The following is a 229,485-nucleotide window of genomic DNA, read 5'->3' on the forward strand; positions in this document are numbered from 1 at the left end:
ACGCCCGCGATCAGCAGGCCCGCCGTCGAGCTGGACAGGTGCCGTTCGGCGTCGGTCAGGGTGAACCAGGGGATCATGATCTCCAGGACCGCGAAGGCCAGCATGGGGCGCCAGTGGCGTCGTATCGCGTCCCCGAAGCCGCCCTGGCGGAGGGCGAACGGGAGCAGCAGGGCCGCGCCGAGCGCGCAGCGCGTGAACACCACCACCGGCGGGGACACCGCGTCCACCGCCACCTTGATCATCAGATAGGGGATGCCCCAGACCACTCCCATCAGGGAGAACAGGAACCAGCCGCGTGCAGTCATGCGGCCGAGTGTCGGCCTCGCGGTCCGGGGCTGTCTTGAACGCTGTTGCGGTAGGCCGCCGGGGTCACCCCGAGCACCCGGCGGAACCAGCGGGTCAGGTGGGCCTGGTCGGCGAAGCCGACGAGGGTGGCCACGTCGGCGGGGCGCAGGCCGCTCTCCAGCAGGAACCGCGCCTTGGTGACCCGGTGCTGGGCGAGCCAGGCGTAGGGGGGTATACCCATCGTCGTACGGAAGGCGCGCAGGAGCTGGTAGCGGGACAGACCGAGGTCGGTGGCGAGCAGGGCCAGGGAGGGCGGGTCGGTGAGTTCGTCGGCGAGGCGGTCGCGGACCGTGCGGGCTATGGCGTCGGCGCCGGGGATGCGGTCGGCGAGCGGGCGGGCCGTGGAGTGGCGTCGGGCCAGGGCCGTGAGCACCCAGGGCAGGACGGACTCGGCCTCCAGCGGGTCGGGGCAGGCGCTCAGTCGCGTGTGGGCGGTGCGCAGGGCCTCGGCCAGCGCCGGGTCGTCGACGAGGGGTTCGCGGAAGTGCGGCAGGCCGCCGAGGGTGCCGTCGGCCAGCAGGGACGGCTCGGCGTACAGGGCGCGGTAGGCGTAGCCGTCGGTGGGGTTGCCGGGGCCGCCGGTGTGCATCTCGCCGGGTTCGAGGACGACGATCGTGCCGGGGCCGGTGCGGATGTGGCCGCCCCGGTAGTCGATGATCTCCGAGCCGCCGACGCAGACGCCGATCGTGTACTCGTCGTGGGCGTGCGGGGCGTAGACGTGCCGGCGGAAGCTCGCGGTGAGCAGGTCGAGCGGGGGACCGCAGCGGCCCAGCCGGGCCCGTGTCCACCGTGCCTGTTCCCCCATCGGACCGTCCCCTCACGACTCCCGCGACCGGCGCCCGTCCCGCGCCGTGTCCCCGCTACCGGGTACAGCGCCGGAAGCCCCGATTCCATGCCGCGCTCGTCCAGGCGCTCAGGCCACGGTGAAGAGGATCTTCGACGTGCCCGGGTCGGCGCGGGTGAGCCGGACGCGCAGGCGTTCGCCGAGCGGCAGGTCCGTGCCCTCGACGCGTCCGATGACCGCCGGGGACAGCACCTGGACGGTGCCCACGGTCGGCCGGTGCTCGTCCACGTCCACGACACAGCCGTCGAAGACGTCCCCGACCCGGTCCTTGAGCAGGGCCGCCTCCACGATGTCGACGCACTCCCGCTCGACCGTGCCCGCGCGCCGGGAGCCGTCGGCCATCCGCCGGGGCAGCGCGTCCAGCGCGGCGAGCACCCAGTCGGGCGGGTCCTGGCCGGCGACGGCGGCGAGGCAGATCTCCGAGGCGTACCGGTCGGCGAGGCGGCGCAGCGGGGCGGTGCAGTGCGCGTAGGCGGCGGCGACGGCCGCGTGCGTGGTGAGCGCGGGCAGCTCGCCGCCCCGGAAGACGGTGTAGCCGGCCCCGCGCAGCAGGGTGGTGCACTCCTGGAGGAAGGCCGCGTGGTGCGGGTCGTGCGGGTCCAGGGTGCGCAGCAGGGCCGCGTACGACACGTGGTGCGGCCAGTCGATGTGCAGGGCGGTGGCGGTACGGCGCAGCCGCGCGACGGCGCCGTCGGGGGCGGTGGGGAGGGTGCGCAGGATGCCGGTGCCGTGGGCGAGCATCAGATCGGCGGCGGCCATGCCGGTGAGCAGGGAGAGCTGGGCATTCCAGCCGTCGGCGGGCAGCGGGGCGCGGTAGCGCAGCGCGTAGGTGTGGTCCTGCTCGATGATCTCCTGCTCGGGCACGTGCAGGGAGATCCCGCCGCGCTCGGCCTCCAGGCGTTCCCGTGCCTCGCCGATCTCCTTGAGCAGCGCGACGGGTTCCTCGGCCGTCCCCTTGTCGATGTCCCGTTGCACGTGGGCGTAGTCGAGCTTGGCCCGGCTGCGGACCAAGGCCCGGCGCACGTCGACGGCGCGGGTACGGCCCTCCGCGTCCAGGTCGATCGTCCACAGCGCGGCAGGCCGGGTCCGGCCGGGCAGCAGGCTGGCCGCGCCCTCGCTGAGCACGGTGGGGTGCAGCGGGACCCTCTCGTCCGGGAAGTACAGGGTGGTCACCCGCCGGTGCGCCTCCGCGTCCAGGGCTCCGCCGGGTGCGACGAAGGCGGCGACGTCGGCGATGGCGTACCGGACGCGGTAGCCGGTGCCCTGCCGGGACAGGTGGGTGGCCTGGTCGAGGTCCGTGGAGGTGGGCGGGTCCAGGGTGAAGAAGGGGATGTCGGTGGCGTCGTACACCGGCAGGGCCGGGTCCTTGGCCGCCTGCTCGGCCGCAGCGTGGACCTCGGGCGGGAAGTCCTCCGGTATGCCGAGTTCGGAACGGAGCGCGGCGAGCGCGGCCCGGAGGGGGGCTTCGGGAGCGCCGGTGACGTGGATCTTGCGGCGGGGCATGGAGTGAGCGTAGGCCGAGGTGGCAGCGGAGTCACGCCGTACCCTGGCGCGGAGGTCTACGTGAGGAGTACGTGTTGCTGGTCCTGCTGCCGCCCTCGGAAGGCAAGGCGAACGCGGGTGAGGGTGCCCCGCTTCGGCTGGAGTCGCTGTCCCTGCCGGGGCTGACCGCCGCGCGGGAGGCCGTGCTCGGGGAGCTGGTCGAGCTGTGCTCCGGCGACGAGGAGAAGGCCCGCGAGGTGCTGGGGCTGAGCGAGGGGCTGCGCGGCGAGGTCGCCAAGAACGCCGCGCTGCGCACGGCCGGCGCCCACCCGGCCGGGGAGGTCTACACCGGTGTCCTGTACGACGCCCTCGGCCTGGCCACGCTGGACGCGGCGGCGCGGCGCCGCGCGGCGGACTCGCTGCTGGTCTTCTCCGGGCTGTGGGGTGCCGTGCGGGTGACGGACCGGATTCCCTCCTACCGCTGCTCGATGGGCGTGAAGCTGCCGGGGCTGGGCGCGCTGGCCGGGCACTGGCGGGCGCCGATGGCCGAGGTGCTGCCGGAGGCGGCGGCCGACGGCCTGGTCCTCGACCTGCGGTCCTCGGCGTACGCGGCGGCCTGGAGGCCGAAGGGCGAGGTGGCCGGGCGCACGGCGACGGTACGGGTGCTGCACGCGCCGACCCGGAAGGTCGTCAGCCACTTCAACAAGGCGACGAAGGGCCGGATCGTCCGCGGTCTGCTGACCGCCGGGGCCACGCCGAAGGATCCCGCGGAGCTGGTGGAGGTGCTGCGGGAGCTGGGGTACGCCGTGGAGGCGGAGGCGCCCGGGAAGGCGGGCAAGGCGTGGGCGCTGGATGTCCTGGTGGACGAGATCCACTGAGGACACCGTAAGGCGTTGCAGCATGCGCAACGCTCATTGCGGAGGTTGCGGTACCTGGGCACGATGAGCGCATGACCTCGCCGCTGCCCTCGTTTCCGGCTGCCTCCGTGCTGGACCTCGCCCCCGTCGTACCCGTGGTGGTGCTCACCGACGCCGCCGACGCCGTACCGCTGGCGCGGGCGCTGGTCGCGGGCGGGCTGCCCGCGATCGAGGTGACCCTGCGGACCCCGGCCGCGCCCGCCGCGATCCGGGCCATCGCCGCCGAGGTCCCGGAGGCCGTGGTCGGGGCGGGCACGGTGATCACGCCGGAGCAGGTGGACGCGTGTACGGCGGACGGGGCCCGGTTCCTGGTCAGTCCCGGGTGGACGGAGGCGCTGCTGGAGGCGATGCGCGGGTCCGGGGTGCCGTTCCTGCCCGGGGTGTCGACCACCTCGGAGGTCGTCGCGCTGCTGGAGCGCGGGGTGCGGGAGATGAAGTTCTTCCCGGCGCAGGCGGCGGGCGGTACGGCGTATCTGAGCTCGCTGGCCGGGCCGTTGCCGCAGGCCCGGTTCTGTCCCACGGGCGGGATCGGGCCGGAGACCGCGCCGGAGTACCTGGCCCTTCCCAACGTCGGCTGCGTGGGCGGGAGTTGGATGGTCCCGGCGGAGGCCGTGGCCGCGCGGGACTGGGGGCGGATCGAGGAACTGGCGCGTACGGCGGCCGGTTTGAGGTCCTCGGGCGGCTCGGGGGCGTAGCCGCCCGGGTGGCTCAGGGACGCAGGTGGGAGGTGTCGTTGAACAGCCGTACGCTCGCGTTGCCGTCCGCGTAGTACGCCACCGCCGACAGAGAGGCCGCCGAGAGCTCCATCCGGAACAGCGACTTGGGCGGGGCGCCGAGCGCGAGGCGGACGAAGGTCTTGATCGGGGTGACGTGCGTGACCAGCAGGACCGTACGGCCCGCGTGGGCCGCGACCAGCTTGTCGCGGGTCGCGGCGATCCGGGTGGCCGTCTCGGCGAAGCTCTCACCGCCGCCGGTGGGGTGGGCCTCCGGGTCGGCGAGCCAGGCGTCGAGGTCGTCCGGGTGGCGCTCGCGTACCTCGCCGAAGGTCAGGCCCTCCCAGGCGCCGAAGTCCGTCTCGCGCAGGCCGTCGTCGAGCGTGACGTCCAGGTTCAGGCGGGCGGCGACGATCTCGGCGGTCTGGCGGGTGCGGGCGAGGGGGGAGGCGACGACGGCCTGGATCGTGCCGCGCCGGGCCAGGGCCTCGGCGACCCGGTGCGCCTGCTCCCGGCCCACGGCGGAGAGGGAGGGGTCGGTGCCGCCGCTGCCGGAGAAGCGTTTCTGGGGGGTCAGGGGGGTTTCGCCGTGCCGGAGCAGGACGAGGGTGGCGGGCGCGCCCAGGTCGGGGGCGGCGCTCCAGCCGGGGGCGCTGGTGACGCGCTGCTCGTTCACGGTTTCCGCACCGGAGCCGGAGGGGCGCCCTTCGCTGAGGGACTCGGGGCGCTGCTCGCCGAGAGCCTGCCCGGCGCTGGGGGCCGTAGGGCGCTGCTCGCCGGGAGGTGCCGCTTCCGCTGGGACGGGTGCCGCACCGGCGGTCCGGCCCTCCGCGGCCACCGCGGAATCCGGAACCGCACTGGCGGTCCGGCCCTCCGCCAGGGCCGCGCGGGCCTTCGCCGCGCCCGCCGCCGCGTCTCCGGGCGGGCCCGACGGCTCAGGGACGGCAGGCGGGGTGTCCAGGGCCGCGCTGGACCGCGACGGTGACCACTGCCGGCCCTTCGCCCCCGCGTCCATCGCCTCGTTCGCCAAGCGGTCCGCGTGTTTGTTCCGCTCGCGCGGGATCCACTCGTAGGTGACCTGGTCCGGGGGGTAGACGGACCTCGCCTCCGTCGCCAGCGGCTTCATGTCGGGGTGCTTGATCTTCCAGCGGCCCGACATCTGTTCGATGACGAGCTTGGAGTCCATGCGGACGTGGACCCGGGCCGACGGGTCGAGCGCGTGGGCGGCGCGGAGGCCGGCCAGGAGGCCGCGGTACTCGGCGACGTTGTTCGTGGCGACGCCGATGTACTCCGCGGCCTCGGTCAGGGCCTCACCCGTGGCCCCGTCGAGCACGACCGCCCCGTAGCCCGCGGGCCCGGGGTTGCCCCGCGACCCGCCGTCGGCCTCGACGATGAACTCCCGCACCCCTGAAGCCCCTTACAGACCCGACTCGGCCGTACGCACCAGGATGCGGCGGCAGTTCTCGCAGCGGACCACCGTGTCCGGCGCCGCCGCGCGGATCTCGTTCAGCTCGGTGATGGCCAGCTCCTGCCGGCAGCCCTGGCAGGTGCGGGCGTACAGCTTGGCCGCGCCGATGCCGCCCTGCTGCTCGCGCAGCTTGTCGTAGAGCTTCAGCAGGTCCGCGGGGACGGAGGCCGCCACGACCTCGCGCTCCTTGGTCACCGAGGCGGCCTCGCCGTCGATCTCCTCGAACGCCGCGTCCCGGCGACCGGTCGCGTCGTCGATCTTCGACTGCACGGAGGCGACCCGCTCGGTCAGCTCGTTCACCCGCTCCTGGGCGGCCTCGCGGCGCTCCATGACCTCCAGGACGACGTCCTCCAGGTCGCCCTGCCGCTTGGCGAGGGAGGCGATCTCGTGCTGGAGGTTGGAGAGGTCCTTCGGCGAGGTGACCGCGCCGGAGTCCAGGCGCTGCTGGTCGCGGGCGGCGCGCTGGCGCACCTGGTCGACGTCCTGCTCGGCCTTGGTCTGCTCGCGGGCGCAGTCGCTCTCCTCGGTCTGCGCGGCCACGAGCAGGTCGCGCAGCTGCGTGAGGTCCTTCGTCAGCGACTCGATCTCGGCGTGCTCGGGCAGGGACCTCCGCTTGTGCGCGAGCTGCTGGAGGCGGACGTCGAGGGCCTGGACGTCGAGGAGTCGGATCTGGTCGGCGGGCGCGGCGTTCAGTTGGGGGCTCCCGTGGTATCGGAAGGGGCGCGCGAAGCGCTCGTTGGAAGGGTGGTGGTGGGCGACGGGTGGGCGGTGGCGGTGGACGCCGCGTGGGCGGTCCAGGGGTCGGTGACCGTCTTGGAGACGTGGACGCGCAGGTCCCAGCCGTGACGGTCGGAGATCTCGTCGAGCTGGCTCGCGGCCAGCTCGCACCAGGGCCACTCGGTGGCCCAGTGCGCCGCGTCGAGCAGCGCGAGGGGGCTGGTGGCCACCGCCTCGGAGGCCGGGTGGTGGCGCAGGTCGGCGGTGAGGAAGGCGTCGACGCCGGCCGCGCGGACCTGGTCGAAGAGGCTGTCGCCGGAGCCGCCGCTGACGGCGATGGTGCGAACGACGGCCTCGGGGTCGCCGGCCACCCGGATGCCCTGCGCGGTGGCGGGCAGCCGCTCGGCGGCGTGGGCGGCCAGCTGGCGGACGGTGAGGGGGTGGTCGAGTTCGCAGACGCGGCCCAGGCCCCGGCGGCCCTCGGGGTCGGCGGGGTCCGGCACGAGGGGGCGTACGACACGGAGGTCGAGGGCCCCGGCGAGGGCGTCGGAGACGCCCGGGTCGGCGGTGTCCGCGTTGGTGTGGGCGACGTGCAGCGCGATGTCGTTCTTGATCAGCGTGTGCACGACCCGGCCCTTGAAGTGCGTGGCCGCGACCGTGGTCGTGCCGCGCAGGTAGAGCGGGTGGTGGGTGACCAGCAGGTCGGCGCCGAGCTTCACCGCCTCGTCCACGATCTCCTGGACGGGGTCGACGGCGAACAGGACCCGGGTGACCTCCTGGGCGGGATCGCCCACGACCGTGCCGACCGCGTCCCAGGACTCGGCCCGCTCGGCGGGCCACAGGTTCTCCAGCGCGGCGATGACTTCAGACAGACGGGGCACGGCCCAAGGCTACCTGGCTGCTCGGCGGGGCCGTACCGCATGCGTCCGGTCTGCCCCCGCTCAGCACAGACGCCCCGGTTTCCTCAGGTGAATCGCTTCTGCACCACCCGTACGTGTGAAGCCGGGGAGGGCCGGTCCCCCGCGTCCGCGCGCGAAAACTAGCTTCGTCGCCGGAGGTGACCGAACGATGACGGTCTGTGCGATCGATCCCCCCTCCACGGACGGGACCGCCGGCCTGCCGGGGACGGGGTGCGCGATCACGGCGGACGGCGCGTACGCCGCCCGGCTCGCCCGTGACGGTGACTCCTGGTTCCCGGAGCGCTGGACCCTGGACGGCCCGGAGCCGTACGCGGTGCCCCTGCCCACAAACCAGCCCGAGGGGCCCGGGACCGAGGTGCAGCCGATGGGTGACGGGCGGGTGCTGATCCACCGCCCGGTGGCCGGGCGGCACGCCTTCTCGCTGCTGTACCCGACCGGGCCCGGCACCGGTGAGCTGCCGCTGGGCGCGGTGGAGTGCGCCGGGCCCGGCACCCGGCTCGCCCTGCTGCCGCCGGCGCCGGGGGGTGTGCGGGCGTACGCCCTCGCGGTCGGACCGCGCTCCAGCGTGGTGTGGCTGGTGGCCGGCGGGGCGTTCGGCCCGGAGCGGTGCGCCGAGGTGCCGGGGCGCTGCTCGGGCGGGGTCTGGCTGGACGGCTCCGGACGGATGCTGGCGCTGGACCGGGAACTGGACGGACGCACCAAGACGGTCGTGGTGGACCTGGAGCGCGCCGGCGAGGTCTCGCCGCTGCTCCAGATCGCGGAGGGCAGCGACGACCGGCTGCTGCTCGCCGATCCCGACAGCGGCCTGCTGCTGATCTCCTCGGACGCGCCCTCGCCCGGACGGGAGCGCCTGGGCTGGGGCGTCCTCGGCAGCACCCTGCCGGTGCGGTTCCCGGAGTGCCTGCGGGTGCCGGAGTGCGTGGTGACACCGTTCGCGATCCAGCCCGGGCAGGTGCTGATGCCGGAGAACTGCGCGGTGGGCCTGCGCATCGACGGGTCCCTCGGCACCTGGGTGGGCGTGTGGCGGCCGGCCGGCCGTGAGGTCCGGCACCTCCCGGCGCCCGAGGGCTGGCTGGCGGGCACCGGGCTGTGCACGCGCGACGGGGTGCTGCGCCTGCCGTACGCCACGGAGGCGACCCCGTGCGGCGTGTCGGATGTGACGGCACCGGTCGGGGGCGCGACCGCGGCCACGGCGGGGGTGGGGAACGTGGCAATGGAGGGGACGAGGCGCGTGGCCGCGGGGGGAACGGGGGACGTGGCCGCCAAGGGAACGGGGGGCGTGGCCGCGGAGAGGACGGGGGGCGCCCAGGGGCCGGACCGGGACGGCGGCGTCGCCGGGGCCCTGGAGCGGGTGGGTCCGGCGGGGGCGGAACCGGGTCCTCCGGTGCCGGCGGCGGCCCGGCCCGTGCCGTTGCAGCAGGCACCCTTGGGGCGTCTTGTAACGAACTAGTGCCGGTTGGCGTGTGCGCCTGGATTCGGCCCGTGGTGCGCCGGTTAAACTCGCCCGGCTGTACGAAAGATCAGGTTGACGGGGTGAATACGTCCGATGAGCGACACCAGCACCGCTGAGCAGCTGTCTGCCGGCTCTTCCGAGAACGCCGGCCACGGCCGGCACCGGGGCCCGGTCGCGGCCCAGGAGAGCGAGTCGACTCCGCACGGCCGGCATCGCAAGCCGGCCCAGGAGACGGCGGAGGCAGCTGCCTGACGGCAGTGAAGAAGAGGGGGCGCCCGCTCGGCGGACGCCCCCTTTGCCTATCCCCGTCCGAGCCCCAGCACCTCCGCCGCCGCGAAGGTCTCCCCCGGCGGCCGGTCCGCGTAGTGCGGGGTGAGGAGCGCGTCGAGTTCGTCGTACGTGAACGTCTCCCGCTCGCTGTCGAACCGGGCCCGCACCCGGGGCCGTTCGATCACGGCCACCATGCCGCCGTGGACGACGAGCAACTGGCCGTTGACCCGGGCGGCGGCCGGCGAGGCCAGATAGCCGACGAGCGGGGCGACATGTTCCGGAGCGAGCGGGTCGAGTCCCTCCTCCGGCCTGCGCAGGCCGGCGAAGACGTCCTCGGTCATCCGGGTCCGGGCGCGCGGGCAGATGGCGTTGGCCGTGACGCCGTACTTGGCGAGGGCGAGGGCGGTGGAGGTGGTCAGGCCCACGATCCCGCCTTTCGCCGCCGCGTAGTTGGGCTGGCCCGCGGACCCGGCCAGGAACGCCTCCGAGGAGGTGTTCACGATCCGCCCGTAGACCGCCGTACCGGCCGCCTTGGACCGCTCCCGCCAGTGCGCGGCGGCGAAGCGGATGGTGTTGAAGTGGCCTTTGAGGTGGACGCGGATCACCGCGTCCCACTCGTCCTCCGTCATGGAGAACACCATGCGGTCGCGCAGGATGCCGGCGTTGTTGACGAGGACGTCCAGCTTGCCGAACGCGGAGACGGCCGACTCGACCAGCGCGCGGGCCTGCGGGAAGTCGGAGACGTCGCCGGTGTGCGCCACGGCCCTGCCGCCGGCGGCGCGGATCTCCTCTGCGACCTCCTGAGCGGGCCCGGCCGACGCCGGCCCGGAGCCGTCCCGCCCCGGCTGCCCGTAGTCGTTGACGACGACGGCCGCGCCGAGCCGGGCGAGTTCCAGGGCCTCGGCCCGGCCGAGGCCGCGTCCGGCGCCGGTGACGATGGCGGAGAGCCCCTCCAGTGGCAGTGACATGCGCCGCTGCCTCAGATCTCGACGCAGGTGCGCAGGGCGGTCCCGCTGCGCATCTGGTCCAGCGCCTCGTTGATCCCCGCGAGCGGCACCCGGTGGGTGATCAGGCCCGCCAGGTCGACGCGGCCGGCCCGCCACAGGGCGATCGTGCGCTCGTAGGAGCGCAGCACGTCCCCGCCGCCGTACAGGGACGGCAGGATGCGCTTCTCGTCGAAGAACAGCTCGAACATGTTGAGCTGGAGGACGTCGTCCATGGCACCGGCGCCGACCACGACCAGGGTGCCGCCGCGCCGGGTGTTCTCGTAGGCGGTACGGGTGGTGGCGGACCTGCCGACGACCTCGAAGACGTAGTCGAAGCCCTCGCCGCCGGTGACCTGCTGCCTGGCGTCGGCGAGCCCCTCCGGTGCCACGGCCCTCGTGGCACCGAACGCGAGGGCGGACTCGCGCCGGGAGGCGACCGGGTCGACGGCGACGATCTCGGCGGCGCCCTTCAGCCGCGCGCCCTGTACGGCCGAGATGCCGACGCCTCCGCACCCGATGACGGCGACCGACGAACCGGCGGCCAGATCGGCGGTGTTGAGGACGGCGCCGAGGCCGGTCGTCACCCCGCAGCCGATGAGGGCGGCGATGTCGAAGGGCACGTCGTCCGGGATCGGTACGGCGCAGCCGGCGTCGACCACGACCTCCTCGGCGAAGGTGCCGGTGCCCGCGAAGCCGAACAGGTCGCCGCCCGAGCGGCGGAAGTTGGGGGTGCCGGCGTTCATGAACCCGGCCAGGCACAGCTCGGTCTGCCCGCGCTTGCAGGCCGGACAGGCGCCGCAGGCCGGCAGCCAGCACAGCACGACCCGGTCCCCGGGCTTGAGGTGCCGTACGCCGTCGCCGACTTCGAGGATCTCGCCGGCGCCCTCGTGGCCGGGTACGAAGGGGGCCGGCTGGGGCAGCACCCCGCTCATCGCGGACAGGTCCGAGTGGCACAGCCCGGTGGCGCGCACCCGGACCCGGACCCTGCCGGGGCCGAAGCCCACCGCCTCGACGTCGTCGAGCACCTCCAGCTTTTCCTGGCCGATCTCGTGCAGTACGGCTGCGCGCATGGTGCGGCTCCCCTCGCGGTCTCTCACTCGCGGTCCGTCAGTCGCGGCCTGGCATTCGCGGTCTGTCACTCGCGGCCTGTCAGCCGCGGCCTGTCAGGAGTGCTGAACGATGGTGTCGGCGAGAACGGGCGTGTCGTCCCGTTCGACGGCGCTCACGGCGGCCCGTACGGAGCCTTCCGAGGCCCACATCCGGATCCGCAGGGTCTCCCCCGGGTACACGACCCCGGCGAACCGCGTGGCGTACGACCGCACCCGGCTCACGTCCCCGCCGAGCAGGGTGTCGACGACCGCCTTGAGCGTGACGCCGTAGGTGCACAGGCCGTGCAGGATGGGCCGTTCGAAGCCGGCGAGCTTGGCGAACTCGGGGTCGGCGTGCAGCGGGTTCCAGTCCCCGGACAGGCGGTAGAGCAGTGCCTGGTCCTCGCGCAGGCGCCGCTCGACGACCCGGTCCGGCTCCCCGGTGGGCGGCTCGCGCCGGGCCGACGGCCCCCGGTCGCCGCCCCAGCCGCCCTCTCCCCGTACGAAGATCTGCGCGTCGTTGGTCCACAGCGGGCCCTCGCTGTCGGCGACGTCGGTGCGCATGACGAGGACGGCGGCCGAGCCCTTGTCGTACACCGCGGCGATGCGGCCGGTGGCGGTGGCGGTGCCCTCGGCCGGGAGCGGGCGGTGCAGGGTGAGCGTCTGGCCGCCGTGCAGGACGCGGGCGAGGTCGACGTCGACTCCGGGCATGGACAGCCCGCTGATCACGCCCGGTGAGCCGGCGCCCGCGACGGTGGCGAAGCTGGGCAGGACGTGCAGCCGGGACTCCAGGGTGTAGCGCAGCTCGTCGGGATCGGTGGCGGGGACGCCCGCGCCGATGCCCAGGTGGTAGAGCAGGACGTCCTTGCGCGTCCAGGAGATCTCTCCCGACCGGGGCTCGGCGGCGAGTGCCTTGGCGGCGTCGATGGGCATGGGGCTCCTGACGGGTCTCAAGACCTCGGTGCGGACGTCCGCACCGTCGGCCGCACCGAGGTCGTCCACGTGCGGACCTAGAACGCGTTCCAGTCCGGCGCCCCCTGTATAGCCGAGCCCTCCGCAGTTGTGAAGGCTCCTGACGCTGTGTCAGCTCGACTGGGCCGACCGTGACATGTGTCCTGCCCGATTCGGTACATGCGTGTCTGCCCGCGTCCGGGCCCGGTTCCGTACCGTTCGATCCGTACGCTTCGCCGCCCTCCCGCCCTCGTGCGGGACGGGCCGTTCGAACGACTGGGACGGGGGACTCGGAGATGACGTGGTGGCAGAGGCTGAGCTGCCAGGTGGCGGCCTGGCAGCGGGAACGGCCGGTGTGGCGGGCGGACCTGCGGCGCTGGCGGGCCGCCCGGTGCGAGGGGGCGGACCCCTCGGCCGCCGGGCAGCCGGGCCCGCCGCCCACCGGCTTCACCCTGCTGCCCTGGCTGCTGCTGGGCATGGGCTCCCTCTCCAACGTGCTCCAGGGCGAGACCCCGAACCCGTGGGTCGGCGGCCTGGGCCTGCTCGCCTTCAACTCCCTCTACGTCTACGTCACCTTCCGCGCCTTCGACCGGGCCAGGCGGGAGTCGGCGTCCACCCGGGTGGCGCTGGGCCTGCTCGGCCTGGTCACGACGGGCCTCGCCCTCGGGTACGGCGGCAACTGGCTGATGTTCTTCCCGCTGCTGGGCCTCGCCACGGGCGCCACCCTGCGCGGACCGTGGCTGGGCCGCGTGGGCCTGCTGCTCACGCTCTACGCGGGAGCCGCCACCTGGCTGCGGGACGGCTGGGACGACGCGTCGGGCATCGCCTACGCCACCTTCCTGTCCAGCATGGTCACCGCCGCGATCCTCAGCCTGTCCGAGGCCGTGCGGGAGCTGCGGGCCGCCCGGGAGGAGCTGGCCCGGCGGGCGGTGGCGGAGGAGCGGCTGCGCTTCTCCCGCGATCTGCACGATCTGCTCGGGCACACCCTGTCGGTGGTCGTGGTGAAGTCGGAGGCGGCCCGCCGGCTCGCGCCACGCGACCTCGACGCGGCGCTGGCACAGGTCTCGGACATCGAGTCGGTGGGCCGGCAGGCGCTCACCGAGATCCGCGAGGCGGTGACCGGCTACCGCGAGGGCAGCCTGGCCACCGAGCTGACCCGGGCCCGGTCGGCACTCTCCGCGGCGAGCGTGCGGCCGGTGGTCCGCCAGTCCGGGGCGCCGCTGGCCCCGCGGACCGAGGCGCTGCTCGGCTGGGTGGTGCGCGAGGCGGTCACCAACGTCGTCCGGCACAGCCGTGCCGACCGCTGCGAGATCACCGTCGAGGGAGCCGCCGATCGGGTCCGGCTGACGGTCACGGACAACGGCACGGGCGCCGGAACCCCGGCCGCCGGTGCGGGCGCCGGCGGTACGGGGCTGAAGGGGCTGACCGAACGCCTCGCGGCGGCGGGCGGCTCCCTCACGGCCGGCCCGGCGCCACGCGGCGGCTTCACGGTCACCGCCGACCTTCCGGTGAGCGGTGACGAGTGGGCGGCGGCGGTGGGTACCGGTGCGGGTACGGGTGCCGCTACGACTGCCGCGGCTGCGACTGCGGCTGCGGTTACGGATGCGGCTGCGGCTGCGGCTGCGGTTACGGCGCCCAGGGCGCGGCGACCGCCCAGCTGACGTCGGCCGTCCACGACGTGCTGCTGTCGAAGGCGTTGGCTCCGCCGTTGCTCGCTATGTAGAGGTTGTGGTCGTAGTGGCGCAGGTAGCGCGTCGGGTAGTTGTACGAGGCGAACGAGGTGCCGGTGCCGCTCTTGCCGGTCTGCGGACAGAAGGTGGCGTCGGCCCGGAACTGGGCGGTGCCGTCCATCGGCTGTCGGTAGACCCGGTAGTTGGAGTGGCGCAGGAAGTCACCGGGGTAGTTCCGTGACTCGAAGGAGACGCAGGAGCCGTCGGCCAGTCCCCGGCGGACGATCCAGGTGGCGTCGTTCTTGTCGAGGGACGAACTGCTCGACGTCACCGGCGAGATGACGGCCGCGTCGTTCTGGTGGCGGACGTAGTCGCCGGTGCAGCAGGAGGTCGTGGCGCGCAGGGATGTCTCGGAGCCGGGGCTCGGCGTGCCGGTGCTGCCGGTCGGGCCGCCGTAGCCGACGGAGACGATGTCGGCCTGGACGGCGTTGTCGGCGGCGTCCGTCGGGATGCCGGCGGTCATCACGCCCTCGAAGAAGGACCCGATCGAACCGTTGCTGTTGTCGCCGCCGGTACCGAGGACGATCGCGCCCTCCTGGTGCATCGGCTTGTATCCGCCCGCGGTCGGCTCACCCCCGGAATAGGTGGTCGTCAGCCCGCCCGATTGGGCATTTCCGTATTTCAGCGCGAAATGGTCCTGGCCGTTGTTCTTCAGCAGCGCGGTCACGAACGGCAGCGGGCCGGTCCCGGTGTTGGAGGTGTTCTTGCTGTACCCGGCGTCGGACTGGAACAGCCCGTTCTCCAGGTCGGCCTGCACCCAGGGACCCTGCCCGTAGCAGGGCGAGAACCAGCACTCGGTGCCGAAGTTGATGGCGTCCATGTGGCCGTTGCCGGTGTCCATGTTGTTGGTCTCGGCGTTGCCGTAGTCGAAGCAGCAGCGGTTGTTGACGTGCGTGCCCGAGGTCACCATGTACATCCCCTCCGCCTGCCCGTTCACGGCCACGCCCGAGGTGGAGTTGTCGCGGTACCCCATGCCGGCGGAGATCTCCAGGCCGTAGACCTGGTGGCCGCCGGCGGTCACCGGCAGGGCGTCCGCGGGTGCGCCCACATCGGCGGCCCCGGCCCCGCCCGCGCCCTCGATCGTGAGGTCGTTGTGGCGCGGGGACTGGTCGTGGATCTCGGTGATGACGCAGGTCGTACCGGAGCAGAAGGAGTCCTGGGCCGCCGCGTCCGCATACCCGCCGGCGGACAGCGGACCGATGTTCGTCTTCGCCCCGTCCTTGGCGCGCTGCACCTGGTACAGCGGTCCGTTGTACGACGCGTACAGCGCCCGGACCAGGCTGTGCGCGGCGACACAGGGGGTGCCCGCGGCGGCGTAGAGGTCACAGGGCAGCGAACTCGCGGCGGCGGCCGGGGGTGCGCCGGTGCCGAGGAACAGCGCGGCGAGGGTGGCGCAGACGGCGAGGAGGGAGAGGAGGGCGCGGGGTGTGCGGGGGGCGCGCGGGGCGCCGGGGGCGCGGGGGGTTCTCGACGGCACGGTGCACCTCGGGTTCGTCGTGGGGCGAGGTCTGTCCGGAATCCCGAACGTCGTTCGATCGACATGCCGGACCTGTTCGCCTGCGGAATTACTGCGGATTCCAGGAAATGCGCGGGCACGGCACGGGCGATTGCAGGGGCGATTGTTTGTGTACCGTCAAGACACGTCAACCCCCGCCGCACCGGACCATGCCGAGTCTTTACGGGCGCTCTGTGCCAAGCAGTCCGTACCGAGCCGTTCGATAGGAGCCGTTCGTGACGCGCCCGCCGGCCGGTCAGAGGCTGGTGAGCAGACCGTCGAGCGGGGCGGGTATGCGATCGGGATCGAGGGCCTCGACCAGGACACGGCCGTAGTGGATCTTCCGCCCCTTCTTCGTGCCGAGGAAGCGCCGCAACTGCTGCTGTGCGGTGCGGCCCCGCTGCGCGGGCTGACACAGGAAGGTCTTCAGCGCGCGCAGGTCGCCCTCCGCCCGGACCAGTTCCGCCACCCGGGTCACGCCCAGCGCACGGATCAACTCGTCCTCCAGATCCGCCGCGCAGACGAAGAACCCGTGCTGTGCCGCACCGGCCCGGTCCCAGCCGCGGGCGTAGTACGGGCGCTCCCGCTCGTCGCACAGGCCGGTGAGGCGCAGGCCCAGTCCGGCCGGCCCGAGGAGGCCGGCGAACCGCCCGACGTTCATCGCCCCGCCCATCGGCAGGACGCAGACCCCTTCGGCCGCCAGGTCCCGGCCGCGGCCCGCGGCCAGCGCGCCGACCGCCGCCTCGTCGCTCGGCCCTTCGAGCAGGACTGCCGCCCGGACGGACAGCCGTGCGGCCAGCTCCCGCGCGGGGCCTCCGGGCCCACCGGCCGCCCACGCGGTGACCGCCTCCCGGAACGCCCCCATGTCAGCCATGAGCCGAGTCTCCGCCCTTTCCAGGGCCCACGGTAGGGAATTTCCGCGAGCGCGCACCGATCCCTGCGGCCGGCGCCCGCCCGAGACGCCGGCCCCGGCCGCCGTACCGGCTCCGGTGCCGACCCCTGTACCGGCTCCGGGCCCCGACCCTCACCGCCGTACCGGCTCCGGGCCCCGACCGCGTACCGTCGCCGACCCCCTATCGCTGTACCGCTTCCTGTCCACGACCCCCGAGCGCCGTACCGTCTCCGGCTGCCGCTTCCGACCGCCGTACCGCCACCCGTCTCCACCGCCGTACCCCTGCCGTCCCCGCCCCGGCTGCCGTACCTCCACCCCCCTGCCCCACGGCCGCCCGTCCCTCCCCCCGGTACCCGTGCCCCCTGTCCGCCCCCGCCGGGGAAACGCTCGGTTCCTGTCCGGGCCGTCCGGCGTAACCTGTGGCGATGGACGACGAGATGCCCCGGGACCACCGGCCCGGCACACGCATCCGGGTGCTGCTGGCCGAGGACCAGGGCATGATGCGTGGCGCTCTCGCCCTGCTGCTCGGCATGGAGGAGGACATCGAGGTCGTGGCCCAGCTGGGCTCGGGCGACGGCATCGTGGACGCCGTGCTCACGCACCGGCCGGACGTGGCCCTGCTGGACATCGAGCTGCCGGGCATGAGCGGGCTGGACGCGGCGGCCGAGCTGCGGGACCAGGCTCCCGACTGCCGGGTGCTGATCCTCACCACCTTCGGCCGGCCGGGCTATCTGCGCCGGGCCATGGAGGCCGGTGCGGCCGGGTTCCTCGTCAAGGACGGGCCCGTGGAGGAACTGGCCGCGGCGATCCGGCGTGTGCTCACCGGGGAGGCCGTGGTCGATCCGGCGCTGGCGACCGCCGCGCTCAGCGCCGGGCCCAATCCGCTGACGCCCCGTGAGCGGGAGGTGCTCACGGCGTCGGTGGACGGGGCGACCGTCGCCGACATCGCCGGCAGGCTGCGCCTGTCCGAGTCGACCGTCCGCAACTACCTCTCCTCCGCGATCGGCAAGACCCGCACCCGCAACCGCGCCGAGGCGGTACGGGAGGCCCGGCAACAGGGCTGGCTCTGAGCGGGCCCCCCGCACCCCGGTCACTCCGTCACTTCCGGCCTCGCGTGTGCCGCCCCCCTCCAGGCCGACCGTCGCCCACACCGCCGGCAGCCTGCGCCTGCGCCTGTCCGAGTCGACCGTCCGCTCCGAGCGGGGCCTCCCGCACCACGCACCCCGGTCACTTCGTCACGTCCGCGTTCGGAGTCGTCCTTCGGCGCCAGGAACTCCCTGAGCCTTCTGCGGTGTCTGCCCCGCCGCCATGACACCGCGTCAGTAACCCATGGATCGGTCAAGGATTCGTTAGGGGCCCGAAGCAACGGAATAGTTGCCTGTGCATACGAGGTTTACCCAGCACTTATGACACGCGGAAGGCCCCACCCCATGCCAGAGACGACGACCGACCAGCCCACCCGGAAAGCGGGCGGCGCCGTGGTCCCCGTGCTCGCCTTCGCGGGCATCGTGGTCGCGGTGATGCAGACGCTGCTCGTGCCGGTCATCAAGGACCTGCCGCAGCTCCTGGACACCGCCCCCAGCAACGCCACGTGGGTGCTCACCTCGACCCTCCTGTCGGGCGCCGTCGCCACCCCGATCATGGGCCGGCTCGGCGACCTCTACGGCAAGCGCCGCATGCTGGTCCTCAGCCTCGCCGTGATGGTGGTCGGCGCCCTGGTCAGCGCCTTCACCGACCAGCTGCTCACCATGATCGTCGGCCGTACCCTCCAGGGCTTCGCCATGGGCGCGATCCCGCTCGGCATCGGTCTGATGCGCGACATGCTGCCGCGCGAGAAGCTGGGCTCGGCCATGGCCCTGATGAGCTCCTCGATCGGCGTCGGCGGCGGCCTCGCGCTGCCCGCCGCGGCCCTGGTCGCCCAGCACACCGACTGGCACGCCCTGTTCTACGGCGCCGCCGGCCTCGGCGCGCTCGCCATCCTCCTCACCTTCCTCGTCGTCCCCGAGTCCCCGATGCGCGCCGCGGGCTCCTTCGACCTGCTCGGCGCGCTCGGCCTGTCCGCCGGTCTGGTGCTGCTCCTGCTGCCCATCACCAAGGGCAGCGACTGGGGCTGGTCCTCGGGCACGACGCTCGGCCTGTTCGCCGCGGCCGTCGCCGTCCTGCTGCTGTGGGGTCTGTACGAGCTGCGCGTCAAGGCGCCCCTGGTCGACCTGCGCACCACCGCCCGCCGCGAGGTGCTGCTCACCAACCTGGCCTCGATCATGGTCGGCGTCAGCTTCTACGTCGTCTCGCTCGTCCTGCCCCAGCTGCTCCAGCTGCCCACCGCGACCGGCTACGGCCTCGGCCAGTCCATGGTCGTCGCGGGCCTGTGCGTGGCCCCGCTGGGCCTGACGATGATGTTCACCGCCCCGGTGTACGCCCGCCTGTCCGCCCGCTACGGCCCCAAGGTCACCCTGATCACCGGTCTGGTCGTCATCGCGATCGGCTACGGCGGCGGCCTCGGCCTGATGGACGCGGCCTGGCAGACGATCATCACGTCCGTCATCCTCGGCGCGGGCATCGGCCTCGCCTACTCCTCGCTCCCCGCGCTCATCGTCGGCGCGGTCCCGGCCTCGGAGACCGGCGCGGCCAACGGCCTGAACACCCTGATGCGGTCCATCGGCACATCGGTGTCGAGCGCCGTCATCGGCATGGTGCTGGCCAACACCGCGAACAACGTGAACGGCGTCGCCGTCCCGACCATGCACGGGTTCCGGGTGTCCTTCCTGATCGCCACCGCCGCCGTCGCGGTGGGGCTGGTCCTGGCGGTCTTCCTGCCGAGGGCGGCTCGCCCGGCGCAGCACACCCAGCTGCGGGCGAGCAGCGAGGAGGAGGCCAACCTGGAGCGAGCCGAGGAGGTGCTGCGCGGGTTCCGGGGGCGGATCCTGGACGCCGGCGGCACGCCCGTCGCCCGGGCCAAGGTCACCCTGATCGACCGCCGGGGGCGGCAGGCCGGCGCCACCGTCTCCGCCGAGGACGGCAGCTACGCGCTCGCCGTGCCGGCCCAGGGGGCGTACGTGCTGGCCGCTCGGGCCTCCGGCCACGGGCCGCTGGCCTCCTCGGCGACGCACTCCGGTGAGGAGCGGGCCGTCGCCCTGGACCTTTCGCTGCCCGGGGAGACCGTGAACGCCTGACGGGACGCCCCGGTCCGCCGTCCGGCGGTCGCAGCACCGTCCCGGCCGATCGCGCCGGGTCCCCGCGCCCCTTGCACCGCACCCCCTGTCCATGAGTGACGGGGGGTGCGGCAGCATGGGCGCCCGGACCGACGTACGACCGAAAGGCGCTCCATGCCCGCCGCTCCCCAGCCCGAGATCCTGGCCGCGTTCGAGGCGGCGAAGGGGTTCATGCCCCTTGACGAGGGGCTCGCCCTCTACGACGCCGCCGTCACCGCCGGCCGGCTCGGGCTGCCGCTGCTGGAGGTCGGCACGTACTGCGGGCGCTCCACCGTCCTGCTGGCCGACGCCGCGCGCGCGGCCGGGGTCACGGCGCTCACCGTCGATCATCACCGGGGCAGCGAGGAGCAGCAGCCCGGCTGGGACTACCACGACCCGGAGACGGTCGATCCCGAGGTCGGCCTGATGGACACGCTGCCCGCCTTCCGGCGCACGCTGTTCAGGGCGGGGCTGGAGGAGCACGTGGTCGCCCTCGTCGGCCGCTCCCCGCAGATCGCGGCGATCTGGAACTCCCCGCTCGGGCTGGTGTTCGTCGACGGCGGCCACACGGACGAGCACGCCACGGCCGACTACGACGGCTGGGCGCCGCACGTGGCCGAGGGCGGGCTGCTGGTCATCCACGACGTCTTCCCCCACCCGGAGGACGAGTTCACCGGCCAGGCGCCGTACCGGGTGTACCGGCGGGCCCTTGGTTCCGGGGCGTTCGCGGAGGTCTCGGCGACCGGCTCGCTGCGTGTCCTGCGGCGAACGGGAGCGGGGATCTGAGGCCCCGGTTAGAGTCGCAGACGTGTCGTACGTTGGCCCGGACTTCGATCCCCCGCAGCCCCGCCGGCCCCGGCGGCGCCCGCTGACCGTGGCGCTCGCCGCCCTGGTGCCCGGGGCGCTGCTCGGCTGGGTGGTGTACGAGGCGGTCGGCGGCGGTGGCGGTGCGGACCGTACGGCCTCCCCGGCGCCGCGCGGCTCCGCGGTGTCCTCCGCCCCGGCCGCTTCCCCGAGCGGCGGGAACGGCAGAGGCGACAGCGGCGGCGGTGACGACGGCAAGGCGTCCGGCTCGCCCTTCGCCCGGCCGGGCGGCTCCGGCCCGCTGGGGGGGAAGATCGTCGTCATCGACCCGGGGCACAACCCGGGCAACTTCCGGCACACGGCCGAGATCAACCGCCCGGTGGACATCGGGACGAACCGCAAGGAGTGCGACACCACCGGCACGTCCACCAACGACGGTTACACCGAGGCACGGTTCACCATCGACGTGGCGCACCGGCTGCGGGACCTGCTGGAGCGGCAGGGCGCCACGGTGAAGCTCACGCGCGACGGCGACAGTCCGGCGTGGGGTCCGTGCGTGGACGAGCGGGCCCGGATCGGCAACACCGCGCGCGCGGACGCGGCGATCTCCATCCATGCCGACGGCTCCTCCCCCGGCGACCGCGGCTTCCACGTCATCCTGCCGGGTTCCGTGCACGCGGGTGCCGCCGACACCCGTGCCATCGTCGGCCCGTCCCACGATCTCGGGGTGCGCATCGCGGGCGACTTCCTCCGCGAGACGGGGGAGCCGCCCTCCAACTACCTCGGCGACGGTACCGGTCTCGTCACGCGGACGGACCTGGGTGGTCTCAATCTGTCAACGGTTCCGAAGGTGTTCATCGAGTGCGGCAACATGCGCGATAGCAAGGACGCGGCACTGCTGACCAGCGGCGCCTGGCGACAGCGGGCGGCGCAAGGGATCTCTGAGGGAATCGTGAGTTTCCTACGCGCTTCCTGACCGGCGGGCGGAACCGGCCGGACAGCCGGATCTTGCGGACGATAGTGTCTACCGACGACGAGACGACCTACGAAGGACCTGAAGTGAATATCCGCTCCCTCACTAGAGGCGACGGCGTGGTGATCGGAGCAGCGGTGGTGCTGTTCATCGCGTCGTTCCTCAACTTCTACACCTACTCCGGCTTCGGCGCTGAAGTCAGCCGGAGCGCGTGGGACAACCTGGGCATGGGCCTGGGCACCTACATGGGCGCGGTGATCGGTGCCGTTCTCATCGTCGTCAACCGCTGCCTGCCGCAGCCGCGCAAGGTGGCCGGGCTCGACCTGGCCGCGGTCGGCACCGCCTTCGCGATCCTGGCGGCCTGGACGCTGCTGTGGACGCTGATCGACCTCGACAACGTGGACGCCGGCGCCGGTCTCGTCCTCGGGTTCATCGCCGCTCTCGTCCTGTCCGCCGCCGCCATCGCCACCCCGCTGGTGCCCGCCCTCCAGGCCGCCCTGGTCCCGGCCCCCAAGCCGGTCGCCCCGCAGCCCTACGGTGCCCAGCCGCCCGGTGGTTACGGCTACCCGGGCGCCCAGCCGCAGCAGCCCTACGGCGCGCAGCCGCAGCCGGGGCAGCCGTTCGGGCAGCAGCCGCCGGCCGCGCAGGGTGCCGTCCCGGCGCCGCAGCCGGCCGCCGCGGACTTCTCGCCGTTCTGGTTCGCCGTGCCGGTGCCCCGTCCGCTGTTCTCGGAGGACGGTTCGCCGAACCAGATCGCCGAACTGGCGCCGGGCACCTGGTACCTGGCCGTCGAGCAGCGCGGTGCCGCGCTGGTCGCGCAGACCCAGGACGGCCGCCGCGGTGTGCTCCAGGACACCTCGGGCATCCAGCGCGGCTGATCCGCACCACCGCACCGCACCGGCCCCTCGCCCCTTCCGGGCGGGGGGCCGTTGTCGTACAGTCGCCTCCCGGCCGGTAACTGACGCTCCGTCAGGAGGTGGGCGCATGCGGCTCGGTCTCGCACTCGGCTACTGGGGACGCGGTCCGGACGCCGGTCATGTGCCGCTCGCCCGGGAGGCGGAGCGGCTCGGCTACGACTCGGTGTGGACGGCCGAGTCCTGGGGCTCGGACGCCTTCACCCCGCTGACCTGGATCGCCGCCCGGACCTCGACGATCAGGCTGGGGACGGCGGTCGCCCAGATGGCCGCGCGCTCACCGGCCGCCACCGCGATGCACGCGCTCACCCTGGACCACCTCTCCGGCGGACGCGTCCTGCTCGGGCTCGGGCTCTCCGGCCCGCAGGTGGTGGAGGGCTGGTACGGCCGCCCGTTCCCGAAGTCGCCGCTGACCGCGACCCGGGAGTACGTGGACGTCGTACGGCAGGTGCTGCGCCGGGAGGCGCCGGTGGCGGTGGACGGGCGCTTCCACCCGCTGCCCTACCGGGGCCCGGACGGCACCGGCCTCGGCAAGCCGCTCAAGCCGATCACCCATCCCCTGCGCCGCGACCTCCCCGTCCTGCTGGGCGCCGAGGGCCCGCGGAACGTCGCCCAGACGGTCCGGATCGCCGACGGCTGGCTGCCGCTGTACTGGGCGCCGAGCCGCCCCGAGGTGTACGGGGACGTGGTGCGCGCGTTGCCGGAGGGGTTCATGGTGGCTCCGCTGGCCCGGGTGCAGGTGTGCGACGACGTGGCCGAGGCGCTGCTGCCCGTCAAGGCCATGCTCGGCTTCTACATCGGCGGGATGGGGCACGCGGCCCGCAACTTCCACGCCGACCTGATGGCCCGCATGGGGTACGAGGCCGAGGCCCGGCGGATCCAGGAGCTGTTCCTCGCCGGGCGCCGGGAGGAGGCCGTGCTGGCCGTGCCGGACGCCTTCGCCGACGAGATCTCCCTGGTCGGTCCGCGCGAACGCGTCGCCGAGCGGCTGGAGTTGTGGCGCCGGGGCCCGGTGACGGACCTGCTGGCCCTGTCACCGGACCCGCACAGCCTGCGGGTGCTGGCCGAGCTGAACTCCTAGCCCTTGGTGAGCTGGGAGGCGGAGGGTACCTGGTCCTTGACCGGGGCACCGGCGCTCTTGCCCGCGTCCTTGACACCGCCGATGACGTCGCTGAACGAGTTCACCGCGTTCTCGTCGCCCTTGCGGAGCTTGGACGGCAGGTTCTTCAGGGCCTCGATGCCGTTGCTGAGGGGCGCGAGCGCCTTGGAGAGGGTCGGGTCGGCCTTGGCGTCCTTCTGGGCCGCCTTGAGCCGGTTGTAGGTGAAGGCACCGGCGAGACCGGCCTTGACCAGGGCGGTCTTGCGGCCCTTGGCGCCCTTCTTGAACTTGCCTTCCTTCCAGGGCTTGACGATCCAGTGGTAGGTCGCGCCGGCGGCGAGGCCCGCGTCCAGCACGAAGCGGGTCTTGGCGAACCTGCGCTTCTCCGCGGACGTGGTCGGGCTGGGACTGTCGACGGCGGGAACGGCCTGTGCCGCCGAGGTGTCCTTCGTGCTGTTCTTCTCGCTGCCTCCACAGGCGGTGGCACCCGCCACCAGGGCGCAGCACAAGGTGAGCGCCACGACGAGGCGCCGTATCGGTACGGGCACGGAGTCCTCCGGACGTGTCCTCCCCGAGCGGTCTGCTTCCTCCGGCAGCCTCGTCCGGGGCGTCGGGGTGCGCCACCTGGGGGACGCCGTCCGGGTGGTGTCCGGGCCGGGTCCGGGTCCGCTCCGGGCTTCCTGGGGGGTTTCACGGCACACCGCCCGGCAATCCGGAGAGTATGTCCCCTCGATATCGCAACGGCGCGAACCAGGCCGGGACGGTCATCGCGGTCGTCGCCGACATCATGGCGCTGATCCTCGGCCTGTGGATCCTGATGTACCTGTTGGACGCGAACCGGGCCAACAGCCTGGTCCAGTTCGTCCATGACGCGGCCTCCTGGCTGGCCGGCTGGTCCCACGACCTCTTCACCTTCGACGAGGCCTGGGCCCGGGTGGTCGCCGGATACGGGCTCGCCGCGGTGGTCTACCTGTTCGTGGGCCACGCCATAGCCAACCGGATGCACCGGCACTGACCCGGGCGGACGGCCGGGCCGGCCCCTCGCGGGGTCAGCCGCAGCAGTCCGGGTCCAGTCCGGCCGGCAGGTGGTCCCCGCCGAACACCGCGCACGTGGCGTCGTGGCCGCCCAGCGCGGCCACGGCCAGCAGCAGCGAGCCGGCCGTCCAGGTGGTCAGCTCGCGAGGCCAGACGGCGTCGTCGTCGAAGACGTAGCCCGTCCAGTACAGGCCGCTGTCCGCGTCCCGCAGGTGCTGGATGGACTGGAGGATCTCCAGGGCCCGGTCGGACTCGCCCATCACCCACAGGGCCAGGGCGAGTTCGCTGGACTCGCCGCCGGTCACCCAGGGGTTCGGGACCACGCAGCGCACCCCGAGGCCGGGGACGACGAACCGGTCCCAGTCCGCCTCGATGCGGGCCTTGGCCTCCGCTCCGGTGAGCGCGCCGCCGAGGACCGGGTAGTACCAGTCCATCGAGTAGCGGTCCTTGTCCAGGAAGCGCTCCGGGTGGCGGCGGATCGCGTGGCGGAGGGACCCGGCGGCCAACTCCCAGTCCGGCTGCGGCTCCTCGCGTTCCTCGGCGATGGCGAGCGCGCACCGCAGGGCGTGGTGGACGGAGGAGCTGCCCGTCAGCAGCGCGTCCGTCGTCGCGGTGCCGTCGTCCTCCCGGCGCCAGCCGATCTGACCGCCGGGCTGCTGGAGCCGCAGCACCCATTCGACGGCGGCGTAGACGGTCGGCCACATGCGGTCCAGGAACGTGTCGTCGCCCGTGGACAGGTAGTGGTGCCAGACGCCGACGGCTATGTAGGCGACGAAGTTGGACTCGCGGGCACGGTCGGTGACCTCGTCGTGGGCGCCGTCGGCGTAGGCGGCGTACCAGGAGCCGTCCTCGTTCTGGTGCCGGGCGAGCCAGCAGTACGCCCGCTCGGCGGCCTCGTGCTCACCGGCCGCGTCCAGGGCCATCGCGGCCTCGGTGTGGTCCCACGGGTCGAGGTGATGCCCGCGGAACCACGGGATCGCGCCGTCCTCCCGCTGCACGGCCAGGATGCCGGCGACGGTCGCGGCGGCCTGCTCGGCGGTGAGGACCCCGGGCAGGACGAGGTGTTCTGTCCGGGGGGTGGTCACTCGGCGGCCACCCCGTCGGTCTCGGCGAGCCGGGGCAGGTGCGGCTTGGTCGCGTAGACCACGAAGCTCTTGCCGATCAGCGGGTTGAGCGCCTGCTCGGCGAGCCGGGTCGCGAGCGGCTTCTTCATGATGTCCCAGACCAGCAGCTTGTGGTACGCCCGCACCGGCAGCGCCTTGTCGTTGTCGACGCCGAACGCGCACTTCAGCCACCAGTACGGCGAGTGCAGCGCGTGCGCGTGGTGGCTGCCGTACGGCTTCAGCCCGGCCCCGCGGACCTTCGCGACCAGCTCGTCGGCCTTGTAGATGCGGATGTGGCCGCCCTCGACCTCGTGGTAGGCGTCGGACAGCGCCCAGCAGACCTTCTCGGGGCCGTGGCGCGGCACGGTGATCGCGATGCGCCCGCCCGGCCTGAGCACGCGGACCATCTCCGCGAGCACGCCCTTGTCGTCGGGGATGTGCTCCATCACCTCGGAGATGATGACGACGTCGAAGGACTCGTCGGGGAAGGGCAGGGCGAGGGCGTCGCCCTCCATCGCCGTGGCGGTGGCGCCCTCCGGTGCCTCCCCGGCCTCCTTCATCGCCGCGAACCACTTGGCGACCTCGCGGATCTCCTCGCCGTTCTGGTCCAGGGCCACGACCTGGGCGCCGCGCCGGTAGCACTCGAAGGCGTGCCGGCCGGCTCCGCAGCCGAGGTCCAGGACACGGTCGCCGGGGGCGAGCGGGAACCGGGAGAAGTCGACGGTCAGCACGTGGCCCTGCTTTCGGAGGAGACGCCTGCAACACTTGCCGGGGCCGCGGAGCGGCCGGGGGTCTGGGCCGCGGAGCGGCTCGGGGAGTGGCCCGCGGAGCGGGCGATGGCCTCCCGGTAGTGGGCCACGGTGCCCTCGGCGGCGCGGGCCCAGGTGAAGCGGTCCAGCACCCGCCGACGGCCCGCCCCGCCGAGGCGCACCCGCAGCTCCGGGTCCCCGAGCAGCCGGTTCAGCCCGGCGGCCAGTGCTCCCGCGTCACCGGGCGGTACGGCCACGCAGGTCTCGCCGTCCGGCCCCGCGACCTCGGGGATCGCGCCGCCGGTGGTGGCGACCAGCGGGGTGCCGGTGGCCATGGCCTCGGCGGCGGGCAGCGAGAAGCCCTCGTACAGGGACGGTACACAGGCCACCTGGGCGGAACGGATCAGGTCGACCAGCTCGGCGTCGGAGATGCCCTTGACGAAGTCGACGGCGCCTTCGAGGCCGTACCGCTCGATCGCCTGCGCGACGGGGCCCTCCTGCGGGCGCTTGCCGACGACGACGAGGTGGGCGGCGGGGTGCTCGGTGCGGACCTTGGCGAGTGCCTCCACGAGGAACACCAGCCCCTTCAGCGGCACATCGGCGCTGGAGGTGGTGACGATCCGGCCCGGCACCTCGGCGACGGCCGGGTCCGGCGCGAACAGGTCGGTGTCGGCGCCGATGTGGACGACGTGGACCCGCTCGTCCCGGACGCCGAGGTGGTCCACGATCTCCTGGCGCGAGCTGCCGGAGACGGTGAGGATCGAGGGCAGCCGGCGGGCGACGCGCTTCTGCATGCGGGTGAAGGCGTACCAGCGGCGCACCGAGTAGCGGCGCTGCCAGGTGTCGGCGGCGTCCAGTTCCAACTGCCGGTCCACGGTGATGGGGTGGTGGACCGTGGTGACCAGGGGCGCGCCGATGTCGCCCAACAGGCCGTAGGCGAGGGTCTGGTTGTCGTGGACGACGTCGAACTCACCGCGCCGGGCGCGCAGATGCCGGCGCGCGCGCAGCGAGAAGGTCAGCGGCTCGGGGAAGCCGCCGGTCCACATGGTCCCGACCTCCAGGGCGTCGATCCAGTCCCGGTACTCCTCCCGCTTCGGGGTGCGGAAGGGGTCGGGCTGGCGGTAGAGGTCGAGGCTGGGCAGCTCGGTGAGGGTGAGACCGGGGTAGCCCTCGTCGAGGACGGGGTACGGCTGGGAGCCGATGACCTCCACGCGGTGGCCGAGGCGGGCCAGCTCCCGCGAGAGGTGTCGTACGTAGACGCCCTGGCCCCCGCAGAACGGGTTCCCTTTATAGGTGAGGAGCGCGATGTCGAGCGGTCGTCCGCCGTCGGCAGCGGGTTCCTGGTCGGCACCCGCTTCCCGGGCCTCAGCGGTCACTCCGTGCCCCCTTCTGCCTGCACTGTCCCGCGAGACTACGACGGGACGCTAATCTAGAACAAGTTTCAGACTTGATCGTTCAGGAGGCTCTGAATCTACCGGCAGGTAGGGGCGCTGTGAGCAGTGGATCAGGTGATTCGCGCCACGGCGCGCCCCCTGTCATCCTGTCCGATCACGAGCCCAACAGACGGCCTCACCGACTGTCACGGAACGGGGACCCATGCCTGCGGAAGCCAGCACCTCGCGTCCGGCCTCGCCCCTCACCGAGCGGCAGGAGGCCCGCCGCCGCAGGATCCTGCACGCGAGCGCGCAACTGGCCAGCCGGGGCGGGTTCGACGCCGTCCAGATGCGTGAGGTCGCGGAGTCGTCGCAGGTGGCTCTCGGCACGCTGTACCGCTACTTCCCGTCCAAGGTGCATCTCCTGGTCGCCACCATGCAGGACCAGCTGGAGCACATGCACGGAACCCTGCGCAGGAAGCCCCCGCCGGGCGACACGGCCGCCGAGCGGGTCGCGCAGACCCTGATGCGGGCCTTCCGCGCCCTCCAGCGCGAGCCGCACCTGGCCGACGCGATGGTCCGCGCCCTCACCTTCGCCGACCGCAGTGTCTCGCCCGAGGTCGACCAGGTCTCCCGTCAGACGACGGCGATCATCCTGGACGCGATGGGCCTGGCGGACCCCACCCCCGAGCAGCTCTCCGCGGTCCGGGTCATCGAGCACACCTGGCACTCGGCCCTCATCACCTGGCTGTCGGGCCGTGCCTCCATCGCCCAGGTGAAGATCGACATCGAGACGGTGTGCCGGCTGATCGACCTGACGGAGCCGGCGGGGCGCGGATGACGCGGCCACGGGAAGACCGCGGGGCACACAAAGAACCCGGGCACGGGAAGAGCCCGGGGCACATGAAGGACCTACGAGACGGGTTCCCTTCGCCGGTATGGTCCGGATCAGGTCCTAGGGGTCGCCGTCCGGCCTGACTGCTGCCTTTCAGCCTCTCAGCCCTACCGTCGCTGTCGGCCCGGGCGTATGCCTGCGCATCCCGCCTGAGTCGGCTACTCCGGTCGGACTCCCTCACTCGTCCCGTAGGCTGATACCAGGATAGAACGGATATCCCACGACGGAACCCCCTCATTTCCGACCAATTCCCCCCAAAAATGCCACCCCAGGGTCAGCCGACCAAGGTCAGCCCTCGTGGGTCTTCCGCTCCCGCTCGTGCGTGCCCTCGCTGCAACAGGCGCACAGGATCTCGAAGCCGCTCGCCGGCTCGGCACCGTAGCCGTGCCGGTCGAAGAGCTCGATCAGGGCGTCGAGGTCGGCCACCTCGCCCGCGTTCACCGTCGCGGTCAGCGTCGTCAGCTCGGAGGCCTGGAAGAGCAGGAGTTCCTCGAAGACGGGGTATTCGCGCCCCTCGATGCCCCGGTGCCCCTTCGGCTCCCCGTCGTGGACGACGATCTCACCGAAGCGGCGTCCGCCGGTCACCGGCACGTTCATCACCCGGCCGCGCGTCGGACAGAGCCGGTCGATCCAGACGACCTCCCGCTCCCCGTCCGTGTCCAGCCGGACGCACGCGGGCCCGAACCGCCCGTTGATCTCGCCCTCCCCCGGCGGCAGTTGGATACCGAAGCCCTCCCAGGCGTCCCTGGCCGTCGCCCAGTCGCGCTGGATGGTCGCCGCGATGCCGAGGTTCCAGTACGCCGGATCGCCCTCACCCCGCGGAGCCCGGGCGGCGGCCTCGCGCCCCAGCTCGTACGCCTTCCCCCCAGTTGCGCAGGAACTTGTGGGCGAGCGCGGCGTCGTACCACCACACCGGGCTCTTCGACGTGTCCGGGTAGTGCGCGAGGACCCGCTCGAACAGCCCGGCGGCGGTCGGCCAGTCCTCGGCGTCCCAGGCCTCGTACGCCTGGACGATCAACTGCCCGGCCTCGGACTTGTCCACTCTTCCCCACCCTGCTCGCCGCGACGCGGTACACCGGAACCGCAGGAGCGTACCCCTCGTCTCCCCCCACCCGACGTGCCCCGGCGGTCCCCGGGGCCCATCGCCCGGAGGGCCGGCCGGCTGAGATCGCCGGTGTTCCGTGCGGGGAAGAGCCGGCCGCCCGGCGCACGAGGAACGGGGCGGAGATGACGCAGAAAGAGCGGAAGCCCGTGCGGTGGGAGGTCCTGGAGCGCTGCGGGCGCCAGGACGTGGAGGAGGCGCCCCAGGGCGTCCCGTGCGGTCCGCCCTGGGCGCCGTCCAACGGGGGTGGAGGCCGACCCGGTCGCCGCCGTCCCCGCCCCGTCGCCGGGTGCCGCCGCCGCGCTGGACGAGCAGCGGCACCTCCACGCGTCCGGTATCTCCCTCTCCGACGACAAGGACGAGTTCCTGGTCCTGCCTCCCGTGTCCGTCGTGACACGGGTACTGCCGCCGTGCCCTACTCCTCGGGCGGGAACACCGCCTCCCCGCTGCCCAGCAAGGTGATCACGATCGCCTCCACCGGGCAGTTCTCGGCCGCCGCCAGGATCTGCTCGGCCGCGTCCGTGTCCGGTTCCGCCGGGTGGGACTGGCGGGCCGAGTCGAGGCGGAAGTCGTCCGGGGCGTGGTGACGGCACTGGGCCGAGCCGATGCACAGCGACCGGTCGACCTCGACGTGCCAGCGGTCGCCCATGGGCTAGGCCCCCGCCGGAAGGTGGATCATCTTGTGCTCCAGGTACGCGCCGTACCCCTCCGGGCCGAACTCCCGCCCCAGGCCGGAGTTCTTGTAGCCGCCGAACGGGCCGAGCATGTCCAGGCTGAAGGTGTTGACGGAGTAGGTGCCGGTGCGGACCTGCCGGGCGATGTCGACGCCGTGCTCGACGTCCGCCGTCCACACGCTGCCGGAGAGGCCGTAGTCCGAGTCGTTGGCGATCTTCACCGCCTCGGACTCGTCGCCGTACGGCAGCAGGCAGATGACCGGGCCGAAGATCTCCTCGCGGGCGACGCGCATCGCGTTGTCGACGTCGCCGAAGAGGGTGGGTTCGACGTACCAGCCGCGCTCCAGTCCGTCCGGACGGCCGCCGCCGGTGAGGATCTTGGCGCCCTCCTCCTGGCCGATGCGGATGTAGTCCAGGTTGCGCTGCTGCTGGCGCCGGGCGACCAGCGGGCCGACCTGGGTGGCCGGGTCGAGCGGGTCCCCGACGACGAGGGCGCGGGCCGCCTGCGCGAAGGCGTCGGCGAAGTCGGCGTAGCGGGCGCGCGGGACGAGGATGCGGGTCTGGGCGACGCAGGCCTGCCCGTTGTTCATCCAGGCCGCCGGGACGATCCCGGAGACGGCCGCCTCCAGGTCCGCGTCCGGCAGCACCAGCGCCGCCGACTTGCCGCCCAGCTCCAGCGTGACCCGGGTCAGCCGGCGCGCGGCGACCTCCATCACGCGCTTGCCGGCCGGGACCGAGCCGGTGAAGGAGACCTTGTCGACGCCGGGGTGCCCGACCAGGTACTCGCTGACCTCGCGGTCGGCGGGGAGGATGGACAGCACGCCCTCGGGCAGGCCCGCCTCGCGGGCGATCTCGCCCAGCAGGTACGCGTCCAGCGGGGACTCCGGGGACGGCTTGAGGACGACCGTGCAGCCGGCCAGCAGCGCGGGCGCCAGCTTGGCGGCGGCGACGAACTGCGGGACGTTCCACGGGACGACGGCGGCGACCACGCCGACCGGTTCGCGGCGGACCAGGAGCGGGCCCAGGACGCCGTCCCGGCGCTCCTCGTGGGTGAAGTCCCGGGCGACCCGGATCGCCGCGTCCCACACCATCATCGCGCCGAGCGCCTGGGCGAGGACGCTCCAGGAGTACGGCGAGCCGTTCTCGGACGAGATCACCCGGGCGATCTCCTCGTGCCGGGCGGCGATGCCGTCCTTGATGCGCGTGACGACCTCGATCCGCTCCTCCAGGCCGGCGCGCGGCCAGGGGCCCTCGTCGAAGGCGCGGCGCGCGACGGCCACGGCCCGGTCGACGTCCGCCCGGGAGGCGTGCGGCACCCGGCCGATGACCTCCTCGGTGTGCGGTGAGATCACCTCGATGACGTCCCGGCCCAGCGGGTCGGTCAACTCCCCGCCGATGAACAGCTGTCCGTGTTCCACGAGCTCGGTCATGGCCGACTGCCTCCCGCCGCACCGCACCGCATCCATCGTTTCTGACACTGTTTCAGAACTGATATCAGTTCTAGTTATAGTGGGCAATGGCCCTGGGGGTGGCGGGGCGGACGGGTGGAGGGGCGGAGAGCGGATGGCGACGACGTTCGATCACGGCGGGGGCGTACGGTCCGTCCGGGTGCCCATCCCGGACAACCCCCTCGGCCACACGCTGGTGTACGTGGTGGACACCGGCCGGGGCCCGGTGCTGATCGACACCGGCTGGGACGACCCCGGCTCCTGGGACACGCTGGTGGCGGGGCTCGCGGCCTGCGGTACGGCGGCCGGGGAGGTCCACGGCGTCGTCATCACCCACCACCACCCGGACCACCACGGTCTGTCGGCACGGGTCCGCGAGGCGTCCGGCGCCTGGGTGGCGCTGCACGCGGCCGACGCGGCGATCGTGCGCCGGACGCGCCGGACCCGGCCGCAGCGGTGGTTCTCGTACATGGCGGCCAAGCTCACGGCCGCCGGGGCACCCGAGGAGCATGTGGCGCCGCTGCGGACACCCCGCGCCCGCACCCTGCCCGGCCTCTCCCCCGCCCTGCCGGACCGGGAGATCGTCCCCGGCGAACTCCTGGACCTGCCGGGCCGGCGGCTGCGCGCCCTCTGGACCCCGGGGCACACGCCGGGCCATGTCTGCCTGCACCTGGAGGAGGAGCACCCGGCCCGACTGCCCGGCCGGGGGCGCCTGTTCAGCGGCGACCACCTGCTGCCGGAGATCACCCCGCACATCGGCCTGTACGAGGACCCCGACGACGCGACGGTCACCGATCCCCTCGGTGACTACCTCGACTCCCTGGAGCGGATCGGCCGGCTCACCCCCGCCGAGGTCCTCCCGGCCCACCAGCACCCCTTCACCGACGCCCCGGGTCGCGTCCGGGCGCTGCTCGACCACCACGAGAGCCGTCTGGCGGGCCTCCTCACCCTCCTCGCCGAGCCCCTCACCCCCTGGCAGCTCGCCGAGCGCATGGCATGGAACCGCCCCTGGGCCGACATCCCCCACGGCTCCCGCACCATCGCCGTCTCGGAGGCGGAGTCCCACCTGCGCCGCCTGGTGAAACTGGGCCGCGCGGAACCGGTGCCGGGGAGCGAGCCGGTGGCGTACGTAGCGGTGTGAAGCACCTCCCGTTCGGCGGGCCGACCCCCCGGGCGGCGCCGGTCCGTCGAGGCCGTCAGGTCAGTCCAGCCCCGCCGCCTCCCGTTCCGTCCGTGTCAGCGGCGGGCCCGGCAGGGGGCCCTTGCGGGGGCCGAAGGAGAGGGTCCAGAGCATGTCCGGGGCGAACAGGCGGGCCGCCGGGGTGCGCAGGCTCATGACGTCCAGCAGGCCGCGCAGGGCGCGCGGGTTCTGGGAGCCGGCGGCCACGGCCCTGTCGACGTAGGCGGTGAGGAGGCGTTCGACGGCGGTCGGCGGCTGGGGCGCGGCCCCGGGGTAGTAGGCGTCCTGGCCGACCGCGAGGTGCCACGCGTTGCCGACCGGCCGGGCCACCGCGCGCTGGATCCGGCGGGCGGTGCCGGGCGCGGTGGGGCCGTACCGGTCGAGGGTCCGGCCGAGGGCGAGCGCGCTCTGCGCGGCGACGGACAGGCCGTGGCCGTAGACCGGGTTGTAGCCGGCGACGGCGTCCCCGAGGACGGCGAAGCCCTCCGGCCAGGTCCCGGCCTTCTCGTAGAAGCGCCGGCGGTTGGCCGTGCTGCGGGTGGTCACCGGGTCGGTCAGCGGCTTCGCCTGCGCCAGGAGCCGGCCGATGACCGGGTCCTTCAGGCCGGTGAGCGCGAAGTGCTCGAACGCGTCCGGGTCGGCGGAGGGTTCACCGCCCCGGGTGCCGGAGAGCGTGACCAGCCAGCGGTCGCCCTCGACCGGTACGACGACCCCGCCCCGGCCGGGTGCCCCGCGCGGGTCGGCCTGCACGTTCACCACCGGGTAGCGCAGCACCGCCGTGGCGTCGGGGGCCGCGTAGACACGGCTGGCGTAGGCGACGCCCGCGTCGACCACGCGCTCCTCGACCGGCGCGTGGCCCAGGGCCCGCAGCCAGGTGTCCGCCTGGGAGCCGCGCCCGCCGGCGTCGATCACCAGGTCGGCGTACAGCGGGTCACCCCCGGGCAGGCGGACCCCGGTCACCCGGTGGCGGTCGCCGGTCAGGCCCGCCACCCGGGTCCCGTCGCGCAGGGTGATCCGGCGCCGGGCGAGGACGTCGGCGCGGATCACCGCGTCCAGCAGGTCCCGGCTGCACACGACCATGTGGTGCCGGGAGTCGGTGAACCGCCGGAACCACTGCCCGGAGGGCGCCTTGCTGACCAGGTCCCGCATCACCCCGATGAGCCCGGCGCCCCGGGCGGTCAGCTCCCCGGTGACGCCCGGCAGCAGTTCCTCCAGCGCCTCCACCCCGCCGGACCACAGCAGATGGGCGTGCCGTGCCTGGGGCAGGCCCTTGCGCGGCTCGGGGCCCGCGGGCAGCCGGTCGGCCTCCACGACCGTCACCTCGTGGAAGCGGCTGGCGAGCACGGACGCGGCGAGCATGCCGGCCGTGCTGCCGCCGATGACGAGCGCGGTACGGCGGCGGGTGGGTGTGTCAGGCATGGGAGGTGAGACCTTCCGTGGCGACCGCCTGCCGGCGGAACCGTTCGATGGCCGCCGCGTGGTTCCGCAACGCGTGCGCGACCGACTCCAGTTCGCTGTCGGGGACGAAGGCGGGCCCGGCCCGCCCCGCCGGCAGCGGACGGGCACGGCCGTCGGGCGCGTGCAGCGTGTCGGCCGCGACCAGGATGTCCACCGCCGCCGCGATGCCCCGCGCCACGGACTCGGGGTAGCCCGCCGCCGTCGCCGCCGTCCGCGTCCGCTCGCGCCGTGTCTCGCACAGGAGCGGGGCGAGCTTGAGCAGCCCGTCGTTGATGGCGGCCCGGCGCAGCTCCAGACGGAGGGCGGCACCGCTGACCCGGCCGGTCGCGGGCGCCGCCGGGGCGGTGACGGCCAGCATGATCTGCCACAGCGGCTTCAGCCGCCGGTGGGTGCGCACCAGCCGCCGGCGCTCCGCCGCCCACGGCCCGGCCTGCCCGGCGATGAAGCCGACGGCCACCAGGACCGCCTCGGCGATGGCGAACGGCGGGGCGGCGTACGTCGACAGCCAGTCCCAGTCCCGGCCGCTCCACCGGGCGCCGATCGCCGCGAGCTTGGCGACGTCGAAGAGGAGCCCGAGGGCGTAGGCCACCTGGAGGAGGATCACCGCCCGGCGCAGCCAGGTGTCCTCGACCTCCCGGTACCAGGCCCACAGCATGCCCGCCGCGACCAGCGCGGACACCAGGTGGGCGAGGAGGTAGAGCAGCACGAACTCGCGCATCCAGGGTGTGCCGGCGTAGTACGTGTCGAGGTCGCGCGTGCGCTCCGCCCGGTGGTCGCCGAGCAGGAACGTCGTCCACAGGCCGACGGTGATGGCGGTGTACGCCACCCGGACCAGGCGGGTGCGCCGGCGACGCACGGCGGACGGCGGCTCCCGCCAGGTGATGATGAGCCACAGGCAGGCACCGCAGTACGCGGTCAGCAGCGAATAGACCCAGAGTCCGGCGAAGTTGGGGATGCCGGCCAGCACGTTGATGCGGTGCAGGTTGGCCGGTGGCAGCGAGGCGAAGCAGACCGCGCCGATGCCGAGCAGCAGGGCGGTGGCCCGCAGGATCGGGTCCTGCCAGGCCCGCCGCAGCAACGGCAGCTTGATCACGAAGGCGACGGCGAGCAGGGCGGCCGGGACCGCGTAGGCGGCGAAGGAACCGCTGATGTCCCAGCGCATCAGGGTCCGCCGATGTTGCCCAGTGAGGACGACAGCCGGTCGGTGAGGGTGTCCTGGGTCATCCGGCCGGCCGCGCCCGGCCCCACGACCTTGGAGAACTTCGCGGCGAGGCGCAGCCCGCACTCCTCGGCCTCCCACTCGGCCTCGGCCGCCGCCGCGGCGGGCGAGCGGGTGGCCATGGCGACCACCCGGTCCCAGGGGACGTCGTCCTCGGCGCGGGAGAGCAGCCGACGGGCGGCGGCGGGCAGGCCGGAGGGGTAGTGCACGTCCAGCGTGCCGTAGTGGATGTGCCCGATCTCGTGCCCGGCGATGACGAACTTGTGCGGGTCCGGGGCCCGGTCCTCGACGACGACGATGTAGTCCTCGTCCCGGGCGAGGGTGATCCCGGAGACGTCCAGGCCCGGCGGGAAGGCGACGAACTTCAGCCGGACCGGGCGGTCGAGCTGCGGGCTGAGCGTGGCGCACAGCGCGTGCAGGAACGCCTCCGGGCCGGTCGGCGGGGTGAGGGTGCGGACGGTGTCGCGTACCAGCCGGTCGAGGAAGCGCCTCGGGGACCTGGAGTGCTTCGGCGGGGGCGCCGGCCGCGGGTACGGCGCCGGCTTCGGGGCCTTGGCGCTCGGTTCACGCACGCCCGGCGTCCTCCGCCCGCTCGGAGGCGATGATCATCTCGGCCAGGTCGGCGAGGGTGGCGAGCTGCCGGGCGTTCATCTGCGGGGCCCGGGCGGCCAGTCGCACCAGCCCGCTCTCGCGCAGCCGCAGCAGCGGGTCCGCCTCCGCCTCCAGGCTCTGCAACACCGGTTGCAGCGCCTCGTGCAGCGCCTCCGGCTCGTCCGCCGTGAAGAAGCCCGCGGGCAGGCCGAAGAACCGGCGCAGCCGGTCGGTGTGTTCCAGGCTCGGCATCCCGCTCTTGCGCCACTCGCTGAGCCACTGCCGGCTGGTTCCGGCGATCCTGGCCAGCTCGTCCAGCGAGTACCGCTTGCCGTCCGGCCGGCGCCGGGTCTCCCGGATGAAGTCCAGCCGCTGGCGCACGCGTTCGGCCAGGCAGCTCTCGGGGGCCCGGCCGCCGGAGAGCAGGTCGACGACGACGCCGACGGGGATGCCCGTGCGGTGGGAGAGGCCGGCCACGTCCAGGACCTCCGGCAAGCGTCCGGGCCGGCCGGTCAACTCGCCGAGCCGGTTGAGGACATCGGCCAGCGAGGCGTAGGCGTCACTCACCGAGGTCCCCCCTGGGCGTGTCGTCCGTTCGGTGGCTGGGCTGACGGCGAGGCTACCCGTTCGCCCGTTCGGCGACCAGACGTGACAACGCTCCCTGCCTAATTAGGCAGCTATCGTTGACAGTTAGGGGCGCCGTGGGTGAGGATCACGGCACGGAGAGCAAGATTCCGACCCGCCTCGGGTGCCGCGCACGGGGGAAGCGGCACCCGAGGCGCCTCCGTGCCCGCCTTCGGGCCGGGGACGTCCGCGAGGGCTTCCCGCCGACGCGGAGCGCCACGTCCCACCCGGTCCGACAGCCCGATGCGGTGCCGGAACGCGCATTCCGGTCGCGGCGTCCCGACCCGGACCACGGACCCCCTGACCGCCCTGGCGCGGCTCACGGGCCGGCCCGGGTCACCAGAGCCCGCCGCCCGCGAACAGCCCCGTCACGGTCACCGCTGCCGCGGCACCGGGCGCCGTCACCCCACGCCCGGCCGCCCGCGCCCCCCGCACCCTGACCGCCGCCCCCCATCCGCCCGGCAACTCGCCCCCGCCGTCGACGGAACGGGCCACCGGCGGCGGCTCCCGCACCGGACCGGTCCCCGCCGGCAGCGGGCCGCCACGTCCAGTGCGCCCACCCCGCCGCGACCGGCCGCCCGGCCGACCCGTGCCGCGATCCCGCCACCCGGTGACCCCGTCTCCCCGGGGCCCTGGTGGCCGTGACCCCGGTCACCCCGTCCGGGTGCGCACGGCCACCCCTCGGCCCGCGCGGGGCGGCCGGTAAAGTGGCGCGGGTCGTCATCACACCCGTACGGGGGGAAGCCGGTGCAATTCCGGCGCTGACCCTCCCCCGGCTCCCGGCCGCGCTCGCGCCGGGGGCGCCCCCATCCGTGTGCCGCCAGCGAGGCGGTGAGCCGGACCGCCCCGGACGGGACGTTGACCGGCTCGCGTGCGTCGGCGGCCCGCCGCGCACGGCACCGTCGAGGTCTACGGAGCCGAGCCGCCCGGGGTGTCACCCGTGCGCCGCCCGGCTCCCCGCAGGAGAGGCAGTCGCCGACCATGAACGTCCGCCGCAGCGCCGCGGCTCTCGCCGCCGTAGGCGTGCTGGCCGCCGCCGCGCCCGCCACGGCCGCCGAACCGTCCCCGTCGCCGAAGGCGACGGTCCCGTCCGGGCTGTACGGCAAGGGAGACCCGACGTACGACGGCGTGTGGCGGCAGTCGCTGACGCTCCTCGCCCAGCGGACCCTCGGTTACCGGCCGGCCGCCGCGGCCGTGGACTGGCTCACCGGCCAGCAGTGCGCGAACGGCTCCTTCGCCGCCTTCCGCGCCGCCCCCGCCGAGCCGTGCGACGCCAAGGTCAAGGCCGACACCAACAGCACGGCCGCCGCCGTCCAGGCCCTCACCGCGGCCGACGGGCACGGCATCGCCGTCGGCAAGGCCGTGGACTGGCTGAAGTCCACGCAGAACGAGGACGGGGGCTGGGGCTACTACCCCGGCGGCCCCAGCGACACCAACTCCACCTCCGTCGTCATCGGCGCGCTCACCGCGGCCGGCACCGACCCGGCGGACGTCCGGAAGTCCGGCAAGTCCCCCTACGACGCCCTGCCCGCCTGGTCCATCCCCTGCGACCAGGACGGCGGCGGCGCCCTCGCCTACCAGGCGGACAAGAAGGGCCAGCTGCTCCCCAACGCGGACGCCACGGCGGCCGGCCTGCTGGGCGCCCTCGGCAAGGGCTTCGTGGCGCGGGCCGGCAAGGCCCCGGCCCGGGACACCTGCGCCGAGGCGCGCACCCGCATCCAGGTCGCCGACAACGCCGGCGCCTACCTGGCGGCGGCCGTCGCCAAGACCGGCCACCTCACGTCCGCCCTGCCCGGCGCCGAGGACCAGCCCGACTTCGGCAACACCGCCGACGCCGTCGTCGCGCTCGCCGCGGACGGCCGGACCGAGCCGGCCAAGAAGGCCTACGCCTGGCTGGAGAAGAACGCCGGCCCGTGGGCGACGCAGAACGGCCCGGCCGCGTACGCCCAGCTGATCCTCGCCGCCCACGCGCTCGGGCAGCAGCCGGGCGACTTCGGCGGCACCAGCCTGGTCCGCTCCCTCAACGCGCTCGGCCCCGCCCCGCACATGGACTCCGCCGCCGAGCACGAGGAGAAGTCCGACGACGACTCCGGCACGGGCGTCTGGTGGATCGTCGGCGTCGGCCTCGTCGCCGGCATCGGCATCGGCTTCCTGCTCAGCGGCCGGAAGAAGCAGCAGCCGTGACCGTCGTCCGCCGTACCCTGCCGGCGCTCGTCGCCGCGCTGCTGCTCCTCGGCTCCGCCGGGCCGGCCGGTGCCACCGGCTACCGCTACTGGTCCTTCTGGGAGCGCACCGGCGGCCACTGGACGTACGCCACCCAGGGCCCGGCCTTCGTCCGCCCCGACGACGGCGCGGTCCAGGGCTTCCGGTTCGCGGTGAGCGCGGACTCGGCGGACGCCAGCCGGCCGCGCGGTACGGCGGACTTCGACACGATCTGCGCCGGTACGCCGGCCGGGCCGGGCACGAAGCGGGTGGCCCTGGTCCTCGACTTCGGCACGCGGTCGGACGCGCCGTCCGGCGAGACCCCGCCGGCGCGGCGTACGGCGTGCGCGCGGGTGCCGTCCGACGCGACCACCGCGGACGCGCTGGCCGCCGTGGCGAAGCCGCTCCGGTACGACGCCAACGCCCTGCTGTGCGCCGTCGCCGGGTATCCGCAGGAAGGGTGCGGGGAGCAGGTCTCCGCCGCGGGGAAGCGGAGCGGGAGCGGGACCGACGGCGGGACCGACGGCGGGCCCTCGCTGGGGCTGCCGATCGGCACGGGCGTGGTCGTCCTCCTGGCGGGGGCGGCGGTGTGGCAGGCACGTCGGCGGCGCGATGAGTCCGGGTGAGCCGAAGCAGTCGTGCGGTTCCGGGCGTGCGGCGGCCGACCGCGCCCACGCGGCGGTGACCGCGGAGCGGTCGGCGCCCCGCCTCTCCCCGGGGCGCTCGCACCGTGCCGCCCTGCACCCCGGGGCCTGGTGGCTCTGGGCGGTGTCCCTCGGTGTCGCCGCCACGCGTACCACCAACCCCCTGCTCCTCGCCCTCCTCATATCCGCCTCCGCCTACGTCGTGGCGACCCACCGCTCCCCCGCCCCCTGGGCCCGCTCCTACACCGCCTTCGCCAGACTCGCCCTCGCCGTCCTCCTCGTCCGGGTGCTGTTCGCGGTGGCGCTCGGCTCCCCCATCCCCGGCACCCACACCCTCCTGACGCTCCCCGAAGTCCCGCTCCCGCACTGGGCGCAGGGCATCCGGCTGGGCGGCCGGGTCACTGCCGAGGCGGTCGTCTTCGCCGCGTACGACGGACTGAAGCTCGCCACCCTCCTCATCTGCGTCGGCGCCGCGAACGCCCTCGCCAGCCCCACCCGCCTCCTCAAGTCCCTGCCCGGCGCGCTGTACGAGACGGGCGTGGCCGTGGTCGTCGCCCTCACCTTCGCGCCCCATCTCATCGCCGACGTGCAGCGGCTGCGCGCCGCCCGCCGCCTGCGCGGCCGTCCGGACCGGGGCGTACGGGGCCTGCTCCAGGTCGGACTGCCGGTCCTGGAGGGCGCGTTGGAGCGCTCGGTCGCGCTCGCCGCCGCGATGGAGGCCCGCGGCTACGGCCGTACCGCCGAGGTCCCCGCCCGGGTCCGCCGTACGACGGCCGCGCTCACCCTCGGCGGCCTGCTCGGCGTGTGCGCGGGAACGTACGGGCTGCTGACGGCGGCAGGGGGGTCGTACGGACTTCCCGTGCTGCTCGCCGGAGTCGGCGCCGCGCTCACCGGGCTGCGGCTGGGCGGCCGGCGTTCCCCGCGCACCCGGTACCGCCCGGACCCCTGGGGTCCGCGCGCCTGGCTGGTCACCGGCTCGGGCGCCGCGGTGGCCGCGCTGCTCACACTCGCCTCCGTCCGCGATCCACGGGCGCTGCACCCCGGGGTCGTGCCCCTCGTCGCGCCCACGCTTCCGCTCTGGCCCGCCGTGGCCGTCCTGCTCGCCCTGCTGCCCGCCTTCGTCGTCCCGAGGGAGCCGTCGTGATCCGCTTCGAGGATGTCAGCGTGACGTACGAGGGGGCGGCCCGGCCCACCGTCGCCGGCGTCGACTTCGAGGTCCCCGAGGGTGAACTGGTGCTGCTCGCCGGTCCGTCCGGGGTCGGCAAGTCGACCGTGCTGGGCGCGGTGAGCGGGCTGGTCCCGCACTTCACCGGCGGCACCCTGCGCGGTCGCGTGACGGTGGCCGGCCGGGACACCCGCACCCACCAGCCGCGTCAACTGGCCGACGTGGTCGGCACGGTGGGCCAGGACCCGCTCGCGCACTTCGTGACGGACACCGTGGAGGACGAACTCGCCTACGGCATGGAGTCCCTGGGGCTCGCCCCGGCGGTGATGCGGCGCCGGGTGGAGGAGACCCTCGACCTGCTGGGCCTCGCCGGACTGCGCGGCCGGCCGATCGCCACGCTGTCCGGCGGACAACGGCAGCGGGTCGCGATCGGCTCGGTCCTCACCCCGCACCCCCAGGTGCTGGTCCTGGACGAGCCGACCTCCGCGCTGGACCCGGCCGCCGCCGAGGAGGTGCTGGCCGTGCTGCAACGGCTGGTGCACGATCTGGGGACGACGGTCCTGATGGCCGAGCACCGCCTGGAACGGGTCATCCAGTACGCCGACCGGGTCGTGCTGCTCCCGGCCCCCGGCGCCGCCCCGGTCACCGGCCCCCCGGCCGAGGTGATGGCCGTGTCCCCGGTCTACCCCCCGGTGGTGGCCCTGGGCCGCCTGGCCGGCTGGTCCCCCCTCCCCCTGACGGTCCGCGACGCCCGCCGCCAGGCCCCCGCCCTCCGCACCCGCCTGTCCGCCACCAAGCCACCTGCGCACACCCCCGCCACCGGCGACCCCGCCACCGTGACCACGGGCGACCCGGCCGCCGCGGCCCCGGCCGATCAGGGCACCACCCCGGCCACGGGCACCGCCACCACCCCGGCCACCGGCGACCCCGCCGCCGTAACCCCAGGCGGCCCAGCCGCCGTAGCCGCCGTACCCGCAGGCAGTCGTGTCGCCGGGGCGGTACGGGTGGGCGCGGTGGTACCCCGCCCGCGTGGGCAAGCCGCCCCCACCCCCGGCCGGCCCCCGCACCGGGCACCCCGCACCCCCGTCCGCCGCTCCTTCTTCCGCCGGCGCCCCGCCCCCGCCCAGGAACCCCCGCGCGGGCACCTCGCGGAGATCCGCGCCCTCTCGGTCCGCCGGGACCACGTCCAAGCCCTCCGGCGCGTCGACCTGACCGTCGCCCCCGGCGAGACCGTCGCGCTCATGGGCCGCAACGGCGCCGGCAAGTCCACCCTCCTCGGCTCCCTCGTCGGCCTGGTGGCGCCCGCTTCCGGCACCGTCGACGTCGACGGCGCCGTACCGCTCCGCACCCCGCCCCAGGACCTCGTGCGCCGGGTCGGTCTCGTCCCCCAGGAACCGCGCGACCTGCTGTACGCGGACACCGTCGCCGCCGAGTGCGCGGCGGCCGACCGGGACGCGGCTGCCGCGCCCGGCACCTGCCGCGCCCTGGTGTCCGAGCTGCTGCCAGGCGTGGCGGACGACACACACCCCCGGGACCTGTCGGAGGGTCAGCGCCTGGCGCTCGCGCTGGCCGTGGTCCTGACCGCCCGCCCGCCCCTGCTCCTCCTCGACGAGCCGACGCGCGGCCTGGACTACGCGGCCAAGGCCCGCCTGGTCGCCGTACTGCGCGGGCTGGCGGCCGAGGGGCACGCGATCGTGCTGGCCACGCATGACGTGGAGCTGGCCGCCGAACTGGCCCACCGGGTGGTGCTGCTCGCCGAGGGAGAGGTGATCGCCGACGGGCCGACGGCCGAGATCGTGGTGTCCTCCCCGTCCTTCGCACCGCAGGTGACCAAGATCCTGGCCCCGCAGCGGTGGCTGACGGTGGCCCAGGTGCGGGAGGCGCTGAGGTGAGCCACGACATACGCACCGGCGCCCGGACGCGCGCCGTCCGCCTCGGCCCCCGCTCGCTCGCCGCACTGGCGCTGACCAGCGCGGTCGGTGTGGTCGCCTTCGGCTGGCCGTTCCTCGCCCCGCCCGCCTCCCAGCTCAACGCGCACGCCCAGGACGCCCCCTGGCTCTTCTCCGGTCTGCTGGTGCTGCTGGTGGCGGTGGTCGCGGCGACGATCTCGGAGTCGGACCTCGGCCCGAAGGCCGTGGCCATGCTGGGCGTGCTGGCCGCGACGGGCGCGGCGCTGCGGCCGATCGGCGCGGGTACGGCCGGGCTGGAGCCCATGTTCTTCCTGATGGTGCTCAGCGGGCGGGTGCTCGGTCCGGGCTTCGGCTTCGCGCTGGGCTCGGTGACGATGTTCGCGTCCGCGCTGCTCACGGGCGGGGTCGGGCCGTGGCTGCCGTTCCAGATGCTGGCGATGGGCTGGTTCACCATGGGCGCGGGCCTGCTGCCCGGACCGGTCCGGCTGCGCGGTCGCGGTGAGCTGCTGCTGCTCGCCGGCTACGGTTTCCTCGCCGCCTTCGCCTACGGCACGTGCATGAACCTGGCCGGCTGGCCCTTCCTGGACGCGGCGGCCTCGAACATCTCCTTCCACGGCGGTGCCCCGGTCGCCGAGAACCTGGCCCACTTCGTCGCCTACTGCCTGGCCACCTCGCTCGGCTGGGACCTGGGCCGGGCGCTGTGCACGGTGGCGCTGACCGTCGTCCTCGGTCCGGCGGTGCTGCGGGCGCTGCGCCGGGCCACGCGACGGGCCGCTTTCGAGACCGCGGTCACATTCGACGGTCCCGCTGGGTGAGGGTTCGTTTCCGGGACGTGAGCGGTCCGGTGAAGCACCCCACATGACGCACGTCACCTACGACCCGGGGCCGTAGCCCCATTTGCCCGATACGCCCACTCGTGCACCCCTTCCGACCTGCACTTTGCGACCCAGATCACAGAGGTGACGTGTGCCGCCGATCCGGCCACAACTAGTAAAAGGGGTCATTGCGGACGGGTTCCGGGCCTGCTTCTCTGGACGACGTCACCAGGCGCCACGAGCCCACCCGGGCCGCGGCGCCGCCGCATGAGGCCACACCACGTGGTCCTTCCCATGCGGGTGATCCCCCGTCCCCGACGCAAGAGGTTCTCCGTGTCCGTCTCCTTCATCCGTCGCATCGCTTCCCCGAAGAAGGCCCTCACCACCGCCGCCCTGGCCGCCGCCACCGCCGGCATGGCTCTGACCGCGGCGCCCGCCCAGGCCGCCACCACGTCGGCCTCCTCCGCCCAGGCGATCGCGCACCAGATGATTCCGGACGCCGCGCAGTTCAACGCGTTCAGCAAGATCGTCGAGCACGAGAGCGGCTGGAACCCCGCCGCCACCAACAGCTCGTCCGGCGCCTACGGCCTCGTCCAGGCCCTGCCGGCCTCCAAGATGTCCTCCGCCGGCGCCGACTGGAAGACCAACCCGGCCACCCAGATCAAGTGGGGCCTGGACTACATGAACTCCCGCTACGGCAGCCCGGCCAAGGCCTGGAACTTCTGGCAGGCCAACGGCTGGTACTGAGCCACCCGGCACCGGGCCACCGGCCGTCCGGCCGCCCCTCACCGAGCCGTGCCCCCGCTGAACCAGCGCGCGATGCCGGCCAGCGCGGCCCGGTCCGACCCGAAGTGGTCGACCGGTCCCACCTCCAGCACCCGCACCCTCGCCCCCCGCTGGGCGAGGGTGCGCGCGCATGTCCGGGCGTTGCCGATGGGCACGTCGGTGTCGCGGTTGCCCGCGTACAGCCGTACCGGCACCTCGGGCTTCCAGTCGCAGGCGTGGCCGTTGGCGCGCAGGGCCGCGAGCAGCCCGCCGGTGGGCTCGCGGAGCTGCCGGTAGAAGCGGTCGGTGAGCAACTGCCGTACCGTCGGGGCGAGCCGGCGCACGATGTCCTCGTCCTTGTGCCGCCCGTCGAAGAGCCGCTCGACCCGCCCGGCGTACGGCTGCCGGAAGACCTCGGCGGGGTCCTTGTAGATGGGGTGCAGGCGGTTCTGGGCCACGAGGAAGTAGGAGAGGTAGAACACCCCGCTCACGTCGTTGACCCGGCCGTCGGTCAGCGCCGGCTCCTCGGTGCCCTGGAGGTCGTACGGCCCCGCCACCGGCGCGACGGCCTTCAGCCGGAACCCGGCCGCGTCCCCGCCCTGCACCGCCCGGGCCAGCGCCATCGCCACCTGCCCGCCCTGGGAGAAGCCGGTGACGTACAGGTCCCCGGTCAGTGAGCGCCCCAGCAGCCCGGCCGCCGTCCGGCTCGCGTGCAGCATGTCCACCGAGGCGGTCACCGCGGACCGGGTGTCCATGTAGGGGTGCCGGCCGGGCCCCTCCCCCAGGCCCAGGTAGTCGGGCGCGGCCACCGCACGCCCCGTGGCGGCGAAGAGGTACGACTGCGTGCGCGCGGCCTCGGCCACGGAGGGCGCGTAGGACCGGTTGGCCATGGTGCCGTGCGTGTCGGAGACGAGCCCGAGGCGGTGCCCGCCGCCGGACGGGACGGTGAGCAGACCGGTGGCGGTGGTCGGCCGGCCCTGCGGGTCCACCGTGCGGTACGTCACCCGGTAGGCGAGGACGCCGTGGCGCACCGGGGCGGCACCGATGTGCTGCGCGCGCAGGGCCCGGGCGACCTCCGTACGGCTGTGCGCGGCGACCGGTACGACGGACACGACCTCCCCGCGCCCACCGGAGCGCTGTCCGTCGGCGCCGGGGACCCCCGGCACCACCCCGGCGACCCCGACGAGCGCCAGGGCACCCAGGGTGACCGCGGGGCCCTTGCGGATGGGCCGACCGGGCTGCTTTTCCACCGTGTTGCGCGTGTCCTGAGTCATGTCCCGAACGCTACGGACGCACGCTGCGCCCGGACATCCGAGAGCCCCCCGTACTCGGGTGGACTTCTTTCGCGCGCCGGGTGGACTTCTTTCCACCTCCCGTCCCCTCGGAGGAACGATGACGACGCCGACGCCGCCGGTACGGGACCCGGAGACGCGCGGACTGCGGCTGGTGGCCGTACTGCTGGCGCTGACCGTGGTCAGCGGCCTGATCGACGCCGTCAGCTTCCTGGGCCTGGGCCGGGTCTTCACGGCCAACGTGACCGGCAGCGTGGTCATCCTAGGCTTCGCCGCGGCCGGGGTCCCGGGCTTCTCCGTGCGCCACGCGGTCATGTCCCTGGTCTGCTTCCTGCTGGGCGCGGTGACCGGCGGCCGGGTGGCGGGCCGATACGGCCGCGGCTCCCGCCGCCGCTCGGCCCGGCTGGCCCTGGCGGTGGAGGCGGTGCTGGTCGGGGTGGCGGCGGCCGTGGCCTTCGCCCGGCCGGGCACCACCGGAACCCGGGACGCCCTGATCGCCCTCACGGCCTTCGCGATGGGCCTGCGCACCGCGACGGTCCGCACGTTCCGCGTGCCCGACCTGATCACCACCACCGTCGTGACGATGACCCTGACCGGCCTGGCCTCCGAGTCCCGCCTCGGTGACGCCACGCAGCACCGCACCCTGCGCCGCGCGGCCTCGGTGTTCGCGATGGCCGGCGGTGCCTGCCTGGGCGCCTGGCTGGTGCTCCACCACGGCCTGGGCGTCCCCCTGCTGCTGGCGGCACTGGCGTCGGGTGCCCTGGCGATGGCGGCCTCGGGCCGGGAATGACGGCCGCGGACGGCGATCCGGCGGCCGGTCCCGTCACCCGGCGCTGACCCGGAGTTCCTTGACGCCGTTGATCCAGGCCGAGCGCAGTCGGCGGGGGCTGTCGGCCAGGCGCAGGCCGGGCATGGCGTCGGCGACGGCGTTGAAGATGAGGTCGATCTCCAGGACGGCGAGGGACTTGCCGAGGCAGTAGTGGGGACCGCCTCCGCCGAAGCCCAGGTGGGGGTTGGGGTCACGGGTGATGTCGAAGGTGTCGGGGTCGGTGAAGACCTCGGGGTCGTGGTTGGCCGAGGCGTAGAACAGACCGACCCGGTCGCCCTTCCTGATCAGTACGCCGCCCAGTTCCGTGTCCTGGGTCGCCGTCCGCTGGAAGGAGTTGACCGGGGTGGCCCAGCGGACGATCTCCTCGGCCGTGGTGGACGGGCGCTCGCGCCGGAAGAGGTCCCACTGCCCGGGGTGGGTGAGGAAGGCGTGCATGCCGTGGGTGATGGCGTTGCGGGTGGTCTCGTTGCCGGCCACCGCCAGCATCAGCACGAAGAAGCCGAACTCGTCGGAGTTCAGGTTGCCTTCGTCCTCCGCCGCCACCAGGGTGGTCACGATGTCGTGGGCCGGGCACCGCTTGCGCTCGGCGGCCATGTTCATGGCGTAGGCGATGATCTCGGCGGCCGACTGCGTGCCGACCTCCTCGGTGATCGCGTACTCGGGGTCGTCGTAGGCGATCATCTTGTTGGACCAGTCGAAGATCCTGGACCGGTCGTCCTGCGGGATCCCGATCAGCTCGGCGATGGCCTGGAGCGGCAGTTCGCAGGCGACCTCGGTGACGAAGTCGAAGGGCCCGGAGCGGGCGCGGGCGGCGGCGACGATCGCCTCGGCGCGGGCCCGCAGCCGGTCCTCCAGCGCGCGGATGGAGCGTGGCGTGAACCCGCGCTGCACTATCTGGCGCACCCGCGTATGTTCCGGTGGATCCATGTTGAGCAGGATCAGCCGCTGCGCGTCGATCGCCTCGCGCCGGATGTGCTCGTTGAAGCGGATGATCGCGGTGTTGAGGGAGGAGGAGAAGAGTTCCGGGTGTGTGGAGACGTACTTGACGTCGGCGTGCCGGGTCACGGCCCAGTAGCCGGTGTCGGCGAAGCCCGCGATGCCGCGCTGCTGCGGGATCCAGCGGACCGGCTCGGTGCGGCGCAGCTCGGCGAACTCCGGCAGGGGCACACGGTGGTGCAGCAGATCGGGGTCGGTGAGGTCGAACCCGTCGGGCAGCGCTGGACAGGGCATCGGCGACTCCAGCCATCTGACGGTCCATCAGCGAGTGCCGCGAAGGTAGTAACGGGTTCTACAAGTCGCAAGGGGTACGGCGCCCTCAATCGGCGCGGAAGTCGTACGGATCCCACCCTCGACACCTGCAAGACCCTTGCGGTGACGGTCGTCACGTCAGCAGACTGCTGAACAGAACTAGAACGCGTACTAGTTCTGGAGGAGAGCCCTCTCGGAGAGGACCCGCACCCATGGCCGCCGAACCCGTGATCGTCGAAGCCGTCCGCACCCCGATCGGCAAGCGCGGCGGCGCGCTCGCCAACCTGCACCCCGCCTACCTCCTGGGCGAGACCTACCGTGAACTCCTCGGCCGCACCGGCATCCCCGCCGACGCCATCGAGCAGATCGTCGGCGGCACGGTGACCCACGCCGGCGAGCAGTCCATGAACCCCGCGCGCACGGCCTGGCTGACCATGGGACTGCCGTACGAGACGGCGGCCACGACGGTCGACTGCCAGTGCGGGTCCTCGCAGCAGGCCTCGCACATGGTGGCCAACATGGTCGCGGCGGGCGTGATCGACGTCGGGATCAGCTGCGGCGTCGAGGCGATGTCCCGGGTCCCGCTCGGCTCCGGCTCCAAGCACGGCCCCGGCAAGCCGTTCCCCGACGAGTGGAACGTCGACCTCCCCAACCAGTTCGAGGCGGCCGAGCGCATCGCCCGCCACCGGGGCCTGACCCGCGAGAACGTCGACGCGCTCGGCCTCCTCTCCCAGGAGCGGGCGGCCCTGGCCTGGGCGGAGGAACGCTTCAAGCGGGAGACCTTCGCCGTGCAGGTGCCCACGACGGAGGAGGAGCAGTACGCCGGACAGGGCATGTGGCGCCTGGTCGACAAGGACGAGGGCCTGCGCGACACCTCCCCGGAGGCGCTGTCGGGCCTGAAGCCGGTGATGCCGAAGGCCGTGCACACGGCCGGCAACTCCTCCCAGATCTCCGACGGCGCGGCGGCGATCATGTGGGCGTCCAAACGGATGGCTCGCGCCCTGAAGCTGAAGCCGAGGGCGAGGATCGTCGCCCAGGCCCTCGTGGGCGCCGACCCGCACTTCCACCTGGACGGCCCGATCGACGCGACGCGCGCGGTGCTGGGCAAGGCGGGCATGTCCCTGAAGGACATCGACCTCGTCGAGATCAACGAGGCCTTCGCCTCCGTCGTACTGAGCTGGACCCAGGTCTTCGAACAGAACCTGGAGAAGGTCAACGTCAACGGCGGCGCGATAGCCCTGGGCCACCCGGTCGGCGCGACGGGCGCCCGCCTGATCACGACGGCCCTGCACGAACTGGAACGCACGGACAAGGAGTTCGCGCTCATCACCATGTGCGCGGGCGGCGGGCTGGCGACCGGGACGATCATTCAGCGCCTGTAGCCGCCCTGCTCACGAAGGCGGAGAAGGCGGCGGGGTCGAGGATGAGGATCGGTCCCGCCGGGTTCTTGCTGTCGCGGACGGCAACGGTGGCTTCCGCCAGTTCGGCGACCTCGACGCACGAGCCGCCCTGGGCTCCGCTGTGGCTCCGCCACCTGCTGCAATCACGCCGCAAGTTGACTTCGCTGAACGGAGGAGCCCCCGCCGCCAGGCGGGGGCTCCAGGTGCCGAGACGCACTCAGGCTGTTCACACGGCGGGCGTCTGCACGCTCCCTTCGGGCGTGGTCTGGGTGCCCTCGTTGTTCGGCGTGGTCTGGGTGCCCTCGTTGTTCGGCGTGGTCTGGGTGCCCTCGTTGTTCGGCGTGGTCTGCGCGCCCGGAGCGTTCCCCGTACCCGGAGCGTTCTGCGTACCCGGCGCGTTCTGCGTGCCCGGAGCGTTCGGAGCATTCTGCGTGCCCGGCGCATTCTGCGTGCCCGGCGCATTCTGCGCGCCCGGCGCATTCTGCGCGCCCGGCGCGTTCTGCGTGCCAGGCGTGTTCGGAGCATTCTGCGTGCCCGGCGCGTTCCCCGTACCCGGCGCGTTCCCCGTACCCGGAGCGTTCGGAGCGTTCGGAGTGTTCGGAGCGTTCGGAGTGCCCGAATTGAACGACCCGTTGATGTTCGTGTTCGTGTTGGTGTTATTGGTGATGTTACTCACGTTGTTGGTCGTCTGGTTGACGACTTGATTCACCACCGACGCCGGCAGACCGAGGCTTTGCGCCTTGGCCTGTGCGGCCGCTACACCCTGTGCCTTGGCCTGCTGCGGGGTGGCGCCCCGGTTTATCGCCGCTTGCGCGGCGGCCGATCCGGCCGCCACAGCCTCGGACGCCTGCCCCGAATTCCCCGTGGCGGACGAGGACCCTCCCGTGCCTCCCGCGCATGTCACGGAACCTACGGAGAAAGGCCCTGTTCCCGAGACGGACGTCGGTCCGATACTGCCACCGGAAGACGAATTCACGCTTTCCCCGCCGGGCGAGACGGTGAAAGTTCCGTTGGCGGCGAAGCCGTTGCCCGTCAGGCTCCCACCTGAAACGCGACAGCTTTGGTTCGGGGCAGCGGAGGCCGACTCCATCGCGCCGACCGTCATTCCTCCGACCAGCACAGCCATGGCGGCGGCGCTCAGTACTGATTTCCCTCGCATGAAGCTCTCCTTCGCTGGGGCCGTGATTCAGCGACCGGAGACGTTTCCGTCCGGATAACAGCACGCTAACTCCGCTACCCTGCCGGTGCATCTAGGCTTGCAGGCGCCAGCGGCGGGCATTAGCCTGCCTCAACTCCCCGCGCGACGGCCTTTTTTCTGTTTAGCGCACAAATTCCTCTTCCTCGTGCCGGACCTCGGCCGTGCGGACCGGCAGCGACAGCATGAGCAGGCAGATGGCGACCGGCGCGGCCGGCCGCGAGGTGCGCCGGCCGACCGGCCGGGGCAGCGCGGGCGGCGACCAGGCCGAGTGCGACGACGAGCAGGAGGGTGCCGAAGGTCCGGCCCCAGACGAGCGCGGCCTCGGCCGAGCGTGTGAGCGGTTCGAGGACCAGGCCGCCGAAGGATGTGCCGGTGAACCGCGTCGAGTCGTAGATCGAGCCGTTCACGTGCGGGACGCCTTCGGGGCCGATCCAGGTCTCCAGGTCGGCGAGCCGTTCGCCGCTGGGGGTGGCCAGGACGACGGCCATCTGCCGTACGGCGAGGATCGCAGCGCGAACCGGGTCGCGCGCAGCCGCGCTGTGACCGCCGCTCTTCCGCTCTGCGCTCCTTCCGAGCCTCGCAGACCCCCTGGGAAGGGACGCGGGCAACCCCAGATTCACCTAACTTTGGTCTCTTTTGTCCGAAAGTCCGTGGTCCGGGGTGCGGCCGGTTCCATGCCCGGGGCGCGACAAGGATCACACCGCGCTGCCGGCATGGCTCCGCGTGAGGGGGCAGACGTACCTGCGTACACGCCCTTTGGCTGCACTGCGCAGCGATGCGCATGCAGGACGTAAGGGGCGGAAGTCCGCCTATGGTCGATTTTCGGCCCGTCGTACGTCACCGTCGCCGTCCGGGCCCGTCCCTGTCCCCGTCGAAAGGTAGGCGAGCCCCGTTTTGGCGACCGCTACCACCGCCTCAGCCCTCACCCCGCCCCGCAAGTCGCGGCGGGCCGCACCGGCCCGTACCGCCCGGGACGTGACCGTCACCGACCCCGCGCTCGTCAAGCGCGCCGTGAAGGCGGCGGCACTCGGCAACGCGATGGAGTGGTTCGACTTCGGCGTCTACAGCTACATCGCCGTCACCCTGGGCAAGGTCTTCTTCCCGTCCGGCAACCCGACCGCCCAGCTGCTGTCCACGTTCGGCGCCTTCGCGGCGGCCTTCCTGGTCCGTCCGCTCGGCGGCATGGTCTTCGGCCCGCTGGGCGACCGCGTGGGCCGGCAGAAGGTCCTCGCGGTCACGATGATCATGATGGCGGCGGGTACGTTCGCGATCGGCCTGATCCCGTCGTACGCGACGATCGGCGTCGGCGCGCCGATCCTGCTGCTCGCCGCCCGTCTGGTGCAGGGCTTCTCCACCGGCGGTGAGTACGCGGGTGCGACGACGTTCATCGCCGAGTACGCGCCGGACAAGAAGCGCGGCTTCCTCGGGAGCTGGCTGGAGTTCGGCACGCTCGCCGGCTACATCGGCGGCGCGGGTCTGGTCACGCTCATGACCGCGCTGCTGTCCTCGGACGACCTCACCTCGTGGGGCTGGCGCATCCCGTTCCTGATCGCGGGCCCGATGGGCATCATCGGCCTGTACCTGCGGATGCGGCTGGAGGAGACCCCGGCGTTCGCGGCGGAGGTCGAGAAGGCGGAGGCGGCCCGGCCGAAGGTGCCGCTGCGCGAGATGGTCACCGGCCAGTGGAAGTCCCTGCTGCTGTGCATGGGCCTGGTCCTGGTCTTCAACGTCACCGACTACATGCTGCTGTCGTACATGCCGAGCTATCTCACCAGTGAGCTGAAGTACGACGAGACGCACGGGCTGCTGGTCGTGCTCGGTGTGATGGCCCTGATGATGATCGTCCAGCCGTTCGTGGGCGCGCTGACCGACCGGGTCGGTCGCCGGCCGGTGATCGCGGCGGGCTGCGCGGGCTTCCTGTTCCTGTCCGTCCCGGCCCTGCTGCTGATCCGCGACGGCAGCCTGCTGGCCGTGGGGCTGGGCATGGGCGCGCTGGGTCTGCTCCTGGTGTGCTTCACGGCGGCCATGCCGGCCGCGCTGCCCGCGCTGTTCCCGACGCGCGTGCGCTACGGGTCCCTGTCGATCGGGTTCAACGTGTCCGTGTCGCTGTTCGGCGGTACGACTCCGCTGGTCGTGACCGCGCTGATCGGGGCGACCGGGAACATGATGATGCCCGCGTACTACATGATGGCCGCGGCCGTCGTGGGCGGTGTCGCCGTGTGGCGGATGTCGGAGTCGGCGGGGCGCCCGCTGCCGGGTTCCGCGCCGTCCGTGGAAGGCCGCTGAGGGGCGCCCCGGCCGCCATGCCCCGCGGGCAGTCGTACCCATCCGCGCCCTCGGCTGCGATCATCGAGGGAGGACACTCGGGAAAGGCAGCTGGGGCTATGAGCGGGTCGCAGGTCTGGGACGACGTCGACGACTACTTCATCAACACGCTCTCACCGGACGACGAGGTGCTGCGCGCGGCCCTGCGCGACAGTGATGCCGCCGGGCTGCCCGCCATCGCCGTCACGGCGGCGCAGGGCAAGTTCCTCCGGCTGCTCGCCGAGCTCCAGGGGGCGCGGCACATCCTGGAGATCGGCACGCTCGCCGGGTACAGCACGATCTGGCTGGCCCGCGCGCTGCCCGAGGACGGCAGGCTGATCTCGCTGGAGTACAGCGCCAAGCACGCCGAGGTGGCCGTCCGGAACATCGCTCGGGCGGGCCTGGACCGGATCGCGGAGGTGCGGGTGGGCCCGGCCCTGGAGTCCCTGCCCAAGCTCGCCGACGAGAACCCGGCCCCCTTCGACCTGGTCTTCATCGACGCGGACAAGGCCAACAACCCGCACTACGTGGAGTGGGCGCTGCGGCTCACCCGCGCGGGCAGCATGATCGTCCTGGACAACGTGGTGCGCGGCGGCCGGGTGGCCGACGCGCGCAGTACCGAGCCGGACGTGGTCGGCACCCGTGCCGCGCTCGAACTGATCGCCACGCATCCCCGGTTGACCGGTACGGCGATCCAGACGGTCGGCAGCAAGGGGTACGACGGGTTCGCGCTGGCCCGGGTGCTCGGCTGAGGCCGCTCGGGCCGAGGACCGCGCCGGTTCAGAGCTCGTGGTAGAAGCCGACGTTGACGCTGCGCGGCTCGGTGCGGTCCTGGATGACGATCTCGCCGGACCCGCCGTGCGGCAGCGGGACGGTCGCGCCGTAGCCGAGGGGCTGCGCGTACTCCCCGACGGTGAGCCGGACCTCGGAGGCCGGGTCGGGCTGGGAGCCGCGCAGCCAGGTCAGCTGCCAGGCGCCGTCCGGGCCGCACAGGAACTCCAGGTGGACGCGGGAGACGAACAGCCAGTCCTCGGGGGTGACCAGCCGGCACGCCGCCCCGTCCCGGCCGATCCGCAGCACGGCGCCGGGCTCGCTGGGCGCCTCGGCCATCGTCATGCCGGCGGTGGCGCCCGCGTCCGCCCCGGAGACGGTGGCCATGGTGAGTTCGAGCACGAGGTTCCCCCTGAGACGTCCTTGTGCGGTGGCTTGGTCGCGGCGGGCGGGGTGCCGTACCGCCGCCGCATGATAAAACGCCCGGCGGGGTCGCGTCCGGCACAATGGGTTCATGACCGAGCGAAAGCCACCGGGGGTTCCGTTCGAGTCCTGGGTGGACAAGCAGATCCGCGACGCGCAGGGGCGTGGGGAGTTCGACCGGTTGCCGGGAGCGGGGGCGCCGCTGCCCACGGAGGTCGACTCCACGTACGACGAACTGTGGTGGGTCAAGCGGAAGCTGGTCCGTGAGGGGCTGGCGGTGCTGCCGCCCGCGCTGGCGCTGCGCAAGGAGGCGGAGGACGCGCTGGAGGCGGCGTACGCGGCGCCCTCGGAGCGGATCGCCCGGAAGATCATCGAGGACGTCAACGTCCGGATCAAGGACATGATGTTCAAGCCGCCGCCCGGTCCGCCGCTGGGGAAGAAGCCGTACGACGTCGAGGAGGTCGTACGCGAATGGCGGCAGCGCAGGGCTGCCGCCAGGGGTGACGGGGGCGTGGCGGGCTCAGCCGTGTAGCAGCCGCCCGGCCAGCTCCCGGTAGTCGCGCAGGGCGAGTCGCAGTTGCTCGGTGTCGGTCTCGGCGCCGGGGCCGCGGCCCTCGGTGCCCTCCCAGGACATCCGCAGGGTGCGGCGGCGGCGCGTGACGGCCTCGGTGAACCGCGCGGCGATCTCCTCCAGCGCCCGGTCGGCCTGTTCGACGGCCTGCCGGGGCTCGTCCACGAACCCGGTGACCACCTCGCGCAGTCGCCGCTCCCACTGCTCCGTCTCCTCGTGCGGCAGCAGCGGGGTGCCGGTTCCGGAGGGTGCGGTGGCGGCCGTCCCGACGGTGCCGGTGCCGTGGCCGGGTGCGGCCGTGCTGCCCGGCCCCGTCGGCCAGGTGTCCGCGGCCCGCGCCTCGGTCATCCGGGCCTCGCGCCCGCTGACCTCACCGACGGACGGAGCCCCGAGCCCGTTGTCCGGCATCACGCCTTCCTCCTCCCCGGCCCACCCCGGGCCACCGGCGTCCCTGTCGCCTCCGCGGTACGTCTGCGACGCCCGCCCCTGTGTACCGGGTGTCTCCGGACCCAGTTCCTCCGTGCCGGGCCGCAGCCCCTCGGAGCCGTGTGACCCGGCGTCCCCGGACACGTCGGATGCGGGGCCGCCTGCCGGGCCGGGGGTGGGCTCGATGTCCTCGGTCCTCCCCGACCCGGGCACGCCCGCCGGGCCCGGGGGCGGCTGAGGCGTGTCCTTCGGGGTGCGGTCGTCCCCGGTCAGCCCCTCCCGGCCGGGACCGGCCGAGCCCGGGAGCCGTCCGCTCTCCCTCCCGCCCGGAGTCCGGCCAACCGCGTCCGCGCCCGGCCATCCGCTCGCGCCCTCGCCCGACAGCCGGCCGCCTCCGCCGGGCCCCGCGCCCGGAACACCGCCGCCTGCCGGCCGGCGTGCGCCCGGTTCACCGGGCAGGCGTTCCTCCGGCAGGGGCCTCCTCGGGGTCCGGCGGCCGGGGGCCGCGTCGCCCGGTGCCCATTCGTCCCTCTGTTGTTCCGACTCCTGCTCCGGCGTCCACTCGTCCCCACGCGAGAGGCGTTGCGGGCGGTGCCGGTCGCCGCCGGAGCCGCTCGTCCTGTCCGTCATGGCGTTCAGCTCTCCTTCGGTCGGCTCCGGTGCAGAGCCCACGGCGTGTGGGAGCGGGCGTGGGAGCGGGTCGCGGCGGGCGGCGTCGAGCGGTCCGTGCCGGCGGGGGCGCGGTGCCGGCCGGGCTCGGCGCTGGTCAGGTCCTCGAAGAGGGCGCGGGCGCCGAGCAGCGCCGACCGCATCTCCTCGGTCCCCGCGCCGGTCCCGTCCGATCCGGCACCGGCGGCGGCGTGAGCCACCCGGTGCACCTGGCGGTAGCCGTCGACGTGGTCGGCGTGGTGCACGGAGAGGGCGGCGAGCTGCTCCTCGTAGCGTCCGCCGTCGGGGTAGCCGCGCGCGGCGGCGAGTTCTCCGATGAGGAGGTCGGCCTCGGCCACCGCCTGGCGGGGCGAGTCGACGAAGTGTTCCTGCACGGCCGTCCAGCGGTCCGCGTACCGCTGCCGCTCGGCGCCGTCCAGCGGCCGTTCCCGAAGGTCTCCGTGGCGTTCGAGGCGCTCGGTCAGCTCCCGTTCGGCGGCCGTGGTGTCCCCGTCGTGCAGGGCCACGGTCCGCTCGTACTCGGGCCCGAAGCGCCGCTTGAGGTTCGGACCGCCGCGCCGGGTGCGGCCCCGCACGGTCAGGGCGACGGCGCCGAGGACCACGACCGCCGCGATCACGATCAACAGAATGATCAGGCCTGTGGACATGGTTGCCTTCCGGTCGGACCGGCCCCGCTGGCCGGTTCTCCCTTCGGGTGACCCGGAAGTTCGCCCACAAACGGCTCCCCGCCCCGGTTCGGCCCCGCCATATCCGGTTGCGCAGGGGGCGGGGCGGCTCCCGACAATGGCCGGCATGACGTGGACGATCGCTCCGGAACCGTACGCCTCCCCGGCCGCCGTCGCGCTGTGGCGGGCGTACTACACGGAGGTCAGCGACCGCTGGTACCTGCTGCACGAGGGGCGTCGCACCGACCCGGAGGAGCTGGAGCGGGAGCTCGCGGCCCACAGCGGTGCCGACCTCGCGCCCCCGCGCGGGCAGTTGCTCGTCGGGCGGTACGACGGCACGCCGGCCGGTTCGGCGGGCGTACGGTCGCTGGACCCCGGCACGGCCGAGCTGACCCGGGTGTTCGTGCTGCCGGAGCTGCGCGGCCGGGGCGGGGCCCCGCTCCTCGTGGCCGCCGCCGAGGAGGCCGCCCGTGCTCTCGGCGCCCGGCGGATCGTCCTCGACACCCGCGGCGACCTGGTCGAGGCCCGCGCCCTGTACGCCCGCCTCGGCTACACGGAGACCGCCCCGCACAACAGCGACCGGTACGCCGAACACTGGTTCCGCAAGGAGCTGCCGCCGGCGCGGGCCGTCAACTGATCTTCGTCACCGTGCCGTTGTGCGGGCGTTCGCGTTCGGCGCCGCAGAGTTCCCCGGTGAGGTCGCGGACCAGTTGGGTGAGGTCGGTCGAGCGGCCGGGCTGCCACCAGTCGCCGAGCAGTTCGGCCAGGGACTCCTCGCGGGCCGTGGCGAGCCGTTCGGCGACCTCGCGGCCCGCGTCGGTCAGGACCAGGTCAAGGCCCCGGCGCTCGGCGAGCCGCCGTTCCTCGACCTGGCGGGCGGCGGCCATGACGGCCTGGAGCGGGACCGGGCTGCGCTCGGCGAGCACCGCCGGTTCGACGGAGCCGTAGCGGCGGATGCGCAGCAGCATCCAGCTGGCGGCGGGCAGCAGGTCGTACCCGGCCCGTTCGGTGATCTCCCGGTAGATCTCGCGGCGGCCCTCGCGGGTGCCGAGCACGGACAGGGCGCGGCACACCTCGTCGTAGGAGGAGCGCTGGACCGGGTTGGGCGGGATGGTCTCGGAGGCGTCGGGCGCGGTGACCGAGCCGCGCAGCCGGTCCTCCTTCAGCAGCCAGGCGAGCAGGAAGCCGAGGAGGGCGACGGGCGCGGCGTAGAGGAAGACGTCGGTGATGGCGGACGCGTACGCGTGCAGGGCGGCCGGGCGCAGCGGGGGCGGCAGGGCGGCGATGCCCCGGGGGTCGGCCTTCAGCGCGCCGGGGGTGGCGCCGGGTGGCAGGTGTACGCCCCGGAAGGCGTCGGTGAGCTTGTCGCCGAGGCGGCTCGCGAAGACGGTGCCGAAGACGGCCACGCCGAAGGAGGCGCCGATGGAGCGGAAGAAGGTGGCGCCGGAGGTGGCGACGCCGAGGTCCTCGTAGGAGACGGCGTTCTGCACGATGAGCACCAGGACCTGCATGACGAGGCCGAGGCCGGTGCCGAAGACGAAGAAGCAGACGCTCATCACGGCGGTCGAGCTGTGCTCGTCGAGCCGGTGCAGGAGCAGCAGGCCGAGGGTGGTGACGGCGGTGCCGGCGATCGGGAACACCTTCCAGCGGCCGGTGCGGCTGACGATCTGCCCGGAGAGGGTGGACGACAGCAGCAGGCCGAACACCATCGGCAGCATGTGGACGCCGGACAGGGTCGGGGAGACGCCGTGGACGACCTGGAGGAAGGTCGGCAGATAGGTCAGCGCGCCGAACATGGCGAAGCCGACGATGAAGCTGATGACGGCGGCGAGGGTGAAGGTGCGGATACGGAACAGCCCCGGCGGCAGGACCGGTTCGGCGGCCCGGCGCTCGACGGCGACGAACGCCACGGCGAGGACGACGCCCAGGACGGCGAGCCCGATGATCTGCGCCGATCCCCAGGGCCAGGTGGTGCCGCCGAGGGAGGCGACCAGCACCAGGCAGGTGGCGACGGCGGCGATCAGGAAGGTCCCCAGGTAGTCGATGACGTGGTGGGCGGTGCGGCGCGGGATGCGCAGGGCGGTGGCGATCACGGCGAGCGCGATCACGCCGATGGGCAGGTTGACGTAGAACACCCAGCGCCAGCTGAGGTGTTCGGTGAACAGCCCGCCGAGCAGCGGCCCGAGCACGCTGGTCGTGCCGAAGACGGCGCCGAACAGGCCCTGGTAGCGCCCGCGTTCGCGCGGCGGCACGAGGTCGCCGACGATCGCCATGGACAGCACCATCAGCCCGCCGCCGCCCAGGCCCTGGAGCGCCCGGAAGGCGATGAGCTGGGGCATGTCCCGCGCCATGCCGCACAGCGCCGATCCGATCAGGAAGATCACGATGGCCGTCTGGAACAGTCGCTTGCGGCCGTACTGGTCACCGAGCTTGCCCCACAGCGGGGTCGCGGCGGTCGAGGCCAGCAGATAGGCGGTGACGACCCAGGAGAGGTGCTCCAGGCCGCCGAGGTCGCTCACGATCGTCGGCAGCGCGGTCGACACGATGGTCTGGTCGAGCGCCGCGAGCAGCAGCCCGAGCAGCAGCGCGCCGATCGGCACCAGCACGCTGCCCGGGACGTGTTCGCCGCCGCTCACGCCCTTCGTCGTGCCGTGCGTCTCCAGGGCCATGGGACCTCCCGGGGGTCGGGTGCATCTCCTCCATGGTGATCGGTGTCACCACTTATGGCCTGCCGAGTGCTGCGGATCTGGAGGAAATCCGCATAATCTCTGGAGTTCCCGAGGGGAGGGGACACACGCGTGACGGGAGAGCAGGGCACCACGTGCCCGGAGTGCGGGACGCCGAGGGGGCCGGACAACACGCCGTCGTGCGACTGCACGGCTCGCGCGTCGGAGGCCCTGCGCGAGACCCGCACGGCCGAGGCGGCTGCGGCGGAGGACTTCGACCCGCTGCGGATTCGGCCGTACGTGGAGATGCGGCCGGCCTCCGAGGAGCCCCGGCCCGCGCCACCCGCCGGGACCGCTCCGCCGCCTCCTCCGCAGCTGCCCGTGTCACCGCTCGGCCCGGCGGCGGAGCCGGACGCGCCCACGGACAGAACCGAGGCCGACCGGCCCCGGCGCCGCTCCCGTCGTACGGTGCTGCTGGCCGCCGGGGGCGCGGGGGTGGCCGTCGTCGCGGTGGCCGGTTCCGCGCTGTTCTCGTACCAGGCGCCGGTCCGGGGCCGGGCGGCCCAGGAGGTCAGGGAGAGCATCCCGGAGACGACGACACGGGCGCCGTCGTCGGCGACGGCCCCGGCTCCCCCGGTGGCATCCCGTCCACCGCTGCCCTCCCCCTCGGCGACGGCCGGCCCGAGCCCGTCGCAGGGCTCCGCCTCGCCGTCCCCGACCGCGACCCCGACGGCCTCCGCGAGCGCCTCCCGCGCCGCCGCCTCACCGACCCCGTCCACGACGCCGTCGGGCACCCCGGGCACCACACCCGCCGCGCCACCGGTGCTGCGACGCGGTGACACGGGCCCGGAGGTCACCGAGCTCCAGCAGCGCCTGCGCCGGCTGAACCTCTACGCCGACCGGATCGACGGCATCTTCACCCGCCCGGTCGAGGACGCGGTGCGCAACTACCAGCTGGCCCGGGGCATCAGGGGCGACGGCCTGGGAACGTACGGCCCGGCGACGCGCAGGAGCCTGGAGTCGGAGACGCCGGAGCCGTAGCGCCTCGTGCGCGCCCGCGCACGGCCACGACGGGGGACCGGGCCGTCAGCCGATGTGCAGCCGGATCCCCCCGCCGGCCACCGCCTCGACCCGCACCCGCGTGAGATCGCGCACCGCCACGTCCGGCTCGTGGAACACCGCGCGCGGTCCGACCCCCACCACGCGCATCCCGGCGGCGCGCCCCGCCGTGATCCCCGCGCCGGAGTCCTCGAAGACGATGCAGTCGGCCGGGTCGACGCCCAGTTCGGCGGCGCCCTTCAGGAAGCCCTCGGGGTCCGGCTTGCTCGCGCCGACCGACTCGGCGGTGACGCGGACGGCCGGCAGGGGCAGCCCGGCGGCGTTCATGCGGGCGGTGGACAGGGCGACGTCGGCGGAGGTCACCAGGGCGTGCGGAAGCCCTTCCAGCGAGGAGAGGAAGGCACGCGCGCCGGGGATCTCGATCACGCCGTCGGTGTCGGCGGTCTCCTCCGCCAGCATGCGGGCGTTGTCGGCGAGGTTCTGCTCGACCGGCCGGCCGGGGAGGAGGACGGCCATGGAGGCGTGGCCCTGCCGGCCGTGCACGACCTTCATCACCTCGTCGCCGTCCAGCCCGTGCCGCTCGGCCCAGCGCCGCCAGATGCGCTCGACCACGGCGTCCGAGTTGACGAGGGTGCCGTCCATGTCGAGCAGGAGGGCGCGGGCGGTGAGGACGGCGGGCGTGGCGGTGGCCGGCATCGGCAGCTCCAGGAACGGGAGGACCCGGGTCGGGCGGACGCCGGGTGGGACAAGGCGGCCCCGCCCGCCGGTCAGGGAAAACGGGCGGGAGCCACTTTGTTTCCCCACGGTACAAAACCAGCCCGTGTTCCCGCCACCACCCCCGGCGAGCAGTCACCCGGCATTCGGCCCGGACCGGCCGCACGGCCGGGCCGTCCCGGTCAGCCGCGCACGGCCTCCCACAGGCTCCACACGCCGAGCGCCAGCATCAGCAGCGCCGCGATCTGCGTGATCAGCCGCAGCGGCACCCGCTTCATCAGGGCCTTGCCCCCGACGATGCCGAGTCCGGCGACGGCCCACAGGCCCAGCACCGCGCCGAGGCCGACGGAGATCGGGTCGTCGTAGCGGGCGGCCAGGTTGGCGGTCATGATCTGGGTGAGATCGCCGAACTCGGCGACCAGGATGAGCGTGAAGCCGGTCCCCGCGACCTTCCAGAACGACTGGTCGGCGGGCTTCTTGACCTCTTCGTCCTCCTCGCCCTTCTTCAGCAGGAGCATCGCGGCCCCGCCGAGGAAGAGGACGCCGGTGACGGCGTGCACGATCTGCTGCGGCAGCAGGGTCAGCACGCTGCCGGCCGCGACGGCGAGCACGACGTGCAGCAGGAAGGCGGCGGCGACGCCCGCGAAGACGTACGAGGCGCGGTAGCGGGTGCCGAGGACGAGGCCGGCGAGCGCGGTCTTGTCCGGCAGTTCGGCGAGGAAGATGACGCCGAAGACGAGCGCCGTCACGGTGATGCTGATCAAGGTTCCTCAATCGGTCGGGCTGCCCCGCCGAGAGTGCGGTACGTCATGCGATGACACCTCGGCACGGCAGCACACTCGGCGCCCGCGCCGGGGGGCACGGGCGTGCACTGCTTGCCGAAGGTCTCGCTGGCGGACCCCGGTGAAACACGGTCCGCCTCCGGGCGCCGGCTCAGGCTCGCTGAGCAGTATGTCGACGGTCCGGCGAAGAGCTACTCCCCTTCTGCGCTTCCCATCGTAAGGGATGTGAAAGTTCCGCCGTCAACCTTGTCGTGACATGCGCACGTCACTAACTTCTTACCGAGCGCTCACCCCCCGGCAACCCCGCCCCGCGAGCATTCCCTCGCTCGCGCTCCAACACCGCCACCCCACAAGGGAGTTCACGCATGCCGAAGTTCTACGCGCGTCGACGGACGAGCATACTCGCGGCCCTCACCGGCCTGATAGCCTCCGTCGCCCTGTTCAACTCCCCGAACGCCTCCGCGGCCCTGCCCACGCCGGTCAGCGGCGCCACCGCCCGCGGCTACCTCTCCCAGCTCACCGTGGCCACCGAGAACCGCACCGGCTACAGCCGCGACCTCTTCCCGCACTGGATCACCATCAGCGGCACCTGCAACACCCGCGAGACGGTCCTCAAGCGGGACGGCTCGAACGTCGTGACCGACTCCTCCTGCGCCGCGACCAGCGGCAGCTGGTACTCCCCCTACGACGGCGCCACCTGGACCGCCGCCGCCGACCTCGACATCGACCACCTCGTGCCGCTGGCCGAGGCGTGGGACTCCGGCGCGAGCAAGTGGACGACCGCGCAGCGGCAGGCGTTCGCGAACGACCTCACCCGGCCCCAGCTGATCGCCGTCACCGACAACGTCAACCAGGCCAAGGGCGACCAGGACCCGGCCACCTGGGTGCCGTCCCGGTCGGCGTACCTGTGCACGTACGTGCGGGCGTGGGTGCAGGTGAAGTACTACTACAACCTCTCGGTCGACTCCGCCGAGAAGAGCGCGCTGACGAACTACCTGGCCGGCTGCTGAGCCGGGGCGCTCAGGAAACCGGGCGGCGGCGCATCAGGAAGGCCGCTGCCGCGCCGGCGCCGAACAGGGCCGCCACCGAGACGCCCGTGGCCAGCCAGGTGGCGCCCAGCCACTGGGCGCCGTAGTAGCCGAGGGCCACGCTGTAGGCGGCCCAGGACAGGCCGGCCAGGGCGGACCAGGGCAGGAAGTCGCGGACGCGGCGGTGGGCGGCACCGGCACAGAAGGAGACGACCGAGCGGCCGGCGGGGGCGAAGCGGGCGAGGACGACCAGCGCGCCGCCGCCGCGGGCCAGGGCGTCACCGAGGCGTTCCTGCGCGGTGGTCAGCCGCCGGGAGCGGGCTATCGCCCGGTCCAGCCGCTCCCCGCCGCGCCAGGCCAGCCGGTAGGCCACCAGGTCGCCGAGGACGGAGGCGGTCGCGGCGGACAGGATCAGGGCCAGGATGTCCGGCACCTCGTGCGGGACCTGGCCCGCCGCGCCCGAACCGGCCGCCGCCGCCGTGCCGGCCGTGATGACGAGCACACCGCTGGGCAGGACGGGCAGGAACACGTCGAGCAGGACCGACAGGGCCACCACGGCATAGATCCACGGCCCGGCCGCCAGCGACCCCACGCTCTCGAACACCACGACTCCCGACACTCCCCCGTTGACAGCCATACAGCGTACGCCGGGGGTGTGACAGGAGGTTCGCGGGGGGCTCGCGGGACGATCACGGACGGTTCACGGGCGGCGGGCCGTCGCACGGCCCGCCGCCCGGGCCGTCAGGCGGCCACCGGGGACTGCTCCGGCGCGCGCTCGCCGTCCTCCGCCGCGCGGCGGACCAGGAGCCGGTCCAGGCCGAAGGCGCCGGAGCCGGTGAAGACGAGCAGGAAGAACGCCCAGCAGAACAGGGCCGACAGCTCGCCGCCGTTCTGTATGGGCCACAGGGCGGCCTGCTGGTGGACGTCGAAGTAGGCGTACGCCATCGAGCCGGAGGCGATCAGCGCGGCACCGCGGGTGCCGAGGCCGAGCGCCACCAGGGCGCCGGCGACCAGCTGGATCACGGCCGCGTACCAGCCGGGCCAGGTGCCGGTCGCGAGGGTGCCGCCGTCGGTGCCCGCGGCGCCGCCGAGGACGCCGAACAGGGAGGCGGCGCCGTGCACCGCGAAGAGCAGGCCGAAGACGATGCGGAAGAGCCCGATCACATAGGGCTGAGCGGAATTGAGGCGTGCGGACATGGGGAGGTCTCCTCTTCGGTGACGGTCGGGCCGGCCGGGGACGGAGAAGGCCGGTCGTGGGGGCGGCGGTACCGAACAGATGACCTAGGTTAGGGGTGCCTAACGAATGCTTGCAAGTTCAACATTCGGCCACGGCAGCACCCCCACCCGCGGCCCGGCGCCGGGCACCGCGCCCCGCGGCACGGTCCGCGCCACCGCGTCGGCGTCCGACGGCGTGACCGGGTCCGCCCCAGGCCGGACGCCCACCACGGGCACAGAGGCACGTCTTCCGCGAGCTTCCCGGAAGCCAACATCCCTACACATGCGCACCTTTGATGGGCCGTCAAGCAGTACGGCCGCCCGCGCCACGTCCAGCCCACCTGTCTCATAACCGTCCACGGCGTGCGGTCGGCAGCCCTTCGCGGGCACCGCCTCGGCCGTGCGCCGCGCAGCGGGGGGACCGCGCCCGCATGAGAGTCGTCACATGCCGAGTACGCCGGCAGACGGGTGCCCGGCGCCCCCGGCCGGCCACGGCCCCGGCGCCCTTCGGGGCGCTACCCCCCTCGCCGCGCCGACTGCCCCCGCACCTCCAGTTCCCCGAGCAGCTCCGCCGTGGCCCGCGCCACCGCTTGCACCGCCTTGTCGAAGGCCTCGCGGTTGTGGGCGGCGGGGGCCCGGAAGCCCGAGATCTTCCGCACGTACTGCAACGCGGCCGCGTGGATGTCCTCGTCCGTGGCCTCACCGGGCAGCACGGGCGGACGCAGCGTCTTGATGCTCCGGCACATGCGCCCAGTCTCGCGCACCCCTCCGTGCCCTGCGATGATCTGCGCGAAGGCGGCCACCGACACCCGGGGCCGACCGTCGAGAGGACAACTTCATGACGCACCCCCTCACCGTGGCCGTCCTCGGCCCCGGCGGCACCGGCGGCCTGCTCGCCGCCCTGCTGTCCCGCTCCGGGCACCGCGTGATCTGCCTGGCCGGCGAGGCCACGGCCGACACCCTGCGCGGTACCGGCATCACGGTCCGCAGCCCGCAGTTCGGCGACTTCACGGCCGCCGTCGACGCGGACACCGAACTGCGCGAGCCGGTGGACGCCTGCCTGGTCACCGTGAAGCACACCGCGTTCGGCGCCGCCCTGACCCGGGTCCCGCCCGCCGTCCTCGGCGACGCCCTGGTCGTCCCGCTGCTGAACGGTGTCGAACACCCCGGGACCCTGCGCGCCCGCTACCGTCCCGACCGGGTCGCCCCGGCCGTGATCCGTGTGGAGTCCACCCGGACCGCCCCGGGCGTGATCGAGCACGGCAGCCCGTTCACGGAGATCGACCTCGCCGGGGACGCCGTACCCCGCGCCCGGCTCGACGCGCTGGCCGCCCACCTCACCGCCTGCGGTACGACCGCCCGCGTGGCCGGGGACGAGACGGCGGCCCTGTGGGCCAAGATGGCGTTCCTCGCCCCGTTCGCCCTGCTCACCACCCGGTACGGCGTCCCGCTCGGCGTGGCCCGCACCCGTCACCGGGACGCACTTCAGGCGCTGGTCGCGGAGACCACCGCGGTCAGCCGTGCCTGCGGCGCCCCGGCCGACCCGGCCCAGGCCCTGGCCCGGTACGACGCCTTCCCGCCCACCGCCAAGTCGTCCATGCAGCGCGACGCCGAGGCGGGCCGCCCGCTCGAACTGGACGCGATCGGCGGGGCGCTGCTGCGCGCGGCCGAGCGGCACGGGGTACCGGTGCCGGTGACGGCACGGCTGGTCCGGGAGCTGCGGGACTCCGCCTCCTGATCCGGCGCCGACCGCCCCGGCCCCGCCGGGGGACCCGGGGGCAGGGGCGGTCGGCGATCACGCGCTCGCCGGACGCCGTACGCCCCGCGCCACCCGTTCGGCTGAACCTCCCCCTGACCCCACGGACGGCCTCGCCCCCGTAAATCGAACAGGCGTAGCATTGCCGCGTGGCTACGACCTATGAATTCCCCAGTGACCTCCTCGCCGGCCAGGAGGAGCTGCATCAGGTCCGGGCCGAGCTCTCGGCCCTGCTCAAGCGGCTGCCCTGGTCGGTCGAGCCGATGGACGGCTTCAGCGACGACACCGGCTGGCGCAAGGTGGAGCGGCCCGCGTCCCCCGGCTGGACGGAGGACGAGCAGGCCGAGGTGGAGAAGCTGCGGCGGCGCGAGCACGAACTCGCGGTCTTCGTCAGTACGCACCGCTTCTGGGCCGAGGTCGCGGCGGCGGACCGCATGGAGGCCCGCTCCCGGCTGAAGCACGCCCACGAGACGGCGGCGGAAGGGGAATAGCGCAAGGAAACGGCCCCTCGGAGACTGCTCCGAGGGGCCGGACCGGTGGGCGCGGACGGTTTCGAACCGCCGACATCCTGCTTGTAAGGCAGGCGCTCTACCCCTGAGCTACGCACCCGGGACAGGTCGACAGCCTACCTTGCCCGAGTGGCTGCCCTGCAAACCAGACAGGGGGGTTTACCCCACCCCGTTCCGGGAGGCCGCCGGATCGTCGGCGCGGGCCCGCGGGCCCTGGCGTCGGCGTCGACCGAAGCACTCCGGCGCCGGGTCCCGCGCGCCGGATCAGACCGGTTCACGCCGTGGAGCCGGTTCAGGGGGAGACATCACATGGTCCGTTCGCTCTCGTTCCGCGCGGCCCGGCCGGCCGTGCTCGCCGGTGCGCTCCTCGCGGGGCTCACCGCCTGTGGCGCCTCCGCCGGCGACGACACACATCCGGATCACCGGTCCTTCGCGCTGCACGGCCGTACCCTCACCGTCGACTCCGACGACTCGGCGCTGGAGATCGTCGCCGCACGGGGGCAGAAGGCCGGCACGGTCGGGGTGACCCGCTGGTTCGAGGGGTCCGTGGTCGCCGGCGGCGAACCCGAGGTGCGGTGGTCCATGGACGGCGACCGGATCGTGCTGCGGGTGCACTGCTCCGGGGTCATCGCCGACTGCTCGGCCCGGCACCGGATCGAGGTGCCGCGCGGGGTCGGCGTCACGGTCGTGAACGAGGACGGCGCCGTGCGGGCCTCCGGGTTCCGGGACCCCGTCAGCATCCACGTCGGCGACGGCGCCGTGCGCGTCACCGACACCAGCGGCCCGCTGGACCTGCGGGCCGACGACGGACCGGTGCGCGCGGTGGTCTCCTCGCGCCGGGTGAAGGCCGCCACCAGCGACGGCTCCGTGGACGTCGAGCTGACCGGCCCGCCGGACTTGGTCGACGTCCGCAGCGACGACGGATCGGTGACGGTGGGCCTGCCCAAGGGCGCGTACCGGGTGTCGGCGGGGGCCGACGACGGGTCGGTGACGGTGTCCGTGCCCCGCGACGACAGCAGCCCGCACCGGGTGTCGGCACACACCCAGGACGGGAAGGTCACGGTGCGCACGGCGAACTGACCGGCCCGTGTGTTCGTCTTCAACGGGTGGGAGAATGACACCACCCAGGGCGGACCACAGCACGGGAGAGGGATGTGACGGCGACACCGGGCACGCCAGCCAGCCAGCCGTACCCGCCGCCGTCCACCGCACGCGCCCGGCGCGGCCCCTCCCCGGTGCGGGACGCCCTCGTGCTGCTCGGCCTGCCGGTGCTGGCCGCGCTCGCGCTGCCCGCCGCCTTCGCCGGCGGCGGCACCCGGCGCTGGTTCGGCGGGCGGGCGGAGAGCCACCGGGCCGACGCGCAGGCCGCGAAGGACGCGGCGGCGACGGCGTTCTACGAACTCGACACCGCGCAGCGGGATCTGCGGATCTCGGTGGAGACCGTCTCGGCGGTGGACGACTCCCCCGCCGCCCGGCGGGCCGTGTCCGCCTTCGAGGCGCTCGGACACCGGATCGACGAGGTCAGCCGGCGCTACATCCAGGCCGTGGACGCCCACGACCTGGACCGGCACGACCTGGAGGCGGGCACGGCGGCGCGGGCGCGGGCCGAGCTGACCGCGGCCAAGGACGAGCTGGACCGGGTCCGGCAGGAGCTGGACCGGTTCGGAAGCTCGCTGGAGCCGCTGCTGGGCAAGGCGGAGACGCAGCTGGCCCGGCTGGCGCCCGCCGTGGAGCGGGCCCGGCAGTCGCTGCTGGCGGCGAGCAACGCCCTGGACGCCGTACGGGAGCGGAACCTGCGGGCCGACGAGCTGGCCGCGCGGCTCGCGGCCCTGTCGCCGGAGCTGACCAAGCTGAACCAGGGCGCCGGGCGGCACGGGGTGCGGGCGACGCTGGAGCGGGCCGAGCGGGTGCAGCGGGAGGCCGGGGCGGTCCTGGCGGAGGCGGAGCGGCTGCCGGAGCGAGCGGCCGAGATCGACCACCGGCTGGTCAGCCTGCGCACCAGGGCCCAGGCGCTGACCACGCGGGCCGGACAGGTGGAGCCGGTGCTGAGCGAGCTGCGCCGCCGCTTCACCGCCGCCTGCTGGCAGGACCTCCAGCACGTGCCGGAGCAGGCCGCGGAGAACGTACGGCAGGCCGAGCTGAAGCTCCGGGAGGCGCAGGCGGCGCGGGACGCCCAGCACTGGGCGGACGCGACCTCGCTGCTGTCGACCGTGCGCGCCCTGCTGAACGCCACCGACGAGGCGGTGTCGGCCGCCGGTGACCGGCTGGGCAGGCTGAACGCGGTGCAGAAGGATCCGCAGGCGGAGATCGAGCGGACCCGGTTCGCGATCCGGGACGCCCAGCGGCTGGCCATGACGGGCCGTACGACCCCCGATCCGCGGCACGCCCGGCCGCTGGACGACGCGGTGGCCCGGCTGGAGCGGGCGATCGGCGCCCTGGAGGGGCGGCACCCGGACTACTGGCACTTCCTCACCGAGACGGAAGGGGTGCGGCAGACGGTGGCGCGGGTGGTGGCGCAGATCCGCGAGGAGCGCGGCGCCGGGCACTGACGTGCGTGTTGCCGGGTGCTGTGCGGCAGCGGATATTAAGAGGACGGATGGCCTCCGCTAGCGCCCGAGGAGGCGGACATGGCCACACACGCGGTGCACACGAGGAAGGCCGAGGAACGACGGCCCCGGCTGGACGACCATCTGCCCGTCGACCACCGGCTCAACCAGGTCTACCGGGTCGGTGCCGGCCTCATCGGCGGATTCCTGGTCGCCTTCGGCATTCTCGGCCTGATCGACCAGATCGGCTTCTTCAGCACGGGCGGCAACACGGTCGCCGGGCTGAACTCCAACGGCGCGCTGAGTGTGCTGTCGATCTGCATCGGCGCGCTGCTGCTGGTCGGCATGGTGATCGGCGGGAACCTCGCGTCGACCCTGAACATGGTCCTCGGCGTGCTGTTCCTGCTGAACGGCTTCCTGTTCCTCGGCCTGCTGGACACCAGCAGCAACTTCCTGGCGTTCAAGATCCAGAACGTGTTCTTCAGCTTCGTCGTGGGCCTGCTGCTGATGACCTTCGGCATGTACGGCCGGGTCGGTCACAACCTGCCGCACGACAACCCCTACTGGCGGGCCCGCCACCCCGACGCCTCCCCGCAGGAACAGCGGACGCCGCCCGAGCAGCTGACGCGGCGGGAGCGGCGTCCGCGGGACGAACAGCGGGAGGGGCAGGAGCAACGGGGCCCGCGCCAGCCTGGACCGGGTCAGGTCCTGTAGGCGTAGAACGCCGCGTTCGGGTACGAGGCGACGAGGCTGGCCACCGACCGGTTGTACGTGTTGGTCGAGTGGTAGCTCACGTACGGCACGCCCCGGCTGTCCCGGTACGTGACGATCATCGAGTGGTCCTTGGACCCGTCCCGGTTGAAGTCCATCTGGAGCACGTCGCCGAGGTCCATCTGGTAGACGTTGGCGAGGCTGGTGGCGCGCTTCGAGGACAGGGCGAACCAGGAGAACTCGTTGACGCCGACGAACGAGTCCGACTGGATGTCGGCGGTGCCGAACCACTTCTTCCAGTCGTACGTGTAGCCGGGCACGTGCTTCCAGCCGCCGGCCTTCAGGACCTGGCTGACGAAGTTGGTGCAGTCACCGCCGGCCCCCTGCCCGTTGAAGTCCGGGTAGGCGGGGTTGTACTTGTTCCAGTACTTCTGCGCGTACGCGACCATGGCCTTGTAGTCGTAGCCGGTCGCGGAGAAGTTCTTCTTGTTGACCGGTGCGGGCCAGGTGGTGGCGGCACGGGCCGCGGAGGGCGGGCCGTCGTCCGCGGTGGCGGTCTTCACCGAGGTGACGGCGGGCTTGGCGACCTGGTTCACCGCGAGGTAGCCGTCGTCGGTGTCCCGGATGCCGGTGAGCCGCCAGGTGCCGTGCCGGTCGGCCTGGAAGGTCAGCTCGTGGTGGGCCTGGAAGCCGGTCGACTTCGGTCCCTTGGCGGTGGCCTCGCCATAGGTCAGCGACGTGGTCTCGGTGACGGCGACCTTGGCGTGCCGGCCCTTCACCCGGGTCGCGTCGAGCGTGACCTTGGTGCTGCCCGCGCGGTACGTCTCGCCCAGCCGGGCCAGCCGGCCACGGCGGTCACGCAGCTCGTCCAGCGCGGACTTCTCCTGGCGGGTCTGCCCGCCGGACAGGCGCACGGAACCGGAGAAGCCGGACGTGTGCCGGGTCTCCGCCTTCCCGGCGCCCTCCACGAGGGCCTGCGTGCGGTCGGTGAAGACCGCGTCGGCCAGCCGCTGGAAGGTCGCTTTGGTCGCCGCGTCCACCGTCGGGTCGTCGGTCACCGCCGCACCGGCGCTCCAGTTGGGCACCAGGGCCACGCCGGCGACCACCGAGGCGGCCGCGGCGGTGACTATGGCCGTGCGGCGCCGCCCACGGCTCAGTCTTCTAGATTTCAATGATGTTCCCCTCTACGCCGGTACACCTACCGGGCGAGGGGCATCTTCGCACGCCGTGTGCGTCGGTTGTGAAGGGGGTTGCACAAGTGGAATCCCCGGTGCGCGCCCGTCACTTGACGACCGCCGACCAGTCGGGCGACTGCGCCGGGTCGAGGCTGCGCAGGGCGGCCAGGGTCTGCGGCTTCTGCGCGTCGAGCCAGTCGGCCAGCTCCTTGAAGGACACGCACTTGACGCCCTCCTTGGTGCAGACGTTCTTGACCACCTGGTCGATGGACTTCATGTAGATGCCGCCGTTCCAGTCCTCGAAGTGGTTGCCGATGAACAGCGGGGCCCGGCTGCCGTAGTACACCCGGTTGAAGCCGGCCATGTACGAGTCGACGGTCTGCTGCTGCCACTGGGGGAAGTTGGCCGGGTCGCCCTGGGTCTCACCGTCGGACTGGTTGTAGAGGAAGTTGAAGTCCATGGACAGGCCCTGGTACTTGCCGCTCTCGTACGGCAGCATCTGGAGCGGGAAGTCCCATATGCCCTTCTTCTTCGACGGCCATATCTGGAAGTCGCCCGGTGAACTGGCGTCGTAGCGCCAGCCGTAGCCCTTCATGGCCTTGAGCAGGTTCGGCTGCCCCTCCAGGCAGGGCGCCCGGCCGCCGGTGACCTCCTTCTTGAAGTCGAAGGGCAGCGGCGCGAGGTCCTTGAAGCCGGTGTTGGTCTTCCAGTGCTCCACGAAGGAGTAGAACTGGTCGATCTCGCTCTTCCACTCCTCGACGCTCCAGTCGCCGCCGCCCTTGGCGCCGCAGAAGTGGCCGTTGAAGTGGGTGCCGATCTCGTTGCCGTCCTCGTACGCCTTGCCCAGCTGCTCCACCGTGGTGCGGATGTGGTCGTCGGTGGCGTAGTCGATGGCGGCGTCGCCCGGGGAGTGCATGGGGCCGTGGTACTGGGACTTCTTGCTCTTGGGCAGCAGGTAGATGCCGGTGAGGAAGAAGGTCATGTGGGCGTTGTACTCCTTGGCCAGCTCCCGGTAGTGCGAGAACAGGTGGTCGCTGCCCTCCAGCGCGCCGTCCCAGGAGAAGACCACGAACTGCGGCGGCTTCTCACCGGGCTTGAGCGGCACCGGCTTCAACTGCCCCTTCTGCGGCCCGGTGTAGGAGGTGGAGCCGTCCCCGAGGACCTTGGTCCTGCCGTCCCACTCCGGGGTCGGACTGGCCTTCGGCGTGCTCTTCTGTCTCTTGCCGGCCGCGGCGGCCGGTGTGCTGTTGCCGTCCGTGCCGGACAGCGCCAGGAACCCGGCGACCAGCGAGGCGACGACGAGGAGGGCGGCCAGCGTCAGAACCTGCGGCCGGGTGGCGCGGGGCGCGCTGCGGCTGCGGGGGGCTCGGCGGCGGCCTGACGACGACATCTTGCGGGGCATGCGCGGCTCATTCTGCGGAAGGGGAGGGGGTACGGGCCCCGGCTCAGCCGAGACCCGTCGCTGCCGACCAGAGGGCATACGGGACGCTGTGGGCGGACGAGCCGGCCAGACCCTTGAGCGGCAGTGGCTCCAGGGACTTGGCCAGGTCGATCCGGTAGACGACGATCGCGGTGGACACGGAGTCGGCCGTGCCGACGTACCAGGCGGCGGTGTCCTTCTCGGTGGTGCCGGCCTTCCCGGACACCCCGGCCCGGCCGGCCGCCGCCTCCGGATGGGCGGTGCGGAAGGAGTCGGTGAGCGCCTGCGTGACCTCCTCGGCCACCTTGGCGCCGACCGCGCGCTCCGGGCGCGGGGTGGCCAGGGCGACCGGGGAGCCGTTGCGGGTGATCCGGCGCACCGAGTACGGCTCGGTGTGGTTGCCGCCGGCGGCGAAGGTGGCGTAGCCGCCGGCCATCCGGATCGCGCTGGGCGTGGAGTTCCCCATCGACAGGGCCGGGACCCGGGGGCCGATGCTGGAGGACAGCAGCCCGGACGCCACGGCGGTCCGGCGCACCTTGTCCAGGCCGGTGTCCATGCCGAGCTGCATGAACGGCGTGTTCACGGACCGGGCCATGGCCTCGCGCAGACTGACGTCCCCGTACGACCGGCCGCCGTCGTTGTGCGCGGCGACCTTCTTGCCGCTGCGGTCCCAGTACGGCCCCTCGGGGGTGGTGACGGGCACCCCGTCGTCGCCGTCGTAGACGCTGTCGGGGGTGACGGGGGTGGCGGGGCCGGTGCGCGTCTTGTGCACGCCGTGTTCGAGCCCGGCGGCGTAGACGAACGGCGTGAACGCGGTGCCGGCCGGGACGGTGGTCGCGTTGGACTCGTTGTAGCCCTGGGTACGGTGGTCGGGGCCGCCGTAGACGGCGAGGATCCGGCCGTCCGCGGCCACCGAGGCGGCGCCGTAGTGCCCGTTCTTCGCCACCGCCGGGTTGTCCTGCCTGGCCTGCTCGCGGGCCTTGGTGACGGCGTCGGTGAGGGCCTTCTCCCGCTTGCGGTCGAAGGTCGTGTAGATCTGGTAGCCGCCCAGGTCGAACTGCTTGTCCGTCAGGTGCCCGGCCTTCTTGGCGTACTGCGAGGCCAGCTCCACCAGGTAGTCGCTCTGCGCGCCGGTGTTGTACAGCGGGTTGCTCTTCAGCGGCTCGGGGAACGCGGTGTACTTGGCCCGTTCCTGCGGCGACAGCTTGCCGATCTTGACCATGCGGTCGAGGATCCAGGTCCAGCGCTCCACGGCCCGCGCGTGGTTGGCCTTGCTGAGCGTGGGGTCGAACAGGCCGGCGCCCTTGAGCAGGCCGGCGAGCATGGCCGCCTCGGAGGCGTTGAGCTTGCCGACGTCCTTGCCGTAGTACGCCTGGGCGGCGCGCTGGATGCCGTAGCTGCCGCGGCCGAACCAGCTGGTGTTGAGATAGCCCTCCAGGATCTGGTCCTTGCTCATCCTGTTGTCCAGTTTGAGGGCGATCATCGCTTCGGTGAATTTGCGGCTGATGGTCTGGTTCTGCGTCAGATAGACATTCTTGACGTATTGCTGGGTAATGGTCGATCCGCCCTCGGTGTCCCCTTGTCCCAGTGTGCGGAACACCGCCCGGGTGATACCCCTGGCGGATATACCCGGGTCCGAGTAGAAACTCTCGTTCTCCGCCGCGAGCACCGCCCAGCGGACGTCCGGGGGGATGTCCTTCAGCGGCATCGCCTGCCGCTGCACCCAGCCCGTACGGGCCATGGGCGTGCCGTCGGACCAGAAGTAGACGTTGTCCTGCTGGGTGGCGTACGAGTTGAGGTTCTCCGGTATGTCCGTCAGCGCGTACGCGGTGACGAGGAACGCGCCGAGCAGACCGAACGAGGTCAGGGCGGCGCCGAGCCACTGGCGCCAGGAGGGCATCCAGCGGCGCCAGCCGGTACGCCCGGGGCGCGGGTACACCGGCTTCAGGCGGCGCGCGTACGGGGCTATTCGGCGCGCGTGCGGGGCCAGCGGGCCGAGCAGCCGGACGACGGCGCCCAGGGCCGCCCTCGCGGGCGCGACGCGCTCCCGTCCGGCGGAGCGCGCGTCACGCCGGCGTTCGGCCCGGCCGCCGCCCGGAGCGGGCGGCTCCGGTGGCGGGGGCACGCGCAACTGCATGGTCTGGTCCGCCCTGAGGGCGTCCACTCTCAGATGCAGCGTCTCATCGGCGTCCAACGGCTCCTCGCCACGGCCACCCCCCATGGGGCCGTCCTCCCCCTGCGACGCATCGGTCACGCCTGCGTCTCCCTCCGCACTCGGTCTTGCTCGCGCGGGTGAGCTGAGCATCCTCGCAACGGCGTTCACAAATTATCAGTAACGTTTTCGAATGCCCTGCACATATGCCGGATAGAAAGCAACGCTCATGAAACATTGAGACATCCCCGGCCGGGGCCTTGACGGCTAACCTGGAGCCATGCCTCGTTACGAGTACCGCTGCCGGACCTGCGGCGACACGTTCGAACTCAACCGGCCCATGGCCCAGTCCGCCGCCCCCGCGTCGTGCCCGGCGGGGCACGACGACACGGTGAAGCTCCTGTCGACGGTGGCGGTGGGCGTGTCGAACAACACGTCCGCGCCCGCGCCTTCGCCGAGGGCCGGTGGGGGCGGGTGCTGTGGTGGCGGGTGCTGCGGGTAGCCGCCCACGCGGGTGCCGCGCGGTGCCGCCCTGCGGGTGCCGCGCCGTCGTGGCGTGTCGCGCCCAACGCGGCGGGGCCGCACACCGGCGCGGCCCCGCACCCCTCAGGCCGGCTGCCGAGTCGCCCTCAGGAACTCCCGTAGGATCCGCTCTCCCGCCAGGACGCCGCGTTCCGGGAGGGCGCTGATCTGCGGGGCCGTCCAGTCGGTGTCGGCGAGTTCGCCGTGGCCGGGGCGCCAGCCCCGGTCGGCGGCCAGCAGCAGGTCGGCGTCGAGCAGGGAGTCCCCGGCGGCCAGCGTCAGCTGCGCGCCGGTGCGGCGGGCCACCTCACGGACGGCCGCGCTCTTGGTGAGCGGCTTCGGTACGGCGTAGATCTTGCGTCCTTGCAGGGACACCGTCCAGCCCCGGTTCTCCGCCCACACCGCGAGCTCCTTCACCCAGTCCCCGGGCAGCAGTTCGCGCTCCACCACGAGGTAGGCGAACAGGTCCTCGGCGATCCGGTGCTTGCGCACCCACACCGGGTCGGCGGACCGCAGCAGGTACTCGCTGACCTCCGCCAGCGGCGCGCACTCGTCGGCGAGCCGTGCCTGGACGCCCGCGTGCCAGTCGTCGTCGGTGACCCCGTCGACCAGCAGATGGCCGCCGTTGGCGCAGATCGCGTACGCCGGCGGCGGGCCCGGCAGGTTGATCCGCTGGTACTGCTTGCGCGTCCGGGTGGTCGTCGGCACGAAGACGGCCGTGTCGCCGAGGTCGGTGAGCAGCTGTGCCGCGGTCTCGGTCATGTAGGACAGCGGCTTGGCCTCGTGCACCTCCACGCACAGCAGCCGGGGCGCCCGCGGGTCCGGCATGGTCAGCGCGAGGGCCGCCGAGGAGTAGATCAGCGTACGGTCCAGGTCGCTCGCCACCAGCACCGGCATCAGACGTTCACCGCCTTGCCGTCGGCGCCCGTCGCGCCCCGCGTGTACTGGGGGTGGATCAGCCCGACGCAGGTGTACGGCAGGTCGTCCACCTCCTCCACCGGCGCCCCGCGCTGGTCGGCGAGCAGCCGCACATGGGCCAGGTCCGCGCCCGCCCCCGCCCGCGCGAGGATCTTCCACGGCACCCGCCGCAGCAGCACCCGGGTGGTCTCGCCGACGCCGGGCTTGACGAGGTTGACGTCGTGGATGCCGTACTCCTCGCTGATCCGCTCGACCGCCCGCCAGCCCGCCCAGGTCGGGGTGCGGTCCGTGGTCGGCAGTTCCTTCACCGCGCCGTCCACGCCCTCGGCCACCTCGGGGAAGCGGGCGGCGACGGCGTCGAGGAAGGCCACGGAGACGTCCGCGCCCGCGAGTTCGCGGTAGAACTTGGCGCCGTGGAAGTCGTGCGGGCCGACCAGGTCGGCGCGCAGCACCGTGCGGGAGATCAGCCCGGAGACGGTCGAGTTGAGGCACGCGGAGGGGATGAGGAAGTCCTCGCGGGTGCCGTAGGTGCGTACGCAGGAGCCGGGATCGGCGAGGACCGCGATCTCCGGGTCGAATCCGCTGACGCCCTCCTTCCGCTCGAACTCCTCGACCGCCTGGGCGAGTTCGCGGGTGATCGCACCCTTGCCGGTCCAGCCGTCGACGAACACGACGTCCCGGGGGTCGTGGTGGGCGGCCAGCCAGCGCAGCGCGTTGGCGTCGATGCCCCGGCCGCGCACGATCGACACGGCGTAGTGCGGCAGGTCGAGACCGTGCCGGAACCGGGCCCAGCGGCGCATCAGGATGCCGACCGGGGTGCCGGCGCGGGCCAGGGAGACCAGCACCGGGCGGGGCGACCGCTCGGTGAGGACGGTCTCGGTCACGACACCGACGGCCTGCGCGAGGCGGGCGGCGGAGGCGTCCAGGGCCGCGTGGAACAGTTCCTGGTACCGCGCGCTGGGCTGGTACTCCACCGGCAGCGACTCGGCGTAGTGCGCGCCGCCGCTCTGGATGGCCTCCTCCCGCTCCTCCGTCGGCGCCTCCAGGGTCACGTCGGAGAGGTCCTGGAGCAGCCAGCCGACCTCCTCCGGCGCGTACGAGGAGAACGCGGGGCCACGGAGGGGCTCGGGCAGCATGGCCGGCCTTTCGGGAGCGTGCGGAACGTACGAGGGTACGACCGCGAGCAGGACGTGCGGGACGTGCGCGGCGAGGGCGGCCGGCAGGCCGTCGGGCGCGCGCAGGGCGGGGGTGTCGGCGACGGAGTCGACCACGGCGACGACGGCGTCGAAGCCGGCGCCGGCCACGTTGTAGGCGTACCGCTCGCCGGGCCCGTCGGCCGGGTCGTCGTGGGCCGGGAAGACCAGGCGGCTGCGGATCGCGTAGCCGGGGTCGTCGACCGCGAGCACGGGCGACCGGGTCGTGGTGGAGAACCGCACCTCGGCGTCCGTACCCCGCTCCACCTCCTGGGCGAGCCGCAGCGGAACGTACATCAGCTCCTCGGACCCGAGCACCAGGACACGCCGGGCCCCCGCGGGCAGGGCCGCGCGTATTCGCCCGGCCATGGCGGGAAGCGCCGCTTCGAGCCGGGCGCGGTGGGCGGGGGTGAAGCCGTGCCGGCCGCCGTCGGGGAGACCGGGGGGCCAGTGCAGGTCGACCTCGGTGACGTGGCCCGGCCGGTGCGCCCCTCCAGGGGCGCGGGCGACCGCGCTCGACCCGCACCCGGCGGACTCGTGGTGAGCCACCAGTTCCCGCCCCTTCTCCAGCACACCGTCCGGCAGTTGTACGGTCCCGGACGCGGCGGCGATCACCTCGACCCGGGCTCCGATCTCCCCCGCGAACCGCTGGAGACGAGCCGTGTCCTCGGCCGACCGCATGTCGACCAGAGCGACCACCACGTACCGCCGCCGCGGATACCGTGCGTGCAGATCACGCACGGTGTTCAGCACGGTGTTACCGGTGGAGAACTCGTCGTCCACCAGCACCAGCGGCCCGTCCCCGGCCAGCAGGGCGGGGTCTTCCGGCAGCAGGAGGTGCGACGTGGCATGCGAGTGCGACTCCTCGAAGCCGCCCGCAGGGGCGACCCCGGGAACCGCCCGCCGCGTGGAGTGCAGATACGGCACCGCGCCGAGGCCGTCGGCGACCGCGTGCCCCAGCCCCGTCGCCGTCTCCGCGTAGCCGAGGACGACAGCCCCGGCCCCTTCCGCGCCGAGCAGCGCGGCGACCCGCCGGCCCAGGCGGAAGCCGTACCCGTACACCACGGCCGGCGACTGCGGGACGTGCTTGCCGAGGACGTTGGAGACCAGCAGGTGCGCCCGCTTGGGGTTGCGCCGCAGCGCGAGCCCGAGCAGGGCCGGCAGGCCGTCGTCGCCCACGAGTCCGACCCCGAGTCGTTCGGCGACCCAGCTGCCGGACCAGACCCCGTCGTTCACTGCGTTGTTCATTCGTTCCTTGGAGAGGCGGAGGTGGAGGTGGAGAGAGGTTCAGCCGGGTATGCCGGCGGCGAGCAGTTCCACGAAGCCGACGTCCTCGTTGGCGACGCCGAACACCTCGGCGCGCAACAGGGTCCGCTCGGCCCAGGCGCGGTGCGGTTTCACTTCGTTCATCTTGTTCGTGTAGGCCGACCGGAGTACACCCCCGCCGCCGCGTTCCGGCCGCAGGATGTCCTGGGCGTCGCTGAACTCCTCGTGGCTGACCACGGAGAGTGCGTGCACGGGCAGGACGTGGGACGGGTGGATGCAGGTCTTGCCGAGCAGGCCGTTGGCCTGGTCGAGGGAGATCTCCCGGAGCAGTCCGTCCATGGCGTGTTCGATCAGCTTCTCGCGCAGGGCAACGGCCTGCACCTCCAGGAAGGGGCTCTGCCTCAGCTGCGGCTTGAACATGCGTTCGGAGAGACGGAAGTACTCCCAGACCGGACCGGTGACGGTGAAGCCGGTGCCGTCGGCGCGGCCGAGCATGTTCACGACGTCGGCGATCACGGAAGCGACGATCTGGACGTCGTAGGCGGTCATGTCGGGGGCGCGGCGCAGGCCGTAGGAGGAGCAGAAGTCGGTCACGCCGAGGCGGAGGGCCAGCACCCGGTCCCGGTACTTGCCGACCGCGCGGGAGATGCCCTCCAGGGTCTCCACCCGGGACTCGCGGTAGAGCAGTTCGGGGGACTCCAGGACGGGCATGGCGAAGAGCCGCCGGCCGCTGCTGTTCTCGGCCGCGGTCAGGGCCTCCAGGAAGGGGATGCCGCGTTCCTCGGTGAACTTGGGCAGCACGAACCCGGACAGCAGGCGCACGGCGGGGCCGAGACGGCGGACCAGGTCCGGTATCTGCTCGGGGGTGCGCACCCGGATGAACAGCAGGGGCGGCTCCGCGTCGGGCCGGGCGGCGAGGTCGGCGAACTGCCGGACGAGGTTCTCCTCCCCCGGCTCGACGTCCGCGTCGTCGATCGAGTCCTCCAGGCACAGCACCATCGAGACCACGCCGTTGCCGGCCTGTTTGACGATGTCGTCGGCGAGCCGGGGCCGGGTGGCCGGGCTGTACAGCGTGGCGCCCAGGGCCGCGGAGAGCAGCCGGGCCGGGGAGTCGGCGGTGAACGCGCACGGCTCCCGGTGGAAGAGGCGCCGCCGCACCTCGGGGGCGATGTGCCCGAAATGACGCATAGGACTCCCTAAGGGCGCGAGCCGAGCCTCTGGGTTGGGTAAAAGGTGGCCGGTAATAGTACGTGGGGATCCATGTCCGGGGTTCCCTGTGGGCATGAATTCCCGGTAACTCGCCCATGTCGGCGGCACCGCCCCCCGCATTGTCGTGACCAGGACCGAGAGGGCAGGATGACCGCATGACGCACGCGATGCTGAAAGGGTCGAACGTCCCGCTGGAGGCCACCACGGTGCGCACCGTGCTGCGCTGGACGCCCGGGCAAGGTGTCCCGGACGTGGACGCCTCGGCGCTGCTGCTGGGTCCGGACGGCCGTGTGCGCTCCGACGAGGACTTCGTCTTCTACAACCAGCCCCGGCACCCCTCCGGGAAGGTGTGGCGGCTCGGCAAGAAGCGGATCGCCGAGGGGCTGACGGACACGATCCAGACCGACCTCTCCGGGGTGGAGCCGGGGGTCGGCCGGATCCTGCTGGTCGCCTCCGCGGACGGGGTCGCCTTCGACCAGGTGCCGGCGCTGTGCGTCCTGCTGTACGACGCGGCGGTCGCCGACGGGGAGCCGCTGGCCCGGTTCGAGATCAAGCCGGAGACCGGCGCGGAGACGGCGCTGATCTGCGGTGAGCTGTACCGGCGCGGGGAGGGCTGGAAGTTCCGGGCGCTGGGTGAGGGCTACTCGAACGGGCTGAAGGGGCTCGCCACGGACTTCGGGATCTCGGTGGACGAGTCCGAGATGGAGGAGGAGCCGGCCCCGTCCCAGCCGTTGCCTCCGGAGCAGCCGACGGCCGCGGTTCCGGCACAGCCGCCCGCGTACGGCTATCCGCAGCCGATGTCGGCGCCGGCGGCTGTGCCGGGGGACCCGTACTTCCGGCTGCCGCCGCAGGGGCCGCAGTTCCTCGGGCGGTAGTCAGCCCGGGAAGCGACCGGTGGTCACCTGTCCACCTTCGTCTTGAAGCCCCTGCCCCACTGGAGGCCCCAGCCGTAGAGGCGGTCCAGTTCGCCCTGGAAGCCGTAGACGAACTTCACCTCGCGGCGGACGACCAGTTCGCCCTTGACGTTCTCGATCATGACCACGGCGCAGGAGCGGGCCTGGGGGTGGCGTTCGTCCAGGCCTATCTCGATGCGGGGGCCGTTGCTGGGGTAGAGGGTGACGATGGCGTGCGTACGGTCGAAGGCGGGGGTCTGGTCGTAGATGTAGACGAAGACCAGCAGTCTCTTCAGGGCGTCCCGGTGGTCGAGGTTGACGTACATCGTCTCACCGGACGCCGAGCCGAACCGGTCGTCGCCGCTGAGTTTGATGTACGGCGGTGCGTTGACGTCGCCGAGGTAGCCGCCGAGGGGCTGTACGACCCCCTTCGTACCGTCGGTCAGTTCGTACAGGCAGCCGAGGTCCAGGTCGACGTTGACCATGCTCTGGCCGTGCCCGAGGACCTCCGGCGGCTTCAGGGCCCTGAAGGGGTGCCGGAACAGGCTGGTGCGCTGGACTCCGTCCAGGTCGGAGGTCCGCATCCGCCAGGAGAGGTTGACGCGCAGGTGGCCGGTGGCCGCTTCCTGCTTGGTGAGGGACACCGTCTGGTGCCGCCTGGTCAGTTCTATGGCGTTGCTCGACGCGTTGCCCGAGTCGAAGTCGGCGGCGCGCCCGCCCAGCAGTCCGTCGAAGAAACCCATTCCCGCCCCCAGCTACCTGTTGTGACGCCGGCGGGGCGGCCGGCCGTGCCGGCCGCCCCGCTCAGAGCGTTCCTCACCGTCCGGGGTGTCACACCCCGGAGGAGACCTCGGCCTTCTCGTCGCTGCCCTCGCCCGCCGCGGCCAGGGCGCGGTTGCGACGGACGGAGGAGAGGAAGGACGCCGCGATCAGGACGACGCCGACGAGACCGGTGACGACCTCGTTGATCTCGTGCTGGATGGTGACCATCAGGATCACGGCGAGGGCGCCGATGGCGTAGTGGGCGCCGTGCTCCAGGTAGACGTAGTCGTCGAGGGTGCCCTGGCGGACCAGGTAGACCGTCAGCGACCGGACGTACATGGCGCCGATGCCGAGGCCGAGGGCCATCAGGACGATGTCGTTGGTGATGGCGAAGGCGCCGATCACTCCGTCGAAGGAGAAGGAGGCGTCCAGGACCTCCAGGTAGAGGAACATGAAGAACGCGGCCTGGCCGGCCAGGACGATCGCTGGCTTCCGCTTGCCGGTGCGGGCGGCCTCTTCCTCCTCCTCGTGCTCGCGCTCCTCCTCTTCCTCCAGCTTGTCCTCGAAGTAGCCGGAGAGGCCGCCGACGACCATGTAGGTGATCAGGCCGGCGATACCGGCGATCAGGACCGTCTGGGCCTTGTCCACGTGCGCGCCGCCGTGCTGGTGGGCGTGGGTGGCGAAGGTGAACGACGTGATCAGCAGGACGATCAGGGCGATGCAGACCGACAGCATGTCGACCTTGCCGAGCTTGGCCAGGGGCCGCTCGATCCAGCGCAGCCACTGGATGTCCCGGTCCTCGAAGATGAAGTCGAGGAAGATCATCAGCAGGAACATGCCACCGAACGCGGCGATCGCCGGGTGGGCGTCGGTGACGAGCTGCTGGTAGCGGTCCTTGTTGTTGAGCGCCAGGTCCACGGCCTCGATCGGGCCCATCTTGGCGCTGATCGCGACGATGACGACGGGGAAGACCAGCCGCATGCCGAAGACCGCGATGAGGACACCGACCGTGAGGAAGATCTTCTGCCAGAAGGCGTTCATCTTCTTCAGGATCCCGGCGTTGACCACCGCGTTGTCGAAGGACAGCGAGATCTCCAGGACGGCCAGGATCGCCACGATACCGAAGGCGGTCCACCCCCCGTAGAACGCCGCCGCGACCAGACCGAGCGCGGTGACCGCGAACGACCAGCCGAAGGTTTTCAGAAGCACTGGCTACCCCATCATGTGTGGGGGGCACCTCCCAGACGGAGTCCGGGGGAGGGTCTCCCCTGAGTCGTACCGAGTTTTACGAAACGTTGACTCCGAAGTCTAGAGCGATGCCCCGCAGACCCGACGCGTACCCCTGACCCACCGCTCGGAACTTCCACTCGCCCTGGTAGCGGTACAGCTCGCCGAAGATCATGGCGGTCTCGGTGGAGGCGTCCTCACTGAGGTCGTAGCGGGCCAGTTCCTGGCCGTCGGCCTGGTTGACGACGCGGATGAAGGCGTTGGAGACCTGGCCGAAGGTCTGCCCGCGCTCGTCCGCCATGTGGATGGAGACGGGGAAGACGATCTTCTCGCACTGCGGCGGCACCTTCGCGAGGTCCACCAGGAGCGACTCGTCGTCGCCCTCGCCCTCACCGGTGAGGTTGTCACCGGTGTGCTCCACGGAGCCGTCGGGGCTGGTGAGCTGGTTGTAGAAGACGAACCACTCGTCGCCCAGTACCCGGTTGCCGGCCCCGCACAGCAGCGCGCTGGCGTCCAGGTCGAAGGGGGCGCCGGTGGTGGACCGGGCGTCCCAGCCCAGTCCGATCATGACGTTGGTGAGGTTCGGTGCGGCCTTGGAGAGGGAGACGTTGCCCCCCTTGGCGAGTGTGACACCCATGACGCTGGTCCTCCCCTGGTGGTGCTTCCCTGGTTGTCCTGCACGTCCGGCGCCGCCCCTAAACGGGACGGCGCCGGTCTCACGGGCTGTACGGCCTCACACGCCGTTCGTGTCAGACGTTGACGCCGAAGTCCTGCGCGATGCCCCGCAGGCCCGACGCGTAGCCCTGGCCGATGGCGCGGAACTTCCACTCCGCGCCGTGCCGGTACAGCTCGCCGAAGACCATGGCGGTCTCGGTGGAGGCGTCCTCGCTGAGGTCGTACCGGGCGATCTCCTGCCCGCCGGCCTGGTTCACGACGCGGATGAAGGCGTTGCGGACCTGGCCGAAGGACTGCTGGCGGTTCTCGGCGTCGTAGATCGACACCGGGAACACGATCTTTTCGACGTCGGCCGGGACACCGGCCAGATTGACCTTGATCTGTTCGTCGTCGCCCTCGCCCTCACCGGTGAGGTTGTCACCGGTGTGCTCGACCGAGCCGTCGGGGCTCTTGAGGTTGTTGAAGAAGACGAAGTGCTGGTCGCTGATGACCTTGCCGAAGTTGTTCAGCAGCAGCGCGCTGGCGTCGAGGTCGAAGTCCGTGCCGGTCGTCGTGCGCACGTCCCACCCCAGGCCGACGATGACGGCGGTCAGGCCCGGGGCCTCCTTCGTCAGCGATACGTTGCCGCCCTTGCTGAGGCTGACTCCCACGGGTCCTCCATGTGGTGTTCGGGGGCGGGGAGCCCCGTCGTGCTTCGGATATGGGATCAACGTGCCGATCCTAGTGACGGGTTCCCGCGCCCCGCAGACCCTGGACCCGAAGAATCACAGGTGTCGCCCGCGGCCCGCTCACAGGGTGTCGAGCGCCTTCACGTAGTCGTTCAGGTCGCGGGCGTCCGGCAGGCCGTTGACCACGGTCCACCGCACGACACCCTCCTTGTCGATCACGAAGGTGCCCCGGACGGCACAGCCCTTGTCCTCGTCGAAGACGCCGTACGCGCGCGAGGCGTTGCCGTGCGGCCAGAAGTCGCTCAGCAGGGGGTACTCCAGGCCCTCCTGCTCGGCGAAGACGCGCAGGGTGTGGATGGAGTCGTTGGAGACGGCGAGCAGCTGGGTGTCGCGGTCCTCGAACTTCGGCAGGTTGTCGCGCAGCTCGCACAGCTCGCCGGTGCACACGCCGGTGAAGGCGAAGGGGTAGAAGAGCAGGACCACGTTCTTCGCGCCGCGGAAGTCCGAGAGCTTCACGGTCCGGCCGTGGTTGTCCTTCAGCTCGAAGTCGGGTGCCTTGTCGCCGACCTGGATCGCCATCGTCGTGCTTCCCTTCGGTGGGCTGTTCGGATGAGAGCGCTGAGGCTCGGTTCCACCCTACGCAGCGGTCACCGGGGACTCCCGGACGGGCTGGGGCGATATCCAGCCCGTCCGGCGTCCGAGGACGGTCACCTCTTGGACTTGGCCGCCTTCGGCGTCGCCAGCCGGCTGCCGCTCCAGTCCTTGCCGACGCTGACGCTCTTCGAAGCGGTCAGGCCGGCCGTCGTGGCGGCGTCCTGGATGTCGCTCGGCTCCACGTACCCCGGACGGCCGGTCTTCGGCGTGAGGAGCAGGATCGCGCCGCCCTCTTCGATGTACGTGGTGGCATCCACCAGCGCATCCGTCAGGTCGCCGTCGTCGTCACGGAACCACAGCACAACGGCGTCGGCCACGTCGTCGTAGTCCTCGTCCATGAGGTCGCCTGCGATGGTTTCCTCGATGACCTCGCGGAGCTCCTGATCGACGTCGTCGTCGTAGCCGATCTCCTGGACCACCTGCCCGGGCTGGAACCCCAGCCTGGCGGCAGGGTTCGTCCGCTCCTCCGCGTGGTCCGCGGTCGCGCTCACGGGTTGCCTCCTGATCATGTCTTGGTAAGTATCTCAGCCACGCGCGTGCGCGAAGCATTGGCCGTAGTCCACACGGGCGGGGCGGATCGCGCAAGTACCCGGCCGTCGGGACCGCCGAAACGGTGACGATCCCGGCCGTGTCGCCGCAACTCCCAGCACCGTATCTCGATTCCGCGCCCCCCACATCACGCCGATGCGCCCGGTTTGTCACGTTCGGAATCATCCAGCGTTACGTCACTCGAACAACTTTGCCAAACACGTCACACCCCGGGCGTATCGTTGCGTTTTGACCGGTACAGATGACGGTGCGGATGACGTACGCCTTCCCGAGGTACACGATGGGGAACGGTGTAGGCAAGTGCAACAACTGGCCCTCTGACAGGTAAGGAACAGCGTGGCTTCCGGATCCGATCGCAATCCGATCATCATTGGCGGCCTTCCGAGTCAGGTTCCTGACTTCGATCCCGAAGAGACCCGGGAGTGGCTCGACTCCCTGGACGCCGCCGTCGACGAGCGCGGCCGGGAGCGGGCCCGCTACCTCATGCTCCGTCTGATCGAGCGCGCCCGCGAGAGGCGCGTGGCCGTACCCGAGATGCGCAGCACGGACTACGTCAACACGATCCCCACCAAGAGCGAGCCGTTCTTCCCGGGCAACGAGGAGATCGAGCGCAGGATCCTGAACGCGACCCGCTGGAACGCGGCCGTGATGGTCTCGCGCGCCCAGCGCCCGGGCATCGGCGTCGGCGGCCACATCGCCACCTTCGCGTCCTCCGCGTCGCTGTACGACGTCGGCTTCAACCACTTCTTCCGCGGCAAGGACGAGGGCGACGGCGGCGACCAGGTCTTCTTCCAGGGCCACGCCTCCCCCGGCATCTACGCGCGCGCGTACCTGCTCGACCGGCTCACCGAGGCGCAGCTGGACGGCTTCCGGCAGGAGAAGTCGAAGTACCCCGACGGCCTGTCCAGCTACCCGCACCCGCGCTCGATGCCGGACTTCTGGGAGTTCCCGACGGTCTCCATGGGCCTCGGCCCGCTCGGCGCGATCTACCAGGCGCGGATGAACCGCTACATGCAGGCGCGCGGCATCGCCGACACCTCCCGGTCGCACGTGTGGGCGTTCCTCGGCGACGGCGAGATGGACGAGCCGGAGTCGCTCGGCCAGCTCTCCCTGGCCGCCCGCGAGGGCCTGGACAACCTGACCTTCGTGGTCAACTGCAACCTCCAGCGGCTGGACGGCCCCGTCCGCGGCAACGGCAAGATCATCCAGGAGCTGGAGTCGGTCTTCCGGGGCGCCGGCTGGAACGTGATCAAGCTGATCTGGGACCGCACCTGGGACCCGCTGCTCGCGCAGGACCGGGACGGCGTGCTGGTCAACAAGATGAACATCACGCCGGACGGCCAGTTCCAGACGTACGCCACCGAGTCCGGCGCGTACATCCGCGAGCACTTCTTCGGTGACGACCTGCGCCTGCGCGCGATGGTCGAGAACATGACCGACGAGCAGATCCTGCACCTCGGCCGCGGCGGCCACGACCACCGCAAGATCTACGCGGCGTTCACGGCGGCCAAGGAGCACAAGGGCCAGCCGACGGTCATCCTGGCCAAGACGATCAAGGGCTGGACGCTGGGCCCGAACTTCGAGGGCCGCAACGCCACGCACCAGATGAAGAAGCTGACGGTCGACGACCTCAAGCGCTTCCGGGACCGTCTGCACCTGCCGATCTCCGACAAGGAGCTGGAGTCCGGCCTGCCGCCGTACTACCACCCGGGCCGGAACTCGGAGGAGATCCAGTACATGCACGACCGCCGCAAGGGCCTCGGCGGTTACGTCCCGACCCGCGTCGTCCGCTCCGAGCCGCTCGCCCTGCCGGACGCCAAGGCGTACGCGACCGTGAAGAAGGGCACGGGCCAACAGTCCATCGCGACGACCATGGCCTTTGTGCGCCTCCTCAAGGACCTCATGCGGGACAAGGAGATCGGCAAGCGCTTCGTGCTGATCGCACCGGACGAGTACCGCACGTTCGGCATGGACTCCTTCTTCCCGAGCGCGAAGATCTACAACCCGCTCGGCCAGCAGTACGAGTCGGTCGACCGCGAGCTGCTCCTGGCCTACAAGGAGTCGCCGACCGGCCAGATGCTGCACGACGGCATCTCCGAGGCGGGCTGCACGGCGTCGCTGATCGCGGCGGGCTCGGCGTACGCCACGCACGGCGAGCCGCTGATCCCGGTGTACGTCTTCTACTCGATGTTCGGTTTCCAGCGCACGGGTGACCAGTTCTGGCAGATGGCCGACCAGCTGGCGCGTGGATTCGTCCTGGGTGCGACCGCCGGTCGTACGACCCTGACCGGTGAGGGCCTCCAGCACGCGGACGGCCACTCCCAGCTCCTGGCCTCCACCAACCCGGCGTGCGTGGCGTACGACCCGGCGTACGCGTACGAGATCGCGCACATCGTGCAGGACGGCCTGCGCCGGATGTACGGCAGCTCGGCCGAGCACCCGCACGGCGAGGACGTCTTCTACTACCTCACCGTCTACAACGAGCCCATCCAGCACCCGGCCGAGCCGGCGGGCGTGGACGCCGAGGGCATCGTCAAGGGCGTCTACCGGCTCAAGCAGGGCACGACCGGCTCCGTCCCGGCGCAGATCATGGCGTCGGGCGTGGCGGTCCCGTGGGCCCTGGAGGCGCAGCGGCTCCTCGGCGAGGAGTGGAACGTCAGGGCCGACGTGTGGTCCGCGACCTCCTGGAACGAGCTGCGCCGCGAGGCCGTGGAGTGCGAGGAGTACAACCTGCTGCATCCGGAGGAGGAGCAGCGGGTGCCGTACGTGACGCGGAAGCTCGGTGGCGCCGAGGGGCCGTTCGTGGCCGTGTCCGACTGGATGCGATCGGTTCCGGACCAGATCGCGCGCTGGGTGCCCGGTACGTACCAGTCCCTGGGCGCCGACGGCTTCGGCTTCGCCGACACCCGGGGCGCGGCGCGCCGGTTCTTCCACATCGACGCCCAGTCGATCGTGGTGGCGGTGCTGACCGAGCTGGCCCGCGAGGGCAAGGTCGACCGCTCCGTACTCAAGCAGGCCATCGACCGCTACCAGCTGCTGGACGTCTCGGCGGCGGACCCGGGAGCGGCGGGCGGCGACGCGTAGCCGGTGCCCTCGGCTTCGGCCGACCAGGGTGGTGAGGGTCGTGGGGATCCGCGGACCGGGTGAGGTTGATCGCGCAGTTCCCCGCGCCCCTGACGGGGCGCCGCCCTTACGGTTTCTTTACGATTGTCGGCATGGATCAAGTGTCGGCGCAGGCTCGGTGGGAGGGGCGTACGCAGCGGCCGTTGTTGGCGCTCGCGGTGGCGTTCGCGGTGGCCTACGCGGTCCCGATCGTGGACGCCCCCGCCGGTCACTCCCTGACGGCCGTGTGCACGGGTGTCGAGTGGGTGGTGTGGGCGGCGTTCGCCCTCGACTACCTGGTCCGGCTGGCCCTCGCCCCGCACCGGCGGGACTTCGTCCGACGGCACTGGCCCGACCTGTGCGCGGTGGTCCTGCCGGTCCTGCAACCGCTACGGCTGCTACGGCTGGTGTCCACGCTGCTGCTGGTCGGCCGGCGGGCGCGGATGGCCCCGCAGATCCGGCTGACCACCTATGTCGTGGGGGCCGTGGTCGGTCTGCTGATGTTCGGGTCGCTCGCGGTGCTGTCCGTGGAGCGGGAGGCGCCGGACGGGAACATCCGGACACTGGGTGACGCCGTGTGGTGGTCGTTCACGACGATGACGACCGTGGGGTACGGGGACCACGCGCCGACGACCGGGCTCGGACGGATGATCGCCGTCGGCCTGATGCTGTCGGGGATCGCGCTGCTCGGTGTCGTCACCGCGAACATCGCCGCGTGGTTCATCTCGCGGTTCGAGAAGGACGACGTGGAGGAGCGGCGGCAGACCGAGGCCATCGCCGCCCTGGCCGAAGAGGTACGGCTGCTGCGGGCGGAGGTGGCCCGGTTGGCCGAACAGCAGCGCCCCGACGGGGGTGTGGAGAACCGCGCGAGCGGCCACGACGTGCCCGCGACCGCCAACGCGCCCACGCCCCTGCGGCGGGACGCCGTCGGCTAGAGGAGCCCGTGGCCCCACGTCGCCGCGCCCGCCAGGGCGATGATGGCGAGCAACGTGTCGATCGCGCCCAGGATCAGGGCGACCAGTGCGGGGACGTTGCCGTCGTTGGACCATGCGCGGCCCATCGACTGCCAGCCGCAGAACATCGCCACCGGGCCCAGGACGATGCCCAATGCGAAAAATCCGGCCACGGCACAGATCGTGCCGATGATCCCGAGCGTCGCACGGTCCGGCCCGGTCCGCTGCCACGTTCGGCCGCGTGACCGGGGGTACCCGCTCGTTCCTCGCCCGAAGCCCGCCATCATCAACTCCTTGAGGCGAATGGACAGTTCGGCTTCGGTGTGCGGGTACCCCGGTTCCGCGTCGGCAGACCTGCGCGCGCTGCCCCCTCCAGCAGCGCGCGCCGCGGTCCGGCGTCCTCCCATGCCCTGCGGAGGACTTGACCCACTGTGACCTGCGGCGCGCGCCGGGGCGAGCGATCTTCAACGGAGTCACCCTGATAGGGGAACTCCGCCGGGAGGGGACTCGAGAACCCGGGCTCAGATGTGGCCCATGCCCGCGCCCGCCTCCGCGTTCGCGCCCCGCTTGGTGAACAGCGCGACGAGGACCGCGACCAGCGCCACGCCGGCCGCGACCAGGGAGGCGAGGCTCATGCCGGAGATGAAGGTGTCGTGGGCGACGGCGGTGATCTTCGCGACGATCGGCCCCGGCATGTCCTTCGTCACCGGGGCCACGCCGACCTGGACCGCCTCGGAGGCCTTGTCGAGCTGATCCGGGGTCAGCTTCGGCAGCCCCGCGTCCGCCCAGTTGCCCGGCAGATCGCGGTCGACCTTGGAGGCCATCACCGCGCCCAGCACCGCCGTACCGAGGCTGCTGCCGATCTGCATGGCCGCCTGCTGGAGGCCGCCGGCCACGCCGGACAGCTCCAGAGGGGCGTTGCCGACGATGACCTCGGTGGCGCCGACCATGACCGGTGCGAGGCCCAGGCCGAGCAGCGCGAACCACAGGGACATCAGACCGCTGCCGGTGTCGGGCTCCAGCGTCGACATGCCGTACAGCGCGACCGCGGTCACGGCCATGCCGAAGGCCAGCGGGACGCGCGGGCCGAGCTTGGTGATCGCGGTACCGGCGAGCGGCGAGCCGACGATCATCATGCCGGTGAGCGGCAGCAGGTGCAGGCCGGCGTTGACGGGGCTCAGTCCGTGGACGTTCTGGAGGTAGAACGTCACGAAGAACAGGCCGCCCAGGAAGGCGATGGCCATCAGGACCATCAGGACGACACCCGCCGACAGGGCCACCGAGCGGAACAGGCCCAGCGGGATCAGTGGTTCGGTGACCTTCGTCTCCCAGAAGGCGAAGAGGACGAACAGGGCCACGGACACGACCATGAACACCCACGTCTTGCCGTCGCCCCAGCCCCAGGTCGGCGCCTTGATGAGCGCCCAGACCAGGCAGAACATCGCGCCGGACAGCAGGGCGATGCCGAGGAGGTCGAAGGAGCGCGGGGCGTTCTCGGCCCGGTGGTCCAGCAGGATCACGGTGCCGAGGAGCAGCGCGAGGGCACCGACCGGCACGTTGATGAAGAAGACCGACTGCCAGTTGACGTGCTCGACGAGGACACCGCCGAGGATCGGGCCGCCCGCCGTGGACGCGCCGATCACCATGCCCCACACACCGATGGCCATGTTCAGCTTCTCGGCCGGGAAGGTGGCCCGCAGCACGCCGAGCGCGGCCGGCATCAGCAGCGCGCCGAACAGGCCCTGGAAGACCCGGAAGGTGACGACGGCGGCGATGGAGCCGGACAGCCCGATGGCACCGGACGCGACGGCGAAGCCGGTCACGCCGATGAGGAAGGTCTGCCGGTGGCCGAAGCGGTCACCGAGCTTGCCCGCGGTGATCAGCGTGACCGCGAGGGCGAGGAAGTAGGCGTTGGACACCCACTGCACGTCGGCGAAGGACGCGTTGAGGTCGTCGCGGATGGCCGGGTTGGCGATGGCCACGATGGTGCCGTCGAGGGCCACCATCATGACCCCTACGGCGACGGTGAGGAGGGTGAGCCACGGGTGGCCGCGCAGGCCCGTGGCCGACGGGGGCCCCGACGGGGCCGCCGGCGCCTTGCCCCCCGGCCCCGGCGCGTCGACGGTGGTCTGACTAGTCATACTTCTCAGGCTAGTGACAGTCGCTGACAGTTGACAAACCAATTCACTCGTCGGTTACTGACACGACAGCGGCGCATAGGCTGGGCCGGCCGGACACGCACAGGAGAGAGGCCATGGAGACGCTGCGCGAGCGCAAGAAGCGGCGTACACGGGAATCGCTGCTGCGGGCCGCTCTCGAACTGTTCACCACGCAGGGGTACGAGCACACGACCGTCGACGAGATAGCCGAGGCCGTCGACGTCTCGCAGCGCACCTTCTTCCGCTACTTCGCGGGCAAGGAGGAGGTGGCCTTCGCGGTGCAGAACATCACGGAGGCGGCGTTCGTGGCGGCCGTCCGCGCGCGTCCGCCGCACGAGGCGCCGATGAAGGCCCTGCGGCAGGCGTTCCTGGAGGGCTGGGACGCGATCCGCGAGACCGTCGAGTCGATCGTCCCGGTCGAGCTGTACCTGCGCATGTACCGGACGATCGAGTCGACGCCCGCGCTGCTCGCCGCCCATCTGCGCCGGTCGGCGGCGACCGAGGAGACGATCGCCCGCCTGCTGGCCGAGCGGGAGGGCGTCGACGTGGACACCGATCCGCGCCCCCGGCTGGCGGTGGCCGTCTTCGCCGCGGTGATCCGGGTCACCGAACGGCAGTGCTGCGTGCGCGAGGACTTCGGCCCGGAAGCGCTCCGGACGCTCAGCGCGGCGCACCTCGATCAGGTGGGTTCGGCGCTCACGGGTAACTGGCGCGGCGCCTGAGACCGTTGGCAGAGCGCCGGGACGGTGTCCGGCGGATCGCCGGACACGGTGTTCGGTTACCGCCGAAACGTGATCCCTGTCACTCGGTTACCGCGAGACCCTCCCGTTCTCCTAGTGTGTCCTCCCAGTGACTTCCTTCGACACCTCCCCGCAATGGAACGTCTGGCGCGCACTGCTGGCGCTGGCCGTCGTGTTCGTGATGCTCGCGACCACCGGCTGGACCGCCCTGCGCAGTCACCGGGAGTCGACAGCCCTTCAGGCCTCGCTCACCAAGTGGGAGCACGGCCGCCTCCACGGCCTCGGCCTGCCGGACCCCGAAGCAGCGCCGTCCCGGCTGGCCCGCTTCTTCGCCTCGCTCACCCCGCACGACCGCGACCGCCTCGCCCACCGCTATCCGCTGGCGGTCGGCAACATGAACGGCGCGCCCGTCTCCCTGCGCTACCGGGCCAACCGCATCGCGCTGGCGCAGGCGCGCCGGGTCGAGCGCAAGCGTCTGCACGACAGCCGGCTCAGCACGGCGGGCCAGCAGGACGCGGCCCGCCGGATGGACCGCTACGCGTCCCTGCTGAACCCCGGCCGGCACATCCTGGCCTTCGACCCCGAGGGTTCGGGCCGGGTCGCCGAGGTCTTCGGCGACCTCTCCAGGGCGCAGCGGATCTCGGTCGTCGTCCCCGGCGTCGACACCGACCTGCTCACCTTCCAGCGGACGAACCGCAAGTACAGCGCTCCGGTCGGCATGGCCGAGGCCCTGTACGCGGCCGAGCGCGAGGCGAGCCCGAAGACCCGTACGGCCGTGATCGCCTGGGCCGACTACACCTCCCCCGACGGGCTGGGGGTGGACGCGGCCACCGGACTGCGCGCCGAGGAGGGGGCCGTACGGCTGAACGCGCTGCTGCGCGCGCTGCCCGGCCGGGCCCCGGTGTCGATGTTCTGTCACAGCTACGGCTCGGTGGTCTGCGGGGTCGCCGCACACGGCATGCCCCGCCGGGTCGCCGACATAGCGGTGGCCGCGAGCCCCGGCATGCGCGTCGGCAATGCCTCCCACCTGGGCACGACGGCCCGGGTGTGGGCCATGCGGGACGCCAGTGACTGGGTGCAGGATGTTCCGTACCTGGAGCTGGGCGGTCTCGGCCACGGCGCCGACCCGGTCTCCTCGGCGTTCGGGGCGCGGGTGCTGTCGGCCCGGGACGCCCAGGGGCACAGCGGTTACTTCCAGCCCGGCACGGACAGTCTGCGCAACCTCGCCGACATCGGCGTGGGCGCGTACGACGCGGTGACGTGCGCACGGGAGAACGATGCGTGCCGGTCCGGTCTGTCCGGCACGGTGACGGCCGGACGCGCGTAGAAACAGCAGGAAGTGCGGTCTGCGCGGGTGGCGACGGAGGAGCACGTGCCGCATACGATGAGCCGCATGGGTGACGTACTGGCGGGTTTTCATGCCGTCTGGGAGTTCGAGTCCGACTCCGTGCTCATCCGTTACGAACGGGGGATTCGAACACCGAAGCTGTTCCAGGCACTCGGCGAGCGCCGGATCCCGCTGTCCGCGGTCGAGGGCGTGACCCTCACCCCGGGCAAGCGCGGCACGGTCGTCCTGCGCCTGACGCCACGTCCGGGCGCCGATCCGCTGATGGAGGCGGCCGACGGCCAGTTGAAGGAGGGCTCCGACCCCTACCGGCTGGTGCTGCCGGCCGAGCGGGAGACCCTCGCCGAGTACTACGCCGACGAACTGAAGGGCCTGCTGACCGAGTCGGGGCCCGCCGAGCGGCATCTGGTGGCGGCGCCCGAGGCGCCGTTGCAGTTCAAGGCGTACGACGGGAAGGCGTCCTTCGACGGGACGTCCGTGCAGTTCCGCTGGTCCTGGACCGGGGCGTCGTCGGCGAAGTGGAAGGCCGGCGACCAGAGCTTTCCGGTGACCGGGCTGAGCGGGGTGGAGTGGCGGTCGCCGGAGGTCTTCGAGGGGCACCTGCGGCTGGTGCCCCGCGATCCGGGCTCCGCGCGGTCCGCGCAGCCGGACCAGGATCCGGCGTCGGTGGTGTTCGGCCTGGGGTACGGGCCGGTGCACGAGTCACTGCCGTTCGCCGCGGCGGTGCTGGCGGCGGTGCGGACGCGGGGGCCGGTACCCGCCGTACCGGCCCCGGCCCGGCGTGACCCCGCCGACATCGCCGAACGGATCCGGCACCTCGGGGAACTGCACCAGGCGGGGCTGGTCACCGACGAGGAGTTCTCCTCCAAGAAGGCCGAGTTGCTGGCCGAGCTGTAGCTACCGCTCGCGACCGTAGAAGCTGATCTTCTTGTCCAGGACGCCCAGGGTGTCGTGGAGTTCCGCGATCCGGGACAGGACGTCCCTGCGGGTCGACTCCAGCAGTTGACGGCGTTCCGCGAACGTGTGGTCGCCCTCCCTGACGAGTTCCGCGTAGCGCACCATGTCCGCCACCGGCATGCCGGTCAGGCGGAGCTTGGTCACGAAGTCCAGCCAGTCCAGGTCGCGGTTGCTGTAGCGGCGCTGGCCGGTGTGCGAGCGGTCCACGTGCGGCATCAGCCCGATCCGCTCGTACCAGCGCAGCGTGTGCGCGGTGAGGCCGGTGAACGCGACGACCTCGCTGATCGTGTAGCGGTCCTGGCCGTCGGGGCGGGGGTGCCGCCGGGGCGGGGCGGAGCAGATGTCGGCGGGGGTGGCGTGCTCGGTGGCCGCTGGCGTGGTCTGCATCACCGTCATGCCCCCACGCTATGGCCTTGGAGTGGACTCCAAGCAAGCGGGTTCGCCGAGAAATCCGCAGGACGGCACCCGGGGCGGCTGATTAGCGTGCGGCCCATGAGTCTTGTACGCCGGGCCCGGCCCGAGGACGCCGCCGAAGTGTTGCGACTGCGCCAGGTGATGATCGACTCCCTGTGGAGCGCGGGAGGTTCCGGGTCGACCGAGTGGCACGCGCAGTCGCTGCCGGCGCTGCGGGAACGGCTCGCCGAGCAGGACGGGGACTTCGCCGCGTTCGTCGTGGAGCATCCCGGACGGCCGGGGGCGCTGGCCGCGCTGGTGGCGGGAACGGTGGAGTACCGCATCGGCAAGGCCGGGAACCCGCGGGGGCGGGTCGGGCACGTCTTCAGTGTGGCGACCGACCCGGACGCCCGCAGGCGCGGGTACGCGCGTTCGTGCATGGAGGAGCTGCTGGGCTGGTTCCGGGCGCGGGGTGCCGGGCACGTGCTGCTGAACGCCTCGCCGGAGGCCGAGCCGCTGTACACCTCCCTGGGCTTCACCCGGGACCCCGACCCGTCGATGCGGCTGCTGCTGTGAGCCGCATAGGCTCGGAGGCATGTCGTTGCAGAGCCTGGCGCTGATCGAGAACTGGCCCGTCCCCACCGCCGCGGCGGGTGTCGTACGAGCCGACGGGACCGTCCTCGGGACGCACGGTCCCGTCGGACACCGCTTCCCGCTGGCCTCCGTCACCAAGCCGCTGGCGGCCTACGCGGCGCTCGTCGCGTACGAGGAGGGGGCGATCGAGCTGGACGAGCCGGCCGGACCGCCCGGGTCGACGGTCCGTCACCTCCTCGCCCACACCTCCGGGCTCGCCTACGACGAGCACCGGGTGACGGCCCCGCCCGGGGAGCGGAGGCTGTACTCCAACGCCGGGTTCGAGCAGCTCGGGGACCACATCGCCAAGGCGACGGACATCCCGTTCGCGGAGTATCTGCGGCAGGCGGTGCTGGAGCCGCTGGGGATGGCGTCGACGTCGCTTCAGGGGTCGCCGGCGAGGGACGGGGTGTCGACGGTCGGGGACCTGCTGCGGTTCGCGGCGGAGGTGCAGGCGCCGAGGCTGCTGGACCCGCGGACGGTGGCGGCGGCGATGACCGTGCAGTACCCGGGGACGAAGGGGGTCCTGCCGGGATACGGCCACCAGAACCCGAACGACTGGGGGCTGGGCTTCGAGATCCGCGACGGGAAGTCCCCGCACTGGACGGGGAGTTCCTCCTCACCTCGCACCTTCGGGCATTTCGGGCAGTCCGGGACGTTCCTGTGGGTCGACCCGGCCGTCGGGCTCGCCGGGGTCGCCCTGACGGACCGGGCGTTCGGCCCGTGGGCGGTCGAGGCGTGGCCGGCCTTCACGGACGCGGTGCTCACCGAGCTGCGCGGCTAAGCCGTCATCTCCCACAGCAGCAGCTCCGCCGGTGTGGCCGCCACCGCCTCCAGGCCCTCCGCCCCTGTGATCCTCGCCGCATCGCCGGGGCCCAGCTCCTCCCCCGCGAGCCGGACCTCGCCCCGCACCACGTGCGCGTACACGTACGCCGCGTCCGGGACGGCGGTCCGCTCACCGGGGTCCAGTCGGCGCACGTGGAGCATCGCGCCCGCCGCCGGCACCGCGTACGGCGTGGAGTCGGCGATGCCGGTGACGAGGTCGTAGGAGGGGTCGCCGCCGGGCTCGCGTGGCGTCAGCCACATCTGTACGAAGGTCAGGGGGACGTCCCCGTCGTTGCGCTCGACGTGCCGTACGCCCGCCGCCGCGCCGAGGTGCTGGACGTCCCCGGGCCGGACCCGCGTCTCGTGCCCCGTGGAGTCACGGTGGGTCAACTCCCCCTCGACCACCCACGTGACGATCTCGGTGTGGCTGTGCGGGTGTTCGTCGAACCCGGCGCCGGGCGCGAGCCGCTCCTCGTTGCAGGCGATCACCCCGCCGAAGCGGAGGTTGTCCGGGTCGTAGTGCGGGCCGAAGGAGAAGGCGTGCCAGGTGTCGATCCCGCCCTCGGGGTCCCCTCCGCGATAGCGCTCACCGGCGCGCCGTACGTCCATCACGGCACCACGGTAGCCGGGCCGGGCGCACAGGACCCGACTCGGGGCAAGGGCCCACCATCGCCCACCGTCCTTACGCGTCGGCCGCGAGGGAGGCGCCCCCGGAGGCGACCGAGCCGTCAAGCACAGCCCCGGCGGCGCACGGGCCCGGCCCGATAAGGCAGTCTTGTCCCCGTGCCCGAACCCGAATCCCACAACGGCGATCCCGCAGCCCACGACGTCCATCAGCACGCCGCGACCCTGAAGCGACTGGAGAAGTCCTCCGGGAGCCTGGCCGCGCAGGCCATCGCGCGCATGGACGAGACCCTGCCGTGGTACCGGGCCATGCCCCCGGAGAACCGTTCCTGGATCGGCCTCGTCGCCCAGGCGGGCATCGCGGCGTTCACCGAGTGGTTCCGGCACCCGGACGCGCCCCAGGCGATCTCCACGGACGTCTTCGGGACCGCGCCGCGGGAGCTGACCCGGGCCATCACGCTGCGGCAGACCGTGGAGATGGTGCGGACCACCATCGAGGTCATGGAGTCCGCCATCGACGAGGTGGCGGCGCCGGGCGACGAGAGCGTGCTGCGCGAGGCGCTGCTCGTGTACGCCCGGGAGATCGCCTTCGCCACCGCCCAGGTGTACGCCCAGGCCGCCGAGGCACGGGGTGCCTGGGACGCACGGCTGGAGTCGCTGGTGGTGAACGCGGTGCTGAGCGGTGAGGCGGACGAGGGGGCCGTCAGCCGGGCCGCCGCGCTGGGCTGGAACTCGCCGGAGCACGTGTGCGTCGTGCTCGGGACCGCGCCGGACGGGGACAGCGAACTGACGGTGGAGGCCATCCGGCGGGCCGCCCGGCACGCCAAGCTCCAGGTGCTCACCGGGGTGCTCGGCGACCGGCTGGTCGTCGTCGCGGGGGGCAGCGCCAATCCGCTCGCCGTGGCCAGGTCGCTGATCGGGCCGTTCGCCGCCGGGCCGGTCGTCGCGGGGCCCGTCGTACCCGATCTGCTGGCCGCGACCCGGTCCGCGCAGGCCGCCGCCGCGGGGCTGAAGGCGTGTTCCGCCTGGCAGGACGCGCCGCGCCCGGTGCTGGCGGACGATCTGCTGCCGGAGCGGGCCATCGCGGGTGATCCGAGCGCCCGCGAACAACTGGTGGAGGAGATCTACAGACCGCTGGAGGAGGCGGGCTCGGCGCTCCTGGAAACACTGAGTGTGTACCTGGAGCAGGCGAGCAGCCTGGAAGGCGCGGCGAGAATGCTCTTCGTTCACCCGAACACCGTGCGCTACCGGCTCCGACGTGTGACTGACGTCACCGGATGGTCGCCTTCGGATGTACGATCCGCGTTCACACTACGGATCGCGCTCATCCTGGGGCGTCTGGTCGACGCCGAATCCCAGGCATAGGGTTTTGTCGGAGGCCCACAAAAGCCCTTCGTGTTCTTCGTCCCTGTCCTCACGGGCGGCCGTGCCCGTCCCCAAGAGAGAGTGTGAGAGTGCTCGTACTCGTCGCTCCCGGCCAGGGCGCTCAGACGCCCGGCTTCCTGACCCCCTGGCTCGAACTGCCCGGTGCCGCCGACCGCGTCGCCGCCTGGTCGGACGCCATCGGACTGGACCTCCTGCACTACGGCACCCAGGCCGACGCCGACGCCATCCGGGACACCGCCGTGGCCCAGCCGCTGCTCGTGGCCGCCGGCCTCCTGTCCGCCGCGGCACTCGGTGACATCAACCCCGGCGCGGTCGCCGGGCACAGCGTCGGTGAGATCACCGCCGCCGCCTTCGCCGGTGTCCTGGACGACACGGCCGCCCTCGGCCTCGTCCGCAAGCGGGGTCTGGCGATGGCCGACGCCGCCGCGGTCACCGAGACCGGCATGGCGGCGCTGCTCGGCGGCGACCTGGAGACCTCCCTGGCGCACCTGGAGAAGCTGGGCCTGACCCCGGCGAACATCAACGGCGCGGGCCAGATCGTCGCCGCCGGCACGCTGGAGCAGCTCGCCGCGCTGGCCGAGGACAAGCCCGAGGGCGTGCGCAAGGTCATCCCGCTGAAGGTGGCCGGCGCCTTCCACACCCGTCACATGGCGCCCGCGGTCGAGACGCTGGCCACGGCCGCGGCGGCGCTGTCGCCGGCCGACCCCAAGATTCCCTACGTCTCCAACAGGGACGGCGAGACCGTCGCGTCCGGTGCCGAGGTGCTGGAGCGGCTGGTCGGCCAGGTCGCCAACCCCGTGCGCTGGGACCTGTGCATGGAGACGTTCAAGGAGCTGGGCGTCACCGCGCTCGTCGAGGTGTGCCCGGGCGGCACCCTGACCGGCCTGGCCAAGCGGGCCCTGCCCGGTGTCGCGACGCTGGCCCTGAAGACCCCCGACGACCTCGACGCGGCCCGCGCTCTGCTCGCAGAGCACGCCGGTGCCTAAGGAGCCGTACATGGCGAAGATCAAGCCCAGCAAGGGTGCCCCGTATGCGCGCATCCTCGGCGTCGGCGGCTACCGGCCGACCCGGGTCGTGCCCAACGAGGTGATCCTGGAGAAGATCGACTCGTCCGACGAGTGGATCCGCTCGCGCTCCGGCATCGAGACCCGGCACTGGGCGGGCCCGGAGGAGACCGTCGCCGCGATGGCGATCGAGGCCTCCGGGAAGGCCATCGCGGACGCCGGCATCGACGCCGAGCGGATCGGCGCGGTGGTCGTCTCGACCGTCTCGCACTTCAGCCAGACCCCGGCCGTCGCCACCGAGATCGCCGACAAGCTCGGCACGGACAAGGCCGCCGCCTTCGACATCTCGGCCGGCTGCGCGGGCTTCGGCTACGGCCTGACCCTCGCCAAGGGCATGGTGGTGGAAGGTTCCGCCGACTACGTGCTCGTGATCGGCGTGGAGCGGCTGAGCGACCTGACCGACCTGGAGGACCGGGCGACCGCGTTCCTGTTCGGTGACGGCGCCGGCGCGGTCGTGGTCGGCCCCTCGAACGAGCCGGCGATCGGCCCGACCGTGTGGGGCTCCGAGGGCGACAAGTCCGAGACCATCAAGCAGACCGTCTCCTGGGACCGGTTCGCCGTCGGTGACGTCTCCCAGCTGCCCCTGGACAGCCAGGGCAACATCAAGTTCCCTGCGATCACGCAGGAGGGCCAGGCGGTGTTCCGCTGGGCCGTGTTCGAGATGGCGAAGGTCGCCCAGCAAGCGCTGGACGCGGCCGGAATCACCGCGGACGACCTGGACGTCTTCATCCCGCACCAGGCCAATGTGCGGATCATCGACTCGATGGTGAAGACACTGAAGCTGCCGGAGCACGTCACGGTCGCCCGTGACATCCGCACCACCGGCAACACCTCGGCCGCCTCGATCCCGCTCGCGATGGAGCGGCTCCTGGCGACCGGGGAGGCGAAGAGCGGCGACACCGCGCTCGTCATCGGATTCGGGGCGGGTCTCGTCTACGCCGCCACGGTCGTTACCCTCCCCTAGGCACTCCGTGCCGGATCATGCGATCCGGCAGGGGAACCACTGCCACAAACCGTCTGGATTATCGAAGAAGGAGCGCCTGACATGGCCGCCACTCAGGAAGAGATCGTCGCGGGTCTCGCCGAGATCGTGAACGAGATCGCCGGGATCCCCACCGAGGACGTCCAGCTGGACAAGTCCTTCACCGACGACCTGGACGTCGACTCGCTGTCCATGGTCGAGGTCGTCGTCGCCGCCGAGGAGCGCTTCGACGTGAAGATCCCGGACGAGGACGTCAAGAACCTCAAGACGGTCGGCGACGCGACCGAGTACATCCTCAAGCACCAGGCCTGAACCACCCCTTAGGCCGCAGGCTGCAAGCCCCGCCACCCGGCGGTGGCGCCGTAATCCCCGCAGACGCGGGGGTAGTCCTCCCGTATCCGTTGGAGAAAGAATTCCCGTGAGCCCGACCAATCGCACCGTGGTCGTCACCGGTATCGGCGCAACCACACCGCTGGGTGGCGACGCAGCCTCGACCTGGGAGGCCCTCGTCGCCGGCACGTCCGGCGTCAGCCTGCTGGAGCAGGAGTGGGCGGCGCAGCTGCCGGTCCGGATCGCCGCGCAGATCGCCGTCGAGCCGGGCGAGATCATCCCCCGCCCGCAGGCCCGCAAACTGGACCGGTCCGCGCAGTTCGCGCTGATCGCCGCTCAGGAGGCCTGGAAGGACGCCGGCTTCACCGCCAGGGCCGGTGAGGACTCGTCCATCAACCCGGACCGTCTCGGCGCGGTCATCGCCTCCGGCATCGGCGGCGTGACGACCCTGCTGGACCAGTACGACATCCTCAAGGAGAAGGGCGTACGCCGCGTCTCCCCGCACACCGTGCCGATGCTGATGCCCAACTCCCCGGCGGCCAACGTCGGGATCGAGCTGGGTGCCCGCGCCGGTGTGCACACCCCGGTCTCGGCCTGCGCCTCGGGCGCGGAGGCCATCGGGTACGCGATCGAGATGATCCGCACCGGGCGTGCGGACGTGGTCGTGGCCGGTGGTACCGAGGCCGCCATCCACCCGCTGCCCATCGCCGCGTTCGGCAACATGATGGCGATGTCCAAGAACAACGACGATCCGCGGGGCGCCTCGCGTCCCTACGACGCCGGCCGGGACGGCTTCGTGCTCGGTGAGGGCGCCGGTGTGATCGTCCTGGAGTCCGAGGAGCACGCGAAGGCCCGCGGCGCCCGGATCTACGCCGAGGCGGTCGGACAGGGCATCTCCGCCGACGCGCACCACATCACGCAGCCCGAGCCGTCCGGCAACGGGATCGCGCACGCGTTGCAGAACCTGCTGGACAACACGGATCTGAAGCCGGCCGAGATCGTGCACGTGAACGCGCACGCCACCTCGACGCCGCAGGGTGACGTGGCCGAGATCAAGGCGCTGCGGAAGGTGTTCGGCGACGACGTCGACCACATGGCGATCTCCGCGACCAAGTCGATGACCGGTCACCTGCTGGGCGGTGCCGGTGGTGTGGAGACCGTCGCGTCGATCCTGGCGCTGGTGAACCGTACGGCTCCGCCGACCATCAACGTGGACAACCTCGACCCCGAGGTCAACGCGGACGTGGTCGTCGGTGAGGCGCGGGCCCTGCCCGAGGGCCGTATCGCCGCGCTGAACGACTCGTTCGGCTTCGGCGGGCACAACGTGGTCCTGGCGTTCCGGACGATCTGAGAAACACGCCGAAGGGCCCTCACCAGCTGGTGAGGGCCCTTCGGCTGTGTCCGGTACGTGCGCGACGTCACACCACTTGGTGCAGCCAGCGGACCGGGGCGCCCTCGCCGGCGTAGCGGAACGGCTCCAGTTCGTCGTCCCAGGGCTTGCCCAGGAGCTTGGCGATCTCCGCCTCCAGGTCGGTCTCCCCTTGCTTGGACCGCGTCAGCGCGGCGCGCAGGCGGTCCTCGGGGATCAGGATGTCGCCGTGGATGCCGGTGACGGCGTGGAAGATGCCGAGGTCGGGGGTGCAGCTGTAGCGCTCGCCCTCGGCGGTCGCGCAGGGCTCGGCGGTGACCTCGAAGCGCAGCAGGTGCCAGCCGCGCAGCGCCGAGGCGAGTTGGGAGGCGGTGCCGGCCTGGCCCTGCCAGGAGAACTCCGAGCGCCAGGTGCCGGGGGCCGCGGGCTGCCGGATCCAGTCGAGGTTGACGCGCGTGCCGAGCACCCCGGCGACGGCCCACTCGACGTGCGGGCACAGCGCGCGCGGCGCGGAGTGCACGTACAGAACTCCACGTGTCGTCACCGGAACCTCCGGGCAGAGCGGGACATCTTGCGGACTGGCTGGGCGGCAGTGGCGCGACGGCCGCGTTGATGGCGAGGCTACCTTGCGGCGGGGCAAGGAGTGTGACGTACGGTCGGTCCCGGTGCCAGGAAACCGCCGCCATTCACCCAGGGGGACGCTTGTGCGGGGGTGCGCCGTTCCCGGGGCGCCTGGCCGGGAACCCTCGCACGTTGTCAGGGGAGCCGGTGCCTACCGTCGAACGAGGGGAACAGCAGGGATGCGGAAGCGAAGCCACCGTGTACGGGCCGTTCTCGCCGTCGTGGCGGCCGTGCTGCTGGGCGCCGCCGGATGTGCCGACGGGGCGGGGAGCGCGCCGGCGCCGGCGGGCACCGAGGCGGGCGCGGCCCGGCTCCCGGTGTGGGACCGCAGCCCGGACTCGATCGCCGCGGTGGGCGACTCCATCACGCGCGGCTTCGACGCGTGCACGGTGCTGTCGGACTGCCCGGAGGTCTCGTGGGCGACGGGCAGCGACGCCAAGGTGGACAGTCTGGCGGTGCGGCTGCTGGGCGTGACGGGGGCGGCGGAGCGGAGCTGGAACTACGCGGTGACGGGCGCCCGGATGGCGGACCTGCCCGAGCAGATGGAGCAGGCGGTCTCCCGGCGCCCGCAGTTGGTGACGGTGATGGTGGGGGCGAACGACGCCTGCCGGGCCTCGGCGTCGGCGATGACCCCACTGGCCGACTTCCGCGCGGACTTCGTGGAGGCGCTGCGCACGCTGCGCTCGGCGCTGCCGAAGACGCAGGTGTACGTGGCGAGCGTGCCGAACCTGAAGCGGCTGTGGTCGGAGGGCCGGACGAACCAGTTGGGCAAGCAGGTGTGGAAGCTGGGCATCTGCCCCTCGATGCTGGGGGACGCGGACGATCTGACCAGCGCGGCGATGCTGCGCCGGGACTCCGTGCAGCAGCGGGTGGTGGAGTACAACCAGGTGCTGAGGGAGGTCTGCGCCAAGGACCGCCGCTGCCGCTTCGACGGCAACGCGGTGTACGACTACCGCTTCGGCACGGACCAGCTCAGCCACTGGGACTGGTTCCACCCCAGCAAGGACGGTCAGGCGCGGCTGGCGGAGATCGCGTACCGGAGGATCACGGCGGGAAATCCGTGACCTAGGGTTTTCCACATGAACGAACTTTTCGGCACACTCCCCGACGGCCAGGCGGTGCACCGGTGGACGCTGGAGCGCGGCGGGGTGCGGGTGCGGGTGCTGTCGTACGGCGGGATCGTGCAGTCCGTGGAGGTCCCGGACGGCGCCGGGCGGACGGTGGACGTGGCGCTGGGCTTCCCGGACCTCGACGGCTATCTGGCACATCCGGAGCCGTATCTGGGTGCCGTGATCGGCCGGTACGCGAACCGGATCGCGGGCGGCCGGTTCCCGCTGGACGGCCGGACGTACGCGCTGGCCCGCAATGACGGCCCGAACTCGCTGCACGGCGGTGAACGCGGGTTCGACAAGCGCGTGTGGGAGGTGGCGCCGGTCCCGCACGGCGTCCGTCTGAGCCGGGTCAGCCCGCACGGCGAGGAGGGCTTCCCGGGCCGGCTGGAGGTGGCGGTGACGTACGCGCTCGACGCGTCGGGCGCGCTGCGGATCGCCTACGAGGCGGTCACGGACGCGCCGACGGTGGTCAACCTGACCAGTCACACGTACTGGGACCTGAGCGGTTCCGGTGACGCGGGCGGGCATGAGCTGCGGCTGGCCGCGACCCGGTACACGCCGGTGGACGCGGACCTGATCCCGGCCGGCGCGCCGGAGGACGTTACCGGTTCCCGCTTCGACTTCCGTACGGCCCGCAAGACCGGCTCCGGCTACGACCACAACTTCGTCCTGGACAAGGGCGTGACCGGGGTGGCGGAGGAGGTGGCCGAGCTGCACGACCCGGCGTCCGGGCGGACCCTGACGGTGGCCACGACCGAGCCGGGCCTCCAGCTCTACACCGCAGACCACCTGTCCGGGCCGCTGGGCCCCGGCGCCGGGATCGCCCTGGAGACGCAGCACTTCCCGGACTCCCCCAACCGGCCGGACTTCCCGAGCACGGTGCTGCGGCCCGGCGAGGTCTTCCGCTCCGAGACGGTGTACGGCTTCGGCGTCCGGGGCCGGTAGCCCGTCGCGAGGGGCCGTGTAGCCCCGGTCCGGGGGTCAGGTTCCCGGACCGGGGCTGCGCGGGAGAGACGCGTCCCCGCGGGGGACTTGTCCCGGATCAGACGTTAATCGTCGTGATGACGCGGCGGCCCTCGATCGAGCGTCCGGCGGAGATCTCGTACGAACCCTTCACACTTGGCCGCGTCCCCGCCGTCCCGTCCGGACCTCGCGTCCCGCGGGGGGCGCCGCCGGTACCGCCCGCACCATGGCGCGGGTCACTTCCGTCACGCGATACTGCGGCCGTCCCACCGCACCACGCGCCCCACAGCGACGGAAGGATCCGAACTCCCTTGACCCGTATACGCATCGGCCTGATCGGGCTGGCCCTGCTGACCGGCCTGTCCGCGCCCACCGCCACGGCATCCGCCGCCGCCCCGCCCTCCCCCACCGTCGAGGAACAGCGGCTCGACCAGGCCGTGCCGCAGGAGATCCTCCGGCGTTCCGGATTCGCCGACACGGCACCGGAGTTCGGCCGGGCCCTGCACCACGCGCACTCCTACGCGCAGGCCCGCCGTATCGTCGTGCGCGAGGGGTCCGCGCTGTGGCGGCGGGCCGTGGAGCGGGCGCAGGGGCGGGGACCGGCCGGCGGTGATCTGAGCCGGGACGACGACCGGCCGCTGTACTGGGCCCGGCTGGGAATGACCCGGGAAGTGCGCACCTGGGAGCCCGGCTTCGGGCTCACCGACCGGCAACGGGACGCACTGCTCGACCGGTTGGAGCGGACCTCGCGCGGGCAGACCGACATCCGCTACCCGGGGAAGGGACACCTGCGGCGCGTCCTGCTCACCGGGTTCGACCCCTTCACGCTCGACCGGGACATCCGCATCTCCAACCCCTCGGGGGCGACGGCGCTCGCGCTGGACGGCACGGTCATCGAGACGGCGCGGGGACCGGCGCGCGTGGAGACGGCCGTGTTCCCGGTGCGCTGGCAGGACTTCGCCGAGGGCACGGTGGAGCGGACGCTGCGGCCGTACCTGCCGAAGGTGGACCTGTTCACGACCGTGAGCCAGGGCCGGGTCGGCCGGTTCGACATCGAGCGCACCAACGGCGCCTGGCGGGGCGGCTTCGCGGACAACGACAACGTCGGCCGGACCGGGACCATCCCGGTCACGGACCCGGCGTCACAGCCGCAGTGGACGGGCACCACCCTGCCGTACACCGCCGTCGTGGCCGCGCGGACGGGCCGCTTCCCCGTGTACGACCACACGGAGGTGACCGAGATACCGGCCGGCGGCACCGCGCCTGTCGTACGGCCGGACGGGCCGACCCCCGGCTCGGCCGCCCGTGCCGGGGCCGGCGGCGACTACCTCTCCAACGAGATCGCCTACCGGGCCACCCTGCTGCGGGACCGGCTCGGGCTGCACGACACGCTGCCGGGCGGGCATGTGCACACGCCCGTGCTCCAGTTCGGGGCCGGGAACACCACCGAGGTGACCGACCCCGAGTTCGTGCGCAACCGGCTGGACATCATCGCGCAGGTCCGGTCGATCGTCGCCGTGTCCGTCGGTGCGACGGAGCGAAGGCCGGGCTGACGCCGGGACCGGCCAGGACGGGACCTTGAGGCGAGCGTCTCGGTCAGGGGGTGACGTCCTGCGTCCGGGGCGCGTCCGCGCCGTCCTCGCCGGTCTCCTCGCCCAGCAGGTCGCGGGCGAGGAGCGTGGCGCCCGCGACGGCGCCCGGCATCAGGAACACCGCGACGAACGGGACCAGGAAGGCCAGGCCCAGGGGGGTGCCGAAGCCCCAGACCAGGGTCTTGCGGGAGCGGAGCAGGGTGAGCCGGGCGCGCAGGTCGACGCCCCGGCGCTGCATCGCCACGGCGGCCAGTTCCTCGGTGAGGAAGAAGCCGGTGACGAAGAAGCCGATCACGGGGACGACGGTCTGCCCGACGAACGGCAGGAAGCCGAGGGCGAAGAGCAGGACGCCCCACAGGCCGGCCCGCACCAGGACGCGCAGGCTGTCCCGGGCGGAGATCCACAGCTCGCGCCAGAGCGGCAGGTCCGACCGCGGGGCGGTGCCGTCGGGCGAGACGTCGGCGTCGACCTTCTCCGACAGGTTCTCGTAGAAGGGCTGGCCGACCAGCAGGGTGACGGCGGTGAACGTCAGCACGGCCAGCAGCAGGCCGAGGGCGAAGAGGACGGCCGTCAGGAAGCCGCGGAACAGGCCCTGCCAGGGGCTGGACCAGTCGTCCGCGAACGGGGTCGCCCAGCCGACCGCGTCCGCGCCCCACACGGCGAGCGCGACCAGCGCGGCGGCGTACAGCACCAGCGTGATCAGTCCGGGCAGCAGCCCGAAGCCGTAGCGCCGCCCGTGCCGGGCCACCCATCGCTGGCCCTTCAGCAGATACCCGAAACCCACCCCAAGATCGCGCATGGCGAGGACTTTACTGGCTCGGTGCGACCGCGCGGGTGGCCGGTGACGGCGGGGCCGGCCGGTACCGGGCGGGGTCTCAGGCGTCCAGCATGCGCCGGAGCAGGTCGCGCAGGTCGCGGCGCTGGTCGTCGGTGAGCGCGGCGAGCGGCTCGCGGGCGAAGTGCAGGCCCTCGCGCAGGTCCCGGGCCACCCTGCGGCCCTCCTCGGTGGCGGCGGCGACCTTCACCCGGCGGTCGGCCGGGTCGGGGCGGCGCTCCACCAGCCCGCGGGACTCCAGCCGGTCCACGATCCCGGTGACGTTCGACGGCTCGCACTTGAGCTTCTGGGCCAGCTTGCGCATGGGCAGCGGTTCCAGCGAGAGCAGGCTGAGCAGCCTGGCCTGCGGGCCGGTCAGCGTGTGCTCGCCCGCCGCCTCCTCGTAGTCCGCGTAGAAGCGGGCCACGACGTCACCGATCAGCTCGACCACTTCCATGGTCAGGGGGTCGGGGCGGTGGGTCTTCGATGGGGTGGACATGCCCTCCAGGATACCCGGTTACTTGACATCCTGAAATATTCAGGGGCATGGTTGTTTCAGGTACTGAAGTAAATGTGTGACACGAAAGGCTCCGTCATGATCAACCGCGAGTGGCACCTGCTCAGCCGACCCGTCGGCTGGCCGAAGCCCGAGGACTTCGCCCTCGTCGAGGCACCGGCCCCGACCCCGGGCGAGGGTCAGGTGCTGGTGCGGAACAAGTACCTCTCCGTCGATCCCTATATGCGCGGAAGGATGAGCGCGGCCAAGTCCTACGTCGCCCCCTTCGAGCTGGGCAAGGTCATGCAGGGCGGCGCGGTCGGCGAGGTGGTCGAGTCCCACGCCGAGGGCATCTCCGTCGGCGACCACGTCCTGCACTTCTTCGGCTGGCGCGAGTACGCGGCCGTGGACGCGAAGAACGCCGTGAAGGTCGACCCGGAGGCCGCGCCCCTGTCGACGTACCTGGGCGTCCTCGGCATGACCGGGCTGACCGCCTACGCCGGCCTGCTGCGCACCGCCTCCTTCAAGGAGGGCGACACCGTGTTCGTGTCGGGCGCCGCCGGGGCCGTGGGCAGCCAGGTGGGCCAGATCGCCAAGCTCAAGGGCGCCTCGCGGGTCATCGGCTCGGCCGGGTCCGACGAGAAGGTCAAGCTGCTCGTGGACGAGTACGGCTTCGACGCCGCCTTCAACTACAAGAACGGCCCGGTCGCCGAGCAGCTGCGCCAGGCCGCGCCCGACGGCATCGACGTCTACTTCGACAACGTCGGCGGGGACCACCTGGAGGCCGCGATCGGCTCACTGAACCAGGGCGGCCGGATCGCCGTCTGCGGCATGATCTCGGTCTACAACAACACCGAGCCCGCGCCCGGCCCGAAGAACCTGGCCCGTCTGATCCAGACCCGCGGCCGGATCGAGGGCTTCCTCGTCGGCGACCACTACGACCTCCAGCCGCAGTTCGTCCAGGAGGTCGGCCCGTGGGTCGCCTCGGGCGCGCTGAAGTACCGGGAGACCGTGGTCGAGGGCATCGAGAACAACCTGGAGGCGTTCCTCGGGGTCCTGCGCGGCGACAACATCGGCAAGATGGTCGTCAAGCTCTGACCTTCCCCCGGTTTCCGGCATGCGGTAGCTTCTTTCCGAAATCCGTCGTCGATCGTGGGCGCGAGTCGCGGCGGACCGAGGAGGAAGACAACCGCATGCCCATCACGCAGTCCGACGTCCTGTACACCGCCGTCGCCACCGCCGAGAACGGCCGCGACGGACGGGTCGCCACGGACGACGGCCGACTCGACGTCGTCGTCAACCCGCCGAAGGAGATGGGCGGCAGCGGGTCCGGGACCAACCCGGAGCAGCTGTTCGCCGCCGGTTACAGCGCGTGCTTCCAGGGGGCGCTGGGGGTCGTCGCCCGGCAGGAGGGCGCCGACGTGTCCGGGTCCACCGTCACGGCCAGGGTCGGCATCGGGAGGAACGACGAGGGGTTCGGGATCATCGTGGAGATCTCGGCGAGCATCCCGAACGTCGACGAGGCCACCGCGAAGGCTCTGGTCGACAAGGCCCACCAGGTGTGCCCCTACTCGAAGGCGACGCGCGGGAACATCAGCGTGACGCTGGTCTGACCTCCGTCGTTCCACACATCGGCAGCCGCATCCTTGGACGTGGGGTGCGGCTGCTTCTCGGCCGGGGGCGTCTGCCGCGTGCCGTGCGCTCCTCAGCCGGCCAGCGCCGCCTTGTGGATCTCCGCCACGAGCCTGTCGTTCTCCGGGGCCGCTCCGCCCGGGAACGCGAACCCGCGCCTCGTGTAGCCGTAGGCGATGCCCGCGTGCGGGTCCGCGAAGCCCTGGACGCCGTTGGCGCCGCTGTGGCCCAGCGTGCCCGCGCCCAGGAACGGGTGCCAGATGTCGGCCGTCGCCTGGAAGCCGAGGCCGAAGGACTTGTGGACGCGGGCCACCAGGTCGTACCCCGTGGAGTGGACCTGGGCGAACTCCGCCAGTGTGTCGCCCTTCAGCAGCGGGCTCCTGCCGTCCACCTCGCTGATCATCGCCGCGTACATGCCCGCGAGACCGCGCGCCGAGCCGATCCCGCCCACCGAGGCGGGTCCCTGGGCGCGGATCAGCCGCTCGTTCGGCAGGCTCTCCAGGTCGGTGGGCTCCGCGCCGTGCCGGTTGAAGGCGATCGACCCGAGGGTGTGCGGGCCGGCCGGCACGGCGTCGAGCTGCGCCTGCTGCGCGGGCGTCGGCAGCATCGGCCGGACCGTGCGGAAGCGCGGCTCGTGCGCCTCGGGCAGACCCAGGTGGAGGTCGAGGCCATGGGGGGCGCGGACCCGCTCCTCGTACACCTCCTGGAGCGTGCGGCCCGTCGCCCGGCGGACGACCTCACCGGTCAGCGCGCCGATGACCAGCGCGTGGTAGCCGAACGCCGTGCCCGGCCGCCAGAACGGCCGCTGGTCGGCGAGGCGTTCGGCGATCATCCGGTCGTCGGCCAGCTCGGCGGGGCTGAACCCGGTGTCGGCGCCGACCAGCCCCGCGCGGTGCGCCAGCAGGTCCCGCAGCGTCAGCGCGCCCTTGCCCTCGCCGGCGAACTCCGGCCAGTAGTAGGTGACTTTGCGGTCCAGCTCCAGCGTGCCGTCCTGGACGAGCAGCGCCGCCACCAGATGGGCCGCGCCCTTCGTGGCGGAGTAGACGGCGTACAGCGAGTCACCCGTCACCCCCGCGCCCGCCCATAGATCCACGACCCGCCGTCCGTGAACGTATGCGCACAACTGGCCCTCGTAGTCCTCCCGTTCACCGGCGACGAAGGCGGCGAACTCCTCGCGCACCGACTCGAAGCCCTCGGCGACCGTGCCCTGGACGGTGCTCTCCTGCGTCATCCGCTCTCCTCGACCGAACCGCTGCTCGCTGCTCCCCCTCGGCACAACGCCCTGCCCCGGCATCGGGCGTCCCGAGACCGGTACGGCGAGACGTGTCTGTGCGACTCAACCCCCGTGAGGGCCGCGGGGTGTCACGGATAGCCCGGATGGCCGAGGGCGCGGGGTGGCGGGGGTGCGCCGGAGCGTGCTTCACGTACACACGGATGGAGCCGGACGCGCGCGGACACTCAGGTGCCCGCGGACGCCCTCAGCTGCACCACCACAGGAAGCGGTCGCAGGTCTTCGTGGGCGACGGCTCGGGCGTGGGCGCGGAGGTCGTCGGGGCCGCGGTCGGGGTGGCGGGCTGACTGGGGGGCGGGGCGGCCGGGGTCGTCGGGGTCGCACCGGAACTCGCCGTGGCCGACTGCTGCGCCGTGCCGGTGCCCGCGGCGGAAGGGGAAGCGGAATCCTTGTCCTTCGGGGACTCCGACGAGGAGGCGGAGGCGGAGCCCGAGGCGTCCGGGGAGGCGGACTCGCCCGCGCGCGGGGTGGCGCCGGAGCCGGTGCCCATCGGGCCGGCGGTGCGGTCCGGCGCGACGGAGGCGGCGCCGCCGTCCGCCGAGGTGTCCCCGGCCGGGGCCGGGGTGTCGCCGGAGAAGGGCGAGAAGGGCGCGTCCGTGCCCAGTTCCGCGAGACTGAGCCCGCCCGCCGCGAGGACGAAGCCGACGGCGACCACGACGGCACGGCGGCGTCTGCGGCGGTGCGCGGCGGCCTTGCGGTCGCGGCGGCTGCCCTCGGCCCCGCCCCGGTCCCGCCGGCCGGCCGGGGCTGTCTCGTCGTCGGCGTCGTCGGCCTCCGCCTCCGCCGGTTCCGGTTCCTCCGCCCGCTCCGGCCCTCCGGGAGCGTCCGGACCGCCGTGCGCCTCTTCGTGTGCCCCTTCGTGCGGCTGCCCGTACGGCGCCTCGTACGGCTGCTCGTACGGCGCCGGTGTCTGCGCGTGCCCGTGCCCGTGCTCGTGACCGTGCGCGGCCGGCGCCGCCGTGGGGGCCGCGAGCCGGTCGGCAGGTGTGCCGCACCCCGGGCAGGCCAGGGCGCCGTTGAGGTGCCGTCGGCACGGGAGGCAGTAGTTCATGACGCGGGAAGACTAGAGTCCGCGCGGTTCCGGTTCCAGGCGTGGTTGTGAAGGTTTGGTGCGGGGTCGAAAGAGTTGTCGAAAGCCGTGCCGAAACCGTTACCTGTTCGACCCATTGACACCCCCGCCGGACCGTCCTTACTGTCACGCCAACATTTCGAACGTGTGACGAAATCTCGAACAGCTGAGGGGCAACTGCCGTGCGCATCACCGGAATCAGCACGCACGTGGTCGGCACGCCGTGGCGCAACCTGACCTACGTCCAGGTGCACACCGACGAGGGCATCACGGGAGTCGGCGAGACCCGGATGCTCGGGCACACCGACGCGCTGATCGGCTACCTGCGGGAGGCCGAGGCCAACCACATTCTCGGCTCGGACCCGTTCGCTGTCGAGGACCTCGTGCGCCGGATGAAGTACGGCGACTACGGCCGGGCCGGGGAGATCGTCATGTCCGGCATCGCGGTGGTCGAGATGGCCTGCTGGGACATCAAGGGCAAGGCGCTGGGCGTGCCGGTGTGGCAGCTGCTCGGCGGGAAGGTGACCGACAAGGTCAAGGCGTACGCCAACGGGTGGTACACCACCGAGCGGACCCCGGAGGCGTACCACAAGGCGGCCCAGGGGGTCATGGAGCGCGGCTACAAGGCGCTCAAGATCGACCCCTTCGGCACCGGGCACTTCGAGCTGGACCACCAGGAGACCCTGTACGCGGTCTCGCTCATCGAGGCCGTGCGGGACGCGATCGGCCCGGAGGCGGAGCTGATGCTGGAGATGCACGGCCGCTTCTCCCCCGCCACCGCCGTCCGGCTGGCCAAGGAGATGGCGCCCTTCAAGCCCGCGTGGCTGGAGGAGCCGGTGCCGCCGGAGAACCTCAAGGCGCTGGAGAAGGTCGCCGCCAAGGTGGACATCCCCGTGGCCACCGGTGAGCGCATCCACGACCGGATCGAGTTCCGCGAGCTGTTCGACAGCCAGGCGGTGGACATCATCCAGCCCGACGTCGGCCACATCGGCGGCATCTGGGAGACCCGGAAGCTGGCCGCCACCGCCGAGACGCACTACATGCTCGTCGCCCCGCACAACGTGGGTGGTTCGGTGCTCACCGCCGCCTCCCTCCAGGTCGGCTTCACCTCCCCGAACTTCAAGATCCTTGAGCACTTCAATGACTTCGCGGACGCGGAGATCAAGAAGGTGGTCAAGGGGGCGCCGCAGGTGAACCCGGAGGACGGCTGCTTCCACCTCTCCGACGCGCCGGGGCTCGGCGTCGAGCTGGACGTCGACGCTGCGGCGGAGTTCCCGCAGCAGCAGGCCCGGTTCGACCTGTGGGCCGAGGGCTGGGAGCAGCGCAAGCCGAAGGGCACGAAGTGAGCTCCCAGGTCCTGATCGAGGCGCCGGGGGTGCACCGGGTCGAGGCCCACACGCCCCGGCAGCCCGGTCCCGGCGAGGCGCTGGTCGCGGTGCACGCGGCCGGCATCTGCGGCAGCGACCGCGAGGTGTACCAGGGCAACCGGCCGGAAGGGTACGTGCGGTATCCGCTCACGCCCGGACACGAGTGGTCGGGGACGGTCACGGCGGTGGGTGCCGGGGTGCCCGGATCGCTCGTCGGCCGCAAGGTCGTCGGCGAGGGCTTCCGCAACTGCCAGGTGTGCGAGCGCTGCCACGCGGGCGAGACCACGCTGTGCTCGGCCGGGTACGAGGAGACCGGCTTCACCCAGCCGGGCGCCATGGCCGCCACGCTGACCCTGCCCGCCCGGCTGCTGCACGTCCTGCCGGACGACGCCGACCTCACCGCCGCCGCCCTGCTGGAGCCGGCCGCCTGTATCGCGGCCGCCGCGCTGAAGGCGCACGCCCAGCCGGGCGAGCGGGTCGCGGTGGTCGGCACGGGCACGCTGGGCATGTTCGCCGCGCAGTTCCTGAGGGCGGTCTCGCCGGCGGAGCTGCTCGTGGTGGGCACGCGGAACGACCGGGAGGCGCTGTCCCGCCGGTTCGGGGCGAGCGACTTCCGGCTGAAGGACCAGAAGTTGCCCGACGACTTCGACGTGGTGATCGAGACCGCCGGGTCGGCGTCCGCCGCGCGCACCGCCGCCGCGCTGCTGCGGCGCGGCGGGCGGCTGGTCCTCACCGGGATCCCGGCGCCGGGCGCGGACGGGCTCGACCCGACCGATCTCGTCGTACGGCAGCTTGAGGTGCACACCGTCTTCGGGGCGCCGCCGGAGGCCTGGGCGCACACCGTGCGGGTCTTCGGGGCCGGGCTGCTCGACCCGCTGCCGCTGGTCACCCACGAGTTGCCGCTGACCGAGTTCCCGCAGGCCATCGAGCTCGTGGGGGCCGGCGATCCCAAGGTGGGCAAGGTGCTGCTCCGCCCCTGACCGTACGCCGGCCAGGGCGTGACCTGACGGCGCCCTGACCGGCGTACACCCAGCGGTTTTCCACACCCAGAGCCGCGAACCTTGTCCGAAATACCGAACACTCAGGACCCTAAGGACAGCTTGTGACCGACGCTTCCGCTCCGGCAGCCCGCAGGCCCGGCGAGCAGGTGCTCGCCGCACTCGGCCTCGGCGCGCCCGCCCTCGACCCCGCCGACGCCTCCACCCACACCTTCCCGGGCGGCGGTCGCTGGCGCACCGAGATCCCCTCGTGCGAGGGTCCCGAAGCGCTGGCGGTCGTCCTGAAGGAGGCCTCGCGCCTCGATGTGCCGATCCACCGGATCAGCCAGGGCAGCGGCGTGTGGATGCTCACCGACGCCGAGATCACCGAGATGGTCGACGCCACCCAGGAACGCGACATCGAGCTCTGCCTGTTCACCGGCCCGCGCGGCACCTGGGACATCGGCGGCTCGGTGCGGTCCGACTCGCGGGGCGCCGGACTTCGCGCCCGGGGCCACGACGCCGTCGCCGGCTGCGTCGAGGACGCCGTCCGGGCCACCGAACTGGGCGTCAAGTGCCTGCTGGTCGCCGACGAGGGCGTGCTGTGGACCCTGCACCGGGCCCGCCAGGCCGGGATCATCCCCGCCGACACCACGCTGAAGGTCTCGGCACTCATCGGCCCGGTCAACCCGGCCTCGTACGCCGTCTACGAGCGGCTCGGCGCCGACTCCGTCAACGTGCCCAGCGATCTGACGCTGGACCACCTCACCGAGATCCGCCGGGTCTCCGGCGCCCCCATGGACATGTACATCGAGGCCCCCGACGACCTCGGCGGCTACGTCCGGATGTACGAGGTCGCCGAGCTGATCCGGCGCGGCGCACCGCTCTACCTGAAGTTCGGTCTGTCCAAGGCCCCCGGCATCTACCCGTGGGGCACCCACCTGCGGGACGTGACCCTGGACACCGCCCGGGAGCGGGTGCGGCGCGGCCGGCTCGCCCTGGACCTGCTCGCCCGGCACGGCGCGGACGGCGACATGGCACCGCTCGGCTCCCGACTGCCGGGGACGCTCCACCGCTTCCCCGTCCAAGCACCCGCACCTGTCACCTCCGCTCCTCTCAACGACGAGAACGACAAGGACTGATCCCACATGCGCAACCGCAGAGCCGCACTCGCCGCGATAGCCGGAGCCGCCTCGCTCGCCCTCACCCTCACCGCCTGCGGTCAGAGCGGCGAGGGCGGCAGCAAGGAGAAGTCGGGCGACGTAAAGGGCGCCACCATCGGCATCGCCATGCCGACCAAGTCCTCCGAGCGCTGGATCTCCGACGGCAAGAACGTCGTCAAGGATCTGGAGGCCAAGGGCTACAAGACCAAGCTGGTCTACGGCGAGGACGACCCGGAGACCCAGGTCTCGCAGATCGAGAACCTGATCACGCAGGGCGTCAAGGGCCTGATCGTCGCGGCGATCGACAACAAGTCCCTGGACCACGTCCTCCAGGAGGCCGCGGACGCGCACATCCCGGTCATCTCCTACGACCGGCTGATCCTCGGCACCAAGAACGTCGACTACTACGCCTCGTTCGACAACGAGAAGGTCGGCAAGCTCCAGGGCCAGTACATCGTCGACAAGCTCGGGCTCACCAAGGGCAAGACGGGCCCGTTCAACATCGAGCTGTTCGCGGGCTCCAACGACGACAACAACACCAAGTACTTCTTCGGCGGCGCCATGAGCGTCCTCCAGCCGTACATCGACAAGAAGCAGCTGGTGGTCAAGTCCGGGCAGACCAAGCTGACCCAGGTCGTCACCCTGCGCTGGGACGGCACCACCGCGCAGAAGCGCATGGAGGACGTCCTCACCTCCGCCTACAAGAGCGGCCGGGTCGACGCGGTCCTCTCGCCGTACGACGGCATCTCCATCGGCATCCTGTCCGCCCTGAAGTCGGACGGCTACGGCTCGGGCAACAAGCCGCTGCCGGTCATCACCGGCCAGGACGCCGAGCTGGCCTCGGTGAAGTCGATCATCTCCGGTCAGCAGACGCAGACCGTCTACAAGGACCTCCGCAAGCTCGCCGAGGTCGCCGCCACGATGATGGACGACTCCCTGAAGGGCAAGAAGCCCGAGGTCAACGACACCAAGACGTACGACAACGGGACGAAGGTCGTGCCCGCCTACCTGCTCCAGCCGGTGAGCGTCGACAAGAGCAACTACAAGCAGGTGCTGGTCGACGGCGGTTACTACACCGAGGCCGACCTCAAGTAACCCGCCCATTTCCTACGGATTGGAAGGCACGACCATGGCGGGACCCGTCCTGGAAATGCGCTCGATCGTCAAGACCTTTCCCGGTGTCAAGGCGCTGTCGGACGTCACCCTGACCGTCCGGCAGGGCGAGGTCCACGCCATCTGCGGGGAGAACGGCGCCGGCAAGTCCACCTTGATGAAGGTGCTCTCCGGCGTCCACCCGTACGGCAGTTACGAGGGGGACATCCTCTTCGCGGGAGAGACCTGCCAGTTCAAGGACATCCGGGCGAGCGAGCAGCACGGCATCGTCATCATCCACCAGGAACTGGCGCTGGTGCCGCATCTGTCCATCGCGGAGAACCTCTTCCTCGGCAACGAGCACGCCACGCGCGGGCTCATCAACTGGCGCGAGACCCTGCGCCACGCCACCGCGCTGCTGCGCCGGGTCGGTCTGGACGAGCACCCGGAGACCCGGGTCGCCGACATCGGCGTGGGCAAGCAGCAGCTCGTCGAGATCGCCAAGGCGCTGTCCAAGCAGGTGAAGCTGCTGATCCTGGACGAGCCGACGGCGGCCCTGAACGACGAGGACAGCGACAAGCTCCTCGATCTGATCCTGGAGCTGAAGAACCAGGGCATCACCTCGATCATCATCTCCCACAAGCTCAACGAGATCCGCAAGGTCGCCGACTCGGTGACGATCATCCGGGACGGGCGGTCCATCGAGACCCTCGATGTGAAGGCGCCGGAGACGACCGAGGAGCGGATCATCGCCGGCATGGTCGGCCGCGACCTCGACCACCGCTTCCCCGAGCGCACCCCGCACCAGCCGGAGGAGGGCGCGGCGCCGGCGCTGGAGATCCGCGGCTGGACCGTGTTCCACCCGATCGACCAGCAGCGCAAGGTCGTGGACGACGTGTCCCTGAACGTGCGCCGCGGCGAGATCGTCGGCATCGCGGGCCTGATGGGCGCGGGCCGCACGGAACTCGCGATGAGCGTCTTCGGACGGGCCTACGGCCGGTACGCGGCCGGCACGGTCCTGAAGGACGGCACGGAGATCCGTACGAAGAGCGTGGCGGAGGCGATCGGGCACGGCATCGCGTACGTCACCGAGGACCGCAAGCACTACGGCCTGAACCTCATCGACACCATCAACCGGAACGTCTCGCTGACCGCGCTGAACAAGGTCGCCAAGCGGGGTGTGGTGGACGAGCACGAGGAACGGCAGGTCGCCGAGGGCTTCCGGAAGTCCATGAACATCAAGGCGCCCACGGTCTTCGAGCCGGTGGGCAAGCTCTCCGGCGGCAACCAGCAGAAGGTCGTTCTCAGCAAGTGGATCTTCGCGGGTCCCGACGTGCTGATCCTCGACGAACCGACCCGCGGCATCGACGTGGGCGCCAAGTACGAGATCTACACGGTCATCGACCAGCTCGCCGCCCAGGGCAAGGCGGTCGTCTTCATCTCCTCCGAGCTGCCCGAACTGCTCGGCATGTGCGACCGCATCTACACGATGGCCGCCGGGCGGCTGACCGGTGAGGTGCCGCGGGCCGAGGCCACGCAGGAAGTGCTGATGCGCCATATGACGAAGGACAAAGAGGTAACGCGATGAGCACGGATGTGACCGCCAAGAGCCCGGCCCCCGCGCCGCCGGGCAGGAGCGGAGCGGCTGCCGACGGGGGACTGCTCGGCCTGATGCTGGCCGGTCTGCGCCGCAACATGCGCCAGTACGGCATGCTGATCGCGCTCGGCCTGATCGTGGTCCTCTTCGCGATCTGGACCGACGGGGACCTGCTGCTGCCGCGCAACGTCTCCAACCTGGTGCTCCAGAACAGCTACATCCTGATCCTCGCGATCGGCATGATGCTGGTGATCATCGCCGGGCACATCGACCTCTCGGTCGGCTCGCTCACCGCGTTCGTCGGCGCCTTCGCGGCCGTACTGACCGTGCAGCACGGGATCTCCTGGCCCATCGCGCTGGTGCTGTGCCTGGTGGTCGGCGCGGTCGCCGGCTCGATCCAGGGCTATCTCATCGCCTATCTCGGCATACCGTCCTTCATCGTCACCCTCGCCGGGATGCTCCTCTTCCGCGGCCTCACCGAGATCCTGCTCAAGGGCCAGACCCTCGGCCCGTTCCCGGACGGTCTGCAGAAGCTCGGCAACGGCTTCCTGCCCGAGGTCGGCCCGAACACCAACTACCACAACCTCACCCTGCTGCTCGGGCTCGTCCTGATCGCGGCCGTGGTGTGGCAGGAGTTCCGGGACCGCCGCCGCCAGCAGGAGTTCTCCCTGGACGTGCTGCCGACCCGGCTGTTCCTGCTCAAGCTGACCGCCCTGGTCGCCGCGATCCTCGTCCTCACCCTGCTGCTCGCCAGCTACAAGGGCGCCCCGATCGTGCTGATCATCCTCGGCGCGCTGGTCGTCGGCTACGGCTACGTCATGCGCAACGCGGTCTTCGGCCGGCACATCTACGCGATCGGCGGCAATCTGCCGGCGGCCAAGCTGTCCGGCGTGAAGGACAAGAAGGTCACCTTCTACGTCTTCCTGAACATGGGCGTGCTCGCGGCCCTGGCGGGTCTGGTGGTCGCCGCCCGACTGAACGCGGCCTCGCCGAAGGCGGGCGTCAACTTCGAACTGGAGGCCATCGCCTCCTCGTTCATCGGTGGCGCGTCCATGAGCGGCGGTGTCGGCACCGTCCTCGGCGCCATCATCGGCGGTCTCGTCCTCGGCGTGCTGAACAACGGCATGAACCTCCTCAGCGTCGGCACCGACTGGCAGCAGGTCATCAAGGGCCTCGCCCTGCTGGTGGCGGTCGGGTTCGACGTGTGGAACAAGCGCAAGTCCGGTTCGTAAGCGCCCAGAAAACGGAGCCGCACCCATGGAACTGAACAGACGCACGGTCATCGCGGGAACAGCAGCGGCGGGCCTCGCCACCACCCTCGGCACGGGCAGCGCCCAGGCCGGCACCGGTTCGGGAGGCCGCAAGCCGGTGAGGGAACTCTTCGGCACCCTCGCCGACGGCACGAAGGTGTACCGCTGGTCGCTGGAGAACGGCGGCACCCGGCTGAAGGTCCTGTCCTACGGCGGCATCGTCCAGACCCTGGAGCTGCCCGACCGGCACGGCCGGTACGCCAACGTCGTGGCCGGCTTCGACGACATCGCCGACTACGTGGCGAAGAGCCCGTACTTCGGCGCCCTGATCGGCCGGTACGGCAACCGCATCGGCAAGGGACAGTTCACGCTGGACGGCACGTCCTACCAGCTCTCCGTGAACGACGGCGTCAACAGCCTGCACGGCGGGGCCAAGGGCTTCGACAAGCACGTGTGGGACGTGGAGCCGTTCACCGAGGGCTCGGACGTCGGGCTGCACCTGCACTACACGAGCGTCGACGGCGAGATGGGCTACCCGGGCACGCTGCGGACGACGGTGACGTACACCCTCACCCGGCACGGCGACTGGCGCATCGACTACGCGGCCACCACCGACAAGGCCACCGTCGTCAACCTCACCAGCCACGTCTACTGGAACCTGGCCGGTGAGGGCAGCGGCACGATCGAGGACCACGAACTCACGATCGCCGCCTCCCGGTACACCCCGACCGACTCCGGCCTGATCCCCACCGGCGAGCTGGCCGAGGTCGCGGGCACCCCGTTCGACTTCCGGCACGCCAAGCCCGTCGGCCGGGACATCCGGGCGGGCCACGAGCAGCAGGTGCAGGCCAAGGGGTACGACCACAACTGGGTGCTGGACAAGGGGATCACGGCGAGGCCCGAGCACATCGCCACCCTGCGCGACCCGCGCTCCGGCCGCACCCTGAAGATCGCCACCGACCAGCCGGGCCTCCAGTTCTACTCCGGCAACTTCCTCGACGGGACGCTCACCGGCACCGGCGGGCGCACCTACCGGCAGGGCGACGCCCTGTGCCTGGAGACGCAGCACTTCCCGGACTCGCCGAACCACGCCGAGTTCCCGTCGACGGTGCTGCGGCCGGGGCAGACCTACCGGACGTCGACCCTCCACACCTTCGGGGCGTGAACCGGCTCACACCGCCGGTGAGTTGAACGCCACTGCCGTCTCCCGCGTATCGAAGGGCGGCCCGTGCTCCCCCGCACGGGCCGCCCTTCGACGGAGGTTCCCTTGGCCGGCAACGTCACCTCGTTGTTCCGCGGCACCGCCGCGCACAGCCCCTCCATGGCGGCGCTGACGCGGGAGGGCGGCGACGGGACCGGCCCGGTGGACTTCTGCGTTCCGTGCAATCCCTACTTCCCGACGCCCGCCATGTTCGAGGAGATGGCGGGCCGGCTGCGCGAGATCGTCACGTACTACCCCAGCAGCGCCGACACCATCACGGCGGAGCTGTGCGACCTGCTCCGGCTCCCGCCGCAGTGCGTGGCGATGGGCAACGGCTCCACGGAGCTGATCACCTGGATCGACCACCTGCTGGTCCGCGAGTCCCTGGCCGTCCCCGTACCCACCTTCGGCCGCTGGACCGACCAGCCGATGGAGACCGGCAAACGGGTCGACATGTTCCCGCTCCAGGAGGCGAACGACTTCGCCCTGGACCTCGGCCGGTACGCCGAGTTCATCCGTGCCCGCGGCACCCGGGCGGCCGTGATCTGCAACCCCAACAACCCCGACGGCGGTTTCCTGCGCCGGCAGCAGATCGTGCGGTTCATGGACGCCATGGCGGACCTCGATCTGGTGATCGTGGACGAGTCCTTCCTGGAGTTCGCCGACGCGGAGGCCGAGCCCAGCGTCGTCCAGGAGGCCATGCTCCGCCCCAACGTGGTCGTGCTGCGCAGCCTCGGCAAGAACTTCGGTCTGCACGGCATCCGCTTCGGCTACCTCGTCGCCAACCCGGCGCTCGCGGGCAAGGTCCGCTCCATGCTGCCCAAGTGGAACCTCAACTCCTTCGCCGAGCACGTGGTGTTCATGCTGAAGGAGCACGGCGCCGAGTACGCGCGGAGCCTGACGCAGGTCCGCCGCGACCGCCTGGAGATGGCCAGCCACCTCTCCGCGCTCCCCGGCCTCACCGTCTACCCCTCCCAGGGCAACTTCCTCTTCGTGCGCCTGCCCGTCGGCGCCGAGGGCACGGTGGTGCGGGACCGGATGCTCACCGAGCACCGGATCCTGGTCCGCGAGTGCGGCAACAAGATCGGATCCTCCAGCCGCTTCCTGCGGCTCGTGGTGCGCCCCCAGGTCGACGTGCGTCGCCTGGTGTCCGGCCTGGAGCAGGTGCTCTACGGGTCCAGGAGGGAAGCCGCCGTACCCGAGCCGGGCACCGGGACCGGCTACAGCTCGGGTACGGCGGCGGTCGACCGGCTGGTCAGCGAGACCAACGGGGCCGGCCTGCGGCTCACACCGGCCGGCCCCGCTCCGGCCGCCGGCACCGGCATGCCGCTCCCCGCCGCCGTGACACCGCCCGGCGGCGGAATGCCGATGCCGGCGGCAACCCCACCGCCACCTGCACCGGCTCCGGCGGCTCCGGTTTCTCCGGCGGCGGCCGTGATGCCGGCACCGGTACCTGTGCCGCCGGCTCCCGTACCGCCACCGGTGGCCCCCGCGCCCGTACCGCTCGCGCCCGCCGCGACCGTCGCTCCCACCCCGCCCGGCGTTCCGGCCCGGGGCGGGCTCACCGCCGCCCAGGTCCGCGGGATGACGGCCCCGGCGCCCGCCGCCGGCCTGACCCCGGCCCCCGCGACGGGCTGGCCCAACGCGCGGAGCTGGCCGAACGCGGCGGGGACGGGCCAAGCGGCCGTCTGACGCCGGTCCCGGTGATTGACAGGTTCGGCCGATGCCGGTGACTGTCACGTGCGCGAACCTGAACATCTCTGACTGGCGGCTGAGCTGACGCGGTTCACGGAAGCGGTCCGCGAGGGGGTCTCGGACCTCGGTGCCGACCCCTCCCTGATCCCCGCACTCAGCACGCCACCGGCCGGCTACTCCCCCGGGGCGGGGGAAAGCCGACGGCACGCCACCCTCGCCGGGACGTGACCGTTGGGCCGCTCGCTTCTCGGTCAGTGTCGGGGTGGGCTTGGCGGCGAACGGTAGGTGGAGGGACCCGAGGGGCTGATGGGGCGCCCGGGACACCACGCCAGGAGCCACCCCCGCCACCGCGGCCCCGACCCGGCGTGCCGGCGAGGCGCGTTCGCGCACCCCTGGCGCCGGGGGCGCGGTCAGTTGGCCTCGGGGCCCGTTACCGGCGGGGCCACCGTCTTTCCGGGCGGCCCGGCAGCGACCGACTCGGCCGACGCCCGCTCACTTGCCCCGGACGACCGTGGGGAGGACCGTCCTGAGGGACGTGACCGGGTGGCCGATCTCCAGGGAGCCGAGGATGCCGTCGAGGAGGGCGGCACCGGGGACACCGGTGGGCGGCGCGGGGCGCGTGGCGGCTTCGGCGGTGGCGGCGGATGCCAGGAGGGCGGCCGTCAGGGCGGTGACACAGGCGAGTTTCTTGATCATGCCCGCCCTAACGAGGCACGCCCGCGAGGGAAACCCGCCGGTGCGCCGACCGGGGGACCGGCGTTACGCCTTACGGGTTCTCCCAGGCAGCCGGTTCCGCCGCCAGGGCGCGGACCGGCTCGGGGAGGGCGTCGGCCGCGAGGTCGGCGAGGGTGACGCCCTCCAGGATGCGGCGGACATTGGCGCGCAGGGCGATCCACAGGGGCAGCAGCGGCTGGGCGGTGCCGCTGTAGGAGAGGCCGGTCGGGCGTTCGCCGCGTACGGACACGATCGGGCCGTCGACCGCCCGGATGACGTCGGCCACGGTGATCGAGGCCGCCTCCCGGGCCAGGCGGTAGCCGCCGCCCCCGCCGCGCCGGCTGTCGACGATCCCGGCCCGTCGCAGGTCGCCGAGAATCCCTTCCAGGAACTTGTGCGGGATCTCCTGCACGGCGGCGATTTCTTCTGCTTTCACCGGGCCGTTACCCTGCCGTACGGCCAGCTCCAGTACCGCCCGTACCGCGTAATCCGCCCGTGCCGAGATCCTCATGGGTCCATTGTGGGGCGTGTCCGCGGGGAGAATGGCCGGACCGCGCCCCCGTAAGACCGCCGGGAGGATCCACCTTGGCGCTCAGCAGACGTACCTTCAGTGCCCTGGCCGGCTCCGCCGCGCTCGGCCTCGCCCTGGGCGGCAGCGGCGGCCCCGGGGCGCCCTCCGCGTACGCGGGCAGCAGTGCGCCGACCGGTCCGGCACCACTGCCGCCGCGCGTCGACGGCGAGCGGCACACCATCGGGTACGACCGGTACTCGCTGCTCGTGGACGGGCGGCGGCTGGTGGTGTGGTCCGGCGAGATGCACCCGTTCCGGCTGCCCAGCCCGTCCCTGTGGCGGGACGTGCTCCAGAAGATGCGGGCGCACGGGTACAACGCCGTGAGCATCTACGTGGCGTGGAACTACCACTCCCCCGCGCCGGGTCAGTACGACTTCAGCGGCGTCCGGGACCTGGATCTGTTCCTGCGGACGGCCGCCGAGACCGGGCTGTACGTCCTTCTGCGGCCCGGTCCTTACATCAACGCCGAGGTGGACGGCGGGGGTTTCCCCGGGTGGCTGACGGCGACCAGGGGCGCGGCCCGGACCGACGATCCGGTCTACCTGGCGCACGTGGACGAGTGGCTGACCCAGGTGAACCGGATCGTCCGCCGGCATCTGTTCACGCAGGGCACCGGCACGGTCCTGCTGTACCAGATCGAGAACGAGTACGACGCCCATGTGGACGAGGCCACCGGGCGGAACTACATGGCCCACCTGTACCGGAAGGTGCGGGGCGACGGGATCGACGTCCCGTTGTTCCACAACGACAAGGGGCGGAACGGGTACTGGGTCCCGGGGTCGTTCGACACCGGTGGGGAGAGGGGCGGCTGGCTGTACGGGTTCGACGGGTATCCGTCGCCGTCCCAGACCCCGCCGGACTGGGGGCACTACGGGCCCGGCGGGGCGAAGGGCGGGGCCACCGCCTCCCCCACCACCCCGGGGTTCGTGCCCGAGTTCGGGGGCGGCTGGTTCGATCCGTGGGGCGGGGCGTGGTTCGACGGCAAGGGGTACGCCGAGTCGCGGCGCACCCGGGACGCCGCGTACGAGCGGCGCTTCTACCTGACCAACCTCGCCAACGGACTCACCCTGCACAACGTGTACATGACGTTCGGGGGGACGTCGTGGGGCTGGCTGCCCGCGCCGGTCGTCTACACGTCGTACGACTACGGCGCCGCCATCGACGAGGGCCGGAACGTCACGGACAAGATCGCGCCGATGCACCAGCTCGGCCATCTGCTCCAGCGCGTGCCCGACTTCGCCAAGCTGGACCGGGCGGCGGACGTGACGGCCGCCGGGCTGAGGGTCTACCACCTGACCAACCCGGACACCGGCACCCATGTGTACGTCGCCCGCAACGACGGCGCCGATCCGGTCACCACCGAACTGCCCACCGACGTCGGCAGGCTGCCGATCACCGTGCCCGGCAAGGACGCCAAGCTGCTCACCACCGGGCTGCCGCTGGGCAGGCGGACCCTGAAGTACGCCACCGTCGCGCCCATGACGGTCCTGACGGCGGGCCGGCAGGACATCGCCGTGTTCGCCGGGCGGACCGACGAGATGGCCGAGCTGGTGCTGAAGTGCCCGCAGGAGCCCTCCGTGCAGCGGCTGGACCCGGAGGCCGGCTGGGCGTACGACCGGAACGAACTCCATGTGAACGCCCCCCTCGGCCAGGACGGGCTGACCCGGGTGCTGGTGCGCAAGGGCGAGACGGACACCCCGCTGCTGCTGCTCTTCGCCGACGACGCCACCGCCGTACGCCTCTTCCCGTACGACACCCCGTCCGGGACGCTCCTCGTCTACGGCCCGGCGCTGCTGCGGCACGCGGAGCTGCGCGGCTCGGAGGTCCATCTGACCGGTGACATCACCGAGCGGACAGGCATGGAGGTGTGGGGCCCGCGCGGGATCGACACCCTGGTCTGGAACGGGCGGAAGCTGCCCACCCGGGCCACGCTCTCCGGCAGCCTGCTGACCACCGGGATGCTGCCGGACGTGCCCGAGGTGCGGCTGCCCGAGCTGGGCGGCTGGCGGATGCGGACGGAGAACCCGGAGGCGGGCCCGAGCTTCGACGACTCGTCGTGGAAGGCCGCCGACAAGACGTCGTCGTACAGCACCACGGCCGTCCCGGACGGGCAGCCGGTCCTCTTCGCGGACGACTACGGCTTCCACTACGGGGACGTCTGGTACCGGGGCAGCCTCACCGGCACCACCGGGGTCGAGGAGGTCTCGCTCGCCTACAGCACCGGCACGCAGGGCCTGCTGATGGCCTGGCTGGACGGCGAGCCGCTGGGCACGCACCGGATGCCGGTGCCGGACAAGGACGTGACCATCCGCAAGGGCAGCTGGGCGGAGACGGCGGTCTTCCCGGTGCGTGAGCGGCTGCGCTCCCCCGGCCGGCACGTGCTGTCGGTCCTCGTCCGGCGCATGCAGCACGACCAGGACGGCAAGGCGCTCGACACCCACAAGGCGGCGCGGGGCCTGACGGCGGTCACCTTCAAGGGTGCCTCGCCGAAGGTGCGGTGGCGCATCCAGGGCGCGGGCCCCGCCGACCCCGTGCGCGGGCCGATGAACAACGGCGGTCTGTACGGCGAGCGGGAGGGCTGGCACCTGCCCGGCTTCCGGGACCGGGACTGGGAGAAGGTGACCTTCCCGCGCGCGGCGCGGTACCAGGGCGTGACCTGGTACCGGACGACGTTCCGGCTGGCGGTGCCGGCCGACGTCGACGCCTCGGTCGGTCTGACCCTGGACGACGACCCGTACCGCGCCTACCGCGCGCAGATCTTCCTCAACGGCTGGAACCTGGGCCAGTACGTCAACAACGTCGGCCCGCAGCACACCTTCGTCCTGCCGAACGGCATCCTGCGCTCCCGGGGCGCCAACACCCTCGCGCTGGCGGTCCTCTCGGAGTTCACCACGCTGTCGGGCCCCGGGTCGGTGCGGCTGACGCTGCTCGGCAAGGCGGCGGGGGGCGTGCCGGTCACGCCCGTCTGATCACGTTCCAGGACAGCGGTTCCCGTACGGCGGTGAGGGTGCCGTCCCTCAGGGCGGTGCCCTCGACCGGTGTGCGCTCTGCTGCTACTGGCCGGCCAGGCCGGCGCGTCAATGGGTCGCACACAAGCTCATAGGTTGTTCCTCGTTGAACAACGGTCGCCGGATCGCATGACGCGGACACATCCAGGCGCGTACGCTCGGACCAGCCGCAATGGTCGGTGGGAAGGGAGACAGATGAGTTTCGGGGGCGCGCGGGAGCAGGCGGCACGCCTGGCCTCACGACTGCGACGCTCCCGCTCCGGCCCGGCCCGCACACGGCGCTCCGGTCCCGGCTCGGCGATGCGCGCCCTGGCCGGCGACCTCGCCGCCGCCGTCCGCGCCCGGCCCGAACCACCCGACGGCATACGGGCGTTGTGCCGCGCGCTGTGCGAGGAGATGAGCGCGCTGCGGGGCGGACGGCCGGTGGAGCTGCGCTTCGAACGCTTCCCGGACGAGATCGAGGTCACCGGCCTGTGGGTCGAGTTCGCCGACTTCGACCTGGTCATCGTGGAGGAGCGGGCCGAGGCCGTGCAGCAACTGGTCATCCTCGGGCACGAACTGTGGCACCTGCACGCCGGGCACCGGCACCACCACCTGGCCGGGGCCGCCGCCGCCCGGGCCCTCGCCGACACACCCGGCTGGCGGGAGGCGGCCCTCACCGTGGCCGCCCGTGACGGCTCCCGGGAGACCGACGAGGCCGAGGCCGACGACTTCGGGCACCGCCTGGCCACCCTGTTCCGGGGCCACCTCGACGGGACCCGCACCGCCCCGCCGGGCCCGGTGCAGCGCTCCCTCGGATACCGGGGGCGTGGAGGCACGGCCCGGTGATCCGGCTGGCGCTGAACCCCTCGGGATTACTCAGCGAGTTCTACATCTCCTTCTCGATCCCCACCGCTGTGCTCACCGCCGCCCTGGTGATCAAGCTGCCCACCATCATCCGGCTGTGGCGGGACCCGCTGCTGCGCGCGGTCGGCGGACTGCTGCTGCTCGCCTGCGCGGTGTTCGTGTTCTGCACCCCGTCCACCATCGCCCGGGTCAACCGGCTGACCGGCGTGCCCAACATCTCGGCGCCCTGGTGCTATTCGCTGATCACCGCGTTCTGCGGCTCCTGTCTGCTGCTCATCATCACCTGGCGCAACGGCCTGTCCGACCGCTCGGCCGCCACCCGCCGCGCCATGCGCAGGGTGATCTCGGTGTACTCGGGGGTGATCGTCGCCCTGTGGGTGCTGTTCCTGCTCGCCGACGCCCCCGAGGAGCGGCTGCGGGACCTGGACACCCACTACGCCACCACCCCGTTCATGCGCGAGGAGATCCTGCTCTACCTCGTCGCGCACGCCGTGGCCTGCCTGATCACCTCCCGGCTCATCTGGAACTGGGTGCGCACCGAGGGGCTGGACGCCTGGCTGCGCTGGGGTCTGAAGCTGCTGGGCGCCGGCTACGTGCTGAACCTGATCTTCGACGCGGTGAAGCTGATCGCCGTCCTCGCCCGCTGGGCCGGCCAGGACCTGGACTGGCTGAGCACCAATCTGGCCCCGCCCGTGGCCGCGCTCTCCGCCATCCTGATCGCCGTCGGCTTCATCCTGCCGCACGCCGGCCAGTACCTGCACGACCGCTGGCGGGTCCGGCTCGCCCACCGCGAACTACGGCCCCTGTACCAGCTGATGCGCACCGCGAGCGGCGAAGGGGTGCCGTTCGTGCTGCGCGCCACGCCCGAACTGCGGCTCACCCGGCGCGAGACGTTCATCCGGGACGTGCTGCTGCCGTTGGCCCGGCACATCGACACCGGGCTCGGCCGGCGCGCGTACGGCGCCGCGCTCGGCCTCGGCCACCCACCGGAGCGGGCCCGCGCGCTGGCGGCGGCGGTGAGCATCCTCGACGCCGTCGAGACCAAGGCCCGTACGCCGGAGTCGCCCGAGCCGGCCGCCGGGCCGGACACCACGAACCTGCTCCAGGAGATCGGGGCCGTCTCCCGAGCCCTCCGCCGTCCCGACGACATCGCGGCGGTGCGCGCGCGTGCGGCCGTCCCAGCAGAGAGCGTTGCCGCTCATGACTGAGCACAGACCCAGCGCCGTCGTCCTCGGCGGCTCCCTCGCCGGCCTGCCCTGGCGGCCGGCGGCGCCCGGGTGACGGTGGTCGAGCGGGCCGCCGGCCGCGGGACCGTCGTGGCCGGTCGCGCAGTTCCCCGCGTCCCTGGGAACTGAGGTTCCGTCGGCTGTGGGGTGCCGTGGCCGCTGCTGTCGGCGTAGCCGCGGGCAGTCGTGCCGCTGGGGCGGCACGGGTGGGCGCGGCGGCACCCCGTCAGCGCCGGGTTGCGCGGCCCACCCCGAGCCGCGTCGGTGGGCTCAGCCCTCGAACGCCGGTTGGGGCAGGCCCTTGCCGGCGCCGGGCACCACGAGCAGGGAGCCCGACAGGGGATCGGAAGGCGGCAGGCCGGTGCGGGCCGTGGTGATGTAGAGGTCGGTCAGGGCGGGGCCGCCGAACGCGCAGGCGGTGGTGCGGGGGGTCGGCAAGGTGATCACCCGGTCCAGCTCGCCGGCTGGCGTGTAGCGGCGGACCGCTCCCCCGTCCCACAGCGCCACCCACACACAGCCCTCCGCGTCGACGGTCAGCCCGTCCGGGAAGCCCGCGCCCTCCTCGATCTCCACCAGCGTGCGGCGATCACGGATACCGTCCTCGTCGTGGTCGAAGACGTCGACGCGCCGGGTGGGGCTGTCGATGTAGTACATCAGGCGGCCGTCGGGGCTCCAGCCCGTGCCGTTGCTGACCGTGACGTCCGGCAGGACCGTGCGCACGGCGCCGTCCCCCGTCAGCCGGGACAGCGTGCCCCCGCCGGGCGCCTCGTCGTACCGCATCGTGCCCGCCCACAACGACCCGTCGGGCGCCACCGCCGCGTCGTTCGCGCGGCGCCCGGCGACCGGCTCGCGGTGCAGCCAGCGGAACGTGTCGTCGGGGTCCAGCAGGCCCACGCCGTCCCGCAGGTTGAGCACCAGGCCGCCGCCCGCCCGGGGCTTGGCCGCGCCGACGTGCTGCGGTGCCGTACGGATCGTGCGCCGGCCGGAGGAGGGGTCGTAGGTGTGCAGCCGCGCGCCCAGGATGTCCAGCCAGACCAGCCGGCCCGTCGCCGGGTCCCAGGTGGGTCCCTCGCCGAGTGTGGCCTCGGCCCGCACCGCGACCTCGTACGCCGTCATGCCGCGCTCCGGTGGCCCAGCCGCTCCGACAGTTCCGCCGCGCCCTTCGCGGCCAGTTGCTCCAGCTCGGCCCGGCGCTCGTCGCTCCAGCGGATCATCGGGACGGAGATCGACAGCGCGGCCACGACCTGTCCGGCGCGGTCGCGGACCGGCGCGGCCACGCAGGAGACGTCCGGGTTGGACTCGCGGTTCTCCACGGCGATCCCGCGCTGCCGGATGTCCGCGAGGACCTCGCGCAGGGCGGCCGGGTCGGTGATGCTGTTCGGGGTCATCGCGGCCAGTGCGGTCCCGTCGGGGATCCGCGCGGTCAGCTCCGGCTCGGGCAGCGAGGCCAGCAGCATCTTGCCGACGGAGGTGCAGTGGGCGGGCAGGCGGCGGCCGGCGGCCGAGACCATGCGGACCGCGTGCGTGGAGTCGACCTTGGCGATGTAGATGACGTCGGTGCCCTCCAGGATGGCGACGTGCACCGTCTCGTCGCAGGTCTCGGCGACGGAGCGGGCCACCTGCTGGCCCTCGGCGGCGAGGTCGAGCTGCTCGGCGTAGCGGCTGCCGAGCTGGTACGGGCGTACGCCGAGCCGGTACCGTCCGGGCTGGCCGGGCACCTGCACGATGTACGACCGGGCGGCGAGCGTGGTGACCAGCTCGTGCACGGTGGTGCGGGGCAGCTGGAGCCTGCGCACGATGTCGGGGGCGGAGAGCGTCCCGTCCCCGTCGAGGAACAGCTCAAGAATGTCGAGAGCCCGGGTCACGGCAGGCACGAGGCGTCCCACGTCCGGCCCCCTCCCTTGGTGTGGCGTCTGCGTTCGAGATTTCAACAGACGATCGGCATGACGAACACAGGCTAGTCATGGTGGGTGGCGCGGGCAATGGCCGGGAACGACCCCGTGCTCACGGGCACCATGGACACCATGGATCTCGACTTCCAGCTGGTCCTGCTGCGCCGCATGGCCGACCACAACCCGGACCTCGTGGAGGACGCCCGGCGGCGGCTGGGCGCCTCGGTCGCGGACATGCGGGAGGCCAACAAGCGGTGGCAGGCGATGGTCCGCTCACCCCGGTCCCGGGGCGCTGCCGCCCGGTACCGCTCCGTCCTCGGCGAACCGGAGTCCGTGGTGCCGCGCCGGCTGGGCGACGTCGACTGCGAGGCCCGGCGGTGGGCCCTGCCGCTCTGGCCCGCCCTGCGCTTCGAGGTGCTCGTCGGGCCCGACGGCGGGGTCTGGAACGAATGGCTGGTGCGGGCGCCGGGTGCGCCGGCGCCACGGCTGCGCACGCTGGAGGATCTGACCCCGTGGTCCTGCACGGTGGACGAGGCCGCCCGCGCCTTCGCCCCCGCCCGTCCGCTGGAGGGCACCGCCCCCACCCGGTGGGGGCTCGCCCTCACCGCGCCCGACCACGACGGCGTACGGCGGCAGGTGGTCGCCGAGTTCACCTGGGGGCTGCTCCAGCGGACGGCCGTCCTCCCCTGAGCCGAGGTCACGTTCTTCAGGGAGTACGGGTGACCGCCGGGTCGGCCGGGGCCGCGTCCTCGGCCGCCGCGAGGATCGCCTCCGTCACACGCGGCAGCGAGTCCGGGTGCAGCCACAGGAACAAGTTCGGCTCGACCAGCTCCAGTTCCATCAGGCGGGGCCCGCCGTCCTCGCCGTCCACCAGGTCCACGCGCGCGTACAGCAGTCCGGGCACACCGGGCACGGCCGCCAGCGCCTTCTCGGCGACGGCGAGTTCGGCGTCCGTGGGCTGCCAGCGCTCCAGATCGGGGTGGGCCACCTTGTCGGCGTCGTACGGGGTGCCGGGTGAGAGCACGGCCCCCTTGCGGCTGGCGTGCAGCAGCCGCCCGCCGAAGAACTGCAACGCCCGCTCACCGCGCACGTCGATGCCCGGCATGTACGGCTGCACCATCGCGGTGAAGCCCTCCGTGTGCATGCGCGCCAGGTGCCGTACCGCCGTGTCGTGCTCGGCGGGTGTGTAGCGGGCGGCGAACCGGGCGCCCGCGCCCGAGGTCGGCTTGATCACGAACTCGTGCCCGGCCGGCAGGTCGGCCGGCTCGCCGGGGGCCAGGTAGCGGGTGGGGACGGTGGGCACGCCGGCCGCCGCCAGCTCCCCGAGGTACCGCTTGTCGGCGTTCCAGCGCACCACCGGGGCCGGGTTGGCGAGCCGGGTCAGCGCGCCGACCCGGTCCACCCAGGCGGCGAACTCCGTGGCCCGCCAGCTGTAGTCCCAGGTCGAGCGGATGACGACGAGGTCGTACCCGCCCCAGTCCACCGCCGGGTCGTCCCAGTACCGGGCCTCCGCCCCGGCACCGGCGTCCGTGAGCGCCCGCACCAGCGCCGGCAGGTCCGCGTCCCTGCTCGGTCCGGCTCCGGGGTCGTAGGTGGCGAGGGCTATGCGGGACACGGCGGACTCCCTGTCGTACGCGGGTTCGGCGGTCGGTGCGGCTGCGAGGCTAACAAGCGCCACGGGAACCGGGACAGCCCCGTTGACCTTCCCCTTCGGTCAGGCCCCAGCATCGGTGGCGGACGACGAGACGCGCGAGGTGCGCATGGAACTGCTGACCATCGGGGCGTTCGCGAAGGCGAGTCGGCTGTCGCCGAAGGCCCTGCGCCTGTACGACGAGCTGGACCTGCTGCCGCCCGCCCGGGTCGACCCGGACACCGGGTACCGCTACTACGCCCTCGCCCAGCTGGAGCGGGCCCGGCTCGTGGCCTGGCTGCGCCGCCTGGGCATGCCCCTGGCGGAGATCCGGGCGGTGTGCGCCCTGGACGCGGCGGACGCGGCCCGGGAGATCCGGGCGTACTGGGCGCGGGTGGATGCGGAGACGGCCGTACGGCGGGACCTGGCCGCGTTCCTCGTCGAGGAGCTGACCGGCGAGTCGAGAGGGAGACACACCACCATGCTGGAACTGCGTTACGCGGCGCGTTCGGACCGCGGGCACGTCCGCCCGGCCAACCAGGACACGGTGTACGCGGGCCGCAGGCTGCTGGCGGTCGCCGACGGCTGCGGCCCGGCGGGGGCGCCCGCGAGCCGTGCCGCCGTGGCGGCGCTGAGGTTCCTGGACGGGGAACCGGCCGCGGGCAGTGTGCTGAACCTGCTGGAGGAGGCGGTGCGCGGGGCGAACGAGGCCGTGCGGGACCTCGCGAGGGCCGCGGGGGAGGACGGCGAGGAGAGCGGGACGACGCTCACCGCGCTGCTGTGGACGGGGTCGAAGCTGGCCCTGGTGCACATCGGGGACTCACGGGCGTATCTGCTGCGGGACGGCGGGCTGTTCCGCATCACCCACGACCACAGCGTGGTCCAGTCGCTGATCGACGAGGGACGGCTGTCGCAGGAGGAGGCCGAGAGCCATCCGCAGCGGGCCTTGCTGCTGAAGGCGCTGGGGACCTCCGGTGCGCCGTCGGTGCCGGACCTGCGGGTGCGGGAGGCCCGGGACGGGGACCGGTACCTGGTGTGCTCGGACGGGCTGACCCGGGTCGTTCCCGACGCGCTGATCAAGGAGCTGCTGACCGCCGGGTCCGACCCGGAGGCCGTCGTACGGTCCCTGATCGGCGCCGCCAACGCGGCGGGCGGTCCGGACAACGTCAGCTGTGTCGTCGCCGATGTGGTGGAGGCCGCCCGCCCGCCCGCGTCGGCTGGAACCGGCGGTGCGGCACGGGTCCTGGTGTAGGAAGGGTGCTGTCGTCCCCGGCAGTCGGCACCGCCGACAGTGCAGTCGGCACCGCCCGACAGTAAGGAGTGCGCCGCGTGTCCTCGCTCTTTCCCGCTCTGACGGACGGTCCAGGTGAGCGCAGGGAGATGGGGGTTCCCCCGGACGAAGTCCGGGAGAGGGTCGCCCTGCGGTTCGGACCACGGACCCTGACGTACGGCGGCCTGGCGGGCGCCGCCGGTGCCCTCGCCGCACGGATCGAGGGCTCCGGCCGGGTCGCCGTGTGGGCCACCGCGGAGCTGGAGACCGCCGTCGCGGTGACCGGCGCGCTGCTCGCCGGGGTGGCGGCGGTGCCGCTCAACCCGAAGTCGGGCGAGAAGGAGCTGGCGCACATCCTGTCCGACAGCGCGCCGTCGCTCGTGCTCGCCGCGCCCGGCACGGAACTGCCGTCCGTGTTCGGCGACTTGGTGCGGATCGACGTCGACGCGTCCGCCACCGGTGCCGTCCCGCCCGAGCGGGCCTCGGACGGCGACCCGGCGCTGGTCGTCTACACCTCCGGCACCACCGGCCCGCCCAAGGGCGCGGTCCTCCCCCGCCGGGCCCTGGCCACCACCCTGGACGCGCTCGCCGACGCCTGGCGGTGGACCGGCGACGACGTGCTGGTGCACGGGCTGCCGCTGTTCCACGTGCACGGGCTGGTGCTGGGTGTCCTGGGCCCGCTGCGGCGCGGCGGCTCGGTGCGGCACCTGGGGCGGTTCTCCCCCGAGGGCGTGGCCCGGGAGTTGCGGGCCGGCGCGACCATGATGTTCGGGGTGCCGACGATGTACCACCGGATCGCCGAGGCGCTGCCCGGCGACCCGGAGCTGGCCGAGGCGCTCGCCGGGGCCCGGCTGCTGGTCTCGGGCTCGGCCGCGCTGCCGGTCCACGACCACGAGCGGATCGCGGCGGCGACCGGACGCCGGGTGATCGAGCGGTACGGCATGACCGAGACCCTCATGAACACGAGCGTGCGGGCCGACGGTGAGGCCCGGGCCGGGACGGTCGGGGTGCCGCTGCCGGGCGTGGAGCTGCGACTGGTGGAGGAGGACGGCACGGAGATCACCGCGTACGACGGGGAGAGCGTCGGGGAGATCCAGGTGCGCGGGCCGAACCTGTTCACCGAGTACCTGAACCGGCCCGACGCCACCGCCGCCGCGTTCACCGCCGACGGCTGGTTCCGCACCGGGGACATGGCCGTGCGCGAGAGCGACGGCTACGTCCGCATCGTCGGCCGCAAGGCCACCGATCTGATCAAGAGCGGAGGGTACAAGATCGGGGCCGGTGAGATCGAGAACGCGCTGCTGGAGCACCCGGGGGTGCGGGAGGCGGCGGTCACCGGGGAGCCGGACGCCGACCTGGGCGAGCGGATCGTGGCCTGGATCGTCCCGGCGGACGCGGCGAGTCCGCCGGGAGTCGAGGAGTTGGCGGACCACGTGGCCCGGCGGCTGGCCCCGCACAAGCGCCCCCGGGTCGTCCGCTACCTCCAGGCGCTCCCGCGCAACGACATGGGGAAGATCATGAAGCGGGCCCTGGCCGATGCCTGAGCGGCTTACGGCACGGGAGACGGTGGCGCTGGTCGCGGACGCGGACAGTTTCCGCGAATTCGCCGCGCCCCCCAGAAAGTCGCCGCCGGACGGGCCCCTCGGCTGGCAGGGCTACGACGCCTCCCGCGCCCGTGCCGCCGCACACACCGGCGAGCAGGAGTCGGTCGTCTGCGGCACCGCGCGCGTCGAGGGCACCCGGGCCGTGCTGATCGCCTTCGAGTTCGGCTTCCTGGGCGGCTCGCTGGGCGAGCGCACCGGGGATCTGCTGGAGGCGGCGTACACCCGTGCCCGCGAACACCGGCTGCCCGTCGTGCCGTTGATCGCGACCGGGGGCAGCCGGATGCAGGAGGGCATGCTCGCGCTCACCCAACTCCAGCGGGTGGCCCGGCAGTCCGCGCTCACCCGCGAGGCGGGGCTGCCGCAGATCGCGGTCCTGCGGGACCCGACGACCGGCGGCGGCTGGGCCACCCTCGGCGCGGGCGCGGACATCGTCCTGGCGCTCCCCGGCGCCCAGGTCGGCTTCGCCGGCTCCCGGGTCCGCCCGCCGGACGCCGACCCGGCCGCGTACACGGCGGAGTCCCAGCTCGCGGCGGGCTCGGCGGACGCGATCGTGACGCCGGCGGAACTGAAGGGGGTGCTGGGCCGGTGGCTGCGACTGCTGGCCGGGCACGGGGCGGGGGGCACGCCGGGTGTCACGCCGGCCGCCGCCCCCGTGCCGGGTGCGCTGGGCCGGGACGGGGTGAGCGGGAGCGGGTGGGAGGCTGTCGAGCGGGCGCGGGCGGTCGGGCGGCCTCGGGCGCACGCCTACCTGGACGCCTACTTCGACGACCGGCTGCCGATCAGCGGTGACCGGTGCGGCGGCACCGATCCCGGCGGGATGCTGTGCGGGTTCGGCGAGCGGGACGGCCGTACCGTGGCCTACGCGGCGCAGACCGGCACGGCGACCCGCCCCGCCGGGTACCGCACCGCCGCCCGGCTGATCCGGCTGGCGGACCGGCTCGGCGTCCCCGTGCTGACGCTGGTGGACACCCCGGGCGCCGCGAACGACGCGGAGGCCGAGCGGCAGGGCGTCGGCGCGGCCGTCGCCGAGGTGTTCGGCGCGGTCGCCGCCGCCCGCGTGCCCGTCACCGCCCTCGTCATCGGCGAGGGCGGCTCCGGCGGCGCCCTCGCACTGGCCGCGCCCGGCAACACCTGGGCCACCCCGGACAGTTACTTCTCGGTGATCGCGCCGGAACTGGCGGCCGCCATCCTGAAACGCCCGCCGGAGGAGGTCCGGCCGACCGCGAACCAGCTCCGCATCCGCCCCCAGGACCTGGTGGAACTGGGCGTGGTCCAGGGCGTCGTCGCGGCGTCCGCGCCCCGGAGCGTCACCGGACCGCCACCGCCCGAATGATCTCCTGCGTCACCGCTCCCCCCTTGTCGTCCCGGGCCGAGGCCCGCAGCGACACGGAGGACGCGCCGCGCGGCACGGTCAGCGTGCCGCGCCAGGAGGTGTCCCGGCCGGTGCTCAGGGGAACCGTCCGCCAGGTCGTGCCGTCGTCGTACGACACCTCCAGCCGGCCGCCGCCGAGCCTGCCGGTGCCCGCGGCGTGCGCCACGTACGCGGCGCCGATGGCGACCGGTACCCGCTGCCCGCCGCGCACCGCACCGGCGAGGTCGGTGTCGAGGTCGTAGGCGAGGTTGATCAGCGGCAGGTACGTCCAGTGGTCCCCGGGGGTGGCCGCCGAGCGGAAGGTCCACTCGGTGTGGCCCCGGGTGGCGAGCGGCCACCGGCCGGCGTCGAGGGCGGTGTCGGTGACGACCTGGTAGGTGTGCTCGTCGGCGGGCGCGTCCCAGACGTAGGCGGCGGAGCCGGTGTTCTGGTCGACCAGGGTGCCGTCGAGCCGGACGGAGGTGGTCTGGCGCATCCCGCCGTCCTCGCTCCACACGTCGCCGAAGCCGGTGTGGTCGGGGCCGGAGTCGCCCCAGCCGGGCACGTTCACCTGGATCTGGTTCCCGGCCCGTTGCTGGCCCCAGCCGAGCCCGGTGCCCAGCCACGGGTGCCACACCGGCCGGAACCAGTGCAGCGCCGGCCGGGTCCCGCCGTCGTAGCGGACGAGCCCGCCGCGCTCCTCCAGCGCGCCGTCGCCGGCGGTGACGGACTCGTGCCACAGCTGGCCGGGTCCGGTGGAGACGTAGTCGGTGCGCCGGGCGGGCAGGGCGACGCGCTCCTGGAAGCCGAGGCCGATCGGGAAGGTGTCGGTGATCGAGTACCGGAACTCGCCGCCGCCCTGCGGCCGTGCGGCGTGGAACGTGACGCGCACGGCGGCCAGTTGCCGGGCGCCGGGCGCGTACGTGAGGTCCCGGTCCGGGATGGCTCCGCGGTGGCCCTCGGAGAGGTCGTACACGTACGGCGAGTCGGTGGTGCCGGTCATGTCCGCCCGGCCCAGCGCCCTGAGGCGTGCCGCGTCCGCCTGGTTCACGGTGGCGATCGGCAGGGGCCGGTCGGCGTTGTCGTCGGTGCCCCACCAGGCCATCAGCCGGCCGGGCGCGTCGTCCGTGACGAACAGGGCCTTGGCACCCGCGTCCTGCGCGGCCCGCGCGAGCGCGGCCGGGTCGGCGCCGGGGGCGAGGCGGGCGAGCACGGCCTTGCCGAACACCCCGGTGACGGGCCCGTCGCCGACGTCCACCAGGGGCAGTCGCGTGCGGCCCGCGGTGAGGGTGCCGCCCGGCTGGACGGTGGCCTCGGCGACGCCCTCGACCTCAAGCCGTGGCTTGGCCAGCCGCCATACGGTGCGGTACTCGAAGGTGCCCCGCGTGACCTCGGGGGTGGGGGCGGCGAAGACGCTGTCGTAGGTGAGGGGCACCTGGACCGCGCCGAACAGGTCGGCTCCGTTCGCCTTCCGGTCGTACTCCATCACGAGCTGGTGGGTCTCGGTGCGCCGGTCCACGGCCGCGCGGACCTCGCGCAGCGTGCGGCCGTCCAGGGTGATGTCGCGGTCCCGGTCGAGGGCGATCTCGGGGGCGGTGAGGAAGCCGAGGCCGAGGGAGTCGGCGCCGTGGCTGCCGGGCACGTCGAGGAAGGTGGCGAGGGCGTAGGTGCCGGGTTCCAGGCGCAGCCGGAGCGTGCCCGAGTCGCCGACGTGGACGGGCTCGGCGTCCACACCCTCGGCGAGCCGCTGCACGGTGAGGTCGGCGGCGGCGGGCGCGCCCGAGCGGTCCTTGACGTGGACGGTGAGCGTGTACCGCTCCTCCTCCTTGACCAGCCCGAACACGGTGTGCGCGACCGTGTCGCCGGCCGGGTCGGTGGCCACGATCTGCCCGCTGGTGTCGCCGACCGGTGCCTTGGAGGCGTCGCCGGTGACGGTGGTGGAGGCGGTGCCGTGGGCGGGCACGGTGAGACGGTCGTCGGCGAGGCGGGCGACGCCGGCCGGGGCTCCCCGCACCGACAGCCGCAGGTCGACCGGGGTGCCGGTGGAGTTGGTGTAGGTGACGGTCCGGGTGACCGGCTCGTCCGCCTCGTACGGCCAGGCGTGGAAGCCGAGGTCGGCGCTGCCGGTGGCGGTGACCGTCGCGTGCACCGCGTCCGGCACGCTCACCCGGCCCGCGCCCAGTGCGTAGGCGGAGGCGTCGAGCTGTTTCGAGCTGGACATCAGCGCGTCCTTCAGCCGCGCGCCGGTCCAGTCCGGATGCCGCTCGGCGAGCAGCGCCGCGACGCCCGCGACCTGCGGGGTCGCCATGGAGGTACCGCTCATGGAGGTGTAGGGGCCGGTGCCGCCGGTGAGCCCGGAGCGGGCGGCGAGGATGTCCACGCCGGGGGCGGCGAGGTCGGGTTTGAGGGCGTTGTCGCCGTACCGGGGTCCGGCGGAGCTGAACCAGGCGGCCTGGTCGGCGGAGTCGACGGCGCCGACGGTGAGGGCGGCGTCGGCGGCGCCCGGTGAGCCGATGGAGGAGGGGGCTCCGGTGTTGCCGGCGGCGACGACGAACAGTGCGCCGGTCTCCTTCGAGAGGGTGTCCACCGCCTGTGCCATGGGGTCGGTGCCGTCGCTCGCCTCGGTGGAGCCGAGGCTCATGGAGACGATCCGGGCGTGCACGTCCCGTGCCGCCCATTCCATCCCGGCGATGATCTGGGACTCGCTGCCCGAGCCCTGGTCGCCGAGCACCTTGCCGACGGCGAGGTTCGCGCCCGGCGCCACTCCCTTCTCCTTGCCGTCGGAGGCGGCGCCGCTGCCGCCGACGGTGGAGGTGACGTGGGTGCCGTGGCCGTTGCGGTCGGCGACCTCCTGTCCGTCGACGAAGCTCTTGGTGGCGCTCACCCGGTCCACGAGGTCGGGGTGGCCGAGGTCGGCTCCGGTGTCCAGGACGGCGACGGTGACGCCCTTGCCGGTCAGCCCCGCGTCCCAGCCCGCCGCTGTGCCGATCTGGGCGTTGCTCTCGGCGAGTTCGGCCCGCACGCGCCCGTCGAGCCACACCTTGTCGATGCCGGGCGTCCGGGTGAACGACCGCCAGAAGGCCCGCCCCTTGCCGGCCTCCACGGCGGCCCCGCGCAGACTGGGCAGCGCACGGGTCCGCTCGGCACCGGCCGGGGTCGCGGTCCGCGCGCTCCTGTCGTAGGTGACGATCAGCGGCAGGGCGTCGGCCTCGGCGTCGGTGAGTCCCTGCCGGATCAGCCCGCTGACGTCGAACAGCCGCCGGTCCAGGGTGCCGGCCCGCAGATACGGCAGCGCCTCGTCCGGTACGACGGTGAGGTGGCCGTCGCCGCGCTGTGTCCGTACGGCACCGGTGGCGCCCGCGGGCCGTCGTACGGTGACCGTCTGTCTGCCGTGCCCGAGGTCGGTGACGGTCACCTTGTCGCCGGTGACGAGGGTGACGGTGGTGGTGCCGCTCGCGCCGGGGCCCTGGGGACGCGGTGCCGCGACCGCCGGGCCGGCCGGGAGCAGGGCGCTCACCAGCCCCGCGGCGAGCAGGGCGGCCCCGCGTCTGACTGGTCCTGTGCTCATCCACGCCTCTTCTCGTGTGTGGCGAGTCGTGTCGTCGAGTCGTGCCGTGCGGAGTGCGTCGCGTGCTGGGGACGAGTGTGATGTGCCGCTCGTCGTACGAGAGTTGACCGGTGCTGACGGAAAGGCGCCCTGGCGGGTTCTCGCCAACCCCGGAACGTGTCCCGCCCCTCGGTGCCGCGTGTGTGACTCCCGCGGCACCGTCCGTAACATGGGGTGGTCACTGGTCGGTACGACGGGGGAGCGAGCGTCAGCGTGGACGAGTTGGTGGAGTTCAGGACCGAGGACGGCGCGCTCGTCGTGGTGGAGGGTGCCGCCGGCACCCGGTCGGGAGCCCGCCTCGTCTCGCGCGGCGAGGGACCGGCGCAGGCCGCGCGCACCTTCGAGGGAGCGCTCGACGGCGTACGGGCGGCCGCGGCGTCCGCGCTGCGGGTCTTCCGGGACGGCAGCCTGCGCCCGGACGCGGTGGAGATCGAGTTCGGCGTGCGGCTGACCGCGGAGGCCGGTGCCGTCATCGCGAAGGGGTCGGCGGAGGGCCACCTGGTCGTCAAGCTCAGCTGGTCCCCCGGGCAGGCGCCGGACCAGGCCGCCCCGGGGGAGAACCCGCCCGCGTGGGCCGCGTCCGCGCAGCACGCGCCACCGCCGGCGGTGCCCGGCCAGGCCGCGCCCGACCGGAGCGTGCCGGGCCCGGAGTCCGCCGACCGGTGATGCGCGGCGCTGCCTGGCAGGCCCGGATCGCCTGCGGCGACGCGGTCGGGGCGGGATTCCTGGTCACCGGCCGCCGGCTGCTGACCTGCGCCCATGTCGTCAGGTGGAGTGACCGGGCGGCGGTGACCGTCACCTTCCCGCACGCACGCGAGCTGGGCGCGCTGTCCGCCTCGGTCGTCGCCCACGGCGGCTGGGCGGGCGGGGTCACCGACCCCGGCGATCTCGCCGTACTCGAACTGGACCGTGACGTCCCGCTCGCCCCGGCCGGTTTCGCCCCGCCGGACGCCGCGTACACCGAGCCGTACCCCCGGCTGGTCGCGTACGGCTTCCCCGAGGGCTACGACGAGGGCACGCTCGCCGAGTGCCAGCCCGTCTCCGGCCAGTTGATCGCCGGGGAGTGGCTGGAGCTGGTGGCGTGGCAGGGGCACGGGCAACCGCTCGTGGACGGGTTCAGCGGGGCGGCGGCGACGCTCCCGGACGGCAGGGTGGCGGGCATGGTCACCGCGGCCGTGGGGTCGTCGCCGGACGTGCGCAAGGGCCGGATGCTGCCGCTGGACGTGCTGGCCCGGTACTGGCCGGAGCTGGGCGAACTGGTGCCCACTCCGGGCCACCGGGACGACGCCCGCCGGCGGCTGTACGCCCTGCTGCGCCGGGCCGTGGCCGCCGCCGACCCGGTGGGCGACCCGAACCGGCTGTACGTGGACGCGGTGGGCGTCTTCGGGCCGCCCCTGCCCCCGGGCGGCTTCCCCTCCCTGTGGGACGCCGCCGCCTATGTGCAGTGGGAGGTCCCCGATCCGCAGGCGGTGAGCCGGTTCGCCGACCGGCTGCTGGAACTGCTGGACCCCGAGGCGGTGTCACAGACCCCGGCTGCCCCGGACGCCCCGGCCCCGGCCGGCACGCCGGCGGCTCCCGCCTGGTCCCCGGTGGTCGTGGAGATCGATCACAGCGGTGCCGGTCCCGACCAGGTGACCGTGGAGGTGTCCGCCTACCGCGACGGCCGGCGCCGGCCGGTGGGCGCCCGCCGGCTGCCGCGCACCGGGGTGCGGGCCTACGTCCAGAGCCGCATCGACGAAGCCGTCGCCCACCTCGCCCCTGACGCGGACGAGCTGGTGACGTTCGTCCTGCCGCGCGAGTGGCTCAACGAGGCGGTGGCGCAGTGGGAGTGCGGCGCGGACGACAGCACGCCGCTCGGCTGCGCCTACCCCCTCGTGGTGACCGACCGGGCGCGCCACCACAGCGGCCGGCTGCGCCACCAGTTGCGCAAGAGGTGGCAGAAGCTGGACTCCGGCGGCGGCATCGAGGTGCACCGGGTCGAGTGCGGCACCCGGGAACGGCCGCCGAGCCTGCGCAAACGGCTCTGGGACGGCGACGCCGGGGTGGCGGGCTACGCGGCCCCGCCCGCGGCGGCACGGCAGCACTTCGAGGTCGGTCTCACCGTGCCCGTCCCGGTCCTGCTGTGGCCGCGCACCGGCTCCCCCTGCGCCGGGCACGAGGAGGCGTCCCGCACGGACACCGCCCCCGGGGAACCGCCCTGTCCCGGCGCCGCGTTCCTCGACCAGCTCGCCGCCTCGGTCGCCGGCGTGCCGCCCGCCGAACTCCCGCGCCACGTCCTGTCGTTGCGGCTGACCGCGGACGCCGCCGACGAGCCGGACCGGCACTGGGCGAGAGACCTCCAGCTGCTGTGGGACGACCCGCGCTGCTTCCCCGAGACCACCGCGAGCCTGCACTCGCCCGTCGCCTGACCCACCGCACGACCGAACCGCCCCCCACGGAGAAGAAGAGCCCATGCCCCTGTGGCCCGTCTACACCGGTACGAACGAGCCGCACGACGGCATCGCCGAGCTGCCCCCGCCGCCGCCCTGGCGGGACTTCGACGGCGGGCCGGTGCTCCCGGCGCCGGACGCGTCCGCCGACGCCTCCGCCGTCTCCCCCGACCGCACGCACCGCGCCGAGACGTACCAGGCCACGGCGGAGACGGTCCAGCTCGTCAACGCGGCCCTGTATCTGCGCCGCCCGCTGCTGGTCACCGGCCCGCCCGGCACCGGCAAGTCCTCGCTCGTGTACGCGGTCGCCCGTGAGCTGCGGCTCGGCCCGGTGCTGCGCTGGAACATCACCAGCCGCAGCACGCTCCACGACGGCCTCTACCAGTACGACCCGCTCTCGCGGCTGTACGCGGCCCGGCAGGAGGCCGCCCGGCAGGGCGGGGCCGAGGGCGCGGACGACCGGTCGGGCATCGAGCACCATCTGCGCCTGGGCCCCCTCGGCACCGCCCTCCTGCCGTACGCCCGGCCCCGCGCGCTGCTCATCGACGAGATCGACAAGAGTGACCTGGACCTGCCCAACGACCTGCTGAACGTGCTGGAGGAGGGACAGTACGAGGTCCCCGAGCTGGTGCGGGCCGCGCGGCTCGCGCCGGACGGCGTCGCCGAGGTGCTGGCCGACGGCACCGACGAGCGGGTCCCGGTGGCCCGCGGGCGGGTCCGCTGCCGGGCCTTCCCCTTCGTCGTCCTCACCAGCAACGGCGAGCGCGAGTTCCCGCCCGCCTTCCTGCGCCGCTGCGTCACCCTGCACCTGCGCCAGCCCGACGACCGCCAGCTCGCCGGGATCGTCCGCGCCCACCTGGGCGAACCCGACGCCCACGCGCGCACCCTGATCGACCGGTTCCTGTCCCGGGCGGGCACCGGCGACCTGGCCACGGACCAGCTCCTCAACGCGATCTACCTGGCCCGCTCCGCCGACCTGGACGCCGACTCCCTCGACCGGCTGGCCGAACAGCTGATGCCGTACCTGGGACAGACCGCGCGGTCCGATGTCTTCTGATGTCCGCTGAGTCCTCCGGGGCCGCCCCGCGCCCCCGCTCCCCGGATCCGCTGGTCCGCCTGGCCGACATCCTGGCCGAGGCGGCCCACGGGGTGCGCCCGACCCCGCTGGAACTGGCCGAGGTGCTCTGGCTGGCCCGGCAGATGACTCCCGACGCGCACGACGACGCCCCTGCCCCCGCCGTTCCCGCCGCCCCCGCTCCCGCCGGGCCCGGGGGCCCGGAGCGGGACGCCCCGGCCCCGCCCCCGCCGCCGAGGGAGCCGGCAGGGGGGCCGGAGCCCGCCGCCGAGCCGCCCTCCCGCGTCCCCCTGCACCTGCCCGCCCGCCGTCCCGCCCCGGCCGCGGACCGGTCCCACACCCCGCTGCTGGCCCCGGCGCCCCCGATGCTGCGCCACCCGCTCGCGCTGCAACGCGCGCTGCGCCCCCTGGGACGGCGTATCGAGGCACCCGTGGGCCTGGAGCTGGACGAGCCGGCGACCGCCGACCGCATCGCCCGCCTCGGTGCCGACCCCGCGTGGTGGCTGCCGGTGCTGCGTCCCGCACGGGAGCGCTGGCTGCGCCTGAACCTGGTGCACGACGCCGGCCCCACCATGCCGGTCTGGCGGCCCCTGGTCCGCGAACTGCACACGGTCCTGGCCCAGTCGGGCGCCTTCCGCACGGTCGCCCTCCACCGCGCCGCCGCCGACGGCACCGTGCGCGGCCCCGCCCCGCACACCCCCGCCGACGGCCGTACCGTCACCCTCCTGATCAGCGACTGCATGGGCCCGCAGTGGCGGGAGGGCCCCGCCGGCACCCGCTGGTTCGCCACCCTGCACCGCTGGGCGCGCCGGACGCCCCTGGCCGTCGTCCAACCGCTCCCGGAACACCTGTGGCGGGACACCGCCCTGCCCACCACCCCGGGCACCCTGTCGGCCCCGCACCCCGCCGCCCCCACGGCGACGCTCGCGTTCACCCCGTACGAGCCGCCCGAGTCCGCCGTGACCGGCGGTGCGGTCCCGCTCCCCGTGCTGGAGCCGGAGCCGCGGTGGCTCGGGCACTGGGCCGGGCTGCTCGCCACCCCGGGCGGCGGGGGGTTCCCGGGCGCGGTCGCCCGGCTGGGGCGCCCGCTGCCGGCGGACGCCGAGGACCGTACGGACGTCGGGCTGCTGTCCGCCGAGGAGCTGGTCCTGCGGTTCCGGGCGACCGCCTCCCCGGAGGCGGTCCGGCTGGCCGGCCATCTCGCGGTGGGCCGCCCCGATCTGCCGGTGATGCGCCTGGTCCAGGCCGCCGTCGAACCCGATCCGCGCCCCCAGCACCTGGCCGAGGTGATCGTCAGCGGGATGCTCACCACCGCCCCGTACGGTCCGCCCGGCTCCTACGCCTTCCGGGACGGCGTGCGCGAGCTGCTGCTGCTCGGCCTGCCCCGCACCGACCGCCACCGCACCACCGGACTCCTCGACCGCATGGGCGAGTTCATCGACCGCAGGGCGGGCCGGGCGCCGGGCGAGTTCCGGGCGTCGGTCCCGGCCGCGCGGGGCAGGGGGACGGCCACGGAGGGCGATCCGTTCGCCACGGTCAGCGAGGACAGCGTCCGGCGGCTGACGGCGGACGGCGCCGGGGAGCCGTTCGCGGGGCGGTACCGACTGCTGCGGCAGGCCGGGGGCACGGGCCGCGCGGGCTGGCTCGCCCGGGACACCCGGGACGGTGACGCGCTCGTCGTGCTGCACCGGTATCCGCCGGGACGGTCCCCCGCCGCCTTCCGGGACCTCGGCCGGCGCCTCGGCGAGCTGCGCCACCCCGGGATCGCGCCGGTCCGCGACCACGGCGTCGCCGACGGATCCCCGTACCTGGTCCGGGAGTTCGTCCCCGGCCTCACCCTGCGCCGGCGCCTCCAGGAAGCTCCGGGCGGCCTGCCCGCCGAGGAGGTCCGCGCGCTGCTCCCGCCGCTGGCCGAGGCGGTCCTCGCGCTGCACGCGCAGGACGGGCCGCGCGGTGTGCTGGACACGCACGCCGTCGTGCTCGGCCCGGACGGGCCGGTCCTGACCTGTCTGGACTCCGCGCCGGTGGTCCACGAGAGCCGGGAGAAGGCCCTCCGGGCGCTCGGGGGCATCGCGCGCGCCCTGTACCCCGACGACTCCGACGCGCTCGGGACGGAGCTGGCCCCGGCCGTCGCGGCGCTCCTCTCCGACAGCCCGGAGGCCCAGCGGCGCGGCGCCGAGCTGCTGGCGCGGCTGGGGCGGGGGCGGCGGGGCGGTTCCACCGGGGCGGCTGCCGACCGGGCCGAGATCCGCTTCACGGCCGACGGACTCACCGGCCGCCCGGAAGCCCGCATCACGCTCGAAGCCACCGTGCACGAGATCCTCGCGCGTGGCTCCCTCGGCCCCCGGCAGTACGAGGCGGAGGTCCGCCCGGACGGCTACCTGGTGCGCACCGCGCCCGGCGCCTATCTCCTGCCCGTCCTCGTCGCCGTGCTGCGCGAACTCCCCCAGGCGCTCGCCCGGCTGAGCGACCCGCCGCGGCTGCGGGTGACGTTCGGCCGGCCACCCGTCCGGCCGCCGGAGGAAGCCGCGGACGTGCTGGTCGTCGTACCGCCCGCCCTGTACGACGACTTCGCCGCCAGCTCCGCCGCCCGGCGCTCGCAGCGGTTCCGGCCGCTGTTCCGCGACAGCGCCCCGGACAGCCCGCCGGCCGCCTGGTACTGCCCGCTCGGGCCGGGGTCCGCCGAACCCGGGGAGCGGGATCTGGTGCGGGGCCCGTTCATCACGCACGACCTGCGCGAGCTGGGCGTCCCCACACCGGGGCGCACGGCCGTCGTCCACACGCGGCCCGACGGCCCGCTGACGCTGCTCGACCCGATCCACCCCTACGGCACGCGTCCGCCCCGTCCGGAGACGTACTACACGGTCGACCTCACCCCGCACGAGACCCGGAGGATCGTGTCCCTGCCGAGTTCCGGCAAGGGCGCGTTCACCGCCGCCGTGAAGCTGTCCTGGCGGGTCGACGATCCGGTGGCGTTCGTCCGCGCCGAGGCCGCCGGTGTCTCCGGGCTGCTGCTGGAGCACCTGCGCGGCGCGGCGGCCCCCGTCACCCGCCGGTATCCGCCGCGCCGGGCGGGCGCGGCCCAGCGGGCGGTGAACGCCGGGGTGGACGACTGGCCGGTCCCGGGACTGACGGTGTCGTACGCCGTGCAACTGGTCCCCGAGTGGGCGCCCGCGCCCGCGGCCGAGCCACCGGTCCCGTCCCGCCGGCGGCTGACGGCGCTCCTCACGGGCGCCGAGACGGTGCTGGTCGGCTTCGACGGGCCCCTCGCCCGGCTGTTCCCGGCGCAGACGGCCCGGGAGGCCGTTCTCGACCTGCTGTCCGTCGTCGCCGACCACCGCGATCCGCAGGACGCGCTCACGGGCCGGCCGCTGCCCGTCGCGGGCGCCCTGGGCCGGGAGGCGTTCACGCACCCGCTGGACCTGCTGCGCGCCTTCGCCCACGACGGGCTCGGCCCGCTGCTGCGGGCGCGGCTCGACGAGCTGGAACTGCGGGCCGTACCGGACGCGCCCACGACGCACCGCTCCCTCGCGCTCGTCCGCGCCCTGCACCGGTCCGGCCGCCGGGTCAGCGTGGTGACCGACGTGTCCACCCAGGCCGTCCACCGCTGCCTGGAGCCCTACCGGCTGCCCCTCGCGGGCATCCACGGCCGCCGCGCCGACCTCAGCCTGCTGACGCCCCACCCCGACTGTCTGCTGCGCGCCCTGACCACCGTCGGCACACCGGCCCGTTCCTGCGTGCTGATCAGCTCCTCGGTCGCCGAACTCACCGCGGCCCAGCAGCTCGGCCTCCGCTTCGTCGGCTACGCGCCCACCGCCGCCGGCCGGCGCGTGCTGCGCGAGGGCGGCAGCGAGGTCACGGTCTCCTCCCTCGAACCGCTGGTGGAGGCGCTGCACGCCCGTTGACCCGCCGACACTCCGGGGCGGCCGGAAATTACGCCCGTTCGGCGGCACCCCGCCCGGCGGCCCAGGAAGGGCGCCCGCTCCCGGGCCCGCGCAGGATTCGAGTGAGCCCGCCGGACAGGCGGGGGACCCAAGGCCCGCGCACTCGGGAGGATCCGCCGTGACCGTCAGCCTGGAGCGGCTGCGCCGCTGTCACTTCGCCGTCGACCTGGGCGCGGCCCGCACCCGCGTGTACGTGAAGGGCTCCGGTCTGGTCGTGGACCAGCCTTCGGTCGCCGCGGTGAACACCCGTACCGGCGCGCTGATCGCGGTGGGCGAGTTCGCGGAGAAGATGACGGGACGCACCCCGCACTACATCAGGGTCGTACGGCCCATCGCCGGAGGCACGGTGGTGGACATCGAGATGGCCCAGCGGATGCTGCGGCATCTGCTCGGCGACAAGATGCGCCGGGCGCTGCGCCGCAAGCCCCGGCTGCGGGCGGCGGCCTGTGCCCCGCACGACGCCGATCCGCTGGCCCAGCGCGCCACGACGGAGACGCTGGTCGGGCTGGGGGCCAGGCGGGTGGAGCTGGTGGACACGCTGATCGCCGCCGCCGTGGGGTGCGGGCTGCCGGTGGAGCGGCCCGAGGCCACCATGGTCATGGTGTGCGGGGCGGCGGCGACCCAGGTCGCGGTGCTCTCGCTGGGCTCCATCGTCACCGCCGAGCGGATCCCGGTGGGCGGCGAGGCCGTGGACCACGCGATCGTGCAGCACCTGCGGCACGCGCACGCGCTGATGCTGCCCAGCCAGGCGGTACGGCCGCTGCAACTGGCCCTGTCCGGCAACGGGCTGACCCCGCACGGTCCGGCGTCGACCGAGATCCACGGCCGGGACGTGGCGACGGGGCTGGCGCGCAGTGTGCGGGTGGACACCGCCGCCGTGCGCGACGCGATCCAGACCCCGCTGACGGCCGTCCTGGACGCCATCGGCAAGGTGCTGCGCGAGTGCCCGCCGGACCTGGTGGCCGACCTCGCCGACCGCGGGATCATGATGGTCGGCGGCTCGGCGCTGCTGCCCGGGTTCGACCAGATGCTCCGGCAGGCCACCGGGATGCCGGTGCGCATCGCCGAGCGGCCCGACGTGTGCGCGGCGCAGGGCCTGGGCGCCATGCTGGAGGGCCGGATCGAACCGCTGGTCCTGGACCCGCTCGCCACCTGAGCCCGCTCGGGGGGGGTGCCGTCAGCGGCGCAGGTAGGAGCGGATCGTCGTCCCCTCCGGGCCCGTGTGCGTGCGGACCAGGTCCGACACCAGGTTGACCAGCAGCAGTCCGCGTCCGCCCCGCTGGTCGCGGGCGGCGGGGCGGCGGCCGGCCAGCGGGTCGGCGAGGCGGCCCTTGTCGCGGACCTCGCACAGCACGTACCCGTCCTCGGGCCACACCGTGAGGGCGCCGGTGCCCCCGCCGTGGACGACGCTGTTCGTGGTCAGCTCGGCGGTGATCAGCGCCAGGTTCTCCAGGGCCAGGCCGGTCAGGCCCAGCCGGGCGCCGTGGTCGGTGGCCAGGTGCCGGACGGCGGACAGGGAGTCCTCGTCGAAGGAGAGGCGCAGCAGGCCGGGGCCGGCGTCGGGGGCGGGCGGCAGCGGCTCGTTGTAGCGGGAGACCACGCCGTCGGGGTCGTAGGCCGCGCTGGTCCGTTCGGCGCCGGAGCCGGCCGGGATGACGACCGGGTGGGTGGCGTACGCGTCGGCGAGCGCCCGCTCGTCCAGGCGGGCGGTGTCGTACGGGCACAGGATGGTGACCTCGCGGCCCTGGAACGCCGCGTTGATGAGCGCCTCGTGCTGGGCGCAGGCCGGGTACTCGGCCGGGCTGCGGCCCGCCCAGACCGGCTCACCGATGATGTGGACCCGGCGGCCGGGCGGCTGGGCGTCGGCGAAGGCGCGGAGCACACCGGGGATGATCCGGCCGGGGTTGCGTCCGGCCTCCCGCATGTCCAGGAACCGTACGGCTGCGCCGTCGGCGCCCAGCTCGTCCTCGATCAGCCGCAGGTTCTCGCCGGGGACGGCGACCGCGACCGGCTCGCCGGCCGCCAGCGCCGCCCGGACGAACGGCACGGTGCCGGCGACGTACTCCCGCGCGTCGGCGTAGAAGAGCGCGGGGTGCACGAACGGGCCCGCGGTCTGTCCGGATTCGGTGGTCGCGGTCATGACGTCCGCACCTCGATCCCCGGCAGACCGGGCCACAGCAGGTCCAGTATCCGTGGCAGGGCGTCCGGGGGCCGGTCCAGCACCAGACGCCGGCGCCCGCCGAGGCCGCGGGCGGCGTCCGCCAGTGCGCCGGCGCCCGCGACGTCGACGAAGGTCAGCGCGGAAAGCTCCAAGTGATACACGTCCTCGCCCTCGCGAACGGCCCGCTCCAGCGCGCGCTCCCAGATGCCGCGTGTGCCCAGGCTCACCTCGCCCGCCGCCCGGAATCCGGTCCGCCCGGCCAACGGGGACACATCGAGCCGTGGTGCCGAGGGCGCCGGCACCGCCGGCCTCGGCACCACTGCCGACCGGGGCCGCGCCGGTTCAGCTGCGTTCACGCCGTCTCCCAGCCGCACGGGTACATGAGTGCCCAGTATGCGCCTCGGCTCCCCCGGTGGTGTGTAGGTCCATGCGCCCGGGGCAGGCGAGCCGGGAACGACCGACGGCGGAGCGAGACGGGAAACATGATGTCAGCTGCACGCGCACCGCACACCGGGCGGCTGGACACCCTGGCCGTCGACGGCACCGCGGAGGGCGACCGGGTGGTGCTGACCGCGCGCGGTGAGCTGGTGAGGGGCTGTACGCAGCCCCTCACCAGGGCGCTGGCGGCCCTGCCGGCGGGCGTGGCCGGGGTCGACCTGGACGCGTCCGGGGTGACCTTCCTGGACACGGCGGGGCTGGCGGCCCTGGACACGCTGAGCGCGTACGGCCGCCGGCACCGGGTGCCGGTACGGGCCACCGGCTGGCGGGGGCAGCCGCGCCGGGTGCTGGAACTGGTGGGCCTGGACCCCGTGGACCCGCTGAGCGCCGCCCTGCCTGCGGGGCTTCCCGCCCGTACCGCCTCGGCGGTCGCCCGTGAGCACGCCGAGCAGTCCGAGCAACTGCACGTGCTGCGCCTGGAGGTCGAGCAGCTGCGTCATGCCATGGACTCCCGCCCGGTGATCGACCAGGCCCGGGGCATCCTGATGGCGGCGCACGCGTGCACCCCGGACGAGGCGTGGGAGATCCTGCGGGAGGCGTCCCAGCGGTCCAACACCAAGCTGCGGCAGGTGGCGTCGGCGGTCACGGCGAGCGCGGCGCCGAACGGCCCGGCCCCGCCGGAGCCGCTCAGGACGGCTCTGGCCGCCGCGGTCCACCGGGCCGGTGCGGCCGTCAGTACGGCAGGATGCGCCCCGAGGGGGTCCTGCGGTCGATCTCCTGCCCCCGCGGCGCGGCGGGCCGCCGGCTGACACGTACCCGGATCCGACGGTCCATGACGCCCTCCTGCTGCCGACACCACCCGGCTGCACGCCGGTAGGAGGTGCGTGCCCAGGAGCCGGCCGGTTCAAGCCTGGACCGCTCAAGTCTTCTGTTCGGCGCGGTGGTTGACGGTGGCCGGCCGGACCTGCTAGCGGGTCAGGTACCGGGCGAGGACCGGGTCGAGCTGGGCCAGCCAGGCGGTCAGCCGGGCCCTGCGGCGGGCGTTCAGCTCGCAGGAGTACACCCCGCCGTCCCACAGCCGGACGGTGAGGGTGAGGCGGTTGCCGCGCCAGTGGCGTCCGACGTGCGCGATCTCGGCCCAGGTGAAGTCCGCGGTGACTCCCGCCACTTCGAAGAGCACTCCGGTGGCGTTGACGACCGCGCCGGACCGCGCGTCGGCGAGCACGACCTCCGGGGTGCCGTAGGGCATGGGCGGCCCGAACCCGTAAGGGGCCGGCGGGGCGGCGGGCTGCGCGGGCAGGTGCGGTGGCGTGGCGGTCTGGACGGGGTGCTGGTACTGGGGCGCCGCGGCCTGCGGGGGTGTCGTGGGCGGCGGGGGCGGAGTGAACGACGGTGGCGGGGTGGCCGGCCCCGGGGGCGCGGTGAGCGCGGGCGGGTACGGCGGTGCCGTCGGCCGCGCCGGGTCCGGTGCCGGGTCCGTCAGCCGGTCCAGCAGCGCGGCGGGCGTCGGCCGGTCCGCGGGCTCCTTGGCCAGGCACGCCGAGACCAGGTCCGCCAGGCCGGCGGGTACGGCGGACAGGTCGGGCGGCTCGTGCACGGAGCGGTACATCAGCCCCATCGGCGTGCCCTCGCCCCAGGCGCTGCCGCCGGCCGCCGCGACCAGCACGGCGCCGAGGGCGAACACGTCGGCGGCGCCGGTCACATCGTGGCCGAGGGCCTGTTCGGGCGCGAGGAAGCCGGGGGTGCCGAAGGCGGTGCCGGTGGCGGTGAGCCGGGTGGACTCGGCGGCGCGGGCTATGCCGAAGTCGAGGACGCGTGGCCCGTCGACGGCCATGATGATGTTGCCGGGCTTGAGGTCCCGGTGCACCAGGCCGCAGGCGTGGATGGACTCCAGCGCCTCGGCGAGCGCGGCGCCCAGGGACCGCAGCCCGGGCTCGTCCATGGCGCCCTCGGCGGCGAGCCGGGCCGCGAGGGTGGGTCCGGGGATGTAGGCGGTGGCCAGCCACAGCGGGTCGCCGTCGACGTCGGCGTCCACCACCGGTGCCGTGTGGAAGCCGCCGACCGCGCGGGCCGCCTCGACCTCGCTGCGGAACCGCTCGCGGAACACCGGGTCCGCGGCCAGTTCGGCCTTGGCGACCTTCAGGGCGACGGCCCGTCCGCCGCGCGTCCGTGCGAGATAGACCGTGCCCATGCCGCCCTCGCCGAGCCGGCGCTCGACGAGATATCCCCCGATGCGTTCCATGCGGTCCAGTATGGCCGCCGGACCCGGCCCGTCCATGCCCGGCCCGGATCCGGCGGCCGGTGCGGCTCAGAGCACGACGTCCACGTCGTACGCCCGCATCCACGCGTCCAGTTGGAGGGTGGTCTCCAGGGCGGCCCGGCTCATGCCCGCCTCCAGTGCCGCGGCTCCGTCCCGCCGTACCCGCGTCTTGAGGTCGGGCGAGAAGAAGGGGTCGAGCGGCCCGGTGCCGGTGCGGACGAGGTCGGCGAGGCGCTCGCGCAGGGTCCGGTTGTAGGCCTCGGCCCGGATGGAGGGGTAGGGCGTCTTGACGCGCTGGGCGACGGCCGTGGGCAGCAGGTCCTTCATGGCCGCGCGCAGCAGGCTCTTCTCCCGGCCGTCGAAGCTCTTCATCGCCCAGGGGACGTTGAAGGTGTACTCGACCAGCCGGTGGTCGGCGAAGGGCACGCGGACCTCCAGTCCGCAGGCCATGCTCATGCGGTCCTTGCGGTCGAAGAGGACCTGGGCGTGGCGGGTGAGGGCGAGGTAGGTGACCTCGCGGTAGCGGGCCTCGGCGGGGTCGTCCAGGTGCCGGCGGGCGTCGATCTCGGCGACGGCCGCGCTGTGGCAGTCGCGTTCGTAGGTGTCGAGGTCGAGCTTGGCGAGCAGGTCCGGGGTGAAGACGACGTCGTTGCCCTGGTAGTTGTGGCGTCCTTCGTGGACCCAGGGGAACGTGGTGGAGAAGACCGCGTCGGGGTCGCGCTGCCAGCGGTAGCCGCCGAACACCTCGTCGCCGCACTCGCCGGACAGGGCGACGGTGGAGTGCTGCCGGACGATGCTGAACAGCAGGTGCAGGGAGGCGTGTTCGTCGCCCTTGGCGATGGGCAGGTCGTAGGCGCGCAGCACGGAGGCGCGCAGTGCCGGGTCGAGCAGGTCGGGCGCCTTGAGCGGGAGTTCGCTGTGGTCGGAGCCGACGTGTTCGGCGAGCAGCCGGGCGTAGACGTGGTCCTCGTTGGCGTCGGGGCCGGCGGTGCCGTCGAGGTCGGGGTCGCTGACCGAGCAGGAGCGGATGCGGCCGAGGCCCTTGGCGCGGGTGGCGTGCGCGGCGAGCGCGGTGAGCGAGCTGGAGTCGAGGCCGCCGGAGAGCAGGGTGCACAGCGGTACGTCGGAGACCATCTGCTGTTCCACGGTGGACGCGAGGAGTTCGCGCACGGTGCGGATGGTGTCGTCCAGGGAGTCGGTGTGCTCGGCGACCCGGAGCTGCCAGTAGCGTTCCTCGGTGAGGCCGGTGCGGTTCACGCGGACCAGGCAGCCGGCCGGGACCTCGCGCATGCCGCGGAAGATCGCGTGTCCGGGCACCTTGGCGACGGAGAGGACGTCCCGCAGGCCGTCGGCGTCGAGCACGGGCCGGAACGCCGGGTGGGCGAGGACGGCCTTGGGTTCGGAGCCGAAGAGGACGCCCGTGGGGGTCGGCGCGTAGTAGAGGGGTTTGACGCCCATGCGGTCGCGGACGAGCAGCAGTTCGTCGCGGTCGCGGTCCCAGATCGCGAAGGCGTAGATGCCTTCGAGCCGGTCGACGAACCCGGGGCCCCACTCCAGGTAGGCGCGCAGGACGACCTCGGTGTCGCTGCGGGTGGTGAAGCGGTGGCCGAGGCCGGTCAGCTGGGTGCGCAGTTCCTGGAAGTTGTACGTCTCGCCGCTGTAGGTGAGCGTGGCGCGGGCGCCGGGGCCCTCGTCGGCGGCCATGGGCTGGCAGCCGCCTTCGAGGTCGATGACGGACAGCCGCCGGTGGCCGAGAGCGACGTGGCCGTCGGTCCAGAGCCCTTCCGCGTCGGGGCCGCGCCGGGCCATCGTGTCCGTCATGGCGCGCGCGATGTCGTGGTCGACGGGGCGGGCGTAGTCGACCCACCCTGCGATACCGCACATGGAAGCACTCCTGGGGTGTGCGGGGCGTCATGCCCCGGGGCGAGGGAACGGGGAAGAGCGGGGCCGGTGTCAGAGGCGTTCGACGTGCGGCTGCGGGCGGGCCGCGCCGCGCGTGTCGAGGAGCAGCGGGGCGCGCCGCTGGATCTCGTCCAGGTCGAACACCCGGTGCCGCTGGAGGAGGATGGCGAGGTCGGCGGTCTCCAGGGCGGCGGACAGGTCGGCGGCGGGCGGGACGGCCGTACCGTCGACGGACCACTCGGGCACGTACGGGTCGTGGTAGGAGACGTCGGCGCCGCGGGCCCGGAGCCGTTTGACGACGTCGCGGGCGGAGGTCTCCCGCTGGTCGGCGATGTCCGCCTTGTAGGTGACGCCGAGCAGCAGTACGCGGGCGCCGCCGAGGGTCTGGCCGGCCCGGTCCAGGAGGTGCTGGGCGCGTTCCACGACGTAGCGCGGCATGCGTGTGTTGATCTCCTGGGCGAGTTCGACCATGCGGAAGGGGTAGCCGAGCGTACGGACCTTGTGGGCGAGGTAGTTGGGGTCGATCGGGATGCAGTGGCCGCCGACGCCGGGGCCGGGCCGGAACGCCTGGTAGCCGAAGGGCTTGGTGGCGGCGCAGGAGATGGCGTCCCACAGGTCGATGCCGAGTTCGTTGCAGAAGATGGCCATCTCGTTGACCAGCGCGATGTTGACGTGCCGGTAGGTGTTCTCGATGAGCTTGGCCATCTCGGCCTCGCGGGTGCCGGTGGCCTGTACGACGGTGTCGACGATCTTGCCGTAGAAGGCCGCGGCGGCGGTGGCGCAGGCGGGGGTGTGGCCGCCGACCACCTTGGGGGTGTTGCGGATGCCGTAGACCTGGTTGCCGGGGTCGACGCGTTCCGGTGAGAAGGCGAGGTGGAAGTCGCGGCCGGCGGTGAGTCCGGAGCGTTCGAGGAGCGGCCGGACGACCTCGTCGGTGGTGCCGGGGTAGGTGGTCGACTCCAGGACGACCAGGGTGCCGGGCCGCAGGTGGCGGCTGATCGCCGCGCAGGCGCTCTCGACCATGGTCAGGTCGGGGCCGCCGTGTTCGGACAGCGGGGTGGGGACGCAGATCACGACGGTGTCCGCCCCGGCGACGGCGCTCTCGTCGGTGGTCGCGGTGAAGCCCTGGGCGCGGACGCCGGCGACGGCGGCGTCGTCGATGTCGTCGACGTGCGAGACACCGGTGTTGAGCCGGGCGACGATCTCGGCGTTCTTGTCGAGGCCGACGACGGTCATCCCGGAGCGGGTGGCTTCCACCGCGAGGGGCAGGCCCACGTATCCGAGCCCTATGACGACAAGGTCACTGCGCACAACGGTCCCTTTCGGATGGGAGGGTGCGGAAAGAGAGGGAGGGGGAGGGAGGGGTCAGTCGCCGCGGGCGCGGACGGCGAGCAGGGCGACCAGCAGGGTCGGCAGGAGCAGCAGCGCGAACGCCACGCGGTAGCCGTCGAGCGGGCCGGCGCCGGCGGCCAGGCAGGCGTTGAGGACTCCGGAGGCCAGGGCCAGGACGACGACCTGGCCGAGGTTCATGTTGGTCTGCATGGCGCTGGTGGTGTGGCCCTGCCGGTGCGGCTCGCTGTGCTTCAGGGAGAGCACGGTGACGCAGGGGTCGAGCAGCCCCATGCCGATGGCGGACAGCGGCATCGCGGCGGCGGCCGTGACCGCGGGCAGGCCGCCGGAGCAGCCGGCCGCCGCGAGGGCGGCGGAGGCCGTCATGACGAGGGCGCCCACGGTGACGAGGCGGTGCCGGGCCACGTGCTGGAGCGCCTTGCCCTGCACCCAGGAGGCGCCCGCCCACAGCACCGCGGAGGCGGTGAACGCCACGCCGACCACGACGGCGGCGACCCGCCGTTCGGTGATCAGCATCAGCGGCACCAGCGCCTCGATGGTGAAGTAGGTGCCGGAGGTCAGGCCGCGCAGCAGTACCGCGGTCGGCAGGCCCCGGGCGCTGCGCCAGGTCCCCCGCGGCAGGAGCCTCGGGGCGAAGGCGACGAGGAGGACGAGGCCGGCGGCGACGAAGGCGAGGTGGCGCGGGTCCCAGTCGGAGACGCCGTACTGGCCGAGCGCCGCGCCGAGGCTGAGCATGGCCGCGACCAGCAGCGGGGGGCGGGCGGCCCGTTCCGCCGCGGGTGGCGTGCCGGCCGGGCCGCCGTCCGCGGGTCTGCGCAGGACGACGACGAGGGCGACGGCGGGCAGCGCCGTCAGGGCGGCCAGGCCGTAGAAGACCGCGCGCCAGGTCCACCACTGGACGACGACACCGGCGAGCGGCGGCCCGAGCAGCGACGGGATGACCCAGCTGGCGCTCATCATGGCGAGCATCCGGGGCCGCAGGTGCTCGGGGTAGGCCTGGCCGATGGCGGTGGTCACCGACACGGCGACCATGCCGGCGGCCAGGCCGTCCACGAACCGTCCGGCGGCGAGCTGCCAGACGGACACGCTGGAGGCGGACACCAGCAGGGTGAGCACCGACAGGACCATGCCGAGCGCCAGGGGCCGCCGGGCGCCCGCCCGGTCGGCCCAGTGCCCGCCGAGCACCCCGCCGAACAGGCTGGCGGCGACGAAGCAGCCCGCCACGACCGGGAACAGGGACACGCCGTCCAGTTCCCGGGCCGCGGTCGGCAGGGTGGGCACGACGGCGAGCGCGGCGAACCCGGTCAGGAACATCACCACGGCGAACGTCAGGGTGGCGGCGAGGTACGGCGGTGAGAAGATCCCGCCCTCCGTGCCGCCGCCCGTCTCGGGCGCCGCCCGCTTCTCCGCCTTCTCCGTCATCGTCAGGCCCGCCGTACGCCGGTGTCGTCGCCGGGGCCCGGGGTCCGCCACCGCCCGACGAGGTCGTCATGGGTGTCGCAGGCCAGCCACTGCGCCTGCGCCCGGGCGCCATTGTGCACCGGTGCCGTGGGCCGCCAGCCGGTTTCTGCCGTGATCAGGGCGGTGGACATGAGCGGGGTGTACGGTCCGGGGGCGTCGGCCCGCTCCCAGGGGGTGCGGCGGGCCGTCTCCGTGACCAGTTCGGCGAACGCGGTCTCGTCGTAGCCGGCGGACGCGACGTTGCAGACCTCGGGGCCGTCCGGGCGGGCGAGCAGCGCGGCGAGCGCGTCGGCCATGTCGCGGTAGTCCACGATCTGGTGCCGGCGGCCCTCGACCAGGGTCATGGGGCGCCGGGTCCAGGCCCGCAGCATCCAGTCGGCGAGGACCCCGTCCAGCGGGGCGTGCGGGCCCACGGGCTCGGCGAACCGCACGATCTGCACGGGCGTACCGGTCTGCCGGCCCCAGGCCCGGCACTGCTCCTCCGCGTCCCACCACAGCCGGGCCTCGGTGTCCCCGGGCCGTTCGCGCAGGGAGTCCTCGCCGCGGTCCTCGGCGGCGCCGCCCCGGTAGACGGCCGCCGAACTCGCGTGCACCAGCCGCCGCGCGCCGAGCTTCTCGGCGTCGGCGAGCAGGTCCGCCAGCGGGTATCCGGTGTCGTGCGGGGTGCCGAGGTGGATCACGGCGTCCGGCGCCCCGGGCACCGCGTGCGCCGCCGGGTCGAGCCGCTCGGCGTGTACGGCGGTGCGGCCCGCGTCGGTCAGCAGCCGCGCGAGCTGGGCACCGAAGGCGGGGTCGCCGCCGGTGACGACGACGCCGGGCGCGGGGGCGGGGCGGGGGGTGCCGGCGGTGGCGCGGTGGGCGGCCCGGCCGTCGTCGAGGGCGGCCAGGGCGAGGTCGCGGACGAGCGGGATCATCGGCAGGAGTTCGGCGCCGGTGTACTCCTCGCACAGGCCGCCGGGGCCGAGGGACTCCATCACCGCCGCCGCCACGGCGGGCTCGGGGTCACGGTCCGTCAGGCGGGCGACGGCGACGCCCGTGGCGAAGGCGGTGAGCCACACCTGCCGGCACACGGTGTCGGGCAGGTCGGGCAGGTCCGCCGCGGCGAGGCCGTCCTCGCACGTGCCGAGCAGGCCGATGCGCCGCAGATACCGGTCGGTGTCCAGGAATTCCCAGCGGTCCTCCTGCCGTACCGCGCATTTCGACTCGCCGTACTGGTAGAAGGGCACCAGGGAGAATGCGGCGCACACGCTGTTGTCGGGGGAAAACACGGCCCGGTCGGTGAAGAATGTGGCGCGGCGCCATCCGTGGGTGCTGTTTCCGGCGATGCTCGGTACGTCGTCGTGGTCGACCGTACTGGGCACGGCGAGCCGCACCGGAATGTCCAGCGCCTTGAGATACCGCTGGATCACCACGTCGTACGGCCAGCCATTGCCGTGTTCCGCCGCGAATCGCTCATATCCGCGGGCGGCGTCGGCGGGCAGCATCAGGGCCAGCGACGGCACGTGTTCGTCGATGGCATAGGCCCACTGCGCCCCCGTGAGGGCTCCGAGGCGTACGACACCGCTGTTCCTGCCTTCCCAGCCCTCGTAAAAGGCGACGGCCTCACCGGGAACGGCGGCGGCGACCCTTTCGGCACAGGGGAAGAAATCCTCGGCGATGAGGACGTCGTCCTGGAAGACCACGTGGTGGGTGGCGTCCGCACCGACACAGCTCCAGGACGGGTTCGCGGTGCGCAGCGCGGTGGGCGGGCCGGAGGGGTCCGGGTCGGTGACGACACGGACGCGGCCCCGCGGGTCCTTCGCCGCGATGGCCTCGGCCGCCGCGCGGCGTCGCGGGTGGGTCATGACGGCACCAGTCAGAATGACAGCGTTCACGGCTTTCCCATCTGGCTGTTGGGGCCGGGCCGGCGGTGGCCGGCCCGGCGGTGGCGGGGGTGGTGCCGGGCGGTCAGTCCTCGACGGCGCCGGAGTTGCGGACCTGCCGTACGTTCTCGTTGAGTCCGTGGTCCGCGCCCTGCGCCCGTTCGTGCCGGATCATCGCGGCGGGGCGGTAGTTGAGGATGTACGCGCGCCGTGTGCCGTCCGTGGTGTTGCCCCGCGAGTAGTGCAGCGTGAAGCCGGAGTGGGCCACTGCTTCCCCCGCCCGCAGTGGCACCGCGGTGGCTCCCGGCTCGTCCTCGGAGCAGTCGCACTCGATGTTCTTGCCGTCGCCGGTGGGCCGGTGCGGGCGCAGCGGCTGTTCGTGCGAGCCGCGCACGTACCACATGCAGCCGTTGTCGACGTCGGCGTCGTCCAGCGCCACCCAGATCGAGACCGCCCGGTGGTCGGGCATGTCGATCCAGTAGGCCGCGTCCTGGTGCCAGGGTGTGGGGACGGCGGTGTGCGGATCCTTGTGGATCATCATGTCGAAGTCGAGTTCCGCGTCGGCGCCGATGAGTTCCCGGGCGACGGCGAGCGCCCTGTGGTGGAGGGGGAGTTCACGCAGCGGCGGATGGAGGGCCGAGGGCCACATGATCTGTGTGATGTTCTCGCGTATGCCGTCCTTGCGGGGAACGTGGGAACCGAGATCGGACCGTTTGTCGCCCGCTTCGATGTCACCGCTCAGGAAACGGTCGTAGATGTCCCGGTAAACAGCGAGCTCACCGGGGGAAACGAGTTCTCCGACGGTGGCGAATCCGTCGGCCGTGAATTTCTGCGCAAGGTCCGTAAGCACCTGCGTCGTCAAGACAAACATCCCCTTCGCCCCTTCTCCCAGCAGCCTGAGAGCACAGCGCACCCCGAGAAGGGGGATCGTCGAATGGAAAGCCCAGCGAGCCATGGAAGAGCTGGTCTGGACCATTGATCAAGACGGGACGGGAATCTACGGGGCGGCACACCGTGAGGTCAACAGTGATCAGAAAAATGGTCCAGACCTATGGCCCGCGGATGATCAAGCCGCTACGGTGTGCCGGGCCGCGCCACCGGGTGCGGACAGCGGTCAGCGCAGCAAGGAGGAGACAGGCGTGACGAGCACGGCCGGCACACTCCGCGTCGAGGCGGCGGTGCGTCGCAACCCCTACACGTACATGCTCACCGACGGGGAACTGACCACCCTGCTGGCGGACCTCGGCCGCCGCCGGGCCGAGAGCGTCCTGCGCAACCACACCGCCCCCGAGGGCAAGGCGCCGCGCGGCCCCTACCCGCGCCCCGCGATGGGCTTCGTCATCCTCGACCCGACGGCGGAGGCGGGCACCACGCCCGCCGACGCGGTCCTGGGCGCGATCACGGTCGGGGACGAGGCGCGCCGCTTCCTCCCCAAGGCCGCGGCCAAGGCGGCGGCCCACCGGCGCCTCGGCGGCGACAACGGCACACCGGTGCACACCGACCCGCACCTGCTCGGCACCGGCGCCTTCCGCTACGGCCACTCGGCCGAGGTGCGCGGGCTGATCGTCGCCGCCAGCTCCCAGACCACCGACCAGGACCTCTACGAGGCCTCCCGGCTGGCCGCCGAACTCGTCGAGGAACTCGGCGCCCGCCACCGCGCCTACGAGTGGAGCCAGGGCGAGACCGACTGGCTCACCGGCACCGGGGAAGTCCCGGACGTGTACGCGGAGATGGTGTCCTGGTTCCCGGGGCCGGTGGCGTAGAGACGCAGGTGACGGCCGTTCGGCACCCGGTTCGGGTCACCACTGCCGAACGCGCCGTCACCGTACGTCGACTTCGTGGCGGAGACAGGTCCGCCAGGGTTCAGCAGTACCTGTCCTCGGCTCGCGAGTACCCGGCGGAATAGCCGTCGTCGTAGCCGCTCGCGTAGGAGCTGTTGTTCTGGTTGAAGTTGTTGTTGTTGTTCTTGTTCATCCGGCAGTCGTCCTTGGCGTCGGCCCACCCGGCACGGTACCCGGCCTTGAAGCCCTGCCTGTAGCTGTTGTCGCGCTGGACCGTGGTGGTCGCGCTCGTGTGCGTTCCGGTCGGCGTCACCGCAGACGCCTGCTGGAGGCCGACAGGGCCCAGGGCGAGGGTGGCGGCGATGAGGGTCGTACCCAGGACGGCGGATCGCTTGCAGTGGCTGGCACGCATGATCTGCCCCCTTAGATATATAGGTTACTTTCTGTCATTTCCACCCTAATCACCCTGGTAACTCTCGCAACTGGCCGCACTCCAGTTGCATGAGGGCGACACTGACGCATGAGGGCCACTCGGCCACACCGGACCAGGGGGGAACATGCGCACCCGCACCAACATCACCGCCGTCATGGCGGCGCTCGCCGTCTCGCTCGTCGGCTGTAGCGGCAGCGACGGCGGCGAGGACGCGAAGCCCAGGGCGACCAAGACCGCGGAAGCGAGCAGCGAGCCCAGCACCGACGTCAGCGCCGCCGAGAAGGCCGCCGGCATCCCGCCCGAGCCGACCGGCGCCAAGCGCGCCGGGTTGCTCCGCGCCCTCGCCGCGGCGAACCCGGGGATCGTGAAGTACGAGGACAAGGCCATCGACGCCGCACGCAACCAGTGCTCCGCCGTCAACAACGGCAGCGGCAAGGCCGACTGGGCCGCATCCCAGCGCTTCACCTACGAGGACGTCACCACGACCGAGGCACAGGGCAAGCAGATCAACGAAGCCCTCAAGGGACTCGGCTTCTGCGAGACCTGACCCAGAGGCCCACTGACGGGACCGCCGCCACCGGGCCAAGGATCTTCACCAGGTGCCGTAACCCCCTCCGCCCGGAGGGGGTTAATGCTGCGCGGCAGCTGAGAACGTTCCTGCGCCGAAGCGCCTCGGTGGGGCGGGTGGGACTCGAACCCACGGCCGACGGATTATGAGTCCTTTTCTGATCTTCCGATCCGTCCCGGCTCTTACCTCGTCTTTCCTATAACCGCAGGTCAGAGGCACTTTGCCGTTCTGGCTCTGTGCCGGCCTTCCTGATCCTTCCGGGTCCTTCCGTTCACTGCGTGTCCACTGGCGGATCCCCCGTGAGCCCTCCCGGCAGGGCACCTGAAGGTATCTGCCTGGATCGACGCAGGCCTCGCAGCGGGCGAAGTCGAGGTCTCGAACTCGCGCGTAGCAGAGTGCCTTTCCGTCGTGCCGGGCTACGACCGCCGTTGTCAGTGGCGCCTCATAGACTGTCGTCAACTGCTCAGATGGGGGAATGCGTTGGCGACGATTCCTATTCAGAAGCGCCAGACACAGGATCCGGACTCGAGCGTGCCACGACTGGTAACCGTGGTCGACCGGGTGCTGGAGGGCGATGTAGTACTGCCCAAGTTCCAGCGGAACTTCGTTTGGACTCGGCAGCAGATCCTCGATCTGCTCGACTCCGTAGCGCGTAACTACCCCATCGGTAGCATCCTGCTGTGGCAGAGCACCGAGCAGCTTGCGAGTGAGCGCACGGTCGCCGGGCTGGCCGTCGGCGAACACCGTCACGGCTATCCGGTGAACTACATCCTCGATGGACAGCAGCGACTGGCGACGATCTGCGGGGCGCTGCACTGGGCCCCGGATGGTGACGCCGAGAGTAACTGGAACATCGTCTACGACCTCGAAGAGCAGGCGTTCAGACATACGGACACCCTGGAGGACCCACCCGCGCACATCATCCCGGTCCGGCTGCTCTCCAACGGCTTCCTCTTCGCCAACCGCGCTTCAAAGCTCGGCTCCGCGGACCTGCAGGAGCGGGCCGCGGAGCTGTACAACCGGTTCTCGAACTATCAGATCGCCGTAGTCACCCTCCGGGGCATGCCGTCGACCGAGGTTGCGAAGGTCTTCGAGCGGATCAACAGCACCGCGACCCCGCTCACCGTCGTCGACCTGATGCGGGCGGCGACCTGGAGCCCGGAGTTCGATCTCAAGGACGAGATCGACGAGCTGCTCGAAGTCCTGAGCCGGAAGCAGTACGGCAAAGTCGACACGAAGACCATGCTGCGCACAATCTCCGCCGCTGCCGGGTTCGGGTTTTCTCGTGAGGACATGAACCAGCTGCGGCATCTGAGCAAGGATGAGCTGGAGGAGGCGGTCAAGGCCGCCGTCGAAGCATCCAAGCTCGCGGTCGACTTCCTGACCACGCATGTCCGTACGCCCCGTGCTACTGCCCTGCCCTACTACAACCAGTTCGCGGTCCTGGTCGAGATCTTCCGCCAGGTGCCAAAGGCCACGGCAGCCCAGTACGACGCCATCGAACGATGGTTCTGGCTCACCGCCAGCGGCGAGTACTTCAAGGGTTGGAACGCGCGGCAGATGGCGGACGACCGCGAAGCGGTCCACAGCTTCGCCTCGGGTCGGACCGCTGAGATCGAGGTCAGTGCGGGCGTGCCGCGCAGCGTCCTGTGGCGCCGCAATCAGTTTAGGTCCACGAACGCCCCGTCGAAGCTGCTGGGCCTGTTGCTCGCCGAGGCCCACCCGCTGGACCTCCGCAACGGCCGCCGGATCGACACGGACAAGGCGCTGTCCTGGCAAAACGACAAGGAGTTCCACCACTTCTTCCCGAAGTCGTTCCTGAAGAAGCAGGGACTCAACGTGAGCCAGGCCAATGTCTGTGCCAACTTGATCATGCTGAGCTCTGTATCGAACATCGCCATCAGCGACCAGCCGCCATCGGTCTACTTGAAGGATCTGTGCGAGACCCAGGGCAAGGACACGATTCGTAAGCGCCTGGCGACCTGCCTCATCGAGAAGGATGCCTTCGAAGCCGCCCTGCGGGATGACTACGAGGGCTTCCTCCGTGCGCGCTCCGAAACCCTCCACAAGCGCCTGATGGAACTCATCGGCTCGTCCGCTGCCGGAGCGCAGGAGCATGTGGCCGTCCCCGACGACGGCGGAATTGGGGTCAGCGATACGGACGAGCCGATCGACCGGGATTCCGCAGACTGAGCGAGGCATGCGCATGCGGGTCAAAGACATGCCGGCGGCCGACCGCCCGCGGGAACGGCTGTGGCTCCACGGCGCGGAGGCGCTCGCTGACCGAGAACTACTCGCTCTTCTTCTGGGCTCAGGCATTCCGGGGCAGGACGCGGTCCAGCTGGCCGGCGAGCTCCTCGCGGCGCACGGCGGGCTCCGCGGCCTGGCTCAGGCAGACCCTCAAGCCCTCGTGCAGCTCCCCGGGATGGGCCAAGCGAAAGCGGTACGGGTCGCGGCGGCCTTTCAACTGGCCCGCCGCCTGCAGAACTCGGACCTGCACAGCCCTGACCGTGTCACGACCACTGCCGACCTCGCCGCGATCACCGCACCACTGCTACGCGGACTGCGCCACGAACGCGTAATCGTCGTGGCCTGCGACACGTCCGGCAAGGTCCTCCGGATCGCCCGCCTGACAGACGGCGCCACGGACCGCAGCCTGATCCCGGTGCGCGACACTCTCGCCCTGGTCCTGTCGGCTGGCGCTTCGTCCTTCGGCGTGGCCCACAACCACCCCTCGGGCAACCCCGAACCGAGCATGGCCGACCGACAGGTGACCGACCGCCTGCGGGATGCGGCGCAGACGGTCGGACTACGGTTCCTTGATCACGTGGTCGTGACGCACAGCGCCTGGCGCCGGGTCACAGGCTAGAGACAAGAGCGGCATTGAGGACCGACGGCCGCAGCAGGTCGAGCGCACGCTGCGCATATTCGCCGCTCAATCCACTGGCAATGGAATCGAGCACTTCCGCCGCTCGATCCTGCGCAGCACGGGAGGGTAGCGGGATCTCAATTTCTTCGAAACGCTTGCGTCCTAGCGTGCGATTTCGATCCGCACCTCCGGGCGAAGCAGCTGCAACTTTCGCTAGCCCTTCACGAGACAGCAAGTAGTGGCGCAGATAGCTAATGTTGACCCGACCATCCACTGGGAGGTATGTCAGGAATCTATTGGATGCGATGTAATTTTCAGAATCGGTCGCCGAAGTCACACCGATGGCCCCTTCCCACGCCTTGATGTTACTCAAAATGAGCGCATTCGCCGGGAAGTTGAAGTAATTTAGTTTACTAACTTTCGAACCTAGCGCGCTCGGGTAACGGATGATCCCCTTCCCGAACGAACGCATGCCGATAACGCGATACGATCCATCCTCCTCGATATCAATCGGCGTACGCTTGAGTCGCAGGACATCTCCGATGCGAACATTTTCGACCTGGCGTCTAGCGGTTGGCTCAGATGGCGGGAAAGCCAACTTTTCACGAAGGGCCTTCAAGAATCTCAAGACCTCTTCCTCACCTTTGATGAGGTCATCCACAAGAGCCACGGGCGAGCGGTGCTCTAGCTCTTCGTCAGCGTGTGGATTGATTAGGTCGAGATTGAACCCCGACGCCTCGATTTCGTTTGCATCGACCTTCCAAGCGTACTCATTTGAGGTACGCCCTACCCGGGTTTCTCCTCCCCACCATCTTACGCAATCAGCAAATTCTTCATATTCCATCGGCTTAGTCTTCGAGTAGCCGCGTCGCCCCACCGGCAGGGGGATCTCGTAGAACCAAGTCTCCTTCGTCGAGCCACCCTTCTCGAAGAAGAGCAAATTCGCGGGGATCTGCGTGTATGGGGCGAAGACGCCCTGAGGGAGGCGCACAATCGTATGCAGGTTGCACTCCCGCATCAGCTTCTGCTTGATCTTTGCGCCCACGCCGCCGCCGAAGAGCACGCCGTTCGGCAGGACAATCGCGCAGCGGCCGCCGGGCTTGAGTCGCTCGATGACGGAGTAGAGGAAGAGCCAGGCTGTCTCGTGCGTTCCGACACCAGCCGAGTCGAAGGCAGCCGCTACCGACTTCTCCTCCTCACCGCCGAACGGAGGGTTGGTGAGCACCATGTTCACGCGGTGCCTTGGGCTGCTCTCCTCCCGCATCTTGCGCAGCGCGTTCGTGCGGATCACGTTCGGCGCGTCGATCCCGTGGAGGAGAAGGTTCATCATGCCGAGCAGATACGGGAGCGGTTTCTTCTCCATGCCGCGGATATTGTGGTGTAGTTCGGCCAGTTCCGCCTGGGAGCGCGGGAGCTCCTTCAGCTCCTCGTAAGCCTCCACGAGGAAACCGCCCGTACCGCAGGCCGGGTCGAGGATGGACTCGCCCAGCTTGAGGAAGCTCTGTTCCACCATGAACCGGATCACCGGTCGCGGGGTGTAGAACTCGCCCGAGTCACCTGCGGCGTCCCGCATCTCCTTCAGGATTGATTCGTAGACGAAGGCCATCGTGTGGATGTCATCAGCGGAGTCAAAGTTGATGTCGTTGACTACGTTGACGAGGTCGCGCAGCAAGGTGCCCGAGAGCATCCGGTTGTTGACGTCCTGGAAGATGGTGGAGATCACATTCCTGGGATCTCCCTCCTCATCGCTTTTTAGGTCACGCAGATACGGGAGAAGTTTCATGTTGACGAAGTCGAGGAACTCCTTCCCCGTAAATTCGGTTCTTGCTCCCCAGCTCTTCCAGTCGTATGGCGGCTGGATCACGCGCTCGTAGCCAAGGATCTCCGCCTCCCGCTCCTCCTCCACGCACACATCAAAGGCTCGGAGGAACAGAATCCACGTCAGCTGAGGCAGGCGGTCCAGGTCACCGTTGAGGCCGGCGTCCTTGCGCATGATGTCGCGCGCCGACTTGATGGCCGACTGAAGTTCCGCGCGGGTTCGCTTCTTGGGCTGGGCGGGTACGTCAATGGCCAATTGGTTGGTGGTGTCCTGCGGCGGCATCAGTCTTCCGTTCCGGTGGAGGCGTTCACAACTCGCGCCCAGAATTCGCGCACTGCGGTCAGCGCGCCGTCCAAGGTCGCTGTGGTCTCAGTCAGTCCGTAGGCGAGGGGTGGGTACGTGTCCCGCCACAGCGGTGGTGGGTCGGGAATCAAATGTGGGACGGCATGCGTGTCCCGGATCGTGAAAACATGCCGCACCACGCCGTACAGCTCCACGTCGGCGGCCATGCCCGTCTCGATCAGCAGCACGAGGTCAGCCAGGTCCTTGACCCTCGTATTGGGACGGTCACCGTATTCACGTGTGAGGGCATGGAGCTTTTCAGCGAAGTGCTGCCGCCGGTCCACCGCCTCGATCGTCCGGGCGGGGATTCCGGCGAAGTCCAGTGCACCGAGGAGCGGCAGGGGCTCCGTGGCCGCCACCTCCTCGCCGCGGGCGGCGACGTCGATCCGGACACCGGCGAAGGACTTACCGCCAAGGCCGGCTTCGATGGAGAACCTCCACGCCGGGCGCCCCCCGGTATCAGCGGCCAGCTCCACCGGCGCGGGAACCCGGAAGGTGAACCAGTCCCCGTCTGGGTCTTCTGCGAGCGCATCGAGCAGTGCCTCGCGAAGCGGGCCGCCAGTCAGTCCCGTTTCCCGGATGGCGAGGTCCATGTCCTTGGTCGCTCGGGCCCGATTCCGGAGCCGGAACTCAAGCGCGGCCCCGCCCTTGAGGATCCACTCGGCCTCCGAGTCTGCCGAGAGCCGTGCAGCGATACGGTCGAAGACCACTCGGCGGCGCAGACGTCCCAGATCTGTTGCTTCAGTCTCCGACTGGCGCTTCAGCCTGGCTTCCAGTGCCCTACGGAGTGCGACAGCGTCCTGGTACCGCTTCTCCTTCACCCCGTCACTTCCCTCAGCGCGCGCTCTACACCGAGTTCGGCTCGCGCTCCGAGTTCCTGGGCGGCGTACAAGAGACGGCGTCGGGTGGTCAGGCCCCGCGAGAGGGCGTCGTTCACTGCGGAGTCGACTACGTCTTGATCGACCGCGTCAGCCGCGCTCTCCGTGATGGCCCGCAGGGGTGTGGTGACCTTGAAACCCTCGTGCTGTTCGATGTCCGCAGCGCCGAGAGTGGCGCGGTGGAGGACGACAGCCGAGTCCTTAGCACGAAAGCTCGGAGGTACGGTCAGGTGGATCTCCGCCGGGTTGGCGATGCCCAGGTCGTGTACAGCAAGGGCCGTCGTGTGTGACACCACGGCCTGGTCCCGGCTCCAGAGGGACCAGCGGACCAGGTGGTCAGTGTCGGTGCTCGGCAGGTCGAGATACTCGCGGAAGCGGTAGATGCCGCGGTCGATGCGGATCCAGTTGCGCCGACCGACGTGGAAGTGCTGGGCCTGGTAGGAGTAGCCGGCCTTGAGCGCCTGGGCAGCCGTGAAGTAGCCGCGTTGGCTGGCGGCGGTGCGCCATAGACGGTCGCGAGTCGTGTCATCACCGAGCACCGTGAGAGCGTAGCAGAAATACTCTTCCTAGTTTCCTTTAGCTTCACGCAGCTCGATACGCGAAACTAAAAGCAGGATGTAGTTACGCAACGTCGAAGATCCGCTTAGCCAGGTCGTCGATCGCCTCGTGCATCTGCGGCGCCCCGCCGAACCGCGCGGCCAGCTGCCGGACCGTACCCAGCTGCCGGAAGGGTGGTACGCGCAGCGCGCTGGCCTCCAGCTCGGTGGCACCCTTCTCGGTGAAGCGGTCCAACAGCACGTCCAGCACCTCACGCGCCTCAGGTGCGAAGCTCTTGAGGAACTGATCGTGCTCACGGCGTACCCGGTGGGCCCGCTCGGACCGGCTGATCAGGGGCAGCTCCCAGGCCGCGTTGATCAGCAGATCAATGGGGTCGGCCTCGGGGTGGTCGAGCTTGCGCAGCAGGTCCTCCTCCGTGATGCCGATCTCTTCGCTGTTCAGGCGCTCGCGCAGGATGTTGCGACTCTTGGCGGTGGCCCACTGCGTCCTCAGATCCGTCGGCGACAGCTTCAGCTCCAGCACTCGGTCATGCACGTATTCCCGGTAGTGGACCATGCGCATGGACTGGCCGTCAGGGTGCAGCTGGTAGTGCATGTCATTCCAGACGAAGACCTCCACGCCGTTGACGTAGATGCGCCGGGTGCCGCGACTCTGGATCTCATCGACGCGATCCTCGTCCGTGATCACCGTCCCGTCGTCATCTGCGGGGAGTGTGCCTCCCTCCCCCGACTGGAAGTCCGCTTCGGGTTCTGCGACCTCTTCGGAGGGGCCGTCCGGGCTCTCCAGCTCTTCGCGCTCGATCAGCACTCCCTGCTGGTCTGTCCGGTCATTGATGACTCTCAGCGGCGGGCCGTCGAACTCGGGATCGTTGAACAGAAGAGTCGCATCAACGAAGTCGATGATGTCGAAGGACCCCTTGTCGATGTCCAGGCACAGCCGGGTGCCTCGCCCGATGATCTGCTTGAACTGCGGCATGGAGTTGATCCGGCGCACGATCACGATGTTGCGGGCCGAGGGGATGTCGACGCCGGTCGTCAGCATCTGGCTGGTCACGGCGATCACGGGCTCGTCGGTGTCATCCCGCCGGAACCGGTCCAGGAGCTCCCTTCCCGGCTTGCCGTCATCATCGGTGATCCGGCAGACATAGTCCGGGTAGCGCGCGACGAGGTCGAGGTTCGCCTGGTTGAGTGCGGTGACCATGCGGTGTGCGTGATCGTTGTTCTCACAGAAGACGATCGTCTTCGCCATCCGGTCCGTATCGGCCAGGTAGTTCGTGAGGTACCGGGCTACTTCCTCGGTGCGTTCCTCAATGGCCAAGGCCTTCTCGTAGTGGCGCTGGGTATAGACCCGGTCCGGGATAGGGTTGCCGGAAGTATCGAGCTGCCCAGGTTCGGGCTTGAAGCCCGTCATGTCGACATTCAGGTGGACTCGCCGCAGACGGTACGGGGCCAGGAAGCCGTCCTCGATTCCGTCCTTCAGGGAGTACTCGTAGACCGGCTCACCGAAGTACCCGTAGGTATGCCGCCCCGAGTCCGCGATCGGCGTCGCGGTCAGTCCGAGTTGTACGGCCTCCGAGAAGTGGTCAAGGATGCCTCGCCATTTGCTTTCTTCGGCCGAGCTGCCGCGGTGGCATTCGTCCACGATGATCAGGTGAAAGTAGTCCGGACGGTACTGGCTGAAGAGCGCAGCTTCGTCCCCTCGGCTGCTGTCCAGCGACTGGTACAGCGCGAAGAATATCTGCCGCGCGCGCTGCACCCCTCCGCTGATCTTGTGGACGACGTCTCCGAAGACTGGCTCGAAGTAGTCGTCTTTCGGCTGGTCAACCAGGATGTTGCGATCAGCCAGGTAGAGCACACGGGGCTTCTCGCCTCCGTTCCACCCGCTCTCGCGCAGCTTTGAGACCAGCTGGAACGCAACCATGGTCTTGCCGGTGCCCGTGGCCAGCGTCAGCAGGATCCGCTTCTGCCCGCGGGCTATCGCCAAGAGGGCCTCGTTGACCGCTCGACGCTGGTAGTACCTGGGGCGTTTGGGGGTGAGATCGTTGTTGCGCAGGCGATGGTCGAACGGGGCGAGGATGAGCTCGCGCTCCAGATCGGTTGCGATCTCCTTCTCGCCGCAGTACCGCTGCCAAAGTTCCTCCGGAGGCGGGAACGACGACACCCGGTGCCGGTTGCCACCGATCTCGATCTCCCAGATCTCGATGCCGTTCGTGGCGTAAGCCACGGGCAGACCCAGTCTGCGGGCATACCGCTTGGCCTGCTCGATGCCGGCCGCGACATCGACACTCGTCCGCTTGGCCTCGACCACCGCGAGGGGCACGTCGTCACGGTACTCCAGAACGTAGTCCGCTATCAGCGCCCGCTCACGCCGATGCCGCCGCGGCGACACCACGAGCTTGCCATCGTTGATCGAATACTGCTCGCGGATCTGATCTTTGCTCCAGCCTGCCGCGGACAGCGCCGGCAGCACGAAGGCCCGGCACGTCTCCTGCTCGGTCAGTCCCCCTGCGCTCGTCATGCAAGATTCATACATCAGGGACAGAGGTAAGAAGGGTGAAAACTCGTCACCCGAGTAAGGAATCCGGGCTCCAGCGATCCGAAACGCCACCGTCCCGCCTCGTGTCCGCTCGCCGACCGCTGCGGCCTGCTCAACTGACGTGGCGGCTCGCCTCCGTCAAGCGGCAACCGAGAGCGCCCCACAACCAAGGCAGCACCTTGGACCGGCGTCCACCGATGGGCGGGCGCCGAAGCCCCCAACGCCCACGGCGGGCGAGTCGAGCAGCAGTTTGGAAAGACATCTGGCAGACAGGGTTGGAGCTGAACAGCGGCCAGGCCGCGCGCGGCCGACGCCCAGCCTCCGTTTCCTCGCGTCCACTGGATCTTGCTTTTCGACTCCGCTGGGTAACCTCCAGCAGACGAGCTCGTTCTGCATTACTTCAGGTCAGAAGCCTGGCAGGGGTGTCCGCACCTGCCGCGACACCTCGACCAGTACTCGTGAGCAGCGGATTCTCCTCCGTTGGACCCGAGGCGTTACTCAGGGTCATCGAAGATACGTTTCCGCAGGTCAAACCACGTGACTGGTGGGGCGGGTGGGACTCGAACCCACGGCCGACGGATTATGAGTCCGCTGCTCTAACCGGCTGAGCTACCGCCCCATAGCGGCGTGTCGCGTACAAGTGTGCGCGCCGTCTGCCGCAGCATAGCCGCTCATACGATCTCCTGCTTCGGATGGTCGGCTTCTGCGCTGCTCATGGCCTTGAGGACAGCGCCGCAGGCCGCGACGGTTCCCGGGGACATGAAAAAGGACCCCGGAGGGGTCCTCGTTCAGCGCTCCCCCGACTGGACTCGAACCAGTAACCTGCCGGTTAACAGCCGGCTGCTCTGCCAATTGAGCTACGGAGGACCGAAGCTCCCCCGACTGGACTCGAACCAGTAACCTGCCGGTTAACAGCCGGCTGCTCTGCCAATTGAGCTACGGAGGATCGCCTCGTTGCATCGAACGTACCTACCTGGGTATTCGCCAGGGGGCGGGCGCTCGCTGCGACACATACATTAGCGCAAGCAGGGGGGTGCTCCGCCAATCGGTATCCCCCGGCGCCAGCGCGACACCAGAAACCTACACACGGGAAGGGTGGCAGCCATGCGCTACCGGCTCACGTTCCTCGCCGGACTGGCCCTCGGTTACGTACTCGGCACGAGGGCCGGTCGAGAGCGCTACGAGCAGCTGAAGAAGTCGGCCCGCCGGATCGCGCAGAACCCCGCGGTGCGCAACACCGCCGAGACGGCCGCCCAGCAGGGCCGCGTCTACGCGGGCAAGGCCTTCCACACGGTCAGCGACAAGGTCGGCGACCGGGTCCCGGAGTCGGTGGCCCACCGGGTGCGCTCCCTGCGCGACCGCAACGGCGACGGCAGGACCGAGGACGACTGGGGCACGAGCAACACGTAAGGGGCACTCCCGGGAATGCGGCAAAATTCTCCGCATGGGGATAGTCGCCGGCTTGGACAGCTCACCGGACTTCACACGCATCGTGGTCTGCGACACCGACACCGGTGCCGTACTACGGCAGGGGTATGCCCCGCACCCGGTCGAGGGCCGGCCCAGCGACGTCGACCCGCAGGCCTGGCTGCTCTCGCTCGGTGAGGCAGCCGGCGGCGGCCTGCTGGAAGGCGTGCAGGCCATCGGCGTGTCGGCCCAGCAGAACGCGGTGATCCCGCTGGACGCCCAGGGCAACACCGTCCGCCCCGCGATGGTCGGCGGCGACAAGCGCGCCCAGGTCGCGGCCGCCGACCTCGTGGACGCGCTCGGCGGCCGGGAGGCCTGGGCGCAGGCGGTCGGAGCCGTCCCGCAGGCGGCCCAGCCGGTGACCAAGCTGCGCTGGCTCGCGAAGAACGAACCCGAGAACGCGCTGCGCACGGCCGTCCTGCTCCAGGCCCACGACTGGCTGGTGTGGCAGCTCCTCGGGCGGCCCGTGCGGCGGACCACCGACCGCGGCGGGGCCTCCGGCACCGGGTACTGGTCGGCGGCCACCGGCGCCTACCGGCCCGACCTGGTCGAACTGGCCCTCGGTCACCAGGCGGTGCTGCCGGAGGTGATCGGCCCCTCCGACGCGGCCGGTACGACCCCGGAGGGCCTGCTGATCTCCGCCGGCACCGGGGAGACCATGGCCGCCGCGTTCGGGCTCGGGATCGGGCTGGGGGACGCGGTCGTGTCCCTCGGGGCCTCCGGCTCCGTGATGGCCGTGCACCCGGAGGCGCTCACCGACCAGGCCGGGATGATCACCTCCCTCGCCGACGCCACCGGCATGCACCTGCCGGTCGTCACCACCCTGAACGCCGTGCGCGCCCTGCGCGGCGCCGCCGAGCTGCTCGGCCTGCCCGACCTGGAGAGCCTGTCCGAGCTGGCGATGAAGTCCACGCCGGGCTCGCACGGGCTGGTGCTGCTGCCGTATCTGGAGGGCGAGCGGACGCCGAACCTGCCGCACACCGCGGGGACCCTCGCGGGGCTGCGGCGCGAGTCGATGAAGCCCGAGCACCTGGCGCGGGCCGCGTTCGAGGGCATGCTGTGCGGCCTGGCCGACGCGCTGGACGTGCTGCGCGGGCGCGGCGTGGACGTGCGCCGGATCTTCCTGCTCGGCCCGGCCGCCGAGCTGCCCGCCGTACAGGCCGCGGCGCCCTCGCTGTTCGGCGTGCAGGTCGTCGTACCGCAGCCCGCGGACTACACGGCGATCGGCGCGGCCCGGCAGGCGGCCTGGGCGCTCGGTGTGTCGCAGGGCACACTCGACCCGCGCACCCCGCCGGCCTGGCAGGGCGCGGCGGCGCAGGTGCTGGAGCCCGGCGAGGAGCTGGCCGTGGGGCAGGCGGTGCGGCAGCAGTTCACGGCGGTGCGGGAGCAGACCCACCCTGGGGCGTTCCGTCCCTGAAGACCGGCGGGGGATTAACCAGTTGAGGTAACGCCGGTGGAGTGTCCGACGATAGGGGCCAAGGGCAACCGACCAGCCCCTGTCGCCGACTCCGAGAGACGTAGCGTGCTCATACGACTTCTGCGGACCTATCTCAGGCCCTACAAGAAACCCATCGCCCTGCTGGTGGTGCTGCAGTTCCTTCAGACCTGCGCCACCCTCTACCTGCCCACTCTGAACGCGGACATCATCGACAACGGTGTCGTGAAGGGTGACACCGGTTACATCCTGTCCTTCGGTGCCCTGATGATCGGCATCTCGCTGGTGCAGGTGGTGTGCAACATCGGTGCCGTGTACTACGGCGCCCGGACCGCTTCCGCGCTCGGCAGGGATGTGCGCGGCGCCGTCTTCGACCGGGTCCAGTCCTTCTCCGCGCGTGAGCTGGGTCACTTCGGGGCGCCCTCGCTCATCACCCGTACGACGAACGACGTGCAGCAGGTCCAGATGCTGGCCCTGCTGACGTTCACCCTGATGGTGTCGGCGCCCATCATGTGCGTGGGCGGCATCGTGCTGGCCCTCGGTCTGGACGTTCCGCTGTCCGGGGTACTGGTCGCGGTGGTACCGGTGCTCGGCATCTCGGTGACGCTCATCGTGCGCCGGCTACGCCCGCTGTTCCGCTCGATGCAGGTCCGGCTGGACACGGTGAACCGGGTGCTGCGCGAGCAGATCAGCGGCAACCGGGTGATCCGCGCCTTCGTCCGCGACGAGTACGAGCAGGGCCGGTTCGGGACGGCCAACGGCGAGCTGACCGACATGCAGCTGGCCACCGGCCGGCTGCTGGCCCTGATGTTCCCGATCGTCATGACGGTGGTGAACCTGTCGTCCATCGCGGTCGTCTGGTTCGGCGCCCACCGGATCGACAGCGGCGGGATGGCCATCGGTGACCTCACCGCGTTCCTCGCCTATCTGATGCAGATCGTCATGTCCGTGATGATGGCCACCTTCATGTTCATGATGGTGCCGCGCGCGGAGGTGTGCGCCGAGCGCATCCAGGACGTCCTGGGGACCGATTCGAGCGTCGTACCGCCGGCGGCCCCCGTCACCGAGCTGCGGGCGCACGGGCACCTGGAGATCCGGGGCGCGGGCTTCCGCTACCCGGGTGCCGAGGAGCCGGTGCTGAGGTCCATCGACCTGGTGGCCCGGCCGGGGCAGACGACCGCCGTGATCGGCTCCACCGGCAGCGGCAAGTCGACCCTGCTGGGTCTCGTCCCCCGGCTGTTCGACGCCACCGAGGGCGCGGTCCTGGTGGACGGCGTGGACGTGCGCGAGGTCGAGCCGCACCTGCTCGCCCGGACGGTCGGACTCGTGCCGCAGAAGCCGTACCTGTTCGCGGGCACCGTCGCGACCAACCTGCGGTACGGCAATCCGGACGCCACCGACGAGGAGCTGTGGCACGCGCTGGAGGTGGCGCAGGCCAAGGACTTCGTGCGGAAGCTGGAGGGCGGCCTGGACGCGCCGATCGCGCAGGGCGGCACCAACGTCTCCGGTGGCCAGCGGCAGCGGCTCGCCATCGCCCGCACGCTGGTGCAGCGCCCCGAGATCTATCTCTTCGACGACTCCTTCTCCGCGCTCGACTACGCCACGGACGCGGCCCTGCGCGCCGCGCTCGGCCGGGAGACCGCCGAGGCGACCGTCGTGATCGTCGCCCAGCGGGTGGCGACCATCCGGGACGCGGACCGGATCATCGTGCTGGACGAGGGCCGGGTGGTCGGTTCCGGCCGGCACGCCGAGCTGATGGCATCCAACGAGACCTACCGGGAGATCGTGCTCTCCCAGCTGACGGAAGCGGAGGCCGCCTGATGGCCGGGCCCATGGGACGCATGATGGCCGGGGGCGGCCCCGACCAGCGCTCGATGGACTTCAAGGGGTCGGGCAAACGGCTCGTCGCCCAGTTCAAACCGGAACGCCTCACGATCTACGGCCTGCTGCTGTGCGTGGTCGTCAGCGTGAGCCTGAGCGTCATCGGCCCGAAGATCCTCGGCCGGGCCACCGACCTGGTGTTCGCGGGCATCGTCGGCCGGCAGTTCCCGGCCGGCGCCACCAAGGAGCAGGTCCTCGACTCCCTGCGCGAGCGTGGCCGGGGCGGGATCGCGGACGTGCTGGGGGGCACCGACTTCACGCCCGGCAAGGGCATCGACTTCGACGCCGTCGGGCACGTCCTGCTGCTCGCGCTCGGTGTGTTCCTGGTCGCCGGCCTGCTGATGGCGGTCGCGACGCGGCTGGTCAACCGGGCCGTGAACCGCACGATGTACCGGCTGCGGGAGGACGTGCAGGCCAAGCTGTCGCGGCTGCCGCTGTCGTACTTCGACAAGCGCCAGCGCGGTGAGGTGCTGTCCCGGGCGACCAACGACATCGACAACGTCGGGCAGACGCTCCAGCAGTCGATGGGGCAGCTGATCAACTCGGTGCTGACCATCGTCGGCGTGCTCGTGGTGATGTTCTGGGTGTCCTGGCTGCTGGCGCTGGTGGCGCTGGTCACCGTACCGCTGTCGTTCGTGGTAGCCACCCGGGTCGGCAAGCGGTCGCAGCCGCACTTCGTGCAGCAGTGGCGCACCACCGGCCAACTGAACGCGCACATCGAGGAGATGTACACCGGGCACACCCTGGTGAAGGTGTTCGGGCGGCAGGAGCAGTCGGCCCGGCAGTTCGCCGAGCAGAACGAGGCGCTGTACCAGGCCGCGTTCAAGGCGCAGTTCCACAGCGGTGTGATGCAGCCGCTGATGATGTTCGTGTCGAACCTGAACTATGTGCTGGTGGCGGTCGTCGGCGGTCTGCGGGTCGCGTCCGGCGCGCTCTCCATCGGTGACGTGCAGGCCTTCATCCAGTACTCGCGGCAGTTCTCGATGCCGCTGACGCAGGTCGCGTCGATGGCGAACCTGGTGCAGTCCGGTGTCGCCTCGGCCGAGCGGATCTTCGAACTCCTGGACGCGGAGGAGCAGGAGGCGGATCCGGTGCCGGGCGAGCGGCCCGGGGAGCTGCGCGGGCGGGTGCGCCTGGAGCACGTGTCGTTCCGGTACGACCCCGAGAAGCCGCTGATCGAGGACCTGTCGCTCACGGTGGAGCCGGGGCACACGGTGGCGATCGTCGGCCCGACCGGCGCGGGCAAGACCACGCTGGTCAACCTGCTGATGCGGTTCTACGACGTCTCCGGCGGCCGGATCACCCTGGACGGGGTCGACATCCGGACGATGACCCGGGACGAACTGCGGTCCGGGATCGGCATGGTGCTCCAGGACACCTGGCTGTTCGGCGGCACCATCGCGGAGAACATCGCGTACGGCGCCTCGCGCGAGGTCACGCGCGGGGAGGTCGAGGAGGCGGCCCGGGCGGCCCACGCGGACCGCTTCATCCGCACCCTGCCCGACGGCTACGACACCGTCATCGACGACGAGGGCACGGGCGTCAGCGCCGGTGAGAAGCAGCTGATCACCATCGCGCGGGCGTTCCTGTCCGACCCGGTGATCCTGGTGCTGGACGAGGCGACGAGTTCCGTGGACACGCGCACGGAGGTGCTGATCCAGAAGGCGATGGCCAAGCTGGCGGCCGGACGGACGTCGTTCGTGATCGCGCACCGGCTGTCGACCATCCGGGACGCGGACACGATCCTCGTGATGGAGAACGGGTCCATCGTCGAACAGGGCGCGCACGAGGAGCTGTTGGCGGCGGACGGGGCCTACGCCCGGCTGTACAAGGCCCAGTTCGCGCAGGCGGTGGCCGAGGTGGACTAGGCACGGGGGGCCGTCGCGCGGCGGCGGCCCCTCAGTCCAGGTAGCCCCTCAGCTGGTCCGCGAACGCGTGGTCCCGGAGCTTGTTCAGCGTCTTGGACTCGATCTGCCGTATCCGTTCGCGGGTCACGCCGAAGATGCGGCCTATCTCCTCCAGGGTGCGCGGGCGGCCGTCGACCAGGCCGTACCGGAGCTGGACGACCTTCCGCTCGCGCTCCCCCAGCGTGGACAGCACCGCTTCCAGGTGCTCGCGCAGCAGCAGGAAGGCGGCGGACTCGACAGGGCTCGTCGCGTCGCCGTCCTCGATGAGGTCGCCGAGGGCGACGTCGTCCTCCTCGCCGACCGGGGCGTGCAGCGACACCGGCTCCTGGGCGAGCCGCAGCACCTCGCCGACCCGCTCGGGCGGCAGGTCCAGATGGGCGCCGACCTCCTCCGCCGTCGGCTCGTAGCCGCACTCCTGGAGCATCCGCCGCTGGACCCGCACGACCCGGTTGATCAGCTCCACGACATGGACCGGGACCCGGATGGTGCGGGCCTGGTCGGCCAGCGCCCGGGACATGGCCTGCCGGATCCACCAGGTGGCGTAGGTGGAGAACTTGTAGCCGCGCGCGTAGTCGAACTTCTCCACGGCCCGGATGAGCCCGAGGTTGCCCTCCTGGACGAGGTCGAGCATGGTCAGGCCGCGGCCGACGTACCTCTTGGCCACGGAGACGACGAGCCGCAGGTTCGCCTCGATGAGCCGGCGCTTGGCCATGCGGCCCATGACGACGAGCCGGTCCAGGTCCAGCGCGAGTTCGCTGTCCAGGTCGGGGGTGGTGCCGAGCTTCTCCTCCGCGAACAGGCCGGCCTCCACCCGGCGGGCCAGTTCGACCTCCTCGGCGGCGGTGAGCAGCGGGATGCGGCCGATCTCGCGCAGGTACTGGCGGAACAGGTCGGCGGAGGGACCGCCGGATTCGACCCGGGCGACGGCCGGGACCTCGACGGGTTCCTCGGGTTCGTCCGCGAGCGCGTCGGCGGGCGGTTCCGCCTCGGGACGCAGGGCGGCACGGCTCTGCGGGGGCACGGCAGCGAGGACGTCCGCCTCCGCGTCCGGCTCGTCCGCGGTGATGCCGGTGGCGCTGGTGCTGCTGTCGGTCTGGGTGAGGGTCTGGGTCTGCACGGGGGCGACCTCCAGGATGATCGCTGCTGAAGGTGTGCGGCAGCGTGCGCTCCGAGGCTCGGGCACCGCCCCCAGTGTGGAGTACGACACAACCCCGCCACGAGGGTCGTGCCGTGACTTTTTGCGTCCGGTCCGTCACCGGTCGGTTACTCGTCTCGTTGGACTATGCGATTGGCAACTGCGGGGCCTTGGGCCCGGCCGGCTTGGGGGAGGATGGAAGGCATGAGCGAGATCGGGTACAGCGGCGCGCGGACATGCAGGTGATCCGGGCCCTACGGGATACACAGCTGGAGCACGGCAAAGCGCTGGAAGCACACACCAAGACCCTCCAGGAGCACGGCAAGCTGCTCGGCGCCCTGGTCTCCGGTCAGGTGGCGATGATGGAGCAACTCCAGGCCATCACCGACCACCTCGGCGTCACCCCGCCCGGACAGCCCCGCGACCAGGGCTAGCCCCCGCTACAGCGCCTCCGCGCCCCGCTCGCGCAGCGCCTGGTCGTACTGCTGGAGGATCCACAGCTCGTTCTGTACGGCGGCCAGCTGGGCCGGGTCGCCGGCGGTGGACAGGCGGGTCATCTGGGACTGGATGTCGCGGATGCGGCGTTCCACGGCGCGGCGGCGGATCTGGACGAGGACCGTGCCGGCGTACGTCTCGTCCACCGTGCGGCGCAGGATCGGCTCGACGGCCAGCTCCGTGACCATCGCGCGCACGGTGTCGTCGGGCGCCGCCTCACGGACGCGGACCAGGTACTCCTGCGGGTCGGGCACGCCGTACTCGGCGCCGCCCGCCTCCGCGACGGCCTGGCGCACGGCGGCGTACGGCGGGGCGGTGAACTCGTCCACGCCGTAGGCGTCGAAGGCCGGGGAGACCAGTTCGGGGCGCTGGAGGGCGAGTTTGAGCAGTTCGCGTTCGGCGGCGAAGACCGGGTTGCGCAGGGTCAGGGCGGGCCCGGAGTTCGCGGGGCGGGGCGCCTGCGCCCACTGGTCGTCGGCCGGGCGGCGCCGGTCCTGCTGCTGGGGGCCCTTGCCGTCGCGGGCCCAGCGGGCCAGCTGCGCCACCCGGCGGACCACGAACTGGGTGTCGAGGATGCCGAGCATGCCGGCCAGCTCGACGGCGACCTCGTGCTGGGCACCGCTGTTCTTGATCCGGGCGACGATCGGCGCGGCCTCGTCCAGCGCCGCCGCGCGGCCCGCCGGGGTGTCCAGGTCGTAGCGGCTCACGATCTGGCGGAGCGCGAACTCGAAGAGGGGCGTGCGCGGTTCGACGAGGTCCGCCACCGCCTCGTCGCCCTTGGCGAGGCGCAGGTCGCACGGGTCCATGCCGTCCGGTGCGATGGCGATGTACGTCTCGGCGGCGAACTTCTGGTCGTCCTCGAAGGCGCGCAGGGCGGCCTTCTGCCCGGCCGCGTCACCGTCGAAGGTGAAGATCACCCGGGCCGAGCCGTTGTCCATCAGCAGCCGGCGCAGGATCTTGATGTGGTCGCCGCCGAAGGCCGTACCGCAGGTCGCGATGGCCGTCGGCACGCCGGCGAGGTGGCAGGCCATGACGTCGGTGTAGCCCTCGACCACCACCGCGCGGCTGCTCTTCGCGATCTCCTTCTTCGCCAGGTCGATGCCGTACAGCACCTGGCTCTTGCGGTAGATCGGCGTGTCGGGGGTGTTGAGGTACTTCGGGCCGTTGTCCGCCTCGTACAGCTTGCGGGCACCGAAGCCGACGACGTCGCCGCCGATGTCCCGGATCGGCCACATCAGCCGGCCCCGGAACCGGTCGATGGGGCCGCGGCGGCCCTCCTGGGACAGCCCGGAGAGGATCAGTTCCTTGTCGGTGAAGCCCTTGCCGCGCAGGTAGCGGGTCAGGTGGTCCCAGCCCTGGGGGCTGTAGCCGACGCCGAAGTGGACGGCGGCGGCCTGGTCGAAGCCGCGCTCCGCGAGGAACACCCGGCCGGTCTCGGCCTCGGGGCTGGTGGCGAGCTGCTCGGCGTACCACTGGGCGGCGATCTTGTGCGCCTCGACCAGGCGGATGCGCTCACCGCGCTGGTGGGCCGGGTTGTACCCGCCCTCCTCGTACCGCAGCGTGATGCCGGCCTGCGCGGCGAGGCGCTCCACCGCCTCCGAGAAGGAGAGGTGGTCCACCTTCATCACGAAGGTGATGGTGTCGCCGCCCTCCTGGCAGCCGAAGCAGTGGAAGAGACCCTTGCTCGGGCTGACCTGGAAGGACGGCGACTTCTCGTCGTGGAACGGGCACAGGCCCTTGAGGTTGCCGCCGCCCGCGTTGCGCAGCTGGAGGTACTCGGAGACCACGGCGTCGATCGGGACCGCGTCCCGTACCGCCTTCACGTCCTCGTCGTTGATCCGTCCTGCCACGCGTGAATTCTACGGGGGCGCGGTGACAGTCCCGGTGCTCGCGGAGGTCACGGGGCGAGGCTGTCGAGGGGTACGTGCGGGTCGGAGAGCGCCTCGACGTTCACCTGGGCCCGGGAACGGATGAGCTTCTGGATCGGCTCTGTGACATCCCACACGTTCACGTTCATCCCGGCCAGCACGCGTCGCTCCTTCACCCAGAACGCGATGAACTCGCGCTTGCCGGCGTCGCCCCGGATCACCACCTCGTCGTACGACCCCGGCGGCGCCCATCCGCTGTACTCCATGCCCAGGTCGTACTGGTCGGTGAAGAAGTACGGCACACGGTCGTAGACCGCTTCCTCGCCGAGCATCGCGCGCGCCGCCGCCGGGCCGCCGTTCAGCGCGTTCGCCCAGTGCTCGACGCGCAGCCGGGTGTCGAACAGGGCGAGCGGGAAGGACGCCACATCGCCGGCCGCGTAGATGTCGGGGTCGGACGTGCGCAGCCGTTCGTCGACGACGATGCCGCCGCCGTGCGCCCGGTCGGCGATCTCCAGGCCGGCCGCCTCCGCGAGGGCGACCCGGGGCGCCGCACCGATCGCCGCGAGGACGTCGTGCGCCGGGTGCTCCTCCCCGTCGTCCGTGCGGGCCGCGAGGACCACGCCGTCCTGGCCGACGATCTCGGTGAGCCGGACACCGAAGTGGAAGCGGACGCCGTGCTCGCGGTGCAGCTCGGCGAAGACGTTGCCCAGCTCGGGGCCGAGCACACCGTGCAGCGGGGTCGGTTCCGGTTCGATCACCGTGACCTCCGCGCCGTAGCCCCGGGCCGCCGCCGCGACCTCCAGGCCGATCCAGCCGGCGCCCGCGATCACCAGGTGCCCGTTGTCCCGGCCGAGGTGGTGCAGGACGCCCTTGAGGCGCTCGGCGTGCGCGAGGCGGCGCAGGTGGTGGACGCCCGCCAGGTCGGTGCCGGGGATGTCCAGGCGGCGCGGCTCGGCACCGGTGACCAGCAGCAGCTTGTCGTAGCGGACGATCGTGCCGTCGTCACCGAAGCGGACCGTCTTCGCCGCACGGTCGATCCGGTCCACGGTCTGGCCGAGGTGCAGCTCGACGTCGTTGCGCGCGTACCAGGCGGGCTCGTGCACGAAGACGCTGTCCCGCTCCTCCTTGCCGAGCAGAAACCCCTTGGACAGCGGCGGGCGCTCGTAGGGGTGGTCGCGTTCGTCGCAGATCAGTATCACGCGGCCGGTGAAGCCCTCCGTCCGGAGCGTCTCGGCCGCCTTCGCACCGGCGAGACCGCCTCCCACGATGACGAATGTCTGATCCGCGTCGACCACTTGATGCCTCCTCGTAAGGGTGCCGCCACATGCGAGCGTCCCGCACGCGGCGTGATGCGGGAAGAGGGTGTGACCCGATCAGGCCACGGGGGGTCATGTTCCTCTCACATATGCCCCGTAAGTCTCGCGTGCAGCGAGAGCGCCGAGGCGTCGGTCAGGGAGGCGATCTGGTCCACGATCACCCGCTTGCGCGCCTTGTCGTCGCCCGCCGCGTCGAACAGCGCCCGGAACTGGGGGTCCAGGCCCTCGGGCGCGCGGGCGGTCAGCGCCTCGGCCAGCTCGGCGACGATGACCCGCTGGTCGGCGCGGAGCCGCTCCTGCTCCGCGCGCTGCATCACATACCGGTCCGCGACCGCCTTGAGCACCGCGCACTCCATGCGGGTCCCCCGGGGTACGACGAGTTCGGCGTCGTAGCGGGTGAGCGGCCCGGTGCCCCACGCGGCGCGGGTGGCGGCCTCGGCGGCCAGGCAGAACCGGCCGATGAGCTGACTGGTGGCGTCCTTCAGCCGGGCCTGGGCGACCGCCGTGCCGTCGTAGCCGTGCGGCCACCACTCCTCGTCCTGGAGGCGGTCCAGGGCGGCGGCGAGTTCGGCGGGGTCGGTGTCCACGGGGACGTACCGGCCGACGGCGACCTCGAACACCGCCTGCCGTTCCGGCCCGGCGCGCAGGCAGTCGGGGTCGATGTGGCCGGCGTGCAGGCCGTCCTCGACGTCGTGCACCGAGTAGGCGACGTCGTCCGACCAGTCCATGACCTGTGCCTCGAAGCAGGTGCGGGTGCCGGGGGCGTGCCGTCTGACCCAGTCGAACACCGGGCGGTCGTCCTCGTACACGCCGAACTTCCGTGACGCCGGGTCGGTGGGGTGGGTGCCGCGCTGCCACGGGTACTTGGTGGCGGCGTCCAGGGTGGCGCGGGTCAGGTTCAGGCCGACGGAGCCGTCCGGGGTGAACCGTTTGGGCTCGATGCGGGTGAGGAGCCTGAGGGACTGGGCGTTGCCCTCGAAGCCGCCGCAGTCGTCGGCGAACTCGTTCAGCGCGGTCTCGCCGTTGTGGCCGAAGGGGGGATGACCGAGGTCGTGGGCGAGGCAGGCGGCCTCGACCAGGTCGGGGTCGCAGCCGAGGGCGGCGCCCAGTTCCCGGCCGACCTGGGCGCATTCGAGGGAGTGGGTGAGCCGTGTCCGGGGGCTGGCGTCCCAGGCCTGGCTCCTGGTGCCCGGGGTCACCACCTGCGTCTTGCCGGCGAGACGCCGCAGGGCGGCGGAGTGCAGGATGCGGGCGCGGTCGCGCTGGAAGGCTGTGCGGCCGGGGCGTTTGTCGGGTTCCGGGGCCCAGCGCTCGACTGACGTCGGGTCGTATGCCGTGGAGAGTGCGGTGCCTTCCATGGGTCGACAGTAAGCCCAATCGCCCGCCGTGTTCGGTTTCGCCGGCGGGGGCGGGTGCGTTGTGGCCCTTCAGGCAGCCGCCTTGGACCGTTCCGCCAGGCTCTGGTCGTAGCGGTGCAGGACCAGACGCGCCATCGCCTCGTGGGCGCCCAGGGGTGCCGCAGCGATCCACGGCGCCGCTTGCGCGCACTGGGTCGCGAAGCGGCCCGGGGCCGTGAAGTACGACGCCGTCGCCACCCGGTGCCGGCCGCGTGCCGCCAGTGCGCGCACCGCCGTCGGAACCGTCGGGGTCGCCGCCGAGGCGTAGGCGGGAATCACCGGGACGCCCAGGCGGGCGGAGAGGAGGCGGGCCGTGTGGCGGGTGTCCGTGGCCGAGTCGGGGTCGCGGGAACCGGCCGCGGCGAGGACGACCGCGGTCTCGCGGCGGGCGGTGTCGTCCATGGCCGCCGGCCAGCCGGCCTCCAGGAGGCGGGCGTGCAGGGCCTCGGCGAGGAGGGGGTGGGGGCCGAGCGGGGCGGCCACGTGTGCGCGGACCGGTGAGGCCGCCGCCATCTCGGGGATGTCCTGCTTGACGTGGTAGCCCCGGCCGAGGAGGAGCGGGACCAGGACGGCCGGGGTGTCACCGAGGGCGGCGAGGGTGTCCGGGAGCAGGGGCTCGTTCAGCTCGATGTGGCCCAGGTGGACGGGGAGGCCGGGGCGCAGCGCGCGGACCCGGTCCATGAGGGCCCGTACGGTGGTGAGCGCCCGGGGGTTCCGGCTGCCGTGGGCGACCAGCACGAGGGCCGGCGGGGCCGGGCGGCGGCCGAGCGGGGAGCCGAGCCGGCCGCGGGTGCGAAGGGGGGTGGACGCCGTCATGGAAACGATCCTGACCGGGAGACGTTGCGTGCCCGTTGCACGGCCGTCACGGGTGTTTTCCGCGGGTTCACCGCGTACGGATGCACGGGGTGAGGCGAACCGGGACGGCGCCGGCGGCGTCCTCCCTGATCGGGAGCGATCACTGGGGGGGCCGTATGAGGATGCGTCGACCGCGATGGCCGCGCACGCGGACCGGGCAGCGGCGGCTGGTGCAGGCCGTGATGGCCGGGTGCGTGCTGGCGCTGCTGCCGTCGGCCTGGCTGTACGTGTCCACGGCGGACCGGCTGCGCACGACGGCGGACGTACCGCGCACCGAGGTCGCGGTGGTGTTCGGGGCGGGGCTGTGGAAGCAGGGGGAGCCGTCGCCGTACCTCGCGCACCGGCTGGACGCGGCGGCCACGCTGTACCGGGCGGGGCGGATCGAGGTGGTACTGGTCACCGGGGACAACAGCCGGGAGGACTACGACGAGCCCGACGCCATGCGCGCCTACCTCACCCGGCACGGGGTGCCGGACGCGCGGATCGTCAGCGACTACGCCGGGTTCGACACCTGGGACTCCTGTGTCCGGGCGAAGAAGATCTTCGGGGTGGACCGGGCGGTACTGATCAGCCAGGGCTTCCACATCCGGCGGGCGGTGGCCCTGTGCGAGGCGGCGGGGGTGGACTCGTACGGGGTCGGGGTGGCCGACAAGCACGACGTGACCTGGTACTACGGCGGGACGCGGGAGGTGTTCGCGGCGGGCAAGGCGGCGCTGGACGCGGTCTTCCAGCCGGATCCGAAGTTCCTGGGGCGGAAGGAACCGGGGGTCGCCAGGGCACTGGCGGGGACGAGGGACTGAGCCGATCGTCGACTTCGGCCAGGAGGACGCCTTCGCGCCGCGTGGCGGGTACCAGTGGCTGTCGTACCTGCTGATCGCCACCGGCTGGGTGCCGGCCACCACGATCGCGGCGGGTGTCACCCGCTCCCTGAGCCGGCAGCAGGGACGCCCCCGGGACCTCACGCCGTCGCCGGTCCGGCGGGGAGGTCGCCGTGCCGGGCGTGTAACCGGGGACGACCCGGGGCCGTAACACGTACGACGCACGCTGGGCGGCATGGAGAACACCTCGACGCCCACCCACTGCCCGTACTGCGCCTTGCAGTGCGGGATGAACATCACGCCCCTGCCCCAGGGGGGCGTCGAGGTCACCGAGCGCGCGGACTTCCCGGTGAACCGGGGCGCGCTGTGCGGCAAGGGCCGTACGGCGGCCGAGGTGCTGTCGCCCGCGGTGCGGCTGACCGCGCCGCTGGTGCGCGACGGCGGCCGGCTGGTGGAGGCGAGCTGGACCGAGGCGCTGGACCGGATCGCCGAGCGGCTCGGGGCGACGCGGGAGCGGTACGGCGCCGACGCGCTGGGCGTGTTCGGCGGGGGCGGGCTGACCAACGAGAAGGCGTACGCGCTCGGCAAGTTCGCGCGGGTGGTGCTGGGCACCTCGCAGATCGACTACAACGGCCGGTTCTGCATGTCGTCGGCGGCGGCGGCCGGTACGAAGGCGTTCGGTCTCGACCGGGGGCTGCCGTTCCCGCTGGAGGACATCCCGAGGACCGGGTGTGTGATCCTCGTCGGGTCCAACCCCGCCGAGACCATGCCGCCGTCGCTGCGGTTCTTCACGGAACTGCGGGAGAACGGCGGCACGCTGATCGTCGTCGACCCGCGCCGGACCCGGACCGCCGAGCAGGCGGACCTGCACCTCGCCCCCCGGCCCGGCACCGATCTCGCCCTCGCGCTGGGCCTGCTGCACCTGGTGGTGGCCGAGGGACGCACGGACGAGGAGTACATCCGGGAGCGGACCACCGGGTGGGAGGAGACCCGGGCCGCGGCGATGGCGCACTGGCCGGAGTACGTGGAGCGGATCACCGGGGTGCCGGTGCCGCAACTGCGCGCGGCGGTGCGGATGTTCTGCGAGCCGGAGGCGGCGATGGTGCTCACCGCGCGCGGACCGGAGCAGCAGTCCAAGGGCACGGACACGGTGGGCGCCTGGATCAACCTGTGCCTGGCGACCGGCCGTGCGGGCCGCCCCTTCTCCGGGTACGGCTGTCTGACCGGGCAGGGCAACGGGCAGGGCGGACGCGAACACGGGCAGAAGGCAGACCAGTTGCCCGGCTACCGCAAGCTGGACGACCCGGCGGCGCGGCGGCACGTGGCCGGGGTGTGGGGCGTGGACCCGGACAGCCTGCCGGGCCCCGGGCGCAGCGCGTACGAACTCCTCGACGCCCTCGGCACGGACGTCCGGGCGCTGCTGCTGATGGGCTCCAACCCGGTGGTGTCCGCCCCGCGCGCGGCCCACATCGAGCGGCGCCTGCGCTCGCTGGACTTCCTCGCGGTGGCCGACGTCGTCCTCTCGGACACGGCGGAGCTGGCGGACGTCGTGCTGCCGGTGACCCAGTGGGCGGAGGAGACGGGCACGACGACCAGCCTGGAGGGCCGTGTGCTGCTGCGCCGCCGGGCCGTCGCTCCCCCGCCCGGTGTCCGCAGCGACCTGTACGTCCTGCATGAGCTGGCCGACCGTCTCGGGGTGGAGAAGGGCTTCCCGGCCGACCCGGAGGAGGTCTTCGAGGAACTCCGCCGCGCGAGCGCCGGCGGCCCGGCGGACTACTCCGGCATCACCTACCGCCGCCTGGCCGAGGAGAACGGCGTCTTCTGGCCGTGCCCGGCGGGTTCGGGCGAGACGGGGGGTACCGGTGTGGCCGACGGCGCGGACGCGGTCCCGGACACGCTGCCCGACGGCCCGGCGGCGCACCCCGGCACCACCGCCGACGTGCCGCCCGCCCACCTCACGGCGGACGCCGGCACCCTGGCCGGCACCCGGCCGGCCCACCTCACCGCGGCAGCCGGGGTCACTGCGGCCGGCACCCCTGCCGACGCCCGCCCGCTGCCCGGCACCCCCGTGGCAGGCTCCGGCCCCGCCGGCGTGCATCCCGGCACCCCGCGCCTCTTCCTCGGCCGTTTCGCCACCCCGGACGGCCGGGCCCGGTTCGTGCCCGTGGTGCACCGGGCCACGGCCGAGGAACCGGATGCCGAGTACCCGCTGCTGCTGACCACCGGGCGGGTGGTGTCGCAGTACCAGTCGGGGGCGCAGACCCGGCGCGTGGCGGAGCTGAACGCGGCGGCGCCCGGCCCGTTCGTGGAGCTGCACCCGCGGCTCGCGGCCCGGCTGGGGGCGGCCGACGGTGATCCGCTGGCGGTGGTGTCCCGGCGCGGCCGGGCCGTGGCGCCCGCGCGGATCACCGCTGCCATCCGGCCGGACACCGTCTTCATGCCCTTCCACTGGCCGGGCGAGGGCCGCGCCAACACGCTCACCAACCCGGCCCTGGACCCGACCTCCCGGATGCCGGAGTTCAAGTCCTGCGCGGTGCGGGTGGAGGTCCTGGGTCCGGCGGACCAGTGAGGTCCGGTCCGCCGGACGGGGCACGGGCGGCGGGGCTCGCATAGGTTCGGGGTATGTCCGACACCGACCTGACCGAACAGAGCGAGCCGTACGACCTCGACGCCTATCTCGACCGCATCGGCTGGAAGGGCGAGCGGCGGGCCGACCTGGCCACCCTGCGCGGGGTGCACCTGGCGCACGCGCTGTCGCTGCCCTTCGAGAACCTGGACCCGGTGCGGGGCACGGCTCCCTCCCTCGCGCCCGCCGACCTGATGGCCAAGATGATCCACGGCCGGCGCGGCGGCTACTGCTACGAGCACGACATCCTGCTCCGGCTGGCGCTGGAGGCGCTCGGTTTCCGGGTGGCCCAGCTGGCCGCACGGGTCGTGGTGGGTGCGCGGACGCCGGAGAGCCGGCCGCGGACGCACGCGATGCTCCGGGTCGAGGTGGCGGGCGAGCCGCTGCCGTACCTGGCGGACGTCGGCTTCGGCGCGCCGGGCGCGCTGCTGCTGCCGGTGCCGCTGGTGACCGGCACCGAGTTCGAGGGCGCCGGCCGCCGGCACCGGCTGGTGCGGCTGCCGCACGACGGGCCGCTGGAGCTGTGGGAGTTGCAGGTCCGCGACCCTCGGGGCGGTCCGGGCGAAGGGGCGTGGACCGGGCAGTACGCGTTCACCCAGGAGCCGTTCGCCGCGCCCGACCTGGAGGTGTTCAACTGGTTCGTCGGCACCCACCCCCGGTCCCCGTTCACCCGCCGTCCCTACCTCCAGCGCACCACCGCCGATCGCCATCTCTCCCTGGACGGCGCCCGGTTCACCGAGACGCTCGCCGACGGCACGGTGACCGGGCGCACGCTGGCCGGGGAGGCGGAGGCGCGGCGCGTGGTGGAGGAGGAGTTCGGCATCGAGGTGCCCGAGGGGGTCACCCTGCTGCCCTGACTCAGCGGCGGGAGAGCCAGTCGCCGTCCGCGATGCGGGTGCCGGTGGCGCGCAGCCGGGCGGCGACGCGCGGGGCGGCCAGGTAGACCCAGGCCCGGACGGTGCCGCCGGCGGTGCGTACGGCGTCCCGGGCGAGGCGTTCGTAGAGGTTGCGCGGGTCGCCCGGCACGTACTCCTCCAGCCGGTCCAGGGCGGCCAGCAGTTCCTCGTACGCCTCGGGCCGGGCGGTTACCAGTTCCCCGCGCACGGTGCCGCCGGGCTCCTCCACGGCGTAGGGGTAGCCGGGGCCGTCGTACAGCACGGCGCCGGTGAGGCGGGCCGGTTCCTCGGCGAGGGTACGGCCACGCAGGAAGAGGTCGTGGTTGGCCTCGCCGGGGCGGAGCGTGCCGTAGACGAAGAAGGGCAGCGGGCGGGGGTCCTCGGCGATCACGGAAACGATTCTGGACCCTCGCCGGCTCCCCACACATCTCCCCGAAGATCCATGAACGCGCTATGGACATGACATGTCATGCCCTCTTAAATCTCGGTGACACGTCAGCGCCACCCCCACTCCCAGCCTGGCGCCTCCCCGAGGAGACAGATGAGCCGGATACGGCAGCACATCCGAGGAACCCGTCGCACAGCCACCGCCGGTGTCGCCCTGACCACCGCGACCCTGCTGGCCGTCGGCCTCTCCCCCGCCGCCCACGCCGACGCCAGACCCACCCGGGCCACCGCGATCGAGAACGCGGCGTCGGCCCTCCTGGCCCACGCGGCGACCCTGGGCCTCACCGCTCCGCAGGACACCAGCGTCCGGGACGTGGTCGTGGACAAGGACGGCACCCAGCACGTCCGCTACGACCGCACCTACCGTCAGATCCCGGTCCTCGGCGGCGACTTCGTCGTCCACCTCGCGCCCGACGGGGCCTACCGCGGCGCCGACCGGGCCACCCGGCAGGCGGTCTCCGTGCCCTCCGTCACCCCGCGGGTCTCCGGCCCCAAGGCCGCCGGTCTCGCGGTGAGCGCCCTGCGCGCGGCCAACCGCGGCACGACGCTGAAGCAGGCCAAGGCCAAGCCGGTGCTGGTGGTCGACGCCCTGCACGGCAGCCCGAAGCTGGCCTGGCGCACCGACGCGGTCGGCCTGGACTCGCTCGGCAACCCCGTCGCCCGGACCGTGCTGACCGACGCGCGCACCGGCGCGCAGATCGACGCCTGGGACAGCATCGAGACGGCCACCGGCGACGGCACGGCCCTCTACAGCGGCACGGTCGCGCTGGAGACGACCCAGTCGGGGACGTCGTACCAGCTCAAGGACCCGACGCGGGGCAACACCTACACCGGTGACGCCGAGGGCAAGACCGACCTGTGCATCTTCGGCATCTGCTTCAGCCGGGCCCCCGCGACCCTGTTCACGGACGCCGACAACCACTGGGGCTCGGGCACCACCGCGGACCGCGCCTCGGCCGCCGTCGACGCCCAGTACGGCACCAACGAGACCTGGGACTACTACAAGAACGTCCACGGCCGCAACGGCATCGCGGGCGACGGCAAGGGCTCGTACAACCGCGTCCACTACGGCAGCAACTACAACAACGCCTTCTGGGACGACAGTTGCTTCTGCATGACGTACGGCGACGGTGACGGCACCACCTTCGGGCCGCTGGTCGCCCTCGACGTCGCCGGGCACGAGATGACCCACGGCGTGACGTCCAAGACCGCCGCGCTGACCTACTCGGGCGAGTCGGGCGGGCTGAACGAGGCCACCTCCGACATCCTCGGCACGATGGTCGAGTGGTACGCGAACAACTCCTCCGACACCGGTGACTACCTCATCGGCGAGAAGATCGTGAAGCCCGGCTTCGGCAAGGCGGCCCTGCGCTTCATGGACAAGCCGTCCAAGGACGGGAGTTCGGCCGACTACTGGAGTTCGTCGGTCGGGAACCTGGACGTCCACTACTCCTCGGGCGTCGCCAACCACTTCGCCTACCTGCTCGCCGAGGGCAGCGGCGCCAAGACCGTCAACGGCGTCGCCTACGACTCGCCGACGTACAACGGCTCGACGGTCACCGGCATCGGCCGGGACAAGGTCGGCAAGATCTGGTACCGGGCGCTGACGGTCTACATGACCTCCTCGACGAACTACGCGGGCGCCCGCACGGCCACCCTCAACGCGGCCAAGGACCTCTACGGCGCGGGCAGCACCGAGTACAACGCGGTGGCCGCCGCCTGGAGCGCGGTCAACGTCAACTGAACCGGCGCGGCCTCCCCGGCCGGCCGCCCCTGTCGCCGACCGCCCCGACTGTCGGCGACGGGGTGCGGCCGGCGGGTGGGGGCCAATCGTGTGCTCTTCGCACCCGGCCCCTCACACGGCCCTGACCTGCCGGAACACTCTCCGGCTAGGCCGTGTGGGGGGCCATGCGCGCCACCCGTTCACCGCATTCCCGGCGCCGCCTCGGGAAGCGGATCCCCGCGACTGCGACTTACCTCGGTAGGGCAGGGGCGCACCCCTGGACGAGTCGGACAAGCCCTGGGGAGCACCATGCGACGCACTGCCCGTCTGCTGGCCGGTACCGCGCTCGCCGTGGCCGCCGCGGCACCCGCCCACGCGGCCGGAACCGGCCGTCTGGACCTGTACCCGGCGACCGTGGCACCCGGTGGCCAGGTCACGGTGAACACGGCCGCGTGCGGGGACACGGGGGCCGCGACCGGGGACGCGGGCGCGCTCGGTGCCGGAACGTTCATGCTGGCGCCCACCGCGCACGAGGGCGAGGCGATCGGACAGTTCCGGGTGCCGCCGGGCGCGCAGCCGGGGACGTACGAGATCGTCGCCCGGTGCGCCGAGGGCGACCGGCAGGTGGCGGGCGACCTGGTGGTGGCGTTGAGCGCGGTGCACCAGCAGGTGCTGCCGCGGGGAAGCGTGAAGACGGGGGTCGGCGGCGGACTCGGCCCCGACCCCGTACAGACCGCGGCGGGTGTGGCGGCACTGGCCGTCGCCGCCGCGGGCGGTACCTGGCTCCTGCATCGCCGGGCGAGAGGCGACGGGATCTGACGGACACCCTCCGCTGTCCGTCCGCCGGTACCGCACATCCCGCCCCCTCCGGGTCCGACGCCCCTCGCGGCCCGGAGGGGGAAGGGGTCTTCGGGGTCCGCCCCCGGGAGAGGGGATTGGCATGCGCAAGGGCGCCGGGAAGCGCGGGACCGCTCACAGCGCCAGGGCCGTCCAGCTCGGCGACACCGCCATAGCCGCCGTCACCGTGGTGGCCCTCGGCTCGGGCGTGTGGCTGCTGGGCGGCGGCACCGGCCCGCACGCCCCACCGCAGCCGTCCGCCGCCGAGGGCCGCCCCGACCCGGGCGGCGCGCGGGTCGCGGCGCCCGGACTCGCGCCGTCCCCGCCGCTGCGCATCCGCATCCCCGCGATCCGGGTGGACGCGCCCCTCATGGGCCTGGCCCTCACCCGCTCCGGCAGCCTGGACGCGCCGCCCGCCAAGGAGAAGAACCTGGCCGGCTGGTACGAGGCCGGCACCACCCCCGGCGAGACGGGCACCGCGATCGTCGCCGGCCATGTCGACAACACCGAGGGCCCCGCCGTCTTCTACGACCTCGGCGCGCTCAAGCGGGGCGCCCGGGTCGAGGTGGACCGCCGGGACGGCACCGTGGCCGTGTTCACCGTGGACGCGGTGGAGGTGTACTCGGCCCACGACTTCCCCGACGACAAGGTGTACGGCGCGGCGCCCCGCCCCGAACTCCGCGTCATCACCTGCGGCGGGGGCTACTCCAGGTCCACCGGCTACCAGGGCAACGTGGTGGTGTTCGCCCACCTGACGGGCAGCCGCTGAAGGCGGCCTCCGGGGGCTCCGCCCGGCACCGGGCACGGCGCGGAGGGCCGCCTCACACCTCTCCCCCGCCCCTGTCCAGCCCCCTCACACCCCCCGCCCCCGTCCGCTGAGGGCAGCGTTCCTCCCGGGAAACAGACGTGATGCCGTCGGGTAACGTCGGGGCCGCACGCTCGGGACATGACCTCGAATACGCGTGTGGTGGTGATCGGCGCCGGCCTCGCGGGCGTACGGCTCGCCCGGCGGCTCGGCGAGCTGGGCACGCCCGCGCTGCTCGTCGGCGAGGAGGAGCACGCGCCGTACAACCGGGTGCTGCTGGCCGAGGTCCTGGCCGGCCGGTACGCCCCGGAGGTGATCGCCCTCCCGCCGCCCGCCGGCCTGCTGCGCACCCGGGTCACCGGCATCGACCGGGCCGCCCGGACCCTCGCCTGCGCCGACGGTACGTCGATCGGATACGACGCCCTGGTGCTGGCCACCGGCTCCAACCCGGTGCTGCCGCCGCTGCGCGGCCTGTTCACCCCCGGTCACCAGCTCCCCGAGGGCGTCCACGCGTTCCGCACCATGGACGACTGCCTGGGCCTCGGCAAGGCCGTGCGGCCCGGGGTGCGGGCGGTCGTCATCGGCGGCGGGCTGCTCGGCGTCTCCGCGGCCCGCGCGCTCGCCGTGCGCGGCGCCCAGGTGGTGCTCGCGCAGCAGGCCGAGCGGCTCATGGAGCGCCAGCTCGACCCGGACGCCTCCCGGCTGGTGCTGCGGCACCTGAGCGAGCTGGGCGTCGAGGTGCACACCGAGTGCCGGGTGCGGGACGTGCGCTGCGTCGCCGGCGCGGTCCGCTCGGTGGAGATGGCCGACGGGTACGCGCTCGACGCCGACCTCGTGGTCCTCGCCTGCGGGGTACGGCCCCGCACGGGTCTCGCCGAGCAGGCGGGCCTCGCCGTCCACAAGGGCGTCCTCGTGGACGACGAGCTGCGCACCTCCGACCCGCACGTCCACGCCATCGGCGACTGCGCCCAGCACGACGGCACGGTCTACGGCCTGGCCGCCCCGGCCCTGGAACAGGCCGACGCGCTCGCCGAGCTGCTGGCGGGCGACGCCCGTGCCCGCTACACCGGCACCCGCTCGCTGACCCGGCTGACCCTCACCGGTCCCGGCTCCCCCTTCGACCTCGCCGCGTTCGGCGAGACCGAGCCGCGCGCGGGCGACGACGTCGTGCGGATCGCCGACGCCACCCGCGGCACCTACCGCAAGGTCGTCGTCCGCGACGACCGCCTGGTCGGCGGGGTCCTCGTCGGCGAACTCGGCACCGTCGGCGCGCTCGCCCGCGCCTGGGAGACAGCGGAGCCGCTCCCCGACGACGGCCCCCTGCTCCACCTGCTCACCAACGATGGAGGCTCCTGAATGACCGCCACCCCGGGGGCCACCCCCACGATCGTGCTCGTCGGCCACGGCATGGTCGGCCAGCGCTTCCTGGAAGCGCTCGCCGAGCGCGGCCTGACCGCCACGCACCGCGTGGTCGTGCTGTGCGAGGAACCGCGCCCGGCGTACGACCGCGTCCAGCTCACCTCGTACTTCTCCGGCAGGACGCCCGAGGACCTCTCCCTGACCGACAGGGAGTTCATCAGGGACCACGGCATCGAGCTGCGTCTCGGCGACCCGGCGGAGACGATCGACCGCGAGGCACGCACCGTGACCGCCCGCTCGGGTCTGGTCGTGGACTACGACGTCCTGGTCCTGGCCACCGGCTCCTACCCGTTCGTGCCGCCGGTGCCGAACAAGGACGCCACGGGCTGTTTCGTGTACCGGACCATCGAGGACCTGCTGGCGATCGAGGAGTACGCGAGGACCCGGGCGACGACGGGTGCCGTGGTCGGCGGCGGTCTGCTGGGCCTGGAGGCCGCCGGCGCGCTCAAGGGGCTCGGACTCGACGCGCACATCGTGGAGTTCGCGCCGCGCCTGATGCCGGTGCAGGTGGACGACGGCGGTGGCGCGGCCCTGCTGCGGACCATCCGGGACATGGGCCTGACCGTCCACACCGGTGTGGGCACCCAGGAGATCGTGACGGACGACTCCGGTGCCGTCACCGGCATGAAGCTGTCCGACGGCTCCGAACTCGCCACCGACATGGTGGTGTTCAGCGCCGGCGTCCGCCCCCGCGACCAGCTGGCCCGCGACGCGGGCCTCACGGTCGGCGAGCGCGGCGGCATCGCGGTGGACGAGCAGTGCCGGACCGTCCGCGACCCGCACGTGTTCGCGATCGGCGAGTGCGCGCTGGCCGCCGACGGCCGGGTCTACGGCCTGGTCGCACCCGGCTACGAGCAGGCGGAGACGGCCGCCGCGACCATCGCGGCCGACGAAGCGGCCTTCACCGGCGCCGACCTGTCCACCAAGCTCAAGCTGCTCGGTGTGGACGTGGCCTCCTTCGGCGACGCGCACGGCACCACCGAGAACTGCCTGGACGTCGTCTACTCCGACTCCCGCGCGGGCCTGTACAAGAAGCTGGTCATCGGCGCGGACGGCACGCTGCTCGGCGGCATCCTGGTCGGCGACGCGGAAGCGTACGGCACCCTGCGCGCGCTCACCGGCTCGGTGCCGCCCGTCTCGCCCGAGTCGCTCGTCCTGCCCGCCACAGCGGGCTCGGGGGCTCAGCTCGGCCCGTCCGCGCTGCCGGACGAGGCGATCATCTGCTCCTGCCACAACGTCAGCAAGGGCACGATCCGCGGCGCGGTCACCGAGCACCGGTGCACCACCGTGCCCGAGGTCAAGAAGTGCACCAGGGCCGGTACCGGCTGCGGCAGTTGCGTGAAGGTGCTGGGCCAGCTGGTCGACGCCGAGCTGGAGGCGTCCGGCGTCGAGGTCGACAAGGGCCTGTGCGGCTGCTTCTCCCAGACCCGCGAGGAGCTGTACGAGACCGTCCTGGCCCTGCGCGTCACGTCGTACCGGGAACTGCTGGACCGCCACGGCCGCGAGGGTGCCCGGGGCGGGGACGGCTGCGAGGTGTGCAAGCCGGCCGTCGGCTCGATCATCGCCTCCCTCGCCCCGACGATCGGCGCGAGCGGCTACGTCCTGGAGGGCGAGCAGGCCGCGCTCCAGGACACCAACGACCACTTCCTCGCCAACCTCCAGAGGAACGGCTCGTACTCGGTGGTGCCGCGCATCCCCGGCGGGGAGATCGCGCCCGAGAAGCTGATCGTGATCGGCGAGATCGCCCGGGACTTCGGCCTCTACACGAAGATCACCGGCGGTCAGCGGATCGACATGTTCGGCGCCCGTGTCGAGCAGCTTCCGCTGATCTGGGCCCGGCTGGTGGACGCCGGCTTCGAGTCCGGCCACGCCTACGGCAAGTCGCTGCGCACGGTGAAGTCCTGCGTGGGCTCCACCTGGTGCCGCTACGGCGTGCAGGACTCGGTCCGGATGGCGATCGACCTGGAGCTGCGCTACCGGGGCCTCAGGTCCCCGCACAAGCTGAAGTCGGCGGTGTCCGGGTGCGCCCGCGAGTGCGCGGAGGCCCAGTCCAAGGACTTCGGGGTGATCGCCACGTCCAACGGCTGGAACCTGTACGTCGGCGGCAACGGCGGCGCCACCCCGCGCCACGCCGACCTGCTGGCCCAGGACCTGTCCGACGCCGAACTGATCCGGCTGATCGACCGGTTCCTCATGTTCTACATCCGTACGGCCGACCGTCTGGAGCGCACCAGCACCTGGCTGGAGCGCATCCCGGGGGGCCTGGAGCACGTACGGGACGTGGTGGTGCACGACTCGCTCGGCATCTGCGACGAGCTGGAGAAACTGATGCGGGCGCACGTCGCGCACTACCGCGACGAGTGGGCGGAGACGGTCAACGACCCCGAGAAGCTGGCCCGGTTCGTGTCCTTCGTGAACGCCCCGGACACCCCGGACCCGGTCGTCTCCTTCGTCCCCGAGCGCGACCAGATCAAGCCCGACCTGCCGCTGCTGAACATCGGCCTGCGGCCCGCCGACGACGTCCTGGAAGGAAGCGCCCAGCGATGACCCTGGCAGTTGAGACGACCGACCTGAAGGTCCAGCTCCAGCTGGCGGACGGCTGGTTCACGGTCTGCGACCTGAGCCTGCTGGTCCCGGGCCGCGGAGTGGCGGCCCTGCTGCCGGACGGCCGCCAGGTGGCCCTCTTCCGCGACCGCGCGGACCGGCTGTACGCCGTCGACAACCGCGACCCCTTCACCGGCGCGGCCGTCCTCTCCCGCGGCCTGACCGGCACCCACCAGGGCCGCCCGTTCGTGGCGTCCCCGCTGCTGAAGCAGCGCTTCGACCTGGTCACCGGGGAGTGCCTGGACGACGCGTCGGTGCGGGTGGCCGCGTACGAGGTGCGGGCGCTGTAGCGGTGGCGTGGGCCGGCGGGGCCTACGGACCGGGCCGCGGGCCAGGCCGGGTCGGGTCCGTGCGCAGCACGACCCGACGGCCCCGCAGCTCCCCGTTCTCCATCCGCGCGTGCGCCTCTGCGGCGGCGTCCAGCGGGAGCACCTCGACGTTCCGGGGGCGCAGCAGACCCTGCGCCAGCAGGTCGTTGACGGCGGTCGCGGCGGTGGCGAGTTCGACGGTCGTCGCGTGCGAGATGACGAAGCCCACGACGGAGCCGCCGTTCATGTACAGCGGTCCGGCGGGCAGCACGGGCCGGGTCCCGGCACCGGCGAGCAGCACCACCCGGCCCCGGCGGGCGAGCAGCCCGACCGAGGTCTCCAGGTCGTTCACGCCCGCCGTGTCCAGGTACACGTCGACACCGGCCGGCGCCGCCCGGCGGATCCTCCCGGTCAGCTCCGGGTCGCGGTAGTCGAACACCTCGGCCGCGCCCGACTCGGCGCAGTACCCGGCGTCCCGTGCCGCGGCCGTGGCGAGGACCCGGGCCCCCGCCCGCGCGGCGAACGTCACCAGGGCGCTGCCGACGTTGCCCGCGGCGCCCGCGACCAGCACGGTCTCGCCGAGGCGGAGCCGGCCGTGGACGAACAGGGCGAGGTACGCGGTGGCGGCCGGGTGCAGCGCGGCCACGGCGAGGTCCGGGTCGACGCCGTCGGGCAGGGGGTAGAGCCGGTCGGCCGCCACCACCGCCTGCTCGGCCGCCGCGCCCTGCCGCCCCTCGTGCCCGAGGCTGTTGCACCACACGCGGTCGCCGGCCCGGAAGCCGGTCACGCCGGGTCCCGCCCGCGCGACCGTCCCCACCAGGTCACGGCCGATGACGAACGGGAAGTCCACGGCCGTACGGAAGACCCCCGACCGGACGAAGGCGTCCACCGGGTCCACGGCGGTGGAGAGCACGTCCACCAGGACGTCGGTCGGGCCGGGGCGGGGCGCGGGCAGCTCGCCGTACCGGATGACGTCCGGGGGACCCAGTTCCTGGATGTACGCGGCACGCATGGCCTTCCATGCTGCCACCGGGGGCCGGAACGCGCGCGGGCGTCCGGTGACCGACGCCGATTCTTGACCGAACGGTTCAGACGAACCTACGCTGCCCGCATGGCCAGGACCAAGGAATTCGACCCCGACGCAGCGCTCCAGTCGGCCCTGGAGCTGTTCTGGCGGCGCGGCTACGAGGCGACGTCGATGGCCGACCTGGTCGGGCACCTGGGCATCGGCAGGGCCAGCCTGTACGCCACCTTCGGCAGCAAGCACGAGCTGTACCTGCGGGCCCTGGACCGGTACGCGCGGACGCAGGACCCGGCGCTGACGCGCGAGCTGTCCCGGCCCGGCCCGGTACTGCCGGCCGTGCGCGCGCTGGTCCGGCGGTTCGCCGCCGAGGCCGCCGCCGAGGCGACCCGGGAGCAGGGCTGCCTGGTCACCAACACGGCGGTCGAACTGGCTCCGCACGACCGCGAGGCCGCCCGCCGGGTGGAGCGCAGCTGGGACACCGTTGAGACCCTGCTGCACTCCGCCCTCGTGCGCGCCCGGGCGCAGGGCGAACTGGCCGGGGACCGCGACCCGCTGACCCTCGCGCGCATGCTGCTGGTCCTGCTCCAGGGCCTGCGGGTGGTCGGCAAGGCCTCGGCGGACCCGGCCAGGGTCCGGGACGCGGCGGAGCAGGCCCTGGCCCTGCTGGACTGACAGCGCGCCCGCGCGGGTCCCGCCGTTCTGCACGACCTCAAACTGAACCGTTCGGTCAAGAAAAGGGAACCTCATGACGCACCGCTTCACCGGCCGGACCGCCCTCGTCACCGGCGCCGGCTCCGGCATCGGCCGCGGGGTGGCCCTCGCCCTGGCCCGGGAGGGCGCCCGGGTCGTCGTCGCCGGCCGGCGCCGGGACCCGCTGGACGAGACCGTGGCGCTGATCGAGGCCGAGGGCGGCAAGGGGCTCGCCGTCACCGCCGACGTCTCCCGCGCCGACGACCTGCGGGCCCTGGTGGACGCCGCCGTGGACCGGTTCGGCTCGCTGGACGTGGCCGTGAACAACGCCGGGGTGCTCCAGGGCCGGGGGCGGTCCGTGGGCGACCTGGCCGAGGAGGAGTGGCGCCGGATGCTCGACATCAACGTCACCGGTGTCCTCCTCGCCCTCCAGGCCGAGATCGCGCGGATGCGGACCCAGCCGAGCGGCGGTGCCATCGTGAACATCGCCTCCCGGATCGGCGTGCACAGCCGGCTGCCCGGCACCGCCGGCTACGCGGTCAGCAAGGCGGCCGTCTCCGTCCTCACCCGCGCCGCCGCCCTGGACCACATCGCCGACGGCGTGCGCATCAACGCCGTCAGTCCGGGCCCCACCGCCACGGACATGTCGTTCCGGGACGGGGAGACCGAGGCCGGCCGGGACGCGCGCATGCGCACCGAGGTGCCGCTCGGCCGGGTCTCCACCGTCGCCGAGGTGGCCGCCGCCGTGCTGTACCTGGCCTCGGACGACGCGGCCTCGGTGGTCGGCGCCGACCTGGTGGTCGACGGCGGCGCCACGGCCTGAACCCCGGCTCCCGTCAGTCGATCCCGGACCGCTCCACCCCGGCCACGATCCAGCGCTGGAAGCACAGGAACACCAGGAGCAGCGGCAGGATCGACACCGCCGCCGCGACGAACAGCTCGTGCAGCCGCACGACCTGGGCGGTGGTGAACGAGGACAGGGCCACCTGCACCGTCCAGGCGCTCTGGTCCTGCCCGATCACCAGCGGCCACAGGAAGGAGTTCCACGCGCCGAGGAACACGATGGTCCCGACGGCCGCGAACACCGGACGGGCGCCCGGCACGACGACGAGCCAGTACGTCCGCCAGTACCCGAGCCCGTCCACCTGCGCCGCGTCCTCCAGCTCACGGGGGAAACCGAGGAAGTACTGCCGGAAGACGAAGCAGGCGAAGGCCGGGAACAGCGTCGGCACGATCAGCCCGCGCAGGGTGGAGATCCAGCCGAGGGACGACACCAGCACGAAGCTGGGCACGAAGGTGACGGCCGCCGGGACCAGCAGGGTGCCCAGGACGGCGTAGAAGACCTTGTTCGCGTGGCGGTAGGGGATGCGGGCGAGGCCGTAGCCCGCGAGGGAGGCGAGGAGCAGGGTGCCGAGGGTCGTGGCGACGGCGATCAGCGCGGAGTTGAGCAGGGACCGGGCGAAGGGCACGGACGGGTCGGCGAACAGCTCGCCGACGTTCCCCCACCGCACCTGGCGGGGGAAGAAGGTCCACTCGGGGGAGGTGATGTCCTCCTCGCCGGCCAGCCCGTTGCGCACGAGCAGGTAGAAGGGGACCAGGAAGAGCAGGGCGAGCGCGATCAGCAGCACCAGCCGCAGCGCCCGCCCGGCCCGCACCAGGGCGTCATCCATCGGCGTCCGTCCTCCCCAGCCGCAGCCAGCGGGCCTGCCCCAGCGTGACGACGGCGATGACCAGCGCGAGGATCACCGCGCCCGCGCTGCCGAGCCCGAGGTTCTGCCCCTGCCCGAGGGCGGTGTAGTAGAGGTAGACCAGCGGCGGCCTGGCGTACGGCGGATACCCCCGGGCGTCGGACAGCAGGTTGTAGAACTCGTCGAAGGCCTGGAAGGCGTTGATGACGAGCAGCAGCACCACCGCGACCGAGGTGGCCCGCAGCTGGGGCAGGGTGATGTGCCGCAGCACCGTCCAGCCGGGCCGGGCCCCGTCCACGGCCGCCGCCTCGTACAGCGCCGGGTCGATCCGCTGGAGCCCGGCGAGGAACAGGATCATGTAGAACCCGGCCTGGAGCCACAGCCGTACGGTGACGATGACCAGCCAGTACCAGGGCGGATCGGTGGTGGACAGCCAGGCGACGGGGTCGCCGCCGAACCACCCCAGCACGCTGTTGGCCAGCCCGAACCGGACCCCGCTGAAGAGCGACATCTTCCAGATGAGCGCGGCCACGACGTAACTGCACGCGGCCGGCAGGAAGAACACGGACCGGAAGAAGGCCCGAGCGGTCCGGAGGCGATTGACCATCAGGGCGAGGGAGAGGGAGAAGACGTAGGTGACGGGCACGATGAAGGCCGTGAAGACGAGGAACGTCCTCAGGCTGTCCACGAACGCCCGGTCCCGCAGCATGGCCGTGTAGTTGTCCAGCCCGACGAAGCGCGTGGGCGTCACCGTGTTGTGCGCGTCGAAGAAGCTGAGCGTCACGCTCCACAGCAGCGGGACGTACGTGAACAGCGCGAGCCCGAGCGCGAACGGCCCGACGAACACCCAGAACCACAGCGCCCCGCGCCGCCTCACGACGTCTTCTTCACACGGTCGAGTTCGGCCGACACCTTCCGCACGACGGCCCGCAGTTCCCGCTCCGGACCGGCCCCGTCCTTGATGATCCGGCTGAGCGCGTCCTGGTAGGCGGTCTGGCTCGCCGGGGTCCACAGCAGCGGCTGGGCGTAGCCGTGGTCGGTGGTGAAGCGGACGGCGTCGGCGGCCGGACCGTCCTTGAGGGCGGTGGCCTTCTCGGCGAGGGAGATCCGGGCGGGGATGTGGAATCCGTAGGAGAGCGCGAAGTCCTCCTGGTAGTCGGTGCGTTCGACCCAGAGCCACTGCACGTACCGTGCGGCCGTCTCCTTGTGCCGGCTGCGGGCGCTGACGGCGGCGCCGTACGCCCCGACGGGCACGGAAGGCCGCCCCTGGCTGCCGTCCCGCGGGAAGGGCAGCACCCCGAAATCGTCACCGAGTTCCTCGCGGACCCGCGGCAGCGCCCACAGCCCGGTCCACTGCATCGCGGTCAGCCCCTGCACGAAGGCGGACGGGTCCGCCCAGTCGCTGGGCGCGCCGAGGAGCAGGGACTTGTCGGCGTACAGCCGGTGCAGCTTGCCGAGGGTGCGGGCGGCGGCGGGATCGTCGAAGCCGACCTCGCCGTCGTCGCCGACGAACCGGAATCCGGCCGCGTAGAGGGGGGTCCCCCCGAGCACGCCCGCTCCCCCGTCGTTCCCGAGGAAGAGCCCCTTCACCTTGTCGCCGGTGAGCCGGTGCGCGGCGTCCACCAGGGCGTCGAGGGTGGTGGGCGGCTCGACACCGGCGTCCTCCAGCAGGCTCTTGCGGTAGTAGAGCATCTGCATGTCGATGACCTGCGGAATGGCGTACACCCTGCCGTCGTGGGTCTTCGGCGTGAGCACGGCCGGATTGAAGTCGTCCTTCACCTTGGCCACCAGCTCGGTGAGGTCGAGCACCTGCCCGCCCCGGATCTGGTCGAGGGTGGGCCCGTTGACCTCGAAGACATCGGGCCCGGAGTCGGTGAGCAGCGCGGCGGCGGTCTGCTGGTCGTAGTTCCCCGGCCGCCACTGCACCGAGACGCGCGCCTTCTTGAAGCCGGCGGCGTACCGCCGCACGGCCCGCTCGGTGCCGGGCTCCCCGTACTGGTGGTACCACTGCGCCAGCTCCGGCCCCGAACCACCGCCGCCCCGGCCGGTGTTGGACCCGCAGGCCGTGAGCACCCCGGCACCCACGCCTGCGGCCAGCAGATCCCTACGCCTGATCGTCATCGTGCCCCCTGACGTCCGTCACCGATGCACGGCCCAACGATCAACCATGCCCGCCGATTACGAAAGACGAGTTGCGGCCGTGTGTCACCGGGTCCGGCCGAGCCCGGACGCCGGCAGGTCCGAGAGGTCCCACAGCCGGGCGGTCCCGCTTTCGTCCGACGCCACCAGGTGACGTCCGTCCGGGCTGAAGCTGATCTTCGAGACGTCGTCCTCGCAGCCTTCGAGCAGGGCGATCTCCGCACGCAGACGCATGTCCCACAGGCGAACGGTCCGGTCGCGGCCCCCGACGGCCAGGAGGGAGTCGTCCGCGCTGAACGCCACCGCCTCCAGCGCGTCCTCGTCCTCGCCCAGGAGAGGGCGGCCCGTGCGCAGGACAGCGGCCCTCTCGGCCTGGTCCATGTCCCAGATCTCGATGTCCGGGCTGTGGCCCACCGCGGCCATCAGGCTGCCGTCGGAGGTGAAGGCGAAGCGGGACAACACCGTTCCGTGGCTTTCCGTGGCGATCCGCTGGAACCGGTCGCCGATGTGAAGGTTCCAGCTGCGTTTCCTCCCCGAGCGCCTGCCGAAACACGCCACCGGCACACCCTGGGGGGAGATGCCCCACGAGGCCAGCCCGTCGGTCATGCCGTTCACGCCGGGAAACCGGAACGGAGCCTGTCGTTCGCCCGTGAGCGCGGACCAGCAGTCCGGCCCGTCGTGCCCGAACGCGGTGACCACTTGACCACCGCACTCCACCCGGCGCACGTAGGCCATGGCGGGTCGCCCGTGTTCCGGACGTTCCCCGATGGTCCTCAGGACGGTATCGGCTCGCACGTCCCAGATCACCGTCTCGTTGAGGAACGGGAAGTGGATCGCCAGCAGTGCGGGGGTGACGAATTCCAGACCGAGAACCTCGCTGTCCTCGGCGAAGGTCGCGATCTCCTTACGGCTGGGCCACTCCTCGACCCGCACGGAGGTGAGGGTGTCCTTGTAGGCGATCAGCGAGCCGTTCTGGCTGAACTCCGCGTAATCGGCGTCCAGGAAAACCGGCTCGGTGAACGTCTTCACAGTGCGCGAGGGACCTTCCTCCCCCGCTTCCACGGGCCGGTGCGCCCTCCGCATCAATTCCCGCGCGGCGGCATTGCAGGAAGTGACCTCACCGTCGGACGGCGAGTACTGGAAGCAACCGACACCGAGATCGTCCGCGCAGTCCAGGGCCGCCTTCGTGTACCCGGAGTTCGAGAAGAAGAGCATCTCTCCCTCCCGGCGGCCCCGCGCACCGAACAATTGCTGTATCAGATTCGGTGCGATGGCCCGGCCGTGGAACTTGACCTGCCCGTACACGCCGGGCCCATCGATGTCGAGTCCCCTGTCCGCGCCGCCCGGCGTCCGCCGCGCTCCGGTGAAACCGAGCCACCGGGCCCACTCCAAGGCGTTCTCCTCCGCGTCCTCCCAGTCCGATACGGGACGCGGCCGAGGACGCGGCAGTACCCGCGTCGCCTTGTCGTTCATCGTCGTTCTCCCGGCTCTCTCGGACTCCGCCCTTGAATGATCGACTGATCATAGGAAAGGCGGGCGGCAGGCCGGCTCGCACACCACCGCGCAGAGGGGCGACACCCCCCGCACTGGGGTGCCGCCCCTCCTCTTTCGTGCGCCGGGGCCGCCGCCGATCGGTGAGGGTCGGGGACCGACGGCGGCTCCGGGGACCGGGTGGGTCAGCGGTGGTCGCTGCCCGCCGACTGGGTGGCCGCGCGGCCCGCTTCCAGGCGGGCGACCGGGATGCGGAACGGGGAGCAGGAGACGTAGTCCAGGCCGGCCTCGTGGAAGAAGTGGACCGACTCCGGGTCACCGCCGTGCTCGCCGCAGACGCCGAGCTTGAGGTCGGGGCGCGTCCGGCGGCCCGCCTCGGCCGCCGCCTTCACCAGGGAGCCGACGCCGTCCTTGTCGATCGTCTCGAACGGGCTGACGCCGAAGATGCCCTTCTCCAGGTACGCCGTGAAGAACGAGGCCTCCACGTCGTCCCGGCTGAAGCCCCACACCGTCTGGGTCAGGTCGTTCGTGCCGAAGGAGAAGAACTCCGCCGCCTCGGCGATCTGACCGGCCGTGAGGGCCGCTCGCGGCAGCTCGATCATCGTGCCGATCGCCAGCTTCAGCTTCGTACCGGTCGCCGCCTCGACCTCGGCGATGACCCGGTCCGCCTCCTCGCGGACGATCTCCAGCTCCTGGACCGTACCGACCAGCGGGATCATGATCTCCGCACGCGGGTCGCCCTTGGCCGTCTTGCGCTCGGCCGCCGCTTCCGCGATGGCGCGGACCTGCATGGTGAACAGGCCGGGGATGACCAGGCCCAGGCGTACGCCGCGCAGGCCCAGCATCGGGTTCTGCTCGTGCAGGCGGTGTACGGCCTGGAGCAGGCGCAGCTCGTTCTCGTGCGGCTCCTGGCGGGACTCCGCCAGGGCCACGCGGACGGAGAGTTCCGTGATGTCCGGGAGGAACTCGTGCAGCGGCGGGTCCAGCAGACGGATCGTCACCGGGAGGCCGTCCATCGCCTCGAAGAGTTCGACGAAGTCCTTCTTCTGCAAGGGCAGCAGGGCCTTCAGGGACTCCTCGCGCTCCTCCTGCGTGTCGGCCAGGATGAGGCGTTCGACCAGCTCACGGCGGTCGCCGAGGAACATGTGCTCCGTGCGGCACAGGCCGATGCCCTGGGCGCCGAAGCGGCGCGCCCGCAGCGCGTCCTCGGCGTTGTCCGCGTTGGCGCGCACCCGCAGCCGGCGCTTGCGGTCGGCGAAGGCCATCATGCGGTGGACCGCCTCGACCAGCTCGTCGGCGTCGTCGGCGCCCGGGTGCATACGGCCCTCGAAGTACTCCACGACGGGAGAGGGGACGACCGGGACCTCGCCCAGGTAGACCTTGCCGGACGAGCCGTCGATGGAGATCAGGTCGCCCTCCTCCACGACGTGTCCGCCGGGGACCGTCATACGGCGGCGCTTGGTGTCGACCTCCAGCTCCTCCGCGCCGCAGACACAGGTCTTGCCCATGCCGCGGGCGACCACGGCCGCGTGGGAGGTCTTGCCGCCGCGGGAGGTGAGGATGCCCTCGGCCGCGATCATGCCGTCCAGGTCGTCGGGGTTGGTCTCCCGGCGGACCAGGATCACCTTCTCGCCCGAGCGGGACCACTTCACCGCCGTGTACGAGTCGAAGACCGCCTTGCCGACCGCCGCGCCCGGCGAGGCCGCGATGCCCCGCGCGACCTGCTCGACCTTCGCCTGCTCGTCGAAGCGCGGGAACATCAGCTGGGCGAGCTGGGCGCCGGTGACGCGCTGGAGCGCCTCCGTCTCGTCGATGAGGCCCTGGTCCACCAGCTGGGTGGCGATGCGGAAGGCCGCGCCCGCCGTGCGCTTGCCGACGCGCGTCTGGAGCATCCAGAGCTGGCCGCGCTCGATGGTGAACTCGATGTCGCAGAGATCCCTGTAGTGGTTCTCCAGGGTCTCCATGATCCGCATGAGCTGGTCGTACGACTTCTTGTCGATCCGCTCCAGCTCGGCGAGCGGCACGGTGTTGCGGATGCCCGCGACCACGTCCTCGCCCTGGGCGTTCTGGAGGTAGTCGCCGTAGACGCCCTGGTGGCCGGAGGCGGGGTCGCGGGTGAAGGCGACGCCGGTGCCGGAGTCGGGGCCCAGGTTGCCGAAGACCATCGAGCAGACGTTGACGGCCGTGCCCAGGTCGTGCGGGATGCGCTCCTGACGGCGGTACAGCTTGGCGCGGTCGCCGTTCCAGGAGTCGAAGACCGCCTTGATGGCGAGGTCCATCTGCTCGCGCGGGTCCTGCGGGAAGTCCCGGCCGGCCTCCTTCTTGACGATCTTCTTGAAGGTGGTGACCAGCTTCTTCAGGTCCGCGGCCTCCAGGTCGGTGTCGACCGTGACCTTCTTGGCCGCCTTCGCCTTGTCCAGGGCTTCCTCGAAGAGGTCGCCGTCGACGCCGAGGACGGTCTTGCCGAACATCTGGACGAGGCGGCGGTAGGAGTCCCAGGCGAACCGCTCGTCGCCGGCCTGGGCCGCCAGGCCCTGCACCGACTTGTCCGACAGACCGATGTTCAGGACCGTGTCCATCATGCCGGGCATGGAGAACTTGGCGCCGGAGCGGACGGAGACCAGCAGCGGGTCGTCGGCCTGGCCGAGCTTCTTGCCCATCTTCGCTTCGAGGGCTTCGAGGTGCGCACTCACCTCGTCACGCAAGTCCGCGGGCTCCTCGCCGCTCTCCAGGTAGACCTTGCAGGCCTCCGTGGTGATCGTGAAGCCGGGAGGGACCGGGAGACCCAGGTTGGTCATCTCGGCGAGATTGGCACCCTTGCCGCCGAGCAGGTCCTTGAGGTCCTTGTTGCCCTCGGTGAAGTCGTAAACGAACTTCGCTGCCTGGGGTTCTTTGTTTTCCGACACGGGTCTCGACTCCTTGAGGCCACGGTGGCTGCCCTGATGGCCAGGAACATACCCAGATCGAAGGTGCCTGGGTACGTCCACTTGCGCGTCATGCGCCTGTAACCACTCGTCCGCCAGCGGATCGAAAGTCAAGGCTTGGCAAGCGAAGCCGGCCGTATGTTTTCACTTCTTGAAGACGGCAGCACTCACAGGTGCGGTTTTCCGCTCAAATGAGCGAGCCCCGGCACGATTGATTTCGATCGATGAACGATCAAGGGGTGGCACCGAGTGCCACCCCTTGAGGAAGTGCAGCCGTGCATGATCCGCTCATCTGAGCGCTACCCTTATCAAGGGTGGCGAGAATCACGCTGCCACAGACCGCTCCGTTTCACCATGCGGACCGCTCGGCGGACGCCCGCCGGCGACGGAAACACCGCTGTCACACACCCATCTCCGACAGCCGCTGCTCCACCCGGTCCGGCGCGTACAGGTGCTCCACCACCAGCGCGCCGGCGCCGATCAGCCCGGCCCGATCGCCGAGCCGCGAGGTGACGACGTCCAGGTGGGCCGTGGAGCGGGGCAGCGCCCGCTGGTAGAGCAGCTCGCGCACGCCGGTCAGGAAGGGCGTTCCGGCCAGATCACCCGCGATCATCAGCACGCCCGGGTTGAGCAGGGTGACGACCGTGGCCAGCACGTCCCCGACCTGCCGCCCGGCCTCCCGGGCCAGCGCGGCGGCCTCCGGGTGCCCGGCGGCCAGCAGGTCCCGCACGTCCGAACCGGAGGCGGCCGGCACCCCGGACGCGGCCAGCCGGCGGGCCACGGCGCCCCCGCTCGCGACCGCCGCGAGACAGCCGTACGAGCCGCACCGGCACAGCGCGTCGGCGCCGACCCTGATGTGCCCGATGTCGCCGGCGCCGCCGTCGACGCCCCGGTAGATCGAGCCGTCCACGACCACCCCGGCCCCGATGCCGGTGGAGACCTTGACCAGTACGAAGGCCGTGCAGCCGGGGTGTCCGGTGCGCTGTTCGCCGTACGCCATGAGGTTGGCGTCGTTGTCGACCAGGACCGGGACCGCGGGGGCCCCGGTGCGGTCGGTGAGGGCGCGGGAGAGACGGCCCCGTATGTCGTAGCCGTCCCAGCCCGGCATGATCGGCGGCTGGACCACCCGGCCGGTCTCGCTGTCCACCGGGCCCGGCACCGCCAGCCCGATCCCGCACACCTCCCCGGCGCTGCGCCCCGCTTTGGCCAGCAGCTCGGCGAACCAGTGGCCCAGCTCGCCCAGCACGGCGTCGGGGCCGTCCTCGACCACCAGCGTGCCGGCCTGCTCGGCGAGGATCTCGCCGGTCAGGGTGAGGACGGCCGCGCGGGCGTGCCGGGTGTCCAGGTCGGCGGCGAGGACCACCGCGTGGGAGCCGTCGAACTCCAGGGTGACGGACGGGCGTCCGCCGAGCGGCGAGCCGACCGGGCCGCCGGCGCCCTCGCGCAGCCAGCCCGCCCGGAACAGCCGGTCCAGGCGCTGGCCGACGGTGGCCCGGGACAGTCCGGTCGCCTGCTGGAGCGCGCCGCGTGTCACGGCCCGCCCGCTGCGCACCAGTTCGAGCAGATCGCCGGCGCCCGCCTGGCTCCCGCTCTTGCCGGTCCTTCCCGGACGTCCGGTCATGCGCACCCCCTTGTGCTTCTCCAGTCTGCATTACATATTGAGTTTTGCGTGTTAAATAGACGTAACCCTACGGTGGCCGGGGCAGAACCGCGTCGGCCGGACGTCTTCGGGGAGCCCCGAGTGGATCGCACCGCCCAGCTCACTGCCCGTTCCACCCCGTACGAGACGGCATACGACCCACCGGCCACGGCCACCACCCCGGCCACGACGACGTCCCTGCGCGCGAGGGCCGCCCGGGTGCTGGAGGCGAACTGGACCGGCGCCTCGACGGTGCCCTCCCTCGACCTGTATCCGCACCAGTGGTCCTGGGACTCCGCGTTCATCGCCATCGGGCTGCGGCACGTCTCGCCGCGGCGGGCCCAGACGGAACTGGAGACGCTGCTCGCGGCCCAGTGGGACGACGGTCGCGTCCCGCACATCGTGTTCAACCCCTCCGTACCGCTCGACGCGTACTTCCCGGGCCCCGACTTCTGGCGCTCCGCCACCGCCGGGCGCCCGGCGGGCGCCCCGCGCACGCTACAGACCTCCGGCATCGTGCAGCCACCGGTGCACGCGCTGGCGGCCTGGCTGGTGCACCGCGCCGACCCCGAACTGTCCCGGGCCCGCGGCTTCCTGGCCCGCGTCCACCCACGGCTGGCCGCCTGGCACCGGTACCTGCTGCACCGCCGGGACCTGGGCGGCGCCGGGCTGGTGTCCGTGGTCCACCCCTGGGAGCAGGGCATGGACAACAGCCCCTGCTGGGACGCCCCGCTGGCCCGGATCACCCCGGCCCCGGCCCGCTCCTTCCGCCGCGCCGACCTCGACCACGGCGCGGCCGAGGACCGGCCGACGGATCTGGACTACGGGCGGTACGTGCGGCTGGCCGCGGACTACCGGGACGCCGGGTACGCCGACGGGGGCGGGGAGTTCGCCGTGGAGGACCCGGCGTTCAACGCCCTCCTCATCGCCTCCGAGCACGCGCTCGCCCTGATCGCCGAGGAACTGGGCGCGACCGGCTCCGCCCGCCGGGCCCGCGCGCGGCGGCTGACGGCGACGCTGGTGGAGCGGCTGTGGGACGCGGAGACGGGGATGTTCCTGTGCCGGGACCTGCGGGCCGGGGGCACCCTCTCCGGGCACGGTACCTCCGGTTCCGGGGCCGAGGGCGAGCCGCGTGTCCCCGGTTCCCGTCTCCTTCCCGAGCGCGCCGTCTCCGGCCTGGTGCCGTTGATCCTGCCCGGTCTCCCCCGCGACATCGCCGCCGCCCTCGTCCGCACCCTGCGCGGACCGCACTTCTCGGTCGGTGACCGCACCCGGCTCGCGCCCAGTTACGACCTCCTCGGCGAGGCCTTCGACCCGCACCGCTACTGGCGCGGACCGGCGTGGTTCAACACGAGCTGGCTGCTGGAGCGCGGCCTGCGCACGCATGGCGAGACGGCGGCGGCCGAGGCCCTGCGCCGGGCGGTGCTGGACCTCGCCGACGCCACCGATTTCGCGGAGTACGTCGACCCGTACACCGGCGCGCCCTGCGGAGCCACCGGCTTCGGCTGGACGGCGGCCCTCGCGCTCGACCTGTGCCACCGGCCGGCCGTGCGGCACGAGCGTCAACATCTGGACAAGAGCACACAAAGAGTCGTACCCCCCACGGACACCGGAACGTTCGACAGGAGTGACAGAGGAGGTCACCGGGGATGACGGACCGGCATCATCTGCTCGTGCACGGCGCCACCTTCGCCGCCGTGGGCGACCGCGGCGACATCAGCGGGGTGCGGGGCGGCAGCTCCCCGGACGGGTTGTTCGTCCGGGACGCCCGGCACCTCAGCCGCTGGCAGCTCACCCTCGACGGTGCGGTGCCCGAGGTGCTCACCCCGGTCACGGACGGGGACGAGACCCGCTGCGTGCTGGTCCCGCGCGGCGGCCGGCAGGAGCCCCCGGCGTACACCCTCTTCCGTGAACAGGCCGTCGGCGACAGCTCGTTCGTGGAGTCGGTGAAGGTCACCAGCAACCGCCCGGTGCCCACCACCGTACGGCTCGCGCTCACCGTCGACGCCGACTTCACCGACCAGTTCGAACTCCGCTCCGACCACCGCACCTACGCCAAGCCCGGCGCCCTGCGCTCCCGCGAGGTCCTCCCCGACGGCATCGAGTTCACCTACCGGCGCGCCGAGTGGCGGTCCTGTACGACGATCACGGCCGACCCGGCCCCCGACGCCGTGGAGGAGACCGGCACCGGCGCCCGCCGCCTGGTGTGGACCCTGGAAATCGCACCCCACGGCACGACCGAGCTGCTGCTGCGGGTGATCGCCCGCCCGCACGGCGAGAAGCGCGCCCTGCGCGTACCCCGCGACCCCGCCGCCGTACAGGAACACCTCCTCGCGGAGGAAGCCCGCTTCATGGAGGGCGTGGCCTTCCCGACCGGCTGGCCGGAGCTGGCCGCCGCCTGCGCCCGGGGCCTCGCCGACCTGGCGGCGCTCCAGGTCCCGGCCACCGGGCCGGACGGCGAGGACCTGCGCGTACCGGCGGCCGGCGCCCCCTGGTTCCTCACGCTGCTCGGCCGCGACGCGCTCCTCACCTCGCTGTTCGTCCTGCCGTACCACCCCCGGCCGGCCGCCGCCACGCTCCTCGCCCTGGCCGCGACCCAGGCCACCGGCTCCGGCCGGTCCCCGGTCGCCCAGCCCGGCAAGATCGTGCACGAGGTACGGCACGGCGAGCTGGCGCACTTCGGCCAGGTGCCGTTCGGCCGCTACTACGGCTCGGTCGACGCCACCCCGCTGTTCCTGATCCTGCTCGGCGCGTACGTCGAGCGGACGGGGGACACGGAGCCCGCCCGGCGCCTGGAGCCGCACGCGCGGGCCGCCGTCGGCTGGATGCTCGACCACGGCGGCCTGACCTCGCGCGGCTATCTCGTCTACCGCGCCGACGAGGGCGGCCTCGCCAACCAGAACTGGAAGGACTCCCCCGGCGCGATCTGCTGCGCCGACGGCACCCGGCCCACCGGCGCGGTGATGGCGGCGGGCGCCCAGGGCTACGCGTACGACGCTCTGCGCCGCACGGCCGGGCTGGCCCGGACGGTGTGGGGCGACGAGACATACGCCGCGCTGCTGGAACAGGCGGCGGCCGACCTCCGCGACCGTTTCCAGCGGGACTTCTGGATGCGGGAGCAGTGCTTCCCGGCGCTGGCGCTGGACGGGCAGGGCCGGCAGATCGACGCGCTGGCGTCCGACGCCGGGCATCTGCTGTGGTCGGGGCTGCTGGACAAGGAGTACGGCGAGGTGGTGGGCCGGCGGCTGCTGGAGCCGGACTTCTTCTCGGGCTGGGGCGTCCGCACGGTGGCCTCCGGCCAGGCCGCGTACCACCCGCTGTCGTATCACCGGGGGTCCGTCTGGCCCCATGACAACGCGCTGATCGCCCTGGGCCTGGCGCGGTACGGGCTGCACGACGAGGCCCGTACGGTCGCCCATGCGCTGATCGACGCGGCGACGGTGGGCGGGCACCGGTTGCCGGAGGTGCTGGCGGGGTACGGGCGGGCTCCGCACGGTGCGCCGGTGCCGTATCCGCACGCGTGCGGGCGGGGGGCGCGGTCCGCCGCCGCGCCGCTCGCCCTGCTGACGGCTGTCGGGGGCGCCTGAGGGGGTGGGGGTCCGGCTGTGGGGCGCGTGCGGGTCCGCGGGCGGGTGTTCGCGCGGACCCGCACGCGCCCCTGCGGGGGAGCTGACGTGTCGTCGGCTGTGTTGACCAGGTGTTTGCCCGGCCCTCGTGAACGGTGCTTCCCCGTGGGCCGTACGGAAGGGCATGAGCGCGCTCCCGTCTGCCTCTGCCGAGGACGTGACCGAAGAGGTCACCGAACCCGCCGCACGCACGTTCCGCCGCCCCTGGGCCGCATGGCCGGCGTGGCGCAGGCACTGGCGGGAGGGCCATCCCGAGGTGGCACGGGCCCTGTCCGTGACCGTCACCGTGCTCGCCGCCGCGCTGGTCGTCGCCGCGCTGGTGATGCCGAACACGGTCGTCCGGCTGGGGCCCGCGGAGTTCCTCCGCATACCGGCCGAGGCCGTCGTCGGGGCGGCCGTGCTGCTCGCGCTGCCGCGGCGGCCCCGGGTGGTGCTGGCGGCGGTGTCCGGGGTGCTGCTCGGGGCCGTGACCGTGCTCAACGCGCTGGACATGGGGTTCGACCAGTACCTCGGCCGCGACTTCAACGTCGTCCTGGACTGGGGGCTGTTCGGGGACGCGGAGTCGTACCTGGAGGACTCCCTCGGGCGGACGGCCACCCTCGCCGCCGTGGCCGGGCTGATCGTGGTCGTCCTGCTGCTCTTCGTGCTGCTGGCCCTGGCCGTGGTCCGGCTGAGCGGCCTCCTCGCCCGGCACCCCGGCACCGCGACCCGCGGCACCCTGGTCGCCGGGGTCGTCTGGATCACCTGTTCCTCGCTCGGGCTCCAGGTGGCGGGCGTGCCGATCGCCTCGGACCGCACCGCGACCGCGCTGAAGGTCCAGGCCCGCCGGGTCTCGGACACGCTGAAGGACGAGGCGGAGTTCCGGAAGGTGGCCCGGGTCGACGCGTTCGGGAACACGCCGGGCAGTGAACTGGTCCCCGACCTGCGCGGCAAGGACGTGATCTTCACCTTCGTCGAGAGCTACGGCCGCAGTGCGATCGAGGACCCGGTCATGGCGCCCGGCGTGGACCGGACGCTCGACGTCCGCACCAAGGCCCTGGCCAAAGCCGGCTTCCACGCCAAGAGCGGCTGGCTGACCTCGGCGACGTACGGCGGGAGCAGCTGGCTCGGCCACTCCACCACCATGTCGGGCCTGTGGATCAGCAATCAGCAGCGCTACCGCACGGTGATGGCCGGCGACCACCTCAGCCTGACGGAGGCGTTCAGGAAGACCGGCGCGTTCGACACGGTGGGGGTCATGCCGGGCGTGCAGAAGGGCTGGCCGGAGCAGAAGTGGTACGGCCTGGACAAGGTCTACAACGCCTTCCAGCTCGGCTACCGGGGGCCGAAGTTCAGCTGGTCGACCATGCCCGACCAGTACGCGCTCCAGCAGTACCAGGAACGGGTGCACAGCAAGCGGCCGGCCGGCGGCAAGGCACGGATGTCCCTGCTCATCCTGACGTCCAGCCACCAGCCCTGGGCGCCCATCCCGAAGAGGGTGGGCTGGGACCAGCTCGGTGACGGCTCGGTCTTCGAGGGCATCCAGGCGGCGGGGAACAAGCCGGCCGACGTCATCGCCGACACCACCAGGTCCCGCGAGGAGTACGGCAAGTCGGTCCAGTACTCGGTGACCGCGCTGACCGAGTGGCTGGAGCGGTACGGCACCGAGGACACGGTGCTGGTCTTCCTCGGCGACCACCAGCCGATCGCCCGGGTCAGCGGCAACCACGCCAGCCGGGACGTGCCGGTGTCGATCGTCGCCAAGGACCCCAGGATGCTGGACAGGATCGCCGACTGGCACTGGACGGACGGGCTCCGCCCCGCCCACGACGCCCCGGTGTGGAAGATGAGCTCCTTCCGCGACCGCTTCCTGACGGCCTACGGCTCGACTCCCCACCCGAAGAAGAACTGACGGCCCCTGCCGGCCGACGGAGGGCCGGGGTCCAGGGGCCGGGTCCAGGGACGGAGCCCCAGGGACGGTCAGCCGCCCGACGTGTCGAGCTCCGCCTCCTCGGTGATCCCGGAGCAGTCGTACGGATCCTTCAGCCACCCGTCCGGCAGCACCACCCGGTTGTTGCCGGACGTACGCCCCCGCGGCCCCTCCGCGCCGACCGGCCACGCCTGATCCAGGTCCAGCTCGTCCAGCCCCGCCCGCAGTTCCTGGAGGGACGACGTGATCGCGAGCCGCTTGCGCATCTCGGACCCGACCGCGAACCCCTTCAGGTACCAGGCGACGTGCTTACGGAAGTCGACGACGCCCTTGGACTCGTCACCGAGCCACTCCCCGAGCAGGGTCGCGTGCCGCACCATGACGTCGGCGACCTCCCGCAGCGTGGGCCGCAGGAAGTCGTCCCGCCCCTCGAACCCGGCGACCAGATCCGCGAACAGCCAGGGCCGCCCCAGGCACCCGCGCCCCACGACCACCCCGTCGCACCCGGTCTCGCGCACCATCCGCAGCGCGTCCTCGGCGGACCAGATGTCGCCGTTGCCGAGCACGGGGATCTCCGGCACGTGCTCCTTCAGCCGCGCGATGGCGTCCCAGTCGGCGGTGCCGCCGTAGTGCTGGGCGGCGGTGCGGCCGTGCAGGGCGATGGCCGTCACGCCCTCCTCGACGGCGATACGGCCGGCGTCGAGGTAGGTGATGTGGTCGTCGTCGATGCCCTTGCGCATCTTCATGGTCACCGGCAGGTCACCGGCCCCGCTGACCGCCTCGCGCAGGATGGCCCGCAGCAGGTTCCGCTTGTAGGGCAGGGCCGAGCCGCCGCCCTTGCGCGTGACCTTCGGTACGGGGCAGCCGAAGTTCAGGTCGATGTGGTCGGCCAGGCCCTCCTCCGCGATCATGCGGACGGCCTTGCCGACGGTCGCGGGGTCGACGCCGTAGAGCTGGATCGAGCGCGGCTGCTCGCTCGCGTCGAACCTGATCAGCTGCATGGTCTTCTCGTTGCGCTCGACCAGCGCCCGGGTGGTGATCATCTCGCTGACGAACAGCCCCTTGCCGCCGCTGAACTCCCTGCACAGGGTGCGGAACGGCGCGTTCGTGATTCCCGCCATGGGTGCGAGCACGACGGGCGGTGTCACGGCGTGCGGGCCGATGGAGAGCGAGTGGGTCATCGTCAGGACTCCGGGACGGATCTACGGCACAGGACGGACACGGGAACACTGGGCAAGGACCCATTGTCCCTCACCCGCCACGCGGCTCGTCCGCGGGCGCCGCCGGCCGACACCGGAGACCATGCATGACTCATTAGTTAGACGCACTATTGAGTTCGGCGTACGATGGGACGCATGCCAGAGCTGAGCCCTCGCCGACGCCTGCTCGTGCTCCTGATCTGCTGCATGAGCCTGCTGATCGTGAGCCTCGACAACACCGCGCTGAACGTGGCCCTGCCCTCGATGCAGCGCGACCTGCACGCCACCACCTCCGGCCTGCAATGGACGATCGACGCCTACACACTGGTCCTGGCCTCGCTGCTGATGCTGGCGGGCTCCACGGCCGACCGGATCGGCCGCAAACGCGTCTTCATGGCGGGCCTGGTGGTGTTCACCGCCGGCTCCGCGCTGTGCTCCGTCGCGCCGAACCTGGAACTGCTGATCGTCTTCCGCATGGTCCAGGCGGTGGGCGGCTCGATGCTCAACCCGGTCGCCATGTCGATCATCACCAACACCTTCACCGACGCCCGGGAACGCGCCCGCGCGATCGGGGTGTGGGGCGCGGTGGTCGGCATCTCCATGGCGGCGGGTCCGCTGGTCGGCGGGCTGCTGGTGCAGTCGGTGAGCTGGCGCTCCATCTTCTGGGTCAACCTCCCGGTCGGCCTCGCGGCCCTGCTGCTCACCCTCCGCTTCGTCCCGGAGTCGCGCGCGCCCAAGGCCCGCCGTCCCGACCCGGTCGGGCAGCTGCTGGTGATCGCCCTGTTCGGCTCGCTGACGTACGCGATCATCGAGGCACCGGCGTCGGGCCCCGGCCCCGTGACGCCGTTCGCCGTGGTCGCCGTGGCCGCGCTGCTGGCCCTCCTGTGGTACGAGCCCCGCCGCGACGAACCCCTCATCGACCTGCGCTTCTTCCGCTCGGCCCCGTTCAGCGGCGCCACGGTGATCGCGATCAGCGCGTTCGCGGCCCTCGGCGGCTTCCTGTTCCTGTCCACCCTGTACCTCCAGAACGTGCGCGGCCTGGACGCCCTGCACGCGGGCCTGTGGATGCTCCCGATGGCCCTGCCGACGTTCCTGTGCGCCCCGCTGTCCGGCCGTCTGGTGGGCAGCCGCGGCCCACGGCTGCCGCTTCTGGTGGCGGGCGCGGCGATGACCGCGAGCGGTGTCCTGTTCGCCGCGTTCGAGGCGGAGACCTCCGACACCACCCTCCTCCTCGGCTACGTCCTCTTCGGCATCGGCTTCGGCTTCGTGAACGCGCCGATCACCAACACGGCCGTCTCCGGCATGCCGCGCACCCAGGCCGGTGTCGCCGCCGCCGTCGCCTCCACCAGCCGGCAGCTGGGCCAGACGCTCGGCGTCGCGGTCATCGGCGCCGTCCTGGCCTCCGGCATCGGCTCGTCCCCGTACCGGCAGGTGTTCGTCTCGGCGGCCCGCCCCGGCTGGTGGATCCTCACCGCCTGCGGCCTGGCCGTCCTGACCCTGGGCCTGCTGACCAGCGGCCACTGGGCCCGCCGCACCGCCGAACGCACGGCCGAGAGCCTGCGGTCACCGGAGGTGCGCCAGGTCGTGGAAACCGCGAAGCAGGCGTAGCACCGCGGCCCGGCGGGGCACCGCTCCGGCCCCGCGGCGGGTCAGCGCGCGCAGGCGATCTCGTACAGCTTCTCCAGCCGCTCCCGGGTCTCCTCGTTCCTCGGCGTGTACGTCACCATCCGGGCGCCCACGTCGGGGGCGAGCCACAGGTCGGTGTGCTCCAGGCTGAGGCGGCCCACGTAGGGGTTGAGGAACTCCTTGGTCTTGGAGCGGGCGTCGACCACCTCGTAGCGCTCCCAGTTCTCCCGGAAGGCGGGTGACTCCTCCAGCCGCTTCAGGAGCATCTTCCAGGCGGGCTCGCCGAGGTGGCCGGCCAGGGCGGCGCGCAGCCGGGCGGCCATCAGGCGCTGGGTCTTCTCCAGGTGGACGACCGCCGCCTGCCACTGCTCGTTGGTGTGGACGAGGAGCATGCAGTTGCGGTCCTCGGGCGGGACCGCGTCCAGGTCGCCCAGGAGGAGGCCGTAGGTGCGGTTGTAGGCGAGGATGTCGTACCGGCTGTTCTGGATGCAGGCCGGGATCGGCTCCAGCCCGGTCAGCATCTCGCGCAGGGCGGGGGTGACGCTCGGGCAGTTCGCCGCCGGGGTGGGGTCCGTCGCGCCGGCCAGCTGGAAGAGGTGGGCGCGTTCGCTGGCGTCCAGGCGCAGGGCGCGTGCGAGGGCGTCGAGGACCTGGACGGAGACCTGGATGTCCCGGGCCTGTTCGAGCCAGGTGTACCAGGTGACGCCGACCGCGGAGAGGTGGGCGACCTCCTCGCGGCGCAGCCCGGGGGTGCGGCGGCGGGCCCCGCGCGGCAGGCCCACCTGTTCCGGCGTGATGCGCTCCCGTCTGCTGCGCAGGAACGCGGCCAGCTCGTGCCGACGGATCTCCGCTCCCCGGGCGGGCCGCGCCCGGGTTTCCTGGACCGAGGTCGTCATAGGTCCAGGGTGCCGGGCCGGCCAGCCTGTTTCCAGGTGCTTCCACTACCAGGACAAGGGCCGCCGACCACCAGCGTGACCCGGAATCCGGCGCCGCCTCCGGGTGGTTCCGGGTAGTTCCGCTACCAGGATGACGAGACTCTGGTACCAGCCTGGGCGGTGTTCCAGGCTCGGGAGCATGAGTGAAACCGTCACCGCCCCCGCCGTCCGGCCGACGGCGGCGCCGCCCGCGCTCACCGGGCCCGGGCTCTTCACCGTCCTGCTGGCCGCGGCGCTGCCGCTGGTCGACTTCTTCATCGTCAACGTCGCCCTGCCGACCATCGGCACCGATCTCGCCGCGGGCGAGGCCGTGCTGGAGCTGGTCGTCGCCGGGTACGGGGTCGCGTACGCCGTGCTGCTCGTGCTCGGCGGGCGGCTCGGGGACCTGTTCGGCCGGCGCCGGCTCTTCCTCGCCGGGATGGCCGCCTTCGGGCTCACCTCGCTGGCCTGCGGACTCGCGCCCGGCGCCTGGAGCCTGGTCGCGGCCCGGGTCGCGCAGGGCGCCTCGGCCGCCGCGATGCTGCCGCAGGTGCTCGCCACCATCCAGTCCGCCACGAGCGGCGCGCGCCGGGCCAAGGCCATGAGCCTCTACGGCGCCACGGCCGGGCTGTCCATGGTCGCCGGGCAGATTCTCGGCGGGGTGCTGGTCGCCGCCGACATCGCCGGGACCGGGTGGCGGGCCATCTTCCTCGTCAATGTGCCGGTGGTCGTGCTGGGGCTCGTGCTCGCCGCCCGGTTCGTGCCGGAGACCCGGTCGCAGCACCCCGAACCCGTGGACGGGCCGGGCACCGTGCTGCTGGCGGTGTCCCTGCTGACGCTGCTCGCGCCGCTCACCGAGGGCCGGGCGGCCGGCTGGCCGCTGTGGACCTGGCTGTCGCTGATCGCGTTCCCCTTCGCGGCGGGCGCGTTCTGGGTGGTGGAGCGGCGGGCGGACCGGTCGGGGCGGACCCCGCTGGTGCCGCCGAGCCTGTTCCGGGTGCCGTCCATGCGGCGCGGTCTGGAGCTGATGGTGCCGTTCTCCATCGGCTTCAGCGGGTTCATGTTCATGATCGCGCTGGCGTTGCAGCAGGGTGCCGGGCTCGGACCGGTGCCGGCCGGGCTGGCGCTGGCGCCGATGGCCGTGGCGTTCCTGCTCGTCTCGCTCGCCGGGCCCCGGCTGATCGCCCGCTTCGGCACCCGGGTGGTCACGGCCGGGTCCGTGCTCCAGGGGGTGGGCGTGCTGCTGATCGTGCTGGCCGCGTGGCGGGACTGGCCCCGGCTGGACGTCGTCTCCCTGCTGCCGGGCGCGGCGGTGGCCGGTGCGGGGCAGGCGCTCCAACTGCCCAACATCATGCGGCTGGTGATGTCCGAGGTGCCGCCCGCGCGGGCCGGGGTCGGCAGCGGGGTGATGGTCACCACGCAGCAGTCGGCGCTGGCGCTCGGGGTGGCCACGCTGGGCACGCTGTTCCTGACCCTGGTCCCGCATCTGGGCATGCGGGACGCGCTGGTCAGCACGTTGCTGGTGCAGTTGGGCGGGATCGTGCTGACGGGGCTGCTGAGTCTGCGGCTGCCGCGGACGGTGGGCTGAGCGGGGGCCGCGCGCGGCCGGCCGGGCGGCGCGCGTGCGTCGGGCCGTGCGGTCCGGACCCACGGGCCGGGGTTTGGTCCAGACCTATTGACTAGAGGTCTGGACCACGAGCACTGTCATGTTTGCGACATGGCCCACGCTCACCGACCCCCACCGGGAGGCCCCATGCTCCGCCGTACCCTGCGCGCCCTCACCGCCGCGCTCACCGCGGCCGTCCTCGCCCCGCTCGCGATCGCCACCGCGCCCGCCGCCTCCGCCGCCGACACCTGCGCGCTCAAGCCGAGACCGGCGGGCAAGGTGCTCCAGGGGTACTGGGAGAACTGGGACGGCGCCGCGAACGGCGTCCACCCGCCCTTCGGCTGGACCCCGATCACCGACTCCCGCATCCCCGCCCACGGCTACAACGTGATCAACGCGGCCTTCCCGGTGATCCGCTCCGACGGCACGGCCCTGTGGGAGGACGGCATGGACGCCGGCGTGAAGGTGGCCACGCCCGCCGAGATGTGCGCGGCCAAGGCGTCCGGCCAGACGATCCTGCTGTCCATCGGCGGCGCGGCGGCCGGGATCGACCTCAGCTCCTCCACCGTGGCCGACCGCTTCGTGGCGACGATCGTGCCCATCCTGAAGAAGTACAACTTCGACGGCATCGACATCGACATCGAGACGGGCCTGGTCGGCAGCGGGAACATCGGCCGGCTCTCCACGTCCCAGGCCAACCTGATCCGCATCATCGACGGGATCCTCGCGCAGATGCCGTCCGGCTTCGGCCTGACGATGGCCCCGGAGACGGCGTACGTCACCGGCGGCAGCGTCACCTACGGCTCCATCTGGGGCGCGTACCTGCCGGTCATCAAGAAGTACGCGGACAACGGCCGCCTGTGGTGGCTGAACATGCAGTACTACAACGGCAGCATGTACGGCTGCTCCGGCGACTCCTACGCGGCCGGCACCGTGCAGGGCTTCACCGCCCAGACCGACTGCCTGGACAAGGGCCTGGTGGTGCAGGGCACGACGATCAGGGTGCCGTACGACAAGCAGGTGCCCGGCCTGCCCGCCCAGTCCGGCGCGGGCGGCGGCTACATGTCCCCGTCCCTGGTCTCCCAGGCATGGAAGCACTACGGAACGTCGCTCAAGGGCCTGATGACGTGGTCGGTCAACTGGGACGGCGCGAAGAACTGGACCTTCGGCGACAACGTCAAGGCGCTCCAGGGCCGCTGAGCGAGGGCGGACACACGGATGCCGGACGAGTCCGCGCTGGCGGCTCGCCCGGCATCCGGCGGTGGTGACTAGGCGCCGACGAGACGCTGGGCCAGGTAGCCCTCGATCTGGTCGAGCGACACGCGCTCCTGCTTCATGGAGTCACGCTCGCGGACGGTGACCGCGTTGTCCTCCAGCGTGTCGAAGTCGACGGTCACGCAGTACGGCGTGCCGATCTCGTCCTGGCGGCGGTAGCGGCGGCCGATGGCACCGGCGTCGTCGAACTCGATGTTCCAGTTCTGCCGCAGCGCCTGGGCGAGGCCCTTGGCCTTCGGGGACAGCTCGGGGTTGCGCGACAGGGGCAGCACGGCGACCTTCACCGGGGCCAGGCGGTGGTCCAGGCGCAGCACCGTGCGCTTCTCCATCTTGCCCTTGGCGTTCGGCGCCTCGTCCTCGACGTAGGCGTCGAGCAGGAAGGCCAGCATGGTGCGGCCGACACCCGCCGCCGGCTCGATGACGAACGGCGTCCAGCGCTCGCCGGCCTCCTGGTCGAAGTAGGAGAGGTCCTGGCCGGAGGCCTTGGAGTGCGCGGAGAGGTCGTAGTCGGTGCGGTTGGCGACACCCTCCAGCTCGCCCCACTCCGAGCCGCCGAACTGGAAGCGGTACTCGATGTCGGCGGTGCGCTTGGAGTAGTGGGAGAGCTTCTCCTTCGGGTGCTCGTACCAGCGCATGTTCTCCTCACGGAGACCCAGGCCGGTGTACCAGTTCCAGCGCTGCTCCATCCAGTACTCCTGCCACTGCTCGTCCTCGCCCGGCTTGACGAAGAACTCCATCTCCATCTGCTCGAACTCGCGGGTGCGGAAGATGAAGTTGCCCGGCGTGATCTCGTTGCGGAACGACTTGCCCATCTGGGCGATGCCGAACGGCGGCTTGCGGCGCGCGGTGGTCTGGACCTGGGCGAAGTTGGTGAAGATGCCCTGGGCGGTCTCGGGGCGCAGGTAGGCGACGGAGCCGGAGTCCTGGGTCGGGCCGAGGTGGGTGGAGAGCAGACCCGAGAACTGCTTGGGCTCGGTGAACTGGCCCTTGTTGCCGCAGTTCGGGCAGTTGATGTCCGCGAGGCCGTTCGCCGGGGCGTGACCCTTCTTCTCCTCGTACGCCTCTTCCAGGTGGTCGGCGCGGAACCGCTTGTGGCACGCGGTGCACTCGGTCAGCGGGTCCGTGAAGGTGGCGACGTGGCCGGAGGCCACCCAGACCTCGGGGGCCAGGATGACGGACGAGTCGATACCGACGACGTCCTCGCGCGACGTCACCATGTAGCGCCACCACTGGCGCTTGATGTTCTCCTTCAGCTCGACACCGAGCGGTCCGTAGTCCCAGGCGGCACGCTGTCCGCCGTAGATCTCACTACAAGGGAAAACGAAGCCACGGCGCTTGCTCAGGCTGACGATGGTGTCGATCTTGTCGGCGGCCACGGTGCTCTCTTCATTACGACGACGGGCGTTGAAGCGAGATGCTTCCAGCGAATGATTCAGGTTACCGGCGCATGCTCCCCCACGACCAAATCGGCCCCTGCCCGGACCGCCTGACGAGCGTTGTTGACAACGGTTTCCATCTTTGTTGAAAATGACTGTCATGAACGCACGACGACGCACCCGGTCCCGCGCGCAGCGCCTCATACCCGCCGCCGCGGTCGCCGCGGCCACCGCCCTCGGGATCGGCACGCTGTCCGCCTGCTCCGGCGACAAGGCGGTCGCGGCCAACACGAGCAAGTTCGACGTCGTCGCGTCGTTCTACCCGATGGCCTTCCTCGCCGACCGGATCGGCGGGGACCACGTCCACGTCACCACCCTCACCTCGCCCGGCCAGGAACCGCACGACCTGGAGATCAGCCCCCGGCAGATCGCCTCGCTGGAGGAGTCCGACGCGGTCCTGTACCTGAAGAACCTCCAGCCGTCCGTCGACGACGCGGTGGCCCAGTCCCCGGTCAAGACGAAGATCGACGCGGCCTCCCTGACCACGCTGGAGGACCACGGCGACGAGGTCGGCGGCCACGCGGCCGGGCACGACGGCCACGAGGGCGGGGAATCCACCGGCAAGGACCCGCACATCTGGCTCGACCCGGTGCGCTACACCCAGGTCGCCGAGGGCGTCGGCAGGGCCTTCGAGAAGGCCGACCCGGAGCACGCCGCCGACTACAAGAAGAACACCGCGGCCCTGGTGAAGCAGCTGGACGAGCTGAACACCCGGTTCAAGGAGGGCCTCGCGGACACACGGACCAAGGTCTTCATCACCACGCACGCCGCCTTCGGCTACCTCGCCGAGCGCTACGGCCTCACCGAGGAGGCCGTGAGCGGCCTCGACCCCGAGTCCGAGCCGAGCGCCGCCCGCGTCCGGGACCTGGAGAGGATGGCCAAGGCCGACGGCGTCTCCACGGTCTTCTACGAGACGCTCGTCAGCGACAAGACCGCCCGGACCCTCGCCCACGACACGGGCCTGAAGACCGACGTCCTCGACCCGATCGAGGGCATCACCGGCAAGTCCCGCGGCAAGGACTACTTCGCGGTCCAGCGGGCCAACCTCAAGGCGCTCCAGCAGGCACTGGGCGCCAAGTGACAGGAGACGAGATGACCAGCGAGCCTGTCATAGCCCTGCGCGGCGTGGCCGCCGAACTCGGCGCGCGCCCCGTGCTGCGCGGCATCGACCTCACCGTCGGCCGCGGCGAGGTCGTCGCACTGCTCGGCGCGAACGGTTCCGGCAAGTCCACGGCGATCCGCACGATCATCGGCCAGGTGCCGGTGAGCAGCGGCACGATCGAGCTGTTCGGCACCCCGCGCCGGTCCTTCGGGGACTGGGCGCGCGTGGGTTACGTACCGCAGCGGACGACGGCCGCGGGCGGGGTCCCGTCGACGGTCACCGAGATCGTCTCCTCGGGCCGGCTGTCCCGCACCCGCTTCGGCGTCTTCCGCAAGAGCGACCGGGAGGCCGTGCGCCGGGCCCTGGAGCTGGTCGGCATGGCGGACCGCGCCAAGGACTCCGCGGGCGCCCTCTCCGGCGGCCAGCACCAGCGGGTGCTGATCGCCCGCGCGCTGGTCGCCGAGCCGGAACTGCTGATCATGGACGAGCCGATGGCGGGCGTCGACCTGGCCAGCCAGGAGATCCTGGCGCGCACCCTGAAGCAGCAGGTCGAGGCCGGTACGACGGTCCTGCTCGTGCTGCACGAGCTGGGCCCGCTGGAGCCCCTGATCGACCGGGCGGTCGTCCTGCGCGACGGCTGTGTGCAGCACGACGGCCCGCCGCCGCGCGCGGTCGGCCAGCACGCGCTGCCCGGCCACGACCACGTACACCCGCACGCACCGGCGGGCGCCGAACCGATCCGCACGGGACTGCTGAGCTGATGGACTTCCTGAACTACGCCTTCATGCAGCGGGCGCTGCTGGCCGCCGTGCTGGTCGGCATCACCGCGCCCGCGATCGGCATCTACCTGGTCCAGCGCCGCCAGGCGCTGATGGGCGACGGCATCGGACACGTGGCCATGACGGGCGTCGGCCTCGGCTTCCTGCTGTCCACGTCCCCCGTGTGGATGGCGACGGCCGTCTCCGTCCTCGGCGCGGTCCTGATGGAACTGATCCGCTGGTACGGCAGGACCCGCGGCGACATCGCCCTGGCCATGCTGTTCTACGGCGGCATGGCCGGCGGTGTGATGCTGATCAACCTCGCGCCGGGCGGCTCCACCGCCAACCTGACGTCGTACCTGTTCGGCTCCCTGTCGACGGTGTCCGAGTCCGACGTGACCGCGATCTGCGTGCTCGCCGCGTTCGTCCTGCTGGTCACGCTGGGCCTGCGCCGCCAGTTGTTCGCGGTCAGCCAGGACGAGGAGTTCGCGCGGGTCACGGGTCTGCCGGTGCGCGCGCTGAACCTGCTGACGGCGATCACCGCGGCCGTCACCGTGACGGTCGCCATGCGGGTCGTCGGCCTGCTGCTGGTGTCCGCGCTGATGGTCGTCCCCGTGGCGGCGGCACAGCAGCTCAGCCGCAGCTTCACCGTCACCTTCGTGATCGCGGTGGCGATCGGGGTGGCGGTGGCCGTCAGCGGCACGGTCACGTCGTACTACCAGGACGTCCCGCCCGGCGCCACGATCGTCCTGCTGACCATCGCCGCGTTCCTCGTGCTGACCGCGCTGGCCGGCCCGCTGGCCCGGCGACGCGCCCGCGCGGCCGCCGCGGCCCAGCCCGCCGGGGACCCCGCGGACTGTGCGATTCCGGCCGCGCGGGGCGCCGGCGACGAGGTCGGCGTCTGACCACCGACGGCCCGGGCTGGCAGAATGGCCCGGGCAGCAGCAGACGTGAGGAGGCAACGGTGACGACCGCTGGACCGCCCGTGAAGGGCCGCGCGACCCGCCAGCGTGCAGCCGTGGCGGCGGCCCTGAACGAGGTCGACGAGTTCCGCAGCGCGCAGGAACTGCACGACATGCTCAAGCACAAGGGCGACTCCGTCGGCCTGACCACGGTCTACCGCACCCTCCAGTCCCTCGCCGAGGCCGGCGAGGTGGACGTCCTGCGCACGTCCGACGGCGAGTCCGTCTACCGCCGCTGCTCCAGCGGCGAACACCACCACCACCTGGTCTGCCGCGCCTGCGGCAAGGCGGTGGAGGTGGAGGGCCCGGCGGTGGAGAAGTGGGCCGAGGCGATCGCCGCCGAGCACGGCTACGTCAACGTGGCCCATACGGTGGAGATCTTCGGCACGTGTGCCGACTGCGCCGGCTGCGCGCAGGGCTGACCGCCGGGGCGCCCGCTCCGACTCACCTCCGCCCGAAGCAGCGCTCCAGCTCGTCCAGGTCGTAGAAGGCGCTGCCCTTCGCGACCGGACGGCAACCCGCCCTGAACGCCGTCTCCTTCTCGTTGTAGAGCATCCGCACCAGCCAGCGGTCGCCCTTGCGGAAGACGTCCCACTGGATGTTGGCGCCCAGCGGGGAGACGGCGGCGCCCCGCCACGGGTTGTCCGCGTAGGTGTACGGCTCCCCCGGCGTCGCCGGCTCCGTGCTGCCCGGCAGACCCATCAGCGCGGCCAGCGGGACGATCTCCTCGGCGTGGGTGAAGCGCAGCTCGGCGCCGAGCCGGCTGGTGCCGGCGCGCTTGGCCTCGACCTGCCGGAACAGGTCGTCCAGCAGGACGTCCGCCATCTTGTAGGTGATGTCGCTGTCGGCGAAGCCGGGACCCTTCTCGTAGAAGTCCTCGGCGTCCCCGATATACCCGAACCAGGCCGCGTCCTTACGGGAGACGAACCGCTCCATGCCCCAGCCCGCGCCGCCCGGACTCTCCTCGCTCATCGCGGGGGCGATGGCGTACAGGTTGTAGACGGCCTCCGCGGCACCCACCTGGTCGGTGATCCGCTCCACGAAGGCGTCCTTGAAGATCTTCCGCAGCACGCCGCGGGCGGCCTGCCGCGTCCGGAACTGGCCGGTGATCCGGCTCAGGGTGTCCTTGAGGCGCTGGTCGCCCGCGATGTAGTCGCGGTAGGCGGCACCGCCCGCCGCCTTGTGGAAGTACAGCAGGTCCTTGTCGGTGCGGGCCGGCCCGATGAGCGGCTCCAGCGCCGGGTCGGCCTCGGCGAGGGCGTCCGTGAACGCGGTGCCGCTGTCCACGGCCCGCCCCTGCCCCGAGCTGACGACGTCGATCCGCTCCCCGTCGTCCGCGATCTCCTTGAACAGGGTCGGCAGCCGCCGCTGCATGCGTACGGCCGTGTCCGCCAGCTCCCGCTTGCCGCGCCCGCTGAGGTTGCCGTAGCCGACCTTGGCCATGGCGGCCTCCAGAGCGCGGACCGTCGGGCCGAACTCCTCGCCCTTGCCGGTGAGTTGCCCCTCCGCCTCGGCCTGGTCCCACAGCGCGAGGACCAGGTCCCCGTCCTCGCTGTCCGTGGCCGCGCGGGAGCCGTGCCGGGAGACGTTCTCGGTGAAGACCGGCTCGAACCCGGCCGGGGGCCGCTGGTAACCGTGCGGGTCCTGCTGCGGCGCGTAGGGCGCCTTGGTGCCGTAACCCTCGCGGTGCGCGGGGCCTTCCACCGCGTGCGCGGGCAGGGCGGTGAGCAGCAGGGCACCGAGGGCGAGGACAGGGGTCAGACGTCTCATGAGTCCCGTATCCTCGGCGGCCCGCGTGAACCCCCGGTGGCTACGAGGTGGAATCGCCCTTCATGGCGGCTTCCATGGCGAGCAGTTCCTCGTTCGGGACGGCGCCGCCGAAGCGGCGGTCGCGGGAGGCGAACTCGACACAGGCCCGCCACAGGTCACGGCGGTCGAAGTCGGGCCACAGCACGTCCTGGAAGACCATCTCGGCGTACGCGCTCTGCCAGAGCAGGTAGTTGGACGTGCGCTGCTCGCCGCTGGGCCGCAGGAACAGGTCGACGTCCGGCATGTCCGGGTAGTACAGGTACTTCTGGAGGGTCTTCTCGTTGACCTTCGACGGGTCGAGCCGGCCCGCCTTCACGTCCTCGGCGAGCCGCTGCGCCGCGTCGGCGATCTCCGCACGGCCGCCGTAGTTCATGCAGAAGTACAGGGTGAGCAGGTCGTTGCCCTTGGTCTGCTCCTGGGCGACCTGGAGCTCCTTGGCCACCGACTTCCACAGCTTGGGCATCCGGCCCACCCAGCGCACCCGGACGCCCAGCTCGTCGAGCTGGTCGCGGGTCTTGCGGATGAAGTCGCGGTTGAAGTTCATCAGGAAGCGGACCTCCTCGGGCGACCGCTTCCAGTTCTCGGTGGAGAAGGCGTACAGGGAGATGTTGCGGACGCCGATCTCGATGGAGCCCTGGAGCACGTCCAGCACCCGCTCGGCGCCGACCTTGTGCCCCTCGGTGCGCGGCAGCCCCCGCTCCTTGGCCCACCGCCCGTTGCCGTCCATGACGATCGCCACGTGTTCCGGGACCAGCTCACCCGGGAGCTTGGGCGCGCGGGCACCGGACGGGTGCGGCTCCGGCGCCTTGTACTCGCGCCGCTGGCGCCCCAGGATCCCGCGTACGACCATGTCCTTCTCGTCTCCTCGACCGTGCCGTGCTTACTTCTCTACGTACCGCAGGGAGCGCAGCCCGCGCTCCAGGTGCCAGTGCAGGTAGGCGGACACCAGCCCGCTGCCCTCGCGGACGTACCGCGCCTCGCACGCGTCCGCCGTCTCCCAGTCTCCCGTAAGCAGCGCCCCCAGCAGTACCAGGGTCTGCGGGGACGGTACGACACTGCCGGGCACCCGGCAGTCCACGCAGACGGAGCCGCCGGAGGCCACGGAGAAGAACCGGTTCGGACCGGGCATCCCGCACTTCGCGCAGTCGCCGAAGCTGGGCGCGTAGCCGTTGACGGCGAGGGAGCGCAGCAGGAAGGCGTCGAGGACGAGGTGCGGCGCGTGCTCGCCGCGGGCGAGCGTCCGCAGGGCGCCGACCAGCAGCAGGTACTGCTGGACGGCCGGCTCGCCCTCGTGGTCCGTGAACCGTTCGGCCGTCTCCAGCATGGCGGTCCCGGCGGTGTAGCGCGCGTAGTCGGTGACGATCCCGCCGCCGTAGGGGGCGATGGTCTCGCTCTGGGTGCACAGCGGCAGCCCGCGCCCGACCAGCTCGCTCCCCCGCGCGAAGAACTGCACGTCGACGTGGGAGAAGGGTTCGAGCCGGGCGCCGAACTTGGACTTCGTACGCCGCACGCCCCGGGCGACGGCCCGCACCCGGCCGTGGCCGCGCGTGAGCAGCGTGATGATCCGGTCCGCCTCACCCAGCTTCTGGGTGCGCAGCACGATGCCGTCGTCGCGGAACAGACTCATGGCTCCATTCTCGCCCATGCCGGGGGCGGCACCGTCGCGCGTATTGGTGGCACCACTACTGTGCGTACGCACTTGTTACCGGTTGTCGGGGGGCCAAGGCGCGGGCGCGTTGAGGTAGCCGAGCATGGCCATGCCAGAGCGGATCCACAGGATGCCGTCGCGGATCCGGTAGTCGAAGCCTTCTCCGCCGAGCTTGACCCAGAGGCTGTCGTTGTCGCGGGACCGGGTGGACAGGATGCCCAGCTCGGACAGGCCGTAGGTCTGCTTCAGACGGACACCGGGCAGCGTGGCGTCGAGCCGCTGGAGCACGCCGAGCGGCATGGGCTCGGTGCCGTAGGTGATCAGCCGCAGGGTGCTGAGGTCGTGGCGCGTGTAGGCGCGCGAGATGAGCAGCATGTTGAGGAACGTGGGCGTGGTGGGCAGCACCTGGATCCGGTGGGCGGCGATCGCGGCGCACACCGTGTCGGGGGTGCGGTCGTCGATGGTGACGAGCGCTCCGCCCTGGCTGAGCGTGTGCAGCAGCGTGTTGATGCCGCCGATGTGGTCCAGGTTCAGGAAGCCGAGGGTCCGCTGGGGCTTGCGGGCCTCGCCGTACTTGCCCAGCACCTTGGCGAAGTCCAGGACCGTCGCCTTGCTGCGGCCGGTGGTGCCGGAGCTGAACAGCACCAGGCCGGGCGTCCGCGCCGCGCGCAGCCGGCCGTACAGGTCGTGGCCGGCCGTGTGGCCGGTGGCCTCGAACCGGTGCCGGCCGCCGAGGGCGTCGACGGTGATGACGGCTTCCACCTCGGCGATGTCCAGGAACTCGGACCGCTTGGCCGGGGGCAGCCGGGTCAGGGGTACGACGACGGCGCCGCGGTCGATCAGGGCGAGCAGCCCGGCGCAGGCCTCGACGCTGCCGGCGCCCTCCAGGGCGACCACCTGTCCGGGCCGCACCTGCCGCGCGTCGAGGAAGGTCTTCCACTGGCCGGTCAGTTCCAGCAACTGGGCGTAGCTGTGGCTCCGGCCGTCGAAGACGATCGCGTCGGCGTCACCGAAGCTGTGCATCCGTTCGAAGAACCAGGCAGTCATGCGGTCTCCGGCATCTCGTAGCGGGTGGGTGAGGTGGGGGCGAAGGACGAGTGAGGCGAATGGAAGGCCGGGCGGGTACGGGCGGCGGCACCGGGGCCGGTCCGCGGCAGCGGCAGCGCGGGCGGGGGGAGGGCGCCGGGCAGCAGGGGCCACCCGTGGGCGCGCGCCGAGGTGCGCAGCCGCTCATCGCCGCCGACGACCACGGCGGAGCCGACGGCCTTGAACATCGGCAGGTCGGAGACGTGGTCGCCGTACGCGACGCAGTCGTCCGGGGTGGCGCCGCGCCGGGCGAGGACGGTCCGGACGGCCTCGGCCTTGGCGGCGCCGATCATCGGCGGGCCCTTGAGGTCACCGGTGTGCCGCCCGTGGACGATCTCCGGCTCGGTGCACCAGACTTCCTCGACGCCCAGGTCGGCGGCGATCGGCCGGAGCGGCGCCGGGAACGACCCGGACACCGGGACGACGTGGTCGCCCCGCTCCTGATGGCGGCGCAGCGCGGCCAGGGCCGGCTCGTGGTAGTAGCCGCCGGTGGACAGCTCGGCCGCGAACCACGCGTCCGCCACGCCGGCGAGGACGGCGGCGTCCACCCCCTGAAAACCGCTGAAGTAGGCCCGGTTGGTGGCCTCCCTCGGACAGCCGATCGCGGCCATGGCCTTCAGCTCGCGGCGCCGCTCCTCGTACACGCGCGGCGGGTGGCCCATGGCGGCGAGGTAGAAGGCGAGGAGACGGAACATGCTGCCGGACGTGGTCAGGGTGCCGTCCACGTCGAAGAAGGCGACTCGCGTGCGGTTCATGGGTCGGTACGCTCCTGAGGTCTGGGGGCGAATGGGCCGGCCGCGCGCCGAAATCTCCTCCACCCGATTTCCGGGGCTCCGCTCACATTTCCTTTGACGGGCCGGTCGTCCCCGGCCGGAGGGAATGCGGCCGGCGGGCGGAAGAAGACGCCGTGGGGCGTTCCGGCCCGCTGCCGGGCGCGCCGGCCAGGGGTCCGCCGGTTCCATGAGCACCGCCCTGGGCGATGTTCTGGCTCATGTCAGGAATCATTTCACCGGCGGCCTCCCGGCCCCCCAGACTTCAATGTCACCGGCTTCCCCGACGCCATCACCGAAGATGCTGCCGCCCGCACCAACACGTTCGTCCCGCGGCACCTCACCACCGGCAGAACACGAAAAAAGCGGGCCCGGCACGGGAATTCCCCGGTGCCGGGCCCGCCTTTCGGGCCGGAACGCGTTATGCGGTTTCTTCGGACAGCGGCTCCCAGCGCGTCCCGCCCCCGCCGTGCACGAC

Annotated in this window: 200 protein-coding genes, 4 tRNA genes and 2 pseudogenes (2 of these 206 running past the window's edge); 103 read left to right on the forward strand and 103 right to left on the reverse strand. The window is 72.3% G+C overall.

Features of this window, described 5'->3' with window-relative positions; translation table 11 throughout:
* The 3 genes and pseudogenes from IE273_RS45025 to IE273_RS00295 form a co-directional block, all read right to left on the reverse strand.
* Positions 1–305, reverse strand: a pseudogene (locus IE273_RS45025) (DMT family transporter) (its annotated part extends 475 nt beyond the left edge of the window); the annotation flags it as partial.
* The gene (locus tag IE273_RS00290) at positions 302–1,150 is read right to left on the reverse strand and encodes an AraC family transcriptional regulator (RefSeq protein ID WP_189813088.1); all 849 of its coding nucleotides are present in this window, start codon (positions 1,148–1,150) and stop codon (positions 302–304) included. The gene IE273_RS00290 and the pseudogene IE273_RS45025, both read right to left, overlap by 4 nt.
* A 108-nt stretch (positions 1,151–1,258) precedes the next feature.
* Complete coding sequence (locus tag IE273_RS00295) at positions 1,259–2,692, reverse strand: RNB domain-containing ribonuclease (protein WP_189813089.1); 1,434 nt, start codon at positions 2,690–2,692, stop codon at positions 1,259–1,261.
* Positions 2,693–2,766: 74 nt separating this feature from the next.
* Between IE273_RS00295 and yaaA the strand changes: the two genes are divergently transcribed.
* Positions 2,767–3,549 (forward strand): peroxide stress protein YaaA, encoded by a 783-nt coding sequence (gene yaaA / locus IE273_RS00300; protein WP_189813675.1) that lies wholly within the window; start codon positions 2,767–2,769, stop codon positions 3,547–3,549.
* A 71-nt stretch (positions 3,550–3,620) separates the two neighbouring features.
* Positions 3,621–4,283: a bifunctional 4-hydroxy-2-oxoglutarate aldolase/2-dehydro-3-deoxy-phosphogluconate aldolase gene (eda, locus tag IE273_RS00305; protein WP_189813090.1), complete on the forward strand. Its 663-nt coding sequence runs from the start codon at positions 3,621–3,623 to the stop codon at positions 4,281–4,283.
* Positions 4,284–4,296: 13 nt separating this feature from the next.
* On the opposite strand, the gene IE273_RS00310 is transcribed toward eda, so the two are convergent.
* Genes IE273_RS00310 through IE273_RS00320 form a run of 3 tightly spaced genes read right to left on the reverse strand, consistent with a single transcriptional unit; the run spans position 4,297 to position 7,367 of the window.
* Positions 4,297–5,706 (reverse strand): bifunctional RNase H/acid phosphatase, encoded by a 1,410-nt coding sequence (locus IE273_RS00310; RefSeq protein ID WP_189813091.1) that lies wholly within the window; start codon positions 5,704–5,706, stop codon positions 4,297–4,299.
* A gap of 12 nt (positions 5,707–5,718) precedes the next feature.
* Positions 5,719–6,462, reverse strand: a complete 744-nt coding sequence (locus IE273_RS00315) for a zinc ribbon domain-containing protein (protein WP_189813676.1) — start codon at positions 6,460–6,462, stop codon at positions 5,719–5,721.
* Positions 6,459–7,367, reverse strand: coding sequence for a Nif3-like dinuclear metal center hexameric protein (locus IE273_RS00320; RefSeq protein ID WP_189813092.1), 909 nt, complete (start codon positions 7,365–7,367; stop codon positions 6,459–6,461). The genes IE273_RS00315 and IE273_RS00320 overlap by 4 nt, the downstream gene beginning before the upstream one ends.
* A gap of 187 nt (positions 7,368–7,554) precedes the next feature.
* On the opposite strand from IE273_RS00320, the gene IE273_RS00325 reads away from it, so the two are divergent.
* Both IE273_RS00325 and IE273_RS00330 read left to right on the forward strand, forming a co-directional pair.
* A complete protein-coding gene (locus tag IE273_RS00325; RefSeq protein WP_189813093.1) occupies positions 7,555–8,856 on the forward strand; it encodes a hypothetical protein in 1,302 nt (433 codons plus the stop codon).
* 96 nt (positions 8,857–8,952) lie between these two features.
* The gene (locus IE273_RS00330; RefSeq protein ID WP_189813094.1) at positions 8,953–9,111 is read left to right on the forward strand and encodes a hypothetical protein; all 159 of its coding nucleotides are present in this window, start codon (positions 8,953–8,955) and stop codon (positions 9,109–9,111) included.
* 47 nt (positions 9,112–9,158) lie between these two features.
* Here the strand turns inward: IE273_RS00330 and IE273_RS00335 are convergent, their stop codons facing one another.
* The 3 genes from IE273_RS00335 to chsH3 form a co-directional block, all read right to left on the reverse strand.
* The gene (locus IE273_RS00335; RefSeq protein ID WP_189813095.1) at positions 9,159–10,097 is read right to left on the reverse strand and encodes a 3-oxoacyl-ACP reductase; all 939 of its coding nucleotides are present in this window, start codon (positions 10,095–10,097) and stop codon (positions 9,159–9,161) included.
* Between the two features lie 11 nt (positions 10,098–10,108).
* Positions 10,109–11,185, reverse strand: a complete 1,077-nt coding sequence (locus IE273_RS00340) for a Zn-dependent alcohol dehydrogenase (protein WP_189813096.1) — start codon at positions 11,183–11,185, stop codon at positions 10,109–10,111.
* 93 nt (positions 11,186–11,278) lie between these two features.
* Complete coding sequence (gene chsH3 / locus IE273_RS00345) at positions 11,279–12,136, reverse strand: enoyl-CoA hydratase ChsH3 (protein WP_189813097.1); 858 nt, start codon at positions 12,134–12,136, stop codon at positions 11,279–11,281.
* A 314-nt stretch (positions 12,137–12,450) separates the two neighbouring features.
* Between chsH3 and IE273_RS00350 the strand changes: the two genes are divergently transcribed.
* On the forward strand, positions 12,451–13,815 hold the full coding sequence (locus tag IE273_RS00350) for a sensor histidine kinase (RefSeq protein WP_229887018.1): 1,365 nt from the start codon (positions 12,451–12,453) through the stop codon (positions 13,813–13,815).
* On the opposite strand, the gene IE273_RS00355 is transcribed toward IE273_RS00350, so the two are convergent.
* Complete coding sequence (locus tag IE273_RS00355) at positions 13,781–15,361, reverse strand: alpha-L-arabinofuranosidase B (protein WP_189813098.1); 1,581 nt, start codon at positions 15,359–15,361, stop codon at positions 13,781–13,783. The two genes, IE273_RS00350 and IE273_RS00355, sit on opposite strands and share 35 nt — an antisense overlap.
* Positions 15,362–15,635: 274 nt before the next feature.
* Positions 15,636–16,253: a TOPRIM nucleotidyl transferase/hydrolase domain-containing protein gene (locus IE273_RS00360; protein ID WP_189813099.1), complete on the reverse strand. Its 618-nt coding sequence runs from the start codon at positions 16,251–16,253 to the stop codon at positions 15,636–15,638.
* A gap of 455 nt (positions 16,254–16,708) precedes the next feature.
* Between IE273_RS00360 and IE273_RS00365 the strand changes: the two genes are divergently transcribed.
* From IE273_RS00365 to IE273_RS00390, 6 genes are all read left to right on the forward strand, one after another.
* On the forward strand, positions 16,709–17,341 hold the full coding sequence (locus IE273_RS00365) for a response regulator transcription factor (RefSeq protein ID WP_189813678.1): 633 nt from the start codon (positions 16,709–16,711) through the stop codon (positions 17,339–17,341).
* A 360-nt stretch (positions 17,342–17,701) separates the two neighbouring features.
* Positions 17,702–19,444 (forward strand): MFS transporter, encoded by a 1,743-nt coding sequence (locus tag IE273_RS00370; RefSeq protein WP_189813100.1) that lies wholly within the window; start codon positions 17,702–17,704, stop codon positions 19,442–19,444.
* A 153-nt stretch (positions 19,445–19,597) separates the two neighbouring features.
* On the forward strand, positions 19,598–20,248 hold the full coding sequence (locus IE273_RS00375; RefSeq protein ID WP_189813101.1) for a class I SAM-dependent methyltransferase: 651 nt from the start codon (positions 19,598–19,600) through the stop codon (positions 20,246–20,248).
* 22 nt (positions 20,249–20,270) lie between these two features.
* Positions 20,271–21,242, forward strand: coding sequence for an N-acetylmuramoyl-L-alanine amidase (locus tag IE273_RS00380; protein ID WP_189813102.1), 972 nt, complete (start codon positions 20,271–20,273; stop codon positions 21,240–21,242).
* Positions 21,243–21,325: 83 nt separating this feature from the next.
* Entirely contained in the window at positions 21,326–22,117 is a 792-nt protein-coding gene (locus IE273_RS00385; protein ID WP_229887019.1) for a DUF5336 domain-containing protein, read from the forward strand.
* Between the two features lie 106 nt (positions 22,118–22,223).
* Positions 22,224–23,234, forward strand: a complete 1,011-nt coding sequence (locus IE273_RS00390) for an LLM class F420-dependent oxidoreductase (protein WP_189813103.1) — start codon at positions 22,224–22,226, stop codon at positions 23,232–23,234.
* Here IE273_RS00390 and IE273_RS00395 read toward each other — a convergent pair.
* Positions 23,231–23,800: a hypothetical protein gene (locus IE273_RS00395; RefSeq protein ID WP_189813104.1), complete on the reverse strand. Its 570-nt coding sequence runs from the start codon at positions 23,798–23,800 to the stop codon at positions 23,231–23,233. The two genes, IE273_RS00390 and IE273_RS00395, sit on opposite strands and share 4 nt — an antisense overlap.
* 173 nt (positions 23,801–23,973) lie before the next feature.
* On the opposite strand from IE273_RS00395, the gene IE273_RS00400 reads away from it, so the two are divergent.
* Positions 23,974–24,267, forward strand: a complete 294-nt coding sequence (locus IE273_RS00400) for a hypothetical protein (protein WP_014672411.1) — start codon at positions 23,974–23,976, stop codon at positions 24,265–24,267.
* A gap of 34 nt (positions 24,268–24,301) precedes the next feature.
* Here the strand turns inward: IE273_RS00400 and IE273_RS00405 are convergent, their stop codons facing one another.
* Genes IE273_RS00405 through IE273_RS00415 form a run of 3 tightly spaced genes read right to left on the reverse strand, consistent with a single transcriptional unit; the run spans position 24,302 to position 27,515 of the window.
* A complete protein-coding gene (locus IE273_RS00405) occupies positions 24,302–25,372 on the reverse strand; it encodes a prenyltransferase/squalene oxidase repeat-containing protein (protein WP_189813105.1) in 1,071 nt (356 codons plus the stop codon).
* Positions 25,369–26,121: a class I SAM-dependent methyltransferase gene (locus tag IE273_RS00410; protein WP_189813106.1), complete on the reverse strand. Its 753-nt coding sequence runs from the start codon at positions 26,119–26,121 to the stop codon at positions 25,369–25,371. The genes IE273_RS00405 and IE273_RS00410 overlap by 4 nt, the downstream gene beginning before the upstream one ends.
* Positions 26,115–27,515, reverse strand: coding sequence for a glycosyltransferase family 4 protein (locus IE273_RS00415; RefSeq protein ID WP_189813107.1), 1,401 nt, complete (start codon positions 27,513–27,515; stop codon positions 26,115–26,117). The genes IE273_RS00410 and IE273_RS00415 overlap by 7 nt, the downstream gene beginning before the upstream one ends.
* Positions 27,516–27,735: 220 nt before the next feature.
* Here IE273_RS00415 and IE273_RS00420 point away from each other — a divergent pair, with 220 nt between their 5' ends.
* Positions 27,736–28,353 (forward strand): TetR family transcriptional regulator, encoded by a 618-nt coding sequence (locus IE273_RS00420; protein WP_189813108.1) that lies wholly within the window; start codon positions 27,736–27,738, stop codon positions 28,351–28,353.
* A gap of 342 nt (positions 28,354–28,695) precedes the next feature.
* On the opposite strand, the gene IE273_RS43265 is transcribed toward IE273_RS00420, so the two are convergent.
* The 4 genes from IE273_RS43265 to IE273_RS00435 form a co-directional block, all read right to left on the reverse strand.
* Positions 28,696–28,992, reverse strand: a complete 297-nt coding sequence (locus IE273_RS43265; RefSeq protein ID WP_229887020.1) for a hypothetical protein — start codon at positions 28,990–28,992, stop codon at positions 28,696–28,698.
* Between the two features lie 226 nt (positions 28,993–29,218).
* Positions 29,219–29,449, reverse strand: a complete 231-nt coding sequence (locus IE273_RS43270) for a hypothetical protein (RefSeq protein ID WP_229887021.1) — start codon at positions 29,447–29,449, stop codon at positions 29,219–29,221.
* Positions 29,450–29,924: 475 nt separating this feature from the next.
* The gene (locus IE273_RS00430; protein WP_189813109.1) at positions 29,925–30,158 is read right to left on the reverse strand and encodes a ferredoxin; all 234 of its coding nucleotides are present in this window, start codon (positions 30,156–30,158) and stop codon (positions 29,925–29,927) included.
* A gap of 3 nt (positions 30,159–30,161) precedes the next feature.
* Positions 30,162–31,613 (reverse strand): aldehyde dehydrogenase, encoded by a 1,452-nt coding sequence (locus IE273_RS00435; RefSeq protein ID WP_189813110.1) that lies wholly within the window; start codon positions 31,611–31,613, stop codon positions 30,162–30,164.
* A gap of 133 nt (positions 31,614–31,746) precedes the next feature.
* Between IE273_RS00435 and IE273_RS00440 the strand changes: the two genes are divergently transcribed.
* Positions 31,747–32,772 carry a Strvi_7410 family MBL fold metallo-hydrolase gene (locus IE273_RS00440; protein ID WP_189813111.1) on the forward strand — a complete coding sequence of 342 codons (1,026 nt, stop codon included), beginning with the start codon at positions 31,747–31,749 and terminating at the stop codon, positions 32,770–32,772.
* 60 nt (positions 32,773–32,832) lie between these two features.
* On the opposite strand, the gene IE273_RS00445 is transcribed toward IE273_RS00440, so the two are convergent.
* From IE273_RS00445 to IE273_RS00460, 4 genes are read right to left on the reverse strand one after another with little or no spacing between them, the layout of a single operon-like run.
* Entirely contained in the window at positions 32,833–34,230 is a 1,398-nt protein-coding gene (locus tag IE273_RS00445; RefSeq protein WP_189813112.1) for an FAD-dependent oxidoreductase, read from the reverse strand.
* Complete coding sequence (locus IE273_RS00450) at positions 34,223–35,431, reverse strand: MAB_1171c family putative transporter (RefSeq protein ID WP_189813113.1); 1,209 nt, start codon at positions 35,429–35,431, stop codon at positions 34,223–34,225. The genes IE273_RS00445 and IE273_RS00450 overlap by 8 nt, the downstream gene beginning before the upstream one ends.
* Complete coding sequence (locus IE273_RS00455) at positions 35,431–36,060, reverse strand: hypothetical protein (protein WP_229887022.1); 630 nt, start codon at positions 36,058–36,060, stop codon at positions 35,431–35,433. The genes IE273_RS00450 and IE273_RS00455 overlap by 1 nt, the downstream gene beginning before the upstream one ends.
* The gene (locus IE273_RS00460) at positions 36,053–36,646 is read right to left on the reverse strand and encodes a helix-turn-helix domain-containing protein (protein WP_189813114.1); all 594 of its coding nucleotides are present in this window, start codon (positions 36,644–36,646) and stop codon (positions 36,053–36,055) included. The genes IE273_RS00455 and IE273_RS00460 overlap by 8 nt, the downstream gene beginning before the upstream one ends.
* A 1,038-nt stretch (positions 36,647–37,684) precedes the next feature.
* Here IE273_RS00460 and IE273_RS00465 point away from each other — a divergent pair.
* The 6 genes from IE273_RS00465 to IE273_RS00490 all read left to right on the forward strand — a co-directional run bounded on the left by IE273_RS00465 (position 37,685) and on the right by IE273_RS00490 (position 44,186).
* The gene (locus tag IE273_RS00465) at positions 37,685–38,887 is read left to right on the forward strand and encodes an SCO2321 family membrane protein (RefSeq protein ID WP_189813115.1); all 1,203 of its coding nucleotides are present in this window, start codon (positions 37,685–37,687) and stop codon (positions 38,885–38,887) included.
* On the forward strand, positions 38,884–39,531 hold the full coding sequence (locus tag IE273_RS00470) for an SCO2322 family protein (RefSeq protein WP_189813116.1): 648 nt from the start codon (positions 38,884–38,886) through the stop codon (positions 39,529–39,531). The genes IE273_RS00465 and IE273_RS00470 overlap by 4 nt, the downstream gene beginning before the upstream one ends.
* A complete protein-coding gene (locus tag IE273_RS00475; protein WP_229887023.1) occupies positions 39,518–40,693 on the forward strand; it encodes an energy-coupling factor transporter transmembrane component T in 1,176 nt (391 codons plus the stop codon). The genes IE273_RS00470 and IE273_RS00475 overlap by 14 nt, the downstream gene beginning before the upstream one ends.
* Positions 40,690–42,606: an ABC transporter ATP-binding protein gene (locus IE273_RS00480; RefSeq protein ID WP_189813117.1), complete on the forward strand. Its 1,917-nt coding sequence runs from the start codon at positions 40,690–40,692 to the stop codon at positions 42,604–42,606. The genes IE273_RS00475 and IE273_RS00480 overlap by 4 nt, the downstream gene beginning before the upstream one ends.
* Complete coding sequence (locus tag IE273_RS00485) at positions 42,603–43,439, forward strand: ECF transporter S component (RefSeq protein WP_189813118.1); 837 nt, start codon at positions 42,603–42,605, stop codon at positions 43,437–43,439. The genes IE273_RS00480 and IE273_RS00485 overlap by 4 nt, the downstream gene beginning before the upstream one ends.
* 333 nt (positions 43,440–43,772) lie before the next feature.
* Positions 43,773–44,186 (forward strand): aggregation-promoting factor C-terminal-like domain-containing protein, encoded by a 414-nt coding sequence (locus tag IE273_RS00490; RefSeq protein WP_189813119.1) that lies wholly within the window; start codon positions 43,773–43,775, stop codon positions 44,184–44,186.
* A gap of 38 nt (positions 44,187–44,224) precedes the next feature.
* On the opposite strand, the gene IE273_RS00495 is transcribed toward IE273_RS00490, so the two are convergent.
* Entirely contained in the window at positions 44,225–45,478 is a 1,254-nt protein-coding gene (locus tag IE273_RS00495) for an alpha/beta hydrolase family protein (protein WP_229887024.1), read from the reverse strand.
* Positions 45,479–45,596: 118 nt separating this feature from the next.
* Here IE273_RS00495 and IE273_RS00500 point away from each other — a divergent pair, with 118 nt between their 5' ends.
* A complete protein-coding gene (locus IE273_RS00500) occupies positions 45,597–46,286 on the forward strand; it encodes a YoaK family protein (protein WP_189813120.1) in 690 nt (229 codons plus the stop codon).
* Positions 46,287–46,319: 33 nt separating this feature from the next.
* On the opposite strand, the gene IE273_RS00505 is transcribed toward IE273_RS00500, so the two are convergent.
* Positions 46,320–47,555: a cytochrome P450 gene (locus tag IE273_RS00505; protein ID WP_189813121.1), complete on the reverse strand. Its 1,236-nt coding sequence runs from the start codon at positions 47,553–47,555 to the stop codon at positions 46,320–46,322.
* Positions 47,556–47,785: 230 nt separating this feature from the next.
* On the opposite strand from IE273_RS00505, the gene IE273_RS00510 reads away from it, so the two are divergent.
* Positions 47,786–48,955 (forward strand): steroid 3-ketoacyl-CoA thiolase, encoded by a 1,170-nt coding sequence (locus tag IE273_RS00510; RefSeq protein WP_189813122.1) that lies wholly within the window; start codon positions 47,786–47,788, stop codon positions 48,953–48,955.
* Here the strand turns inward: IE273_RS00510 and IE273_RS00515 are convergent.
* The 3 genes and pseudogenes from IE273_RS00515 to IE273_RS00525 all read right to left on the reverse strand — a co-directional run.
* A complete protein-coding gene (locus IE273_RS00515) occupies positions 48,939–49,190 on the reverse strand; it encodes a DUF397 domain-containing protein (protein WP_308437019.1) in 252 nt (83 codons plus the stop codon). The two genes, IE273_RS00510 and IE273_RS00515, sit on opposite strands and share 17 nt — an antisense overlap.
* 9 nt (positions 49,191–49,199) lie before the next feature.
* Complete coding sequence (locus tag IE273_RS44605; protein WP_189813124.1) at positions 49,200–49,808, reverse strand: hypothetical protein; 609 nt, start codon at positions 49,806–49,808, stop codon at positions 49,200–49,202.
* A gap of 520 nt (positions 49,809–50,328) precedes the next feature.
* A pseudogene (locus IE273_RS00525) lies at positions 50,329–50,659 on the reverse strand (hypothetical protein); the annotation flags it as partial.
* Between the two features lie 406 nt (positions 50,660–51,065).
* On the opposite strand from IE273_RS00525, the gene proP reads away from it, so the two are divergent.
* Positions 51,066–52,457, forward strand: coding sequence for a glycine betaine/L-proline transporter ProP (gene proP, locus IE273_RS00530; protein WP_189813125.1), 1,392 nt, complete (start codon positions 51,066–51,068; stop codon positions 52,455–52,457).
* Positions 52,458–52,555: 98 nt separating this feature from the next.
* Positions 52,556–53,227 carry an O-methyltransferase gene (locus tag IE273_RS00535; protein WP_189813126.1) on the forward strand — a complete coding sequence of 224 codons (672 nt, stop codon included), beginning with the start codon at positions 52,556–52,558 and terminating at the stop codon, positions 53,225–53,227.
* Positions 53,228–53,255: 28 nt separating this feature from the next.
* Here IE273_RS00535 and IE273_RS00540 read toward each other — a convergent pair whose 3' ends face one another.
* Positions 53,256–53,648, reverse strand: coding sequence for an FHA domain-containing protein (locus tag IE273_RS00540; protein WP_189813127.1), 393 nt, complete (start codon positions 53,646–53,648; stop codon positions 53,256–53,258).
* A gap of 112 nt (positions 53,649–53,760) precedes the next feature.
* Between IE273_RS00540 and IE273_RS00545 the strand changes: the two genes are divergently transcribed.
* Positions 53,761–54,201: a DnaJ family domain-containing protein gene (locus IE273_RS00545; protein ID WP_030649369.1), complete on the forward strand. Its 441-nt coding sequence runs from the start codon at positions 53,761–53,763 to the stop codon at positions 54,199–54,201.
* Here the strand turns inward: IE273_RS00545 and IE273_RS00550 are convergent.
* Positions 54,190–54,648, reverse strand: coding sequence for a hypothetical protein (locus IE273_RS00550; RefSeq protein WP_373309268.1), 459 nt, complete (start codon positions 54,646–54,648; stop codon positions 54,190–54,192). The two genes, IE273_RS00545 and IE273_RS00550, sit on opposite strands and share 12 nt — an antisense overlap.
* A gap of 653 nt (positions 54,649–55,301) precedes the next feature.
* Positions 55,302–55,982, reverse strand: a complete 681-nt coding sequence (locus IE273_RS00555; protein WP_189813129.1) for a hypothetical protein — start codon at positions 55,980–55,982, stop codon at positions 55,302–55,304.
* A 136-nt stretch (positions 55,983–56,118) separates the two neighbouring features.
* On the opposite strand from IE273_RS00555, the gene IE273_RS00560 reads away from it, so the two are divergent.
* The gene (locus tag IE273_RS00560) at positions 56,119–56,637 is read left to right on the forward strand and encodes a GNAT family N-acetyltransferase (RefSeq protein WP_189813130.1); all 519 of its coding nucleotides are present in this window, start codon (positions 56,119–56,121) and stop codon (positions 56,635–56,637) included.
* On the opposite strand, the gene IE273_RS00565 is transcribed toward IE273_RS00560, so the two are convergent.
* Positions 56,630–58,669, reverse strand: a complete 2,040-nt coding sequence (locus tag IE273_RS00565; protein ID WP_189813131.1) for an MFS transporter — start codon at positions 58,667–58,669, stop codon at positions 56,630–56,632. The genes IE273_RS00560 and IE273_RS00565 overlap by 8 nt on opposite strands.
* A gap of 129 nt (positions 58,670–58,798) precedes the next feature.
* On the opposite strand from IE273_RS00565, the gene IE273_RS00570 reads away from it, so the two are divergent.
* The gene (locus IE273_RS00570) at positions 58,799–59,707 is read left to right on the forward strand and encodes a peptidoglycan-binding domain-containing protein (protein WP_189813132.1); all 909 of its coding nucleotides are present in this window, start codon (positions 58,799–58,801) and stop codon (positions 59,705–59,707) included.
* A 45-nt stretch (positions 59,708–59,752) separates the two neighbouring features.
* Here the strand turns inward: IE273_RS00570 and IE273_RS00575 are convergent, their stop codons facing one another.
* Entirely contained in the window at positions 59,753–60,421 is a 669-nt protein-coding gene (locus IE273_RS00575; RefSeq protein WP_189813133.1) for an HAD family hydrolase, read from the reverse strand.
* Between the two features lie 200 nt (positions 60,422–60,621).
* Complete coding sequence (locus IE273_RS00580) at positions 60,622–61,203, reverse strand: TMEM165/GDT1 family protein (RefSeq protein WP_189813134.1); 582 nt, start codon at positions 61,201–61,203, stop codon at positions 60,622–60,624.
* Positions 61,204–61,586: 383 nt separating this feature from the next.
* On the opposite strand from IE273_RS00580, the gene IE273_RS00585 reads away from it, so the two are divergent.
* Positions 61,587–62,231 (forward strand): HNH endonuclease family protein, encoded by a 645-nt coding sequence (locus IE273_RS00585; RefSeq protein WP_189813135.1) that lies wholly within the window; start codon positions 61,587–61,589, stop codon positions 62,229–62,231.
* A gap of 10 nt (positions 62,232–62,241) precedes the next feature.
* On the opposite strand, the gene IE273_RS00590 is transcribed toward IE273_RS00585, so the two are convergent.
* The 3 genes from IE273_RS00590 to IE273_RS00600 form a co-directional block, all read right to left on the reverse strand.
* The gene (locus IE273_RS00590) at positions 62,242–62,853 is read right to left on the reverse strand and encodes a DedA family protein (protein ID WP_181140261.1); all 612 of its coding nucleotides are present in this window, start codon (positions 62,851–62,853) and stop codon (positions 62,242–62,244) included.
* A gap of 137 nt (positions 62,854–62,990) precedes the next feature.
* Entirely contained in the window at positions 62,991–63,446 is a 456-nt protein-coding gene (locus IE273_RS00595) for a DoxX family protein (protein ID WP_189813136.1), read from the reverse strand.
* A gap of 533 nt (positions 63,447–63,979) precedes the next feature.
* The gene (locus tag IE273_RS00600; RefSeq protein ID WP_189813137.1) at positions 63,980–64,210 is read right to left on the reverse strand and encodes a DUF2277 domain-containing protein; all 231 of its coding nucleotides are present in this window, start codon (positions 64,208–64,210) and stop codon (positions 63,980–63,982) included.
* 92 nt (positions 64,211–64,302) lie between these two features.
* Between IE273_RS00600 and IE273_RS00605 the strand changes: the two genes are divergently transcribed.
* The gene (locus tag IE273_RS00605) at positions 64,303–65,202 is read left to right on the forward strand and encodes a ketopantoate reductase family protein (protein WP_189813138.1); all 900 of its coding nucleotides are present in this window, start codon (positions 64,303–64,305) and stop codon (positions 65,200–65,202) included.
* 167 nt (positions 65,203–65,369) lie between these two features.
* Positions 65,370–65,711, forward strand: a complete 342-nt coding sequence (locus IE273_RS00610; RefSeq protein WP_189813139.1) for a DUF8825 domain-containing protein — start codon at positions 65,370–65,372, stop codon at positions 65,709–65,711.
* 46 nt (positions 65,712–65,757) lie between these two features.
* On the opposite strand, the gene IE273_RS00615 is transcribed toward IE273_RS00610, so the two are convergent.
* Positions 65,758–65,829 (reverse strand) — tRNA-Val (locus tag IE273_RS00615).
* 209 nt (positions 65,830–66,038) lie between these two features.
* Between IE273_RS00615 and IE273_RS00620 the strand changes: the two genes are divergently transcribed.
* The 3 genes from IE273_RS00620 to IE273_RS00630 all read left to right on the forward strand — a co-directional run bounded on the left by IE273_RS00620 (position 66,039) and on the right by IE273_RS00630 (position 68,989).
* Positions 66,039–66,809 (forward strand): DUF4097 family beta strand repeat-containing protein, encoded by a 771-nt coding sequence (locus tag IE273_RS00620; protein WP_189813140.1) that lies wholly within the window; start codon positions 66,039–66,041, stop codon positions 66,807–66,809.
* Between the two features lie 74 nt (positions 66,810–66,883).
* Complete coding sequence (locus IE273_RS00625) at positions 66,884–68,278, forward strand: hypothetical protein (protein WP_189813141.1); 1,395 nt, start codon at positions 66,884–66,886, stop codon at positions 68,276–68,278.
* Positions 68,279–68,356: 78 nt separating this feature from the next.
* A complete protein-coding gene (locus tag IE273_RS00630) occupies positions 68,357–68,989 on the forward strand; it encodes a DUF4383 domain-containing protein (protein ID WP_189813142.1) in 633 nt (210 codons plus the stop codon).
* Here IE273_RS00630 and IE273_RS00635 read toward each other — a convergent pair.
* The 3 genes from IE273_RS00635 to IE273_RS00645 all read right to left on the reverse strand — a co-directional run bounded on the left by IE273_RS00635 (position 68,977) and on the right by IE273_RS00645 (position 73,601).
* A complete protein-coding gene (locus IE273_RS00635; protein ID WP_189813683.1) occupies positions 68,977–70,080 on the reverse strand; it encodes an amidase domain-containing protein in 1,104 nt (367 codons plus the stop codon). The two genes, IE273_RS00630 and IE273_RS00635, sit on opposite strands and share 13 nt — an antisense overlap.
* A gap of 187 nt (positions 70,081–70,267) precedes the next feature.
* Positions 70,268–71,563, reverse strand: coding sequence for a polysaccharide deacetylase family protein (locus IE273_RS00640; RefSeq protein ID WP_189813143.1), 1,296 nt, complete (start codon positions 71,561–71,563; stop codon positions 70,268–70,270).
* 43 nt (positions 71,564–71,606) lie between these two features.
* Positions 71,607–73,601, reverse strand: a complete 1,995-nt coding sequence (locus IE273_RS00645) for a transglycosylase domain-containing protein (protein ID WP_189813684.1) — start codon at positions 73,599–73,601, stop codon at positions 71,607–71,609.
* Between the two features lie 412 nt (positions 73,602–74,013).
* Here IE273_RS00645 and IE273_RS00650 point away from each other — a divergent pair, with 412 nt between their 5' ends.
* Complete coding sequence (locus tag IE273_RS00650; protein ID WP_079087989.1) at positions 74,014–74,235, forward strand: FmdB family zinc ribbon protein; 222 nt, start codon at positions 74,014–74,016, stop codon at positions 74,233–74,235.
* A 104-nt stretch (positions 74,236–74,339) separates the two neighbouring features.
* On the opposite strand, the gene IE273_RS00655 is transcribed toward IE273_RS00650, so the two are convergent.
* Genes IE273_RS00655 through IE273_RS00665 form a run of 3 tightly spaced genes read right to left on the reverse strand, consistent with a single transcriptional unit; the run spans position 74,340 to position 78,820 of the window.
* Positions 74,340–75,152, reverse strand: coding sequence for an HAD family hydrolase (locus IE273_RS00655; RefSeq protein WP_189813144.1), 813 nt, complete (start codon positions 75,150–75,152; stop codon positions 74,340–74,342).
* Entirely contained in the window at positions 75,152–77,614 is a 2,463-nt protein-coding gene (locus tag IE273_RS00660; RefSeq protein ID WP_189813145.1) for a phosphoribosyltransferase, read from the reverse strand. Before IE273_RS00660 ends, IE273_RS00655 begins: the two co-directional genes overlap by 1 nt.
* 39 nt (positions 77,615–77,653) lie before the next feature.
* On the reverse strand, positions 77,654–78,820 hold the full coding sequence (locus IE273_RS00665; RefSeq protein ID WP_189813146.1) for an HpcH/HpaI aldolase/citrate lyase family protein: 1,167 nt from the start codon (positions 78,818–78,820) through the stop codon (positions 77,654–77,656).
* A gap of 176 nt (positions 78,821–78,996) precedes the next feature.
* Here IE273_RS00665 and IE273_RS00670 point away from each other — a divergent pair, with 176 nt between their 5' ends.
* On the forward strand, positions 78,997–79,716 hold the full coding sequence (locus IE273_RS00670) for a TerD family protein (RefSeq protein WP_189813147.1): 720 nt from the start codon (positions 78,997–78,999) through the stop codon (positions 79,714–79,716).
* Between the two features lie 23 nt (positions 79,717–79,739).
* Here the strand turns inward: IE273_RS00670 and IE273_RS00675 are convergent, their stop codons facing one another.
* The 6 genes from IE273_RS00675 to IE273_RS00700 all read right to left on the reverse strand — a co-directional run bounded on the left by IE273_RS00675 (position 79,740) and on the right by IE273_RS00700 (position 84,211).
* Positions 79,740–80,477, reverse strand: coding sequence for a TerD family protein (locus IE273_RS00675; RefSeq protein ID WP_189813148.1), 738 nt, complete (start codon positions 80,475–80,477; stop codon positions 79,740–79,742).
* An 88-nt stretch (positions 80,478–80,565) separates the two neighbouring features.
* A complete protein-coding gene (locus tag IE273_RS00680) occupies positions 80,566–81,705 on the reverse strand; it encodes a DUF475 domain-containing protein (protein WP_189813149.1) in 1,140 nt (379 codons plus the stop codon).
* 76 nt (positions 81,706–81,781) lie between these two features.
* The gene (locus IE273_RS00685) at positions 81,782–82,360 is read right to left on the reverse strand and encodes a TerD family protein (RefSeq protein ID WP_014672464.1); all 579 of its coding nucleotides are present in this window, start codon (positions 82,358–82,360) and stop codon (positions 81,782–81,784) included.
* A 112-nt stretch (positions 82,361–82,472) separates the two neighbouring features.
* Complete coding sequence (locus IE273_RS00690) at positions 82,473–83,048, reverse strand: TerD family protein (RefSeq protein ID WP_189813150.1); 576 nt, start codon at positions 83,046–83,048, stop codon at positions 82,473–82,475.
* 138 nt (positions 83,049–83,186) lie between these two features.
* On the reverse strand, positions 83,187–83,645 hold the full coding sequence (locus tag IE273_RS00695) for a peroxiredoxin (protein ID WP_189813151.1): 459 nt from the start codon (positions 83,643–83,645) through the stop codon (positions 83,187–83,189).
* Positions 83,646–83,773: 128 nt separating this feature from the next.
* Positions 83,774–84,211, reverse strand: a complete 438-nt coding sequence (locus IE273_RS00700) for a DUF3052 domain-containing protein (protein ID WP_189813152.1) — start codon at positions 84,209–84,211, stop codon at positions 83,774–83,776.
* A 394-nt stretch (positions 84,212–84,605) separates the two neighbouring features.
* Here IE273_RS00700 and aceE point away from each other — a divergent pair, with 394 nt between their 5' ends.
* Both aceE and IE273_RS00710 read left to right on the forward strand, forming a co-directional pair.
* The gene (gene aceE, locus IE273_RS00705; protein WP_189813153.1) at positions 84,606–87,353 is read left to right on the forward strand and encodes a pyruvate dehydrogenase (acetyl-transferring), homodimeric type; all 2,748 of its coding nucleotides are present in this window, start codon (positions 84,606–84,608) and stop codon (positions 87,351–87,353) included.
* Positions 87,354–87,484: 131 nt separating this feature from the next.
* Positions 87,485–88,306: a potassium channel family protein gene (locus IE273_RS00710; RefSeq protein ID WP_229887026.1), complete on the forward strand. Its 822-nt coding sequence runs from the start codon at positions 87,485–87,487 to the stop codon at positions 88,304–88,306.
* Here the strand turns inward: IE273_RS00710 and IE273_RS00715 are convergent.
* Both IE273_RS00715 and IE273_RS00720 read right to left on the reverse strand, forming a co-directional pair.
* A complete protein-coding gene (locus IE273_RS00715; RefSeq protein WP_189813154.1) occupies positions 88,303–88,611 on the reverse strand; it encodes a small hydrophobic protein in 309 nt (102 codons plus the stop codon). The genes IE273_RS00710 and IE273_RS00715 overlap by 4 nt on opposite strands.
* A 234-nt stretch (positions 88,612–88,845) precedes the next feature.
* A complete protein-coding gene (locus IE273_RS00720; RefSeq protein WP_373309294.1) occupies positions 88,846–90,333 on the reverse strand; it encodes an MFS transporter in 1,488 nt (495 codons plus the stop codon).
* A 245-nt stretch (positions 90,334–90,578) separates the two neighbouring features.
* Between IE273_RS00720 and IE273_RS00725 the strand changes: the two genes are divergently transcribed.
* The 3 genes from IE273_RS00725 (at position 90,579) to IE273_RS00735 (ending at position 93,465) form a co-directional block, all read left to right on the forward strand.
* Positions 90,579–91,205 (forward strand): TetR family transcriptional regulator, encoded by a 627-nt coding sequence (locus IE273_RS00725; RefSeq protein ID WP_189813156.1) that lies wholly within the window; start codon positions 90,579–90,581, stop codon positions 91,203–91,205.
* A 127-nt stretch (positions 91,206–91,332) separates the two neighbouring features.
* On the forward strand, positions 91,333–92,550 hold the full coding sequence (locus IE273_RS00730) for an alpha/beta hydrolase (RefSeq protein WP_189813157.1): 1,218 nt from the start codon (positions 91,333–91,335) through the stop codon (positions 92,548–92,550).
* Between the two features lie 66 nt (positions 92,551–92,616).
* A complete protein-coding gene (locus tag IE273_RS00735; RefSeq protein WP_189813158.1) occupies positions 92,617–93,465 on the forward strand; it encodes a DUF4429 domain-containing protein in 849 nt (282 codons plus the stop codon).
* On the opposite strand, the gene IE273_RS00740 is transcribed toward IE273_RS00735, so the two are convergent.
* Positions 93,466–93,921: a MerR family transcriptional regulator gene (locus IE273_RS00740; protein ID WP_189813159.1), complete on the reverse strand. Its 456-nt coding sequence runs from the start codon at positions 93,919–93,921 to the stop codon at positions 93,466–93,468. It abuts the gene before it with no gap.
* A gap of 96 nt (positions 93,922–94,017) precedes the next feature.
* Here IE273_RS00740 and IE273_RS00745 point away from each other — a divergent pair, with 96 nt between their 5' ends.
* Together IE273_RS00745 and IE273_RS00750 are read left to right on the forward strand one after the other, a co-directional pair.
* Positions 94,018–94,494: a GNAT family N-acetyltransferase gene (locus IE273_RS00745; protein WP_189813160.1), complete on the forward strand. Its 477-nt coding sequence runs from the start codon at positions 94,018–94,020 to the stop codon at positions 94,492–94,494.
* A gap of 19 nt (positions 94,495–94,513) precedes the next feature.
* Positions 94,514–95,335 carry a serine hydrolase domain-containing protein gene (locus IE273_RS00750; RefSeq protein ID WP_189813161.1) on the forward strand — a complete coding sequence of 274 codons (822 nt, stop codon included), beginning with the start codon at positions 94,514–94,516 and terminating at the stop codon, positions 95,333–95,335.
* On the opposite strand, the gene IE273_RS00755 is transcribed toward IE273_RS00750, so the two are convergent.
* Complete coding sequence (locus IE273_RS00755; RefSeq protein ID WP_189813686.1) at positions 95,332–95,985, reverse strand: pirin family protein; 654 nt, start codon at positions 95,983–95,985, stop codon at positions 95,332–95,334. The two genes, IE273_RS00750 and IE273_RS00755, sit on opposite strands and share 4 nt — an antisense overlap.
* Positions 95,986–96,159: 174 nt before the next feature.
* Between IE273_RS00755 and IE273_RS00760 the strand changes: the two genes are divergently transcribed.
* From IE273_RS00760 to fabF, 5 genes are all read left to right on the forward strand, one after another.
* Positions 96,160–97,365 carry a PucR family transcriptional regulator gene (locus tag IE273_RS00760; protein ID WP_189813162.1) on the forward strand — a complete coding sequence of 402 codons (1,206 nt, stop codon included), beginning with the start codon at positions 96,160–96,162 and terminating at the stop codon, positions 97,363–97,365.
* 89 nt (positions 97,366–97,454) lie between these two features.
* Positions 97,455–98,372: an ACP S-malonyltransferase gene (locus IE273_RS00765; protein ID WP_189813163.1), complete on the forward strand. Its 918-nt coding sequence runs from the start codon at positions 97,455–97,457 to the stop codon at positions 98,370–98,372.
* Between the two features lie 10 nt (positions 98,373–98,382).
* On the forward strand, positions 98,383–99,414 hold the full coding sequence (locus tag IE273_RS00770; protein ID WP_189813164.1) for a ketoacyl-ACP synthase III: 1,032 nt from the start codon (positions 98,383–98,385) through the stop codon (positions 99,412–99,414).
* An 81-nt stretch (positions 99,415–99,495) separates the two neighbouring features.
* Entirely contained in the window at positions 99,496–99,744 is a 249-nt protein-coding gene (locus tag IE273_RS00775; protein ID WP_014672482.1) for an acyl carrier protein, read from the forward strand.
* A 106-nt stretch (positions 99,745–99,850) separates the two neighbouring features.
* Positions 99,851–101,113 (forward strand): beta-ketoacyl-ACP synthase II, encoded by a 1,263-nt coding sequence (gene fabF / locus IE273_RS00780; protein WP_189813165.1) that lies wholly within the window; start codon positions 99,851–99,853, stop codon positions 101,111–101,113.
* 67 nt (positions 101,114–101,180) lie between these two features.
* Here fabF and IE273_RS00785 read toward each other — a convergent pair whose 3' ends face one another.
* Positions 101,181–101,675, reverse strand: coding sequence for a DUF3145 domain-containing protein (locus IE273_RS00785; protein ID WP_041665147.1), 495 nt, complete (start codon positions 101,673–101,675; stop codon positions 101,181–101,183).
* Positions 101,676–101,931: 256 nt separating this feature from the next.
* On the opposite strand from IE273_RS00785, the gene IE273_RS00790 reads away from it, so the two are divergent.
* From IE273_RS00790 to IE273_RS00800, 3 genes are all read left to right on the forward strand, one after another.
* Positions 101,932–102,816, forward strand: a complete 885-nt coding sequence (locus IE273_RS00790; protein ID WP_189813166.1) for an SGNH/GDSL hydrolase family protein — start codon at positions 101,932–101,934, stop codon at positions 102,814–102,816.
* Between the two features lie 15 nt (positions 102,817–102,831).
* Positions 102,832–103,809 (forward strand): aldose epimerase family protein, encoded by a 978-nt coding sequence (locus tag IE273_RS00795; RefSeq protein WP_189813167.1) that lies wholly within the window; start codon positions 102,832–102,834, stop codon positions 103,807–103,809.
* 329 nt (positions 103,810–104,138) lie between these two features.
* Positions 104,139–105,380 carry a pyroglutamyl-peptidase I gene (locus tag IE273_RS00800; RefSeq protein ID WP_189813168.1) on the forward strand — a complete coding sequence of 414 codons (1,242 nt, stop codon included), beginning with the start codon at positions 104,139–104,141 and terminating at the stop codon, positions 105,378–105,380.
* Between the two features lie 43 nt (positions 105,381–105,423).
* Here the strand turns inward: IE273_RS00800 and IE273_RS00805 are convergent, their stop codons facing one another.
* Both IE273_RS00805 and IE273_RS00810 read right to left on the reverse strand, forming a co-directional pair.
* A complete protein-coding gene (locus IE273_RS00805) occupies positions 105,424–106,218 on the reverse strand; it encodes an EI24 domain-containing protein (RefSeq protein ID WP_189813169.1) in 795 nt (264 codons plus the stop codon).
* Between the two features lie 76 nt (positions 106,219–106,294).
* Entirely contained in the window at positions 106,295–106,732 is a 438-nt protein-coding gene (locus IE273_RS00810) for a MarR family winged helix-turn-helix transcriptional regulator (protein ID WP_189813170.1), read from the reverse strand.
* Between the two features lie 96 nt (positions 106,733–106,828).
* Between IE273_RS00810 and IE273_RS00815 the strand changes: the two genes are divergently transcribed.
* Positions 106,829–107,827, forward strand: a complete 999-nt coding sequence (locus tag IE273_RS00815; RefSeq protein WP_189813171.1) for an NADP-dependent oxidoreductase — start codon at positions 106,829–106,831, stop codon at positions 107,825–107,827.
* A gap of 95 nt (positions 107,828–107,922) precedes the next feature.
* A complete protein-coding gene (locus IE273_RS00820; RefSeq protein WP_189813172.1) occupies positions 107,923–108,342 on the forward strand; it encodes an organic hydroperoxide resistance protein in 420 nt (139 codons plus the stop codon).
* 92 nt (positions 108,343–108,434) lie between these two features.
* Here IE273_RS00820 and IE273_RS00825 read toward each other — a convergent pair whose 3' ends face one another.
* Together IE273_RS00825 and IE273_RS00830 are read right to left on the reverse strand one after the other, a co-directional pair.
* The gene (locus IE273_RS00825; RefSeq protein ID WP_189813173.1) at positions 108,435–109,592 is read right to left on the reverse strand and encodes a serine hydrolase domain-containing protein; all 1,158 of its coding nucleotides are present in this window, start codon (positions 109,590–109,592) and stop codon (positions 108,435–108,437) included.
* Between the two features lie 247 nt (positions 109,593–109,839).
* Positions 109,840–110,703, reverse strand: a complete 864-nt coding sequence (locus IE273_RS00830; RefSeq protein ID WP_189813174.1) for an SCO2400 family protein — start codon at positions 110,701–110,703, stop codon at positions 109,840–109,842.
* Positions 110,704–110,903: 200 nt separating this feature from the next.
* Here IE273_RS00830 and IE273_RS00835 point away from each other — a divergent pair, with 200 nt between their 5' ends.
* The 8 genes from IE273_RS00835 (at position 110,904) to IE273_RS00870 (ending at position 121,060) form a co-directional block, all read left to right on the forward strand.
* On the forward strand, positions 110,904–112,067 hold the full coding sequence (locus IE273_RS00835; protein ID WP_189813175.1) for a mandelate racemase/muconate lactonizing enzyme family protein: 1,164 nt from the start codon (positions 110,904–110,906) through the stop codon (positions 112,065–112,067).
* The gene (locus IE273_RS00840; RefSeq protein WP_189813176.1) at positions 112,064–113,068 is read left to right on the forward strand and encodes a zinc-dependent alcohol dehydrogenase; all 1,005 of its coding nucleotides are present in this window, start codon (positions 112,064–112,066) and stop codon (positions 113,066–113,068) included. Before IE273_RS00835 ends, IE273_RS00840 begins: the two co-directional genes overlap by 4 nt.
* 122 nt (positions 113,069–113,190) lie before the next feature.
* Complete coding sequence (locus IE273_RS00845; RefSeq protein ID WP_189813177.1) at positions 113,191–114,207, forward strand: hypothetical protein; 1,017 nt, start codon at positions 113,191–113,193, stop codon at positions 114,205–114,207.
* 6 nt (positions 114,208–114,213) lie between these two features.
* Positions 114,214–115,323 (forward strand): multiple monosaccharide ABC transporter substrate-binding protein, encoded by a 1,110-nt coding sequence (gene chvE / locus IE273_RS00850; protein ID WP_189813178.1) that lies wholly within the window; start codon positions 114,214–114,216, stop codon positions 115,321–115,323.
* A 34-nt stretch (positions 115,324–115,357) separates the two neighbouring features.
* Positions 115,358–116,908 (forward strand): multiple monosaccharide ABC transporter ATP-binding protein, encoded by a 1,551-nt coding sequence (mmsA, locus tag IE273_RS00855; protein WP_189813179.1) that lies wholly within the window; start codon positions 115,358–115,360, stop codon positions 116,906–116,908.
* The gene (mmsB, locus tag IE273_RS00860) at positions 116,905–118,149 is read left to right on the forward strand and encodes a multiple monosaccharide ABC transporter permease (protein ID WP_189813180.1); all 1,245 of its coding nucleotides are present in this window, start codon (positions 116,905–116,907) and stop codon (positions 118,147–118,149) included. Before mmsA ends, mmsB begins: the two co-directional genes overlap by 4 nt.
* A 25-nt stretch (positions 118,150–118,174) precedes the next feature.
* A complete protein-coding gene (locus tag IE273_RS00865) occupies positions 118,175–119,332 on the forward strand; it encodes an aldose epimerase family protein (RefSeq protein WP_189813181.1) in 1,158 nt (385 codons plus the stop codon).
* A gap of 102 nt (positions 119,333–119,434) precedes the next feature.
* On the forward strand, positions 119,435–121,060 hold the full coding sequence (locus tag IE273_RS00870; RefSeq protein WP_189813182.1) for a pyridoxal phosphate-dependent aminotransferase: 1,626 nt from the start codon (positions 119,435–119,437) through the stop codon (positions 121,058–121,060).
* A gap of 495 nt (positions 121,061–121,555) precedes the next feature.
* Here the strand turns inward: IE273_RS00870 and IE273_RS00875 are convergent, their stop codons facing one another.
* Together IE273_RS00875 and IE273_RS00880 are read right to left on the reverse strand one after the other, a co-directional pair.
* Complete coding sequence (locus IE273_RS00875) at positions 121,556–121,759, reverse strand: hypothetical protein (RefSeq protein ID WP_189813183.1); 204 nt, start codon at positions 121,757–121,759, stop codon at positions 121,556–121,558.
* A 70-nt stretch (positions 121,760–121,829) separates the two neighbouring features.
* Complete coding sequence (locus IE273_RS00880; protein ID WP_189813184.1) at positions 121,830–122,288, reverse strand: RrF2 family transcriptional regulator; 459 nt, start codon at positions 122,286–122,288, stop codon at positions 121,830–121,832.
* A 74-nt stretch (positions 122,289–122,362) separates the two neighbouring features.
* Between IE273_RS00880 and IE273_RS00885 the strand changes: the two genes are divergently transcribed.
* The 3 genes from IE273_RS00885 (at position 122,363) to IE273_RS00895 (ending at position 127,410) form a co-directional block, all read left to right on the forward strand.
* A complete protein-coding gene (locus IE273_RS00885) occupies positions 122,363–125,317 on the forward strand; it encodes a beta-galactosidase (RefSeq protein ID WP_189813185.1) in 2,955 nt (984 codons plus the stop codon).
* A 234-nt stretch (positions 125,318–125,551) separates the two neighbouring features.
* Positions 125,552–126,184 (forward strand): toxin-antitoxin system, toxin component family protein, encoded by a 633-nt coding sequence (locus tag IE273_RS00890; RefSeq protein WP_189813186.1) that lies wholly within the window; start codon positions 125,552–125,554, stop codon positions 126,182–126,184.
* Positions 126,181–127,410 (forward strand): MAB_1171c family putative transporter, encoded by a 1,230-nt coding sequence (locus IE273_RS00895; RefSeq protein ID WP_189813187.1) that lies wholly within the window; start codon positions 126,181–126,183, stop codon positions 127,408–127,410. The genes IE273_RS00890 and IE273_RS00895 overlap by 4 nt, the downstream gene beginning before the upstream one ends.
* A 288-nt stretch (positions 127,411–127,698) precedes the next feature.
* Here the strand turns inward: IE273_RS00895 and IE273_RS00900 are convergent, their stop codons facing one another.
* Both IE273_RS00900 and IE273_RS00905 read right to left on the reverse strand, forming a co-directional pair.
* A complete protein-coding gene (locus tag IE273_RS00900) occupies positions 127,699–128,544 on the reverse strand; it encodes an SMP-30/gluconolactonase/LRE family protein (protein ID WP_189813188.1) in 846 nt (281 codons plus the stop codon).
* Positions 128,541–129,314, reverse strand: coding sequence for an IclR family transcriptional regulator (locus IE273_RS00905; RefSeq protein WP_189813189.1), 774 nt, complete (start codon positions 129,312–129,314; stop codon positions 128,541–128,543). Before IE273_RS00905 ends, IE273_RS00900 begins: the two co-directional genes overlap by 4 nt.
* Before the next feature lie 96 nt (positions 129,315–129,410).
* Between IE273_RS00905 and IE273_RS00910 the strand changes: the two genes are divergently transcribed.
* Positions 129,411–130,010 (forward strand): hypothetical protein, encoded by a 600-nt coding sequence (locus tag IE273_RS00910; RefSeq protein WP_189813190.1) that lies wholly within the window; start codon positions 129,411–129,413, stop codon positions 130,008–130,010.
* A 16-nt stretch (positions 130,011–130,026) separates the two neighbouring features.
* Here the strand turns inward: IE273_RS00910 and IE273_RS00915 are convergent, their stop codons facing one another.
* Positions 130,027–130,935 (reverse strand): ATP-grasp domain-containing protein, encoded by a 909-nt coding sequence (locus IE273_RS00915; protein ID WP_189813191.1) that lies wholly within the window; start codon positions 130,933–130,935, stop codon positions 130,027–130,029.
* A 145-nt stretch (positions 130,936–131,080) separates the two neighbouring features.
* Between IE273_RS00915 and IE273_RS00920 the strand changes: the two genes are divergently transcribed.
* From IE273_RS00920 to IE273_RS00930, 3 genes are all read left to right on the forward strand, one after another.
* Positions 131,081–132,202 (forward strand): MerR family transcriptional regulator, encoded by a 1,122-nt coding sequence (locus IE273_RS00920; RefSeq protein ID WP_189813687.1) that lies wholly within the window; start codon positions 131,081–131,083, stop codon positions 132,200–132,202.
* Positions 132,203–132,279: 77 nt separating this feature from the next.
* Positions 132,280–133,764, forward strand: coding sequence for an acyl-CoA synthetase (locus tag IE273_RS00925; RefSeq protein WP_373309270.1), 1,485 nt, complete (start codon positions 132,280–132,282; stop codon positions 133,762–133,764).
* Entirely contained in the window at positions 133,757–135,157 is a 1,401-nt protein-coding gene (locus IE273_RS00930) for a carboxyl transferase domain-containing protein (RefSeq protein ID WP_189813192.1), read from the forward strand. Before IE273_RS00925 ends, IE273_RS00930 begins: the two co-directional genes overlap by 8 nt.
* Here the strand turns inward: IE273_RS00930 and IE273_RS00935 are convergent.
* Positions 135,132–138,743: a S8 family serine peptidase gene (locus IE273_RS00935; RefSeq protein ID WP_189813193.1), complete on the reverse strand. Its 3,612-nt coding sequence runs from the start codon at positions 138,741–138,743 to the stop codon at positions 135,132–135,134. The two genes, IE273_RS00930 and IE273_RS00935, sit on opposite strands and share 26 nt — an antisense overlap.
* A gap of 252 nt (positions 138,744–138,995) precedes the next feature.
* On the opposite strand from IE273_RS00935, the gene IE273_RS00940 reads away from it, so the two are divergent.
* The 5 genes from IE273_RS00940 to IE273_RS00960 all read left to right on the forward strand — a co-directional run bounded on the left by IE273_RS00940 (position 138,996) and on the right by IE273_RS00960 (position 147,386).
* The gene (locus IE273_RS00940) at positions 138,996–139,448 is read left to right on the forward strand and encodes a CU044_2847 family protein (protein ID WP_189813194.1); all 453 of its coding nucleotides are present in this window, start codon (positions 138,996–138,998) and stop codon (positions 139,446–139,448) included.
* Positions 139,448–141,190, forward strand: coding sequence for a VMAP-C domain-containing protein (locus IE273_RS00945; RefSeq protein ID WP_189813195.1), 1,743 nt, complete (start codon positions 139,448–139,450; stop codon positions 141,188–141,190). Before IE273_RS00940 ends, IE273_RS00945 begins: the two co-directional genes overlap by 1 nt.
* Before the next feature lie 43 nt (positions 141,191–141,233).
* The gene (locus tag IE273_RS00950; protein ID WP_189813196.1) at positions 141,234–142,268 is read left to right on the forward strand and encodes an AAA family ATPase; all 1,035 of its coding nucleotides are present in this window, start codon (positions 141,234–141,236) and stop codon (positions 142,266–142,268) included.
* On the forward strand, positions 142,268–146,191 hold the full coding sequence (locus IE273_RS00955) for an SAV_2336 N-terminal domain-related protein (RefSeq protein WP_189813197.1): 3,924 nt from the start codon (positions 142,268–142,270) through the stop codon (positions 146,189–146,191). Before IE273_RS00950 ends, IE273_RS00955 begins: the two co-directional genes overlap by 1 nt.
* Positions 146,192–146,348: 157 nt before the next feature.
* Positions 146,349–147,386: a rod shape-determining protein gene (locus IE273_RS00960; protein WP_189813198.1), complete on the forward strand. Its 1,038-nt coding sequence runs from the start codon at positions 146,349–146,351 to the stop codon at positions 147,384–147,386.
* Positions 147,387–147,407: 21 nt separating this feature from the next.
* Here IE273_RS00960 and IE273_RS00965 read toward each other — a convergent pair whose 3' ends face one another.
* Together IE273_RS00965 and IE273_RS00970 are read right to left on the reverse strand one after the other, a co-directional pair.
* A complete protein-coding gene (locus IE273_RS00965; protein WP_189813199.1) occupies positions 147,408–148,370 on the reverse strand; it encodes an anti-sigma factor RsbA family regulatory protein in 963 nt (320 codons plus the stop codon).
* Complete coding sequence (locus tag IE273_RS00970) at positions 148,367–148,663, reverse strand: STAS domain-containing protein (RefSeq protein ID WP_189813200.1); 297 nt, start codon at positions 148,661–148,663, stop codon at positions 148,367–148,369. Before IE273_RS00970 ends, IE273_RS00965 begins: the two co-directional genes overlap by 4 nt.
* Before the next feature lie 210 nt (positions 148,664–148,873).
* On the opposite strand from IE273_RS00970, the gene IE273_RS00975 reads away from it, so the two are divergent.
* Positions 148,874–149,638, forward strand: coding sequence for an ANTAR domain-containing protein (locus tag IE273_RS00975; protein WP_189813201.1), 765 nt, complete (start codon positions 148,874–148,876; stop codon positions 149,636–149,638).
* A gap of 158 nt (positions 149,639–149,796) precedes the next feature.
* Here the strand turns inward: IE273_RS00975 and IE273_RS00980 are convergent, their stop codons facing one another.
* The 6 genes from IE273_RS00980 to IE273_RS01005 form a co-directional block, all read right to left on the reverse strand.
* The gene (locus IE273_RS00980) at positions 149,797–151,071 is read right to left on the reverse strand and encodes a serine/threonine-protein kinase (RefSeq protein WP_189813202.1); all 1,275 of its coding nucleotides are present in this window, start codon (positions 151,069–151,071) and stop codon (positions 149,797–149,799) included.
* A 66-nt stretch (positions 151,072–151,137) separates the two neighbouring features.
* Positions 151,138–152,973 (reverse strand): asparagine synthase (glutamine-hydrolyzing), encoded by a 1,836-nt coding sequence (gene asnB, locus IE273_RS00985; protein WP_189813203.1) that lies wholly within the window; start codon positions 152,971–152,973, stop codon positions 151,138–151,140.
* Positions 152,974–153,042: 69 nt separating this feature from the next.
* Entirely contained in the window at positions 153,043–154,302 is a 1,260-nt protein-coding gene (locus IE273_RS00990; RefSeq protein ID WP_189813204.1) for a nucleotide sugar dehydrogenase, read from the reverse strand.
* Positions 154,303–154,356: 54 nt separating this feature from the next.
* Positions 154,357–155,763: an MFS transporter gene (locus IE273_RS00995; protein WP_189813205.1), complete on the reverse strand. Its 1,407-nt coding sequence runs from the start codon at positions 155,761–155,763 to the stop codon at positions 154,357–154,359.
* Between the two features lie 2 nt (positions 155,764–155,765).
* Positions 155,766–157,646 carry an NAD-dependent epimerase/dehydratase family protein gene (locus tag IE273_RS01000; protein WP_189813206.1) on the reverse strand — a complete coding sequence of 627 codons (1,881 nt, stop codon included), beginning with the start codon at positions 157,644–157,646 and terminating at the stop codon, positions 155,766–155,768.
* 103 nt (positions 157,647–157,749) lie between these two features.
* Positions 157,750–158,535, reverse strand: a complete 786-nt coding sequence (locus tag IE273_RS01005; protein ID WP_189813207.1) for a phytanoyl-CoA dioxygenase family protein — start codon at positions 158,533–158,535, stop codon at positions 157,750–157,752.
* Positions 158,536–158,803: 268 nt separating this feature from the next.
* Between IE273_RS01005 and IE273_RS01010 the strand changes: the two genes are divergently transcribed.
* Positions 158,804–159,427: a hypothetical protein gene (locus IE273_RS01010; protein ID WP_189813208.1), complete on the forward strand. Its 624-nt coding sequence runs from the start codon at positions 158,804–158,806 to the stop codon at positions 159,425–159,427.
* 100 nt (positions 159,428–159,527) lie between these two features.
* Here the strand turns inward: IE273_RS01010 and IE273_RS01015 are convergent, their stop codons facing one another.
* The gene (locus tag IE273_RS01015; RefSeq protein WP_189813209.1) at positions 159,528–159,857 is read right to left on the reverse strand and encodes a hypothetical protein; all 330 of its coding nucleotides are present in this window, start codon (positions 159,855–159,857) and stop codon (positions 159,528–159,530) included.
* Positions 159,858–160,002: 145 nt separating this feature from the next.
* Between IE273_RS01015 and IE273_RS01020 the strand changes: the two genes are divergently transcribed.
* From IE273_RS01020 to radC, 3 genes are all read left to right on the forward strand, one after another.
* Positions 160,003–160,425, forward strand: a complete 423-nt coding sequence (locus tag IE273_RS01020) for a hypothetical protein (protein WP_189813210.1) — start codon at positions 160,003–160,005, stop codon at positions 160,423–160,425.
* A 552-nt stretch (positions 160,426–160,977) separates the two neighbouring features.
* A complete protein-coding gene (locus IE273_RS01025; RefSeq protein WP_229887027.1) occupies positions 160,978–162,639 on the forward strand; it encodes a DUF262 domain-containing protein in 1,662 nt (553 codons plus the stop codon).
* 7 nt (positions 162,640–162,646) lie between these two features.
* Positions 162,647–163,315: a RadC family protein gene (radC, locus tag IE273_RS01030; RefSeq protein WP_229887028.1), complete on the forward strand. Its 669-nt coding sequence runs from the start codon at positions 162,647–162,649 to the stop codon at positions 163,313–163,315.
* Here the strand turns inward: radC and IE273_RS01035 are convergent.
* The 7 genes from IE273_RS01035 to IE273_RS01065 form a co-directional block, all read right to left on the reverse strand.
* Entirely contained in the window at positions 163,305–165,416 is a 2,112-nt protein-coding gene (locus IE273_RS01035; protein WP_189813212.1) for an N-6 DNA methylase, read from the reverse strand. The two genes, radC and IE273_RS01035, sit on opposite strands and share 11 nt — an antisense overlap.
* Positions 165,416–166,297: a nucleotidyl transferase AbiEii/AbiGii toxin family protein gene (locus IE273_RS01040; RefSeq protein WP_229887029.1), complete on the reverse strand. Its 882-nt coding sequence runs from the start codon at positions 166,295–166,297 to the stop codon at positions 165,416–165,418. The genes IE273_RS01035 and IE273_RS01040 overlap by 1 nt, the downstream gene beginning before the upstream one ends.
* Entirely contained in the window at positions 166,294–166,893 is a 600-nt protein-coding gene (locus tag IE273_RS01045; protein ID WP_189813213.1) for a type IV toxin-antitoxin system AbiEi family antitoxin domain-containing protein, read from the reverse strand. Before IE273_RS01045 ends, IE273_RS01040 begins: the two co-directional genes overlap by 4 nt.
* 82 nt (positions 166,894–166,975) lie before the next feature.
* Positions 166,976–169,429 carry an EcoAI/FtnUII family type I restriction enzme subunit R gene (gene hsdR, locus IE273_RS01050; RefSeq protein ID WP_229887030.1) on the reverse strand — a complete coding sequence of 818 codons (2,454 nt, stop codon included), beginning with the start codon at positions 169,427–169,429 and terminating at the stop codon, positions 166,976–166,978.
* A 560-nt stretch (positions 169,430–169,989) separates the two neighbouring features.
* Positions 169,990–170,066: transfer RNA gene (locus IE273_RS01055), tRNA-Ile, on the reverse strand.
* Between the two features lie 175 nt (positions 170,067–170,241).
* Positions 170,242–170,314 (reverse strand) — tRNA-Asn (locus IE273_RS01060).
* 6 nt (positions 170,315–170,320) lie between these two features.
* A tRNA-Asn gene (locus IE273_RS01065) sits at positions 170,321–170,393 on the reverse strand.
* A 158-nt stretch (positions 170,394–170,551) separates the two neighbouring features.
* Here IE273_RS01065 and IE273_RS01070 point away from each other — a divergent pair.
* The 4 genes from IE273_RS01070 (at position 170,552) to IE273_RS01085 (ending at position 176,098) form a co-directional block, all read left to right on the forward strand.
* Entirely contained in the window at positions 170,552–170,857 is a 306-nt protein-coding gene (locus IE273_RS01070) for a YtxH domain-containing protein (protein ID WP_189813214.1), read from the forward strand.
* 34 nt (positions 170,858–170,891) lie between these two features.
* Positions 170,892–172,331: a xylulokinase gene (locus tag IE273_RS01075; protein WP_189813215.1), complete on the forward strand. Its 1,440-nt coding sequence runs from the start codon at positions 170,892–170,894 to the stop codon at positions 172,329–172,331.
* Between the two features lie 105 nt (positions 172,332–172,436).
* Complete coding sequence (locus IE273_RS01080; protein ID WP_189813216.1) at positions 172,437–174,170, forward strand: ABC transporter ATP-binding protein; 1,734 nt, start codon at positions 172,437–172,439, stop codon at positions 174,168–174,170.
* Entirely contained in the window at positions 174,170–176,098 is a 1,929-nt protein-coding gene (locus tag IE273_RS01085; protein ID WP_189813217.1) for an ABC transporter ATP-binding protein, read from the forward strand. Before IE273_RS01080 ends, IE273_RS01085 begins: the two co-directional genes overlap by 1 nt.
* A gap of 31 nt (positions 176,099–176,129) precedes the next feature.
* On the opposite strand, the gene IE273_RS01090 is transcribed toward IE273_RS01085, so the two are convergent.
* A complete protein-coding gene (locus tag IE273_RS01090; protein WP_308437024.1) occupies positions 176,130–177,329 on the reverse strand; it encodes an RNA polymerase sigma factor in 1,200 nt (399 codons plus the stop codon).
* 179 nt (positions 177,330–177,508) lie between these two features.
* Between IE273_RS01090 and IE273_RS01095 the strand changes: the two genes are divergently transcribed.
* Complete coding sequence (locus tag IE273_RS01095; RefSeq protein ID WP_229887031.1) at positions 177,509–177,706, forward strand: hypothetical protein; 198 nt, start codon at positions 177,509–177,511, stop codon at positions 177,704–177,706.
* A gap of 6 nt (positions 177,707–177,712) precedes the next feature.
* On the opposite strand, the gene dnaG is transcribed toward IE273_RS01095, so the two are convergent.
* From dnaG to IE273_RS01115, 4 genes are all read right to left on the reverse strand, one after another.
* Positions 177,713–179,617, reverse strand: a complete 1,905-nt coding sequence (dnaG, locus tag IE273_RS01100) for a DNA primase (RefSeq protein ID WP_189813219.1) — start codon at positions 179,615–179,617, stop codon at positions 177,713–177,715.
* Between the two features lie 47 nt (positions 179,618–179,664).
* A complete protein-coding gene (locus IE273_RS01105; RefSeq protein WP_189813220.1) occupies positions 179,665–180,930 on the reverse strand; it encodes an NAD(P)/FAD-dependent oxidoreductase in 1,266 nt (421 codons plus the stop codon).
* Positions 180,931–181,034: 104 nt separating this feature from the next.
* Complete coding sequence (locus IE273_RS01110) at positions 181,035–182,309, reverse strand: deoxyguanosinetriphosphate triphosphohydrolase (RefSeq protein ID WP_189813221.1); 1,275 nt, start codon at positions 182,307–182,309, stop codon at positions 181,035–181,037.
* A 69-nt stretch (positions 182,310–182,378) separates the two neighbouring features.
* Positions 182,379–183,164 carry a sirohydrochlorin chelatase gene (locus IE273_RS01115; RefSeq protein ID WP_189813222.1) on the reverse strand — a complete coding sequence of 262 codons (786 nt, stop codon included), beginning with the start codon at positions 183,162–183,164 and terminating at the stop codon, positions 182,379–182,381.
* Between the two features lie 155 nt (positions 183,165–183,319).
* Here IE273_RS01115 and IE273_RS01120 point away from each other — a divergent pair, with 155 nt between their 5' ends.
* The 3 genes from IE273_RS01120 to IE273_RS01130 all read left to right on the forward strand — a co-directional run bounded on the left by IE273_RS01120 (position 183,320) and on the right by IE273_RS01130 (position 187,504).
* On the forward strand, positions 183,320–184,003 hold the full coding sequence (locus IE273_RS01120) for a SanA/YdcF family protein (protein ID WP_189813223.1): 684 nt from the start codon (positions 183,320–183,322) through the stop codon (positions 184,001–184,003).
* 253 nt (positions 184,004–184,256) lie between these two features.
* Positions 184,257–186,590, forward strand: a complete 2,334-nt coding sequence (locus IE273_RS01125; RefSeq protein ID WP_189813224.1) for a molybdopterin oxidoreductase family protein — start codon at positions 184,257–184,259, stop codon at positions 186,588–186,590.
* A gap of 53 nt (positions 186,591–186,643) precedes the next feature.
* Entirely contained in the window at positions 186,644–187,504 is an 861-nt protein-coding gene (locus IE273_RS01130; protein ID WP_189813225.1) for an arylamine N-acetyltransferase family protein, read from the forward strand.
* A gap of 1 nt (position 187,505) precedes the next feature.
* On the opposite strand, the gene IE273_RS01135 is transcribed toward IE273_RS01130, so the two are convergent.
* Entirely contained in the window at positions 187,506–187,934 is a 429-nt protein-coding gene (locus IE273_RS01135; protein WP_189813226.1) for a gamma-glutamylcyclotransferase family protein, read from the reverse strand.
* A 150-nt stretch (positions 187,935–188,084) separates the two neighbouring features.
* Between IE273_RS01135 and IE273_RS01140 the strand changes: the two genes are divergently transcribed.
* The 6 genes from IE273_RS01140 (at position 188,085) to nirD (ending at position 195,668) form a co-directional block, all read left to right on the forward strand.
* Positions 188,085–189,734: a M4 family metallopeptidase gene (locus tag IE273_RS01140; protein WP_189813227.1), complete on the forward strand. Its 1,650-nt coding sequence runs from the start codon at positions 188,085–188,087 to the stop codon at positions 189,732–189,734.
* A 288-nt stretch (positions 189,735–190,022) separates the two neighbouring features.
* A complete protein-coding gene (locus IE273_RS01145) occupies positions 190,023–190,532 on the forward strand; it encodes a hypothetical protein (RefSeq protein ID WP_189813228.1) in 510 nt (169 codons plus the stop codon).
* Positions 190,533–190,653: 121 nt separating this feature from the next.
* Positions 190,654–191,319 (forward strand): class F sortase, encoded by a 666-nt coding sequence (locus IE273_RS01150; RefSeq protein ID WP_189813229.1) that lies wholly within the window; start codon positions 190,654–190,656, stop codon positions 191,317–191,319.
* Between the two features lie 177 nt (positions 191,320–191,496).
* Entirely contained in the window at positions 191,497–192,711 is a 1,215-nt protein-coding gene (locus IE273_RS01155; RefSeq protein WP_189813230.1) for an NAD(P)/FAD-dependent oxidoreductase, read from the forward strand.
* Entirely contained in the window at positions 192,712–195,321 is a 2,610-nt protein-coding gene (nirB, locus tag IE273_RS01160) for a nitrite reductase large subunit NirB (protein WP_189813231.1), read from the forward strand.
* Positions 195,318–195,668 carry a nitrite reductase small subunit NirD gene (gene nirD / locus IE273_RS01165; protein ID WP_189813232.1) on the forward strand — a complete coding sequence of 117 codons (351 nt, stop codon included), beginning with the start codon at positions 195,318–195,320 and terminating at the stop codon, positions 195,666–195,668. The genes nirB and nirD overlap by 4 nt, the downstream gene beginning before the upstream one ends.
* A gap of 22 nt (positions 195,669–195,690) precedes the next feature.
* On the opposite strand, the gene IE273_RS01170 is transcribed toward nirD, so the two are convergent.
* The gene (locus IE273_RS01170) at positions 195,691–196,698 is read right to left on the reverse strand and encodes an NADPH:quinone reductase (protein ID WP_189813233.1); all 1,008 of its coding nucleotides are present in this window, start codon (positions 196,696–196,698) and stop codon (positions 195,691–195,693) included.
* 99 nt (positions 196,699–196,797) lie between these two features.
* Here IE273_RS01170 and IE273_RS01175 point away from each other — a divergent pair, with 99 nt between their 5' ends.
* A complete protein-coding gene (locus IE273_RS01175; protein ID WP_189813234.1) occupies positions 196,798–197,382 on the forward strand; it encodes a TetR/AcrR family transcriptional regulator in 585 nt (194 codons plus the stop codon).
* 73 nt (positions 197,383–197,455) lie between these two features.
* Positions 197,456–198,223: an SDR family NAD(P)-dependent oxidoreductase gene (locus IE273_RS01180; protein WP_189813235.1), complete on the forward strand. Its 768-nt coding sequence runs from the start codon at positions 197,456–197,458 to the stop codon at positions 198,221–198,223.
* A 13-nt stretch (positions 198,224–198,236) separates the two neighbouring features.
* Here the strand turns inward: IE273_RS01180 and IE273_RS01185 are convergent, their stop codons facing one another.
* The 6 genes from IE273_RS01185 to IE273_RS01210 all read right to left on the reverse strand — a co-directional run bounded on the left by IE273_RS01185 (position 198,237) and on the right by IE273_RS01210 (position 207,263).
* Positions 198,237–199,070, reverse strand: coding sequence for a carbohydrate ABC transporter permease (locus tag IE273_RS01185; protein WP_189813236.1), 834 nt, complete (start codon positions 199,068–199,070; stop codon positions 198,237–198,239).
* Positions 199,063–199,965: a carbohydrate ABC transporter permease gene (locus tag IE273_RS01190; protein WP_189813237.1), complete on the reverse strand. Its 903-nt coding sequence runs from the start codon at positions 199,963–199,965 to the stop codon at positions 199,063–199,065. Before IE273_RS01190 ends, IE273_RS01185 begins: the two co-directional genes overlap by 8 nt.
* Positions 199,962–201,209: an ABC transporter substrate-binding protein gene (locus IE273_RS01195; protein WP_189813238.1), complete on the reverse strand. Its 1,248-nt coding sequence runs from the start codon at positions 201,207–201,209 to the stop codon at positions 199,962–199,964. The genes IE273_RS01190 and IE273_RS01195 overlap by 4 nt, the downstream gene beginning before the upstream one ends.
* An 84-nt stretch (positions 201,210–201,293) precedes the next feature.
* Positions 201,294–202,700, reverse strand: coding sequence for a restriction endonuclease (locus IE273_RS01200; protein WP_189813239.1), 1,407 nt, complete (start codon positions 202,698–202,700; stop codon positions 201,294–201,296).
* A gap of 203 nt (positions 202,701–202,903) precedes the next feature.
* Positions 202,904–205,624: a pyruvate, phosphate dikinase gene (gene ppdK / locus IE273_RS01205; RefSeq protein ID WP_189813240.1), complete on the reverse strand. Its 2,721-nt coding sequence runs from the start codon at positions 205,622–205,624 to the stop codon at positions 202,904–202,906.
* 418 nt (positions 205,625–206,042) lie between these two features.
* The gene (locus IE273_RS01210; protein ID WP_189813241.1) at positions 206,043–207,263 is read right to left on the reverse strand and encodes an ROK family protein; all 1,221 of its coding nucleotides are present in this window, start codon (positions 207,261–207,263) and stop codon (positions 206,043–206,045) included.
* Positions 207,264–207,383: 120 nt separating this feature from the next.
* Between IE273_RS01210 and IE273_RS01215 the strand changes: the two genes are divergently transcribed.
* From IE273_RS01215 to IE273_RS01225, 3 genes are all read left to right on the forward strand, one after another.
* Positions 207,384–208,934 (forward strand): MGH1-like glycoside hydrolase domain-containing protein, encoded by a 1,551-nt coding sequence (locus IE273_RS01215; RefSeq protein ID WP_189813242.1) that lies wholly within the window; start codon positions 207,384–207,386, stop codon positions 208,932–208,934.
* Positions 208,931–210,868, forward strand: a complete 1,938-nt coding sequence (locus tag IE273_RS01220; protein WP_189813243.1) for an amylo-alpha-1,6-glucosidase — start codon at positions 208,931–208,933, stop codon at positions 210,866–210,868. Before IE273_RS01215 ends, IE273_RS01220 begins: the two co-directional genes overlap by 4 nt.
* 163 nt (positions 210,869–211,031) lie before the next feature.
* On the forward strand, positions 211,032–212,798 hold the full coding sequence (locus IE273_RS01225; protein WP_373309272.1) for an alkaline phosphatase family protein: 1,767 nt from the start codon (positions 211,032–211,034) through the stop codon (positions 212,796–212,798).
* Between the two features lie 68 nt (positions 212,799–212,866).
* Here IE273_RS01225 and dusB read toward each other — a convergent pair whose 3' ends face one another.
* On the reverse strand, positions 212,867–213,997 hold the full coding sequence (gene dusB, locus IE273_RS01230) for a tRNA dihydrouridine synthase DusB (protein ID WP_189813244.1): 1,131 nt from the start codon (positions 213,995–213,997) through the stop codon (positions 212,867–212,869).
* 174 nt (positions 213,998–214,171) lie between these two features.
* On the opposite strand from dusB, the gene IE273_RS01235 reads away from it, so the two are divergent.
* Positions 214,172–215,623: an MFS transporter gene (locus IE273_RS01235; protein ID WP_189813245.1), complete on the forward strand. Its 1,452-nt coding sequence runs from the start codon at positions 214,172–214,174 to the stop codon at positions 215,621–215,623.
* Positions 215,624–215,664: 41 nt separating this feature from the next.
* Here IE273_RS01235 and IE273_RS01240 read toward each other — a convergent pair whose 3' ends face one another.
* A complete protein-coding gene (locus IE273_RS01240; RefSeq protein WP_189813246.1) occupies positions 215,665–216,537 on the reverse strand; it encodes a helix-turn-helix transcriptional regulator in 873 nt (290 codons plus the stop codon).
* Between the two features lie 178 nt (positions 216,538–216,715).
* On the opposite strand from IE273_RS01240, the gene IE273_RS01245 reads away from it, so the two are divergent.
* Positions 216,716–218,143: an MFS transporter gene (locus IE273_RS01245; RefSeq protein ID WP_189813247.1), complete on the forward strand. Its 1,428-nt coding sequence runs from the start codon at positions 216,716–216,718 to the stop codon at positions 218,141–218,143.
* Positions 218,144–218,308: 165 nt separating this feature from the next.
* Positions 218,309–219,361: a chitinase gene (locus IE273_RS01250; RefSeq protein WP_189813248.1), complete on the forward strand. Its 1,053-nt coding sequence runs from the start codon at positions 218,309–218,311 to the stop codon at positions 219,359–219,361.
* A gap of 68 nt (positions 219,362–219,429) precedes the next feature.
* Here IE273_RS01250 and IE273_RS01255 read toward each other — a convergent pair whose 3' ends face one another.
* The gene (locus IE273_RS01255) at positions 219,430–220,812 is read right to left on the reverse strand and encodes a glycine--tRNA ligase (protein ID WP_189813249.1); all 1,383 of its coding nucleotides are present in this window, start codon (positions 220,810–220,812) and stop codon (positions 219,430–219,432) included.
* Between the two features lie 160 nt (positions 220,813–220,972).
* On the opposite strand from IE273_RS01255, the gene IE273_RS01260 reads away from it, so the two are divergent.
* The 4 genes from IE273_RS01260 to IE273_RS01275 are packed head-to-tail and all read left to right on the forward strand — an operon-like array spanning position 220,973 to position 224,116.
* Positions 220,973–221,953: a metal ABC transporter substrate-binding protein gene (locus tag IE273_RS01260; protein WP_189813250.1), complete on the forward strand. Its 981-nt coding sequence runs from the start codon at positions 220,973–220,975 to the stop codon at positions 221,951–221,953.
* 11 nt (positions 221,954–221,964) lie between these two features.
* Positions 221,965–222,735, forward strand: a complete 771-nt coding sequence (locus IE273_RS01265) for a metal ABC transporter ATP-binding protein (protein ID WP_189813251.1) — start codon at positions 221,965–221,967, stop codon at positions 222,733–222,735.
* On the forward strand, positions 222,735–223,637 hold the full coding sequence (locus IE273_RS01270; RefSeq protein ID WP_189813252.1) for a metal ABC transporter permease: 903 nt from the start codon (positions 222,735–222,737) through the stop codon (positions 223,635–223,637). The genes IE273_RS01265 and IE273_RS01270 overlap by 1 nt, the downstream gene beginning before the upstream one ends.
* Before the next feature lie 59 nt (positions 223,638–223,696).
* Positions 223,697–224,116, forward strand: a complete 420-nt coding sequence (locus IE273_RS01275; RefSeq protein ID WP_014672587.1) for a Fur family transcriptional regulator — start codon at positions 223,697–223,699, stop codon at positions 224,114–224,116.
* 22 nt (positions 224,117–224,138) lie between these two features.
* On the opposite strand, the gene IE273_RS01280 is transcribed toward IE273_RS01275, so the two are convergent.
* The 6 genes from IE273_RS01280 to IE273_RS01305 form a co-directional block, all read right to left on the reverse strand.
* Positions 224,139–225,464, reverse strand: coding sequence for a histidine-type phosphatase (locus tag IE273_RS01280; protein WP_189813253.1), 1,326 nt, complete (start codon positions 225,462–225,464; stop codon positions 224,139–224,141).
* Positions 225,465–225,504: 40 nt separating this feature from the next.
* A complete protein-coding gene (locus tag IE273_RS01285) occupies positions 225,505–226,353 on the reverse strand; it encodes an isoprenyl transferase (RefSeq protein WP_189813254.1) in 849 nt (282 codons plus the stop codon).
* Between the two features lie 30 nt (positions 226,354–226,383).
* Positions 226,384–227,130 carry a DNA repair protein RecO gene (recO, locus tag IE273_RS01290; RefSeq protein WP_014672589.1) on the reverse strand — a complete coding sequence of 249 codons (747 nt, stop codon included), beginning with the start codon at positions 227,128–227,130 and terminating at the stop codon, positions 226,384–226,386.
* A 75-nt stretch (positions 227,131–227,205) separates the two neighbouring features.
* On the reverse strand, positions 227,206–228,198 hold the full coding sequence (locus IE273_RS01295) for a class I adenylate-forming enzyme family protein (protein WP_229887032.1): 993 nt from the start codon (positions 228,196–228,198) through the stop codon (positions 227,206–227,208).
* On the reverse strand, positions 228,195–228,992 hold the full coding sequence (locus IE273_RS01300) for an HAD family hydrolase (RefSeq protein WP_189813255.1): 798 nt from the start codon (positions 228,990–228,992) through the stop codon (positions 228,195–228,197). Before IE273_RS01300 ends, IE273_RS01295 begins: the two co-directional genes overlap by 4 nt.
* Before the next feature lie 436 nt (positions 228,993–229,428).
* On the reverse strand, positions 229,429–229,485 hold the 3' portion of the coding sequence (locus IE273_RS01305) for an MBL fold metallo-hydrolase (RefSeq protein ID WP_189813256.1). It continues 798 nt past the right edge of the window; only the last 57 of its 855 coding nucleotides appear in the window; the start codon falls outside the window, past its right edge — the gene reads right to left on this strand; it ends in the stop codon at positions 229,429–229,431.

The organism is Streptomyces olivaceoviridis, assembly GCF_014650115.1.
GTDB classification, from domain to species: Bacteria; Actinomycetota; Actinomycetes; order Streptomycetales; family Streptomycetaceae; genus Streptomyces; species Streptomyces olivaceoviridis.

Bases quoted from the DNA above. Each gene is read 5' to 3' on its own strand.
- IE273_RS00290 (WP_189813088.1), bottom strand. From the start codon at position 1,150: ATGGGGGAACAGGCACGGTGGACACGGGCCCGGCTGGGCCGCTGCGGT.
- IE273_RS00295 (WP_189813089.1), bottom strand. From the start codon at position 2,692: ATGCCCCGCCGCAAGATCCACGTCACCGGCGCTCCCGAAGCCCCCCTC.
- eda (WP_189813090.1), top strand. From the start codon at position 3,621: ATGACCTCGCCGCTGCCCTCGTTTCCGGCTGCCTCCGTGCTGGACCTC.
- IE273_RS00325 (WP_189813093.1), top strand. From the start codon at position 7,555: ATGACGGTCTGTGCGATCGATCCCCCCTCCACGGACGGGACCGCCGGC.
- IE273_RS00330 (WP_189813094.1), top strand. From the start codon at position 8,953: ATGAGCGACACCAGCACCGCTGAGCAGCTGTCTGCCGGCTCTTCCGAG.
- IE273_RS00335 (WP_189813095.1), bottom strand. From the start codon at position 10,097: ATGTCACTGCCACTGGAGGGGCTCTCCGCCATCGTCACCGGCGCCGGA.
- IE273_RS00340 (WP_189813096.1), bottom strand. From the start codon at position 11,185: ATGCGCGCAGCCGTACTGCACGAGATCGGCCAGGAAAAGCTGGAGGTG.
- chsH3 (WP_189813097.1), bottom strand. From the start codon at position 12,136: ATGCCCATCGACGCCGCCAAGGCACTCGCCGCCGAGCCCCGGTCGGGA.
- IE273_RS00350 (WP_229887018.1), top strand. From the start codon at position 12,451: ATGACGTGGTGGCAGAGGCTGAGCTGCCAGGTGGCGGCCTGGCAGCGG.
- IE273_RS00360 (WP_189813099.1), bottom strand. From the start codon at position 16,253: ATGGCTGACATGGGGGCGTTCCGGGAGGCGGTCACCGCGTGGGCGGCC.
- IE273_RS00365 (WP_189813678.1), top strand. From the start codon at position 16,709: ATGCCCCGGGACCACCGGCCCGGCACACGCATCCGGGTGCTGCTGGCC.
- IE273_RS00370 (WP_189813100.1), top strand. From the start codon at position 17,702: ATGCCAGAGACGACGACCGACCAGCCCACCCGGAAAGCGGGCGGCGCC.
- IE273_RS00375 (WP_189813101.1), top strand. From the start codon at position 19,598: ATGCCCGCCGCTCCCCAGCCCGAGATCCTGGCCGCGTTCGAGGCGGCG.
- IE273_RS00390 (WP_189813103.1), top strand. From the start codon at position 22,224: ATGCGGCTCGGTCTCGCACTCGGCTACTGGGGACGCGGTCCGGACGCC.
- IE273_RS00400 (WP_014672411.1), top strand. From the start codon at position 23,974: ATGTCCCCTCGATATCGCAACGGCGCGAACCAGGCCGGGACGGTCATC.
- IE273_RS00420 (WP_189813108.1), top strand. From the start codon at position 27,736: ATGCCTGCGGAAGCCAGCACCTCGCGTCCGGCCTCGCCCCTCACCGAG.
- IE273_RS00430 (WP_189813109.1), bottom strand. From the start codon at position 30,158: ATGGGCGACCGCTGGCACGTCGAGGTCGACCGGTCGCTGTGCATCGGC.
- IE273_RS00435 (WP_189813110.1), bottom strand. From the start codon at position 31,613: ATGACCGAGCTCGTGGAACACGGACAGCTGTTCATCGGCGGGGAGTTG.
- IE273_RS00440 (WP_189813111.1), top strand. From the start codon at position 31,747: ATGGCGACGACGTTCGATCACGGCGGGGGCGTACGGTCCGTCCGGGTG.
- IE273_RS00445 (WP_189813112.1), bottom strand. From the start codon at position 34,230: ATGCCTGACACACCCACCCGCCGCCGTACCGCGCTCGTCATCGGCGGC.
- IE273_RS00450 (WP_189813113.1), bottom strand. From the start codon at position 35,431: ATGCGCTGGGACATCAGCGGTTCCTTCGCCGCCTACGCGGTCCCGGCC.
- IE273_RS00465 (WP_189813115.1), top strand. From the start codon at position 37,685: ATGAACGTCCGCCGCAGCGCCGCGGCTCTCGCCGCCGTAGGCGTGCTG.
- IE273_RS00475 (WP_229887023.1), top strand. From the start codon at position 39,518: ATGAGTCCGGGTGAGCCGAAGCAGTCGTGCGGTTCCGGGCGTGCGGCG.
- IE273_RS00495 (WP_229887024.1), bottom strand. From the start codon at position 45,478: ATGACTCAGGACACGCGCAACACGGTGGAAAAGCAGCCCGGTCGGCCC.
- IE273_RS00500 (WP_189813120.1), top strand. From the start codon at position 45,597: ATGACGACGCCGACGCCGCCGGTACGGGACCCGGAGACGCGCGGACTG.
- IE273_RS00505 (WP_189813121.1), bottom strand. From the start codon at position 47,555: ATGCCCTGTCCAGCGCTGCCCGACGGGTTCGACCTCACCGACCCCGAT.
- IE273_RS00510 (WP_189813122.1), top strand. From the start codon at position 47,786: ATGGCCGCCGAACCCGTGATCGTCGAAGCCGTCCGCACCCCGATCGGC.
- IE273_RS00535 (WP_189813126.1), top strand. From the start codon at position 52,556: ATGAGCGGGTCGCAGGTCTGGGACGACGTCGACGACTACTTCATCAAC.
- IE273_RS00545 (WP_030649369.1), top strand. From the start codon at position 53,761: ATGACCGAGCGAAAGCCACCGGGGGTTCCGTTCGAGTCCTGGGTGGAC.
- IE273_RS00550 (WP_373309268.1), bottom strand. From the start codon at position 54,648: ATGCCGGACAACGGGCTCGGGGCTCCGTCCGTCGGTGAGGTCAGCGGG.
- IE273_RS00555 (WP_189813129.1), bottom strand. From the start codon at position 55,982: ATGTCCACAGGCCTGATCATTCTGTTGATCGTGATCGCGGCGGTCGTG.
- IE273_RS00560 (WP_189813130.1), top strand. From the start codon at position 56,119: ATGGCCGGCATGACGTGGACGATCGCTCCGGAACCGTACGCCTCCCCG.
- IE273_RS00565 (WP_189813131.1), bottom strand. From the start codon at position 58,669: ATGGCCCTGGAGACGCACGGCACGACGAAGGGCGTGAGCGGCGGCGAA.
- IE273_RS00575 (WP_189813133.1), bottom strand. From the start codon at position 60,421: ATGCCGGCCACCGCCACGCCCGCCGTCCTCACCGCCCGCGCCCTCCTG.
- IE273_RS00585 (WP_189813135.1), top strand. From the start codon at position 61,587: ATGCCGAAGTTCTACGCGCGTCGACGGACGAGCATACTCGCGGCCCTC.
- IE273_RS00595 (WP_189813136.1), bottom strand. From the start codon at position 63,446: ATGTCCGCACGCCTCAATTCCGCTCAGCCCTATGTGATCGGGCTCTTC.
- IE273_RS00600 (WP_189813137.1), bottom strand. From the start codon at position 64,210: ATGTGCCGGAGCATCAAGACGCTGCGTCCGCCCGTGCTGCCCGGTGAG.
- IE273_RS00605 (WP_189813138.1), top strand. From the start codon at position 64,303: ATGACGCACCCCCTCACCGTGGCCGTCCTCGGCCCCGGCGGCACCGGC.
- IE273_RS00620 (WP_189813140.1), top strand. From the start codon at position 66,039: ATGGTCCGTTCGCTCTCGTTCCGCGCGGCCCGGCCGGCCGTGCTCGCC.
- IE273_RS00630 (WP_189813142.1), top strand. From the start codon at position 68,357: ATGGCCACACACGCGGTGCACACGAGGAAGGCCGAGGAACGACGGCCC.
- IE273_RS00640 (WP_189813143.1), bottom strand. From the start codon at position 71,563: ATGCCCCGCAAGATGTCGTCGTCAGGCCGCCGCCGAGCCCCCCGCAGC.
- IE273_RS00650 (WP_079087989.1), top strand. From the start codon at position 74,014: ATGCCTCGTTACGAGTACCGCTGCCGGACCTGCGGCGACACGTTCGAA.
- IE273_RS00655 (WP_189813144.1), bottom strand. From the start codon at position 75,152: ATGCCGGTGCTGGTGGCGAGCGACCTGGACCGTACGCTGATCTACTCC.
- IE273_RS00660 (WP_189813145.1), bottom strand. From the start codon at position 77,614: ATGAACAACGCAGTGAACGACGGGGTCTGGTCCGGCAGCTGGGTCGCC.
- IE273_RS00665 (WP_189813146.1), bottom strand. From the start codon at position 78,820: ATGCGTCATTTCGGGCACATCGCCCCCGAGGTGCGGCGGCGCCTCTTC.
- IE273_RS00670 (WP_189813147.1), top strand. From the start codon at position 78,997: ATGACGCACGCGATGCTGAAAGGGTCGAACGTCCCGCTGGAGGCCACC.
- IE273_RS00675 (WP_189813148.1), bottom strand. From the start codon at position 80,477: ATGGGTTTCTTCGACGGACTGCTGGGCGGGCGCGCCGCCGACTTCGAC.
- IE273_RS00685 (WP_014672464.1), bottom strand. From the start codon at position 82,360: ATGGGTGTCACACTCGCCAAGGGGGGCAACGTCTCCCTCTCCAAGGCC.
- IE273_RS00695 (WP_189813151.1), bottom strand. From the start codon at position 83,645: ATGGCGATCCAGGTCGGCGACAAGGCACCCGACTTCGAGCTGAAGGAC.
- IE273_RS00710 (WP_229887026.1), top strand. From the start codon at position 87,485: ATGGATCAAGTGTCGGCGCAGGCTCGGTGGGAGGGGCGTACGCAGCGG.
- IE273_RS00715 (WP_189813154.1), bottom strand. From the start codon at position 88,611: ATGATGGCGGGCTTCGGGCGAGGAACGAGCGGGTACCCCCGGTCACGC.
- IE273_RS00720 (WP_373309294.1), bottom strand. From the start codon at position 90,333: ATGATGGTGGCCCTCGACGGCACCATCGTGGCCATCGCCAACCCGGCC.
- IE273_RS00725 (WP_189813156.1), top strand. From the start codon at position 90,579: ATGGAGACGCTGCGCGAGCGCAAGAAGCGGCGTACACGGGAATCGCTG.
- IE273_RS00735 (WP_189813158.1), top strand. From the start codon at position 92,617: ATGGGTGACGTACTGGCGGGTTTTCATGCCGTCTGGGAGTTCGAGTCC.
- IE273_RS00740 (WP_189813159.1), bottom strand. From the start codon at position 93,921: ATGACGGTGATGCAGACCACGCCAGCGGCCACCGAGCACGCCACCCCC.
- IE273_RS00745 (WP_189813160.1), top strand. From the start codon at position 94,018: ATGAGTCTTGTACGCCGGGCCCGGCCCGAGGACGCCGCCGAAGTGTTG.
- IE273_RS00750 (WP_189813161.1), top strand. From the start codon at position 94,514: ATGTCGTTGCAGAGCCTGGCGCTGATCGAGAACTGGCCCGTCCCCACC.
- IE273_RS00755 (WP_189813686.1), bottom strand. From the start codon at position 95,985: ATGGACGTACGGCGCGCCGGTGAGCGCTATCGCGGAGGGGACCCCGAG.
- IE273_RS00770 (WP_189813164.1), top strand. From the start codon at position 98,383: ATGGCGAAGATCAAGCCCAGCAAGGGTGCCCCGTATGCGCGCATCCTC.
- IE273_RS00775 (WP_014672482.1), top strand. From the start codon at position 99,496: ATGGCCGCCACTCAGGAAGAGATCGTCGCGGGTCTCGCCGAGATCGTG.
- IE273_RS00790 (WP_189813166.1), top strand. From the start codon at position 101,932: ATGCGGAAGCGAAGCCACCGTGTACGGGCCGTTCTCGCCGTCGTGGCG.
- IE273_RS00795 (WP_189813167.1), top strand. From the start codon at position 102,832: ATGAACGAACTTTTCGGCACACTCCCCGACGGCCAGGCGGTGCACCGG.
- IE273_RS00805 (WP_189813169.1), bottom strand. From the start codon at position 106,218: ATGCGCGATCTTGGGGTGGGTTTCGGGTATCTGCTGAAGGGCCAGCGA.
- IE273_RS00810 (WP_189813170.1), bottom strand. From the start codon at position 106,732: ATGTCCACCCCATCGAAGACCCACCGCCCCGACCCCCTGACCATGGAA.
- IE273_RS00815 (WP_189813171.1), top strand. From the start codon at position 106,829: ATGATCAACCGCGAGTGGCACCTGCTCAGCCGACCCGTCGGCTGGCCG.
- IE273_RS00820 (WP_189813172.1), top strand. From the start codon at position 107,923: ATGCCCATCACGCAGTCCGACGTCCTGTACACCGCCGTCGCCACCGCC.
- IE273_RS00825 (WP_189813173.1), bottom strand. From the start codon at position 109,592: ATGACGCAGGAGAGCACCGTCCAGGGCACGGTCGCCGAGGGCTTCGAG.
- IE273_RS00830 (WP_189813174.1), bottom strand. From the start codon at position 110,703: ATGAACTACTGCCTCCCGTGCCGACGGCACCTCAACGGCGCCCTGGCC.
- chvE (WP_189813178.1), top strand. From the start codon at position 114,214: ATGCGCAACCGCAGAGCCGCACTCGCCGCGATAGCCGGAGCCGCCTCG.
- mmsA (WP_189813179.1), top strand. From the start codon at position 115,358: ATGGCGGGACCCGTCCTGGAAATGCGCTCGATCGTCAAGACCTTTCCC.
- mmsB (WP_189813180.1), top strand. From the start codon at position 116,905: ATGAGCACGGATGTGACCGCCAAGAGCCCGGCCCCCGCGCCGCCGGGC.
- IE273_RS00865 (WP_189813181.1), top strand. From the start codon at position 118,175: ATGGAACTGAACAGACGCACGGTCATCGCGGGAACAGCAGCGGCGGGC.
- IE273_RS00875 (WP_189813183.1), bottom strand. From the start codon at position 121,759: ATGATCAAGAAACTCGCCTGTGTCACCGCCCTGACGGCCGCCCTCCTG.
- IE273_RS00880 (WP_189813184.1), bottom strand. From the start codon at position 122,288: ATGAGGATCTCGGCACGGGCGGATTACGCGGTACGGGCGGTACTGGAG.
- IE273_RS00890 (WP_189813186.1), top strand. From the start codon at position 125,552: ATGAGTTTCGGGGGCGCGCGGGAGCAGGCGGCACGCCTGGCCTCACGA.
- IE273_RS00900 (WP_189813188.1), bottom strand. From the start codon at position 128,544: ATGACGGCGTACGAGGTCGCGGTGCGGGCCGAGGCCACACTCGGCGAG.
- IE273_RS00910 (WP_189813190.1), top strand. From the start codon at position 129,411: ATGGCCGGGAACGACCCCGTGCTCACGGGCACCATGGACACCATGGAT.
- IE273_RS00920 (WP_189813687.1), top strand. From the start codon at position 131,081: ATGGAACTGCTGACCATCGGGGCGTTCGCGAAGGCGAGTCGGCTGTCG.
- IE273_RS00930 (WP_189813192.1), top strand. From the start codon at position 133,757: ATGCCTGAGCGGCTTACGGCACGGGAGACGGTGGCGCTGGTCGCGGAC.
- IE273_RS00935 (WP_189813193.1), bottom strand. From the start codon at position 138,743: ATGAGCACAGGACCAGTCAGACGCGGGGCCGCCCTGCTCGCCGCGGGG.
- IE273_RS00945 (WP_189813195.1), top strand. From the start codon at position 139,448: ATGCGCGGCGCTGCCTGGCAGGCCCGGATCGCCTGCGGCGACGCGGTC.
- IE273_RS00950 (WP_189813196.1), top strand. From the start codon at position 141,234: ATGCCCCTGTGGCCCGTCTACACCGGTACGAACGAGCCGCACGACGGC.
- IE273_RS00955 (WP_189813197.1), top strand. From the start codon at position 142,268: ATGTCCGCTGAGTCCTCCGGGGCCGCCCCGCGCCCCCGCTCCCCGGAT.
- IE273_RS00965 (WP_189813199.1), bottom strand. From the start codon at position 148,370: ATGACCGCGACCACCGAATCCGGACAGACCGCGGGCCCGTTCGTGCAC.
- IE273_RS00975 (WP_189813201.1), top strand. From the start codon at position 148,874: ATGATGTCAGCTGCACGCGCACCGCACACCGGGCGGCTGGACACCCTG.
- IE273_RS00980 (WP_189813202.1), bottom strand. From the start codon at position 151,071: ATGGAACGCATCGGGGGATATCTCGTCGAGCGCCGGCTCGGCGAGGGC.
- asnB (WP_189813203.1), bottom strand. From the start codon at position 152,973: ATGTGCGGTATCGCAGGGTGGGTCGACTACGCCCGCCCCGTCGACCAC.
- IE273_RS00995 (WP_189813205.1), bottom strand. From the start codon at position 155,763: ATGACGGAGAAGGCGGAGAAGCGGGCGGCGCCCGAGACGGGCGGCGGC.
- IE273_RS01000 (WP_189813206.1), bottom strand. From the start codon at position 157,646: ATGACCCACCCGCGACGCCGCGCGGCGGCCGAGGCCATCGCGGCGAAG.
- IE273_RS01005 (WP_189813207.1), bottom strand. From the start codon at position 158,535: ATGTTTGTCTTGACGACGCAGGTGCTTACGGACCTTGCGCAGAAATTC.
- IE273_RS01015 (WP_189813209.1), bottom strand. From the start codon at position 159,857: ATGCGTGCCAGCCACTGCAAGCGATCCGCCGTCCTGGGTACGACCCTC.
- IE273_RS01020 (WP_189813210.1), top strand. From the start codon at position 160,003: ATGCGCACCCGCACCAACATCACCGCCGTCATGGCGGCGCTCGCCGTC.
- radC (WP_229887028.1), top strand. From the start codon at position 162,647: ATGCGCATGCGGGTCAAAGACATGCCGGCGGCCGACCGCCCGCGGGAA.
- IE273_RS01035 (WP_189813212.1), bottom strand. From the start codon at position 165,416: ATGCCGCCGCAGGACACCACCAACCAATTGGCCATTGACGTACCCGCC.
- hsdR (WP_229887030.1), bottom strand. From the start codon at position 169,429: ATGACGAGCGCAGGGGGACTGACCGAGCAGGAGACGTGCCGGGCCTTC.
- IE273_RS01070 (WP_189813214.1), top strand. From the start codon at position 170,552: ATGCGCTACCGGCTCACGTTCCTCGCCGGACTGGCCCTCGGTTACGTA.
- IE273_RS01075 (WP_189813215.1), top strand. From the start codon at position 170,892: ATGGGGATAGTCGCCGGCTTGGACAGCTCACCGGACTTCACACGCATC.
- IE273_RS01085 (WP_189813217.1), top strand. From the start codon at position 174,170: ATGGCCGGGCCCATGGGACGCATGATGGCCGGGGGCGGCCCCGACCAG.
- IE273_RS01095 (WP_229887031.1), top strand. From the start codon at position 177,509: ATGCAGGTGATCCGGGCCCTACGGGATACACAGCTGGAGCACGGCAAA.
- IE273_RS01110 (WP_189813221.1), bottom strand. From the start codon at position 182,309: ATGGAAGGCACCGCACTCTCCACGGCATACGACCCGACGTCAGTCGAG.
- IE273_RS01115 (WP_189813222.1), bottom strand. From the start codon at position 183,164: ATGACGGCGTCCACCCCCCTTCGCACCCGCGGCCGGCTCGGCTCCCCG.
- IE273_RS01120 (WP_189813223.1), top strand. From the start codon at position 183,320: ATGAGGATGCGTCGACCGCGATGGCCGCGCACGCGGACCGGGCAGCGG.
- IE273_RS01125 (WP_189813224.1), top strand. From the start codon at position 184,257: ATGGAGAACACCTCGACGCCCACCCACTGCCCGTACTGCGCCTTGCAG.
- IE273_RS01130 (WP_189813225.1), top strand. From the start codon at position 186,644: ATGTCCGACACCGACCTGACCGAACAGAGCGAGCCGTACGACCTCGAC.
- IE273_RS01140 (WP_189813227.1), top strand. From the start codon at position 188,085: ATGAGCCGGATACGGCAGCACATCCGAGGAACCCGTCGCACAGCCACC.
- IE273_RS01145 (WP_189813228.1), top strand. From the start codon at position 190,023: ATGCGACGCACTGCCCGTCTGCTGGCCGGTACCGCGCTCGCCGTGGCC.
- IE273_RS01150 (WP_189813229.1), top strand. From the start codon at position 190,654: ATGCGCAAGGGCGCCGGGAAGCGCGGGACCGCTCACAGCGCCAGGGCC.
- IE273_RS01155 (WP_189813230.1), top strand. From the start codon at position 191,497: ATGACCTCGAATACGCGTGTGGTGGTGATCGGCGCCGGCCTCGCGGGC.
- nirB (WP_189813231.1), top strand. From the start codon at position 192,712: ATGACCGCCACCCCGGGGGCCACCCCCACGATCGTGCTCGTCGGCCAC.
- nirD (WP_189813232.1), top strand. From the start codon at position 195,318: ATGACCCTGGCAGTTGAGACGACCGACCTGAAGGTCCAGCTCCAGCTG.
- IE273_RS01170 (WP_189813233.1), bottom strand. From the start codon at position 196,698: ATGCGTGCCGCGTACATCCAGGAACTGGGTCCCCCGGACGTCATCCGG.
- IE273_RS01175 (WP_189813234.1), top strand. From the start codon at position 196,798: ATGGCCAGGACCAAGGAATTCGACCCCGACGCAGCGCTCCAGTCGGCC.
- IE273_RS01180 (WP_189813235.1), top strand. From the start codon at position 197,456: ATGACGCACCGCTTCACCGGCCGGACCGCCCTCGTCACCGGCGCCGGC.
- IE273_RS01185 (WP_189813236.1), bottom strand. From the start codon at position 199,070: ATGGATGACGCCCTGGTGCGGGCCGGGCGGGCGCTGCGGCTGGTGCTG.
- IE273_RS01195 (WP_189813238.1), bottom strand. From the start codon at position 201,209: ATGACGATCAGGCGTAGGGATCTGCTGGCCGCAGGCGTGGGTGCCGGG.
- IE273_RS01200 (WP_189813239.1), bottom strand. From the start codon at position 202,700: ATGAACGACAAGGCGACGCGGGTACTGCCGCGTCCTCGGCCGCGTCCC.
- IE273_RS01210 (WP_189813241.1), bottom strand. From the start codon at position 207,263: ATGACCGGACGTCCGGGAAGGACCGGCAAGAGCGGGAGCCAGGCGGGC.
- IE273_RS01220 (WP_189813243.1), top strand. From the start codon at position 208,931: ATGACGGACCGGCATCATCTGCTCGTGCACGGCGCCACCTTCGCCGCC.
- IE273_RS01225 (WP_373309272.1), top strand. From the start codon at position 211,032: ATGAGCGCGCTCCCGTCTGCCTCTGCCGAGGACGTGACCGAAGAGGTC.
- dusB (WP_189813244.1), bottom strand. From the start codon at position 213,997: ATGACCCACTCGCTCTCCATCGGCCCGCACGCCGTGACACCGCCCGTC.
- IE273_RS01235 (WP_189813245.1), top strand. From the start codon at position 214,172: ATGCCAGAGCTGAGCCCTCGCCGACGCCTGCTCGTGCTCCTGATCTGC.
- IE273_RS01240 (WP_189813246.1), bottom strand. From the start codon at position 216,537: ATGACGACCTCGGTCCAGGAAACCCGGGCGCGGCCCGCCCGGGGAGCG.
- IE273_RS01245 (WP_189813247.1), top strand. From the start codon at position 216,716: ATGAGTGAAACCGTCACCGCCCCCGCCGTCCGGCCGACGGCGGCGCCG.
- IE273_RS01250 (WP_189813248.1), top strand. From the start codon at position 218,309: ATGCTCCGCCGTACCCTGCGCGCCCTCACCGCCGCGCTCACCGCGGCC.
- IE273_RS01260 (WP_189813250.1), top strand. From the start codon at position 220,973: ATGAACGCACGACGACGCACCCGGTCCCGCGCGCAGCGCCTCATACCC.
- IE273_RS01265 (WP_189813251.1), top strand. From the start codon at position 221,965: ATGACCAGCGAGCCTGTCATAGCCCTGCGCGGCGTGGCCGCCGAACTC.
- IE273_RS01270 (WP_189813252.1), top strand. From the start codon at position 222,735: ATGGACTTCCTGAACTACGCCTTCATGCAGCGGGCGCTGCTGGCCGCC.
- IE273_RS01280 (WP_189813253.1), bottom strand. From the start codon at position 225,464: ATGAGACGTCTGACCCCTGTCCTCGCCCTCGGTGCCCTGCTGCTCACC.
- IE273_RS01285 (WP_189813254.1), bottom strand. From the start codon at position 226,353: ATGGTCGTACGCGGGATCCTGGGGCGCCAGCGGCGCGAGTACAAGGCG.
- recO (WP_014672589.1), bottom strand. From the start codon at position 227,130: ATGAGTCTGTTCCGCGACGACGGCATCGTGCTGCGCACCCAGAAGCTG.
- IE273_RS01295 (WP_229887032.1), bottom strand. From the start codon at position 228,198: ATGACTGCCTGGTTCTTCGAACGGATGCACAGCTTCGGTGACGCCGAC.
- IE273_RS01300 (WP_189813255.1), bottom strand. From the start codon at position 228,992: ATGAACCGCACGCGAGTCGCCTTCTTCGACGTGGACGGCACCCTGACC.